We start from the raw sequence: 218,796 nt of genomic DNA on the forward strand, positions 1-218,796 counted from the left end.
TCCGATGTAAGCCGGAATATTAGCCGCTGTCCAGTGAATCCAGCTGAATCCGCATACGGGAATGGCGTCATGATCGATGAAAGTAAGTGCGAGCGTCTTTGCTCCGGACGGGATGTCATCAAAATGAATCGGAAAGGAGACAAATGGGTTTCCTTCTCTCTTATATTTTTCATCCGCGTATTTTGAATACTTGTCATGTAAATATGGATTTGCTTCTACGTATATGTTCATATGAATCCCTCTCTCTCTATTTTCTCGTCCTATAGGTATACTAAACGAATCGATGTATAATCAGTGATAAACAAATACGCATGTAAACGTAACAATTTGTTATGGATAACTTGCAGTGAAGGAGATATTTCATGGATTTAAAGTGGCTGCAAACCTTTATTGCCGCAGCGGAATCAGAGAGCTTCAGGAAGACGGCTGAGCGTCTGTATCTCACACAGCCTGCCGTTTCTCAGCATATGAGGAAATTGGAAGATGAACTGGGCATGAGGTTGTTTTTGCATAGCGGAAGACGAGTCGTACTGACTGACGAAGGCAGGCTCTTTTTGCCTTATGCCAAAGAAATGATCCATGTTTACCAAGCTGGAAAGCAGAAAGTCAGCCAATGGAAACAGGGGTACAGCCGATCACTCACGCTGGCCGTACACCCCTACATTGCGTCCTATATCTTGCCTCGCTTTCTGCCAGCCTATATCCAAAAAAATCCGCATGTCGAGCTTTCAACTCATGTGGCTGGATCTGACGCTATTAAACAAGCGGTGGAACACAATGAAGCTGATATTGGTTTGTCGCGGAAAGACCCGAACACCAACACTCTTTATTATCAGCATATATGCGAAGGTACGCTTTGTCTGGCGGCTCCTTTCCAAGAAAACAGGCCGGATGCTGCAGCCGTCTTAACCCGCTATCGGCTGCTAACGCATGATCATCCGTCATATGGGGATGCCTTTTTAGATAACATCCGATCACATTACCCGTCTCTTCAAATGATGGCTGTCGGGCAGACGGATACGGCTGTCCACATGATGAAAGCGGGAATGGGGGCATCTTTCCTCCCTACCTACATTATCAAACAGGAAGAAGCCGAAAAAAAGCTGATGGCTGTCAGCACGCCTGCACATCTAGAATTGCCTGCGTCCCAAACGTTTATGATGTGGAAAAGAAACAGCGAAGACATTCAGCATTTTCACGCCATGTTACATGACTTTATGCAGCGCGAACAAGTATAGCAGCTGAAAAATCAATCTGCCGGTTGACGATTTCCTTTCCTATTTTCGCTATGCTTAATCCAGAAAGGATTTGATGACATGGCGATGAGCCCTTATATTTTTATTGTATTGATTCTTATTATTTTATCGATGTATCGAGAAAGAACGGTAAAGCCCGGGAAGTTGCTGATCATTCCGCTGCTGCTCTTATGGGGCGTATCAGCATCGTTTCAGCCGGCGTATTTTCATTCCGTATTACATGTGGCGATCAGCGGCATTTTATTACTGATCGGGCTGGCCTGCGGGTTTGGCATTGGGAAGATGGTAAATGTGCGGATTCACCCGGAAACAGGAAAGGTCACTTCACGCGGCTCACTTGGGAGTGTTATCCTCATTCTAGTGATACTTTCTTTGCGCATGGCCGCGAGAACATGGCTGCCTGAGAGCAACGAGATGTTTATTGCCATTATTCATTCTATGTTCTTCGTTCCCCTCGGCACCATCACAGCCCGCAACATCATGCTTTACAAAGCATACAGACGGCTGACCGCCGGCAAAATATCCATTCAATAACCGAAAGAAGGACCAGCATGAACGGACAAACTCCGGCTCGGCACTACTACAAGAAGCTTGTGCCGAGCCTTATTCTCATTTTGAATTGCATACAATTTTTATCTCATCCAACTAAGGCTGATCCCATTTTGTTAGCATTTGTATTTGCGGTATACTTAGCATTCATTTGGATCATTCCCTATGTGGCATCCACCGCTGTTAGTTTGAGCATATTCGTCGGGCTTTGGATCCTGACCGTTTTTCTTTGGGCTGTTTCCGGCCAAGAGCAGGGAGCCGCCTTTTTTTTACTCGTATTTTTAATGGTTTATGCAGCCATAAAGCTTCCTGCACGGCTGTCTTTGATCCTTACAGTGTGCCTAATTGGGGGCAATGCTTTCTTTTTGTATTCTGTTTTTGACAGCAGCTGGGACGATATCATCAGCAACATCTCGATCATGATCGGGCTCTACGTCTTCTTCTCCTCCATGCGTTTCAGACGAGAAGCGAGAAAGGAGGCTGAACGGAATCATGCTGAATTGGCAAAAATGCATGTGCAGCTGGAGCATGCTCATAAAGAACTCCAGAAAGCGCATGCAGAGCTGCAGGAGGCTTCTGTTCTTTCATTAAGGTACGCGGTCCTTGAGGAGCGTACAAGAATTGCCCGCGACATTCATGACAGCATCGGTCACGAGCTGACTTCTGTGATTGTTCAGCTTCAATCCCTTCCCTATATCCTTAAAAGCAGCAAGGAGAATTCAGAAAAAGTCATTCAAAATGTACTGAGTGTCGCCAGGGAATGTCTTCAAGAAGTACGGTCTGTCGTTCACCAAATGGGCCGTAGTGAATCGATGGTGGGGCTTACCGCTTTGCGGGGGCTCATTCATCAAGTGGAGGAACGGAGCGGCTTGCACGTTTCTTTAGATTCTGCCGGACTGTCAGAAGAGTCTTGGCCTCCAAACGTGAGCGAAACGATCTACCGCATCTTGCAGGAAGCGCTGACCAATATCATTCGTCACGCTGACGCTTCTCATGCGGCGGCCGTCATTTCTAACGACAAGTCCCATCTCTATGTCACAATCACCGACGACGGACAATTCACCGGCAGCCTTACTTATGGATTTGGCCTGACAGGAATGAAAGAGCGCGCAGAAAAAGCAGGCGGTTCCCTTACTTTCAGTGCCGTACAGCCGAGCGGCCTGAAAATTGAGCTGTCATTGCCGCTCATGACAACGAATAAGGAGCAAAAAGATGAACAAAGATAACATACGCGTCGCGCTTGCCGATGATCAGCCGCTTGTGCGTGAAGGCTTCCGCTACATCATCAACGCACAGCCGGATATGACGGTTTCTGGTGAGGCCGGCGACGGTCACGATATTATAGCACTCGCAAAACAAACAAAACCCGATGTCATCCTCATGGATGTCCAGATGCCGCATTGCTCAGGCATCGAAGCGGCGAAAGACATTATGTCCGCACTTCCAGATACAAAGATAGTCATTTTAACCACCTTTGACACGGAAGAATACGTATTTGAAGGCATCCGTGCGGGAGCAGTAGGCTATCTGCTGAAGGATACACTTCCTGAAGAGTTGATAGATGCGATTCGCGCTGCGGCCAGAGGCGAGGCGATTTTCCGTACAGTCACAGCTGCTAAAATTATCAGTGAGACATTTCGGGCGAAGCAACAGCCCCATCCAGAAGAATTGGCAGAGCCGTTCACCAAAAGAGAGCTTGAGGTTCTTCAGCAAATGGCCTACGGACTGAGAAATGAGGATATTGCTGAAAAGCTTTTCGTCAGTGAAAGCACTGTGAAAACCCACGTGCACCGCATCCTGCAAAAATGCAATGCCCAAGACCGGACACAGGCAGTCGTTTTTGCCATTCGAAACGGTATTGTGCAATAGAAATCTCTCATCCCGCCATGCTAAAATAAGACAAAGGAGATGATTGGAAATGAAAGAAGAAATCATTGAACGGTTTACTACATATGTAAAAGTCGACACACAGTCCGATGAATCCGTTGACACTTGTCCTTCCACACCCGGCCAATTGACATTAGGAAACATGCTCGTTGATGAATTGAAGTCCATCGGCATGCAGGATGCAGCCATTGATGAAAACGGCTATGTCATGGCAACTCTTCCCTCCAATACTGAAAAAGACGTGCCGACAATCGGCTTTCTCGCTCACGTCGACACCGCTACAGACTTTACCGGCAAAAACGTGAATCCGCAAATCATCGAAAGCTATGATGGAAAAGACATCGTTCTTAACGAAAAGCTGCAGGTCACCCTGTCACCTGATCAATTCCCTGAGCTGTCCGGCTATAAGGGCCATACACTCATCACCACAGACGGCACCACCCTTCTCGGCGCAGACAATAAGGCCGGTATCGCTGAAATCATGACAGCCATGGATTACCTCATCAAACACCCTGAAATCAAGCACGGCACAATCAGAGTCGCCTTTACGCCTGATGAAGAAATCGGAAGAGGGCCGCACAAATTTGATGTGAAACGGTTCAATGCTTCCTTTGCCTACACGGTTGACGGCGGGCCGCTCGGCGAGCTTGAATATGAAAGCTTCAATGCCGCTGCCGCAAAAATTACGATTAAAGGCAACAACGTACATCCCGGAACAGCTAAAGGGAAAATGATCAACTCTGCGAAAATCGCGATGAAGCTGAACAGCCTGCTGCCGGCAGACGAAGCGCCTGAATATACGGAAGGCTATGAAGGCTTCTACCACCTGCTGTCGATTCAAGGAGACGTAGAGGAAACAAAGCTCCACTACATTATCAGAGACTTTGACAAAGAGAATTTCCAAAACAGAAAAGAAACAATGAAACGTGCCGTTGAAGAACTTCAAAACGAATACGGGCAAGACCGGATTCTGCTGGATATGAACGACCAATACTACAACATGAGAGAGAAAATTGAACCTGTCATCGAAATCGTCAACATTGCCAAGCAAGCGATGGAAAACCTCGGCATCGAGCCGAAGATTTCCCCCATCCGCGGCGGCACCGACGGATCACAGCTGTCCTACATGGGGCTTCCGACGCCAAACATCTTTACCGGCGGGGAAAATTTCCACGGCAAATTTGAATACATCTCAGTTGATAACATGGTCAAAGCCGTAAATGTCATCGTTGAGATTGCAAAGCAGTTTGAAGCGCAAGCATAATGCCAAAAGCCAGTCCAAAAAAGGACTGGCTTTTTTGTGTGAAAATGAAACATTTTTAACGCGTCCTCCGTAAAACAAGTATCAACAAATGAGGAGGAAAAACAATGACAAAACATGCAATCGCTGCAAAGAGTCTCTTGAAAAAATGGATCATTTCCAGGCCGCTTAACATGCAAAAGAAATCCAGCCCATTTCAAAAAATCAGAAAAATGTTCAAACGCTTCTTCAAATAAAACATTCAAATCCCCTAAATACAATCCGTATTCACCCGTACCGCCCAAATGCTCCGTAATTTGGGTTTTTTGTGTTCAATTCCGCAAAATAGGGTATAAACTAATCAAGAAAGATAACGTCATCCAAAAACAGGTAATTTGAATTACTTTATTTTAGGTTAAAAGTTATATAAAGGAATTCATTTTAACGTCGATAGTAACTATAGAACCAATCGTCAACAAGAGCAAACAGCGTAATTCAAGACTATTTTCAGGTCATCAGGTTATACTGTTTTAGAGGGACAGTTTCTTGTTATTTATTGATTTAGAATTTTTTGAATACTTTTTGACTTTTTATCCGTACAATAGAGAGTACCAAAACTTTTTTTGGGAGGTATGTAATATGATCCTATTTATTATCATCGCATTATGCGGCTATCTTCTTTTTTCTTTCAGCAAGGACAATCGCCGCAAACCGCAAAAGACAAGCCCTCTGCCAGTAGCCGCACCTCATCACAACAACCTAATCGACCTTGACGCCATCCGCCAAAAACGCCGGATGCATCTTTCCTAATTCTATATTTCAAATGAAAAGGCTGCTGAATCACGCAGCCTTTTAAAATTGTTTTGATTTAGAGCCTGAAACCTTTTCGCCACCTATCCGTAATTTCATACAAGGCAAACCCAAAGGAGACTTCAGCAATGATCGAGTTATTTATGAAACAAAAAATGTTCTCATTTAAAGATGCATTTCACATTTATGACCGGGATGAACAAGAAACATTCAAGGTGGAGGGGCGTTTTTTCTCGTTAGGAGACTCATTACAAATGACAGACTCATCTGGGAAAACGCTCGTTTCCATAGAACAAAAACTAATGTCTTTATTGCCGCGCTATGAGATTTCAATTGGCGGGAAAACAGTTTGTGAGGTAACGAAGAAAGTAACGTTTTTCAAACCGAAATTTGTGATTTCCGGGCTTAACTGGGAAATCGATGGTGATTTATGGAGGGATGAATTCCAGCTGACGGACGGGGAAAATGTCCGGATGTCAGTGAGCAAAAAGTGGCTCAGTTGGGGTGATTCCTATCACTTGCAGATTGCAAACGAGGAAGATGTTCTGATTTGCACTGCCATCGCTATCGTGCTTGATATGGTTTTATATAACGATGAAGATGAAAGTATTTTCTAAAAAGCATTGACAATTGATCCAAAAGTAATAATATTAAGATAATTGAAATCTGAATATGAAGTTGTACCTTATCAAGAGAGGTGGAGGGACTGGCCCTATGATACCCGGCAACCGCTGTTTCAAACAGAATGGTGCTAAATCCTTAAGAACATTGCGTTCTTGCAGATGAGGCGGAGATTTGATCGTTCAAGCTCTTCCTTACACAAAGGAAGAGCTTTTTACATGCTCAATATTTCAGAAAAGAGGCGAATAACATGGCTCAACAAACGAATGTCGCAGGACAAAAAACAGAAAAACAACGCAAAGCACCTTTCCGCGCCGATCATGTCGGCAGTTTGCTTCGTTCCGTTCCGGTGAAGGAATCCCGGCAAAAAAAAGCGGCTGGTGAGATGACAGCGGAACAGCTTCGTGATATCGAAAATCAAGAGATCACCCGCATCGTGGAAAAACAAAAAGAAATCGGTCTCGATGTGGTAACAGACGGGGAATTCCGACGTTCCTGGTGGCATTATGACTTCCTGGAAGGGCTTGACGGTGTGGAACCGTTCATCCCGGCTGAGGGAATTCAGTTCCATAACACAAAAACGAAAGCGCGCAGCATCAAAGTGACGGGAAAACTCGATTTTACGAGCCACCCAGCGCTTGCTGATTATCAATTTTTACATGAGATTGCCGGTAACGCGACGCCAAAATTGACCATTCCCAGCCCAAATATGCTGTTTTTTGGCGAAAAGGCGGATAAAGGGATTTATGACGATCAAGAGGAATACTTTCATGATCTGGCCCAAGCGTACAAAAAAGCAATCAAAGCCTTCTATGATGCTGGCTGCCGTTATCTCCAGCTCGATGATACGTCATGGTCTCTCTTCTTTGAGGAAAAAGGCAGAGAGGTTGTCCGGGCGCTCGGCGGTGATCCAGAAACATTGCCAGCCATATTTGCCAAAACAATTAACGATGCCGTGGCAGACCGGCCTGGCGATTTAACGATCACAATGCACATTTGCCGTGGCAACTTCCGCTCAACCTGGGCGGCATCAGGAGGGTACGACGCTGTAGCGGAAACGATTTTGGACGGCTTAAACCTTGACGGCCTTTTCTTGGAATACGATGATGACCGCTCCGGAAACTTTGATCCGCTCCGTTTTGTGAAGCGCAAGGATCTGCAAATTGTGCTCGGCTTGATCACATCGAAATACGGCGAGCTTGAAAATCCTGAGGATGTGAAACGCCGTATCAATGAAGCCGCGCGTTTTGTCAGCTTGGACCAGCTATGCCTGAGCCCGCAGTGCGGTTTCGCCTCTACAGAAGAAGGCAACCTTCTGACAGAGGAGCAGCAATGGGCAAAGCTTCGCCATGTCATCGACATTGCCAAAGATGTGTGGAGATAATCTATCATTGACAGAAATAGAAAATGTGTGAATAATAGATACTATCAGAAAATTTCATAAAAAGGTTTTCCTTATCAAGAGAGGTGGAGGGACTGGCCCTGCGATACCCGGCAACCGCTGTTTAACAGAATGGTGCTAAATCCTTTAGAGCAATGATTGCTCTTGAAGATAAGGTTGAGATTGTCACGCAAGCTCTTCCTTATCCAAAGGAAGAGCTTTTTTACATTTGAATGGAAAGAAGGAATGGACAACATGTCACAACAAACAACACCCGCAGAACAAAAATCACTTCAAAGAAAAAAACCGCCGTTTCGCGCGGATCAAGTCGGAAGCCTGTTGAGATCTGAGCCTGTTAAAAAAGCGCGGCTGCAAAAAGCGGCCGGCGATATTACGGCTGAGCAGCTTCGCCAGATCGAAAACGATGAAATTATCCGCATTGTGGAAAAACAGAGGGAAATCGGCCTGAACGTCGTGACAGACGGTGAATTCCGCAGAGCATGGTGGCACTTTGATTTCCTGGAAAACTTAGATGGCGTTGAGCCGTTTACTCCTGAGCAAGGCATTCAATTCCATAACGTACAGACAAAAGCACGCGGCATTAAAGTCACAGGCGATATCGACTTTTCAACACACCCAATGCTTGAAGATTACTCATTTCTCCATAGCATTGCCGGTGACGCGACGCCAAAGATGACCATTCCAAGCCCGAATATGCTGTTTTTCCGCGGGAAATTGGAAAAAGGTGCATACAAAAACGACTATCACCTTTTCCAGCATGATGTATCCAAAGCATATAAAAAAGCGATTCAAGCGTTTTATGACAGAGGCTGCCGATACCTCCAGCTTGATGATACAGCGTGGGCCGTTTTCTTATCAGAAAAAGGCTTAAAACAAATCGAAGCGTTTGGAACAACGCCTGATGAGCTTCGCCAGCTGTTTGCGAAATCGATTAACGACGCGATTGCAGACCGCCCGGATGACTTGACGGTAACCATGCATATTTGCCGCGGCAACTTCCAGTCCACTTGGACAGCGGAAGGCGGCTATGACGCAGCAGCCGAAACCATTTTTGACGGCTTGAATCTTGACGGACTTTTCTTAGAGTATGATGATTCACGCTCAGGCGGATTTGAGCCGCTCCGTTACGTAAAACGGTCTGATCTTCAGCTTGTTCTTGGCTTAGTGACATCTAAATTCGGTGAGCTTGAAAATCCGGATGACGTGAAACGCCGTATCGAAGAAGCGTCCCGTTATGTAAGCTTAGACCAGCTTTGCCTCAGCCCTCAATGCGGATTTGCTTCAACTGAGGAAGGCAACAAGCTGACTGAAGAACAGCAATGGGCGAAGCTCCGCCATGTGGTTGAGATCGCTAATGATGTTTGGAAATAAGAAAAGAAAAAACACACTTGATTCCCTAGCGGAGCAAGTGTGTTTTTTTATGTCATTGTGCGGTGTAGCCCCCATCAAGGACGACAGCCTGCCCAGTGACGCCCTTCGCCTTCTCGCTTGCCAAAAACACGGCATAATCCGCAATTTCCTTGACGGAAAGCAGTCGCTTTTGCGGCACAAGCGGAAAAATGACTTGTTCAAGTACAGAGTCGTAAGGGACATTTCTCGTTTTCGATAGATCGCTAAGCTGATTGCGTACAAGCTGGGTATCGACATAACCCGGACAGAGCGCATTGACTGTTATGCCGTGGGGCGCGCCTTCCAGCGCCCCTACTTTTGTGAGTCCAATGACGCCGTGCTTGGCGCTATTATAAGCGGATTTCCCTGCAAAGCCGACTAATCCATTAACAGACGCGATATTAATGATTCTGCCAAACTGCTGTTTTTTCATGATCGGAAAAACATGCTTCATTGCAATAAAGGGGGCCGTCAGCATGACCTTGATCAGCTGTTCAAAGGTGTCTGTCGGAAACTCTTCAATCGGAGCGACGTGCTGAATACCGGCATTGTTCACCAGAATATCCAAGCGGCCGTATTGTTTTTGGATGACGTTCACCGTATCAGCAACTTGCGCTTCCTTTGTCACATCATACGGAATGGCCGCCGCGTCAAAGCCTTCTTCTGCAAGCTTGGAGGCTGCTTTTTCACATGCTTCCGGACGGAGGTCTGAAACGATGACGCTGGCACCTTCCCGGGCGAATTCTCTTGCCATTTCGAATCCGATTCCGCCGGCAGCCCCTGTCACCAAGGCGACTTGTTTTCTCATGTCAAACACCTTCCCATTAAAAATTGAGTACAGACTGGCTTACAGCGAAATCAGCTTCTGTTTTTTCATAAACCTCTTCAATTGTGACACCATCCTGAAGCTCCGTCAGTGTCATGCGGCCGTTCACAAAATCAAATACAGCCAAATCCGTAATCAGCCTGTGCACGACTTTCTGGCCTGTCAGCGGAAGGGAGCATGTTTTTTTCACCTTTGATTCACCATGCTTATTGACGTGCTCCATGATGACAACGATCCGTTTCGCCCCGTTGACGAGATCCATAGCGCCGCCCATCCCTTTTACCATTTTGCCCGGGATCATCCAATTGGCCAAATCACCCTGCTCCGAAACCTCCATTCCACCAAGAATAGCCAAATCGATATGCCCGCCTCTTATCATCGCGAATGACTCAGCGCTGTCAAAATAAGAGGCGCCCGTCACTTCAGTGATCGTTTCCTTTCCCGCATTGATCAAATCCGCGTCTTCCGTTCCTTCCAGAGGATAGGGGCCAATTCCGAGCAAGCCGTTTTCCGACTGAAGCATGACGTGAACGCCGTCGGGTATCTCATTTGCGACAAGCGTCGGCATTCCAATCCCAAGATTCACATTCATGCCGTCCTTGATTTCTTGTACAGCCCGTTTGACCATTCGTTTTCTCGCTTCCTTCACTTGGCCTCACCCTTTCCCGATGCTTGCTGAACTGTTCGTTTTTCAATCCGTTTTTCTTGGCTCGCGCCAAGCACGACATGCTGTACGTAAATTCCCGGCGTATGGATGTGATCTGGATCGAGCTCTCCTGCTTCCACGATTTCTTCCGCCTCGGCAATCGTGATCTTGCCTGCCATGGCGGCAATGGGATTGAAATTTCTCGCCGTTTTCCTAAAAACCAAATTGCCCATGGTGTCCGCTTTCCACGCTTTGACGATCGCCACATCGCCGGTAATGCCTCGCTCAAGCACATAAGTCCGGCCGCCGAATGTTTTATGTTCTTTTCCCTCGGCTATGGAGGTGCCGACGCCTGTCGCCGTATAAAATCCCGGTATGCCTGCACCGCCTGCACGAATTCTCTCAGCGAGCGTTCCTTGGGGAACAAGCTCGACCTCAAGCTCTCCGCTTAAAAACTGCCGCTCAAAAATTTTATTTTCACCGACATAGGAAGCAATCATTTTCTTGAGTTGCTTGTTAGCCAGAAGCAAACCAAGCCCCCAGTCATCGACTCCGCAGTTATTGCTGACAACGGTTAAATCCTTTACTCCCTGATCTCTTATAGACAAAATGAGCTGTTCAGGGATGCCGCACAGCCCAAACCCTCCCGCGATCAGCGTATCCCCATCATGAATCAGTTTCGCAGCTTCCTTGCTTGATGACAGCACTTTTCCCATATTGATGCCCCTTTCGTTTTCTTCTACACTAGACCAGTCAGGCTGTAAATCGCGATCACAGCAAATACGGCAGCCGTTTTAATGAGCGTGATCGCAAAAATATCGCGATAGGATTGCCGGTGGGTCAAACCCGTCACGGCCAGAAGCGTAATAACGGCGCCATTATGCGGCAGTGTGTCCATCCCGCCTGATGCCATTGAAATGACCCGATGCATCACCTCCGGCGGAATATTGTAAGCCTGAATCGCCTGTAAGTATTGTTCTGACATCGCGCTTAACGCAATGCCCATTCCTCCTGAAGCCGAGCCGGTGATTCCCGCCAGCGCAGTTGTCGTAACGGCGCCATTTACAAGCGGATCGGTAAAAGTATGTGAAATTCCGCTGCTCAGCTTATGAAACCCCGGCAGCGCGGCGATAATGCCGCCGAACCCGTACTCGGCACCCGTATTCATAGATGCCAACAAGGCGCCGCCGATCCCTTCATTCAGCCCTTCCTTCATTTGGGCAAACACACTTCTCCAATCAAATAAAATCGTTGTGATGATGCCAATCACTAAAGCAATCTCCACCGACCAAATAGCAGCCGCTGAAGAAATATCAAGCCTGCCGAACTCCTTTAATCCTATGGAAGAAAAATCAAATCCATTCGGATACCACTTTGGCAGGTAAATGGTGAAATATTTATTCACTGCACCGACGAGAATAAGCGGGATAAAGGCAAGCGCGTGCCGAATCAGGCTTTTGTCCGGTTCAGCCGCGGACTCAATCGATTCAGGAGCATTCTGCGAATCAACACCGCCATAGCCTTCGCCAGATGCCTGCGCTTTCTTCCGCCTTGATTCCAAATAGAGCATCCCAGCTGCCAGCACAATCACTGCGCCCATCAAGCCCAGCCAAGGGGCGGCATAAATGTCTGTTTTGAAAAATGACGTCGGGATGACATTTTGGATTTGCGGCGTTCCCGGAAGTGCGTCCATCGTAAACGTAAAAGCCCCTAAAGCAATCGTTCCCGGGATGAGGCGTTTTGGTATGTTTGCTTCTTGGAACATGTTTTTCGCAAAAGGATATACGGCAAATACGACAACAAACAGGCTGACACCGCTGTACGTCAAGACAGCGCCCATCAGCACAATGGCAAGTATCGCTCTTTTTGCCCCGACAAGCCGGACAATTGTTTTCGCGATCGATGCCGCAAGCCCGGCCATTTCAACGACCTTTCCAAAAATGGCACCGAGCAAAAACACTGGGAAATACAGCTTAATAAAACCCGCCATCTTCTCCATAAAAATTGATGAGAAAAAAGGAAGCACATGGCTTGGATCTGTCAGCAGCACCGCGAATAACGCGCAAATCGGCGCAAACAATATGACAGAAAATCCCCGATACGCCGTAAACATCAGCAAACCTAACGCCAATAGAATGATGATCAGTTCCACACACACATCCCCCGTTTCCGCGAACTAGAAAGCGTTTACAAAAACCTGTCCGCATCGGCTGTTTCCGTCCCCTTTCCATATGTACGAGAAGCGTGGGCCAACTATTCCGATTAAAAAAGGAAAGCTCCTTTTTTCGGAGCTTTCCTCTGCTATTCATTTCATTCCTATTAGGATATCAACATCAACCGTAATATCGGCTGATTTCATCTCTTTCAGGAGGCTGACTCGATCTTTCGGCGCCGACCAGGCAAGCGGCGTCATCTTGAGAAGCCAGTGGATCGCCTGCTGGTCAAGCGTTTTAACATAGCGCAGCCTGACAGGACGGCTGTGTGCTGCATTTGCTGTAAAACGCTCAACAGCTGCCGCATTGGAATACGTGCGCCTTGGTGAATCAGTATATAAAAATTGTCTTAATTCTATTAAATAGTCGCTTCGCGGCACTACTTTTACGAGCATGCCATCATTCTTCAGCAGTCTATGAAACTCTGCATAATTGGACGGCGAAAAAATAGACAGCACAACATCAAATTGGCGATCATGAAAAGGAGCACGCGTCACATCGGCAACCGCCCATATCTGATCTTTGAATGCCTTAGAAGCTTTTAAGATCCCATCCTTCGAAAGATCTATACCGGTTCCTATCGCTGCTTTCCCTGCATAATCAAACCCGCAAAGCGCATTCAAATGAGAACCCTCACCGCAACCGCTGTCCAGGATGGTGAATGCCTCATCACCAGATTTGGGATGGCTGATGAGCTCTGCAATCGCATCATGGAGCGGGTCAAAAAAACCACATTCTCCAATCAGCCTGCTCCTCGCTTCAAAAAGCTCAGCACCGTAACTGGTTTTGACCGGCTTCGTCAGAAAGTTCACGTAGCCGTGCCGAGATAGATCAAATGTATGTCCTCGTTCTGTACAAATCAAGCTTTTCCCTGATGCCGCATCCATAGAAGAATCGCAGAGCGGGCATCGAAACATGCTGAAATCAACTGTACGCTTCATGATAAAAAACACCCCATTCATTCATTTTTAGATAAATGAAAAAGGCATAGACAAATAAACCTAGGCCTATCTCAAAAATTGGCCAGGTCTGGCAGTTTGTCTACACCTGTCATTATCTATAACGAATGAATTGGATAATCATGAAAAAAACTCCCTTTCTGCTGTATGGGTTTCCCCGTTTCCATCATACAACAAATATCCAGGAGCTGGAACCTTATAGTGAAGAAAAATCAGTACTGACATGCTGGTATCCCGCCAACATCATATCAGCATAGCAATCCAGCATGTTTTTCCTTTATTTTCTCATTTTAGAATATAAATTTTATTATTGTGAAAATAGTTAAAAAGGTTGATTTTCAAAAAGTGAAAGGATAAAATACTGCTATCATCTTAGAAAAAGACATTCTTGTATATGATCAGTAATATGGTCTGATTGTTTCTACCTAGTAACCGTAAAAAACTAGACTACAAGAAAGTTTGAATAAATTTGAACGAGTTGAAAAGGACAAGTTCTTTTCTGTTTGCTCTTATTTTTCACACTTTCTGCACTTCCAGAATTTGTGAAGAATAAGAGCTTTTTTTGTTTCCATAATAACCCTCATAGGAGTTGCTATCATGTACTTTTTACTAAACCTTGTCGGTCTCATTGTGATTATGGCAGTTGTATTCCTATGTTCTCCGCAGAAAAAGAAAATCAAGTGGCGCCCGATCATTACGTTAATTGTTCTGGAATTGCTGATTACTTGGTTTATGCTGGGAACAAAAGTCGGAAGCTGGGCCATCGGTAAAATCGGTGATTTCTTCACTTGGCTGATTGCTTGCGCCAGTGACGGTATCGCGTTTGCCTTTCCGTCAGTGATGGCGAATGAAACAGTAGACTTTTTCTTTAGTGCGCTTCTTCCAATTATCTTTATCGTCACATTCTTTGATATTTTAACGTATTTCGGCATTTTGCCTTGGCTGATTGATAAAATCGGATGGGTGATTTCAAAGGCTTCCCGCTTGCCGAAATTAGAAAGCTTTTTCTCTATTCAAATGATGTTTCTTGGAAATACCGAAGCACTTGCGGTTATCCGCCAGCAGCTAACGGTTTTAAGCAACAACCGCCTGCTCACATTCGGTTTAATGAGCATGAGCAGCATCAGCGGCTCCATTATTGGATCTTACCTGTCAATGGTACCCGCGACATACGTGTTTACAGCGATTCCTTTGAACTGCTTAAACGCGCTGATTATCGCAAACCTGCTGAATCCTGTTCACGTGCCGGAGGATGAAGATATCATCTATACACCGCCTAAAGAAGAGAAGAAAGACTTTTTCTCTACGATTTCTAACAGTATGCTTGTCGGCATGAACATGGTGATCGTTATTTTGGCAATGGTGATCGGATATGTCGCATTAACATCAGCAGTCAATGGCATTCTTGGCGTTTTCGTACACGGACTGACCATCCAGACGATTTTTGCTTATCTGTTCAGTCCGTTCGCATTCCTGCTTGGACTGCCAGTGCACGATGCGATGTATGTTGCTCAGCTGATGGGCATGAAATTAGCAACGAACGAGTTTGTTGCGATGCTTGACTTGAAAAACAATCTCAAATCCCTTCCGCCTCACACCGTTGCGGTGGCGACGACATTCCTGACGTCCTTTGCAAACTTCAGTACTGTCGGCATGATTTACGGCACGTACAATTCGATCCTTGACGGAGAAAAGTCAACGGTCATCGGGAAAAACGTGTGGAAACTGCTCGTCAGCGGAATTGCGGTATCTTTATTAAGTGCTGCGATTGTCGGCCTGTTTGTGTGGTAGAAACATTGAGCCATATCCCTTTTCGGATATGGCTCTTTTCATTATTGATAAATAGAGGCTGGTACCTGCACATCCCGGATTCCCGCTGCATAAGGCCCCAAGTCATACTGGCCAAAGACGATGGCGATCCCGTTTGCCGTAAAGTAAAACATTGTGTCTTTATTTAGGGTTATATCCTCTTTCTTAACATCAGGGAAAAACAGCTCATCGTGTTTTTGGATATAGCTATATAGGTAATCTCTCGTTTTGCTGACTTTTGTTTTGGTGTTCAAAATCTGATCCAGCGTCACCCGCTTTTGTGCCTTCAAGTCATAGTTGAAGGACTGGACAGACGTTAAACCGTGGGCGCCCCCTGAATAGATATAATTGAGTGTTTGAATGCTGAGCTTGCCTGCCGCATTGTATTTGACGCTGAAGGATGTTTGATATTCCGTTTTAAAGCCCTGCTGTTCGCCTGCTTTTTTGTTTTTCAGATATTCCTGATACGATTGTTCAATGTAGGCTTTCAGCTCTTGATTGATTTTCTTTTCAAAAGCGGCATTCCCGATGAGATGCACTTGTGGATACGTTAACTCCTTGATCTTTTTGTACGTATGAGTGCTGACAGTCGGTGTTTTCGTTTGAACTGCTTTTAGAGATGGGGCCGCATATGCAACTACGGAAAAAAGCAAGACTGCAATCCCCGCGGCTTTCAGCATTTTATTCCATTTCATACAATCTCCTCCTTTGATGTCGTTGTTTATCATTCCCTTATTTAAGCAATACACACTTTTATAGACTGATTAAATCGAAAGAAGTTTCTAGGTCTAACAGCATGATTTTCCCAATAAAAAAAGAGACACAGGATGTCTCTTTTTTTATTGTTTGCGCCCAGAAATCGCTTCATGAACGGCTTGTGCCAAATCTGTATTTCCGAATATCTCTAATACCGCAATGACAGTCTGGTTCGGAATGTGCTCTGCTTCGTGTTTTGGCACGACCAGATCGTCCATGGTTTTTTTCAAGCTTTCATTCAGCTTTTGCTGCGGATACGCTTTGGCGTACAGCTCCATCGGATCAAGATCATGGTTCACGCACCATTGGGCAAACACCAAAATCATCATATTTTCATCGCGTTCGTAAGCTTCAGCGAGCTGTTTTTCGTTCATAGTTATATACTCCTGCAATATAGTTAAATAAATATTAAGTTAATACTTCTTCATTAATTCTATCAGTAATATTGAAATACTTGCAAATCGCATCGGATAATAGATTATCTGATGATTGCATTTCTTTGCACTTTTCATTGTATAATAAAGCAACTTTTGTTTTGATTTTTTTATCAGCTAAAAATTCTGCTATTTTTATTTTATTCTGAGCTGCCTCTATATTCATAGGAATTAAAAAAGATGAGGATTCGTCTAAAACTCTCGAAAATCTTGTATTTTCATTAAACCGATACATGCTAAAAAGTTGTTGAATAGTCATATTTGCATCGGAATTAATTATTTCTTTAATGACATTGTAGTAAACTTTCGGATTTAAGCAGTCTTCTATAACAGTCTTCTCATAATATTGTCCTTGTTTCCAAGGCTCTAACAGTCTAACTGATTGAATATTATTACTTGTTAACGTTTGTAATCTTCTTATATCAATTCTTCCATTACCCTCCGGTGCTTTTGTTATTTCCATTCTTTTTGAATCCGTATCAATTAAACATAGTATTTTTCCATTCATAGCATTAGCCGTAGTTTTATCTGCTAATGGATAACTTAGGAGACCATATAATTTTATAACATTTGCACAACCCCCTACCGGTAATACCTTGAAGTTTCCATTATCCCTAAGGATCTCTTCAAGATATAATTTATCTGTACTCCCTTCACAAATAATCCAGTTAGTATTATTAGCAGATTTTGAATAACTTATTATACTAGTTGCCAAATCAAACATGCTTTTAAGTCCAATATCATTAGGAAATCTTCTTTGTTCGTCTAAATAATCAAAAAAACTAAAATTAGAAATACATACATCGCCTTCAATTTCTTTATGTAGATGAAATAGGTGACCGCTATTCGTTATAGGTAAAGACCCGTACCAATGAGTAGTAATAAGCACTTGTCTATTATAAACCTTTGATAACTGTTCAAGTCTTTCAAACTGTGGAAAACAGTTAATTACATTCATAGAAACTTCAGGTTCATCAATAGCTAATATAATTTCCCTATCCATTTCTTTTACATTTGATAAGAATGCATATGATATATCAATTAACGCCTTTCTTTGTTCACCAGAACTTAGTTTATTTACTTCACGATTTTTATACCTTAAAGGTCTTTTAGAAAAATAGGCTTCTAAAACTTTTTCTCTTATATCTGTTACAGTTAAGTTTCTTTTACTATTCGCTTCAGGACTATAATTATATTGTTTATCAATCAGTTGTATGGATTCATTTATATTTTCCATAAACGTATTTAAATAATCATTTATAAACGACAAAAAACTTTTATTTCTCCCTTCTATTTCATACTTAGTAGTTAATACATTATCAATTTCATTTAGGACGTCTTTATTCATTAAAGTTTGCATTTGCCTATCCTCTATCTTTAGAATTTCATCAGCACTTTGTTCAACAGGAATGTAGACATATGCATAATAATCTCTAAGCAATTTTCTTAACCTGTCAATTTTCTTTTCATACTCTTTGTCACCTAATAAATTTTTAAAATGACTATCGAAGGGAGCCAAAGTCGGTTTTCCATTAAATTTTGTACCTGAAGGTAATATTAGATATTCTTCTTGGTCGGTATCCTTAGTTAAAGTGGACAGAAATGTATAAAATGTGTTAATATACTCTCTTCTTGCAGCTCCTTTAAGCGAATCTTGTATGCCATTCCAAAATTGAGAACTTATATTATTTAAATCATTTAAAAGTTTCCTATTAACATCAATATCTGACTTACTGTAACGATGACTGTTAAATAAAAACGTTAGAAATCTTTTCTTCTCAATAAAAAAGATCGGGGTGATATATCGATCTTCGCGAGTAGAACCTCTTGTAGCATTCCACTCACGCCCATTGAAAAAAACATCTAATGCTTCTAAAATACCACTTTTCCCAACTCCGTTTGCTCCAATATAGACAGCGTATTTTTGATCATTATTATTTGCAATAGGAGCAAAAATTGATTTTGCATAAGATTTATACCCATTAATAAAAGTTCCAATTATCATCCTTTTTGCCCACCTCAGCAATCTATTTATATAATAACTATGGAATTAAAAAGAAAACATTCAAAACTTTACATATTTATACTATCATATTCATTATAAATATTCTACTTAATATGATTTTAGAAAAAACAAAAAGAGTACCTTATAAAAGATACTCTTTTTAATAAATTATATCTGTCTATCCCAATGGCGATGAGCAGCAATCGCATCGATAAATGCCTTGCTGAAAGCGGTGTAGTCAGGTTCTTCTTCAGCCGTTACGATGCCTGGTCCCTCTGTTGTCCCGACAGAGGATTGAAGAAGGTCAATTCCTTCATTTGCCGCACCGATCGCCTTGTAGTGATTGTAAGCTTCTCTGATAAACGCCATCGCTTGTTTGTTGTCTTTTAACTCCAGCCCTCCTGCGGCATAGACGGCATCATACAGAACAGAATCAACCGTCAGGAACGTGCCGTTGGCCTCAAGCTGCTGTCCGCTGCCGCTTGTCATATACCCCAGATTTTGACTGATGATATCTACTGTGATTCCTTCTTGCTTTAAGGCTTCCAGCACTGTTTGCAGCTCTTTTTCATGAAATCCGTTTCCGGCGAGTACAGCGACTTTTCTTGTTGACGCGGTTTTCACTGTACGGGCTTGGCTTAACGCAGGCGAAGTAAGAATTTCTTTAGATGCTTTACGCTTCGCGGGCGCCGCCACGCCTACTCCTTTGGCGATTTCTTCTGCTAAATCTGCATCGACATTGCTGAAGACATCAACGACCTGCCGCTGTACGTCTTTGCTTTTGACCTTCCCGACCTCGAAGCAGAAAGCAGAAATGATGTGCTGCTTCTCCACAGGAGACATGCTGTTCCAGAACAGCTTCGCCTGTGAGTAATAATCGTTGAAGCTGTCGCTTCGCTGGCGGATTTTTTTGCCCTCGACTTTTTCCTGATAGTGGACGTATCCGCCTTCTTCAGCTGTCGCAGGCGACGGATCATTGTTTTGCAGAGAGTTTTTATGATAAGCGACAGGTCCCTTATTGATCGTCATTCGGTGATAGCCGTCGTACTGGTTGTTATGGAACGGACATACCGGCCGGTTAATCGGAAGCTCATGGAAGTTCGGGCCGCCAAGACGGATGAGCTGTGTATCTGTATAAGAGAAAAGCCGCCCCTGCAGAAGCGGGTCATTTGTAAAATCGATGCCCGGCACGACATTTCCAGGGTGGAATGCGACCTGTTCTGTTTCCGCAAACACATTATCCTGGTTGCGGTTCAGCGTCATTTTCCCAATGATTTTCACCGGCACGAGCTCTTCCGGCCACAGTTTGGTCGGGTCAAGAATATCAAAATCAAACTTGAATTCATCCTCTTCGTCAATCATCTGCACGCCAAGCTCGTATTCAACCGTGCCGCCGTTTTCAATCGTTTCCCACAGATCACGGCGGTGGAAATCCGGATCTTTCCCAGCAATTTTTTGCGCTTCATCCCATACGAGAGAATGCACGCCGAGCACCGGTTTCCAATGGAATTTCACGAAACGCGCCTTTCCTTGTTCATTGACAAAACGGAACGTGTGCACGCCGAAGCCCTCCATCATTCTGTAGCTGCGGGGGATGCCTCTGTCAGACATCGTCCACATCACCATGTGGGCAGACTCAGGGTTATTGGCGACAAAATCCCAAAACGTATCATGGGCAGTCGCGGCCTGAGGCATTTCATTGTGTGGCTCAGGCTTAAACGCGTGAACCAAATCCGGAAATTTGATTGCGTCCTGAATGAAAAACACCGGAATGTTATTTCCCACAAGGTCATAGTTTCCTTCTTCAGTATAAAATTTTGTCGCAAAGCCTCTGGCATCCCGCACCGTGTCTGCGGAGCCTTTAGAACCCGCAACCGTAGAGAAACGGACAAATACCGGTGTCTTCACCGAAGGGTCCTGAAGAAATTTGGCCCGTGTGTACTCGGTCATTGGTTCGTAAACCTGAAAAAAGCCATGCACGCCAAATCCGCGCGCATGCACAACGCGCTCCGGAATCCTCTCATGGTCAAAGTGCGTCATTTTCTCCCGGAAGTGAAAATCCTCCATCAGCGTCGGGCCGCGAACCCCGGCTTTTAACGAATGCTCATCCTCTGACACCCGCAAGCCTTGGTTTGTCGTCATTTTCTTCCCGCTGTTATCGGCCCTGTACTGCTCAAGCTGCTCGTCCTTTGAGTGTTCATTTACACGTTTGTTTTGGTCATCACTCATGTCTGTTCCCCCTTTTAAAACGAAACATTCTACAGCACATTTACCCGTGGCGTTCTTCATATAAACTGCTAATCCGCTCATTAGGATTTTTGGTCTACATATAAATATGCGGTCATACACATTTGAAATAAGCCTTCTTCACAGAAAGAAAGGATAGAAGCGCTTACTTAAAAAGCTGTTGAATAGGGGAGGTCATATCATGCTTGCCATACTCGGTTTTGTGATGATGATTGTCTTTATGTACCTTATTATGTCTAACCGGCTTTCCGCTCTTATTGCTTTGATTGTCGTTCCTATTGTGTTCGCCCTGATCAGCGGATTTGGCAAAGATCTCGGCGAGATGATGATTCAGGGCGTTACAGACCTCGCCCCTACCGGTATCATGCTGTTATTCGCCATCCTGTATTTCGGCATTATGATTGACTCAGGCCTGTTTGATCCTCTCATTGCCAAAATCTTGTCGTTTGTCAAAGGAGATCCGTTAAAAATCGCCGTAGGCACAGCGGTTCTGACCATGACCATTTCGCTGGACGGAGATGGGACAACAACCTATATGATTACCATTGCAGCGATGCTGCCTCTCTACAAACGGCTCGGCATGAACCGTTTGGTGTTAGCGGGAATAGCGATGCTCGGTTCGGGGGTTATGAATATTATCCCGTGGGGCGGGCCGACTGCGAGGGTTTTGGCCTCCTTAAAATTGGACACGTCAGAGGTCTTCACGCCCCTGATTCCCGCTATGATCGCCGGCATTCTCTGGGTGATTGCCGTTGCTTATATCCTCGGAAAGAAAGAGCGGAAGCGGCTCGGCGTCATTTCGATTGAGCACGCACCGTCTTCCGATCCGGAGGCCGCACCGCTCAAGCGTCCCGCTCTTCAATGGTTTAACCTGCTGCTGACTGTCGCTCTGATGGCCGCACTGATCACCAGCCTGCTGCCGCTCCCTGTTCTTTTTATGACTGCGTTCGCCGTCGCCTTGATGGTCAACTATCCAAATGTCAAAGAGCAGCAGAAACGAATCTCGGCGCATGCGGGTAATGCGTTAAACGTTGTCTCAATGGTGTTTGCTGCGGGCATATTCACAGGCATTCTCTCCGGCACAAAAATGGTCGATGCCATGGCGCATTCTCTCGTTTCACTCATCCCTGATGCCATGGGCCCGCACCTGCCGTTGATCACTGCGATCGTCAGCATGCCATTCACCTTTTTCATGTCGAATGACGCCTTTTACTTCGGTGTCCTTCCCATCATCGCCGAAGCCGCTTCCGCTTACGGAATAGACGCCGCTGAAATCGGAAGGGCCTCCTTGCTGGGACAGCCTGTGCATCTGCTCAGCCCGCTTGTGCCTTCCACCTATCTATTGGTAGGAATGGCAGGCGTCAGCTTTGGCGACCATCAAAAATTCACTATTAAATGGGCCGTAGGAACAACGATTGTGATGACGATTGCCGCACTTTTGATTGGGATTATTTCTTTCTAAATGTATGAGCTTGATCGTAGCATTGAGTGAGTACGTGATTTACAGAGGGGAGAAGATCAAATAGGATATTATGAGTGAATAGAAGATTCATGCCAACAACTTCTCATTACAATCATAAGAGCCTGCTATATTGCAGCAGGCTCTTTCACATTTGGCATTATTTTTTTGTATAGCGCACCCAGTCATAATGAGCGTATAGCGGATTTACACCATTGTAGGAGCCAAGCCATTCATCGACACCCGTGCCATTCCACAAGTTCATCATGATCTTTCCAGGTGTTGTCGGAATTTGGTTTGTTGCAGTATGTTTTAATTGCCCATCGACATACCATTTAATAGAGTTTGGCTGCCAATCGAATGCATACGTATGATAGGCATTGGCTGCATCAAACCCGAGATCAACAATCTTCTCATGGTTTCCTGCACCATTTGTATAATAGTTAAATTGAACCTTTGTTGTGTCTTTTCCTAAAAATTCGATATCAATCTCATCCCAAGGAGTTCCATCTGTTGGACCTGTGTAAGTGAAGAACGATGAAACGATCCCTGTGTTTTTAGCTGGTTTCATTCTGACTTCATAAAGTCCATAGCCATATGTTTGAACAGAACGGTTTTCCCCGCAGTCAAACTTGTTATAAGATGGGCTTGTTAGCGCTAAACGCATTTCACCCAATGACGTCATTGATACGTTATTAGCCCGCCACGTGCAGTTGAACATATTTCCATTCGAATAACCATCTGCTTTTTGCCAAAAACCGGAGTTATAGCCGTTAAAAGGGTCAAAAAACGATCCACCTGTTTGAGCTGAGGCAGTAGAAGAGACTGCAAACAAACTCATAAACAATCCAGTGACAAGAAGCAGCAACACTCGTTTCAGATAAGGCATATTGGCATTCCCCTTTCGTTGAAAGCGTTTTCTACGTTGATCTTACATGATTCTTGTAAAAGGGAACATCGGTCAAAATAATGATAATATCGAATCTAACTAACTTGAATCCTGTAACTATCATCATCTTCCCTCTGAAAAAAATAAAAACCTAAATTACCATCAGCACAGACAGAGATGATCCGCACTCATTGTAATTTAGGTTTTGCCTGCTTTATCAGTAACAATCCTACCATTTTCATATGTGAATGTAAGAAAAAGTGAACACAAGGAAACACAAATGTCAGCGCTCTCATTATGCTTGTTTAACTACCCTTTCTATGTGAATGGTTAAATACAGCAGCTCGTCACTTGTGAGCTTGTGCTCATACTCCCGCTCAATGTAGGTTTGGATTTTCTTCGTGCATTCATACGCGCGATGATACTTTTCTTTCACTGTATCCAGCAAAAAATCGTCCTGGCTTTCCATGTGAGTGCCGTTAAATAGACGTTGCGCGAAAAACTTTAAGTGGGTGACGAACCGATAATAGTGAAGCGATTCTTCGTTGAATTCAATCTTAAAATGGTATTTTACAATACTCAAAATCTCTTGCATGACTTTTGTAATGTTGATAATATTGGGCATCTCTTCATTCAGCTCGGCATTTACAATATGCAGAGCAATAAAGCCTGCTTCATCCTCTGGCAGAGACACACCAGTCTTGTTTTTTACCATAACCAACGCTTCTTTGCCGATCGCAAATTCGTCTTTGTACAGCCGTTTTGTTTCCCACAGCAAGGCGTTTTTGATATCAAGCCCTTTCTGGTTGCGCTGGATGGCAAAGTTAATATGGTCGGTCAGCGACACATAGATGCTGTCGTTGAGCTTTTTGCCGAGCTGTAATTTTGCGTAGCTGATAATCTCTTCGGATACTTCCATACACTCGATCGGTATATCATACAAAAGGGTTTTGAACTTTTCTGATACATCCTTGTTATCGAGCGTGAACACTTTCTCAATGCGGGCTTCATCGACATCATCGCCGGACTTTTTCTGAAACGCGAGCCCCCTGCCCATGACGACCAATTCTTTCCCCTGTTCATTGACCACGCTGATCACATTATTGTTGATCACCTTCGCAATTTTCATGACATGTCCCTCCAATCAACTAAGAACAGACTATATCTTGATTGTACATTCTTTTTGTACTAGGTCAATATCATCAGGGAAAGACGGAAGCTGGTCAGTACAATTCACTCCGTACCTGCTGTCCGGGCTGTTTTTGAAGCAGCGCCTCTAGATGGCGTTCAAATGATGCCTTGTCAGCTTTCTGCTTTTTGACAATGCTGTTCATGATTTTGACGCTTTCGGCGCTGTATTGTGTATATTGTTTTTTCAGCTGATCCAGCTGCTGTCTTGTCTTCTTCGCGTTTTTCTGTGTGACTTGGCCGATGAGTTTGATCATACTGTCTGCGGTCTCAAAAAAAGCAGCTCTATTTTCTGTCAGCTGCTGAATTTCGATGCGGCTCATGTCTTGATTACGCGTTTTTTGAAGCAAGGCGACCGCCTCGCTGTTTTGTTTTTTGAGCGATTTGTTCTCAAGCTTAATCGATTCGAGATTCTCCTTCGCAATGTCTGCTTCTTCTTCAGTCATGCTGATTCGCACGAAGTATTCTGGATTGCCGATTCCATAATCAAATGCTTCGCTCACTTGTATCATGGAACTGAACACAATGGCCAGCTGCCTGTCGCTTGCGAGGGCTTGGAAATCCTGCTTTTTCTTACTGCTCATCGGTTTGGCTGCGGTTTGTTTTACTGTCTTTTGATCACAGTCTGCGAACATCTGAGCCTCACCTTCACTTTCGCATGCGCTCATCACAAGAACTGTGACCAGCAGGCTTATACACAAGCCTATTCGCCTCATGCTCTGTCTCCTCTCTGCTGAATCCCTTCTGGAAAATACCATAAAATATAGTTAAATGGTACCAGATGCACCTAACCCAAGCAATAAATCAAAAGTATGATTTGAAGCGAAAAAACATAAATATTTTGTAAAAATTGACGTGCATTCCATTCTTTTCAGGCCCATTTCTCGTACAATAGAAGTATCGTTACCGGAGAGGGGCTCTGATGATGAAACGTTTTACGAAACAAGAAAACAGCTGGGTATTATATGACTGGGCAAATTCTGCTTACTCAATTGTCGTGACCACCGCGGTATTTCCGTTATTTTATAAATCAGCAGCTGCGGAAAGCGGTGTCAGCGCCGCTCAATCGACTGCCTATCTGGGCTATACCATTGCGATTTCAACGTTTATTCTTGCGATGCTCGGGCCTATTTTAGGCACAATCGCCGACTATGAAGGGTGCAAGAAAAAGTTCTTCGGTTTCTTTGTGTCAGCCGGTGTCGCCAGCACCGCGATGCTCGCCTTTATTCCTAGTGAACATTGGCTGCTATTGTTGCTGTTTTATACGATATCGGCTATCGGTTTTTCCGGCGCCAATGTGTTTTATGATGCCTTTCTCGTGGACGTCACGCCTGAGAAGCGGATGAATCTCGTCTCGGCACGGGGATTTGGCTTAGGATACATCGGAAGCACGATTCCATTTATCATTAGTATTGCTGTCATCCTGCTCGCACAAGCAGAGACTATTCCAGTGTCTGTATCGGCCGCAAGCCAGCTGTCCTTTTTCTTAACGGCTGCCTGGTGGGGGCTGTTCACCATCCCAATGATTAAACATGTCCATCAACGCTATTACATCAAAAAAGAACCTCATATTGTCATCAACAGCTTTAAGCGGCTCGGCCAAACGATGAAACGGATCAGGCAATACCGGGCACTTTTCCTCTTCTTGCTCGCTTATTTCTTTTATATCGACGGAGTCGGCACGATTATTACGATGTCGACATCCTATGGATCAGATTTAGGGATCGGTTCCTCAAGCCTTCTGATCATCCTATTTGTCACCCAGGTAGTCGCCGCGCCGTTTTCGATTGTATACGGAAAACTGGCAGAACGCTTCACGGGGAAGACCATGCTGTACGTCGGGATCGTCATTTATATGATCGTCTGCGTGTATGCCTATTTTATGGAGACAACGCTTGATTTCTGGATACTGGCTATGCTTGTCGCCACCTCGCAAGGCGGTATTCAAGCCCTAAGCCGTTCCTATTTCGCCAAGCTTGTGCCAAAGCGCCACGCTAATGAATTCTTCGGTTTTTACAACATTTTCGGGAAATTCGCCTCAATTATGGGGCCGCTGCTCATTGCCGTGACCGCCCAGCTGACCGGGAAATCCTCGACTGCGGTGTTCAGTCTGATCATTCTGTTTGTAATTGGTATTGTGATTCTTGCCTTTGTTCCGGAGGAGACCAGCGCCGATGTCAGCCAGCAGCAAAATGACCTGCCCCTTTAACTGGGAGCAGGTCATTCATCATTTATTCGCTTTATTCACCTTCAGCTGTTTCCCTTTGACGGTTGTGTTCTTCATCACTTTGAGAACATGAGGGCCTTTACCATTTAAAATCTCAACGTATGAGGCGTTATCCATGATCGTAATGATGCCGATGTCGTCAGCTGACACACCGTCAATTTTTGCAATCGTTCCTACAAAATCAACGGCTCTGATTTTCTTTTTCTTTCCGCCGTTAAAATACAGCTTCATAATGTCTTTATTCAGCTCTTCGCTTTTGTCTTTTTTGCTTTCCGGACGGTCATTCATTTTAGCTAGAAATTCTGGTTTCTTCCTTGCCACTTCCTCTTGAGAAGGGGCTTCTATTTTTTGAATCTCAAATCCGATATATTCTTCAATGTCGGCTAAAAACCGTTTTTCGAAGGCCGTGACAAACGAAATGGCCTTTCCTTTGTTCCCTGCGCGTCCCGTTCGGCCCGTGCGGTGGACATAGCTTTCCTTTTCAAGCGGCAGATCATAGTTGATGACAAGGGAGATATTTTCAATATCAATCCCGCGCGCGGCGACATCCGTCGCCACTAAGTAACGGTACTCGCCACGTTTAAATTCATTCATGACGTCGAATCGGTCTTCCTGAATCATTCCGCCGTGAATTTTATCGCATGGATATCCTAAGTCATCCAATTCATCGGTCAGCTGATTGACGTGCTCTTTCGTTCGGCAGAAAATGATGCAGCTGTCGGGATTCTCCGTCATCAGCACATCTTTCAGCAATGAAAATTTATTCTCTTCTCTTACTTGAATCACCGCATGTTCAATATTTCTTGTGGTAAGCCCGGCCGCTTTGATTTCGATATGCTCCGGGTTTTGCATATATTGACGGCTTAATTTCTCAATGTCCTCTGGCAGCGTCGCCGAAAACAGCATCGTCGTACGCTCAGTCGGAAGATGCTTGATAATCGCCTCCACCTGCTCAATGAAGCCCATATTCAGCATCTCATCCGCTTCATCAATGACCAAATAAGAGAGACGATCCAACGGCAGCGTGCCTTTTTCGATATGATCCAGAACACGTCCCGGCGTACCGACAACAATGTGGCTTTTTTGCTTAAGCTCAGCTTTTTGTTTATCAAAGGAGGATTTTCCAAATACGGCTGTCGCTTTGATCCGTTTAAATCGTCCGATGTTCGTGATATCTTCCTTTACTTGCACCGCAAGCTCACGGGTTGGAGTTAAAATAAGCGCCTGCGGCTTGTTTTCATCCCAATCCGCCAGCTCACAGAGAGGAATTCCGAACGAAGCCGTTTTCCCGCTTCCCGTCTGTGATTTGACGACAAGATCCTTTCGTTCAAGGGCAGCGGGGATCACGCTCTGCTGCACCTTGGTCGGTTCTGTATATCCCAGTCCTTCCAATGCTCGTAAAATGTCATGACTGATTTGATAGTTTTTAAAATGACTCATGTATAAACTCCTGTCTCTTGCAGATGTTCTCATTATACTCTAATTGACGAAGGCATATGTGTTTTGTCGAAAAATGATGTATTAAAAGCCATCGATTCCCTGGCGTTTTAGCTCCTGAACAGCCAATCGCGCCAGTGCGTCGGCCCCAGCGCGGTTCGGATGAAGCGTATCTCCGTCCATATAAAGCGCGAGTGTTTTTTCCGGACCGATCGATGTAAAGTATGCCGAGCTGAGGACATTTAAGTCAATGAGGTGTGTTTTTTCCTCTTCAGCCAAAGCTAAAATAGAGGCCCTGTACCATCTGTTTACAGACGAATGGATGCCTTCAGAAGTAAAATCGGTCGCCCGGCCCTGGGGCGTTGATAGGATAACGTCCGCTCCTTTCGCTTTCACCTGACGAATCATATCACGCATCACCTCTTTAAACTCCGCTTCAGATTCATTATGCTTCGGATTTGTGTCATTAATGCCGAGCTGCAACATAAAATAATCTCCCGGTTTAATATACTTCAGGATCGCCTCAAGCTGTCCATCATTTCTGAACCCTCTCGCGATCTGCCCGCCAGACGCCATGTTTCTCACTTGAAAGGTGTGTTTATCGATATAGTGAGGCAGCATCTGCCCCCAGCCCGCCTGCTTGCTGCTGTTGAGCGGATAATAATTGCACACCGTCGAGTCGCCGCCGACATAAATGGTTCGATTCGTCACCGGCTGATCAGACAATTTCTTTATTTTCAAGGCGCTGAGCGTAAAAGCGGTGCCAGCTTTCCCCTCTGTCACCAGCAGATTCAGCTGCCCGTCGGTGACAGGAATTTGGAACGTATCCTCCGCGCCATCCCCTGTCATATTAATGACCTGAAACACGCCCTCCGCCGCCACACTGGCCCTTGCCGTATTGCCAAGCGTCACCTTCACCTCATAAAGGCCATTCGGGAGATCCACATTAAACGTGTTATTGCTTTTCGTCCCATACGCTAAAAACTGAACCGCATCCCTTTTCACACCAGTCCCGGATGCCGCCACATCCCTCATATTCTCCGGTGTTTGAAAACCGTAGCCCTTTGAGCGGTCATACCGATCAGACGCCCTGACGCCAATATAACCAGGCTCCACCGAACCGCTTCCAAAGTCAAACTGATACACCTTCGGCTCCGCCGCCTTCACATTCTCAATCCCGCCAAAACCCAGCATCAACATCATCACAAAAACCGCTGCCATCCATTTTTTCATCAAGACTCCCCCTCTATGAAAACACATACATTAATGCATACTCGGTGATTGTTTCTTTATGATGACTGAAGGGAGAAAAAAATTGCGTTGACAAACAAAAAGGAAGATTTTATTATATCAATAGATGATATATCATTTGTTGATATAGGAAATGAGGTGAACACTTGCCAAAGCAGCGTCCGCAGGAAATGGATCAGCTTACCGATCCAGCCTATTATATTGTCTTAACCTTGCTGGAGCCAAAACACGGATATTCGATCATGCAGGAGATTGAGGACATGACCGATGACTCCTTTACGATCGGCCCGGCTACCTTATATACATTGTTAAAGAAATTACTGCAAGAAGGGATCATTGAGCTTGTCAACAATGACAACCCGCGCCGCAAAGTGTACCAAACCACCTTGCACGGCCAAGAACTACTCAAACAAGAAATTCAGCGCAGAAAAGTGATGGCTGAACACGGTCAACGTGCTTTTCAACAATTGAAAGGGGATTCGTCATGAAACAGAAAAAATATATGATGTCTGAAGGGTTGGCCTTTTCAGAAGAAAAGGATATGAAGAGACAAAGTGATAAGGCCAGCAAAGGCTGGGTACTAGATTCTTTTGCGTTTATGGGGTATAAGTTTAGAAAAGCTGAGCCGCGGAAATTGATCTACAGCTTAGACTATCGTGCCGTCGATAATGACAACATAGATGAGTACCTTGAAATATTCGAAAATGCCGGATGGGAGCATGTTTGTTCTGAATACACCACACATATCTTTGCCGCCGCACCCGGAACGAAGCCGATTTACTCCGACCGTTCAACCATGATTGATAAATACAAACAAAGTGAATATACCCTCCGCTATATCACATTGTTCATGCTCTGTCTTACTGCGGTTTTCACTGTCATCAAGAGTATGTTTATTTCTGCTGAAGCTTCCATACTTCATAACACCATAAACATCCTTTCTTTCCGGCTATCCTCACTTACGCAGCCACTGTCTTCAGAATTTGGCGCGTCATACGCAGAAACCCCAACCTTGAGTGAAGGCTGGGGTTTTGCTTTTTAATAACTTTCCGTGCCAGTTCTAAATACATTTTCTAAGCTTATACTATCATTTCAAATTGAAAGTAGTACGTACCTATTTCTTAAAGTGCTAGCTAATTAGAAATTATTTTAATTAATAATCTCCTTGCTCGCTCGTGTAGTTCTAGTTCTCGCTTTAGTGCAGGATAGTTTTCTAAAATTCCATTCATTTGAGAGTACCTTGGGCATAGTTCAAAAAAAGATTTTGATAATGAATCAAGTTGGCGTTTGGGCAGTTTTTTATCTGCTAAAACATAACTTAGACTTCCAACGATGAGCATAAAAAATTCATAAAAATCTTCCGCTGAACAAAATTCATTATAATCTTCCTCTAATTTCTCAATATCAGAAGGAAATGGACCTTCTAAATCTCTTTTAATTCTCTCAAGGGTGGAAATTAACTCATTATCTAAATTGTAACGCTTATACTTTTTAATTATTATCCCTCCCCAAATAATTTGTGTCTTACAAAACACTATCTTCTTTTCTTCCAACCGTTATGCCAAAATGTAATAATTTTACCACTTCTCGTATAATACCCTCCTCTTTTGCCATTCTTAATTTTATAGCCTTTTTTCCCGTTAGAAAGAACATGTTTTTGTCTTAAATGTTTATTAGATCTATAAAAAGCCCTAGCTGCATTAGTGTACCTTTTTTTACCGTAAGATCTCCCTTTCCAAACGACATGTTTTTTATGATGATAATTTAAAGAAGCCTTTGCACTCTTAAAAGTGCCTTTACTCCAATATCTAGTCGTAGTAGCCCATTTTCCTATCCTACTAGCAATTTTTAACCTTCCCCCACCAATAAAACCAAATGCTGCAGCTTTAGCAACTCCTCGCCAGCCCTTACCAGATTTATATGCTTTATAAGCATCATAAGCCGCAAATCCAGCATTAATGGCTAGCCATACCCAATGCCCGTCCGGATCAACATTCATCACCGGGTTATTATTTCCATAAGCATACCCATTCTGATCCAATGAGTCTCCGTCGCTGCCCGGGTCTGGGTCGAGCGATAGGAACACGCCGTTTCTTGGCTCGTAGTAGCGGGCCATGAGATAGTACAGGCCGGTTTCTTCGTCGTATTGGTAGCCTGCGTAGCGGTAGCGGTTGTCTTTTACTTCGTCGCTTGCTTCGGTTTTTGTTGGATTTCCCCATGCGTCATACTGATATTTGGCAACGGTTTTTCCAGTGCTGTCTGAGAGTGCGATGACGTCGCCGTGTGCGTTGTAGTGATAGAAATATTTCTTGCCATTTTCTGTGTAGGATAACAGCTGGCCGCTGTCTCCGTACGTGTATGATTTTGTGACGTTGTTGTCCGCGTCTGTTTCATACAGGACGTTCAAGCTGTCTCCGTCGTAGAAGTAGTTCGTGACTTTTCCGTTGACGGTTTTTTGGATTCTGTTTCCTTTTTCGTCATACTTATATGTTGCGAATGGCTTGTCTTCGCCTTTTTTGGTAACGGCGGTCAGGTTATCTTCTGCATCCCACGTATATGTGAATTTGCCGTCGGATGTGCGGTTGCCGTTTTTATCGTAAGAGATGCTTTCATCATTGACTTTTGTCAGCTGGTTCATGATGTTGAAGGAAGCGTTCACCGTTTTGCTTGAGCCGTCTTTTACAGTTGTAACGGTTTTCCGGTTCCCGAATCCATCATATGTGTATTCAATGACAGTACCGTCTTCATGGGTTTCTTTGACAAGCTGATTCAGCTTCCCATACTCATATTGCACCTTGCCGCTTGCTGAGCTGTTTATCGTTGTGCGATTGCCGTTGGCATCATATTCATAGCTTTCCGTCAGAATGTTTCCGCCGTTTTTGTCACCGATATGCAGCGAGCTTACAAGGTTTCTTTCGTCATATGAAAAACTTGTTCCACCGCCGTTGCCCGTAATAAAGGTTTGGACGTTGCCATTTTCATCATAATCAAATGAATATGAAGATGTACTGTCTTTCATCTCAATCATTTGATCCAGCTTGTTATACGTAAATTGATTCGTTCCTTTTTGATCCCCATGGCTCCACGAGAAGGTTTTCAGCTTATCGGAGTCACTAGGGTATGTCCAAGTTTGGCTGCCGCCGCGGTCTGTCAGTTCGGTTAAACGGTTTTTGTTGTCAAATGTCCGTTTCTTTGTGGTGCTCTGCTCTTTATTGACGACCGACGTTTCATTTCCATTTTTGTCATACGTGAAATTGTACTTTTCTGTACCGTTATACGATTTTGATTTCACCCGGTCTGTTCCATCATAAGAAAGAGACACTTCGTTGCCATTTGGAGAAATGGTTTTGGTCAGGTTGCTGTTGGCATCATATTCGCTTGCTAACACATTGCCGAGAGGGTCAGTTGTTTTGACAAGCTTGCCCATCACATCATATTCGTATTTATAGGTTTGATCTGCCCCCGCCCGGATGGTTTTGCTTATCTCATTGCCTTCCTTATCATAGCTGTGAAGGATAGAAGTGCCGTTGGAGAGCGTCATGTTTGTCAATTGGTCTGCCTGATCATACGTATAGGTTGTTTTTTCACCTTTTGCATCCGTTTCAGCTGTTTTCTTACCAGTTTCATCGTAATCAGTTGAAGTGGCGTAACCTAGTTCGTCCTCTTCCTTGGTCACATAGTTGCCATTACTGTCGTACGTGCTTTTTGTCAGAAGGCTTCCTTCAATCAGACGGATATCATCAAACCAGACTGTGCCTGTCGCACTCTTTTGGAACAGAATGCTAATGTCCACTTTATTAATCGGCTTTGTTTTCGGTATAACAACAGCTGCGCGGTTCCATTCCTGTGTTCCAGAAGGGAATTTCGCATTGTATACGCCTGTGCTGCCGTCCGCGTAAGTGACATTAGCCTGCAGAGAATAGTCTTTTTCATCTGTAAATTTGACGCTGCTTGCTTTCGACATGCCTGTCAGTGTGAGATAAACTGGTTTGTCGTTTGCGCTTTGCCCTAAGACAACGGTTTGTTTTGTTACTGATCCGGCTTGGGACGCACTGGTCCGGGCAGCTTTTAATGATACATCATCATTAAAGCCTTCTTCAGAATCAACGGATGCCCCGCTTACATTCCAGCTTTCCGTTGCTGTTGTGAAACTGCTGTTTTGAACTGGGTTATAGCTTGACGATACTTCGCCTTTTTCCAGCTGGACTTCATCGAACCATGCTTTTCCTTTGCCATCTTTATCTTTATGATCGACTTCCATATACACAACAGCTTTTCCTGCATTTGCTGGAGTCGTAAAAGTGATTTGCCGTTTTGTCCAGTCATTTTTTCCGGCTAATGCACTGTATTCATTGTGAATCCATTGAATCCGTTTTTGATCTTTGTCTCGCAAATCAATGTTAAAGTAGGCTCTTGATTTCGCAAGATCTGTTTTGATTTTCCCGCTTAATGTATAGGTTGTATTCGGCTCCAGTTCAACTGTTTGAGTCGCTGAGGAATACCCGTGATCGGTTCCTGCAGACGTTGATTGGCTCAAGACTTCCAATGCCTTTGATCCGGAAAGAACTCCGCTTTTATCGGCGATGACTGAAATTTTGCCGCTGTCTTTAGAGGCAGTCAGATTCCAGCCGGATTTTTGCGCTTCAAAGCTTCCATCTTTCAAAATATTAGTTGAAGCTGATAAATCTTTGCTCGATTGAATCTGGTTTCCATATTTATCATAAACAGCTGCTGACGATGATTTTCCGCTCTGATCGGTTTCGGATACAGCATCCAGTCCGTCATAAGCAATATCCGTGACATTGCCCTCGGTATCCTTCATCTTTGTGACATCGTTGTTTTTGTTGTATTCGTATGTCTCAGTTCCATATGCATCTTTAACCGACGTAACGTTGCCATCTTTGTCATATTGATAGCTTTCCGTTGCTTTTCCGGTGCCTACGTCGTTTGGATCGACATCTTCTACAACATTGTTGCCTTCATACTTTGTATTCGTTGTAATTTTTAACCCTTCCGCATCATCAATGACCTGAATCGGATTTCCCGCTTCATTATAGCCATACTGTACTTTCCGGCCATTTGGCTGTGTCATGAGAAGCGTCTTTTTATCAGCATCATAGCTGTAGACATATGTTTCTTTTTTAGCGTTGATCGCTTTTTCGAGACGGTGTCCGCTATACTGATATTCGGTAAAGACAGGCTTTGCTTCGGTACTGTTGGCTGAATACTGTTTGACAAGGCGCCCTTCGCTATCGTAGTCATAGCTTGTGACAGTCCCGTCTGTATCTGTAACCTTCTTCAGCAAATCATTCTCATATGAGTAGGTGACTTTCTTGTTTTTAGGTCCGGTGATGGAAGTCACATGGCCGTTTTCATCATAGGTAAATGTAAGCTTGCGGCCTGATGCATCTGTAATGGCGGTCAGTTGATTTTTGTCGTTGTAAGTGTAGACGGTTGCATTGTTGTGGCCATCCACTACCTTTTGGAGTTTGCCGCCTTTTTTATTGAAATAAGCGTTAGTTTGATCCTTTGTTTTTAATATGAACTGATCAGCTGTTTCTGTTAATTCAAGATATACACCGGTCGGCGGCTGATACGTGCCATCGGCTTTTTTCGTAAATCGATGTGTCGTAGCGTCTTCATCGATATACATTGCCCCGCCATCCGTTGAGATGACAGATGTTTCTGCATCAGCATACCAGCCTTGCCCAAATAAATGATCAGAGCTATCAAGACTGTTGTAGGTTCTCGATAAGCCAAGTCCCGGACCGCGTCCGTCAATTGACAAATCTTCTTCATTCACAATGACATTGCCTGTCGCACCATTTAACTGGCCGCTTGGGATATCAATGATAGACCAGTACTCTTCTGTCCCTAGGAATTCTGCGCCTTCATGGAACGTTGGGTTAAAGGGCGCTGTCGGAATCGTTTCACCATTCGCATCATAAGCGACAAGCGTGAAAGAATAATTCTTTTTCCCTTTGTAATTCCCATTTGCATTGTTATAGACAGGTGATGGATCGAGGGCTAATTCCCCGCCTTTTCCATCGGTATGCAGCTTATAGCTTCCAGCTTTGATTTCCTCAGAAGTCGGCCAGATGTTTTTATTTTGGGTTGTCCAATGATCCGCGTCACCCACATCAAAGGATTGATATTCTTTACCGTTGTAAATGTTAACTTTATAGCCTTTCGCATTTTGAACCTTTTCCCATATCAAATTCACATAGCCCGTTTGACTCGATTTTGTATTTGTATACAAATAGCCAGTTACATTCTTTGGCTTAGCGATATCAGGAAGTGCCGGGTTAGCAGCCGGGGATGCAATGGCTTCGCCACCTTTGTTGTATGCGATAATTTTAAACGAGTAATTTTTTTTGGCTCCATCTCCCCCGGCGTTTTTATAGGTTGGTCCGGGATTGATCGGCAGCTCTGCTCCGCTTCCGTCCTTTAGGTGAAGAGCATATTTTCCCGCCTTGATTTCTGCACTTGTCGGCCAGATCTTTTTCCCTTTTGTGGTCCAAGACGTCTGATTTCCGAGATCAAGTGTCTCAAAGCCTTTCCCATTGAACACCTGAACCTTATAGCCGGTTGCACCGGATACAGCTTTCCAAGAAAGGTCGAAGTATCCTGTGGCATTCCCATTATTGTAGCCCTTTGCTGATGGTGCTTGTGCTTTTCCTACATTAGGGATAACGGGCTTTGCCGGTGCGGACATCGCTCCTTCACCTTGGTCAAATATCGCACTGACGCCAATCCAATAGTTTTTGCTTGTGGCATAGCTTCCGCCGGAGTTCTTATAGACCGGGGATGGGTCTAATGCCAATTCAGCTCCATCCTTGCCGTCCAGATGCAGTTTATATCGCTTGGAGGCAATTTCTGCGCTCGTAGGCCAGATTTTTTTTCCTTTTGTGCTCCACGACGTGACGTTTCCTGCAGAAATCGCTTGATATTCCTTACCATTGTAAATCCATACCTTATATCCTTTTGCACCTTCAACCTTTTTCCAGCTGATATCGAAATAACCAGTGGAATCACCATTGTGATAGGCTTTAATTGTAGGGGTGTTTCCCTTTGGTATGGTATACGTCACTTCAATATACGGTTTATTGGCGGAGTTCGCTGAAGAAATTAGTTTTTTCCAATATTCCTTGCCGTTTCCGTTTGTATGAAGCTTAAACCCATAGTTGGCCCCGCCGGAGTTCCATGACTTTACAGCAGCGGTCACATCATAACTCGCCCACTGTCCTTTATGGACGTCGGCTTTTCCGATATTTTTAGATGCCGGTTTGGTGTTCCATGTCACTTTTCCATTATCATAATTGCTGTTGACCGTATCCAGCCAAAGACCGGTTGCCTTTGTTCCATAATAGGAATGGGCTACGTATGTTTTTAATGTAGCTTTGGTGACAGTCATATTTTGAATTGGCTTTAGGTTGTTAAATTTCATGAACGCATAATTTGTGCCTGTTGTTTTGTCATAATAGCCCGTTTTCAGTACATAGGCCTTTAAATTAGCATCCCATTTTTGTGAGGAGGCCGAATAGTTCGTCGTCGGGTAGGCACTCATGACAAACGTGTCCGATGAAACAGATAAAGAAGTTGACGGGTCGATAGATACTGGATATACGCGTTCTGGGTCTTTCAGCCAGTTCTCGTCTGCCGTAAGATGAAGCAAATACCCTCCTTCATTCTTTTCCAGCTTATAGCTGACTTTGTCTGACCGTTCAACCTCGCCGGAAAGCTCATCTAGTTTTGAATCCGTCATAAAAGGTTTAGGCACAGAAAAAACAACTTTGCCTTTTTCATCAGAAAAATCAATGGATCCATCCTCTTGTTCTTTAGCCTGCAAATCGGTTTTTAACTGAAATGTAAATGTGTTGTATCCATCATACTGATGAAGGACTAAATCTTCTTTTATGTTTTCATTGAATGTGAAAGTCTGAAGATCAATATTCGGAAAAACATCCGGATACACAATCTCATTACTGTCAGTCTTATAATCTGCTGAGGTATCTTTCGGAGTAAGTGAAGTTTTATTCGGGCCTTTCGCTTCTACAAGTGAATATGTAACCTTATGGTCATTATGCTCAAAAGTCGCATAAAGCCCGTTCTTCATTTGCTTTTGAAAATCTGAATTCAAAATGGCATTCTCTGTCTCGACTTGTTTGCTTGTCGACTCTTTTAACTCGGGAGAAATGTCTTCCCAGTCTGCATCAGGTGTTTCCTTTGTATGAATAGGATCAAGGTATACTTCCTGTTTATAGACACCGTCACCTTCATAATAGAGTTTTGTATTTTCTGTTCTTTCAGAGGTGATCTCACCCTCTTTGTTTATATCTTTTGGATCAAAAGGTACGGCTTCCTCAGTTTGTTCTTTCTGAAGAGTTTCTTCTGGATCATCGGCAGCAATACGATTTCCATTCTCTTCTTCTGTGGTTTTTGCTAGTACATCTGCTGGCACTAATGAAATCATTAAAGCCAACACTAAAAATGCTGCAATGAACCTTTTAAAGTTTCGCCTCTTTCTTTTTTTCATTTTCTCTCTCCTTTTGTAATAAAAGTAATATTTACTCAATAATCTTAACTAGACTGAAATATTATTACAATATTTTTCTAGAAAATTTATCTTATTTTAAGGATTAGCGAGAGTCAATTGACCTAAAACAAAAAAAGGCCGCATAGGCCTTTTTACATTTTTTTATTATTGCATTTGTTCAATATCCGTACCCTCAGCTGCCACATTCGCCTTCCCCTGCCTCCTGACAAGCGTCAAGGCCATGCCCGCAAAGATCATTACGATGCCAAGCGTTTGATAGAGGTCAGGGCGGAAGCCTGTGAAGACGGTATCGAGCACGATCGCGACAGCGGGGTCGAGAAATACAATGATTGAAATAAATTTCGTTGATAAAAATCGTAAACTGTCAAAAAACAACAAATATACAATACCCGTATGGATGATGCCGGTAGATACCACCATAATCCAGTTTCCCTGAGATAGGTCAGCAAAAGCGCCAAAGTGAATAAACGGAATCAGGATGATAACCCCTAAACCCGTCTGCAAGAAGGTGGTCGTGTAAGGACTGAGATTGTGAATGCCTTTTCCCAATAAAGTGGTGAACGCATAAAACAGCGCGGCGAGAACTGCCCATATGATCCCTGATCCCATCAGCTGTGTCAATGAAGTGCTGCCGTTAATCCCGGAAATCAGCGCAGTTCCCAGAAAGCAGATGATAATGGAGCTGACGGAGATCACATTTAATTTCTCTCTGTAGAGGAAGCTCCCCAGAAGAAGAACAAGCACCGGCGCTAGGTGATAAACGGAGATGGCAATTGTAACGGACGTTTCTTCAAAAGACTTAAATAAGAACACCCAGTTGAATACAAGAAAGAAACCGCACGCCAATGTTTGCAGCACGTCTCTCTTGCTCCATTTTTCAGTTTTATACTGGCCGGACGCCAGCCAGCAAAGGCCTAAAAACAGCGTCGCGCAAAGGCAGCGGACAAAGACCAATTCAAATGACGGCAGATTGGTATGCTCTGAGAAAAAGCCGATAGAACCGAAAATCACCATAGAGATGACCATTTTGATTACGGCTGTTGATTTTTGTTTTGACGATATGGAAAGATCCTGTTGCATCAAACGTATTCTACCTCCAGTACTGCATAGCATAAACTGTTTTTTATGAATTCAGAAATCTACACATAGAATTCCTCTTTTTTACATGTAGATATTATAACACTTCTATTCTAAATAGAAAAAAGCGCCCAAGGGCGCTTTTTTTAACAAATCTATCGAACAATTAAAACCGGGCATGTTGATAATTGAGACACTTTATGGCTGACGCTTCCAAGCATCATTTCTTTCAGGCCGCTGATCCCCCGGCTGCCAACTACAATCAGGCTGACGCCTTTCTCTTTTGCGTGATTTAGTATCTCATGCGCCGGCTCGCCATTCGCGTAAATGGTTTCAGCTTGAACGCCTTTTTCGGCTGCTTTTTCTTTTGCATTTTTAAGGATTTTCAGGCCCTCTTTTTTAACCTCGTTCCTGATTTCATCAATAAAGTGTTCAGGCACATAGACAATTCCCGTCAGAGAAGAAGTCGTGACGACGGCTTCTCTCCCCACATGAAGAATGCTTAGTTCCGCTTGCTGCTCTTTTGCCAAATGCACTGCGGCATCAAGCGCTTTTGCACTCATGTCTGATCCGTCAATCGCTACTAACATTTTGTTAAACATGCTCTTCCCGCCTTTCGGACTGTGGGTGGTTCATCTTTCTCTTTTATTGTCCGCCTGCATTTCGTTATTGTCAATTGAAGCGCATGAGTTTTCAAAAATTTGTCAGAGACTCTCTCCGTTTGTGGCGATAACCTGCTGATACCAGTTGAAGCTTTTTTTCTTGATGCGGTTAAATGTTCCATTTCCTTCATTGTCCCGGTCCACATAAATGAAGCCGTAGCGTTTTTTCATTTCCGCAGTAGATGCGCTGACAAGGTCAATTGGCCCCCATGATGTGTATCCGATTAATTCAACGCCGTCCGCAATGGCTTCGCGTGCTTCAATTAAATGATCACGCAGATAGTTGATTCTGTAATCGTCCTGAATCGTGCCGTCCTCTTCAACCTTGTCTACAGCGCCAAGGCCGTTTTCAACGATGAACAGCGGCTTCTGATAACGGTCGTATAAGGTGTTGAGCGTGATGCGCAAGCCTTTCGGATCAATTTGCCAGCCCCATTCTGATGATTTGAGGTAAGGGTTTTTGACTCCGCCCAGCAGGTTGCCCCCTGATTTTGCAAGCTCTTCAGGATCTGTGCTCGCCGCCATCGACATGTAGTAGCTGAATCCAATATAATCCACCGTTTGTTCTTTCAAGAGCTCTTCATCGCCTTCAGCCATTTCAATTTCAATATTGTTTTCTGCCAGATAGCGTTTCATATATCCTGGGTATGCGCCTCTTGCCTGAACATCTGAGAAGAAAAGTGTTTTGCGCTCATTCTCTATTGCCGCGAAGACATCCTCCGGCTTAGAAGTCATCGGATAGGTTGTCGTTGCCGCTATCATACAGCCGATTTTCGAATCAGGAATGATATCGTGACCCGCTTTGACAGCAAGAGCACTGGCCACAAATTGGTGGTGTGCCGCCTGGTACATCGCGTTTAATTTGTTTTCTCCTTCTTCAAAAACAAGACCGCCTCCGGTAAATGGTGCATGGAGCACCACGTTAATTTCATTAAACGTCATCCAATACTTCACTTTGTGTTGATAGCGTTTGAAAACCGTTTTGGCATAGCGTTCATAAAACTCTATGACTTTGCGATTCTTCCAGCCGCCGTAATTTTTCACTAAACCGAGCGGCATTTCATAATGAGAGATGGTTACGACAGGCTCAATATGATGCTTTAACAGCTCATCAAACAGATCATCATAAAAGCTGAGGCCTTCTTCATTGGGCTCCTCTTCATCGCCATTCGGAAAAATTCTCGTCCACGCAATCGATGTGCGGAACGCCTTAAATCCCATTTCTGCAAATAAGGCGATATCCTCTTTATAACGATGATAAAAGTCAATCCCGTTGTGATACAGATTCAAGGAAGTCATTGATTCATCAAATGGAGACATGATCCCGTTCGGCGATACGTCAGCTGTCGAAAGCCCCTTACCACCCTCGTTATAAGCACCCTCCACTTGGTTGGCAGCAACTGCGCCGCCCCATAAAAATCCTTCTGGAAATCGTTTTGCGTTTGAACTCATATTGATCACCCCATTAGTTTTTTCAAGATAAAGCTAGCAACGCTTCTTTTGGATGCACTTTACCGATCTCTTTCACCGGCGAAAATGAATATTGGTCTGTGTTGGTCACGATCACCGGGGTAATGACGTCATATCCCGCGGCTTTGATTTGCTCCAGATCAAAGGACACGAGCGGATCTCCCGGTGCGACCTTGTCGCCTTCTTTGACATGAGCCGTGAACCATTGTCCCTCCAGCTTCACCGTGTCCAATCCAATGTGTATGAGTATTTCAGCTCCCTGATCACTCGTAATGCCAATTGCGTGTTTTGTTTTAAAAATGGTGGTAACGCTTCCACAAACAGGCGACACAACTTCTCCTTCTTCAGGCTCAATGGCAAATCCTTTTCCCATGACCCCTGCAGAAAACACTCCGTCTTTGACTTCGCTTAATGCTTTCACTTCTCCCTTAATCGGGCTGTGAATGATCTCTCTGCTGCCTTCATGCGCTGCCGGCTGCTGGCTGCCGTCAGAAGGGACATCCTCGAATCCAAGCAAATACGCAGCTGCTGTTCCCGCCACAAATGCAATCACGAGACCGATCATCGCGTAAATAAACGTTGGACCGATAAAGACAGGGATGCTCGGCAGACCTGCATTCCCCCCGACGATATAGGAAGCAACACCCGTCATGCCGTAAAACGCGCCACCGGCTGCACCGCCAATCAAAGCGGCCGCAAACGGCTTTTTCAATCGCATATTCACGCCGTACATCGCAGGTTCTGTGATCCCCATCAGCGCCGTGATGCTTGTGGTAAGCGCGAGTGATTTAAATTTTTTGTTTCTGGAGCGAAGGAAGACGGCAAATGATGCCCCAGCCTGCCCCATATTCGCCAAAAACATAGCCGGCAGTAAATAATCGTGGCCATTTTGAGCGATGTTGTTGATCATGATCGGCACAAAGGCATAGTGCATGCCCGTCATAATGATTAAAGAGAACGTTCCCGCCAGCAAAATCATTGCCACAAGCCCTGCATGATCAAACAAATAATTGACCCCAGAAGACAAGTATTCTCCTAAAATAGCGCCAAGCGGACCGACTGTAATCAATGTCAGCGGCACGACAATCAATAGCGTGAATGTCGGAACCACAATCAATTTGAGAGATGCGTGTGTAAAACGGTCAATCCATTTTTCTACGTACGAAGCAATCCAAATCGCCAGCAAAATCGGGATGACCGTTGACGAATAAGTGGCAGCGGTTACAGGAAGCCCGATAAAGGAAATCGGTTTCCCCGCACCGAGCAGGGCTGTCAAATCCGGATGCAGGATCGCCGCCGCAATGGCAGCCGCTACGTACGGATTGCTTCCGAATTTTCTCGCCGCACTCATCGCTAGCAGGAGCGGCAGGAAGTAGAACGCACCGTCACCGACAGCCGTCAAAATGACATGAACCTGGCTCTTCTCCGCCATCCAGCCAAACGTAACTGCCAGCGCCACAAGCCCTTTGATCATCCCCGCTCCCGCAATCGCAGGCAGAATCGGAGTAAACACCCCAGAAATCACATCAAAGACCGCACTCAGCACATTCTTTCTCTGAGAGGATGGACCAGCGCTCTTCTCATCACTGAGATTGCTGTGCCGCACAATCGCCTGATACACCTTCGGCACATCGTTTCCGATAATGATTTGAAACTGCTCGCCGCTGATATTGGTGCCCATCACCCCCGGCAGCTGCTCCAGCTGACTGCGATCCGCCTTCGCGTTGTCATGAAGATTAAAACGCAGCCTCGTCATGCAGTGAATCACGCGCTGAACGTTGTCTTCACCGCCTACGAGTTGTAATATGTCCTTCGATAATTTATCATAATCCATGTGTATACCTCCTTTTTATGGGGGACTGCTGGATGAAAGGTGGCCGCCTTTCACCAGCTTTTTTTGTATCAAATGCCGCATCACCTCCTAAAAGAGAATAAAAAAAACCTAAATGACACAGATTGCGAGAGTCACCTCCTGCACCTGCACCATTTAGGTTTTGCCTGCTTTCGCAGTAACAATCCTGACGGGTCGTTTTATTTGTTTGTAGGTATACTTTAGCACTAGATTCACGGGATGTCAACGCTTTCATTTTGAGTGTTGACTATGTTTTTAGAACAAAAGTAATCATAAAGGTTTGAACATAGTATTAACTTCAATAAAAAATTATTGTGATTAAAAACCTTGAAAGGCATTTTTTCCAATCAAGGTTAAGAATTGTTATCGTTTAAATTTTATTTAAAGACTTCTTTATTTGCACTATTACATTTTTTAGCCAATCAATTGGTTCTAAAATAAACGCAGGAAAATACACGCCATCTGCGCAAGATTGAATGTATTCATTTTTCTCATTGTCTGAATGCTCACTTTCAATAAAACCCGTTAAAAAGACAATAGCATACTCCAAATATTCTTTACTTTCCTCTGTTAATAACTCTTGTAAAGCGTCATCGGAAGATTCAATATCCTGATGGAATGTTCCAGCTAAAAACTGAAATACAGGGTCCTCTTGTTTATCGATCGATAACATGTCATCTCGCTCCTTTAAGGGAGAGGCAACGGGATAATGTTAAAATCATTCATCATCTAATAAATCAAGATAATACTGATCATTCTCTTCTATTTTTCTTAAGAACTCGGTGAGAGAAGTTGCAATTTGAATATCATAATAGTAAATCGGATTTTCATTATTATCATTTAATTCAATTGACATTAATGCCGATTCACTACCTTCAAAAAATATTAATTTATCATTCTCAAACTCATCATATATTTCTATGTCAGGATAAAATTCAAAGTCATTTATCCTCAATCGAAAGTCTCTTACAGAATATGGATCCAAAATGCGATTAGTATTAAACTCTGATCCTTTAATAAACCCATAGCCAACTTCTAAATAAAAATTCACTAATTCATTAGGTAATTTTAAGTTTAAATTTTTTTCAATCTCTTCAATCTCACTTTGATTCACTGGATAAAAATCATTTTCTTTGTTTGCTTTTATAAAATTATAACTCATTTTTTTTTGCCTCCTTTAAATAATTCATTTGCTGGTGAGCCTGTACCATGAATCCCAGCTTGATGCTCGTTAGGAAATTTTGCTGGATGCATATTCCACCATTCATGTTCTCCGCCAAAAGTATTCTCAATTATATGGTGAGCATCATACTTATCCCCTTTTTTTCTAATAATTTTACCTGTTTTTTCAGATACAACATTTTCCTTATAAACAGGCCATGTTTGTCCAGTGTTTTCTTCCCATTCTTTTATAACTTTATTTTTTACTTTATCAAATTTAGTCCTGTGTTTTGCAGTCTCTATTGGTGACATTTTTTTATATTCTTTATTTCTTAATGCTTCCTTTAATTTATCTATTTGATTTTTAGGTAATTCTCTACCTGTGCGTTGTTCTATATCTCTAGCATACTTTTTTATTAAATCAGAATTAATTTTATTAGCAGATCCACTTACATCATTCGCAATTTTCCCTTTATCCTTAGCAACGTTTTTAACTTCCGAAGCCTTCTTAGCCTTTTTCCCATCATTAATAAGTTTATTAATATCTATTAACTTTTCTAACTTAGCTATTTTGGAAAATGGTACTGAGTTTATGGAGGCAACAACACGGTCTTTCCCTGTGACTTTTTCGCCTGATACCGGATCTCTGCCCGTGGCTGCTTTAAATAGATCATACACGCCGGTAAGTTCTACAGCTGTCTCTAAAATTTTCACATATCCATTCTCATCCACTTTAATGTCCGAAAGCGAGACGACAGGTTCAAGCTTCATGTCATTACCAGATATGTATACATTGTAAAGTGTATCATTATAAACAACTTGCTTAACCTCTGCATTTGAGAAATCAGTTTTTATATGTTCTCTATGTTCACTCGTATTATACACTTTTCCATTGATAACGATGATATTTTTACTTACCTTTTTAGAATGACCCGTTTTGACAACTGAATCCACTTTAGACTTTTCATTCTCGGCTAATTTCTTCAACATCATCTCCATCGGTGAATCATCCGCCTGCTTCATTTGTGGGTTAATCGCGCCGAAGGTTTGGTTGATGTTTTCTTCTTCCTGTGATTTCAGGATGGAGCCGCTTTTGTAGCCTGTGATTTCAATTTTCGGGCCGGTGTACATGGTTTCGAGCTGATCAATGTATTTTTTCATCGTTTGAAAATCTGATTTTGCGGCTTCTAGTGCTTGGGTTTGCTGGCCGTCAAATTGAAAGAGCTTATTCAGGGTGTCCGAAATCAGCCGCTCAGCCTGTTCTGTTTCCATTCGGAAAAAGGTATCATTGACTGTCGGCAGGCTGACGATGTGATCTATGGCCGATGTCTGGCGATTTACTGCATCAGTGAGCTGCTCTGTCACTTCTCGTGCATACTTGACCCCATGTCTCGCATCGTGTGAGAGAAAAGCCTCTGCAATCATGCCGTGAGAGCCAGATTCTACAGAGGAAATCGCATGCTGTGTTTGTTTCAGTACTTTTTTGTATTCGTTGATAAACATGCCAAAGAAAAGGAGAAAAGGCTTGTGGCACTCCTCGTAAAAGGTCCGGATGGCATCTCCGCCTTTTCCCTTTAGCGCATCCTTCATGCCTGCCAGATGCTCAACGCTTTTTTCCAGCTTCTCCAGCTGTTGTTTTTGCTTGTCCAGTTTCTCAATCGTATGCTGAATGCCCTCGTGAAGAGCGTGGACATCTAATGTTTTCAATCCCTTGTCCTCCCGCGCTTTATTTCATGGAAGATGATATGTTTTCGTCCGTTTCCTTCATGGCGTTTACCGCGCTTTCCGTTTGTGCGATATGCTTGGCCAGAACAGATGCATATGCTTCAGTGAGCTCTTTGATGTCCTTATTTAATTGCTCAATGGACTTCACAACATTCAAATGGTTTCTGCCTGAGAGATGGCCGGGCAAGGAGGACTTGAGTTCTGCTGAATTCTTGAGCTGAGAGAGCCCTTGCTTCACTGTGCCATACACCATTTTAATTTCCTGTGCCATTTGTGCTCACCTCACTTTTTATGTTTTTCCTTCTCTATTTCATGCTCTATCCTCGTAATTTGGCGTCTTATGGAATAGACATCGCCCTCTAATGAGTGGATTTTTCCTTCTATGCTTTCGATGATTCCGCTGACTTGATCGCTTTTGATTTGCTGATATGCTTTGTTCATTCCTTCACGAATATCTTCAAACCGCTGAGCATGTGTTCCTCTCCATGCCTCCCGGTTAAGATGAGGCCGGTGAATGAGATGCTGGGCCTCGGAGAATTCGTGTTTGATTTGCCTGATTTCGTGCAGCACTCGTTTTAATTGATGGATCTGTTCCTGCTTTTCATGTAAGTCGGCTTTGACCGAATGTAACAACATTTCACTATGCATGCCGCAACACCTCGTGTTTCTATCAAACTGTGTCAATTCTTTACAATACAGACTATTTTCATATTACATGATGGGTCATATTGGATAAATAGGTAAAAAGGATTGTCTTGAGGAACTTTATCCCGGTTCTAAATAGCTAAAAATTCAATTTCATAACTTTGTAAGAGGGAGAATCATCATGATGGGTACTTTTCGTTTAGGTCTTGAACCCCGCTATCACTTCTGTTTTTTCTCTCGCTCAACCATTTCTTATAGTCAATAAAGCTCATAAAAAAGCGCCTTCTCTAGAAGGCGCCTTCTCCATCTTATTTAGATCCCCATACAGCCTCACCGCTGCCATTCAACACACTAAACGTCATCACGTTCTTCTCTCTCACCGAATCCCACTGGCGTAAAAATACGCCATTATACTTCTTGCCAGCTAACATAAGTTCAGCTGTATTTTTTCCGGTTTTCTTCCATGTTCCGGTCATTTCCCCGGAAATGGTGTGGTTTTTGTTGAGCTGGATGTTGATGGTTTGTTTGATGTCGGCTGAGATGTCTTTTCCGTGCTGGATAAGTTTGTATGTTCCTGTGATGTCTTTTTGTTTTACTTCTTTCAATGTTTCGCCCGCATAACGATATGGCGCTGCTACCGGCCAGCCGTCTTTGTTCATGAACAATTGGTGGACTCTGACTTCGTGTTCTTCACCCCTGCCCGGGAAGCGGGTGTGAAAGATTAAATAGGAGCGTCCGGTTTTTCCGTTATAGTATGCGGAGTTGTGGCCTGGTGAGACGTACCCGGTGCCTTTTTCATTTTCTGTTTCAAAAGTGTAGCTGCCCATGAGTTTGACGCCGTATGGTTCGATGGAACGGTCGTCGAAGAATGTGCCTTCTTTGCCGCGGACGTCGAGCATTGGATTGCCTTCTGCATCATAGTAAGGGCCGTCTGGTTTCTTGGAGCGGGCCACACGGATGTTATAGCCGCCTGTTGCATCGAGACCGCCATATGATAGGTATAAGTAGTAGTATTGGGTGTCTGGATTGTAGAGAACATACGGGCCTTCGATTCTGCTGTGGTTGCCGCCGAGCAGTTTTTTCCCGTATCCCTGCCCAGGAAGCGGGAAGCCCGTTTTTGGATTCATTTCAAGTATGAAAATGCCGCCTGAGTATGATCCGTACACCATCCACAGCTTTCCGTCTTTATCAAAGAAGGTATGCGGGTCGACGACATTCGGATGTTTGGTTGCGTCATACGGTGTTCCATCGCTGCTTGTGCCTTCCATTCCTGATTTCAAAAAGATGCCTTTGTTTTTGTATGGCCCTTCGATGTTGTCAGCGACGGCAACACCCATGGCGGACCTAGGCGAGTCGCCGCGGCAGGCGTTGTAGTACATGTAGTATTTGCCGTCCGCCAGCTGCGTGACGTCAGCCGCCCAAAGAGTATCGGATTGCGCCCATTCGAAGGTTTCTTTTAATTCTTTATAGACATTCGGAATCAGTGGGTTGTTGTTGCTTACGCTGGTGGTCAGCTGCTGCCATTGCATGAGGTCATTCGATTTCGCTGAAGCGAGATGAGATCCAAAAACATAATAGGTGCCATTTGTTTCAATGATGGAAGGGTCATGGACGCTGACTTCTTTAAAAATAGGTTTTTGTGCATAGACGGAGCTTGGGAGGATGAAGGCCATGATAAGAGCTGCAAGAAAACATACACGGAACAATCGGTTGAACATCTAAACAATTCGCCTCTCTTTTTTATTAAATTTTAAACGCTTACATTTCTCTATGAAGATACCCCGGCCTATTAAAACAGCCGAATGTTTTCATATTCAAACAGATAGGTGATTTCTCACTGTTCTCTTACATAGTCAGACTGATGTCTGGCTGTTTTGCGCAGAACTGCTGCTTGCATATCCTTTCCTTCATAGTTCAACTCTTTTGCTGTTTCTCCTTCTTTCATCACTCTGTTTTTCATTCGCGTACATGTAATAACTGCTTTGTCAGGTTTTGCATCGACTGTGATACAGCCATTTCGTTGTCGGCGGTTTTTAAGATGATGCCTGATTGCCCGTCAACACCGGAGTCATTCGGCTGGCTCTTTATAAAACGCCTTACGAAAAATACGACTTTGTAAACGCATATTGAGAGTTAGACAGCGGCGCTTGCCTCCTTGTCTGGATATCGTGTGCAATCGCTGAAAAAACCCATCCTGCTTTCTGCGTCGCGCTATTACAATACCAATCTAACTTGTTAAAGACTGTAAAAAACCTTTTGACTTCTGCTGCTGAACCAATTAATATAATACTCAGTTAATAGTTATCAGAATTTTTAGGAATTGAGTGATTCATATGACACTGCATAAAGAGCGTCGGATCGGACGGCTGTCTGTTCTCCTGCTGCTGAATGAGGCGGAAGAGAGTACGCAGGTTGAGGAGCTGGAGCGAGACGGATGGAAGGTCTGTCTTGGCAAGGTAGGATCAATGGACGCGCATAAAGTAGTAGCTGCAATTGAAACCGCTTCCAAAAAGAGCGGTGTCATTCAATCTGAGGGTTATCGGGAGTCACATGCGCTTTATCATGCGACGATGGAGGCTTTGCATGGCGTGACCAGAGGTGAAATGCTACTAGGATCGCTGCTTCGGACGGTGGGCTTGAGGTTTGCCGTTTTGAGGGGAAATCCTTATGAAAGTGAAGCGGAAGGCGATTGGATTGCTGTCTCGCTTTACGGAACAATCGGGGCGCCGATTAAAGGTCTTGAGCACGAGACATTCGGTGTTGGAATTAATCACATATGAAACAGCCCATAGATCTTAGACGATAGGGGGCTATGCGTGAAAATAGATGTTCACAGCATAGCTCCTTTTTGTATGGGCGCTTTACCAAAGTAAAGAAAAAGGAGTTGGGCTTATGGTGACTTTAGACGGTTCTTCATTGACAACAGCCGACGTCGCTCGTGTGCTGTTTGATTTTGAGGAGGCAGCGGCTTCCGAGGAAAGTATGGAGCGCGTGAAAAAAAGCAGAGCAGCAGTGGAACGGATTGTACGCGACGAAAAGACAATCTACGGCATCAACACCGGATTTGGCAAATTCAGCGATGTCCTGATTCAAAAAGAAGACTCGGCGGCGCTGCAGCTGAATTTAATCCTTTCTCATGCCTGCGGAGTTGGCGACCCTTTTCCTGAGTGTGTTTCCAGGGCAATGCTGCTTTTGCGCGCCAATGCGCTGTTAAAAGGCTTTTCCGGTGTACGTGCTGAGCTGATCGAACAGTTGCTTGCTTTTTTAAATAAACGCGTCCATCCTGTCATCCCTCAGCAGGGATCACTTGGCGCAAGTGGAGATCTGGCGCCGCTTTCCCACCTGGCGCTTGCGCTGATCGGGCAAGGAGAGGTCTTTTTTGAGGGGGAAAGAATGCCGGCAATGACAGGCTTGAAAAAAGCCGGTATTCAGCCGGTAACGCTGACATCCAAGGAAGGGCTTGCCTTGATTAACGGGACTCAGGCCATGACTGCAATGGGGGTGGTCGCCTACATCGAAGCTGAGAAACTAGCCTATCAAACAGAGCGAATTGCCAGCTTAACGATTGAAGGCTTGCGGGGAATTATCGATGCATTTGACGAGGATATTCACTTAGCCCGCGGCTATCAGGAGCAGATCGATGTCGCAGAACGAATTCGCTTTTATCTATCTGACAGCGGACTGACAACCTCCCAGGGAGAACTGCGGGTTCAGGATGCCTATTCATTGCGCTGTATTCCGCAAGTACACGGTGCGACTTGGCAGACACTAGGCTATGTCAAAGAAAAATTAGAGATTGAAATGAACGCAGCTACAGACAATCCACTCATTTTCAATGACGGTGACAAAGTGATTTCAGGCGGAAACTTTCACGGACAGCCGATCGCCTTTGCCATGGATTTTCTGAAAATCGCAATATCAGAGCTTGCGAATATCGCAGAGCGCAGGATCGAACGACTTGTGAATCCGCAGCTGAATGACCTGCCGCCGTTCCTGAGCCCTCATCCCGGTCTGCAATCCGGTGCAATGATCATGCAGTACGCCGCGGCCTCACTCGTTTCTGAAAATAAAACACTGGCCCATCCGGCAAGTGTGGATTCCATTCCGTCATCCGCCAACCAGGAGGACCATGTCAGCATGGGAACCATCGCCGCTCGGCATGCTTATCAGGTGATCGCAAATACAAGGAGAGTCATTGCGATCGAAGCCATTTGCGCATTACAGGCTGTTGAATACAGAGGCATAGAACATGCAGCGTCCTATACGAAACAGCTTTTTCAGGAAATGAGAAAAGTCGTGCCGTCCATTCAGCAGGACCGTGTTTTTTCCTATGACATTGAACGCTTGACTGACTGGCTGAAGAAAGAATCTTTAATACCTGATCATCAGAATAAAGAACTAAGGGGGATGAACATATGACTGATGTAAAAAAATCAATCCGTGCCAACAGAGGAACAGAGCTTGAATGCTTAGGATGGGAGCAAGAGGCAGTGCTTCGGATGCTTCGAAACAACCTTGATCCAGAGGTCGCCGAGAAGCCGGAAGACCTCATCGTATATGGCGGGATCGGCAAAGCTGCACGGGATTGGGACGCTTTTCACGCCATTGAGCATTCCTTGAAAACATTAAAAAATGATGAAACATTGCTCGTGCAATCCGGAAAGCCAGTTGGCATGTTCCGTACACACCCGCAGGCCCCGCGCGTGCTCCTGGCAAATTCTGTTCTTGTTCCGAAGTGGGCAGACTGGGAGCATTTCCACGAACTTGAGAAAAAAGGGTTAATGATGTACGGACAGATGACGGCTGGCAGCTGGATTTACATTGGCTCACAAGGCATATTGCAAGGAACCTATGAAACCTTCGCTGAACTGGCGCGACAGCACTTTGGAGGCAGCTTAAAAGGAACATTGACGCTGACAGCGGGTCTCGGCGGAATGGGAGGCGCACAGCCGCTGTCTGTCACGATGAATGAAGGCGTCGTTATTGCCGTCGAGGTTGACGAGAAACGCATCGACAAGCGGATCGAAACAAAATACTGCGATCGAAAAACAGCATCGATTGAGGAAGCCTTAGCTTGGGCTGAAGAGGCAAAGCTGGCAGGAAAACCTTTGTCCATTGCGCTTCTCGGAAACGCGGCTGAGGTGCATCACACACTTTTGAACCGAGGCGTCAAAATTGATATTGTGACAGATCAGACATCTGCCCATGACCCTTTAATCGGTTATGTTCCCGAAGGCTACTCCCTTGATGAAGCTGACCGTTTGCGTCAAGACAATCCAGAGCTTTACGTGCGCCTTGCGAAGCAAAGCATGAAAAAACATGTCGAAGCCATGCTGGCCTTTCAGCAAAAGGGCTCTATTGTATTTGACTACGGCAACAATATCCGGCAAGTCGCAAAGGATGAAGGGCTGGAGAATGCCTTCGATTTTCCGGGGTTTGTCCCTGCCTACATCCGCCCTTTATTCTGTGAAGGAAAAGGGCCGTTCCGTTGGGCGGCGCTTTCCGGAGATCCGGCAGATATTTACCGTACGGATGCGTTATTAAAAGAGCTGTTCCCGACAAATAAAGCCCTTCACCGCTGGATTGATATGGCACAGGAAAAAGTCACCTTCCAAGGCTTGCCGTCCCGTATCTGCTGGCTTGGATATGGAGAACGAAAAAAGATGGGCCTCGCCATTAACGAGCTGGTTAGAACCGGGGAGCTAAAAGCGCCTGTCGTTATTGGGAGAGATCATTTGGACTGCGGGTCTGTCGCCTCTCCAAACCGGGAAACAGAAGCGATGAAGGACGGAAGTGACGCTATCGGTGATTGGGCTGTGCTAAATGCGCTTGTCAACACGGCGGCGGGTGCAAGCTGGGTTTCCTTCCACCATGGCGGCGGTGTCGGAATGGGCTATTCCCTGCATGCCGGTATGGTCGCAGTGGCCGATGGAAGTGAGCTGGCTGACGAGCGGCTCGCCCGTGTCTTAACGAGCGACCCGGGAATGGGCATTATCCGTCATGCGGATGCGGGTTATGAACGTGCCGTTGAAGTAGCGAAGGAACAGGACATTATCGTGCCGATGCAAAAATAAAGGAGTGATGACATGCCAAAGCAAATTGATACGATTCTCATCAACATCGGTCAGCTTTTGACGATGGAAAGCAGCGGTCCGCGGGCAGGCAAAAGCATGCAGGATCTTCATGTGATCGAAGACGCTGTTGTCGGCATCCATGAACAGAAAATTGTGTTCGCCGGACAAAAAGGGGCTGAAGCCGGTTACGAGGCAGACGAAATCATTGACTGTTCGGGACGCCTTGTAACGCCTGGCCTCGTTGATCCGCACACCCATCTTGTATTTGGCGGATCTCGTGAAAAGGAGATGAACCTTAAGCTTCAGGGCATTTCATATTTGGATATTCTGGCGCAGGGCGGCGGGATTCTGTCTACAGTCAAGGATACCAGGGCGGCTTCAGAAGAAGAGCTGCTGCAAAAAGCCCATTTTCATCTGCAAAGAATGCTGTCCTACGGCACAACCACAGCAGAAGTGAAAAGCGGCTACGGCTTGGAAAAAGAGACAGAGCTCAAACAATTGCGTGTCGCAAAGAAACTGCATGAAAGCCAGCCTGTTGATCTTGTTTCCACATTTATGGGAGCACATGCGATTCCTCCCGAATATCAAAACGATCCAAATGAATTTCTGGATCAAATGCTTTCCCTTTTGCCGGAAATCAAAGAGCTGGAATTCGCCAGCTTTGCTGATATCTTTACAGAAACAGGCGTTTTTACAGTCAGCCAATCCCGCCGTTATTTACAAAAAGCAGCTGAGGCGGGCTTCGGATTAAAAATACACGCAGATGAAATCGATCCGCTTGGAGGAGCTGAATTAGCAGGTGAGCTAAAGGCCGTCTCAGCCGACCATTTGGTAGGTGCATCGGACGAAGGCATAAAGAAATTGGCTGAGGCAGGAACGATCGCCGTCCTCTTGCCGGGCACGACATTTTATCTTGGCAAAAGCACATACGCCAGGGCAAGAGCTATGATTGATGAAGGGGTATGTATCAGCTTGGCAACGGATTTTAACCCTGGCAGCTCGCCGACTGAAAATATCCAGCTGATCATGTCGATTGCCGCGCTTCATTTGAAGATGACAGCAGAAGAAATATGGCACGCGGTCACAGTCAATGCCGCATATGCCATAGGGAAAGGTGAAGAAGCCGGTCAGCTCAAAGCTGGCCGCTCAGCTGATCTTGTCATTTGGCAATCCCCGAACTATATGTATATTCCGTATCACTACGGAGTCAACCATGTACATCAAGTCATGAAAAACGGAACAATTGTTGTCAACAGGGAGGGAGCCATTCTTGGATAAGTACCCTTTTCTCAGAGAGGCCGGATCTTCGTTTAAAGACCGGGATGTCACAAAAATGAGCGACCTGATCGCAACATGGGACGGCCAGGACATTAAGGGACCGGCGTTGATAGGTGTCCCCCTATCAAAATCATCCATCAGTCATTCAGGCGCTTCCTTTGCACCCGGAACAATACGCCAGGCTCTGAAACATTCATCAGCCTATTCTGCTGAGCTTGGAGAGCATGTCGTATCAGAGCTTCTATATGATCTGGGGGATATCGATATTCATGTCACTGATATCGTAAAGTCACATCATCACATTTTCCAAACTATGCACGCTCTGCTTTCGGACCATCCGGATTGGGTGCCGCTCATACTTGGGGGAGACAATTCGATCAGCTACTCCACCATAAAAGCGATAGCACAAACGAAAGGAACGACAGCAGTGATTCAATTTGATGCCCATCATGATGTTCGCAATACGGAGGACGGGGGGCCGACAAACGGCACCCCCTTCCGCCGCCTTTTGGATGAAGAGATTATTAAAGGTCAACATTTGATCCAGCTGGGGATCAGAGAATTCAGCAACAGCCAGGCCTATGAAGCATATGCAAAAAAACATAACGTGAACATTCACACGATGGACATGATACGGGAAAAAGGGCTCATCTCCACGATAAAAGAGGTTTTGCCAGCCGTTCAAAATAGAACAGATTTCATTTTTATTTCTGTTGACATGGATGTCTTAGACCAGTCCCATGCACCCGGCTGTCCAGCGATTGGCCCGGGCGGCCTCTATACAGACGAATTGCTTGAAGCAGTCAAGTACATTGCACAACAGCCCAATGTTGCCGGGATTGAAATTGTTGAAGTCGATCCTACCCTCGATTTTCGAGATATGACAAGCAGAGCTGCAGCTCATGTTCTGTTACACGCATTAAAAGGAATGAAACTCTCCCCATTCAAGTGATCTTCTGGCAGGTTGTATTTTGGGCATAAGAAACTCATCTGCCTAAGGAATGGCAGCTAAAAGGAGGGCGAGACAGTGAATCTTCAGGAGAACAGCAGCCAACAGCTAAAACGCACAATGAAAAGCAGGCACCTATTTATGATCTCATTGGGAGGCGTCATAGGCACAGGACTTTTCCTCAGTACGGGCTATACGCTACATCAAGCCGGACCCGGCGGTACGATACTCGCTTATGTAATCGGCGGGTTGATGATGTACCTCGTCATGCAATGTCTCGGCGAATTGTCGGTTGCCATGCCGGTAACCGGCTCTTTTCAAAAATATGCTACAACATTTATCGGTCCATCTACCGGTTTTATGGTCGGCATCATGTACTGGATCAATTGGGTGGTGACAGTAGGCTCTGAGTTTACCGCATCCGGTATTCTCATGCAGCGCTGGTTCCCTGACAGCAGTGTATGGATGTGGAGTGCGATTTTTGCAGCCCTTCTTTTTATATGCAACGCATTTTCAGTTAAGTTATTTGCGGAAACTGAATTTTGGTTTTCCAGCGTAAAGATTGTCACCATTATTTTATTTATCATTCTAGGAGGAGCCGCCATGTTTGGCCTGATCTCTTTAAACGGAACGGCGGATGCTCCTATGTTGTCAAACTTCACGGACCATGGCGGGCTGTTTCCGAATGGCTTTCTCGCCGTTTTTATCGCGATGATATCTGTGAGCTTCGCCTTTTCCGGTACAGAGTTAATCGGCGTTACAGCAGGAGAATCAGCAAATCCTCAAAAAGATATTCCGCGGTCCATCCGTAATGTTGCATGGAGAACCGTGATTTTTTTCATTGGCGCTGTCTTCATATTATCCGGGCTGATTTCATGGAAGGACGCAGGCGTGATTGAAAGCCCGTTTGTCGCCGTATTTGCGGAGATCGGAATCCCTTACGCTGCTGATATTATGAATTTCGTGATATTAACAGCCTTGCTGTCTGTCGCCAACTCAGGCTTATATGCTTCGACCCGTATGATGTGGTCGTTAGCAAATGAAAACATGATCAGCTCCCGTTTTAAGAAAGTGACATCTAAAGGCATTCCTTTAAATGCCTTAATGATCAGTATGGCTGTATCTTGTTTATCTCTCGTTTCCAGTATCGTGGCCCCTGGAACTGTCTATGTGGTGATGGTCGCAATTGCTGGATTTGCAGGAGTCGTGGTCTGGATGAGCATTGCCTTGTCCCAACTCTTGTTTCGAAAGAGATTTCTGAAAAAAGGGGGGAATGTAAAAGATCTGACATTTCGCACGCCGCTTTATCCTCTTATGCCTATAGCCGCTCTCTTATTATGTTCTGCTTCTTGTATCGGTCTTGCTTTTGATCCCAATCAAAGAATCGCACTTTTCTGCGGAGTTCCTTGTATCATCCTTTGCTATCTGATCTACCATTTCAAAAGAAATGTTACAAAAGCGAAAAAAATCAGCCAAGAGGAATATCAGGCTGATCACATCCTGTAATCAAAAAAGCACACCCCACTCAGGATGGGATGTGCTTTATTTTTATTCAGTAATCAACGTATGAATCAGCTTCGGCGCCTTCGCTTCCGCGGCGATGCGGATGTTGTCATAGACTTTTGCGATGACTTCTTCAACGTTTTCGCGGTTGGCGTAAAGCGTCACGAGCGGTTCGCCTTTTTCTACTTTGTCGCCGACCTTTTTGCGGAGCATGATGCCGACGGCTAAATCGATCTCGTCTTCTTTTGTGGCGCGACCGGCACCTAACAGCATCGCCGCGACGCCGATTTCGTCCGCAACGATTTCAGAAACGACACCCGCTTCTTTGGCAGGCACATCAATTTGATATGCGGCTTGCGGAAGCTTAGACGGATCGTCAACAATTGAGCTGTCGCCGCCTTGGTTTTTCAGGAAATCCTTGAATTTCTCAAGCGCTTTGCCGTTTTTCATGACTTCTTCCAGCTTCGCTCTCGCTTCGTCCAATGTATCGGCTTTTTTCGCAAGCACAACCATCTGGCTGCCGAGCGTTAAGACAAGCTCATGAAGATCCTCAGGCCCCTCGCCTTTGAGTGTGTCGATCGCTTCTTTGACTTCAAGCGCATTTCCGATCGCAAAGCCGAGCGGCTGGGACATGTCTGAAATGACAGCCATTGTTTGACGGCCGACGTTATTTCCGATGCGTACCATCGCTTTGGCAAGTTCAGCTGCGTCTTCTTCTGTTTTCATGAAGGCGCCCGCTCCCGTTTTTACATCAAGCACGATGGCGTCCGCCCCGGCAGCGATTTTTTTGCTCATAATCGAGCTTGCAATGAGCGGAATGGAATTGACCGTTCCCGTTACATCACGAAGCGCGTACAGTTTTTTATCAGCCGGCGTTAAATTGCCGCTTTGGCCGATGACCGCAACCTTGTCGCGGTTCACAAGTTTAATAAATTCATCCTTCGTCAGTTCCACGTGGAAGCCGTCGATTGCCTCTAACTTATCAATCGTGCCACCCGTATGGCCGAGACCGCGGCCGGACATCTTGGCAACCGGCACATCAAGAGCCGCAACAAGCGGAGCGAGAACGAGCGTTGTCGTGTCGCCGACGCCGCCGGTGGAGTGTTTATCCACTTTAATTCCTTCAATGGCAGAAAGATCAATCGTTTCACCGGAGTTCACCATAGCCATCGTCAAGTCCGCGCGTTCACGGTCACTCATATCCTGGAAGAAAATCGCCATAGCAAGCGCGCTTGCCTGATAATCAGGAATGCTTCCGTCTGTATAGCCGTTCACGAAAAATTGAATTTCTTCAGTGGTGAGTTCTTTTCCGTTTTGTTTTTTGATGATGATATCTACCATTCTCATGTTTGGTCACCGATCCTTTTCGATTAAGTTCAGTAAATCAAGCCCACAATAGCTGCTGATAAAAAGCTGACAAGCGTAGCACCGTATAATAATTTCAAGCCGAAACGAGCGACGACATTTCCTTGCTTTTCATTCAGTCCTTTTACGGCACCGGCAATGATTCCGATTGAGGAGAAGTTCGCAAATGACACAAGGAATACCGATACGATCGCTGTTGTACGGCCGCTGAAATGGAAACCGTTTTGCGTAAGCGACGTCATGGCGACAAATTCATTCGATACCATTTTTGTTGCCATAATGCTTCCCGCATTAACAGCTTCATTCCATGGGATACCGACAAGAAAAGCGAATGGAGCAAACACATATCCAAGAATGCCTTGGAACGAAATACCGAATACTGCATTAAAAATGCCATTGATCAAGGCGATAATCGCGACAAATCCAATCAGCATCGCAGCGACGACAACCGCCACTTTGAAACCGTCAAGGATGTATTCTCCGAGCACTTCGAAGAAGGATTGTTTTTCCTCTTCCTCAACTCGAAGCATATCCTCTTCTTTTGCAACCTCGTACGGATTAATAATAGAAGCAATTATGAAACCGCCAAATAAGTTCAAGACCAGCGCTGTTACAACATATTCCGGTTTCAGCATTGTCATATACGCGCCGACAATCGACATTGACACAGTTGACATCGCAGATGCGCAAAGCGTGTACAAGCGCTGCTGATTTAAAAGACCGAGTTCTTTCTTCAAGGAGATAAATACTTCTGACTGCCCTAAAATCGCAGAAGCCACTGCGTTATACGATTCCAATCTTCCCATACCGTTTACCTTGCTGAGGGCAAGGCCGATATATCTAATAATAAACGGGAGGACTTTCCACTTTTGCAGAATCCCGATCAGAGCGGAAATAAACACGATTGGCAAGAGAACATTCATAAAGAATGTCGTTTGGTCCGCATTCACCAAGCCGCCAAACACAAAGTTAATTCCCTCTGCCGCGTATTCAAGCAGGTAACCGAATCCTTTTGCAAATCCTCCCACGAGGAAATTCCCTATTCCGGTATTGAGGAGAATGTAGCCAAGAATAAATTGCAAAATGAGCATAACAACAATTGGGCGGATCTTAATTCTTTTTTTGCCGCTGCTCGCGATCCACGCGAGGCCTAAAAACACGATTAAACCGATAATCCCAATCAAATACTTCATATGTGTTTCTCCTTTATTTGTATTCGCTTACAATCACTGTTTCCTCAGAAAACGGAAAGCAGTCTGCCTTCCGTCAGCTCTTAATAGTTGTCTCCGCCTGATGCATTTTCTCCTTTTACGATAGAAACGCCTGCGCTGGCGCCAATTCGGCTTGCTCCGGCCTCTACCATTGTGTCTACATCTTCTTTCGTTCTGACGCCGCCAGATGCTTTCACGCCGATATCAGGCCCTACTGTTTTGCGCATTAAGGCGATATCTTCCTTCGTTGCGCCGCCTGTAGAAAAGCCTGTTGATGTTTTTACGAAATCCGCTCCCGCAGACACCGCTAAACGGCATGCACGTTCTTTTTCTTCATCAGTCAGAAGGCACGTTTCGATAATGACTTTGACAAGCGCTTTTCCGGCTGCAGCTTCCACTACACCGCGGATATCCGCTTCAACCACATCGTCTTCCTTGTCTTTTAAAGCGGCAATATTAATGACCATATCCACTTCAGTGGCGCCTTTTGAAATGGCGTCTTTTGTTTCGAACGCTTTTGTTTCAGTTGTATTGGCACCGAGCGGGAAGCCGATGACCGTACAAACGTCGACTCCAGTTCCCTTAAGCTCTTTTGCAGCAAGCTCCACCCATGTCGGATTGACACATACTGAAGCAAATTTGTATGTTTTCGCTTCTTCAATTAGTTTTAGAATGTCCGCTTTTTGTGTATGCGGTTTCAAAGCTGTATGATCAATTATGTTGGCTAATGACATCCTTCGCACACTTCCTTTTTTGTTAAGATATTTTTTAGCATAACCGACTTTTGAACATATGTAAATTGGTAATTGAAATTTTGTTCAATGAAAGGTTTGAACGTGTCACAAATCATTAACAAGCGCCCTCGCGGTATGCTGGTCAATGATTAAAACGTTGGCATATTTTCCGGTTAATGCTCCGTGAATGGAAGATACTTTTCTGCTTCCGCCGGCAACTAAAATGGAGCGTTCCTTCAGTCTGAGGTCTTCAAGTTCAACACCGATGGTCCGGTCATTGATGGCGCTGCTGCAAATATTCCCTTTCGCATCAAAAAAGCGTGAACAAATATCCCCCACGGCCTGTTTTTTCAGCAGGGCTTTCTCTTCTTCGTTAAAATATCCGAGTCGGAACAACAGCGCTTCATCACGGACAGTCCCCACCGTGAAGAGAGCGATATTCGCCTGCTTTCCCATCTCGATGATCCGCTCAATATGACGGTCTTTCTCCACCATTCGCTTCACATCCGCATTATCAAACACGACTGGAAGCGGGAGATAGCGCGGCATCGTTTGAAAAGCCTCTGCAAACAGCTGAATCGTTTCAGCCGAATACGTGTTTACCCGGGAATGGCTGATGCCGCCTTTTAGCTGGACGACCTCGACGCCTTTTACTTGCTTCGGCTGCATGTTTTGCGCGATTTGATACATGGTGGTTCCCCAGCTGACGCCGACAATGTCGCCGTCTTTTACCGTTTCATGCATATATTCTGCACCATAGCGGCTTAGGTCATGTGTAATTCCTGCATAATCGGGTGTCGGAGAAAACACAACATGCGCCTCGAGGAGACCATATTTCTCTTCAAGCATGGAACCGAGCGCATCCAAATCCTCAAAAGGGTCCATGACGCGAATCTGGACATATCCTTTTTCCTTTGCATATTGCAGCAGCCGGGAAACGGTTGGCCTTGAAATGTTGAGCTGCTCAGCAATTTGCTGCTGACTGTAGTCAGACTGATAGTAAAGCCTTGCCGCTTCTATGCTTAATTGTTGTTTTTCCCGATCCATTCTGCACCTCCCTGTGGATCAGTCCTGATAAAACTGCTTTTGATTTGCTTTTATTATACAGGGTGGCGCCGACTTTCATCCACCTGATTCTAAGAAACTGAACGACGCTCTGGGCGCGGACCTGCCCAGAGCTTACTTCTCCCAGGTCATATGCTGATAAATGCCTTTCATAATGGCGTACATTCCATATAGGATCAGGCCTAACGCCAATATAGATAGAATCAATTTGCCATGCGGCTGCTGCGCGAGTTCGGCGAGCGCGCCGTCAAAGCCTCTTGTGTCGTCGGGATCAGCGGTCATGGCTGTTTTGATGAGAAAATAGCCGATAGCCGAGAAAATAATGGCCCGGGCGATATTGCCTGCGCGTCCGGTGTTTTTTGTGATGCATATCATTTGTTTGTTCATTTTTGACGTATCAAATTCTTTCATAAAAGCAGCCCGAACACCTTTCATAAATTGAACAATCGCAAATACGATAAAACCCGCACCCGTAAGCCCTGTGAGCCATTGGCCGAACGGTTGCGCCAATACATAAGCGGACCACGTCTGTTCTGAAGTGCCGCCGTCCCCTTGGCCAAACACAAATCGCAAGGCATTCCAAGCGATGGATGTGTAAACGGCGGCACTGAAAAAGTTTCCTATTCTCCGTGACAGGCCTCGCCTGCTGTTTCCGTGCCCCTCCGTGTCCTTGATCGCACTTAACACCATCCAGATTACATAGCCGATAAGGCCGATGCCTATTAAAAAAAGCAATAGTGACCCATACGGCATGCGTGATAGCGTTTGGAGCGCTCCGCTCGAATCTTTCGCGCGGCCTGCCCCGGCAGCCGTCATAAAAGCCAAAACCCCAAGCAGAATAAAAACGCCGCCGAATGCAAAATAACCAAGCCTCCCGAATCGCTTGATCCAAGGCTTGGTTTCCTGTTTTATTTTTGACATGTACCGGTCTTTCACCGCCATGTGTCCAACCCTCTTTCACAGAAATCTTTACTGTAACATTCCCGATTGAACAAAGTTGAAACAGCTCCTGCCTCAGCTATGGCTGGCTGAGATACGTTTTTGCTGTTTAGCTGATTGTGCAGGTGTCATCCAAGCAGCCGCTGCGGCAGCTGTGACTCCGCCTGCTAATTTCCCAATGATCATGGCCGCCGCCATTTCTTTTTTCATTCCAGCTACAAAACCGAGATGGCTGCCGAGTACAAAGGCGCCGCTGACCGCAAACGCGACATTGATAACCTTTCCTCTCGGCGTCATATTCTTTAATGAAGCCAGCATCGGGATATGATGCGCCAAAGAGGTCACTAATCCTGCTGTTGCTGTCTCATCTAAATGAAGGTGTTTCCCCAGGGCCTGAAGCGGTTTTTTAAAGGTTTTTGTAATAAAAGCCGTCATTGGAAACGCCCCTGCCAAGGCAATGGCGATCGTCCCTGTCGTTTGTATCCCTGTCTCGACATTCTCCATTCCCGGAATCAGCACAATGCCGGTCATCGTTTCAACAGAAACAGCTGCAAGCCCGATAATCGCAACCACACTGACCGCTTTCCCGAAGTAATGAAACAACCGAATCATACTGTCGGTATACCGCCATAACCCAAAGGCGATCACAGCAGATAACAGACTCGGGATCAGAAGATTTTTACCTACCATGCCGATGTCAAAACCTGCGCATAATCCGCCGATTAAGCAACCGATCGGCACTGTGCACAGCCCGATTAATATGCCTTTCGCAAAATACGGATGGTCCTCTTTTTCGATGATGCCAAGAGTGACGGGAATTGTGAAGACGATTGCCGGTCCCATCATTGTTCCTAAAAACACCCATGAAAACAGCCCGGCCTGCGGATCTTTCGCCATTTCTCCAGCCAGCGCATATCCTCCCATATCAATCGCCAAAATGGTGTTCGCAAAGGAAGAGGGGTCTGCGCCAATCGCTGTGTAAAACGGAGCAACAATGGGAATCAGGATTGCTGCCAGCACGGGCGCCAGCGACACAATTCCGATCATGGACAGCGCCAGCGGCCCCATAGCCTTAAAGCCGTCCGCAAACCGCTCGCCTAGCCCCCATCTGTTTCCCAAACAATAATCCGCCGCTCCCCATAGTAAAAAGGCAGCCAAAATGAATACAACCGCGTCATTCACCGTCATGGTTTTCTCCTTTTTCAAACGTATGATTGGTTTTATCATATCATCTGAAATCACCGAATAGAGTTGATCTTATTCAATATGAGCTAAAAATTCTTTTATATCGGCTTTTTCAACGGCTGTTATGATGCGCCGCGCTTTTTCTTGAGGAACCGTTAATGTCAATTTTTCTATTATGTCTTCTTCAGACAGCTCATTTCCCGGCGCCCCTTTTGGGCAGTCCACACGCGCTTCGCAAATCCGGCCGTCTGATAAATAGGCCCGGACAATCGTGAAACGGCCTTTTGGAACGGCATGGGGAGCCGGCTGAGTAGCATTGTCATATACGCGCTGAATATGCCCTATTGTCGTTTGAATGCCGTTTGGGATCGGCTGGCTGTTGAAATGTTCAACGGTCAGGCCGTGTCCATGCAAAGCAAGAGCAATCACATATTCAACGCTGAAACGGCCTTCCTCTCCAGTTTTCGGAGATCTTTCCGTCAATGCAGCATCTCCGCCTGGCGGAAAAATCACTTCAATACGTTCGGTATTGGCAGCAGAAATGGTTTCTTCGGAGATAAGCTGTCGTACCGCATCTGCAGCATGGTGTGCCGCGGAACAAAATGGATAGATTTTAAACCATAGACCCGGCTGCACAATTCTCCACGGCGCCCCCCAATCGTTTAGCAAAGTGTGTTGTGCTTTTTCAACGTCACCGTACAGACTGAAGAAACCAGTTTCTCCATCAAATGCCGTGCGGGACCCGCCAAATTCTGTTTGGGCCAGCTTAACGGCCAGCAAGCCAGCCTGAGCCGCCAAACCGGCGTGCAGTGGTTTCATTTCTGTTCCAAATTGCACCCTCATCCCAGCAGATTGCGTAGCCGCAAAACCAATCGCTTTTTCCAGCTCTTCCTGAGTCAGCTCCTCAGCATAACCTACGGCGCAGGCGGCAGCGATCGCACCAAGTGTTCCTGTATTATGCCAGCCCTTTTCATAGTGTCGGCTGCCAATTGATTCTCCCAGCCGTGCCATCACTTCAACACCAACAATATAAGCGCCAAGAAGCCGCTCGTCATGTCCGCGAGCGGCAGAAGCAATAAGGGCCGGTACGATGACTGCACTGGGGTGTCCTCTTACATCGGAGTGGACATCATCAAAATCCAATGCATGGGCGATAAATCCATTCAGCATCGCGGATTGTAATGGCGCGGCCTTTTTGCCCTGTCCGATAATAGGAACAAGGGGCCGGCCTCCTTCATCCTCTATCAGACGGAGGAGCTTTTGAATTCCTTTATCTTCTCTTCCTGCGAATGAAGCGGCAGTAAAATCAAGTAATCCTTTTTTTGCTTCGCGAATCGCGTCAACTGAATGCTCAGGTTGTGACGCTCTCACAGCCGCTGCAAGACCTGCTGTCAGCCCTTGTTTGCTCATTTGATGGTCTCCAATACAATAACCGCCAGCTCCGCAAAGTATTGAGAGGCAACCGTAAGGGCATCTTCATCCAGTGTAAAGGCCGGATGATGCCACTCCTCCGTCCCGTTCGTTCCCATCCAGACAAAAAATCCCGGAATCTTCTCTTGATACAGAGCGAAGTCTTCTCCGCCCGGAGACTGCTCAGCATGAACGGTTTGATAGCCAAGCCGTGCCGCAGCTTCGGATGCCGCATTCAAAAATGTGCCGTCATTCTGAACGGAAGGCAAATAAGGAAACCACTTGAATTCTGCTTGTGCCCCATAGCCCGCTGCAATTCCTTCAGCCACTCGTCTCATATGCTCCGGAACAGCCTGCCGCGCTTCTTTTTGAAAGGTTCGAACCGTCCCCTCCATTTCAGCTTGGTCTGGAATCACGTTCCACGACGTGCCCGCCTGTACTCTTGTGATACTGACGACTGCGTTTTGCAGTGAGCTGATATTGCGGCTGACCACAGATTGCAGCCCGCTGATGATTTGCCCGGCTGCAGCGATTGGATCAATACTGTTATTCGGGATGCCGGCGTGTCCGCCTTTCCCTTTGATGACGATCTCAAACCGGTCAACACTTGCCATGAGCGGACCTTCCTTTACACCAATGGTCCCGACAGGCAGATCCGGCTTATTGTGCATGCCGAAAATCGCGGAAACGCCATCAAGTACGCCAGCTTCTAGAACCTTTCTTGCTCCTGCGGCAATTTCTTCGGCTGGCTGAAAGATAAAGCGGACTGTACCTTTCAGCTCGGCCCTTCTTTGATTCAGCAACATCGCTGTGCCAATAATAGAAGCGGTATGAAAATCGTGTCCGCATGCATGCATTGTGCCATCAACCTTAGATGCAAATGGGAGATTCGTCTGTTCTTGGATCGGGAGCGCGTCAATATCCGCTCGTATTGCTATCACGGGGCCGTCTTCCCGTCCTTTGATTTCTGCAATCACACCAGTCTCCAATTGAGGAACATCAAGTATTTCGATTTGCTCCTCCTCAAGCCAGCGGCGGATTTTTTTCGTCGTTTCAACCTCTTGAAATGACAGTTCAGGATGTTCATGAAGATCACGCCGCATATTGATTAAACGGGTATGAAACGCTTTGTCGGCCATTGTTCTTCTCTCCTTCTTATATAAGCTCTGCAGGCTCTCCCACCTGCTTGATAAATCGTTTCGTCCGTTCGTTTTTCGGATGGTCAAACAATTCCTCTGGCGTTCCCTGCTCGATAATATGGCCGTCTGCCATAAAAATCACTTGATCAGCAACCTCTTTTGCAAACGCCATTTCGTGTGTAACAATGATCATCGTTGTTTGTTTTTCCGCAATGGACTTGATGACCTGAAGCACCCCTGTGACGAGCTCAGGGTCAAGCGCTGACGTTGGTTCATCCAGCAAAATCGCATGCGGATTGACCGCAAGCGCCCGGGCGATGCCGATTCGCTGCTGCTGGCCGCCGGACATTGTGATCGGATAGCTGTCAGCCTTATGCTCCAAACCGACTTGTTTCAGAATCTCCATTCCAATACGTTTCGCTTCGTCGCGTGGTTTATGTTGAGCCACGATTAAAGCTTCTGTAATGTTTTGCAGAGCCGTTTTATTTTTAAACAGATTGTAGTTTTGAAAGACCATGGCCGTTTGCTGGCGAAGCCGATGTGCTTCCTTGCGTGTAAACTTTTCCGCATTCAGTTTGGCTTCTCCGATTTCAATAAGGCCTTGATCCGGACGCTCTAATAGATTTAAGCACCGGAGAAGCGTTGATTTTCCGGAACCGGACGGACCGATGATTGCCACCACTTCTCCGCGTTTCACTTCTAGATCGATTCCGTCGAGCACGACGAGATCTTTAAACGCTTTGCGAATATTTTTTACTGTTATCAACTGATTTCACCTCTAAGTCCGGTATGGCTTGCTCATGGCACGTTCAAACAAGTCCTGCAACATGCTGTAGATAATGGTAAGAACCCAATAGACGATCGCAACCGCCAAGTACGTCTCAAAATATTTGAGGTTTCCTGAAGCGTACATCTTCCCTTGGGCGAACATCTCCATGACCCCTAATGTAAAGGCCAGTGACGTTTCTTTCAGGAGCCCGATAAAGGTATTGCCCGTTGCCGGAATCGCATTTCGGATCGCTTGCGGCAAAATAATCCGTCTGTATGCCTGAAATTTTGTCATACCGACCGACAGGCACGCCTCCAGCTGCCCGTCATCAACAGAGTTGAGGGCGGCCCGGAAGATTTCTGCCAAATATGCTGCATTTTTTAAGCTTAACCCGATGATGGCAGCTGTGAGAGCTGTCATTTTGCTCATCTCTGGAAATAGCTGCGGCAGCCCGTAATAGATTAAGAACAGCTGCACAAGGGTCGGCACGCCTCGGAAAAAGGATATATACAGCTTTGACAACTGATGAAGCACTGGAATTTTGTTCTTTGTAATGAGTGCGAGAATAAGTCCTCCGATAATGGCAAAAATCATAGCCGCTATAGCCATAAACAACGTGATCGGAAGGGCCTGAATTAAAGTCGGGAACGCTGATATCATGAATTCCCAATCAATCGTGTTCATTCTGGTGATTCACCGCCGTTTCTTAATGCTTCTGTTCTACTGTGATATCTTCATTAAAGTATTTTTCAGAGAGTTTTTTCAGTGTTCCGTCTTTACGCAATTCATCTAGCGCCTTATTGACTTTTTTGCGGAGCTTGTCGTGCGCATCGTCCTTGGCAAATGGGAATGCAACCTGTTCGTAAACAATCGGATCTCCTGCAAGCTTTAATGGCAAACCGGTCTTCTTGATTTGCGCGATCAATACAGTTCGGCTGTTGACATAAGCGTCTACACGGCCGTACGCAACATCCTTCAGCGTGCCCTCTTGTGTTTCGTACGTTTTGATATTGATTTTTTTATCAGGATCTTTGCTTTCAAGGTTTTTCGCGTGGTTTGAACCGAGAACGGCCGCGACTGTCTTCCCTTTTAAATCGTCTGCTGATTTGATATCTGTATTGTCTTTTTTGACGACAATCTGTGTTCCCGCATAAGCGTATGGTTTCGTAAAGTTATACGTTTCCTTGCGTTCGTCTGTCACAGCTACCTGGTTGGAAATGGTGTCAAGCTTGCCTGTTTGAAGCTCTCCCATCAGCCCGCTGAATTCAAGAAGCTTCCAGTCCAGTTTCATGTCAATTTTCTTAGCGACCGCTTCCATCACTTCAACGTCAAAACCTGTCAGCTTTCCGTTTTCTTTATAAGCAAATGGGTAACTTTGTCCTGTCGCACCGACATGAAGCACATTGTCATCCTCTTTACTGCTGCTGTTTCCATTGCCGCAAGCGGAGAGCACCGCTAATAATGCAGCAACGACCAGCACTGTCCATTTTTTCATCTTCATTTGATTTTCCCGCCTTTTCTATTTTTATAGATCATGTCGCAATTGTTTTTTCATATAGACTGTGATATGCCCTTTTCCAAGGTCTTGTTCACCTGAGCGGACATACCCTTTTCGTTCGTACATCTCAATCAGCCACGGATGCTTATCCGCTGTTCCGAGTGAAACAAACGGAACCTTTAACGTATCGCGGAGGATTGTTTCCTCCAGCCATTGAAGCAGCTTTGTTCCGATTCCTTTTTTTCCGGTGTCGGGGTCCACAGCAAACCACCAGATATGCGGAACGCCATACGGTCCCGGCTGTTTTCCCCAAGGCATTCTCAAGGTGATGGTCGCGATGATCCGCCCGTCTTCTTCCATGACGTAGCAAGCATTTTCCCGAATATTTTTCAGCACCAAATCCAAATCCGCATGAGCGGCAGCAAAACGAATGCCGAGCTTTCGAATCGGTTCATAAGCCCGCAATGTCAGCTCGAGAAGCTGTTCGGCATCACGTTCAACTGCAAGGCGGTATTGTGGCTTCATCTAGCGTTCCTCCTTACTTTGCATAGCGGTTTACCGGCTTTTCCAAACCGAAGTGCTCTCGTAATGTTGTGCCTTCATATTCTTTTCTGAACACGCCGCGCTCCTGTAAAATCGGAACCACTTGATCAACAAACACTTCAATTCCTTCTGGGAGAAGCGGAGGCATGATGTTAAACCCGTCACACGCTTTCTTATCCACCCATTCCTGCATCTTGTCGGCGAGCTGCTTCGGCGTGCCGACGAAGATATGGTGGCCTCTGGAGCCTGCAACGTATTTGTAAAGCTCTCGTATCGTCATATTGTCACGTTCAGCCATCTCCTGAACAAGCTTGAAGCGGCTCTTCACAGCATTTGAAGCTTCTGCGTCAAGCTTCGGCAGCGGCCCATCAAGCGGATATGCCGACAAATCAATTCCGCCTAAGTAATTTTGGAGAATTTGCAGACCGACAGATGGAATAATCAGATCTTGAAGCTCCTTGTATTTGGCTTGCGCCGCTTCTTCTGTATCGGCAATGATCGGGAAAATACCCGGCATGATTGCAATTTTTTCTGGATCACGTCCGAATTCCGCTGCCTGTTCTTTAATGGATTGATAAAATTCTTGAGCTGATTCCAGGTGGTTTTGTGCTGTGAAGATCACTTCTGCTGTTCTGGCAGCCAGCGCTTTTCCGTCTCCTGATGATCCTGCCTGGATAATGACCGGCTGGCCCTGCGGGGTTCTTGAAACGTTCAGAGGTCCGCGAACCGAGAAATAGTCTCCTTTGTGGTTCAGCTCGTGCATTTTTTCTTTGTCAAAGAATTCACCCGTTTCTTTATTACGGATAAAGGCGTCCTCTTCCCATGAATCCCAAAGCCCCTTTACAATCTCGACAAATTCCTCTGCCCGCTGATAGCGCAAATGGTGTTCAAGGTGCTTTTCACCGCTGAAATTCAGCGCTGTGGATTCAATAGATGAAGTGACGACGTTCCATCCGGCACGGCCATTGGAGAGATGATCCAATGACGCAAACTGTCTGGCAATATGGAATGGCTCGCTGTATGTAGTGGAGGCTGTTGCAGTCAGTCCAATTTTTGATGTGACCTGCGCCAAAGCAGAGAGCAGGGTGAATGGCTCAAACCTTGTTAATACATTTGGATGTGATTTGCTGTCAATTGAAAGACTGTCCGCTAAAAACAGCATATCCAGCTTGCCTCGCTCCGCTGTTTTCGCAAGCTCTTTAAAATAATCCAAATTCATGCTCGCATCTGAAGGCGCGTCCGGGTGCCGCCAAGACGCAACATGATGGCCTGTACCTGCTAAAAATACCCCTAATTTGATTTGTTTCTTTTTGCTTGTCATGTTGATACTCCTTTTATCATGTTTTTAGGCTGAATAATCCGAAAAATAAACTCCTATATTCCTAGTCGTTTAATATGAATAAATCAAAATGTACATTTGTATTGCGAGTTTGTCAATGAGTTGAGATTAATTTTTTCTTTTTAAGCTGAAAAGAATCTCGCAGAATCATGGGGCGGCATTTGTGCAACCTGTATACTGGCAAAACCAGTCTGATGCTGAGACTCGTTTTAATCCAAAGTTTTATATAAATGTAGCTTGTACCTTATCTCTACTTCCGACCATACGCATTTTGCCGCCGCTTTTGCTCTTTGCTAATAAACGCGCGTGATCGCCGTCGTAGAACGGTCCATTTTCCCACTCATTCAGAAGCTGAGACATCACATAAAAAAATAAGCTGATCCCGGATTCATACCGAAATCAGCTAATTGAATCTTAATTAAGTTCTAGAATACTTTCTTCTGCTTTAGCAGAAAACACTTTAGGCTCCAAACAGTCAAGGTCTTCATGAAATAAATTTACTTTTTGGATTTGCCGATTGTCATAGTGGTGGAAATAGTAGTTTCCAGTTTCGTTGCAGATCACGGAAGTATATTGCGTATAATGAATTTCGTCTTCTTCCGTTATCACTGCGCCCTTTGGTATTGTCATATTTGCCAAAATGTGAAAAGCGGCTGTTACACCTTTCATTTCATCGGCCGCCGGCTCTAGGTGTTCTTTCAAATAAACAGCTCTGACAAACCGGGAAGGCGGTGTATAGTCCCCCGGCAGGCCAACAGTTCCTAAGCCTTGGCCAAAAGCAGAAAGGGCTAACCCGCCCATCTCTTTGCTCTCTAATTGCTTCGGTCTGATTCCTGTATATTGCTGCAGATTGGTTACATGCCATATAAAGTCGGGGCTGTTCGTCATGACACCAGGTTGATTGTCATAGACTTTGAGGCCGTCTGCTCTCGGTTCTATCGTCAGGCTTCGTCCCGTCCGGTCTGACAATATCCAGTGAAGCGGTAAAACTGTATCCAATAGATCTAATTTTTTCTCTACAATCGTTAAAGATCGAATCTTTTCTTTTACGTCTTCCAAAGACTGACAGACTGACAGCACCCATGTCACAAACTCATGCGGGGCAATGTGAACAGTGTCTTCCCGTATCGTTTTTTCGTACTCTGCATAGCCCGGAAAATAAAGTGCAGCACACGATAAACCGTTTTCATTAACGCCGTCTGCAAATAGAATATTACCAAGTTTTCTTCCCATACCGATAAATGCGTACTGTGTCTTATGAGCCTTTCCGTCAGCTTCACTATTCCAGCTGTAACGCCGTGGATAGAGAATGACCTCCGTCCCCAGCTGAAATGCAAAATCCATTGTTCTCGCTAATAAATGATTCCGGTCAGCAGTTTCCAATGTAAGACTTGTGCACATCTGATTCAATCCCCTTTCAATTCAGGCTAAAATCATACATTTTGTGAACAACTTGTTTTATCAGCATAACGAAAGTCAAAGAGATTCGTCAAAGAATTGACATTACATCAAATAAAACGAAAAATCCAGCCTTCTCAGAGGCTGGATTTCATTATTTCGACAAAACAAGCTCGTGAATCGCATGCGCAACACCATGTTCATTATTGGAGCGCGTTTGAAAGTTTGCGGCTTCCAATACTTCTGGAATGGCGTTTGCCATGGCAACCCCGCAGCCCGCCCATTCGATCATTGTCAGGTCGTTCCCGTTGTCGCCTATGCACATGACTTCCGCCTGTTCAATTCCAAGCAGCTGAGCCAGCTGGCGTACAGCATTTCCTTTGCTGGCTTCCGAGTGCAGAATTTCATAAAAGAAAGGCGCGCTTCTCACCATTGTATATTTTTCTCTCAGGTCTTTTGGAATCGATGTAATGACGCGGCTTAAGTTCTCCGGTTTATCAATAAACATCACTTTCGGGATGAGGATATCTTTTGGCACCTCGTCAATTTTGCGGAAATGAAGCGGCACCTGTGTCACATAGGATTCGTATACGGTAAATTCGCTAATGTCCCGGTTAGGCGTATACAAATTAGATGAGTCAAAGAAATGCATCGGCGTCTTCAGCTCTAAGCTCAGGTCATATAATGAAGTCAAATCATCATAACCGAGAGACAGCTCCGAGACCACTTCGTTTGTATGCGTATTTTGAACAAGCGCTCCATTATACGCAATGACATAGTCGCCTTCTTCAATTAAATTCAGTTCATCTAAATATCTCTGCACACCCCCGATAGGCCGGCCGGTGCAGAGCACAATTTTGACACCTTCCGCTTTTGCCGCGTGAAGGGCGTCGCGGACCTCCTCTGTTACTTCATGATGATCATTTAAAAGTGTTCCATCCATATCAATTGCAATTAGTTTGTACATCCTGCATCTCCTTCATGTCGTTTTCAGGCTATAGTCCCATCATATCGTTTTTTCTTTTTGATATTCAACCGGAAGAGATGGTTTTCTCCGGATTCTGTTTAGACGCCGCCCTTGTCTTCGGATACGCAAGCGCGGTTTCCGCTTTCTTTCTGCCTTGACGCCGTTTTCTGCTTTTTTCTGTTTCATCAGCAGAAAGCCGGCAACTAAAAAAGGAATGCCGGTTATATTCAAGATGGCAAGCTTCACACCCGCCGCGATGAAAAAGAACCCCCATGAAGATGATGGATTCCGTCTGATCATGACGTAAGCCGCCATTTCCAGAACGATCAGGATGGCATGAAGCACTATGCCATAAATCAGCAATACAAGGGCAAAAAACAAAACATAATTCACGATTGCCCCTGAGTACATCATAGCGCGCATCATTTGTATAAACGATAAGGATTGCATGGAGCCGCTGATGACATTAGGGTTATAGATCGTATAGTCACTAAATACATGTTTGACTTTGAGAAAAGCCCATAATATAAATATCCACTGAATGATATGTAAAACAAGCCCCGCTGCCACCAGTCTTTCAGCTTTTTGATTTCTCATCTTTCTCCTCCCTGCCGGTCTTTGATTCGATTCTTGTCATCGTTTTTGTCTGGCCATTTTGCTCCCATATCAATGTCCCGTTTTCTCCTCTTTTCAGCGTGCTTTTGAGCGGATAATAGGGGCCGAGGTACTGAATCTCGATAGACCCGTCAGTGCTTTGGGAAATCACCTTGTATGCCATAAAAGGCAGCTGTACCTCTCCTCTTCCTTCCATCACTTCCGTTTCCACAACCTCGTCTTCGGTAAATGTGACTGTTGCTGATTTCACGCCATCCGCTGGCCCGGGGGCAAGCCCCTCATCCCACGTTCCGTAATAAAACGGTGTCTCTTCTTTTTGCTGTTGGCAGCCCGATACCATGATGCATACAGCAGTTAAAAGCAAAATGCCATATTTGTTTCTCAAGGGGATCACATCCTTTCCTCCTCTTTTTGGGCGAATGCCGTGCCGCTGTGCCAATGACTACATAAGTTATAAGGAATTCACCCACAAGGAGATTGATCATAATGAACCCTTATCAATATTACAGCCCTCAGCTGCCTCAGCAGGAACCTTACTATAGCCACTATGAGTACAATTCTTATCCGCAGCAGGATGTATACGATCCATACCAAATGGATAGACAGCCGGCATTAGAAAGAAGAATCGCAGCACTTGAACGGCAAAATGAACAGCAGTCGAGAGAATTAACCCGTCTAACAAACGAAGACCGCCGTCAAAACCGCGAAATTGCGCGGCTGGCAGAACAGGTCAATCAGCTAAGCCAGACTGTTGAACGCCATACACGCCGCCTAAATCGGCTCAATCAGCGCCTCCGTACAGTAGAAAACAGGCTGAATATCCCATTTACTGCAGGGGAAGGCGGTTTCTGAGCAAGCAAAGAAAAAAAGCGGAATACGATTCTCCCATTTCAGGGTTTCGTTTTCCGCCATTTTTATATGTTAAAACGGAACATTTACATAAAAAGGGTTTGTACCCAGTATACAATCTTTACCGTTTTCATTCAAAGACAGAGGGGCTGAGGAAAATAATTGTAGTTCCTCATTTGCAGAATTTCTTTTCAATCAGGTTGCATGATAATACCGACTCACGTCAATCGATACATGGAGGGATCATTCATGCATAATACACAACACGGCTTGCAGCAGCTGAACCAATGCCGCCAAACTGCTCAGCAGCTCATTCAGCAAACACAGCAAAGCAGCCAGCAATATCGCCACATGCTTCATCAGGAGCAGCAAAACATCCAAATGCTGCAGCAGATTCTAAACCACGAACAACAAGCTGCACATACCATTCAGCAAGCACTGCACGGACATGACATGGCGATTCAAAAGTGCCAGCAGGTTGTCAACATGTGCAACCAAATGCAACAGGAACTTACTGGACAATCCAGCGTCATGAATACGAATGTGTCTACACTTCCATTCGGCCAAAACACGCCATTTCAGCAGCAATCCTACCAGCAGTAATATATAAAAAAGCTCAACACAATGCGAGTGTTGAGCTTTTTTTCTTACTGTTCTTTGCGAATATGTATATCCTGAATAGACTGTTTCGGTGCATGAAATCTGCTCTCGGCTTCACTTCTTGCCTCGGCAAAAGCCCGCGCCTCCACATGATCTTTGTAGACATCCAGCTGAATCAAATACAGCGGGCGCACTTTAAATCCATGAATAATGGTCACCGCCCATAACGGGACCACAATAAAAACACCGGGCAGATCGGGCAAAACAAAACCAAACGCAAAAATGAAAAAATAAATGATGCCGTACATGATCCACTTTCTATTTCTAACCTTGATGCCAATAAATAAAAAGGCAAAAAAACTGGTAATGGCAAAAGGCATGAAAATAAACAGCATCCACCAGCTATGCAGCCATTCCCAAGCGGAACCTCTTTTTGTAATTCCCATATTTTTCTCCTCCTATTTACCTATAATAATCGATTAGGCATACCGCGTCACCCATAAACGGGAAAAACTTTCTCCCTTAAAAATAGTGATAGACGGAGAACAGGTTTCTTGCTATATTATTAATTGATAATGATAATCATTACTAATCTATTGAGATACATAGTGGGAGGGTTCTTAATGAAAAAGAACATATTGCTCGTGGGCATGCTTGTGCTGCTTCTCATGTTTGTCAGCGCTTGCAGCGGCACGGCTTCTAAAGGGAGCTCAAGCGATTCTGCTTCCGAAAAAACAGAAATGAGAACATACAAATCACCAAAAGGGAACGTCAACATTCCTGCACATCCGAAACGCATCGTCACTGATTTTTATGCCGGTGAATTGCTGTCTGTCGGGGCCAATGTGGTCGGCTCAGGCTCATGGTCATTTGATAATCCGTTTTTAAAATCAAAGCTGAAAAATGTGAAGGATGTTGGTGATCCAATCAGCGTTGAAAAAGTGATGGAGCTTCAGCCTGACTTAATTGTTGTCATGAATGAAGAGAATGTTGATAAATTAAAGAAAATCGCTCCGACTGTTGTCATACCTTATAACACAGCGAAAAACGTAGAAGACACAGTCAGCATGTTCGGAGATATCGCCGGAGCAAAAGACAAAGCAAAATCCTTTATGGCTGACTTTAACAAAAAAGCGGAAGCAGCTAAGAAGAAAATTGCCGGCGTCATCGACAAAGATGCGACCTTCGGCATTTATGAAAACACAGACAAGGGCGAATTCTGGGTGTTCAATGACAATGGCGGACGCGGCGGCCAAGCTGTATACAATGCACTTGGGTTAAAAGCGCCTGAAAAAATTGAGCAAGATGTCATCAAAAAAGGAGAGATGAAACAGCTCTCTCAAGAGGTTATTCCTGAGTATGCCGCAGATTATATGTTCATTACGGATTACAACCCGAAAGGCGAAAGCAAAACACTCGACAAGCTGGAGAATTCCTCTATTTGGAAAAACCTTGACGCTGTTAAACATAATCGCGTGTTTATCAATGACTTTGACACGTTCTACCCGTACGACCCGATTTCTGTCAGCAAACAGGTGGATATCATCACCGACATGCTGATCAAACGGGCCGAAGAAAATAAAAAATAAAAAAACGGCACAGTCATGACGCTGTGCCGTTTTTTATGATTCACTTTAATTTTGACTGTACGGAGTCCGGCATATCTTCAAACTTGACTTCTTCCCAAGTCTCGACATACTTTCCTTTCGCCTTTACCTTCAAATACGCGTTCTTCCGAAGCTCTTTGCCAGCGAAAAAGGTCACTTCTTCTTTTTTCCCGGATGCATTATATCCGTCTAATGTATATTCAGTACCGCCCGGGCTAAGATGTCTGCCATCTCGGTCAATCTGAACATAGACATCTTGCTGGTGAATAAACGGATTAAATCTGTCTGTAACATCGTTATGAAAAAAGAGAAGCCCGCATATTACGGCAGCAGCCGCCAAGACGGCCAGGATTGCCATTGCTTTTTTCATCTTTGCACTCCCCTTACTTGTTCATTTTTTTCAAATAGCTTGACCGCACCGCGAGGAAGAATAGAAGCTGAAAAATGAAAAACCCTCCGATGGTGAGACTGAGCGGCCCCGCGACATCGGAATAGCCTTCCACAGCCAATGTTCTCAAGGCAAACAGTGTATGCATGACGGCAATGACAAATGGAAAGAAGAAAAGAATGGCCAATTGTATTGTCACGCTTTGTGCCATTTCACGCTCACTCAGGCCGATTTTGGCCAGTGAACGGTAGCGCTCCCGGTCTTCATCTAAATCAGTGAACAGCCTGAAGTATAAGAAACTTGCTGCCGCGACAAAGAATACAATTGCGATAAACAGGCCGATAAATAAACTCAGGCTCGGCAGTTGCACCGTATCATAGTAAGTCCCGGCTTTTGAAGCAAAATCAGAATGCACGTCGATATAATTGCCGTAAATCTCATTTTGCAAGGATTGGCTGATCTCAAGACTGTCTTTCCAATGATCATAGCTGTAGCCGTATAATGACGCTTGATCACCGAGTGATTTCAGCTGATCAAAGGTTTGATCATTCACCGCGATGATGGCATTCAATGAGATCAGCGGTTTTTTGACTTCTTTTACCGACAGTTTTTGATCAGACAGCTCCCCTTTTTGGTTCAGCAGCTTCAGCTGATCCGGCGCTTTGTTTTTGAAATTGCGGTCATACGTGCCCGGGAAATAGACAGCCTCGTCTTCTTTCAGGCCGTTCACTTTGACATGGAAGTATTTTGCCGCATCCGATTCACTGATCATGTAAACAGGGGGAACAGTTTCTCCTTCCTGATAGCGAACATAGGAAACATCTATTTTGTCTTTCTTATACGTAAAGCCGTGTGTTTTCAGTTCATGGTCAATATCTTTCAAATGAGTCTGTTCTTTTGGATTGTTGCTGTAAGATAAATACTCCATTTCATAAGCGGACTCTTCCGCTCCGACGGTCGATTTGTACATTGCGAGCACGCCTGTCGCAGTAAACGCAACCGCGGAAATAATGCTGACAATAAAGAACAGGCGGGCGTTGTCTTTTAGACGATAGACAAGGTCAGAAACCCAAATGACGTTTTTCCCGCGCAGATAAAAGGTTTTCCACTTCTTCAGCGCGCGCAGAATCCATATGCTGCTTTGGCTGAAAAAGAAATATGTTCCGATGACGGTGAGCAGTAAAATGATAAACGGTTCGGCCCCGTGGACATTGCCTTTCAGAACCATGAAGTACCCGCCGCACAGACAGGCGATGCCGAATAAGGACAGAAGCACGGACGGCTTAGGCTCCGGCTTAACCTTGTCAGTGCCCTTTATTAATTTGATAACCGTATTTGATCTGACAAAAAGGATCGTAAACTGTGATAAAAAGAAAAATAAGAGCAGAAATCCGCAGGCCGTAATACCGAGCGCTTTCCAAGGCATATACAAAGGCAGCGCGTCCATTTCTAAAATATAAGCGCCGACCGTAAAGAACGTCTTTGAAAAAATGAACCCTCCGATAATGCCGGCTGCAATTGACATGACGCCAATGATCATATTTTCCGCAGTAATAAGCTTTCTCAGCTGCCCCGGCGTGATGCCCTGCATGAGCAGAATGCCGAATTCTTTATTTCTCGATTTCAAAAATGCGTTAACCGAATACAGAACAAATAAGAAAGAAAAAACAAAGATCATCCATTCCGCAGCGGTTAAGCCTTTTTTGGCGATATTATTCAGGTAGCCTTCCTTTAATGCCGGATGAAACAGGAACATTGCAAAGGTAAAGAAAATCAAAACGGAAAAGGCGCTGCTTAAAAAGAATGCAAGATAGGCCCTTTTGTTTCTCGTGACGTTTTTATAAGCGAACTGAAGAAAGGTCATTTGCGTTTCCCCCCAGCATAGACAGCACATCGAGAATTTGTTCATAAAAGACTTGGCGGTTTTCCCCGCGGTAAATCTCATTAAACAGTTCACCGTCTTTTATAAAGATGACGCGGCGGCAGTAGCTTGCCGCAACAGGATCGTGGGTCACCATCAAAGCCGTGACATGATCATCCTGATTCAGGCTCTGCATCGTTTCCATGACGTCTTTTGACGCTTTGGAATCAAGGTTGCCCGTCGGTTCATCGGCCAGGATGAGTGACGGCTTATGAATGACCGCTCTTGCGATGGCGGCACGCTGGCGCTGTCCTCCGGATACTTCAAACGTCCGTTTGTTGAGCAGGTTTTCGATTCCGAGCTTTGCCGCGATGCCTTGCAGTTTTTCTTCCATGACAGACGGTGCTTCTTTTTCAAGCGTTAACGGCAGCATGATATTTTCACCGATTGTCAGCGTGTCCAGAAGGTTGAAATCCTGAAACACAAATCCAAGCTGCTTGCGGCGGAAATGAGCGAGCTTTGTCCGCTTCAGGCGATGCGGGTTTTCTCCGTGAATCAGGATATCGCCTGAATCCGGACGGTCGATCGTTGAAATGATATTCAAAAGCGTTGTTTTTCCGGACCCGGACGGCCCCATCACCGCCGTGAACTCGCCTTCTTCTATTGAAAATGAAATTTGCTTTAAGGCTTGATAGGACACTTGTCCTTTATAGGTTTTATTTATATGTTTGACTTCAAGCATATTCGCCATGAAAATCCTCCTTATGGTTTTATTCTTGTTGATCTGGGCTGCTTTCATGTAGTGCCGGGACGTTCAACATAAAAATCCCCTTGACATAAATCCATGTTATCAAGGGGAAACAAAGCGGGCTATGTTGTTTTCTTAACGCAGCCTTACATTTTTGTAAGAAATGAAAATCGAACTGATGTCCCTTCACCGGGAGACGAGCTGATGTCCACCGTATGATTGAGCTTATCTGTAATTTCTTTGACGAGATGGAGGCCGATTCCCGTAGATTCTTGGAAACGCCGCCCGTTTTCACCGGTGTAATAAGGGTCAAACACCCGCTTGATGTCTTGTGAGGGAATCCCGACACCGTAATCTTTGACTTCAAGCACCGTCCTGTCTTCATCGCGGAAGACATTCAGCTCAAGTCTGTCACTCTTGCCCGCTGAATACTTGACCGCATTTGTGACTACTTGGCCGATTGCAAATTTGAGCCATTTGGCATCGGTGTAAATCTGATGATCATCGCAAACGTTCATTTTCGGATAAACGCGATATTGAATAAAAAATCGTTTATAGCTTTGAATGACTGATTGGAGAAGCTCGGACAGGGAAACCGCTTCGATTTTAAAATCCCGTTCAAACAGGTCGAGCCTTGAAGAATAAAGAAGCGTCTCCAGCCCGAATTCAATCTGCCGGACTTCTTTTTTGATTTGTTCAAAAACGGGCTCATCCTCTTCTTGAATGATTAAATTAATGACCGACAGCGGCGTCTTTACTTGGTGCACCCATTGATTCATATACGTCACCCGCGCTTCAAGCTTGGCTTCGGTCTCATGGAGCTTCTGGTGCTGCAGCCGGCTCAGCTCCATCTGCTTTTCATACAGCTCTGAACAGAACACTGAAGAACCGAGATACGGGATATCCGTCCCTTCCTGCCCCGAGCTGAGCCAATGATACACGCCGCGGTCTTTGTACCAGCGATAGGCAAGATAGCCCGCCAAAATAAGAAGCTGCACGCCCAATATGTAAAACAAGTGAGAAAAAGAATGAAGACCCGCAAACCAGTAATAAAAGAAGACAAACAGCCCTTGAAGGAGAAAAAGCAGAATCAGCACTGCATGAGACCGGAGAAACAGCTTCATGACTGCGCCCTCAGCTGGTAGCCTTCGCCCCGCACCGCTTCAATAGAAACAGGCGCATTCAGCTCCCGCAGTTTTTTTCTGAGCCGCGTGATATACACGTTAAGTGTATTATCATCGATGAATATGTCGGTGTCCCACGTCTTTTCCATGAGACGGTCCCGACTCGTCACCTTTTCTCCCCGCTCAAGAAGCACTTCCAAAAGCTTGCTTTCTTTTTTAGAAAGCTCGCTTTTTTCATCCCGAAAACGCAGTTCAAACCGTTCCACAAAGAGCTGAACGCCAGCATATTCAACCACTTTCTCTCCCTGCTTTGCGGCGTACTCCCCGTACGCCCTCCGGATCTGGCTTTTGATTTTCGCCAGCACAATATCATAAGAAAACGGTTTTTCGATATAATCGTCTCCCCCATTTTCAATCGCCATCACCTGATCCATTTCCCCGCTTCTGGCAGAAATAAAGATGATCGGGCTTGTGGAGTGCTGGCGGATCTGCCGGCACCAATAATATCCGTCATATGCCGGCAAATTGATATCAAGCAGCACCACATCGGGCTTTTCCCGCAAAAAGGCATCAAGAACAGCTGTAAAATCCGCGGTGATCACTGTTTGATATCCGTATTTTTCAAGGTAATTCTGCAATAGTCCGCGAATGTCTTCACTGTCTTCCACAATCATGATTTTATTCAAACTGAACCACTCCCGTTTCTTACACTGCTGCCATCATCATAATCGTTTTGAGCGTATGGACGCAACACCGCACAAAAAAACCGCCATCTCGGCGGTTTCTGGTCTCTTTAGCCGACCTGCTGCTTAGCTGCTTTACCGGCTGATCCGAACTCTCTCATTTTGCTTCGCACTGTCTCTTCCACGGCTTCAATGCCGGGTGTCAAATAGCCGCGCGGTTCGTACAGATCGCTGTTTTCCTGAAACATGCGGCGTGTTTCGTCTGTCCACGCTACCATACATTCCGTATTGATATTGATCTTCGCATGGCCGAGTGTGATGGCTTTTTTGATCTGATCCTGCGGAATCCCGGATGCCCCGTGAAGAACGAGGGGAATATCAGTCATGCGGGAGATAGCCTCCATTTCCTTAAATCCGAGATTCGGCTCACCCTGATATTTGCCGTGTACAGAGCCGAGGGCGGCGGCCAGCGCGTCGATATTGGTTTCTTTGACGATCCGCTCACATTCCGTGATATCGGCATAGCGGACCCCGCCGACCAGTCCGTCTTCCATTCCGCCGACCGTGCCGACTTCGGCTTCTACTGACACGCCGTGTTTTGCGGCATAATCGGTGACTTCTTTTGTCATCGCGATATTCTCGTCAATCGGCTGATGGGAGCCGTCAATCATCACTGAGCTGAATCCGGCATCAATGGCCTGCCTGCAGCGTTCCGCACTGCTGCCGTGATCGAGATGAAGCACGACCGGAACGGTAATTGCCATGTCCTCTATTAACGCCCCTACCATGGCGGCAATCGTTTTAAATCCGCCTAAATAGTCGACCAGGCGATCGGAAGCCGCGGCGATGACCGGTGATTGCTCCTTTTGCGCCGCCTGCAAAATCGCCTTCGTCCACTGCAAACCATTGATATTAAACTGGCCGATCGCATACTGCTCCCGCTTTGCATCTTCAAGAAGCTCTTTCATCGATACAAAAGCCATGTCCACCCCTCCTTTATCCATTACATGTTGAAGTATTTTGATACGACGTCCACTGTTGTTTTTTTCGCTGTTTGAATGGCTTCCTCAGCAGTCAGCTTATAGTATTCAGGCCGGAAGAGCTCAACCGATACAACATCAGAGAAGCCAATTTCCTTCAGTGCTGATAAGTGGGCATCTAAGTCAATTGCCCCTTGTCCCGGCCATACACGATCCTCATCTGTTAAAAAGCCGATTGGGAAATCTTCTGTATCATCAATATGATAGATGAAGATTTTCTTTCCGTCCGCCTGCTTTAAGCTCTCAATATTTGAACCCATTGCATGGAAGTGAAAACTGTCAAGGACAAGTCCGACATTGTCACGGTTAACTGTGTTTACGATGTCATACGCCTGTTCAAACGTATTGACCGTACATTGCGGATGGCCGACAAATTCAAGCGCGATTTTTACACCGTATGGCTCCGCGATATCTGACAGCTCAGTCAGCACGTCTACACTGCTCTTTTTGATCTCTTCTTTTACAATCTTCTGCTCTGTCACAAGCGGAACGGCCACCACATATTTCACACCGAGGGTTTTGCATGTTTCCATCATGCCTTTAAATTCAGTGATGATCTCGTTGTGCCCCTTTTCATCACGGTTGTTGAAGAAAACGAGTGCGTTTAAGGCAAGCGGTTTGATGTGGTGGGTTTGAAAATATTCCGCAAGGTCATCCAATGAATGATCTTTTAAGTACTCCGGCAGCTTATCCATTGTGCGGATTTCAATATAATCATAGCCGTGCTTTTCGCATAGTTCTAAATCCTGTTTAAGGTTTGAGTTTTCCAATGTTGTCGCTTCATTAAAACAAAGTTTCATGCCAGACTCCCCCATCTGCGTTTTAGATATGAAGGGAGTTCGGCAGGAAGGCTGTCGCCATATCCCGCCGAACTCCATGCTCAGCTTATGCCAGACCTAATTCTTCTTTCATTTTTTTAAGCATAAATCGGCTTGATTCATCCGCTCTTTCATCGACCCAAGCAAATACGGCATTCGTCGCAATTCCGTCGAACTTCATCTCTCTCAGTTTTCTGAAAATCGTATCAAAATCAACCTCGCCTTGGCCAATGTCCAAATGCTGGTGAACCGTTACTTTCGCGTCAGGCGGATTGACGATGTAGCGAAGGCCATGAGCCGCTTTATGATTATAGGTATCTGCAAATAAAACATGTGTGAGGCGGTCGCCGGCTTCGTCAAACATGGTCTCGATGTCGCCTTTGCCGTCATCATAGAAGAACGTATGCGCAGTCGAGTAGACAAGATTGATCCAATCCTTGTCAAGCGCGCGGATCATATCCATCGCACCCTTGTGCGTTTCGATAAAATCGTATGGGTGGGCTTGAAGATTAAGTTTAATACCTTCTTTTTCAAAGACTGGCAGAAGCTCATCCATGGATTTGATAAATTTTTCTTCACTTGTTAAAGGATCATATTTTGAACCGCTGAATTCGCTGTTCATCAAATCCACTTCAAGTTCAACCGCAATTTCGATCGCCCGTTTCCAATTGCGCACCGCTGCCTGCCGGCGGTCTTCATCAGGACCCGCCCAGTGGTAAAGAGGAAGAAGCGATGAAAGCTTAACACCTGTATCTCTTAAAAGGCGCTTTAATTGTTTGATCTTTGCTGAATCGACTTTCGGATATTTATAAAACGGGCAAAAATCCTCACGCGGAGACAATTCGATATATTCATAGCCGAGCTCTGCCGTTTTATAGACCGTTTCCTCTAAAGTTAAATCATCACGATACATGGATGGATCCAATGCTAACTTCATATTTTCACTCCTCTGTTTTTTAATTTTGAACTGTTGTAAAAGATTGATAGAATTCCGGTTTTTCCTTCAATTCAACCTTTTCTTTTTGTCCAGATTCCTGGGCTTTTACACACGCGTCAGTCGTGACAGCAGCAATATAGCCGTCCCATGCCGTCGGTCCGCTGACCTCGCCTTTCTTTTGAATCGAATCAATAAAGTCTTGGATTTCCACATCGTACGCAGCAACAAAGCGTCTCTGCCAATCCATCAGAATATCTGTGCTGAATTTGCCTTCTTTTCTCAAGCTGATGCTTGATGGCTCGGGAAGCTTGATGATGCCGTCTTCTCCGACGATTTCGCATTGAATGTCATAGCCGTATTTACAGTTCACATAGATTTCAGCATTGATGACGATACCGCCTTTTGTTTCAATTACGACGATTTGCGGATCTTTTAAATGCGGGAGCGCATTTTTCGATTTTTTCGGGTAGATGACTTGAACGGACTCGTAGTCATCGTTGACGAGCCAGTGCAGTACATCAATTTCATGAACAAGCGTGTCGACTACGGCCATATCGGTTGTGTAGTTATCTCCTACAGTCGGGTTGCGGTGCGCGCAGTGAATCATAAGCGGCTCGCCGATGACACGATTGTCGAGCGCTTCTTTCAGCTGTACGTAACCGCTGTCATACCGGCGCATGAAGCCGACTTGAACAAGGCGTTTGCCCACTTTGATTTCTTCATCGACGATGCGCATGCATCCTTCAGCCGTTGTCGCGAGCGGTTTTTCACAGAACACATATTTCTGGGCTTTAATGGCTTTCAGCACGCTTGACTCATGCGCAGGCCCCCAGCTTGTCACTAAGACAGCGTCTACATTTTCGTCTGCAAGCAGGCTGTCATCATTCGGATAAACCGTCGCGTTTAATTGGTATTGCTCAACGACCTTTTGTGCAGCTTCATGATTAACATCCGTTACAGCTACAATTTCCGCGCCGGACAGCTTGTTCGTGATGCGGTTAATATGTTCTTTTCCGATTGCTCCAGTTCCAATTACGCCAATACGTAAACTCATTGACAGCCACTCCTTCTGTTGGTTACATGATTTTGCTTTCTGTTCCTTGTTTTACTTGGCTCTGAGGAGATCCGTAGAGTTCCTCTTGAATTTGTTCAAGCGACTTGCCAGACGTATTCGGCGCAAAGAGCAGCCCGATGATCATACTGGCCGTCACACATCCGAGAAGAATTGCAGCCATCGTTCCAATGCCGAAATTGGTGATAATCATTGGGACAAACAGACTCCAAATCCCTATTGAAATACGGACAAGGAAAAACATCAGCCCTTGTGCGGAAGCACGATATTGCGTAGGAAAGATTTCACTGGCCCATAACTGATAGTTCGCTTGCTGCCCTGCTCCGTTATTGATGCCGATCACGACAATAAACAGGAGCAGAATCGGCAGGCCTTCAACTGGCAGCAGAAACAGTGTCCACCCGATCACCGCCATGAAAGCGGCGATTCCAAATACGGTTTTTCTATATTTGTCGGCAAAGGGCATGAAGATCAAGGCGACCCCCAATCCTGTGAAGATAAACAGCCCCATTTGCAAAAGGTTGGCCATGTTGGCAGATACACCGCCGACCTGCTGATAAATGTATGGCATAAAGAAGCCCATGACCCCGGCGGCTAAGTTCCAAACCAAGTACACACCCATCAAAAACAATATGCTTTTGAGATACATAGGCTTGAGCAAATCAAAATATGATGTCTTACTCAGTACAGCCGGCTTCTCTGCCTGAGCATCCTCCGGCTGATTTTTTGACTGCCAGGCGTCTGATTCCGGAAGCCTGATTCTCAGGATATACGTAATCAGCGCAATCACAAGCAGATGGGCAAATACGATTTTATTCCCCAAGAGTCCCAAGTCACCTGCCAGTACGGAGAGGAGCAGTACAACGACAGCGCCCGCGGCCCAAGCAACTTGTGCTACGCCGCAATGCCTGGCCCGATTCTTCTTTGGCGCATTTTCCGCAATAATGGTCCATGACGCGGTTATGTCAGCTCCTACTGATAAACCGATAATGATGTAACCGCTTAACAACATGGGGAAATTAACCCCGAACAAAACCAAACAAATCCCTAGTGCATAAACCAGCATACTATTGGTATAAACAGCCTTCCGTCCGACTTTATCAGCCAAAAACCCGCCAAGCAGCGCGCCGACAGCGGCAGAAATCGCATTTGCGCTCAACGCGCCGAGCAGCCCGATTTGTGTATCGGATAGCTTAAGGTAACTGACCCATAATGATAAACCGGCGGAGCCTGCCACAATTGAACCGGCATCAATATAGTTGGCCAATGCTGCCGCGATTGTCCGTTTATTGAAGGCTGAATCTCCATTGGTATTGCCCATATGTTCATTCCCCATTAAGCCAGATCCAACAACTGCTGATCAATATAGTTTCTCGCAATCAATGCATACTCCAGCGGGTTTGCAACATCGGGGTCTTGTTCAGCTTCAATGACAATCCATCCGGAATAACTGTGCTTCAACAGCAGCTGATATACTTCTCTAAAGTCAATGCAGCCGTCACCGGGAACCGTAAACATGCCTTTTAAAAATGATTGCCGGAACGATTGTCCTTCGAGCCTGCATTGTTCCATGACATTCAGACGGGCATCCTTAAAGTGCACATGCTTAATGCGGCCGATATGCTTCTCAAGCATCCCCATGTAATCGCCGTCAGAAATATACGCATGGCCTGTATCATAGAGGAGGTGTACATGCGAAGGGTCAGTTCCTGCCATCAGGCGGTCCACTTCTTCCGCTGTTTGGACACCAGTGCCGAGATGATGATGATAGACAAGCTTCAAGCCATGCTGAGCGGCAATTTCGCCAAGGTGATTCAGCCCTTCGCAAAGCCGCTCCCATTCATCATCCGTAAAGTGCGGCTTCTCTGTGAACACGTTTTTCTCCAAGCTTTGCACGCTGTACGTTTGTTCAGAGACAACTGCGACATCCGCGTTTACTTGCTGCAAATACTCACAATGCAGGGTAAATGTCTTTGCCGCTTCACCAAGTCCGTCACGCAAAATAAAACTGCTGAACCATTTTCCTGCAATGCGTAAGTTCCGAAGCTTCAGCTCTTTGTTCAGGATGGCAGGTTCGGGGAAAAAGCCCCCGACCTCCGTGCCTTGAAAACGTGCGACAACGATATCACTTAACAAATGCTGAAGTGTATTTCCCGCTCCAATTTCAGGCATGTCATCATTCCGCCACCCAATGGGAGCGATTCCCCACAGGATTTCATTTTTGCCCATCTATGGTGCCTCCCCTCTAATACTGCTTTGCAGATTCCAGCTTTTTCTCTTTTGCTTCGTATGCCTTCTGAACGCTTTCTTGTTCAGATACCTCTGCCACCCCGACATGCCACCAGCTGTCATAGCCGTCCGTCATTGTTTTAGGCAGCACCTTCATTTCAATTAATGTTGATACATCCTGTTTCTTCGCATCCTCTAACGCAGCTTTTAATTCTTCTACTGTGTTTGCGCGGTAGGTTTTCGCGCCGTATCCCTCAGCGACTTTCGCGTAATCGACATTCAGGATTTGGTTGTCATCTGTGCGGAACTCGCAATAGTAGCTGCCGCTGCCGTGATCCATTTGCAGGTTGTTGATGCATCCGAATCCTGAGTTGTCAAAGAGCAGCACATTGATTTTCTTGTTGTACTGAATCGCCGTGATCAGTTCAGAATGAAGCATCAGGAAGCTGCCGTCTCCGACGATTGAATACACTTCTCTGTCAGGGTGGGCCAGCTTAAGACCGAGTGTCCCGGACACTTCATAGCCCATGCAAGAATATCCATACTCCAGGTGATACGTATTCGGAACATTAGAATGCCACAGACGCTGCAAATCTCCTGGGAGTGAGCCTGCTGAACAGATGATGACGCTGTCTTCAGGAATCGTCTCGTTGATTGTCAGCAATGCCGTTGTTTGCGGAAGCTCCGTATTCAACGCGTCAGCATATTCATTCAGGACCTCTTGAGAAAAGTGATTTTTGATTTCCGGATCAAACGCTTCCCGCTTAAACGTCACTTTGCTGAGACGCTCGCGTTCAGCTAGCCATTCGTCCTTCAGCTCCCGGATCGTTGTGCCGAACTCGCTCTCATAGCCTTCAAGCAAGCCGTGCAGTTTGCCAAGCGTCACTTTCGCATCCGCCACCACTTGGAATGCATCAAGTTTATACGCCTGCATTCGGCTGACGTTAATGTTCAAAAACTTCGCTTTATCAAAATCAAAAGCGGTCTTAGAGGATGTCGCAAAATCTGTATACCTTGTGCCGATGCCGATAATCAAATCAGCTTGGCGGGCCGCTTTGTTTGCCGCAAGTGTACCTGTGATGCCCATTCCGCCAAGGTTGTTCGCAAAATCTGCCTCAACAGTAGACTTTCCTGCCTGCGTTTCAACTAACGGAATGTTATAGGCTTCAGAAATGGCAACCAATTCATCGCGTGCACCGGAATATTTTGCGCCTCCGCCGACGAGAATCACAGGTTTTTTGCTAGATTTAATCAGCTCCGCCGCACCTTGAAGCTCGCGCTCGCTCGGCTGCATGCGATCAATATAGTGAACCCGTTTGACGAAGAAACTTTCATCAAAATCGTATGCTTCCCCTTCAACATCCTGAGAAATACAAATCGTTGCCGGACCTGCTTTTGCCGGATCAGTCATGACTTCAAACGCGCGCAGCAAACTGCTCATCAGCTGCTCAGGGCGCGTAATACGGTCCCAGTATCTCGATACAGGCTTCAATGCATCGTTTGTCGTAATCGCCGCACTGTATTCTTGCTCCATTTGCTGCAGTACAGGGTCTGGCTGTCTTGTCGCAAATGTGTCTGCCGGAATCAAGAGAACTGGGATATTGTTTGCCAATGCAGTGCCGGCTGCCGCCACCAAGTTAGCCGCTCCCGGTCCGACGGATGTAGACACCGCATATATTTTTCTTCTCAGCATTTGCTTGCTGTACGCCATGGCCGCATGCGCCATTCCTTGTTCATTTTTCCCTTGATAGACTTTCAAATGGCCTGCATCCTGCTCAAGCGCTTGCCCGATCCCTAATACGTTTCCATGGCCGAAAATTGTGAAAATCCCTTCGACAAAAGGCTCTTCCTTTCCATCAACATGGATGTACTGCTGGTTTAAGAATTTAATCAGCGCCTGCGCTGTTGTTAAGCGAATTTTCTTGCCCACAAACGATCCCACCTTTACTCGATCTTTTTCAATTATGACTGTGCTTCAATAAGCTGTACGATTTCTTCCGCAGTCGGCATCGCTTCTGACGAACTGTGCTTGCTCACCACAATGGAAGCTGAAGCACTGCCGTATTTCAATGCCGTTTCAATGTCTTTTCCGCTGACAAGGCCATAGATAAAGGCTGACGCATAGGAGTCACCAGCTCCAAAGGTTTTCAGCACTTTTGTCTTGTACGCTTGGGCGCGGAATACCTCGCCGGATTTGCTGTATGCGTAAGAGCCTTCGACGCCGTGTTTGATGACAACGAGGTCGGCTGAATGGCCAAATAAATGATTGACGGATTCTTCATTGCTTCCGCCTGTGCGGTTTTCCATCACATCAAATTCATCGCGTGTGCCGATGACGATATCAGACTGCTCGGCAACCAAAGAATAATAAACGGCTGTTTCATCTGATGACTGCCACGTATACGGGCGGTAATCCAGTTCGAACACCACTTTAACCTGATGCTTCTTCGCGTATTGAACAGCTTTTAATACCGCTTCCCGTGACGGGCTTTTGGCGAGCGCTGTCCCGGAAACAAGCAGCATTTTCGCATTTGCGATGTAGTCCTCGCTTACATCTGAAGGCGCAAGATAAAGATCCGCCACATCATCGCGATACATTAAAATGCTGCATTCTTCAGGGCTGAGGATTTCTGTAAATGCAAGGCCTGCTTTGTGTCCATCTTGATCAACAACCATCTGTGTTGTATCAACGCCGGTCTTTCTCATATAGGACTCTATGAATCTTCCATGCTGGTCATCCGGAATTTTGCCGATGAAGCCCGCTTTTAAGCCAAGCTTCGCGCTGCCGATCGCGATATTCGCAGGTGAACCGCCGACGTATTTGGAAAATGTCATCGTCTCTTCCATTGGGCGGTTGTATTCGACTGCGTTCAGGTCAATACATGCCCGGCCGATGGCAATAATGTCAAAAGCCTTCTCTTCATTGAATGTATACTTCATCGTAAACAGCCACTCCTCACTTGTTAGCGTTCTAAAATCCACTCATGCGCCGGGTCGTTATGAAACTTCCATTTTCGCGTCGGCCCTGCCATGACATTTAAATAGTAGGATGTGTATCCGTCCGGAACGCCTACCGGGTGGTATCCCGCAGGAACGATGACAACGTTTTCATTTTCCACAGTCATTGTCTCGTCAATAGAACGGTCATCTGTGTATACGCGCTGAAACACAAAGCCCTGTCCCGGGTCTAACTCATGGTAGTACGTTTCTTCTAAGAAAGATTCTTCCGGCAAGTTGTCTTGGTCATGTTTGTGAGGCGGGTAGCTGGACCAGTTGCCGCTGTCTGTATAGACTTCAACTACTAATAGACTGTTAGCTGAAGGGTCTGAATCCGGAAGAATGTTATGAACAGTACGTTTGTTTGAAAATTGCCCGCGATGCTCAATTCCGTTGTCTTCCGCTTTGATCAGCTTTGTCGGAAGCTGCTTTTCCGATGGAGAATAGCAAAGCGCCACTCTTGCGTCGCTGACCGCTGTGATCTCAAATGCACGGTCATTTGAAATATAGACGCTGTCTGTCGGTTTTCGTTCAAATACGCTTTCGCGCGTGCCGATATTCTCAAAAGTCGACTCATGATCTGTCACTGTAATTTTCCCCGTTACCGCCACAATACAGATTTCTTGTTTTTTCAATTCTTCTGTATAGCTTGAACCTGATGCAAGATCTAACACTTTAAACTCTACATAAGTGAGATCAGAGTTGGATGTCGTTACTTCGTGCACGAGTTTGACCCCATTAGACACTTCATGCGACTGCGGCTTACGCAACAAATAACTCATAGAGAAGCCCTCCTCTTTCTATTGGCAGAATGAGTCCGAACAGCGCACATGGACGCCGTTCGGCTGTTCGTCGTTTAGTTGAAATCAGGTGCCGGATATCTTGCCGTTACCACTTTTTTACGTGTATAGAAGTCGACGCTGTCTTTTCCGTTCGCATGCAGCGTTCCAAAGAATGAAGATTTCCAGCCTGAGAATGGGAAGAACGCCATTGGAGCCGGCACCCCAAGGTTGATGCCTAGCATTCCCGCATCAATGTTTTCACGGAAGTAGCGGATTGCGTTTGAGTTGGATGTGAACAAGCAGGCGCCGTTCGCAAACTCAGACTTATTGGCGATTTCAATCGCTTCTTTCAGGTTTTTCACACGGATGACAGATAAGACCGGAGCGAAAATTTCATCTTTCCAGATCGTCATTTCTGTTGTGACATTGTCAAAGATCGTCGGGCCGACAAAGTAGCCGTCGTCTGACACATTTTCACGTCCGTCACATACGAGTCTGGCACCTTCTTCAAGACCTTTTTCGATATAGCTGAGCGTGCGCTTCTTGTTGTCTTCGCGAATCACCGGTCCTAAGAACACGCCGTCATCAAGGCCGTTACCGATTTTAATGTCCGCCACTTTTTCCTGCAGCTTCGCCATAAATTCATCGGCGATTCCTTCTTCAACTGTCACAACCGCACAAGCCATGCAGCGTTCACCGGCAGAACCGAAGGCAGCTCCAACGATGTTTGTGACCGTGTCTTCAAGATTCGCATCGTTCAAGACAATCGTATGGTTTTTCGCGCCAGTCAGAGATTGAACGCGTTTTAAGTTTTCGCTTCCTTTTTTGTAGACGTATTCGCCTACTGGCTTGGAGCCTACAAATGAAATTGCTTTAATTTCGGGATGCTCAAGGATGCCGTTCACAACGTCATGCGCACCGTATACGACGTTGAACACCCCTTTCGGAAGGCCCGCTTTTTCAAAAAGCTCAACCAATTTCTCTGTTAACAGCGGTGTCCGCTCTGATGGTTTTAAAATAAATGTGTTGCCGAGTGCGATCGCCATTGGGAACATCCAGCAAGGGACCATCATCGGGAAGTTAAATGGCGCGATTCCGCCGACAACTCCGATTGGGTAGCGGTAGTTGGCCGCTTCAACGTCCGTTGCGATGGAAGCAAGCGAGTCACCCATCATTAGGGAAGGTGCTCCAGCGGCGAACTCTACGTTTTCAATCCCGCGTCCCACTTCACCTAAAGCTTCTTTTGTGTTTTTTCCGTTTTCAATGGTAATCAGATGAGCCAGTTCTTCTTTATGCTGAGACAGCAGCTGCTGGAAGTTAAATAGAATTCTGGCGCGGCGAGGAACCGCCACCTTTGACCATGTTTTAAATGCTTCAGCCGCTGTTTGCGCTGCGTAATCAATATCCTCTTTTGTAGAAATCGGCACTTGGCACAGTACTTCTTTCGTCGCCGGGTTGACGACATCTTCATATTGATCTGTTTTGCTTTCAACCCATTCACCGTTGATGTAGTTTTTTAATTTTCTGATTTCTGCCATTCTTATTGCCTCCTTCATTAGTAAACACATACACTTGTATGGATGGTTCAGGATAGATTCATATCAATATCCACTTTTCAGCAAGCCAAGAATTAAACGCTTTCAAAAAAACCAAAAAAATAAATGGCGGATGCATATTTACATACAAGCAACCATTTCATGCACAACAGGTTACTTTTTGGTCATTTCTTGGTTATATTTTAATCGCATAATACCCATAAGTCAATCATAAACACTACATTTTTTCATTATTTTTATTATATTAATCTTTTAATCAAGTAAGAGAGGTAAGAGAAGGCCGTAGAATCTTGCAAAAGATATACACCGATGTTATCATTTTTTAAGCAACTATTGATTAACTTTTGGTTTTTATTATATATTTATGTTACGTAAAGATTCAAGAAGGAGTTTTTTATATGAAACTGATGCGGATTCAGGAAATGGAGGAGTACATTTTATCGCATGGCACTGTTTCCTTAGATGAGCTGTGCCAGGTGTTCAATGTCTCCAAAAACACAGTAAGACGTGATATCAACAAGCTAACAGAAAAGGGTGCGATTGAAAAAGTATACGGCGGCGTAACATCTATTGAAAAAACCGCATTAGTTCCTTTTGAAAATCGCACCATTCAGCACCAGGATGAAAAAACAAAAATCGCCCATTATGCTTCCCGATTTATTGAAGATCACGATTTGGTCTTCATTGATTCAGGAACGACGACAAAGTCTATTCTTGATACGCTTGATCCAGCCAAAAATGTCACCATCTTAACCAACAGTTTAGACATTATCAATGCGGCGTCAGCTTTGAAGAATATCAACTTAATCATTATCGGAAACAACTATAAGAGAAAAACCCGCTCCTTTGTCGGCATGGACGACCCGGCTATGCTTGATAAGTACAATATCAACAAAGCCTTTATGTCCGCTACCGGAACGACGCTGACACACGGATTGACCAATTCGGATCTGCTGGAATATGAAATTAAAAAGAGGATTTCAGAAAAAGCAAAAGAAGTGTATCTATTGGCTGACCATTCTAAATTCGGAAAATCAACGCTTCTGACATATGCGCCGTTTGACAGGCTGCATTGCATTGTGACCTCTCAGCCATTAGACGACGAGTACACGCAGTACTGCAATGAGCATCAAATCGGCATTCATCTGGCCTAACGTTTACAATAGTGTTGAGAGTCTATCATCCATTTTATTCTAGGAGGCAGATCATGAAAAAAGCGAAGCTCGGAAAATCAGACTTGCAGGTATTCCCTATCGGATTAGGAACAAATGCTGTCGGAGGACATAACCTCTACCCGAACCTAAATGAAGAAACCGGAAAAGAATTGGTGCGCGAGGCGATCCGTAATGGCGTGACAATGTTAGACACCGCTTATATTTACGGGATCGGCCGTTCCGAAGAATTAATTGGTGAAGTGCTGCGTGAATTCAACCGTGAAGATGTTGTCATCGCTACAAAAGCCGCTCACAGAAAACAAGGCAATGACTTTGTCTTTGATAATTCACCAGAATTTCTTAAAAAATCAGTTGATGAAAGCCTGAAGCGCTTGAATACCGATTATATCGATTTGTTCTACATTCACTTCCCTGACGAACATACGCCTAAGGATGAAGCCGTTAACGCGCTGAATGAGATGAAGAAAGCCGGAAAAATCCGTTCCATCGGTGTATCCAACTTCTCTTTAGAGCAATTAAAAGAAGCAAACAAAGACGGTTTGGTAGATGTATTGCAAGGCGAATACAACCTGTTAAACCGTGAAGCGGAAAAAACATTCTTCCCGTATACGAAGGAGCATAATATTTCATTTATCCCTTACTTCCCGCTCGTATCAGGTTTATTGGCAGGAAAGTATACAGAAGATACAACGTTCCCAGAAGGCGACCTGCGAAACGAACAGGAACACTTCAAGGGCGAGCGTTTCAAAGAAAATATCAGAAAGGTCAACAAGCTTGCGCCGATTGCCGAAAAACACAACGTGGATATCCCTCACATCGTATTGGCCTGGTATTTAGCAAGACCGGAAATTGATATTTTAATTCCGGGAGCAAAACGTGCCGATCAGCTGATTGATAACATCAAAACAGCCGACGTGACGCTTTCTCAAGAGGATATTTCATTTATTGATAAGCTGTTCGCATAAGAAGAAAGCAGCCTTCTCCAATGGAGAAGGCTGTTTTTTTGTGCGATAAATTCCTAAATAACTGATTTTGAAGCAAAACCTTACAAAATGAGCCATAAATCCGATAAAATAAAGGTAGTTTATCTCAGAAAGAAAGTGATTGAGAAAGCAAAAGTATGAAATGTTTATATCATCTAGTTCATATGAAATAAAGCTGACCCAGCTTCTTTTATTTGCTGGTCAGAATTGCGGACCGTTTCGATGGTCTATGGAGGAAACAGAATGAAACTTAAATATGTAAAAGCCTTAGTTGCAGTAACCGTTGCTTTAGGTGTACTGCTGCCATCAACGATTTCTCATGCAAAGAGCTTTAGCGGCCGCTCATCATCTAGTTACAGCAGCCGAAGTTCAAGCTCTTCATACAGCGGAAGCTATAAATCAAGCCCGAAATCAAGCTACAGCTCAGGATCAAGCTCTTCTAGCAAAAAATCCAAGACGCCTGACGATTCATCATCATCGATTTCGCTTAAAAAGAAGCCTTCGGAAAAGGCAAGCTCATCAAGCTCTAAAAAATCGTCAGGCACCTTTTCCGGCGCTACATCAAAAGTAACCGGAAAGACATACAGCGGAAAAACGTCTAAAGCTTATGTTGGCGGACGTTATGTTTCAGTCAATCATTACTATCACGCAGGTTTCGCGCCATCAGGATGGTTTGGATATTATAGCGGATTCACAATGGGTATGTTCATGACCAGCATGATGCACCCATGGGGTTACACCTATCATCCAGTCGGAGGCCCAGGCTATGTTTCTTATGGCGCTTCACCCATTGCCTGGATCGTTGATATCATTGCTTTGATCATTATTTTAATCATTGTCATCGCATTGATTCGCGCATTTAAAGCACCGAAGACGTACAGAAGGAGATTTTAGGCAATGAGATTAATATTAAATGAGCAAGAAATTGCAGACGGAATTTGCGTGTATATTTCCAATGAAGAAGATATCTACCCTGAAGACGTTGAAGTAAAAGAACTATCGTACAACAAGCGTACAGGGTTCTTCGCTGAAGCCACATTTGGCCTGCACCACAAGCAGCTTATGTCAGATGACATTTCAGAAGGCATTATTCAGTTCTTAGAGGAATACCACAACTTCAATCCGGACGTTACCGTCGTTGAATTGCAATTTGATAAGAAAAAAGGCTTCTCCGCCTTGGTTTTTGTCAACGAAGCAGAAGAATAAAAATGTCTTAATCAAACCTTACTCCGCGCGGGTAAGGTTTTTTTAATGGTTTCTCTGAGCATAAAGTTATTTCGTTTTTCCTAAACTCAGCGGATCTGTGATCATCTCTTTTGACTTTAACGTTTCCGTTTTTTCAAAACAAATGTTTCAAATGAGATAGGAAATGGGTACTAATCTATTAACTTTGTTACACATTTTAGATACTCATTGGCTCAACAACTGAGGAGGAGACATTTGTGAAGAAAGACACAAGGAAATATATGATCTACTTTTTCGGCGCTTTAGGGGGACTGCTATATGGTTACGATACAGGTGTTATCTCCGGAGCACTCCTGTTTATCAATAACGATATTCCTTTAACGACATTGACAGAAGGATTGGTTGTCAGCATGCTGCTCCTTGGCGCGATTTTCGGTTCGGCCTTGAGCGGCACATGCTCAGACCGCTGGGGCAGGAGAAAGGTTGTATTTGTCCTTTCCATCATTTTTATTATCGGTGCGCTCGCTTGCGCATTTTCTCAAACAATCGGCATGCTGATTGCATCTAGGGTGATACTCGGGTTGGCCGTCGGCGGTTCAACGGCACTTGTGCCCGTGTATCTTTCCGAAATGGCACCGACGAAAATTCGCGGGACACTCGGCACAATGAACAACTTAATGATTGTCACCGGGATTTTGCTCGCCTATATCGTTAACTACCTGTTCACACCGTTTGAAGCGTGGCGCTGGATGGTCGGTCTGGCTGCAGTGCCTGCCGTGCTTCTATTAATCGGCATCGCGTTCATGCCGGAATCGCCAAGATGGCTCGTGAAGCGCGGCCGTGAAGAAGAAGCGAGACGCATCATGAACATCACTCATGATCCAAAAGACATCGAAATGGAATTGGCAGAGATGAAGCAAGGAGAAGCAGAGAAAAAAGAAACGACACTCAGCGTCCTAAAAGCCAAATGGATTCGCCCCATGCTTCTGATTGGCGTCGGCCTTGCCATTTTCCAGCAGGCGGTCGGCATTAACACGGTCATCTACTACGCGCCAACCATTTTTACGAAGGCCGGTCTTGGCACATCAGCTTCGGCGCTCGGCACAATGGGAATCGGCGTCCTTAACGTCATCATGTGTATCACTGCCATGATCTTAATTGACCGTGTCGGACGCAAAAAACTTCTGATCTGGGGAAGTGTCGGCATCACACTGAGCCTTGCTGCTTTATCAGGCGTGCTCCTGACACTGGGGCTTTCCGCATCAACAGCGTGGATGACAGTAGTCTTTCTCGGCGTCTATATCGTCTTTTACCAGGCGACATGGGGTCCGGTAGTGTGGGTGCTCATGCCTGAGCTCTTCCCGTCCAAAGCACGCGGAGCCGCGACAGGGTTCACGACTTTGGTGTTATCGGCAGCCAACCTGATCGTGTCGCTCGTCTTCCCGCTGATGCTAAGCGCAATGGGCATCGCATGGGTCTTTATGGTTTTCTCAGTCATTTGTCTTCTCTCATTTTTCTTCGCGTTCTACATGGTGCCGGAAACCAAAGGGCGAAGCTTGGAGGAAATTGAAGCAAGCCTGAAAAACCGGTTTAAAAAGAAGAAAAGCACCCAAAACCAAATGCTGAATGAGCGTACATTGTAAAAAAAAGGAATCGTCTCCTTATGGGACGATTCCTTTTTCTGTTTACACCATGACCTTGCAAATATTGTTCGTAAATTCCACGGGGTCCTGAATCGGCAGGCCTTCGATGAGAAGCGCCTGATTGTACAGAAGGTTTGTGTACAGGCTCAGCTTCTCTTTATCTTGTTCAAACGCGTCCTGCAGCGTTTGGAATACCTCGTGATTTGGGTTGATTTCCAGCACTTTTTCCGCCTTCACATTTTGGCTGTCAGGCATCGCGTTTAAGATTTTTTCCATCTCAATTGTCACTTCGCCGTCAGCAGCAAGGCAGACTGGATGTGATTTAAGCCGTTTTGAGATTCTAACGTTTTTCACTTTGTCTGACAGAATGTTTTTCATTTCCTCAAACAGATCCTTATACTTGCTTTCCTCTTCCTCGGACTGCTTTTGATCCTCATCCGTGTCTATGCCAAGGTCTCCGCTTGATACGGACTTGAATTCTTTTTCCTGATAAGAAGCCAGCATTTTAATTGCAAACTCATCGATGTCCTCAGTAAAGTAGAGGATTTCATAGCCTTTGTCCGCCACCATTTCCGTTTGCGGCAGTTTCTCAATGCGGTCGTAAGAATCACCGGTCGCGTAATAAATGTATTTCTGCTCCTCTGGCATTCTGGAAACATACTCGTCTAAGCTGACCAGTTTTTTCTCTTTTGAAGAGTAGAATAATAGGAGATCCTTCAATTGATCCTTATTCGCGCCAAAATCATTGTACACGCCGAATTTCAGCTGTCTGCCGAACGACTTGTAGAACGTCTCGTATTTCTCGCGGTCTTTTTTCAACAGGCTTTGCAGCTCGCTTTTGATTTTCTTGCTGATGTTTTTCGCGATCAGCTTCAGCTGGCGGTCATGCTGCAGCATTTCTCTGGAAATATTCAGCGACAGATCCTCAGAATCGACCATGCCCTTCACAAAGCTGAAGTGGTCCGGTAGCAGGTCTGCGCACTTATTCATGATCAGCACGCCATTGGAATACAGCTCCAAGCCTTTCTCATATTCCTTGGAATAGTAGTCAAACGGCATGTTTTCAGGGATGAATAGAATCGCGTTGTAGCGAACCGCTCCATCCACACTGATATGAACGTGTGTCAGCGGTTTATCAAACCCGTAATGCTTTTCAGCATAGAATTTTTCATAATCTTCATCTGTCAGCTCGCTTTTGTTTTTTCTCCAGATCGGCACCATGCTGTTGACCGTCTGCTCTTCCTGCACCTCTTCAAATTCATTTTCGCTGCCTTCCTTCGGCTTATTAATGGTTGTATCCATTTTGATCGGGTAGCGAATGAAGTCGGAGTACTTCTTGATGATCGCTTTTAAACGATATTCCTCTAAAAACTCGTCATAGCTGTCATCTTCTGTGTTCTCTTTGATTTTCAGGATAATGTCTGTACCGACAGAATCCTTTTCACACGGTTCAATCGTATAGCCGTCTGCACCCGCAGACTCCCATTTATAAGCCTCTTCGCTGCCAAGCGCTTTACTGATGACTGTCACGACATCGGCAACCATAAATGCCGCGTAAAAACCGACACCGAACTGCCCGATAATGTCATGTCCGTCTTTCAGCTCGTTTTCCTTTTTAAACGCGAGGGAACCGCTTTTTGCAATTGTTCCAAGGTGCTGTTCAAGCTCATCCTTTGTCATTCCGATCCCCGTATCAGAGATGGTTAATGTTCTCGCATCTTTGTCAGCTGCGACCTTTATGTAGTAACTGTCTTTATCAAACGTAAGCGCATCGTCCGTAAGCGCTTTGTAATAGATTTTGTCAATCGCATCACTCGAATTGGAGATTAACTCGCGCAGGAAAATTTCTTTTTGGGTATAAATGGAATTAATCATCATATCCAGCAAGCGTTTAGACTCTGCTTTAAACTCTTTTTTCGCCACTCTTGATCGCTCCTTTACCATTATGTAAACCCTTTTCAGCATCTATTTATCACATAAGATGACAATTGTCAATTAAATTGATAGATGCATATATATGTAAATTTAACATTAGTTGGATTTGTTTTCACTCTTTTTCTCACTCATTCTCATAAAAAAGAGAGGCTTCATCATCCTCTCTTTTTTTCTGTGTCATTCCAGCGGCCAAACTCCCGCTTCATCCATATATGCACCGGGTAGAAAAACAAACCGAACGGTATCAAAAACAAAAGATTATGCCATGAAGCATTCAGAAATGCGCTTGCAGTCACCGGAAACGTAATCTCTTGCAATAAAAAAGAGATGACAGTCAGCACAACAAATGCAGATGGAATGGTCACGAAGCAATAAAACTGTAGCTCCTTCTTATGCTGTACCTTCAAACAAACAAACCTCCCAACAATTTCTAATTCATCTTAACATATGCTGGCCTATCTTTTCTCGTATGTTTATCACTGCACATAGCGGGAAGACAAATAGAAAAAGGAGGTCTCGTATCATGGGAAGACTTGAAAACAAAACAGCAGTGATCACAGGCGCCGCGACAGGCATTGGGCAAGCGACGGCAGAGGTTTTTGCCAATGAAGGCGCGCGTGTGATCATCGGAGATATCAATAAAGATCAAATGGAAGAAACAGTTGACGCAATCAGAAAAAACGGAGGACAGGCCGAATCCTTTCACCTCGATGTGTCAGATGAAAACAATGTGAAAGCTTTTGCTGATCAAATCAAGGATTCATGCGGAACGATTGATATTCTGTTTAATAATGCCGGCGTTGATCAGGAGGGCGGAAAGGTGCATGAATATCCGGTTGACCTGTTTGACCGCATTATCGCCGTTGACCTGCGCGGCACGTTCCTTTGCAGCAAATATCTGATTCCGCTCATGCTCGACAATGGAGGCTCTATCATCAACACCTCCTCCATGTCAGGCCGGGCCGCGGACCTCGACCGCTCTGGCTATAACGCCGCAAAAGGCGGTATCACCAACCTGACAAAGGCAATGGCCATCGACTACGCACGAGACGGCATCCGCGTCAATTCCATTTCACCGGGTACGATCGAAACCCCGCTGATTGATAAATTAGCAGGCACCAAAGAACAGGAAATGGGTGAAGCATTCCGCAAAGCCAACAAATGGATCACGCCGCTCGGCCGCCTTGGCCAGCCGAAGGAAATGGCGACAGTGGCCCTGTTCCTCGCATCAGACGACAGCTCATACGTCACAGGAGAGGACATCACCGCAGACGGTGGCATCATGGCATACACATGGCCAGGGAAAATGCTGATTGATGAGAAATGGAAGAAAGAAACGAAATAAGAGAGGGGATGTCCCTCTCTTTTTGTCTTTCAAAGCAATACAACCTTATACTTTTTCACATCCAAAAACTGCAAAAATTCCCTCGCCAGCACTTCAGGCGGATGCGCTTTTCCTTCATCCAGCCGATACAAAAGCAACCCAATAATCATTGCGGATACATAATGGGCATAAAGCTTTTTCTCTGCGTGAATATCAGTTTGCTGATGCAGATAAAACGATTCCAGCGCTTTGAACATATCAGGTATCACATGAGGAACACCCCATTCCCGATTTAGAAAATGGACAATGGGCATGTTTGATAAATCAGAAAGCAGATTGGCGAGCGCCTTCTCTGCCTCCTTTAAGGAAAACGTATTCGGGCTGGAGGCAATCGTCAGGTGATCAATGATCTCCGCACATGATCGCTGTATCATGGTTTGGAGCAATTCCTCTTTATTGGCATAGTGATCATAAAAAGTTGCGCGGCGGATATTGCTTTTCCGGGTAATATCCGAAATTGTCATGGCTGCGTAGTCTTTTTTCTCCGCCAGCACGTCCAGAAATGCCTTCTGGAGCGCTTCTCTCGTTCGAACCACACGCCTGTCGATTTGCTTGTCCTTCTCTCGCTCTCCTGGCACAGCTTGTCCAAACAGCCAATAAAATCTCTTTTGAGAAACAAGCTCCCATACCTTTTGGCTGATAGCTTCCGGAGTCGCGGCCGCATCCTCATTCAGCCAATACAGGATAATTGCGTACGTGTACAAGGCCCGGTAATGTCCGTAAATGTCCCGTTCAATCGGCGTCAAATTCACATGAATTGGAGCGAGCAGCACATCCTGCTGAAACACATCCTTAAAAAAACGGTGAAAATGCCCTCTGTTCATCATCACTGAAAAAAAGGATCGATGCTCATGAACAAAGGACAGCGTCGGATGCACCGTTTGCCGTTTTTTGTTCAAATGGAGGGTATCCATATGACTGAAGGCGTCAAAAAGCGCTTTGCCCAGCCCTTCCTTCATGTCTTCGATCACATCCTCAATGATTGAAAACTTATCCTCATAATAAAGGTAGAGCGATCCGCGGCTCACTTTGGCCTTTTCAGCAATTTCTTTCATTGTGATGTGTTGAATATCTCTTTCTTTCAATAAGGCCAGCAGCGCCTCTTTCACTTGAGCTTCGGCAGATTCCGGCACAAAAGACACCTCCAATCATTAGACAGATGTTCGGTATATGTACGGTAACGTATAGATGGTTCACCGTTGTCTTTCTTACAGAAAAGGTACCACCTTATAATAGGTCCGAGAAAAGAAGAAAGCAAATGAGGGGGATTTTACAATGGAACAACAAGTAAAGGACGACATCCAGCGTGTCTTTCAGCTTCAGAAAAAACAGCAAAAAGCATTGCGCGCTTCAACAGCAGAACAGCGGAGAGAAAAGCTTCAGCGCTTTTTAGATTCCGTCATCGCCCATGAAGAAGAAATCATCGAAGCGATCCGCAAAGACGTCCGCAAACCATATCACGAAGTCAAAAAAGCGGAATTCGAAGGAACGAAAAAAGCGATCAGAGATAATATGAACAACCTGGAACAATGGATGGCGCCTAAAGAAGTCGGTTCATCGTTAAGCCCTGACGCAAACGGAATTCTTATGTACGAGCCTAAAGGCGTCACACTCATCCTCGGCCCGTGGAACTATCCGTTTATGCTGACGATGGCGCCGCTTGCCGCTTCTCTCGCAGCCGGAAACAGCGCGATTGTGAAGCTGTCCGATTTTACGATGAACACGAGCAACATTGCCGCTAAAGTGATAAGAGACGCTTTTGATGAAAAAGAAGTCGCGATTTTTGAAGGAGAGGTTGAGGTGGCAACCGAACTTCTTGATCAGCCGTTCGACCACATTTTCTTCACTGGTAGCACAAATGTCGGGAAGATCGTCATGACAGCGGCTGCCAAACACTTGGCATCTGTCACACTTGAGCTTGGCGGCAAGAGCCCGACGATCATTGACAGTGAATACGATCTGATGGACGCAGCGAAAAAGATCGCCGTCGGGAAATTCGTAAACACCGGCCAAACCTGCATCGCACCTGATTACCTGTTCATTAAAAAAGACGTTCAGGACAGGTTCGCGGGCATTTTACAAACAATCGTCAACGCAGGATTTATGGAGGATGATCACAACCCAGACCGCAGCAAATTTACGCAGATCGTCAATGACCGCAACTTCAACCGCGTCAAAGATCTGTTCGACGACGCCATCAAAAAAGGGGCGGAAGTGGTGTTCGGCGGCGTATTTGATGCCAGCGACCGCACGATCTCGCCAACCGTTTTGAAAAACGTCACGCCTGACATGAAAATCATGCAGGAGGAAATCTTCGCACCGATCCTGCCAATGATGAACTATGAAGACATCGACGAGGTCATCGATTACGTAAATGACCGCGATAAACCGCTTGCACTTTATGTGTTCAGCAAAAACCAAGACCTGATTGACAACGTCCTTCAGCACACGACATCAGGAAATGCCGCCATCAATGATGTCGTCGTCCATTTCAGTGACGTCAACCTGCCATTCGGCGGCGTAAACACAAGCGGAATTGGCTCCTATCATGGGGTATACGGATTCAAAGAGTTTTCTCATGAGAAGGGTGTATTTATTCAAGCCGCTAAATAATCGTAATGAAGAGAATCTGCATCATCTTGCGGGTTCTCTTTTTATCATTCTATTAACCTAAAATCAAAAAGGAAAAACAAAGAAATAAATAGTAATAAAATACTGTTTTTATTACGAGACAAAATTCCTCTAGTCTATCTCATTGAAACCCTACAGCCCCCTAACGTATAATATCCCAGAAAACTTCAAAGGAGAGAATATTATACATGGAAAAACCAGCTGGATTTTGGATTCGGGCAGTTGCCTCTATTATTGATGATTTAATTATCTATTTTTTTGCTTTTATTATGATCCAAATTAACACCTTAATTGTCCTGCCTCTCATTGATGCAGGAAGCTCCTCTATGACAGAAGGTCAATATAAATTTTATATCCTGATATTCGGGACGATCCCTGTTATCGCCATCATATATATTTTCGGCATTCTTTATTATAGCTTGCTGACTTCTTCAAAAATGCAAGCAACACTAGGCAAAAAACTCATGGGTATCATCGTTGTCAATCAATATGGCGAGCGAATTTCATTTTGGCACAGCTTTGGCCGTTTTTTCGCTTACATACCATCAGGAATTTTGTATATCGGTTACATTATGGCAGCTTTCCCCTCTAAACTGGCATTACACGATTATATTTGCGGGACAAAGGTTGTTTATAAAAATAAATATCTTGATTGATCAAAAACAGGCTGCCGAGGAACCTCGCCAGCCTGTTTTACTATTTCCCAAAAGCCATCAGCGCTTTCATACGAAATGACTTGACCATCATAACATATTAGCCCATTTTATAATTCTACTTCACAAAACATCACAAACTAGAAAACTATGTAAGAGTATGCGCAGACGTTTTTTCAGCACCCGAACGAAACGCAGCCACAAACCAAATGACATTGACAGCAGCCGCAGCGAGACTAATTCCGAAAACAAAGATCACCTCAGAAAGCAGATGGTCACTAAAGAAACTAAACATCAAGATAAAACCGGCCGAAGACAAATGAATCAAAAGCCCGAAGCCGCAAAGCACCGCCATGACATACCTCATTGCATCGACTCCGAGCATATAAACGAGAAATGGAATGAAATACAAGACAAGGATCATACCGACAGCTGACCACATGCCAGCTGAATTAAACTGATTGGCCGCCGCTCCCGTTCCGGCCAGCGGCGAAAGTGAAGCCGCCACGATCACAGCGCAAAAAAGAAAAGCAGAAATGGCTGTCATGATCGCCACGCTGTTTTTTCTAGACATCAAACTCCTCCTTAGATAGAAATATTAACCTTTTCATTATAAGTAAGTTGAATGTTATATTCATTATATTTTTAAAAAATTCCAGAATACATACACAAATGCTCTGCTTCTTTCTAGTATATTTATATAGTAAAAAACAAAGGATAAAAGACTCATTTTTCTGTAATATCAGGATTTTATCACCATATCATATTGCATGTACTTCTTTTTCAAAGTATACTATTCCAGATTAATTCAGAGGAGAGAGAAAAATACATGGAAAAACCAGCAGGATTTTGGATTCGTTTTTTAGCTTATTTTATTGATGGCATTATTGTATCTGTTCCTAGTTATATTATTCTATTTGTGATCAATTCTGTGTTTGTAGCTGGGGCTGTGACAGCAAACCCTTATATGACCCAAGAGGAGTATATGGTGACATACATGACGATTGCATTTTTGCCTACTATGCTGATCATGGTCGTCATCAGTGTGTTATATTACGGACTGCTCACAGCTTCTAAAATGCAGGGCACACTCGGCAAAAAAATTCTTGGCCTGAAAGTGGTCAATGAACAAGGTAAACGGGTTTCTGTCGGACAGGCAATTGGCCGTTACTTTGCCTATATCTTATCTGGAATCATCTTTTATATCGGGTTTATCATGATCGCCTTTGGAGAGAAAAAAGGTCTGCATGACATCATCTGCAAAACACGTGTCGTGTATAAATAATAGAAAAAAGTCTAGACGCCAATAGGCGTCTAGACTTTTGTTTTCTTTACAATAGGCTGCCACGACAGATACGTAGCGCTTCTCCACAGCCACTCAAACGGCCCCATCCGAAAGACACGAAGCCAAAGGTGGCTGAAGACCATTTGAACGGCACAAACAGCAATTGTAATGAGCACACCGGCAGCAGGGTACACTTTTCCATACAGGCCCAAGCCGTAATGATAAAAAATCCAAGTACATACAATAGACTGCATCAGATAATTGGTAAATGCCATCCTCCCAACAGCGGAGAATGATTGCAGCACTGTTCTCACTCTTGTTTTATGGTATAGATAGACAACCGTTGTCACATAGAAAAACATGAGAAAAGGCGCGCCAATCAGCAGAAATAGTTCCTTTTCCGTTACACTGTACAGCACATGGGCGCCGATGCCGATGACAAGCCCAGCCATCCATAATCGTTTTAATGCTTTGCGATGCTTTTCCGGTTCGTGCAAATACCGTGACTTTGCCGCCGCAGTCCCCAGCAAAAACATGCTGAAATAAGGAATGGATGCAAAGAAGAAGTTGAGAGGATTATACGTAAGCATGCCATTCGAAGACATGTAAACAAGACGGTCATGGACCCGTTGTTCTGCAATGTCCCTCAGGCTGCCGCTTCCATAAACATGAATCGCTTGTTTTGCCTGCTGTGTTACCGCTTGTACCCATTCCTGTCCGTTTGATTGATCAAAACTTGTCAACATGAACGGAATGGAAAACAGAAGATACAAAGAGACCGCCCATATCAGCAGTGTTTTCGGCTTTGCTTTTCGAAACAAGAGCAGGACAAAACCGAGCAGGGCATATTCTGTTAAAATATCCCCGTCCCATATCAAAAAGGCATGAATCGTTCCAAACAAGAGAAGCGCCATTAACCTTCTCACATATAACGGAACAAACCGTTTCCCTTTGTTTTCTGCTCTCTCCATCATGACAACCATGCCAAATCCAAATAAAAAAGAAAACAATAAAATACATTTTGTTTGAATGAAGAATTTCAGTATGTCTGCGGCGGCAAAATCAGCTTCAGACCACTTATCCATGAAAAAATTCTCTTTTCCAAGCATAGACAAATACATATCCGGATAACTGAAATGTGCCAGATTGACAAATAAGATGCCGAAAATCGCCATTCCTCTCAGCACATCAAGCACACCGATCCGCTCATTTGTTAAAGTCGGCTGTAATGAAGACATAGCCATCACGCTCCTTTTTTCTGTACCTTAAGGGTATGAAAAAATGAAGCGCGGAAACATCGATTTAGGTGTCAGGCCGGCATGAAAACCTTACAATCTTGTCATCTTTATGGTTTCATCACCTTTAAATCTAATGCTTCGATATTCTGCAAAACGCGATCAAAGCGCAAAGCCTGAGGCTCACATGGGAAGATGTGGCCTTCATACGGGTCGCCTAACGTCCGGAAAAACGGTTCAAATAAACCAGGAACCAATACGCCCACCATCTTTGTATAGTAAGAATCAAGGCGATAGGAGTGAACGGTATTTGCAGGGACATGCAGGAAATCTCCCGGATTCAGCTGAATTTCCTGGCCATCTGCCCACATCGTCATCTGACCTTCAAGGCAATAAAATGTTTCTGTATGATGTTCATGGTAGTGATCAACGATTCGGTCACCTTTAGGGCCTTCAGACGATACGACGATAAACTGGCCATCTGTATTTTTTTGTGCAGCCACAATGCGGTGAAGCTGATCTCCAGTCAACAGGCGATCTCCTTCTCCAGATTCAAGAACGTATGGAACCGCTCCATCTGGCAGCTCTGTAAGTTCCGCTAATTTGGCCGAACATGCAGGCTTTCCTTCATCTAGAAATACAATGTCCGCTACAGCGGCTGCTTCTGCAAACCGCTCGTTTGAGACTTCTTCGCTTGCGTACGGCGGATGTTCAGCGTGATCATACGGATTCCCAATAACGGAATACAAGTGCGCTACGTTTCCTTTCATCGTGTAAGATACCAGTCTTGTTCTGTGGCTCTGCATCCGGTAGCTGTGCGGTGTTCCCGCCGGAATGTTCGCATAATCACCTGATATTAATAAATAGCGTTCTCCGCCAAGTGTCAGCTCAAGCTTCCCGTCCAAAACGAGAATCCCTTCATGTGTGTCATTGTGGACATGAAGCGGAAAGGCATCTCCTTTTCCCCCGGAAAGAAGCACGATCTCAAATAAATCACCTGTGCTCCTCCCATTCGCCATCACCGTGGCAACCTGTCTGCCGAACAGATAGCGCTCGCCTTCTCCGCTCCGGAGCAAATAAGGCATTTTTTCTTTAGGCAATGAATGCGTACATAATGTTTTCATATTATCGCTTCCTCCAATTTAGACCAGTCTATATATTATTATTTATTTGATTAGACCGTTCTATATAATTGTAGGAGAAAGGATAACAAAATGCTACCCTTTTTTTCTCACCAGCACTGGTATTTGTTCGGCAATGAGAAGAAGGGGCGTTTTGTCTTTATTCGTTAACGAAAGCATGATGCCGCCCTCAATCATCGAATTAATCAGCGTTCCAAGCTGATTTGCTTCTTCTTCTGCAAATCCGTTTTCCATTAATTTTCTGGCAAAAACCGCTTCCCAGCTTTTAAACACCTTCATGCAAACCGTCCGCAGCGGTTCACTGATTAACGCTGTCTCACTCGCCAGCAAACCGACTGGAATACCTTTTATGCTTTCTGTGTTGTCAAATTGGCTGGCTGTTTTTTTGATAAAAAGCTGAATCGCTTCTGTTGGATCAGAGGACTCATCCATGCTTTGCTGTATCAGATGTTCAACGATCTTACCTGTATATGTAACCGCTTCAATTGCTAATTCTTCTTTGCCATTCGGAAAAAAGTGATAAAGCGATCCCTTAGGAGCACCGCTTTCTTTTACAATCTGGTTCAAACCTGTCGCGTGATATCCTTGCAGCTGGAACAGACGTGACGCCGTGTGAAGGATTTTTTCACGTGAATCTCCTCTGCTAGTCATTAAAACATTCCCTCCTAGGTATGGTAGAGCGACTTATATAATATAAAAAAGAACCCTGTGAATGTCAAAAGGGGTAAGACCCTCCCGGATGGGGTAAATGTACAAAAACAGCGTCTAGGAGGGATCTCTCAATGACAACCGATCATTCAGTCACGAATACAGAGCAGCTTGAACAACAAAACCCCGGCATGAAAACAAAGCTCAAACTGAAAAAACTCAAGGATCAGGTGATCGTCATTACCGGCGCTTCAAGCGGAATTGGACTTGTCACGGCACGAATGGCAGCTGAAAAAGGCGCAAAGGTCGTGGCAGCAGCGCGAAATGAAGAGGCGCTGAAGGAGCTCACTGATGAACTTAAGGAAAAAGGGCACGACGCCATATGGGTAAAGGCGGATGTCGGAAAAGAAGAGGACGTCAACCGCATCGCAGAAACCGCGATCAGCACATTCGGCCGCTTTGACACATGGGTCAACAATGCGGCCGTCTCGACTTTCGGACATGCCATGGACGTCACCGTCGAAGACATGAAGCGCATGTTCGACACAAATTTCTGGGGACCTGTTTACGGAACAAGAGCGGCTGTCAAACACTACACCGGCAGAGGTGTGCCGGGCGCACTCATTAATGTAGGAAGCCTGTTCGGAGACAGGGGAACGGTCATTCAATCCACATATGCATCTGCCAAATTTGCGCTTCACGGCTGGACGGAAAGCATCCGAATGGAGCTCGAAAAGGAACAGGCGCCCGTCTCGGTAACGCTCATCCACCCGGGCAGAATTGACACACCTTATAACGAGCACGCGCACAGCTACCTCGACAAACAGCCGGCTCATTACCGCTCCATGATCTATCCGCCGGAAGCAGTCGCTGAAGCTATCCTGTTTGCCGCCGAACACCCTAAGCGCGACATGTACATCGGCTCACAGGCCAAAGCCATCGCCATGCTGGGCACGCTTTTCCCTCGTCTGACCGACAGACTGATGGAAAAAATCATGTATCACAGCCAGCATGCCGAAAGACCGTCCAAACCGCGAGAAGAAAGTGCTCTTTATGATGCGGGCTGCGGTATGCATGACAGAGGCACAAATAAAGGATGGATGAGGTCAAGAAGCTACTACACGAAAGCGACGAAGCGCCCCATTGTATCGGCGGCTGTTGTTGCCGGACTAGTGGCTTGGGCTGCCGCCAAACGATGCAGATAATCTCTGACCATAAGAAAAACCCATGCTGTTCCAGCGAACCATGGGTTTTTCAGCTGTTAATCGATAAAAGCCTTGTTCATACGCTGCAGCAGCTCGCCGAACATCTCTTTTTCCTGTGTTGACCATTCTTTCAGCATCTGTTCATAACGTTTAAGGCGCTTTTGCTGATCGGCTTTTAATAGTTGTTTGCCGAGTTTTGTAATAGTAAACAGGCTGACTCTCCCATCAGATGGGTCTGAGAAACGATAGATGAGCTCCTTTGCCTCTAATGCAGCAGCTTGTCTTGAAAGAGTAGAAATATCAAGCTTAAACGATTCTGCCAATTCCTTAACACGAGCAGGCCCAAACTCATCCAATTGTCTCAGCAATAAGTACGAAGATCTCTCCAAATTCCCTGTTCTTTTCTCTGATTGATCCAGATAAACAGCTCTCCTGATAAAAGTCGTCAGCTCATATTCAATTAATTCAACTGGATTTTGATTTTGCAATCGCTCTCGCTCCCTATTCCAATCTCCGGCATTGACAACATCATATATACTTGTATAATACAAATGTACATTAACTGAATAAATACAAGTCGTTATATGACTAAATCAATTATTATACTTGTATAGTACAATCATATAAAAAGAAAGTAAAGCGATTCCTCAGAACCATCCTAGAAGCAAGCACCAGAAAGGAGGAAGCTGTTCTGATTGGAGAGCAGCACTTGATGTGAAAGTCATACGAATTATCTTGCAAGTGTTGATATTATATGTATTTTTTATGATCGGGGAAGCCATTCAGCATCTGTTTCATTTACCCGTGTCAGGAAGCATCGTTGGATTGGTATTGCTTCTGATTTGCTTGGGCCTCCGTATTGTTCCCGTCTCCCTCATTGAAGACGGAGCAGGGTTTTTATTATCCTTCCTACCATTGTTGTTCATCCCGGCAATGACAGGAGTGATAAACTATCCGTCTCTCATTTCATTCAATGGTCTGATGCTGCTGATTACAGTCGTTCTGAGCACCATCGTCACGATCATTGCGGCTGGATTCGCCAGCCAGCTATTAGAGAAAAAAGCTAAAAAACCGGAGGAGAAAGAGAAATGCAGCAAGCATGTATCGCGATCATTATAATTCTTTTAACAGTTGCCGCTTATTTAGCGATGGTCAAACTCTATAAGCGATTCCCGCTTCCATTTCTGATCCCCGTTCTCACAACGACCATTTTGATTGTAGCGGTTTTGATGATGTTCCATGTTTCCTATGAAGGCTATATGATCGGGGGGAAATGGATCAATTCTTTGCTTGGGCCGGCTGTTGTGGCACTGGCCTATCCGCTTTATAAACAATGGCATATCATTGTCAAACATTGTGTTCCCATTTTAGGCGGCGTCTTGGTCGGATTATGCATGGGAATGATCAGCGGGCTGATCTTCGCAGAAGCATTCGGGATTGATCATGATCTCTTATTATCCATTCTGCCAAAGTCGATCACAACCCCTGTCGCTATTCAGATCGCCGCCGGTCTTGGCGGCGTCCCTTCCATGACAGTCGTATTTGTCATGATTGCGGGCTTTTCAGGCGTCATCCTCGGGCCGCTTTTCCTAAAATGGCTTCGCATACGCAGTTCCCTTGGACAAGGCATTGCATTAGGCAGCGCCTCCCATGCACTGGGCACCTCCAAAGCATTGGAATATGGGGAACTGGCCGTCTCCATGAGTTCCGTCTCCATGACGCTTTGTGCGGTGCTCGGCTCATTCTTCGGCCCGCTCGTCGTCTGGCTGTTTCATATTTAACAAAGAAAGACTGCCCCGGGGAGGGCAGTCTTTTTTGAGATACGAACAGTGAAAGTAAACCAACCGTTAAAATAAACAGGAATTTTGGCCTGTTTATTTTAGTTCCCCTATGTCTCTTAAATATTGTTCACGCTCTTTTTTATCAGGGTAAGCGGTTTTGATGTATTCTTCTTTTTCTTTCTTGGTGTATTCGCTCCAGTCTGTAAAACGATTACCTACATCCTCAGGGTAACTCATCCCGTCCACTTTATTGGAATCATAAATTAAATCTGCTGAGAAGTAAAACTTATCTGGATTGTCGTTTATATATCCATTTACTATTATTCTTCCCATTGGATTTATTTCAATTTTATCCTCAAAAGTAATTGTTTTAATAAAATTGTGAATATCTTCTTCTTTAAGATGTTCTTTAATTTTTGGTTTCATCTTTTCCGCATATTCTTCAGCTTTTTCTTTATCGCTTTTTTCTTCTTTTTTCACTACCTGTTTACCTCCAGTCTCTTCTGTTGTCCGATCTGATATATTCATTTTTTTTACTATTCCATAAGAAATACCTAATATAATAACCAATACAATAGAACTTATTATAAGTATTTTTTTTACAAATGACATGGTATTTCATCCTTTTTTAATTTATTATACAATATATACAGGTTTTGGAGAGTGAAGAAATGTCTAGAAAAAAGAATTCACTTACAGACGAAGATTATAATAAAGCATCGAGTGCTGCATATAATCTTAGAAACTATCATATTGGTACTAATATTGAGATAAGTAATGGACAAAAGTTATATGTAGTTGATTATAAAAAAACGAAAAAAGGGCTGGATGCCCTTACTTTAGTATCCGAAAAAGAATACAAAATTTCCAACCATGGAAAAAACAAAGAAAAAATCCAAAACGCCATCATTGCATACCGCGGATCAGAACCCATCAGCCCCGGCCAATTCCAAGATACAATAAAACAATATCGTGATGAGCGGGAACAGCTTATTAAAGAAGTAGAGAAAAAGGGAATCAACATTCCTGAAGATGAAGATGGTTCCTTTTATGACTCAGTAAAAGGGCTTCGTGAATATTCAAATGAGATTTTGCAGGATTGGCTTCACATGGACACAAGTTATTTGGTGGGCAAAAAACCATTTGATGACGGAACAGAGAACCAAGCCATTCAAGCGGATCAATATGCAAAAAAAATACATAAAGACTTTAAAAATGCTGACATTCAAGTCACCGGTCACTCATTAGGCGGTTCTAACGCAAGCTATGCAGTCGTGATGAATGACTTTATCAAACGCGGCGTTACTTTCGAGAATCCAAACATATATGAAAACCTGCCTGAGGATGTCAAAGCCCGGGCGATAAAAGGGGATTTCCGCAGCCGCTTAACAGAATATATTAATTTAAATGATGGTTTATCGTTGCTGAATCGGGATGCCGCTGAAGTGGGTAAAGTGAAAGTAATGTATGATGAGACTTTGCCGAATGGTGTACAAAATAATGGTCTCCCTAATGAAGTGAAAATGCTTGGGCTTGCACTTAAACATTACGGTAATCAATCTCTTGATGCCACACTGTTTGTCGAAGCCTTAATGGGAAGTCACGGTTTAGACCGCTACAACTTCAATTCAGATGGCTCTGTCCAAACCGTTGACGATGTGTTGAAAAATAATCCTGATTTGGCAATTGCAATGCTTAAACAAATGAAATCAACGAATGTGAAAGCCAATACAGGTGTTTCAATACTCATTAAGTCACATGTATTGATGAATACAAGCACGCAGTTAAAACATATAGCTGAATCAGAATGGTCTAAGATTATACGCCAAATTGAAAGAATTGATGACATTGTAAAGGATTCTATTGAGGATGTCAGGAACATGCATACACGAATGGTTGGTTTTGGCACATATGATGAATTATCAATTTCTGATGTCGATGATTTGATCAATAAGCTTAAAATGAACAAACCGCACCATCTTTTTTACTCAAAAGAAAAGTATGATCAGGCTGTAGATGCAGCACTTCATTTACAGCACTTGCTTCATATGGTGTCAGATGACCTTGGGCATATGGGACATGCTTATCATGATGCAGATCTGGCAACAGCCAGCCAGATGGGGATTTCATAAGGAGAGTACGAAACATGGATTTTATGAATAAAAAACCAACAGATGCAGACCGTTTTATGCAAAGAGTGACGGGCCAGCATTCCAGCACTTCACTTTTTTCAAATGCTCATGTGGATACGTCTGAAATGACGCCAGAACAATTGGCGGCGTTCAAAGAGAAGAAAAGACAAGAACAAAAAATGGCGCTTATGAATTCAATCAGAAAACAACTAAGCTATGCTTTCCAAGAAGATCGTAAGAACTTGTCTTCAATCCACGATAACATTACAGATGCCGAGCAGACGATCAAGGCAAAACGGGAAATGCTAGGCCAACATATGTCAGGAAAAGCGATAGACAGTGTCACTGATAAAATGAAAGATCAACTTTCATTCGATAAAGTTCGTTCTGACGTGTCTAGTTTAGTGAATTCAATCGGCTTATAAGACCTTATTTGAAAAAGCAGACCGATGGCGGTCTGCTTTTTCTTTTATGATCTAAAAAAATCAATCAGCGGCTGAAAGTCCTTAGATAAATCAACGTCATTCGGTTCTGCTTGAAGCAGGCGGTCAATCATGCGCTCCAGTTCCTCAATATCATGTTGATCTGTGTATTCAATGAAGTTTAAGCTTTCAAGCCAATCCCGGTATGAATGTTTGGCTTTGCCATAGCTGTTTCCGAAGACAAGGCAAGGTGTTTTCGTGATAATCGAGAAAATCATCGCGTGAAGGCGGTCGGTAATCACCAATTTACTGGAGCCGATGCGGTCCAGCATCTCCATAAAATGCTTTTCACGATCGGCGTAATCGATGGTGTCGACCGTATCCAGCACCGTATCGGTACGCTCTGTGTAAGTTGTTTTTTCTGCCCATTGCTTCATCTGTGAAATAAAATCTTCGTCAGTCACTTTCTCCTTATCCGCTCTTAAAATAAAGAGAACACCGTCCCGCTCGAGCTCTCGCGGCACAATATCCAAGGAAAGTACCATGTCCGGTGTAAAGATCACATTGGAGTTGAAGGTCTCTTTCACAACATCCAGTGTTTGCGTCTCACGCGCAGCAATCGTTAAGTTTGTATTTTGATGGTACGCATCCTGTGTTTTTTTCTTTTCCTTCTGTCCTTCCTCTGTATCCTCAAAATAAACGGATTGTGGCAGAGAAATTGATTTGTAATCTTTAAACGCCGAAAAGACCTTTCTTCTGTCTTCCTCAATATCGAGATAAAGGTTTCCTAAATTCCCTCCGCCTGTAAAGCAGACAATATCGTCTTCACGAATGATCTCCTTCACCAGTTCAATGCCCTCATCCGTCGCATAATCCATAATCTCAATGTATTCATAATACGGAAAATGATTTTTGATAAATTTCTCTTCCGCATACGCAATCGCTTGGTCGCCAATGTTTGTGTAACTAGGGGAACCAAACAAAAATACTTTTCGTTTATCATTTAACAGAGCTTCCGACTCCACATTTGGCGCAATGCCTTTTACTAGTTTTTTGCCTTTGATTTCTTGTACAGTCATATCTGCGTCCTCCTTCTGGGATGAATTCCTCATTGTGTGTTAACTGTCTCTACCCAAAAAGAAGGATGGCTATGCATTGGCATGTGCACCGGCTATATCAAAAACATCGTTTTCGCCAATTTGATAGACGCTGCAATGTCCCGTGCCGTTCTTTCCATATATTCCGCAGCATGTTCAAACGCGTCTTCTAGCGGCACGGCTCCGGGGACGATGCTGAAAAGCGCATCGATTCCGTGTTGATAGACGGCATCACTGTCTCGTGATACTGATCCCGCAATACCGATGACGGGCACATCGTATGATTTAGCCGCCTTGGCCACCCCGATCGGCGTTTTTCCATGAACCGTTTGGCTGTCGATCCGTCCCTCGCCGGTAATCACAAGATCTGCATCCTGAACGATACTTTCAAAATCAACCGCTTCAAGGACAATATCAATGCCTCTTTTCAGGTCAGCCTGAAGATAAGTCAGCAGGCTCCATCCAAGACCGCCCGCTGCACCGGCGCCCTCTGTATCTCGGAAGGTTGATCCGAGCTCTTTTTCTGCCACATCAGCGAAATGGCTTACGTTCTGGTCTAGTACATCCAGCATGTCGGCTGTCGCGCCTTTTTGCGGCCCGAAAACAGCCGTAGCACCCTTTGGTCCTGTTAACGGATTGTCCACGTCACAGGCAACTTCCAGTTTGACATTCCGCAATCTGGAATCAAGCCCGCTGACATCTATTGATGCAAGCTGAGATAACGCGCCGCCCCCTGGGCCAATCTCGCGGCCTGAGTTATCAAGAAGCCTTCCGCCCAATGCCTGAATCATCCCGGCTCCCCCGTCGTTCGTGGCGCTTCCGCCGATTCCGATGATCAATCGCTCCGCTCCCGCATCAAGAGCCGCTCCGATTAATTCTCCCGTTCCCCTTGTTGTAGTGATGAGCGGATTTCGCTTATCTACAGGCACCAGATGCAGCCCTGAAGCAGCAGCCATTTCAATCACAGCTGTTCTCCCATCTCCCATCATGCCAAAGAAAGCTCTCACCGGTTCCCCCAGCGGCCCTGTGACAACTTGCTCTATGATCCTTCCGTTGGTCGCATCGACCAGAGATTGAACGGTTCCCTCGCCGCCGTCCGCCACCGGCAATTTTCTGTAATCAGCACCCGGAAAGACCGATTTGAAGCCTCTTTCGATCGCGTCGGCTGCCTCCAGAGCTGATAAGCTTTCCTTAAAAGAATCAGGTGCAATGATGATTTTCATCCAAATCGCCTCTTTCAAAACATGATTCACTTATGCTAGTTATCTCCAATGTACCATATTCCATTTAGAAATAAATACCATAATGATTGGGAAAAATTTTATTAAAAATTAGAAATGAAAGTGTTTGCATAAAAGAAATATTCACGTTATCATACTTGTATACAAGTATACTCCTTGAGTGAGGAAGGTGAGTGTATGCTAGACTCCAAAGACCTGTTGTATCCCGCAAAATGGCTCTCAAAAGCGTCAACCGGGGTTCGTGTCGCATACGAGCTGAGAATGCGGATCGTTTCAGGCCTGATTGAAAGCGGTACCATTTTATCAGAAAATACAATCGCCGCCGAGTTTTCAGTAAGCCGTTCGCCGGTTCGCGAAGCGCTAAAAATACTCGCATCCGAAAAAATCATCCGCTTAGAACGAATGGGAGCGATCGTAATTGGTTTAACTGAGAAGAAAATCGCGGAAATTTATGATGTGCGGTTACTATTAGAAACATTTGTCTTTGAACGGCTTGTCAAAATAGACATTGAGCCTTTAGTTAAGGATCTCAGCAAAATTCTTGAAATGATGAAAGTCTCAATCAAATATGAGGACGCTGACGAATTTTCATTTCAAGATGTGCTGTTCCATGAAACCATTATCCGAGCGATTGATCATTCATACATTCAGATGATCTGGAACAATCTAAAACCCGTCATGGAAAGCTTTATTCTTTTATCGATGCGGGTACGGTTAAAGGAAAAGTATGAAGACTTCACAAGGATTTTAGATAACCACGAGCTTTATATTCAAGCCATCAAAACAAAGGATAGGGCGCTGATGATTCAGTCTCTTCACCAAAACTTTGATGATGTGCAGGATAAGGTAGAAGACCTATGGCTCTCACAACAAATGCTGGCAAAAGGAGCTGAATACAGCAATGACTAGTTATATGTTAGGAATCGATATCGGCACGACAAGCACAAAAGCTGTGCTGTTCAGTGAAAACGGAGATGTGGTACAGAAAGAAAGCATCGGCTACCCGCTCTATACACCGGACATCTCAACAGCTGAACAAAACCCGGAAGAGATATTTCAGGCAGTCATCCATACAACAGCGAGAATTACAAAACAGCATCCCGAAAAACAGATCTCTTTCATTTCGTTCAGCAGCGCCATGCACAGCGTCATTGCAATCGACGAAAATGACAAGCCGCTGACGCCATGCATCACATGGGCCGACAACCGAAGTGAAGGCTGGGCGCATAAGATCAAAGAGGAATTGAACGGACATGAGGTGTACAAACGTACGGGAACACCGATTCATCCGATGGCACCGTTAAGTAAAATTGCCTGGATCACGAATGAAAGGAAAGAAATCGCTTCCAAGGCAAAAAAATATATCGGCATCAAAGAATACATTTTTAAACAGCTGTTCAATGAGTATGTCATCGATTACTCATTGGCATCAGCGACAGGCATGATGAACCTGAAAAGCTTGGCTTGGGACGAAGAGGCACTGCGCATCGCAGGCATCACGCCGGATCACTTATCCAAACTCGTGCCGACAACCCAGATCTTTCAGCACTGCAGCCCTGAAATAGCGATCCAAATGGGAATCGATCCGGAAACGCCTTTTGTCATCGGCGCCAGCGACGGCGTGCTGTCCAACCTCGGCGTCAACGCCATTAAAAAGGGCGAAATCGCCGTCACCATCGGTACAAGCGGTGCCATCCGGACGATTATTGACAAGCCGCAAACCGATGAAAAAGGGAGAATTTTTTGCTATGCCTTGACGGACAAGCATTGGGTTATTGGGGGACCTGTGAACAATGGGGGCATCGTCCTTCGCTGGATCAGAGACGAGTTTGCCTCCTCCGAAATCGAAACAGCGACACGGCTGGGCATTGATCCATATGACGTGCTGACGAAAATTGCCCAACGCGTCAGACCCGGTTCTGACGGTCTGCTGTTCCACCCATATCTCGCCGGAGAACGCGCTCCGTTATGGAATCCGGATGTACGCGGCTCATTTTTCGGCCTGACCATGTCGCATAAGAAAGAGCATATGATACGCGCGGCATTGGAAGGCGTCATTTACAACCTGTACACTGTGTTCTTGGCGTTAACTGAATGCATGGATGGCCCGGTAACCCGCATCCAAGCGACAGGGGGATTTGCAAGGTCAGAGGTTTGGCGCCAAATGATGTCGGATATCTTCGAATCAGAGGTTGTCGTTCCGGAAAGCTACGAAAGCTCATGTCTCGGCGCCTGCATTTTAGGCCTGTATGCAACAGGAAAAATTGACTCTTTCGACGCCGTGTCCGACATGATCGGCAGCACATACAGACATACGCCGATCGAAGACTCAGCCAAAGAATACAGAACATTAATGCCGATTTTCATCAATCTATCAAGATTATTAGAAAATCAATATACACAAATTGCAAATTATCAGAGGGGCTTAATCACACACAAATAGTACATGACATGAAGGGGAGGGCATTACCATGCCGTTAATCATCGTTGCACTTGGGATCTTAGCATTACTATTTCTGATTATGGGCTTAAAATTAAACACATTTATTTCCCTGCTGGTCGTATCGTTCGGCGTGGCACTGGCACTCGGGATGCCGTTCGATAAAGTTGTCAGCTCCATCGAAGCAGGAATAGGGGGGACTCTTGGCCACATCGCGCTCATCTTCGGACTCGGTGCGATGCTGGGCAAGCTGATCGCGGATTCAGGAGGCGCACAGCGTATTGCGATGACGCTCGTCAACAAATTCGGTGAGAAAAATATTCAATGGGCCGTTGTCATTGCCTCATTTATTATTGGGATTGCGTTATTTTTTGAAGTAGGACTGGTTCTATTAATTCCGATTGTCTTTGCGATTTCAAGAGAATTGAAGATTTCTATTTTATTTCTCGGAATCCCGATGGTCGCGGCACTATCCGTCACACACGGTTTCCTGCCGCCGCACCCGGGACCTACGGCGATCGCCGGTGAGTATGGCGCAAACATTGGAGAAGTGCTGCTGTACGGCTTTATCGTTGCTGTTCCGACAGTGCTCATCGCAGGGCCGTTATTTACAAAGTTCGCGAAAAAAATCGTTCCTGCATCATTTGCGAAAAACGGCAATATTGCATCACTCGGCACACAAAAAACGTTTAACCTTGAAGAAACACCCGGCTTTGGAATCAGTGTCTTTACCGCAATGCTCCCGATTATCATCATGTCGGTCGCGACCATTATCGACCTGCTTCAAGAAACAATCGGGTTTGCAGATAACGGAGTTTTAGCTTTTATCAGATTGATTGGAAACGCATCGACTGCTATGATTATTTCGTTATTGGTCGCAGTCTATACAATGGGCATCAAGCGCAACATTCCAGTCAAAACCGTGATGGATTCTTGTTCAACTGCCATTTCACAAATCGGCATGATGCTATTGATCATCGGAGGAGGCGGCGCCTTCAAACAAGTGCTGATCAACGGCGGTGTCGGCGATTACGTAGCAGACTTATTCAAAGGAACGGCATTATCGCCAATCATTCTGGCATGGCTCATCGCAGCGATCCTGCGCATTTCTCTAGGCTCAGCGACTGTTGCCGCACTAAGCACAACAGGTCTGGTCATCCCGTTATTGGGCCATTCTGATGTTAACCTGGCGTTAGTCGTACTCGCAACAGGCGCCGGAAGTGTCATCGCTTCACACGTCAATGACGCCGGCTTCTGGATGTTCAAGGAATACTTCGGATTAAGCATGAAAGAAACATTTGCCACATGGACATTGCTGGAAACCATTATTTCCGTTGCTGGACTGGGATTCATTTTATTGTTAAGTTTAGTTGTATGAAATTAAGAAGGAGCTGTAACACATGTTCAATACGATTGGTGTCATAGGCTTAGGCGTAATGGGAAGCAACATCGCCTTAAACATGGCAAATAAAGGTGAAAACGTCGCTGTCTATAATTACACCAGAGATTTAACGGACCAGCTTGTCCAAAAGCTGGATGGACAATCTCTCAGCCCGTATTACGAGCTTGAGGACTTTGTTCAATCGTTAGAAAAACCAAGAAAAATCTTTTTGATGGTCACAGCGGGAAAACCCGTAGATTCCGTCATCCAATCATTAAAGCCTTTGCTTGAAGAAGGCGACGTCATCATGGACGGAGGAAACTCCCACTATGAAGACACAGAAAGAAGATATGACGAGCTGAAGGAAAAAGGGATTGGCTACCTGGGAGTCGGCATTTCCGGCGGTGAAGTCGGTGCATTAACAGGGCCTTCCATCATGCCGGGCGGAGATCGCGACGTCTATGAGAAAGCCGCTCCTATCCTGACGAAAATCGCAGCCCAAGTCGGAGATGACCCTTGCTGTGTCTATATCGGACCAAAAGGGGCAGGGCACTTTACAAAAATGGTGCACAACGGCATTGAATATGCCGACATGCAGCTGATTGCAGAAGCGTATACGTTTCTAAGAGAAACGCTTCGTCTGCCGCTAGATGAAATTGCATCTATTTTTGAAACATGGAATCAAGGTGAGCTGAAAAGCTATTTAATAGAGATTACAGCTGAGATTTTACGCAAAAAAGACGAAAAAACAGGGCAGCCTCTGATCGATGTCATCCTTGATAAAACCGGGCAAAAAGGCACTGGGAAATGGACGAGCATGCAGGCGATTGATAACGGCATCCCGTCCACGATCATCACAGAGTCCTTGTTCGCCCGCTACTTGTCATCCTTAAAAGAAGAACGGATGGCAGCTCAAGACGTATTAGCAGGCCCGGAAGCCGAAGAAAAACACTTGGATAAAGACACCTGGATTGAATACGTCAGACAGGCTCTTTACATGGGGAAAGTATGCGCCTATGCACAAGGCTTTGCCCAATATAAGATGTCATCTGAGCTTTACGGCTGGAATCTGCCGCTCAAAGACATTGCCTTGATTTTCCGAGGCGGCTGCATCATCCGCGCTGATTTCCTAAACGTGATCAGCGAAGCATTCAGTGAGCAGCCAAATCTGGCTAACCTGCTGATCGCGCCTTATTTCACAGATAAGCTCCATGCCTATCAAACAGGCCTGCGAAAAGTCGTTTGCGAGGGTATCAGCACCGGAATCTCTTTCCCATGCTTAACTACCGCGCTCTCTTATTACGACGGCTACCGCACAGGGCGTTCCAATGCGAACCTCTTGCAGGCGCAGCGCGATTACTTTGGCGCTCACACGTACGAACGGACTGATATGGACGGCGTTTTCCATACGAATTGGTCTGAATAACCTGTATTAAAAACACGGTCAGTTTCAACTGAACCGTGTTTTTTTCTTCTATCCCAAACAACAGAAGACATAAGTTATGTTTTAAATATCATAAACAGTGATACAATAATAGCTAGAAACAATCCCCAAGATCATCATGTGACAGCAGCTTGCTGTTCCGTTCTATTCTGCTTTTGGCCATTGTCCTTTGCCCTTGACCATGGTGTCATAAAATGTTCAAATGCCAAAACGGCCTGTCATTCTGATTTACAAAAGTCCCTGAAAACCTTGTCTAATTGAGAATCAGCCTCTCATTTGTTATAAAAGAAATGCATAAATCCTACCTGTCACACCTTTAGTAAGATGAAAAAAAGTAGGTTATGGCTTGACAAAAAATATATATTAATTAATAATTCATATATAATTAGAATTATTATTGAAAGCGAATATGCTTTCTAATACATTTTTAGGAGGAATATACATTATGTCTTTAATCGGTAAAGAAGTACTTCCATTCGAAGCAAAAGCATTCAAAAACGGTGAATTCATCGATGTAACAAACGAAGATTTGAAAGGCCAATGGAGCGTATTCTGCTTCTACCCAGCAGATTTCTCTTTCGTATGCCCAACTGAGCTTGAAGATCTTCAAGAACAATATGCTGCTCTTAAAGAATTAGGTGTTGAAGTCTACTCTGTTTCTACAGATACTCACTTCGTACACAAAGGCTGGCATGACAGCTCTGAAAAAATCGGCAAAATCACTTACGCAATGATCGGTGACCCATCTCAAACAATCTCTCGCAACTTCGATGTTCTTGACGAAGAAACTGGTCTTGCTGACCGCGGAACATTCATCATCGATCCAGACGGCGTTATCCAAACTGTTGAAATCAATGCAGGCGGTATCGGCCGTGACGCAAGCAACCTTGTAAACAAAGTAAAAGCAGCTCAATACGTTCGTCAAAACCCAGGTGAAGTTTGCCCGGCTAAATGGGAAGAAGGCGGCGAAACTCTTACACCTAGCCTTGATCTAGTAGGTAAAATCTAAGGAGTGCATTCAATTGGTACTTGATGCAAACATCAAAGCACAATTAAATCAATATATGCAGCTAATTGAGAATGACATTGTTCTCAAAGTTAGCGCAGGAGAAGATGACACTTCTAAGGACATGCTGGCTCTCGTTGATGAGCTGGCTTCCATGTCATCGAAAATTTCAGTTGAAAAAGCTGAATTAAACAGAACGCCAAGCTTCAGTGTCAATCGTGTCGGAGAAGACACTGGCGTGACTTTCGCCGGTATCCCTCTGGGCCACGAATTCACATCATTAGTGTTGGCGTTGCTCCAAGTGAGCGGCAGACCGCCTAAGGTGGACCAAAAAGTCATTGATCAGGTGAAGAAGATCAGCGGTGAATACCACTTTGAATCTTATATCAGCCTGACATGCCACAACTGTCCTGATGTTGTACAAGCTTTAAACATGATGAGCGTGCTGAACCCGAACATTACGCACACGATGATTGACGGTGCAGCATACAAAGCAGAAGTTGAAAGCAAAAACATCATGGCAGTGCCGACCGTTTACTTGAATGGCGAATCCTTCGGAAGCGGCCGTATGACGCTTGAAGAAATCCTTGCGAAAATGGGCAGCGGCGCAGATGCATCTGAGTTTGCTGACAAAGAGCCGTTTGACGTTCTTGTTGTCGGAGGCGGACCTGCTGGTGCAAGTGCAGCGATCTACACTGCACGTAAAGGCATCCGCACTGGTGTTGTGGCTGAGCGCTTCGGCGGACAGGTTCTCGACACCATGAGCATCGAAAACTTCATCAGCGTCAAAGCGACGGAAGGACCGAAGCTAGCGGCAAGTCTTGAAGAGCATGTGAAGGAATATGATATTGATGTCATGAACCTTCAGCGTGCGAAACGCCTTGAGAAGAAAGATCTGTTCGAACTTGAACTCGAAAACGGCGCTGTCCTGAAAAGTAAAACAGTGATCCTTTCAACAGGTGCACGCTGGCGCAATGTCAACGTACCCGGTGAACAAGAGTTCAAAAACAAAGGTGTCGCATACTGCCCGCACTGTGATGGGCCATTGTTTGAAGGCAAAGACGTTGCGGTAATTGGCGGCGGAAACTCTGGTATCGAAGCAGCGATTGATCTTGCAGGTATTGTCAATCACGTTACTGTGCTAGAGTTCGCGCCGGAACTGAAAGCAGACGAAGTCCTGCAAAAACGTCTCTACAGCCTGCCTAACGTTACTGTCGTGAAAAACGCACAAACAAAAGAAATCACAGGTGATCAGAGTGTTAACGGCATCACATATGTAGACCGCGAAACAGGCGAAGAAAAACACGTTGAACTTCAAGGTGTATTCGTCCAAATCGGTCTCGTGCCAAACACAGAATGGTTAGAAGGAACGGTTGAACGCAACCGCATGGGCGAAATCATCGTCGACAAACACGGCGCAACCAGCGTGCCAGGCTTATTCGCTGCCGGCGACTGCACAGACAGTGCGTACAATCAAATCATTATTTCGATGGGATCAGGAGCAACGGCCGCTCTCGGCGCGTTTGATTACCTTATCCGAAACTAATAAAAAAATCCGCTATATTGCCAGATTGGCAGGATAGCGGATTTTTCTTTTTCTACAGAAAAAACCCGAACCAGGCACTACGGTAAATTCGGGCCAGCTTCTTATAGTTCCTCGCCGTTCGTTTGAATGACATTTTTGTACCACTCAAAGGAATCTTTCTTATACCGCTTCATGGATCCGTTTCCTTCATTGTCACGATCAACATAGATCATGCCGTAGCGTTTTTTCATTTCGCCAGTTGTGAAGGAGACAATATCAATAATGCCCCACGGCGTGTAGCCAATTAAATCAACACCATCGTACGTGACCGCTTTTTTCAATGCTTCAATATGCGATTTTAAATATTGAATGCGTTCCGGATCATGAACCTTGCCGTCCTCCTCCAGCGTATCCACTGCGCCAAAGCCATTTTCAACGATGAATAACGGGATTTGGTATCGGTCATAAAAACGATTTAACGTATATCTCAGCCCGGTTGGATCAATCGCCCATCCCCAGTCACTCGAAGTGATGTACGGATTTTCGACACCATTCGGCAAGCCGCCATTTACAATATCGCCAGTGTTATCATTTTTCACATCGCTTTTCACAGTTGTTGACATGTAATAGCTGAAGCCTAAGTAATCGACGGTTCCGTTTCTTAAAATCTCATCATCCCCGTCTTCGAATGTGATATTGTAGCCTTCGCGTTCAAATTCCTTCAACGCGTAGCTTGGATAATAACCGCGAACCTGCACATCAGGGAAGAAATAGCGCTGCCTCATTTCTTCTTCAGCCAGCATCACATCTTTAGGATTGGAGGAGAAAGGATAAATCGGCACGTGTGATACCATGGCCCCGATCTGGAACTCTGGATTGATGTCTTTTCCTTTTGCCACTGCTAATGCGCTCGCCACTAATTCGTGGTGCGCCGTTTGATACATGACTTCCTTGGCGTTTTCGTTTTCGCCAACTACAACACCTGAATTCGTCCATAGGAACAACGGATTGTTCACATCCATTTGGTTGTTGATCTCGTTAAATGTCATCCAGTACTTCACTTTCTCTTTGTAACGGGTAAAGCAAGTATCTGCAAAGTTGACGAAGAAGTCCACGACTTTCCGGTTTCTGAAGCCGCCATATTCTCTTGCAAGGTGCAGCGGCATTTCAAAGTGAGACAGGGTAATGACTGGCTCGATCCCATGCTTCAGCAATTCATCAAACACATCATCATAAAACTGCAAACCCGCTTCGTTCGGTTCAGCCTCATCGCCTTTCGGAAAAATGCGGCTCCAGCCGATAGACGTCCGCAGGCATTTTAATCCCATTTCTGCAAACAAAGCGATATCTTCCTTGTATCTGTGATAGAAATCAATGGCTTCATGGTTCGGATAAAACTCGTTCTCTTCAATCGTATCCGTGATTTTTCTCGGCACGCCATGTGCACCTGCTGTCATCACATCGACGACACTCGGCCCTTTACCTCCTTGATTCCATCCGCCTTCAAATTGGTGGGCAGCTAAAGCACCGCCCCATAAAAAATCCTTTGGCATGTTTCCCATGTTTCATTCCTCCTCAGCTTACGACTGTAAATATTTTTTGATGCAATGCACTTTCCTCAATCTCTTCAATGAAAGCTTTATCAAACTCAACAAGCACTTCGCCTTTTTTGACGGTATCGCCTTCTTTTACCTTCAAGGAAAAAGGCGTGCCGCCTAATGTCACCGTATCCAGCCCGATGTGCGCAAGCAATTCGACGCCAGACGCTGAACGCAGGCCAATCGCATGATTTGTAGGCGCCACCATGACAACCGTAATAACGCCGGGATGGTGGCATTGATTTTACGATATCCTTCGCTTTAGGGGTAGACCGCTTCAGCACCAATCGAAGTCTGGTAGCGCAGCGAGAAGCCCCAATCACATTCTCTTCCCCGCCTACGGCCTCTAAAATGTCTTTTGCTAGTCTCGTATAATCTCTCACTTTCCCCGACATTTTCACCCACCCCTTTGTTTTGGTTACGCTTTCATTATAATTGTACCGGTATAATTTATCAATACCGAAACAAAATATTTACGCACTAACTATCATTGTAAGCGGTGTATGCTATAATTTTGACAAGTGAAACTAAACGAATAAATGAGGAATGCGTATGTTAAAGTACCAGCAAATCGCAGAAGAAATTGAAAAGTATATAGAAGAAAATGAGCTTCAGCAGGGAGACAAACTGCCAGTCCTGGAAACCCTCATGGCCCAGTTTGAAGTCAGCAAAAGCACAATCACAAAGTCTCTGGAGCTATTAGAGCAAAAAGGCGCGATCTTCCAGGTCAGAGGAAGCGGCATTTTCGTCAGAAAACATAAACGAAAAGGCTATATCAGCCTTCTGTCGAATCAGGGATTTAAAAAAGACCTCGAGGATTTCAACGTCACCTCAAAAGTCATCGAACTGGACGTGAGAAAGCCAACGCCGGAAGCGGCGGAAAATCTGAACATCGAAATAAACGAGGACATCTACTATGTCAAAAGGGTCCGCTACATCAACGGCCAGACCCTTTGCTACGAAGAATCCTATTACAACAAATCCATCGTGACGTATTTAAACAACGAAATCGTCTCCCACTCCATCTTCCATTACATCCGCGAAGGACTGGGGTTGAAGATTGGTTTTTCTGATTTGTTTCTGCACGTGGACCAGCTTAAAGAGGAGGAAGCGGAATATTTGGGATTAGAGGCTGGACTGCCGAAGCTGTATATAGAAAGTATTTTTCACCTGACAAATGGGCAGCCGTTTGATTACTCGAAGATTTCGTATAATTATAAGCAGTCTCAGTTTGTGATGCAGGCTAATAGTTTTTTATTATAGGGCTCTTCACTACGGAAGGTGGTCGACATGTACAAAATCATCATTCCTGCCATACTAGCCATCTTTGCGCTCTGAATACTCTTACAGATTTCCCTGGAGATGAGCATCGTTAAGAATCCAATGAACTACTTTATCGTATTCATTATCTTTTTCCTCTTTGTAAAGATGGTGAAAGAAAAACAACAGTAGTTTGCTTTGAACAGGAAACCAGATTTAACATCTGGTTTTTTTGTGTTTCACTTTATTCACTCGTTTCAATTGTCTATAAAAGCAGTTATGCGGTACTATCATATAAAGGTCCAATGTTTAAAAATAATGTCATACTTTTAAATTCACCTTATCATGCACATGCTCATAAATAGGGGTTTATTCTAAAAAGGGGATGGACGGTTTTGGAAAGCAAGTACCTAGATCTACTCGCGCAAAAATACGATTGTGAAGAAAAAGTGGTAACGGAAATCATTAATTTAAAAGCAATACTGAACCTGCCAAAAGGCACCGAGCATTTTGTCAGTGATCTGCACGGAGAGTATCAGGCATTCCAGCACGTGCTGCGTAATGGTTCAGGACGAGTAAAAGAGAAGATACGCGATATTTTCAGCGGTGTCATTTACGATAGAGAAATTGATGAATTAGCGGCATTGGTCTATTATCCGGAAGACAAACTGAAGTTAATCAAACATGACTTTGATGCGAAAGAAGCATTAAACGAGTGGTATAAAGAAACGATTAACCGAATGATTAAACTTGTTTCTTATTGCTCCTCCAAGTATACCCGCTCCAAACTGCGCAAAGCACTGCCTGCCCAGTTTGCTTATATTACGGAGGAGCTGCTATACAAAACTGAAGAAGGTGCCAACAAGGAGCAATATTACTCCGAAATCATAGATCAGATCATTGCGCTTGGCCAAGCTGATAAGCTGATCACCGGCCTTGCTTACAGCGTTCAGCGGCTGGTGGTCGACCATCTGCATGTGGTCGGCGATATTTATGACCGCGGCCCGCAGCCGGATAGAATTATGGAAGAACTGATCAACTATCATTCTGTCGATATTCAGTGGGGAAATCACGATGTCCTTTGGATCGGCGCCTATTCCGGTTCCAAAGTGTGCCTGGCCAATATTATTCGCATCTGTGCCCGCTACGACAACCTGGATATTATTGAGGACGTGTACGGCATCAACCTGAGACCGCTGCTGAACCTGGCCGAAAAATATTATGATGATAATCCAGCGTTCCGTCCAAAAGCAGACGACAACAGGCCAGAGGATGAGATTAAGCAAATCACAAAAATCCATCAAGCGATTGCCATGATCCAATTCAAGCTTGAGAGCCCGATTATCAAGAGACGGCCGAACTTTAATATGGAAGAGCGGCTATTATTAGAGAAAATAGATTATGACAAAAACGAAATCACGTTAAACGGAAAAACATATCAACTGGAAAACACCTGCTTTAAGACAATCAATCCGGAACAGCCAGATCAGCTATTAGAAGAAGAAGCAGAAGTCATAGACAAGCTGCTATTCTCTGTCCAGCATTCCGAAAAGCTGGGCCGCCATATGAATTTTATGATGAAAAAAGGCAGCCTTTATTTAAAATATAACGGCAACCTATTAATTCATGGCTGTATTCCAGTCGATGATAACGGCAATATGGAAACGATGATGATTGAGGATAAAGCCTATGCGGGCCGTGAGCTGCTCGATGTATTTGAACGATTCTTACGGGAAGCGTTTGCCCATCCGGAAGAAACCGATGATCTGGCGACAGATATGGCCTGGTATTTATGGACAGGCGAGTACTCCTCCCTCTTCGGAAAACGTGCCATGACGACATTTGAGCGGTATTTCATTAAAGAGAAGGAAACGCATAAAGAGAAGAAAAACCCGTATTACTATTTACGTGAAGACGAGGCAACCTGCCGAAACATCCTGGCAGAATTCGGCCTCAATCCAGATCACGGCCATATCATTAACGGCCATACACCCGTAAAAGAAATCGAAGGAGAAGACCCAATCAAAGCAAACGGAAAAATGATCGTCATCGACGGCGGCTTCTCCAAAGCCTACCAATCCACAACAGGCATCGCCGGCTACACGCTGCTATACAACTCCTACGGCATGCAGCTCGTCGCCCACAAACACTTTAACTCCAAGGCAGAAGTCCTAAGCACCGGAACCGATGTCTTAACGGTGAAACGATTAGTGGACAAAGAGCTTGAGCGGAAGAAAGTAAAGGAAACGAATGTCGGTGAGGAATTGTTGCAGGAAGTTGCGATTTTGGAGAGTTTGCGGGAGTATCGGTATATGAAGTGAGGGATGTGGGGTTCAGGGATTATATTCTCCCCTATAGGTAAACAGATAAAAGAAGAAATCTGGTTGCCTTAGGGGAGTTTTTTCCAGACTGGAAAATGATACTTAAAAGAAGAAAAACTGAATACTTTCAGAGTGTGATTAGGGAAATGCTTCGGTGAAAGAGATTTCAGTAAAAGTATGACATTCGCATTGAATGGGGTATACATAGCCGGCGTTAAGAGTCCGGAATGCACAATATCACAAGTTCTTCACTGCGGACCTGAAAAACTCTTCTGTGAATGGCTTTTTACCCGAACCCGAAAACACTCTCAGTGAGATATCAGGAGAAAATACTAAAATTTCTTGGTAAAACTGTGTTGAACAAATGGGGAAGCTATATATGGTCATCTAACATAAAAAATAGAGAAATTAGAAGAACACTGCTTTTCAAAAAAAGGGGGATCATGCCTAACAAACCTATTACAATTTAATAAATGCAGAAAAAGAACTGGTCGGCACTGCTGTAACTAAAACCAACTTCAGGTCTGCAAAACAACACAGTAGGCATTCACCGAAAGAAAAGGACCAAGATAGTTCTTGGTCTTTATGTTAAACTATTACTTTATATAAATTTAAACAATATATTGAGTATCGACCGTAATAAATGAACACATTGATTTAAAGTATATTACTCAAAAAATCGTTTAGGTATCGATAGGAATCCTTTTGAGTAAAATCTTAGCATCTACCTCGAAATATTTATTGGATCTATAATATCTGGATTAAAAACGGTTCTATCCTTTGTATAAAAATAAAATTTTTTATGATAATTTTCTTTTGTGAAACTCCATTCTATAAAATGATTTTTTGAATCTAACAAATAGTCTAATATTAAACATTTAGCCAATTCACTTGGCGTATTCCCCAACTTATCTTTAACCCCGCAAATTTTCTTTTTTATAAAACTTTTATTACTTTTGCTTAATTTCGGATAACTATAAAAAATAAATATCCACCAAGAAAATTCATCTTGAAAAAAATCTTCCCAATTTATCTGTTCAAGCTTTCTTTTTACAATTCGGTTTACACTTCGTACAAAATGTGATAACTCAACATAATTTGTTTCGTGAAACAAACATACTGAAGCAAGATGTACTGGATTTTCTTCAATTAATATCTTATTTGTTATCTGTTTAAACAAACTATTAGATATATCTATTTTATAACTCGATATAAACAATAACAAATCTATCCAATCGCTTGTATAATTATTAAATATATTATTTTTAAAGTTTTCGATACAGTCTTCAATTGAATGCTTTATATTTTCCTCAGCCTTAAATAACAATGTAAAAATCCTTATTACTTTTTGAGTAGAGACATATGAAACCTTTTTTGAATATAAAAAAAATACCAACCTAACTAAATCATTCAATCCCATATTGATATAAAGGTTATCATCTTTATCTTCTTCTATCTTTTTTAAAATTACACTTAAAATATAAGAACAAATAAAAGAATTTTCATTTGTTTTTTTTATAAGATCATTAATGTTATTTCTTATGTCAACATATCTAATTTTTTTTGTTTTTCTTTGTTCAAAGTTATTTACTGTATTTAACTTTTCAATTGTTGTTGCGGCTTCAAGATAACCAACTTTAATCTCCTCATTTTGTTCAAACAGCTGATAATATTCTTTTAAAGGTTTCTTTATATATATAAACGCTTTATCGATTAAATTCATTATACTTGGAAGCCCAAGAATCCATTCATTAAGGGTATCTTCCGTATCATAAATATTAACTTTCGAAGTATTTATTTTAAGTTGGTATTTATTAAGGATAAATTCTAATTCATCTTTAATTATATTTAGTGTATTTTTGTTATTAGATAAAACAAAGTAATCATCGACAAATCTGAATATTTTATAATCTAGTTCTTTTATTGTATTTTCTTCAGCTAACTGTTCTATTAATTGTTGATCAATATGTATCAATAAAAATTCTGCTAAGAATCTACTTAATTCTGGTCCGATAACTATACCATTTGTTTTTGAACCATTTAAATTCTGCAAAAATGTATCTACGTTTGTATATATACTATTGGAATTTTTTAAATTTTTAGAGTCATAGGTTTTATTAGAAATTAGCCACTTATACGAGTGAGTATAGATGCTAGAAAAACAATTTTGTATATCAATAGTTAATAACAAATTATATTTATCTCTTGAATAAATAAACATATTACTATTTAAAAGTTCAGTCATACTTTTAAAAGGATAATGTTTAAAATAGGTACCTTTTGACTCCAAAGCAAGAAGTAGCTGCTTTTTAGAATCGGGGTCATTTGTATAGAAAACTGTTTGATTTTTATTTTTTTTATAAGTTAAGCTATTAATCCTTCTTGCTTTTCTAGTTGAAAAATCCACCTTATTGTGACTTATATTAATTAAGTCATCTTCAAATATATTAATAAAAGCCAGTGACTCAATTAGACCAAGAGGATTTATTAACGATAACTCTCTAAAGCCTTCATTTGTTTTAGATACTTTAAATTTTAATGGTGATGAATGCCAAGTGGAATCAAAAAAAGTATTTCTATCTCCTCTCTCCTTGATTTTTTTTACAATTTTATTTAATGTATTCTTATTTTTTTGAAGATATTCATATAGAAACAAATGTGTAAAATGGTTTCCTTTTTCATAGGGGAGAAGTTCAGTAAGTAAAAAATCAATTGTTTGTCGATTAAACTTATTTTTAGATTTCATGTTTTGACTCCCTGAATTTTTTTTGATATTCTTTTATTACACAATATCGAGAATATGCATTTAGCATATTCTTAAAAGAAACAGCGGGGTGAAAATCTCGCTGTTTCTATTTACCTTATCTTTACTAGTAATAATTTCGCTAATTCGTTATAGCTAAGACTTTCTATATTTTTTTCATTAAATTTGCTTAAATGATTTATTAAATCTTCCTTGTTAAGACCTAGTTTAGGATGTATTAAAAAAGCCTTATTGTTTTTAAAACAAGAAATAAATTTATTGTTTTTTATTTGATTATTAATTTTAGGAGGTATTTCTATATTATTTTTTTTAAAACAATTTGTGATTTCCTCTTTAAATAATTTAAGAGTATCTCTTGTAATTAGCTTGTCTAAATTAGTTTTATGCATAAATCGTTTCAATTCTTTATAACTGTCACTTATCCCTCTTACTTGCCATCGGTAATTACCATCATTATTTCTATCTCCAAAATAAACTATTCTTTTGAAGAACAACTCTAGCCTGAAACTTAATAATTCAATATTTTTAGTTTGGTCATATTCTAATATTATTGTATTAAGCTTACTAACATATTTTTTTAGCTTCTCCTCGTTAATTCCAATTTTATATTGATTTTTTACAGATTGTCCTTTTTGAAAACAATATCCTAAATAACTGAATGTATAATTTGTATCATTAGTACAATAAAAGGTTGTTTTATCTTTATTGAGCTTTAGTTTTTTCCCAAAATATTTTTTCATTAATTTTAAAATGATTTTTTCTAAATCCGTTTCTTTACTTGTCTCATCTAAAATAATAATGCAATCGTCCACATATCTTGAATAATATAATAAACCTCTATTTTTGAAATGAGATTTGACCTCTTGGTCAAATCTCATTCCACTTATTTCTATAAGCGTGTTATGCAAACCTATCCCAGGTCTATAGTGGTCTAATTCCTTAATATATTTTTCAAAGAATTTGAGCTCTTTTAACCTTAAAGTAGTTGAACTAGATAATAACTTATAACTTTGAGCAGGACACACATTATAAAAAAAGTTTTCAAAATCAAACTTGTAAATCGTATAGTATTTATATAAATGTAAATAGGGTAATAAATTCATTAATTCTGTCATTATATAAGATCTATTAGGGAACTTGACATTGTAATTAACATTTAAGAGAATTTTGTAGTAGTCTAACACTATTTGTTCTTCTAAAGGAATTGAGTATTTATCAATAACTTCTTTTCCCTTTACTTTTTTAACTATAAAAGGCGAAATATGATCATAGGATTTTATTATTTGTAAAATATGGTCTGGCTCTTTATTGTACATATTGGAAATTTCTTTAATTATTCTTTCTCTCATTATTCTGACCTCTTTTTACATTTTTATAAACAAGTTTATCTTACTTATGATAAGGCTCCCCACGATTAATCCGAAAAGCCCGATAAATCTGCTCCACCAGAATAAGACGCATTAACTGATGAGGAAACGTCATCTTTGAAAACGACAGCTTCTCGTCCGCTCGCTTCATCACTGCGTCACTCAATCCGAGTGATCCGCCGATGACGAAGGTGACTTTACTTTTTCCATATGTAGCCAGCTTATCTATTGTATCGGCTAGTTCTTCGGATGTTTTCATTTTTCCTTCGATGGCGAGGGCGATGACGTGGGTGTCGGGACTGATTTTTGATAGGATGCGGTCGCCTTCTTTGTCTTTTATGATTTTCATGTCCTGGTCGCTTAGGTTTTCCGGCGCTTTTTCGTCCGGGAGTTCGATGATGTCGATTTTTGCGTAGGCCGAAAGTCGTTTGGTGTATTCTTCAATGCCTTGCTTGAGGTATTTTTCTTTTAGTTTTCCGATTGTCACAATATTGATATTCACAGGTCATCCCCACTTTAAAAACAAGTTATTCATATATGTTGTCCACAATTGTGGATATCTTTTCTGTATTTTGTGTAAGATCATTCGTTCCCCACTATATATACTGCGGGGTCTCCACATAATTCACAGGCTGTGGATAAACTGTTAGTATGTTCGATTTTTCTGATTTCGGGCGGCAGCTCGTGGTCGTCTATGTACATATCCAGCACCGTTTCGATGTGTTCTTCACAGGAATAATACGCTTGTTTCATGTTCAAATCCTCCGATGTTTTCTTCCATTTTTACAAATGTTCTCTTCTCAATATAACCTATTTATTCACATGTTAGTAGTGCTTCGGGCTGAGTTTTATCCACAATTCGACAAACAAGCTGTTGATGACTCTATTTCGCCCGTATGTTAATTTGGATGTAACCGATGTGTGGGGAGGTCTACATTTGCAGCTCAAATGGGTTTGGCTTTTTGTGATCATGTTGCTGCTTGCTGGGTGTCAGCCGTCTTATTGGGTGTTGGAGAAGGATCGAATCGGTGAAGGCAGTCCAGACTTAGAAATATACGCTACTTATCTCCAAATGCATGATGACGTGAAAGGATATCAAGTCTTCACCATTTCAGAAGGGAGAAAGATGGTTATTGTGTCTCTCGGAAGCAGCGAGAAAGATAAGAAGCTTGAGGTGTCAGACGTCAAATTCTCACCTAAAGAAACGATTGTAACTGTGAAACGAAAAACAGCTCCTACGGTAAATGAGAAAAACCCTTATATTTTGATTGGACTGGACAAAATCGCAGGGGAATTCATCGTACAGGATGAAACGGGAAACCGCTTTGAAGAAACAGATTACCAGCAATAAAGCCGGCGTTCTGAGAACGTCCGGCTTTTTCTTTTACTTCAGTGTTCCATGCGGGTCGATGACGAATTTTTTGGCTGCGCCTTTGTCGAAGTCGCTGTAGCCTTTTGGCGCGTCGTCCAAAGAAATGACAGTGGCGTTGACGGCTTTTGCGATTTGCGCTCTGCCGCTCAGAATCGCTTTCATCAAATTGCGGTTGTATGTCATGGCGGGCGTTTGTCCGGTGACGAAGGTATGGGCTTTGGCCCAGCCGAGTCCGAAGCGGATTTTTAGCGACCCTGTTTTGGCGTCCGCATCCTTTGCACCGGGATCTTCGGTCACGTATAAGCCTGGAATGCCAAGGCTGCCTCCGACCTGGGTGACCTCCATGATCGAGTTCAGTACAGCGGCTGGCGCTTCTCCTTGATTGCCGTGTCCGGATGCTTCAAAGCCAACACAGTCCACTGCGGCATCAACGGTTGGTTCACCTAGTATTTGTTCAATTTGCTCGCCGAGGCGGTCGTGTTTTTGTACGTTGACCGTTTCACAGCCGAAGCTTCTCGCCTGTGCCAGTCTGTCTTCGTTCAGATCGCCGACAATCACGGTAGAGGCACCAAGGAGCTGAGCGGAGTGTGCAGCTGCCAAGCCGACAGGACCCGCTCCCGCGATGTAAACGGTTGAACCTGTTTGCACGCCCGCTGTGTAAGCTCCGTGGAAGCCGGTCGGGAATATGTCGGACAGCATGGTCAAATCGAGAATCTTTTCTAACGCCTGTTCTTTATCAGGGAACACCAAAAGCTGAAAGTCAGCGTACGGCACCATGACGTATTCAGACTGGCCGCCGACCCAGCCGCCCATATCGACGTAGCCGTAAGCCGATCCCGGCCGGTCCGGATTGACATTCAGGCACACATGCGTTTTCTGCGTTTTGCACATCACACAGCGTCCGCAGGCAATATTGAAAGGAACGGATACGATATCTCCTTTTTTGATAAATTCAACATCACGCCCCGTTTCAATGACTTCTCCCGTAATTTCATGCCCGAGCACCAAGCCTTCAGGCGCCGTTGTGCGGCCTCTGACCATATGCTGGTCGCTTCCGCAAATGTTGGTTGTAATGACTTTGAGAATAACCCCATGCTCACATTTTCGATTCACATTCGCCTTTGGAACGCCGGGCCCGTCCCTTAAGATTAACTCCGGATAACCGATATCCTCCACCGCTACAGTCCCTTTGCCTTTGTACACAACCGCTTTGTTTCCTGTCAACGCCATTCCTCCCATTCATGTGTTTGGACTCTTCGTCCTTGCACATGACTTCGGTTTGGCATGACCCTTTCCCTTTCTCACGACTGTTTTTTCTGTATTCTTACAACAACAAATATGCCAAGAAAGCAGCCAATAATGGTTCCGGCTATGTCTAAAAAGTCGACTTTACACCCATTTAACAGGAACACAGTAATGGCCGAAACCAGGCAGATCATAACTGCCAGAAGAATAACCCGTTTGGTGCGCATGTAATTCCTCCTTTAGATTCGTTTCTAAACCATACCCAAAATCCTCTGTAAACTTCGGCTCAACAAAAAAAGAGACTTCATACCAGTCTCTTCATAATTTGAGATCACTCAAAAAATTTCCTGAGAAATAATGTGACAATACTGGTTACTAATGCAATCCCCGTATACATAACAACCCAAAACATGAATGAGCTATTGCCCGAAGCTAACGTAACTAACAATATCAAGCTCGCGATAAGAACGATGAGCGGTGCCACCCAAAATCTTTTAAATAAAAAATGACCCGCTATACCAAATACACCTGCGATGATCGGAAAACCAAAAACGATAAATAAAACGGCAATGGCTCCCATACTAACCTCCTTGCCCTTAAAACCCCTTCATCACCTCAACATCATACAGCTTCAAATGACTCTTCGGCGTCACGACATCCTTTACCTTCCCAATCTCTTTTTCCTTCATTTTCTTTCCGGTTTTCAGACTGTACTGTTCAATGTAGGCAGGCTTGTTATACGTGTATGTGAAGAAATAGAGGCTACTGCCTTTTTGGGTGATTTCTTTGAAATCGGCTTTCATTTTGTCCTGGGAAAAGGTAAAGGCGATGCTTGTTTTTCCTGTCTTGGCATCAATTTTGTGTACCTTTCCGAAGCCGTCAATGAAATACAGGTTCCCGTCATAAGGGAAAAAGCTGTTTTTAAAGCTGAAGGGCATGGAGCTATATATCGTTTGTTCGTCGTTTTTGTATTCAGCGATGTCGTGCAGCTCTACTTTGCCGCTTTTTTTGTTGATCTTGACCATTTGATAGAGATTGCGGGCTTTTTGGCCGCGAACCATAACATAAACAGCTTGGTCGTCCACAGCAAGCTGGGATTCGACTGAGGCTCCTTCCCGGTACTGCCATTCCGTTATGGTGTGATAGGTAAGCTTCTTCTGATCTGCTTGAATCTGAAGGAGCTGATAGCCTTTTTCATCATCTGTCGGGACGAGTGCATAAATGGCGCCATCATGGAAACCGGAGGCTCGGATGTAGTAGGGGATGATGTCTTTTTTCCACTCTCCGTCCATCTGGCGGTACAGCTCTGAGCGGTATCCGTCTCCCTTTTTGTCGTAGCCGGAGTTGTATAAGGTATAAAAGCCGTCCGTGTTTTGCAGAAAGCCTGCGCTGTCGCCTGTGTGCTGATAGGTTCTTTTATGGGAGCGCAGACCGTTTTTGATCGTATAAATCTTGTTTTTGTCCTCCAGCATCACACTGTCGCCGTGAACCTTGGCTGAGCCCAGCTCAAGGCCCTTCATCTTAAAGGAAGACAGCGTCCCGTCCTGGCTGATAAACAGGGCGTAGCTTTTCCCGCCGCCAAATGCATCTTGATCCGCAGAGGATGAGAAATACAGCAGGACTTCTTTGTCATCCAGGAAATCGGGGTTTCTGAGATCCTGCTGACTTACGGTTTTATGGCTTTTGAGAGGAGAAATGAAGACAAATAGTGCGATTCCTGCGAGAATCAGCATGGCGATGGTAATCATCCACTTTTTCATATCCTTCTCCTTAGTAAATGGTCATGATGGTTGTCGTATACGAAGAACTTGTGATGTCGCGCGGATACACGCCTAAGCCTCCGTTGCTGTCTATATCAATGCCTGCTTTCAGCAAAAAGGCAGACCATAGGAGCTTTGAACAGTTTTTGGCGCCGTCATGGCCGGTATTTCTGTTATTGACGAAGTTAAATGAGTATGGGTCGCCGACTTTTGATACCGCCCAGTCGGCAGCAGCTGTTTTTTGAGATGAGGATACGCTGACGGTTTGCACAATGGAGTTGTCTTCCACGTCTCTGGCATTATAAGCGATCTGCCTGACGCCGTCGCTCGGGACAGATTCAACAATTTTGTCAGCAGCGGAGTACATGCCGACGTGGCCGTGATTGTAGTAGGCTGTGTAGGAGTTCGTGTAATAGATATTGCCTTTCGCGCTTGTCGGGAGTTTTTTCGTGCCGGACGACCCGCCCATGATAGACATGCCGCTTTCCTTGGCGAGCCGGTCTCCCTCTGCTTTATCAGCCGTGATTTCCTTATAGAACTGTTTTAGGATAACGTCCTGCTTTACGTGCTGTTGTTTGGCAATCTGGCTGGCGGATTTCATGATTTCTTCCGGTGTCGTGCCTGGCTGCAGTGCGGCGATTTCTTCCGCATAATTTGTGGTCTTTACAGCTTTGGCGGGAGAAACAATCAGGCCGCCGCACATTGTAAGCGCTACCAAAAACATCGACACCCGTTTCTTCAATTTCATTACATCTCCTCTTTTCTTGTGAATGTAGGAAAGGTAATTTCCTCACCCACATTATATTAGGAAAATAAGGAAAGTAACTAGGTTATTTACAGAATTTTTAGAAATCATTTACAGAAAAAGGCCTTTATCAGGCCCTTTTCGTTAAATCTTCTTGCTCATCACTACGTCTGTTTCTTGAAATCCGGTTTGCTCATATAGCTTTCGCGCCGTCTGATTATGGGCAAAGACATGAAGGGACAGCTTGCGGATTCCCATGCTGCGTGCCGTTTGATCTAATGCCGCCAATGCTTGCTTTGCGTAGCCCTTTCCTTGATACGGTTCATATAACCCGAAATCATAAATAAACGCTTCCTGCTGCGGATGCTCAGGTTCAGCGTGTATCCAGAGCCAGCCAACGATATCCTTTTCATTCAGCTTGAGGCTCCACAAATGGTGATGGGGTGTTTCCAGCCCTCTCGGAAGCAGATCAGAAAACGCCTGCTTAGACAAAAGCTGTGCATCTTCAGGCAGCCATGTTCCCGCTTTTACCTTTTCTTCCGCGTAATGCTTTGTTGTGTACGTGAGATAAGACCGAAATTCTTCTGTCTGCATAGGGGTCAGCATGATCGTCATATCATCTCTCCTTCATATATTGACTAGAGGATTTTACATAAAATAGAAAGAGGTGTTACTATCAGAATAAGCAACTAAGATTGATAAGTCACTAGAGAAAGGAGTTTCACATGAATAAGATCGCACCCGCAGAAATTGCTAGCATGCTCAACGATTGGTACCTTGCCATCAAGAAACATGAAGTTGAAGAATCCTCCCGTTTATTTGAAGAAGTGAAGCCTTTATTGGATGACATGGAAGAGGATCAGGAGGTGCTTGCCTACTTCTCCTTATTGGAACTGCGCCACAAGGTTTTGCTTCATGAGGCGAGAGGACAGGGCTTTCAGCATGAGGAGCCTTCTCATATGAATGCTACGTCTGACATGCTGAAATATTACTTTTTTCTGTTTGAAGGCATGTATGAGGCCTATAAAAATAATTATGACATTGCCATTGGGCTGTATAAAGATGCAGAGCAGTATCTCGACAACATTCCCGATCCGATTGAGAAAGCCGAATTTCACCTGAAGGTCGGAAAGCTCTATTATAAGCTGGGACAAAATATTGTGTCCCTCAATCATACACGGCAAGCGGTCAAAACGTTCAGGGAAGAGACTGATTATAAAAAGAAGCTGGCTTCAGCGCTGATTACCATGTCAGGCAATTTTACAGAGATGAGCCAGTTTGAAGAAGCTGAGGCTTATTTGGACGAAGCAATTCGGATCACGAGTGAATTAGAGGATCATTTTTTTGAAGCCCAGCTTTTGCATAACTTCGGCCTTCTTCATGCGCAAAGCGGCAAATCAGAAGAAGCGGTTTCGAAATTAGAAGAGGCTCTACGGAACGATGAGTATGCCCGCTCCGCCTATTATTATCATTCTGTCTACTTGCTGATACGAGAGCTGTTTAAGGTCAAAAAGAAAGAACAGGCCTTATCTTATTACCAAGACGTGAAGGAAAAATTGACTGCTGAGCCGAATAGAATATGTGAGGCAAAAATAGACATTTTATATGCCATTTATGCAGAAGGGGGTCATGCGGAAACGTTTCACTTATGCAAACAACATATGGATGACTTGTTGTCCGAGAAAGAGTATGACAGTGTAAGAGAACTTTCCATTTTGGCTGGCGAACGGTATAGGGAACTTGAGCTTTACAAAGAAGCTTCCCACTTTTTTTATGAAGCATTACAGATTGAAGAACTGATTAAACGAACGGAGGTTATATAAATGAAAAGATTTCTGATTGGCGCAGGCGTCGCAGCGGTGATTTTATCAGGTTGGTTTATTGCGGACCATCAAACCCACTCACAGGAAATGAAAGTCGCTGAGAAAATGATTGGATAAATGAAAAACCCCCGCGGGTGCGGGGGTTTTCTTATTACAGCAGCTTCTTCCCTAGCAGGGATTCTACGAGCTCTACTGCTGTTTTACCTGTTTTGTTTTTGTGATCAAGGATCGGGTTAACCTCAACGAATTCGGCTGAGGTAATGATGCCTGCGTCATACAGCATTTCCATAGCCAAATGGCTCTCCCGGTAGCTGATGCCGCCGACGACAGGGGTTCCGACACCCGGTGCGTCGTTCGGATCAAGTCCGTCCAGATCAAGGCTCAGATGGACGCCATCACATGCTGATAAATAATCAAGGGTTTCTTCAATGACCTTTGTCATGCCAAGACGGTCGATTTCGTGCATTGTGTACACCTTCATGCCGCTTTCCTTAATGTACTTGCGCTCCCCTTCATCAAGTGACCGGGCGCCAATGATGACCACGTTTTCCGGTTTGATTTTAGGCGCGTAGCCTTCAAGGTTAACCAGTGACTCGTGGCCAATGCCGAGGCTGACCGCGAGCGGCATGCCGTGAATATTGCCCGATGGTGAAGTTTCAAGTGTATTCAAATCGCCGTGCGCGTCATACCAGATGACGCCGAGATTATCGTAATGCTTCGCTGTGCCTGCCAGCGTGCCGATCGCAATACTGTGGTCACCGCCCAGGACAAGCGGGAATTTTTTCTCTTCAATGACTTTGTTGACCTTTTGCGCGAGTTTTTCATTTCCCGCCAAAACAGAATTCAGGTTTTTCAGTTCCTCGTCATTTTTGATTTTTTCACGGTTGATCGGAATGTCACCGAGATCTTCAACCGTATACCCCATGTCTGACAGCCGCTCGATCAGATGAGCGTACCGGATGGCACTCGGGCCCATATCTACTCCGCGTCGTGCTTGTCCTAAATCCATTGGCATTCCAATAACCGAAATCGTTTTATCCATCTGTGATTCCACCTCAACATTTAAGATAATGTCCTATGCGGGTTATAACAAAGATGACTTGCGGACAACGTTTTAAAGCTCTAGCTGACGATTCGCCTGCTGGCGTTTTTTAATGACGACATGATAAATGATGTAGCAAATGACCATAAACGGTACGCCGCAATACAGCGCGATACGCTGCTCCGGATCAAATGCAAGGCTGATGAGCACGACCGTATTTAATGTTAGGCCGATCAGCGGAAGCACCGGGTACAGCGGTGTTTTAAATTTCAAATCTTCTATCTTCCCGCCCTCACGGATATATTTGCGTCTGAACATGATTTGGGAAAGCGAAATCGCGATCCAGCCGACCTGCGCACTCATGCCCGCCAATGATAACAGCACCATATATACGGTTTCAGCCGCCGCCACTTTTGACAGAAGCGACAGGCAAGCCACAGCCATCGTTACAATTAACGCGTTCAGCGGCACACCTCGCTGATTTGTTTTGCCGAGCGCTTTGAAGGCCTGTCCTTCATTCGCCATCGCGTACAGGATACGCGTTGATGCGTATAAACCTGAATTCGCAACAGATAACAGCGCGATTAAAATAACAAAGTTCATGATATCAGCTGCATATGGGATTCCGATTTGCTCAAATACGGCAACAAATGGACTTTCCACGACACCCGCCTGTTTCCACGGAATCATGCCGGCAATGACAATGATTGAAAGCACAAAGAAGACAAGCGTTCTCCATACTGTCTGTTTGATCGACCGCGGAATCGTTTTTTCAGGGTTTTCACTTTCTCCGGCCGCAACCCCGATCAGCTCAGTTCCCTGGAACGCAAAGTTCACGGTAATCATCGTTATCAATATGGCCTTTATGCCGTTCGGAAATAACCCGTCTTCATAAAAATGTGTCAAAAACGGCGCCTGCTCTCCGCCCTTCAGATCAATCAGGCCAAACATGGCAGCTCCGCCGAGAATAATAAATAAAAGGATAATCAAAATTTTAATGCCTGAGAACCAGAATTCAGATTCCGCAAAGGCTTTTGTGGTGATCGCATTTAAAATAAACATCAGTGCCGCAAAGACCAGACACCAGATCCATACGTCTATATGCGGAAACCAGCGTTGCATCAGCTGCCCCGCTGATAAAAATTCAATGGCGCATGTAACCGCCCAGCCGAGCCAGTACAGCCAGCCGAACGCAAACCCGAAGGCCGGGCTGATAAATTTTGTCGCATAGGTCTGGAAGGACCCCGACACAGGAAAGGCGACTGCCAGCTCTCCTAAGCAGAGCATGGTCAAAAACATGATAAAGCCGCCCACTAAATAGGACAGAACCGCGCCGAGCGGTCCCGCTTGGTTAATGGTAAACCCGGTTCCAAGGAAGAAACCGGTTCCGATCACTCCGCCCAATGAAATCATGAACAAATGACGTGATTTCATTGTCCGCTGGAGCTGATTTCCGTTATCTTGGTTTGTATTCACATTCTGCACCCCTTCAGCAACTTGTATTGGATCTAAGCTGGAACATCTACATGGTGCGTATCCCAGTTTGCTGTCCAAAGAGTCTCTATCTATTTAATATAAAATTCACTTCTTCTCATAAAGATACATTATACTAAAATACTGTAGCTGAGCAAATAGGGAGTGCTGATTTTTCTGTTGTAAATTTATACAAACGAAGTGAATATCCCGCCATGGTGCGGATTTATGCGTTTTGCAGCACGTGCTTAATTTTCTCTATCGCCCAATCCAAATCCTCTTTGGAAATGATTAATGGCGGTGCAAAACGAATGACTGTATCATGTGTTTCCTTGCATAAAAGCCCTTCTTCTTTCAAACGCTCACAATACGGACGTGCGGCTTCCGTCAATTCCACACCGATAAACAGCCCTCTGCCGCGGACTTCTTTAATGACAGGGCTGTCAATGCTCTCAAGCTCGCTTTTAAAGTATTCGCCAAGCTCAAGAGAACGATCCGCCAGCTTTTCATCCTCCAGCACTTCTAATGAAGCGATAGACACTGCACATGCAAGCGGGTTTCCGCCAAATGTTGAGCCGTGTGAGCCAGGGTTAAACACGCCTAGGATCTCGCGGTCCGCCGCAATGCATGAGATCGGGAACACACCGCCGCCAAGCGCTTTGCCCAAGATATACATATCCGGAACAATGCCGTCCCAGTCACAGGCAAACGTCTTGCCTGTACGTCCGAGACCCGTTTGAATTTCATCCGCAATAAACAAGACATTCTCTTCCTTACAAATCGCCGCCGCTTCCTGTAAAAATCCTTCAGGCGGAATCACAATGCCCGCTTCGCCTTGAATCGGTTCAAACAAGAATGCCGCTGTATTCGGCGTAATGGCCTGTCGAAGCGCTTCCACATCGCCGTAAGGAATGAGTTTGATTCCCGGAAGCATCGGGCCGAATCCTCGTTTATATTCCTCTTCAGAAGAAAGAGATACCGCCAGCATCGTGCGGCCGTGGAAGTTCCCGACACATGCGATAATTTCCGCTTGATTGTCAGCTACGCCCTTCACTTCATACGCCCAGCGTCTCGCCGCTTTCACTGCAGATTCAACCGCTTCAGCTCCTGTATTCATCGGCAGAATCATCTCTTTGCCTGTCAGTTTAGCTGTTTTTTCGTAAAAAGGCCCAAGCTGATCGTTATGAAACGCGCGTGACGTGAGGGTAATTTTATCAGCCTGATCCTTTAATGCCTGAATGATTTTCGGGTGTCTGTGACCCTGGTTTACCGCAGAGTAAGCACTCAGCATATCCATATATTCATTGCCTTCCGGGTCCTTTACCCAAGCACCCAGCGCTTCAGAAATAACAATCGGGAGCGGATGATAATTGTTGGCTCCATAATGAGACGTCTGATCAATAATTTCTTTGGATTTAGATAAAGCTGACATATTTGAATTCCCCCTTGTTTTCTGTTTCAACATGTTATCCTGCTTTCCCTTTATATAAATGCAAGTTCTGTGCCAAATCAAGAATTCGTGTGTTTTCTACAATTTTCGAGAACAAGGTGCAAAAACATTCTGATATTTCGAGCAAAAATTCCAGCAAGTGCAAAATTCTTTTGCATATCCTCTCCGTTTTTTTATAAAATAGAAGCAATATTAAGAAAATAATTGAGGGAGGTTCATACAGTGGTCAAAGACAGCGAATTCCTCACATTGGTTTTTCAGAGTATTTTAGATGAAATCGATGTTGGCCTGCACGTGGTAGACGAGCATGGAAACACAATCGTTTATAACAATAAAATGATGCAGATTGAAGATATGGAGAAGCATGACGTCTTGAATAAAAACCTGATGGATGTGTTTATGTTTTCAAAGCAGCAGGACAGCACACTGGTACAGGCTCTTCAGGAAGGCAAGACGATTAAAAACGTCAAACAGAGCTATTTCAATAATAAAGGCCAGGAAATTACGACGATCAATCATACATATCCCATCGTCCAAGACGGCAAAATAAGGGGCGCCGTTGAAATTGCCAAGGATGTGACAAAGCTTGAACGGCTGATCAGGGAGAATATGAACAAAAAAGGCAACACAACCTATACGTTTGACAGTATTCTCGGCACCAGCCCGGCCATTCAAGACGTCATCGAAAACGCCAAGCGGGCAACCCGTACGTCATCATCTGTGCTTCTCGCAGGCGAAACCGGTACGGGAAAAGAACTGTTCGCGCAAAGTATCCATAATGGAAGCGATCGTTCTGGCGGCCCGTTTATTTCGCAAAACTGTGCGGCGCTGCCAGACAGCCTTGTGGAAAGCATCTTGTTCGGAACAAAAAAAGGCGCGTTTACCGGCGCTGTCGACCAGCCCGGCCTGTTTGAACAAGCCCATGGCGGCACACTGCTGTTAGATGAAATCAACTCGCTGAATCTCAGCCTTCAGGCGAAGCTGCTACGCGCCCTTCAAGAACGGAAAATCAGGCGCATCGGGTCAACAAAGGATACACCGATTGACGTACGTATTATTGCCACGATGAATGAAGATCCAATTGATGCGATTGCAGGCGAACGAATGCGGAAGGACTTGTATTACAGGCTGAGTGTCGTCACACTGATCATCCCGCCGCTTCGGGAACGAAAAGAAGACATTTTGCTTCTCGCGTCAGAGTTCATCCAGAAAAACAACCATCTGTTCCAAATGAATGTTGAACACATCAGCGAAGACGTGAAGCAATTTTTCCTTTCTTATGACTGGCCGGGAAATATTCGCGAGCTTGAGCATATGATCGAAGGCGCAATGAATTTCATGACGGACGAGCAAACGATTACGGCTTCCCATCTGCCCTATCAATACCGCATGAAAATCAAACCGGCTGATACCCCAGAGCCTGAAGCACCAAGACACCAGCCGGCCGCGGACTTAAAAGAAAAAATGGAGAGTTTTGAAAAATATGTGATTGAGAACGTATTAAGAAAACACGGCCATAACATCTCGAAAGCTGCTCAGGAGCTTGGCATCAGCAGACAAAGCCTCCAATATCGGCTGAAGAAATTTTCTCACTCGTCTAACGAATAATCCGGGGCAGGAAGCCTGATCAGAAAAACAGTTCCTCTGCCGACTTCACTTTTCACTTCAATCGTCCCATTGTGGCTGTCGATAATCGATTTCGTTATAGCAAGGCCTAATCCCGAACCTCCATATTTCCGGGAGAATGCTGAGAATGGAGGTATTTGCAGTTAGCAGCCATTTGCTGCTGTTTCACGTGTAACATCCATCTTGTATTTTTCTTCATATTCGATATATCCTTTTCAACTGAACGGGCGTGACCCCTGTTCAGTTTTTTTTGCATATCAAAACAGCCTGGCAAACGATGCCAGACTGCTATGATTAACTGCCTAATTGGTCTGCGGAGGACAGCTTGATGTCTACAGATTTTTCTTTTCCGCCGCGGTAAAACTTCACCTTCACCCGATCACCGACTTTTTTCTGATAAAGCCGTTTTCGCAGGTCAACAATATCATTTACTTTGTAACCGTCAAATTCCGTGATGACATCGAGTTCCTTCAGTCCCGCTTTTCCGGCAGGTGAAAAGGCGTCTACACCCATCACAACCGCTCCATTGGTGACGTTCTTAGGAAGCTTTAATGTTTCATCCCAATGATAGCTTGCGATGTCGCTTAGGGATTTCATCTCAATGCCAAGGAACGGGCGTTTGACCTTTCCGTATCTCTCTAAATCCTCTATCACAGGGATCACGAGCTTAGACGGAATGGACAGGCCAATCCCTTCAACCGCTGACTCGGCAATCTTCATTGAATTGATGCCAATGACCTTCCCATCCATATTTAACAAAGCACCGCCGCTGTTCCCAGGGTTAATGGCCGCATCTGTTTGCAGGACTTCTGCGTTCCAGTCAGGCTGTCCATCACCGTTTGAATCTACTGGGATCGCCCTCTCCGTGCCCGAGATGACGCCTTGTGTGACAGAGCCAGCAAACTCAAGGCCTAACGGGTTCCCGATCGCAATAACCGGCTCCCCAGACTTCACTTTATCTGAATTTCCGAAATCGGCGACTGCTTTAATTTTATCGCTTTTCACCCGTAAAACGGCCAGATCCATCAGCTGGTCGCTGCCGACAAGATCAGCTGATACACGCGATCCGTCTTTCAAGCTGATTTCAATTTGGGAAGCGCCTTCGATGACATGATGGTTGGTCACGACATAAGCGGAATGGTCATTTTTCTTATAGATGACGCCAGAGCCGCTCCCAGCCTCGCCGCTCTCTCCCCGTATATCTGATTTTTGGATGTTCACAACACCGACAACGGCGGGCGACACATTGCTGACAATCTTGGTGACCGTATTGTTGACACTGACATTCACCGTCCTGATTGATTCCCGGCCGTTATTGTTCTGCTGCTGATCTAAAGCGCCCGTATCTAGCCCTTCATTTGAAAGGTACGGCATGATAAACGCCATTAATACGGCACCGACAATCACACCAATCAGACTTGAAAGAAAATATCCTTTTTTGCTTCTCTTTGGCTGTTCAGGAGTAGTATGTTCTTCCTCACGTTCGTAATCCACCATATTCCATCCTTTCCAAGAACGTTAATATGGTTATATTGTGGGTTAGAAGCTCCTAGAATAGTCATGATTTACATAGAAAAATTATACAGCGCAAAGCGGAGTGGCCTTCTTCGGATCAGTGTCGTATAAGTCAAATGTCTCACCCGTCACAAATCCTTTAGAAGCCAATGTCTGCTGCACAGACATTCTTGCCAGCTCCTTCATGTTGTTGTCCTGGCTCAAATGCGCCAGGTAAATACGAGACGTCTCATCGCCAATGACATCCGTCATCGCCAAGGCAGCATCTTCATTTGAAACGTGCCCGACGTCACTTAAAATCCGCCGCTTAATACTCCATGGGTATCTTCCCATTTGCAGCATACCGACATCGTGATTGCTTTCAAACACAAATACATTCGCTGAACGGATAATGCCTTTCATCCGGTCGCTGACATATCCCGTATCTGTCATTAACGCGAGCTTTCGGCCGTTATAATGGAATACATAAAACATCGGTTCCGCCGCATCGTGGGAAACGCCAAACGATTCAACATCAAGTCCGCCGAACGACTTCACCGTCTCCATCGGAAATACAAACTTTTGATCGGTGTCAATTTTGCCGATTTGATTCTCCATCGCTTTCCAAGTCTTCTCATTCGCATAGATCGGAAGCTTGTACTTTCTGGCGACGACACCAAGGCCCTTAATATGGTCACTATGCTCATGCGTCACAAAAATGCCGTCTACATCATCCAGCTTACGCCCGATCTGCGCCATCAGCCCATCCATGGCTTTTCCGCTCAAACCGGCGTCCACTAAAAATGCGTGATCCTCTGTTTCGAGGTAAAACGCATTTCCCGTACTCCCGCTCGCAAGTACGCTAAATTGCAAGCTCATGTTTGTCTCACTCCATTATTTTCATTGATCTGTATCTAAAATCGTACTCTCCAAAGCATTCACAGTAAAATACTCTTGTACTGTCTTTTTCTCACCGTTCACTTTTTTCTCGTACTCGACCGTAATTCTCCATACCGGCGCCAGCACCTGCGTACTTGTCAGCGGATATTGTGCTACATAGCCGAATTTACAGCTCTTCACAGTGCTGTATTCTTTTAATTGATTTTGATAGTACAATAGCTCAACCGCATCCATTTCAGTAATTAAGCTTTCTTTCTGGATTTGCTTGAAGGTCTCAAGCGTAGTCTGGTCGTATGACACAACCTCGTTTTTACCGTTTAAGTGCAGCACCACTTGCCCGATCATATTAGAGGGATTGTCGGTCTTTTGGTAAATATAATGACCTTCGTACGTTTGGAAGAAAATAATTTCTTTCTTCGATTTATCAACCTTCCAAAGCTTATATTTTTCGCCATCTTGAATTTTCGAAGAAACAAGTGCCTGAGCATCGTCCTCGATATCCTTCTTTGATAGGGCTATTGGATTTGCGAACTTCATTTTCAGGCTCGTTACTTTATGATCATCACTAGGCATGTCCATCAAAGGCTTTTGATCCTTCAGCGCCTCAATTTCCTCCTTGGTGAAGGCTTTTTGATTTGCCGTGATCCGATAGCCTTCTGTTGCTTCCTTATTCAAACCCTCATACGTGATATGATCGGCCTTCATGTCATGCTCGACATCATTTTTAATGACTTCATATTCCTTGCCGGTAGCCTGCCATTTTTGAAAAAACTGATAGCCTAAGAAAATATCTAAAATGAGGAAGGCAACGATGAAGATTGATTTTGTCTTATTCCACTCCACTGTTGGCCCCCTCCTTCCTCAATAAATCCTTTGTAATCGGCACAATTTTTCCATTTACTTTCATCGCCCAAACTGGTTCCAGTTCAACGAGAGGATCATCGTTGGTTGATGTTGATACCAATTGATAAGCAAGGAAGATCTGATCAATTTTGTCCGTATCATAAGCGGTTTGTTTCGAAAGCAGCATCCTCACTTCGCTGCCGCTCATGAGCTCTGTTTCACTTGTTTTAATCGGATTCGTTCCGAGACTGTAATTCGGCCGCTTATAGCTGAGAATATCATCATTCGCCCATTGCACCGTAATCGCCGATGTCGCTCCGAAAGGTTTGGCGGTGCTGTTAATGACCGGAATCTGATCCATAAAGATATAGAAGCTCAGCTGCTGGCTGTCATTGATATTGAAAAATTGATAGTGATCCGTCCAGCTTCCGGTATCCTCAAGATATTTTTGGCTCTTTTTGATTAATTCACCTGTTTGATAGGATGTGCTCTGCACCAAATTGCGCTGCTGGAATTGCACCTGTCGCTGGCTTAGATTCACATCTAAACGGCTGATCCCATCTGTCAGCACATTTCTGTTGTTGTAATTCGAATCTTCTCTTACAATGCTCGGATCGCTAAACAAAGCCTGCTTAAAGGTATTTGTTTTAATCGATTCTGTGACAAATTCTTTTTTGTCCATCGTAAGCGGTTTGTTCGGCAGCAAGAACTCTTTCTTTGAGCCAATGGAGAACAAACTGAACGCCGGCATATTTGATTGCCTGTTTTTCAAGTCGTTCATAATGTTCCGGTAGTTTGCTGATTCAACCGTCACTTCAAGAATGAGCTGCTTGCTGTAAGACACCAAATAGATTTTCTTGTTTGCTTTTGTTTCATTGAACGGGATCAGAATATGGTCAAACGAACTGTATTCAAACGACTGATTAGACCATTTAAACAGCGTTTGGAAAATATCAATCGGAATCGTATCGCTGAATTGTAAGTCAAGCTTGGCTTCAGAACCGCCTATTCCATAAAACCAGCTTTTGAATCCAGCCTTGTCATACTGATCCGAAATATCTTTAATCCCTTTCACATCCCAATGCGGCAAGTCAGACCAGATTTCTTCATAGAGGGCATTGTCATCCACTTTGTAATGAGCGCCGTCATCATGGATAAACATGTCCCTTGGCCTTACCGTTTCAGACAGCTTTTGGGTGGTTTTTTCGATTTTATGTTTTACACGAACAGTAGACTCTGTTGAGGATGAGCCTTCAGAAAAGTTTGGCTGGAACGTCCATATCCCCCATGTAAAAACAAGACTGATGACGACGAGTACCGTAAGTAATATCGTTTTTATATTTTCACGCTTCATCCCAATCATCCTCTTGTTCCTCTTTATATGGAAGAGTAAATGTAATCGTCGTGCCTTTTCCTTCTATGCTGTCCGCCCAAATATCTCCGCCGTGCGCCTGTACCATTTCCTTGGCAATCGCCAATCCCAGACCGGTGCCGCCAAGTTTTCTCGTTCTCGCTTTATCCACCCTATAGAAGCGGTCAAAGACTTTTTCGACATCTTTTTTCGGAATGCCGATCCCTTCATCCTTCACGCTGATATAGAGAAGTTCTTCCTCTTCATTGACATCAATCGAGAACGTGACATGTCCGCCTTCCGGTGAATATTTTAAAGCGTTAGAAATAATATTATCGAGCACCTGCGTTATTTTATCCTGGTCAATCTCGACGTACAGATCTCTGTCCGGCAGATTGCGGATAAACTCCACATGCTGCTCTTTTGTCATTTCGAAACGGTCAATAATAAGTGACATAAACCGGACAATCTGAATCCATTCCCGGTTAAATTGATAATCCTTACTGTCAAATTTCGACAGCTGAAGCAGATCATTGACAAGCCGAATCATACGCTCTGTTTCATTTTGCGTCACCATTAAGAAGCGCGGAGCAATGTCTTTATTTTCCCACGCGCCTTCAGCTAACGCTTCTAAATAGCTGCGCATTGTCGTAAGCGGCGTCCGCAGCTCATGTGATACATTCGCAACGAATTCTCTGCGTTCCTGATCCATTTTCTCTTGTTCGGTTACATCGTAAATGACAGCGATTAAACCATCAATTTTGCCGTGTTCCCTTTGAATCACAGAGAAATTCACGCGAAGCACCGTTAATTCATCATCGCGCTCAATTTCAAGCAGCATAGAATCCTGCTGCTCCACTAAATCTTCAAAAGTATAATTCTCTTGAAGCCCCAGCAAACTCGTAATCGGCATTTCTAAGGCTGTTTCACGTGAAACGTTCAACAGCTCCAGCGCCGGGCTGTTTAAGAGAATAATCGCTCCGTTTCGGTTTGTGGCGATTACGCCGTCTGTCATATAGGCAATGACAGAGGCTAGCTTTCTGCGTTCTCCTTCAGTCATCGCTTGGGCATCTTCAAGCTCTCTCGTTAAGTGGTTAAACGTTGTGGCCAGCTGCCCAATTTCATCATGCCCGTACTTTTTAACCTTCCTCGAGAAATTCCCTTTCGCAAGCTCCATCGCCTGCTTTCGCATATCTGAAAGCGGGTGGGTAATGGTTCTTGCCAGAAAAATACCGAGAAGAGCCGTCAAAACAAGTGCCAAACCTGTGCCGGACGCCAGTATCGTGTTGATCGTCTTCATCTGATTAAAGACATCTTCCATACTCGCGACAACATAGATCGCGCCCACAACCTCTTGGTTTTCAGTCATGACGGGCTTCGCGGAAATAAGAACCCTGATTTTGCTTTTCGGGTCATAATATTTTCTTAAATACGACTGTTTGGTAGAAAAAATTCTTTTGAAAATCAGATCGGTCGTTTGTTTCCCAGCCACTTCCTCACCGTACGGCTTTGAAGAACCGACCACTTCATAGCTTTTATCTACAAAGCTAATTTCCCGAACCTCATCACTTTTCGTGAAGTCATTCAAAATACGGCTGACGTCATCCTTTATGACGGTACTGTCGTTATCGCTCTTATATTCTTGTTCGATATAATAAGAAAGGTTGTCGATTCGCTGATTCAGCGATTGTTCATAAGAGCTGATCAGCGACTTCTCTACCTGATTGACAAAATACACACCAATGATTTGCATGGCAATGATAATCAAAAGCACATAAATCAAGGTAATCTTAAATTGGATCGACCGAAAAAAACCAACCTTATTCATATGGGCATTAGTCCTGTTCTGGGTTTCTCAAGTAATAACCTACACCGCGGCGTGTGACGATCCAATTTGGATGGCTCGGGTTGTCCTCGATTTTTTCACGAAGCCGGCGGACTGTTACGTCAACCGTTCTGACATCGCCGAAGTAATCATAGCCCCAAACGGTTTGAAGCAAATGTTCACGGGTCATCACTTGTCCGATATGTTTTGCTAAATAATGAAGCAATTCGAACTCACGATGAGTCAATTCGATTGTTTCGTCTCGTTTTGATACAACGTACGCGTCAGGGAAGATGACGAGAGAGCCGATATGAATCTCGTTAGAGGAAGGCTCTTCCTCCGCAGGCGCTGTTGTCAGCTGGCGGCGCAGGTTCGCTTTTACACGTGCCAAGAGCTCGCGTGTGCTGAATGGTTTTGTGACATAGTCATCAGCACCGATTTCAAGCCCGATAACCTTGTCAATTTCTGAATCCTTAGCCGTCAGCATAATGATTGGCATATCGTATTTCTTTCTGACTTCACGGCATACTTCAACGCCGTCTTTATTCGGAAGCATAATATCTAAAAGAATTAAATCAGGCTGAAGCTCTTCTACCATTTCAACGGCTTCGTTTCCGTCGTGGGCACAGTGCACTTCATAGCCTTCTTTTCTTAAGTTAAATTCCAATATATCTGCAATCGGTTTTTCATCATCTACTACAAGGATCTTTTTATCCATCATTTTGATTTTCCTCCTGCCGAATGACTTCATTTCATCTATATCACATTCGTTTCATCACTTATGGCCCATGTAAAGAATGGGTCCTTGTCTATTATAACGGTTTAAGGTCAAAAGATAAAAAAAATAAAGGTTTAGAAAAAAAACACATGTTTCACCTTTATCGCCAGTTGTTTATCTATTGTCATGCTGGTCAACTTTTTTTAAAAAAGATAACTTTATTGAAACCTCCCCTCACCGGAGTGCGTCTTTATCAATGACGTCTTCTTCTTTGAACCGGCCGCAGGGCCGGTTCTCCCTTTTTCTTCTATTATAACACTCCTCATGTTTGCCTTTTTCCTAAAAGAAAAAACGCACCTACGATTGCAGATGCGTTTGGTAAGTGGCTCGGGACGGAATCGAACCGCCGACACACGGATTTTCAGTCCGTTGCTCTACCAACTGAGCTACCGAGCCAAATGTTTTATTTTTCTCTACTAAGTAAAGTAAAATGGCGGTCCGGACGGGACTCGAACCCGCGACCTCCTGCGTGACAGGCAGGCATTCTAACCAACTGAACTACCGGACCTTACAGTAATTGCCCGGAGAGCTGTCGTGTCAGCTCTCACAGACAAATAAGGAATTTAGCAATAACGCTAAAGTAAATCAATGACCCGTACGGGATTCGAACCCGTGTTACCGCCGTGAAAGGGCGGTGTCTTAACCGCTTGACCAACGGGCCTTCACGAAATGGTGAGCCATGAAGGACTCGAACCTTCGACCCTCTGATTAAAAGTCAGATGCTCTACCAACTGAGCTAATGGCTCTTAAAGATGTCGGAATTTCTATAGAGCAAACGACTTAGATCTAGTTCTTATCTCGTACTCTATTGAAGCAGTTTCCGTAACAACGAGATTTATAATATCACGAACAAATAGAAGTGGCAATAACTTTTTTGGTTTTTTTTCATATTTTTTTCTCAGACCAACTTATATGCGGCTTTCAAACAAAAAACAAGCCCCTGATATAGGGGCTTGCAGACATATTCTATTTAGTTCGCGCGGTACACACTGCGAAGGACATTTGTTTGTGAGCGGTCTGGGCCGACAGAGAAAATAGAAAGCGGAATGCCTGTCAGCTGAGACACACGCTCAAGATAATGGCGCGCATTTTCCGGAAGCTCGCTCAAGCTCTTCGCACCTGTAATATCCTCAGTCCAGCCTGGCATTTCTTCATAAACCGGCTCACATTCAGCAAGTGCTTTAAGACTTGCTGGGAATTCTTCAATAATTTCGCCTTTGTAGCGGTACGCCACACAGATTTTCAACGTTTCAATTCCTGTTAGGACGTCAATAGAGTTCAGAGAAAGATCTGTAATTCCGCTCACACGGCGGGCGTGGCGGACAACAACGCTGTCAAACCAGCCGACACGGCGCGGGCGGCCTGTTGTTGTTCCATATTCGCGTCCGACTTCACGGATTTGATCGCCGATTTCATCCTTCAGCTCAGTCGGGAAAGGACCGTCGCCGACACGAGTCGTATATGCTTTTGATACACCGACAACGTGCTTGATTTTGGTCGGGCCGACACCAGAACCGATCGTGACACCGCCGGCAACCGGGTTAGATGACGTAACAAACGGGTATGTTCCTTGGTCGATATCGAGCATAACCCCTTGTGCGCCTTCAAATAATACACGGCGCCCTTCATCAAGAGCATCGTTTAAGACAACAGATGTATCGCAAACATATTTTTTAATCTGCTGGCCGTACTCATAATATTCGTCTAAGATATCCTCAAGTTTAAACCCTTCTGTCTCGTACATTTTCTCAAGAAGACGGTTTTTTTCTTCAAGATTGCGCTCAAGCTTTTCCGCAAACGCGTCACGGTCTAACAGATCCGCGATGCGAATTCCGATGCGGGCTGCTTTATCCATGTAAGCAGGGCCGATTCCTTTTTTCGTTGTGCCGATCTTGTTAGCCCCTTTACGCTCTTCTTCCACTTCATCCAATTTCAAATGATACGGCAGAATGACGTGAGCTCTGTTGCTGATTCTCAGGTTATCTGTACTCACGTTGCGCTCATGAAGATACGCAAGCTCTGTGACTAATGCTTTCGGATCTACAACCATTCCGTTTCCGATTACACACGTTTTATCCTTATAGAAAATTCCAGACGGGATTAAGTGAAGCTTATATGTGATTCCGTCAAACTTGATTGTATGCCCTGCGTTATTTCCGCCTTGATAACGGGCGATCACTTCTGCATTTTCTGATAGGAAATCTGTAATTTTACCTTTTCCTTCATCGCCCCATTGCGTACCTACTACAACTACTGAAGACATGTCCGTGCACCTCCGTTAACCTTTCAAAACGATTCTATTCAAACAAATCAAGTTTATCAGTGAAGAAACAGAAAGTCAATTGTAAATCCGAACATTAAATTATTGTAAATCTATATTCGTTCGCTTCCATTCGTTTTATAAGCGTTTTCTCACGGTTTTGTCATAAAAAGCTTGCGAAACTTTCATCCTTTAGCATAAGAAAGAATCACTTACCTGATATCCCTTTTGAATTCATAAAAACGACCCGCCAGCCGTCCGGGTCCTCTATCGTTACGCCCCCATTGCTCCAGTACGGGTTCTCTGATTCGACCTCTTGATAGCCCATGTGCTTTAGCTTTGAAGTGATCGCTGCCAGTTCATCTGCATTCGGCACATAAAAAACAAGAAGGCTGTCGGGATGGGGAACGGGGGCACTGCTTCCCCCTTCATACTGGGTGAATTCCAAATGATAATCGGCATGAGGAAGGCCGAACATGACACCGTCATACCCGTTATGCTGTGAAAATTCTCCTATTCGTTTCAAACACAATCCCTCTTGGTAAAAACGAATAATCTCATCAAGCTGGCCCGTAGGACGTGCAATTCGGATTTGTGCTGCGTGAAAAGACGAAAAACGTTTTCCCATATTGTTACCATCTCCTTTTTGCACCATTTTATTAAAACGCTTTCAATTTTTCATCCGCTGAGCGAACGGTATTTCTTCCATCTTTCGAATGAAAAAACCCCAAGAGCAGCTCTTGGGGCTTATGCGCCGGGCGGAACGCCTGCGTCATCAAAACGCCGTTCCAGGTTGACGAATTTGTTGTATTCTTTTACGAACGCAAGAGACACGGTTCCTACCGGGCCGTTACGCTGTTTGGCGATAATAATTTCGATAATATTTTTATTCTCGGTTTCTTTGTCATAGTAGTCATCACGATAAAGGAACGCGACAATATCCGCGTCCTGCTCGATACTTCCTGATTCACGGATATCAGACATCATCGGACGTTTATCCTGACGCTGCTCAACACCCCTGGAAAGCTGAGAAAGCGCGATAACAGGGACTTGCAGCTCCCTGGCAATCGACTTCAGTTCACGGGAAATTTCAGATACTTCCTGCTGACGGTTGTCCTTTGAACGGCCGCTTCCCTGAATCAATTGCAGGTAATCGATCAAAATCATGCCCAGCCCGCTTTCCTGCTTCAAGCGGCGGCACTTGGCACGGATTTCACTCACCCGAATACCCGGTGTATCATCGATGTAAATCCCGCTGTTCGACAGGCTTCCCATTGCCATCGTCAGCTTGCCCCAATCCTCTTCGGTCAGGTTACCTGTACGGAGATTCTGGGCATTGATATTTCCCTCGGCACAGAGCATACGCATAACGAGCTGCTCGGCACCCATCTCAAGACTGAAAATTGCTACGCTCTCATCGGTCTTTGTCGCCACGTTTTGTGCGATGTTCAGGGCAAAGGCTGTTTTCCCTACTGACGGACGGGCAGCCACAATGATCAAGTCGTTGCGCTGGAAACCCGCAGTCATCCGGTCAAGCTCCGTAAACCCTGTTGGAATTCCCGTGATATCACCTTTTCGATTGTGAAGCTGTTCGATATTATCATAGGTCTGGACAAGGACGTCCTTAATATTTTGGAAGGCACTCGTGTTTTTGCGCTGTGCCACTTCCATAATCGTTTTTTCCGCTTCACTGAGTAAATCCTCGACCTCATCCTCACGGGTATACCCGTCTTGAGCAATCGTTGTCGCAGTTCTGATTAATCGGCGAAGAATCGATTTTTCCTCAACGATTTTCGCGTAATATTCTATGTTAGCCGCTGTCGGCACCGAGTTTGCGATATCTGTCAAATATGAAATGCCGCCTACTTCTTCCAGCAGGTCTGTGTTCGCAAGCTCTGATGTGACTGTCACCAGATCAACCGGTTCACCTCGGTCACCGAGCACCAGCATCGCATTATAGATTTTTTGGTGGGACATTCTATAGAAATCATCTGGAATCAATACTTCTGAAGCCAGTGTTAAAGCAGACGGCTGTAAAAAAATAGCGCCTAACACGGCTTGTTCGGCTTCTATATTTTGCGGAGGAAGCCGGTCATTCAGAAGGTCTGTCATGCTAAGCACCGTCCTCTCATTAAAAAATCTCCAACCTCCATTCTACCATTTCTACAGAAAAAAAATAGAACAATTGACTGTTTCCTGTTTTTTTCAGTTAGCAGATTGGATCGTTTCGGACAGTAACAAGGCGGGAAAAATGCAATAAAACATGAGGGAGGAATGAAAGATGATAAAGAAATATGCGATTACACCTAATGTTGATGCGGACGGCTGGTTTATTGAGGTGGAGAATGTAGCGCCGACAGCTTTGTATACGTCTAAAGACGCCGCTATTGAAAAGGCCAAACAGGTGGCTAAGGAAAACAGTCCGTCTAAGCTTGTAATTTATGACCAGTTTAAAAATGTGGAAGAAGAACACTCATTTTAATGAATGAAAGCCTTCGCTGCAGCGAGGGTTTTTTAGCGGTTATCGGTTTATTTCATCCATTGGATGCCTATGTGCATCATCAAATCTGCCGCTTTTTGATACAGATCCCACTCCCCGATCGAAGCAAATTTCCCCATCAGCTCCTGAAGCTTTAGCCTCACTGCTATATATTCTTCGAAAGTGACAGCTTTTTCAGTGTCTATTTGGTGTTCCTTCAGCATTTGTTTTAATAAAGACAACGGTGCGTGCATAAGAACCCTCCTTACCTCTTTTATAACGGTCGTTTTCCGATTGCTCTATTCCTTTGTGACATCTTCTTACATTTCACATCTGGTTCTTGTACAATGGACAGAAGAGAGGAGGGATCTTTTGTGAGACCTTTGCAAATTTCTGCTGAAACTGCACAAAAGCTTGCAGAGTCCTTGAATCTGCCGCTTGAACAGATCATGCATATGCCTCAGCATATCCTGCTTGCCAAAATGGCTGAACTGCAAAAAGAGGACAAATCATAGCCTTCATTCACATACTTGCTTACCTGTTTCGGGATAATATCATGTATATGTTAGAAAAGAGGAGTAACTGCTTTGCCACATCCACATAATAAAAAAATCCAATCATTTTGGCTGATCACCGGCATTATCTTTATCGCCTTTAATTTACGGCCCGCGATCACTTCAGTCGGTCCGGTCATCAGCTCTATCCGGGCAGAGCTGCACATGTCCAATGGGGCAGCCGGTTTTTTGACCGCACTGCCGCTGCTTTCGTTTGCAGTTCTTTCTCCGCTTGCACCTAAGCTTGGACAGCGCCTCGGAAATGAGCGAACTTTATGGCTAGGTCTCGTGATACTGCTGATCGGTGTTCTGACTCGTTCTATCGGCTATACTGCCGCTTTGTTTTTCGGAACGGCACTTATCGGCGTCGGGATTGCGATTGGTAACGTACTTTTGCCAAGCTTAATCAAACATAAATACCCTGAAAAGCCAGGGATCATGATCAGCCTGTATACGACATCAATGAATATATTCGCAGCTTTAGCATCGGGTGTCAGCGTTCCTTTAGCGACCCAGATGAATGGCGGATGGAAACAAGCCTTTCTCTTATGGGGCGGGCTGGCTTTGCTTGCATTGCTGATCTGGATACCTCAGCTGCGCCATCGAGATACGGCAAACCAGACAATGAAGCTGCAATCCAGTTCCATTTGGGCTTCCAAAATGGCATGGTATGTCACCATCTTTATGGGCCTGCAATCGTTTTTATTTTACAGCAGCATCGCTTGGTTTCCTGAAATTCTCCGTTCACACGGGATTGATACGGCAACAGCCGGATGGATGGTATCACTCATGCAATTTGCGAGTCTGCCTTCCACTTTTCTGACACCAGTTTTAGCTGACCGTGTGAAACAGCAGCGCGGTATCGTTGCGGCGCTGGCCTCAGTTTATCTGATCGGCCTCTGCGGATTATTAGCGGGCGGAAGCCATACATTGCTTGCCATCTGGATGATCATTATCGGTATCGGGCAAGGCTCTAGCATTAGTCTGGCCCTTACTTTGATCGGTCTCCGCAGTGAAAATGCCCAACAGGCCGCTGCGCTGTCAGGCATGTCTCAGTCATTCGGCTACCTGCTGGCAGCAGTCGGGCCAATCTTTGTCGGCTATCTCTTTGACCAGACGCATTCTTGGACGATGCCGATTGTGCTTCTCATTGCTGCCCTGATCGTAATGGGAGCAGCCGGACAGGGAGCCGGACGAGATCGATACATTTTTCAGTCAGAAAAACAAAGAAATTCAGCATAAAAGCGGGGAAAATATCTCCGCTTTTTTCTTTGAATATTTATGGTTTATTCATAAGTTTTTCATATTTGTTTTTTACAATTAGACACCATAAAGAGGTGAAAAACGATGAAAACCAAACGATTCGACGCAGCCCTTATTTATATTTTGCTGGGAGCAGCTTTTTTGAATACGTATCACATTTGGCAGGATGATACAGCGAACCAGTACTATTTAGCGGCTGTAAAAAGCATGACGCAAAGCTTCCATAATTTCTTTTATGCGTCATTTGACCCTTCTGGATTTGTGACAGTAGATAAGCCTCCTGTCGTGTTATGGATTCAAACGATTTTCGCACTGATTTTCGGTGTTCACACGTGGAGTGTCATCATTCCCCAGGCTCTTGCCGGAGTTGGATCTGTCTTCCTACTCTACAGAATGATCAAGCCGACTTTTGGAATTGGAGCGGCCCGCATTGCCGCACTTGTCATGGCACTGACCCCTATCGCAGTAGCTGTCAGCCGGACAAACAATATCGATAGCATGCTCGTTTTTACCATATTGCTCGGTTCAGCTTGCCTGTTTCGGGCAGTAAAACAAGGTAAGCTAGTTTGGCTGCTGACGGCATTTGCCCTGATTGGGCTCGCCTTTAATATGAAGATGATGCAAGCGTTTATGGTATTGCCTGCATTTGTGTTATTCTACCTGATTGCATCTCGGGTTTCTCTGAAGAAAAAAATCGGGTCCCTGCTTCTGTCTCTTGTCCTTCTGACAGGCCTTTCACTCTCATGGGCGATTGCAGTGGATTCAGCCTCTTCCTCAAGCCGGCCTTATGTAGGAAGCAGCCAGACTAACTCAGTGCTAGAACTGGCCTTTGGCTACAACGGCACAGAGCGTCTGCTTGGGCAAACTACGGGCCTGGCAAAGGGTGATATGAATGCTGCTGGCGGAGGGAACATGCAGAATCAAGACAACATGCAAGCGCCAAATGGCAACGGTTCATCTTTTTCTCAGAACGGAAATCAATCATTCGGAAACCATTCACAGGCGCCTCAGCCGCCTAACGGACAAACCGGCGCTCTCAATGGAGGCGGAGGCACACCTCCCACAGGTGGCAACGGGCCTGGAAATGGAGGGCCTGGCGGCGGAGGCGGAAAAAGCGTGAATATGTTCGGCACCGGTGATCCTGGACCGCTTCGTCTTTTCCAATCAGCACTTTCCGGCCAAATCAGCTGGATGCTTCCATTCTCATTGATCGGATTACTGGGCGCAATCGTCAGCTGGTACCGTGATCGCCGCGGACATGCTGCTGAAATGAAAGAAACGCTATTCTGGGCGGCTTGGCTTGTTACCGTGGCTGGTTTCTTCAGCATCGCAGGATTCTTCCACCAGTATTATTTGATTATGCTGGCACCGCCGATTGCCGCCCTTTCTGGTATCGGATGGTATACGATGCACCGCTTATACAAAAATAATAAAGACTGGTCCAGCTATCTTCTACCGGCAGCCGTCTTGATCACAGCCGTGTTTCAGGTGTATATTCTGAGCGCTTATACAAGCCAAATCGGCAGTGTATGGATGTATGTCCTGGGGCTCTTAGGACTGGGCATCACCCTTGCACTTCTGATGCTTAAACGCAGCCATCCGTTCAGTAAGCTGCTGACCATCATCAGCTTGTGCGTTCTGCTTCTCACACCAGTTTACTGGTCAGCAACGCCGCTTCTATACGGAGGCAACAGCGTCCTTCCTGAATCCGGCCCGCAGCTCAAAAGCTCGGCAAACGGCGGGAACATGTTCTCTTCAGAGGTCGACAGCGGGCTCCTTTCCTATTTGAGAAAGCACAATACTGGCGAAGAATATTTATTTGCCACTTTGACAACCGTAACAGCTGCGCCATACATCATTAACGAAAATGAGTCTGTTATGGCAATGGGTGGGTTTAATGGCACGGATCCCATTCTGACTGTGTCCGAACTGAAAAAACTAATCAAAGAAGGCAAAGTGAAATACTTCCTTCTGTCCGAAAACAACTCAGGCAACAGCGAACTTGTTTCCTGGATTAAGAAAAACGGAAAAGAAATAACATCTGACGAGTACAGCGGTTCCTCCAGCAGCACAAACAGCGTGCAGGGAATGCGAAGAGGACCTGGCAGAGAAAGCCAGCAAACTCTTTATCTCGTGGAATAAAAAAAGAGGCTTGGATGAATCCAAGCCTCTTTTCTATTAAGCTTCTTCTTTTACATGTACCTTTAACACAGCCTGCACTTCAGGATGCAGCTTCACAGGCACGTTTGTATATCCTAATGCACGAATGCCGTCCGGCAGTTCAAGCTTCCGCTTATCTACTTTAATGTTATGGTCTTTTTGGAGCTGTTCAGTGATTTGCTTGCTTGTCACTGAACCAAATAAACGGCCGCCCTCACCTGATTTTGCGCTAAGCTCAACAGTCAGTTTTTCTAATGTCTCTTTCAAGCTCTTAGCCTGCTCAAGCTCAGCAATGGCTTCTTTTTTCTCTTTCTGCTTTTGTCCGTTTAGCGCGCTGATGTTTGACGCGTTCGCTTCAACCGCGAGGCCTTTTTTAATTAGAAAGTTATGCGCATAACCGTCTGCTACGTTTTTGACTTCGCCTTTTTTTCCTTTTCCTTTTACATCTTGTAAGAAAATAACCTTCATCTCTGTACGCCTCCCTCAAAATACTCATCTATGGCGTGCTTCAGCCGTTCCAGCGCTTCAGAAACTGAAATGCCGGACAACTGAGTCGCCGCATTTGTTAAATGCCCTCCGCCTTCCAGGGCCTCCATGATGATCTGAACATTTACCTCGCCAAGCGACCGCGCACTGATACAAACCGTTTGTTCATCCCGTCTCGCCACCGCAAATGAAGCCTCAACCTCACTCATCGATAGCAGCGAATCGGCAGCCTGCGCAATCAGCACTTGATCGAAGTATTCCTCTTCATTTTCAGGAAGAGAAGCAATCGCAATGTTATCTTTATAGAGGACCGTATGCTGGATCAGCTTCGCCCGTTTAATATAGGAATCAACGGTTTCTTTCAGGAACTTCTGCACCAGCACCGTGTCGGCGCCTTTTGCCCTTAAATAAGAAGCCGCATCAAAAGTCCGCGAGCCCGTGCGGAGAGAAAAGCTCTTTGTATCCACTATTATACCAGCTAATAGGGCTGTTGCTTCAATCATATTGATTTTTAAGCGCTTCGGCTGATATTCAAGCAGCTCTGTCACCAATTCCGCTGTGGAAGAAGCGTATGGTTCCATATAAACGAGCAGCGGATCTCTGATAAACTCCTCACCTCTGCGGTGATGGTCGATGACCACGATATGTTCAATTTTATTGACCAGCCGTTCCTCCATGACGAGTGACGGCTTATGTGTATCAACGATCACAAGCAGTGTGTCATCATTGGAAATTTCCATTGCTTCTTCAGGCGTAATAAATCTTGACCACAGTTCTTCATATTTTTTGATTTCCCCAATCAAACGCTGCACACTTGAACCGATTTGATTTGGGTCAATCACGATAAAACCATCTTTGTTATTTGCCTGAGCCACCTTTAAAATTCCGATCGCTGCACCGATAGAATCCATGTCGGGGAATTTATGCCCCATGATAATCACATTGCTGCTTTCGGTGACGATTTCCTTTAAGGCGTGAGAAATCACGCGGGCCCGCACCCTTGTTCGTTTCTCCATTGGGTTTGTTTTACCGCCGTAAAACTTCACCTTGCCGTTTGGCAGCTTAATGGCTACCTGGTCTCCGCCGCGTCCCAGTGCTAAGTCCAAGCTGGATTGCGCCAAATCGCCAAGTTCTTTCAGGGAAGAGACTGAAGCCCCGACACCGACGCTTAACGTCAGCGCTACACCGTCAAATGAGGTTTTTTCCCGCACTTCATCAAGAATCGAAAACTTCGAATTTTCGAGTTCAGTTAAGATGTGTTCATTAAGTACAGCGATAAAGCGTTCTGAAGACGTCCTTTTCAAGAAGATCCCGTACTCCTGCGCCCAAGCGTTCAGCAAAGATGTCACCTGGCTGTTCATCGTGCTTCTCGTCTGGTCATCCAATCCTTGTGTCACATCATCATAGTTATCAAGGAAAATATATGCCAGGACGGTTCTTTCGTTTTCATATAGCTTTTCAATCTGAATTTGTTCTGTTACATCAAAGAAATATAAGAGACGCTCATCCCGTTTGATGACAACCCTAAACTTGCGGTCATTCAATGTAACCGTTTCCGATTCCACCTCTTGTTTGATAAGCGGCACTACCGATTCACAAGTATCGTAAAGTGATCTCCCCACTAAAGTGCTTTCATTAAAACAAGAGGAAAGAAACGGATTTGCCCATTCTATATAATATTGGTCATTAAAAAGCATAATTCCAATCGGCATTTCCATCAATGCCTCTTCACCGACTTTTTTCAACCTGTAGGACAACGTAGAAATATAAGCATCAATCTCTTGTCGAATAAGAGAATCAGCACGCTTAATAAAAAACAAAATAACTGCCAGCAGCAGCACTTCAACGGTTCCTAATATCCAGTTAAAATAAAAGCTGATGAGGATTGTAATAATTGACAGAGCAATCAATGCATAGATGGGATACCGAAACAGCGGTTTTTCATAAAAGCTTGGCATTTCTATCACTCCCCACCATGTGAGTAAAACTCATGTTCACTTCACCTTATTCCTTATATGAAAGCCCATATCTAAAACGCCTAAAATGCGAATGGCTGCCATGAAGACCGGATGCACAAACCCAAGTATGACAGCAATCACAGCCGCAGCCTTTGGATATTGTTTCTTATGGCAATAGAAAAAGATAAATGATAAACCTTGGATGAAAATCAGAAACCCGAGTATAAACTCCCCATTTAAAGCGATAGAGTACAGCATTTGGCCTTTTTCTAAAGGCAAAAATGAAAGCATGACAATAATCAAATACAGTACTACAACACTTTGCGGAAACTTCAACTCTCTAAAAGGCTTTAGATTAGGAATATCGGGGGAGAATCGCCTTAAGAGCGGCTTAGCGATAAGGTAACTGAGGAAAGAAAAAATAACTCCTACCATCACAATAGCTGTTGGAAAAAGATATTGAACGATACCCAATTGTTCTTCCATCAGTTTTAATTGCTTCTCAATCTGTCCAGCATTGCCCGACTGCTTCGCTACAGTTTCTACAATATCAAGAGATTGCCGGTATTGTGTCATCGCCTCATCAATGATATTGATACCCAAAAACTGAATGCTTATCACAAAATAGAAGACAATACTAAGCATATAAATAAGAGCGCCCGAAATAATGGCGTGCCCGGGCTCTTTCCTTTTGAAAAAATGTCCCATGGCAATGCCGGCGCAAGCTGACATAAAAGCTACAATAAGCCCGTTAAAGGACCCGACAATAAAAACAACCGGAAGACTGACAGCGCCCATCCATATCCCTAGCTTCAATCCATGTCTGATCGTATACAAGATCATTGGCAGCGGCAGTGCAAATAACAGAATTGTTCCAATCACAGGAACATAAACGACCAGAAGCGTGATGATCGCAAACAGACTGATTAAAATAGCACCTTCCATTAAAGCTCTCGTTTGTTTCACTTAGTCACCTCGTATCATCCTGAACATACGAATAGAAAAGAGCAGCATAAACGACTGCTCTTTTTTCATCGCTGCAACATACTTTGCACCGAATGTTTTTATATCATCTCTAAATTTTACTTTTATATTTTAACATAAGTCCAAATCGCAAGTAAAATGACGCTAATGTTTCATGTGAAACATAAAAAATGAAAAGACATTCTTTGAAAAGAATGCCCATCACAATTAATGTTTATCATCCATAAAGCCAGAAGATTCCTTGTTTTTCTTTTTCGTTTTTCTGACATACATAAAAATTAAGATCACCAGTAAAAGGGTTGTTGCTTGCAGAACGCCGCTGCTAAACAAGAAAAAGTTCTTTATCATGTCCCACATTGTGTTTCACCTCTTTGTGCATGTTCTCAACCCGTATCCTATATAAGGTGAATTTCCCTTTTTCAAAACTTCAAAACATCATGAACAACATTGAGCGTTGGGCATATGCTGATATGGAATCTGATCGATAAAGGAGAATTTTCACATGGATGAACGCAGAACATTGGCTTGGCATGAAACATTAGAAATGCACGAGCTGGTTGCTTTTCAATCAAGCGGACTCATTAAACTGAAGAAAATGATAAGAGAAGTAAAAGACCCTCAGCTCAGACAGCTTTATAACGTGTCTATTCAGGGTGTTGAGCAAAATTTGAGAGAGCTTCTTCCGTTCTTTCCACAGGCTCCGCACAGAGAGGATGAGGAAGAAGAACGCGCAGATAACCCATTTTACAGCGGTGACCTGCTCGGTTTTGCCAAAACATCTGTCCGCAGCTATGCCATCGCAATTACAGAAACAGCAACACCTCAATTAAGAAACGTACTGGTCAAACAGCTGAATGCTGCCATCCAGCTGCACGCCCAAGTTTATCGATACATGTATCAGCATGGATATTATCCGTCTTACAACCTTTCTGAACTGTTGAAAAACGATGTCAGAAACGCCAACAGAGCCATTTCAATGAAATAAAACAAGCAGCAAAGGAGTTCCCTTTGCTGTTATTTTTGCTGATCCTTCAGTAAGCCGTTCGAACGATAAGATTCCAGCACGTCTCTGTTGGATTCTCCCCATTCTTTCATTTGCAAAACAATCGGTTCAAGCGTTCGCCCGAATTCTGTCAGAGAGTACTCAACCTTGGGCGGCACCTGGTGATAAACCTCACGATGCACGATGCCGTCCGCTTCCAGCTCCCTCAGCTGAAGAGTAAGCATTCTTTGAGTAATACTCGGGCAGATTCGCCGAAACTCATTAAATCGTTTCTTGCCATCTATCATGTGATAAAAAAGAATTCCTTTCCACTTTCCGCCAATAACATCTAGAGTAAATTCAACTGGACAGCCTTCTTTGTTCGGGTATATATTCTTTTTTCCACTCATTCTTGACCCTCCAATAGTACCTTTTTTGATACTACATTACATTTCGCAACTAAGCTACCCAGTATTTTACACAGCTTTTCTTCTCAGCTCAAAGAAAATGCTTTTTATTCACATCAATTTTTAAGGGTTTGCATGATTACACCTGCAGCAAGACGTGTTAAACTATATAAAGATTACACTACTTAAAAAAGGATAGGAGCTATCATGGAAAAGATACTTATTTTCGGACACCAAAACCCAGATACAGATACGATTTGTTCTGCGATTGCTTATGCTGATTTGAAAAACAAACTCGGCTTCAATGCTGAGCCTGTCCGCCTCGGACAAGTCAACGGCGAAACACAATACGCGCTTGACTATTTCAAACAAGAAAGCCCGCGTCTTGTTGAAACAGCTGCAAACGAAGTAAACGGCGTTATCCTGGTTGACCATAACGAACGCCAGCAAAGCATCAAAGACATTGAAGAGGTTCAGGTTTTAGAGGTTATCGACCATCACCGCATCGCTAACTTTGAAACAGCTGAGCCGCTTTACTATCGTGCTGAGCCTGTAGGCTGTACGGCTACCATCTTAAACAAAATGTACAAAGAGAATAACGTGAAAATCGAGAAAGATATTGCCGGCCTAATGCTGTCTGCGATCATTTCTGATTCCCTGTTATTTAAATCTCCAACTTGCACGGACCAAGACGTAGCGGCAGCAAAAGAGCTTGCTGAAATCGCTGGCGTAGATGCTGAAGAATACGGCTTGAACATGCTGAAAGCAGGCGCTGATCTAAGCAAAAAAACAGTGGAAGAGCTCATTTCTCTTGATGCGAAAGAATTTACGCTCGGCAGCAAGAAAGTCGAAATTGCACAAGTAAACACAGTGGACATTGAAGATGTAAAAAAACGCCAAGCTGAATTAGAAGCTGTGATCTCAAAAGTTGTGGCTGAGAAGAATCTTGATCTGTTCCTTCTCGTTATCACAGATATCTTAGAAAATGATTCACTTGCTCTTGCAATCGGTAACGAAGCAGCTAAAGTGGAAAAAGCGTTCAACGTTACATTAGAAAACAACACAGCCCTCTTAAAAGGCGTTGTTTCCCGTAAAAAACAAGTCGTTCCTGTCTTAACAGACGCAATGGCTGAATAAGCAAAAAGCATCCCGCGTCGGGATGCTTTTTCTTATTCACCCAGCTTCTCAATTTGTCCCATCACATCAGTAATTTGCTTTGCGTTTTGGACCAGGTCTGACTGCTCCAATTCTTTAAGCGATACCTTGCCTTCCTCGGCTTGTTTCAACACATCTTCAGCGCTTTTCTGCAAGGTTTCGTTATGTTCCTGAATGGTTTGATGAATCTCCGCTGCGGCATCAGGCGGCGTTAATTCATTAAAATCAGCGGCAGCCTTCTGAATCGACTCAAGCTGCGTTTCAAGTTTTTCTTTCGCCTCGGTGTCATTTACAGCTTTCTCAGCCAATTCAGGCGCTTCCTCTGCAAATGTCTTCACCTTCTCCACATAACCAGCTGCTTCACTCGTATAGTTCAATCCGTCGTTCACCTGATCAAGCAAGCCGCATCCGCCTGCACTCAAAATTCCCACTCCGGCAAGTACTGTCAAAATGATCTTCATCTTCAGCCCCCTTATCGTTTCTTCTTCATTTTTTCTTTTAAGATCGGAATCAATTTCTCTTTCGCTAACGGCAGCCCTTTCCTCACCAATTCACGCTTCAGCCACTTTTTCAGCTTAGACATTCTGATGCTCCTCTCCCTTTTTGATAAAAATGAAAAAACTCCACCAATTTGGTGAAGTTCCTGAAACAAAAAGACCTTCACCAAATCAGATTTGGCAAAGGTCTCGCTAACAATGAGATTGCCAGCAAAGCCGAGGACACCTTGTCCCGTAATGACGACTTTACTGTGAAAGCTACTCCCCTTTGGAGTATTCATTTTTATTACTTTCATTCTAAAGCACCAATCTGTTCCAGTCAAATTCCTGCCGTTTATATAAAAGCGCGCTGTGGTATTTAAAATTTGAATGGTTTTTCCATCAGGAGATCATGCTATGACAGAGGAGGTTTTCATCATGAGTCAAGAGCGCGTGAAACGGCCTGGGCATACCAGATGGTACATATCTTCGTTACTTAGCGGCATTATTATTCTTAATTATTTTGACCGAGTGGCCATCTCGGTAGCGGCCCCTGCGATACAGGATTCGTTTCACCTTACTGCAACTGAACTCGGCATCGTGTTTTCCATTTACACCTATTCCTATACACTGATGCAGCTGCCTGTCGGAAGTTTGCTGGACCGTTTTGGGGTCGCATGGGTCACGAGGGTTGGAATGACAATATGGAGCTTTTTAACGATCCTTCTTGCTTTTTTGCAAGGAAAATTGCTGTTGTATCTGTTCCGGTTTCTCATTGGGCTGACGAGCGCCTCTGCGTTCCCTGCTGCCTCTAAAGCAACCGCTCTCTGGTTTCCTCCAAGTGAGCGGGGATTAGCAAACTCACTGTTCGATTCGGCCGCCAAGTTTTCAAATGTAATCGGCGCGCCATTGGTCGCCTTTCTTGTCACAACATTTGACTGGCGTGTCGCTTTTTTGACGATTGGATGCATCAATGTGCTGTTTACAATCTTTTTCTGGCAGTATTATGAACAGCCTGAACGGCACAAACGTATTTCTAAAAGTGAACTAAACTATATTCAAAAACACAATGCCATTACAACAGAGCAAATCCCTTACAAAACAGGCCCGCTTTTAAAAAAGCTTTTCACCAATCGAAAAGTATGGGGCTTAATGATCGGATTTACAGGGTACGGGTATACATTCAACCTGCTGCTCACTTGGCTTCCGACTTTCTTTAAACATACATACGGTATGGATCTCATGTCGTCCGGTTTATTTACAGCTGTGCCGTGGCTGATCTCAACCATTTCCGGAATTGTGGTCGGAGGCTGGCTCGTCGATTATTTTATTAAGAAAGGCTACTCTAACACCAAGGTGTACCGAACCGTAATCATAGTCGGAATGAGCTTTGGCTTTTTCTTTTTAGGCTCCATTCTGACGAACAATATTACCGTAGCGATTATTTGCATTTCCATCGGGCTCGCCGGAATTTCCGCAACCGCTCCGGTCGGCTGGTCCATCTCCGCAGAACTCGCGCCGATCGGTTCCGTATCCATGCTGAGCTCCATGGTGAATCTCGCAAACAACCTGTTCGGAGGCATTATTGCTGCGTCACTGACAGGGTATTTGTTTGATGTGACAGGCTCCTTTACGCTCAGCTTTCTGGTAGCTGGTTTTGTGCTGTTGCTGGGATTGGTTTTTTATGTGTTTGTATTAGGGGATGTAAAACGAATTAAACTGGAATGAAGAGTGCTTGCTGAAAAGCACTCTTTTCTTTGAATCCGCCAGGTGTTATTTTCTTTCTCCCAACATTCACTAGGCTGTTCTCGGACGAAAACACCACCATTTTATCCTTGACTCCAACCAAAGGTAAGGCCTCATAGTGAAAGAAGAAAGGAGGAGTCAGATGGTGAAATTAACAGTAAAAGAACGATCCAATATTGCGAATGTCACAATCAAAACGCTTTATCATTACCACAAAATCGGCTTGCTAGCCCCAAAGGAAATAAGCGAAGCCGGATATCGGTACTATGGTGCTGACGAACTAAAAAGACTGCAGGAAATCCTTTTTTACAAAGAATTAGATATTCCTTTGTCAGAAATCAAAAGATTATTAAATGAGGATGCTGAAAGAACAAGTACATTAGAAAAACAAAAAAAGCTGTTTGAAAAGAAAATTGAAAAGTATCAGCGTCTCATTCAAACAGTCAACACATCTTTAGAATACACGAGAAAAGGTGAAAACATGGATCATAAGGTAATGTTTAAAGGATTTGAAAGCGCTGAAGAATGGAAACAATCTTTAGCAGAACAAAATGGGTATTTAAAAGAGCGTTACGATTTTGAATTGGATACACATACAATCAATGTCGATGAAATGAACAAAATGGCAATAGAGGCTAAACATTTTCTTGATAGGTTGGCTGATTTTTTAAGAAATGGTGTAACGTATCATGACCCTTCCGTGCAAGAGCATGTCATGAATCATCTTAAGTTCCTAAATCAGAACGGGCATCCGACAAGTAAAGAAGATTACGTAAAACAAACACGTTTTTTTATGCAAGATGATTTCCATAGAGGAATGTTAGAAGAGCAGCAAGCCGGTTTATCTTATTATTTGGTTGTCGTTGCAGAACACCTGTAATGTTTTGTTACCCTTTATAGGGTGACAGCCATCAGGATTACGAGACAGCACCGCCAACAATCGAAACATTCTGCCGGTCAACGGCAAAACGCCGTCCGTTCCATTTTAATACGGTTTGAACATATCCCAATGAGTCGGCGTTATACCTTCCCGCTATCCGCTGGTACGCCAATAATTCGTATACGCCGTCTCTGTCAAAATCAACCGGATACAAGCCCGATAAAGGATTCACCCATCCTTCTATCGGCATTTTTAACACACCTTGGCTGTTATAAATCTCATTCAAATATTCCCTGCCTTTGTAAGTAAGGTCGAGGATATACGTTTCGTTTTGCTGATGACTGATGACGCTCGCTTTATATTGATTTTGATACCTCACACTGTACTTTAATTCATCATTCAATACATCTGAATTGAAAATTCGCCGGAACTGCCTGTTTAGATAGGCAAACACATATGCATAAATAGCACCGCCGCTTCCCCCTGTGTCTATTACCACTGCCACATCCTCAATCTTGTCGCCTGTCATATCCCCCAGAAAAAGTGACGGATTGTATCCCATATTGTTTTGAAGCTGAATCTGCTGCTCCTGATGGGTTCTGCCATCACGGATCACCAATGTGATATTTCTCCATAACGGGCTGCCGGGCATTTGATTTCCAGTTAGAAAGACCTCGTCAATAACGCCGTCTCCCGTGACATCGCCGCGGGTAGATGCAATGATTGCACGTGAGGAGACAGGCTGCCGAAATACGTATGGATGTTGAACAAGTCCTCTGCCTTCATAAAACCAATAAGGAGCCATTCTGATGTCATACACATTCAATTGTGTCACCTTCCCTAATCAGCTGAATGAATCATTATATGCAGGAATGACACATCAAAGACATATCTTACACACCAATTAAATCCGTACCATATGAATTATCGATTACACAAAGCCACTCGCCTTGCGCATTCTTCTTAAATACATAGGTCGCCCTTCTTTCCATCGTATACTCGGAGTCCTTTTTATCCGAATCAAGCAGTGTCTGAGAAAGGACAAGTACCGTGTCACCTGCTTCCAACAGGATCATTTCCCCTTGTGTCGGGACAATATGATGATTGAAATAATTCGCAATCGTGATAAACGCTTTTTTGATTTCTTCTTTGCCTCGCGCGATCATGCCCGGCTTCACAACTAAAGCGGCATCTTCCGAATAATAATTCATCAGTGTATCAAAATCTTCATTTTGAATTGCCAAATCACATGCAGAGATGATGTCTTTCAATTGCTGTTCCAAATGACTTCCCCCAATCATCATGATTGGATATATTATACATCGTTAGATCACTGAAACCGTGAAAACAAAATGAAAAGTATCCTTTTTTCCTATATAATCAAATAGATATATTTAACAAAGTACCCAAGTGAAGGGGTGGACATTATTGTCTGCGGAAGTAACGTTACATGACAATATACATCATGATTTAAGTGCGGATTGCCAGCACTGTTTTGGCCTGTGCTGTGTCGCCTTGCCTTATGCGAAGTCGGCAGATTTTGCTTTTGATAAAGACGGGGGCACGCCTTGCCGCAACTTACAATCAAACTATCAATGTTCTATACATAAAAATCTCAGAGAAAAAGGATTTCGAGGCTGCTCTGCATATGAATGCTTTGGCGCCGGCCAAAAAGTATCCCAAATCACTTATGAGGGAAAGGATTGGCGAAACAGCCCCGAAACGGCCAACCAGATGTTTGACGTTTTTCCTATCATGCAGCAGCTGCACGAAATGCTCTGGTATTTACATGAAGCTCTATCTATAGATATAGCCAAGCCGATTCATTCTGAACTGAGAACCAGTTTCGAAAAAATAGAAAGGCTCACCAGACTCAGCAAAGAGCGCTTGCTGACACTGCAGGTGGACGAGCATCGAGCTGAGGTCAATGAATGGCTGTTAAAAACGAGTGAACTGGTGCGTGCCCAAGCCCGCCATCCAAAACTCCCGAAAAAAGTCAGCCAGGGAAGTGTCCTGATCGGCGCGAAACTGAAAGGGCTTGATTTGCGAGGAGCAAACCTAAGAGGGGCACTGCTCATAGCCGCAGATCTGAGAAATGCCGATTTGAGAATGACAGACTTTATCGGTGCAGATATGAGAGACGCTGATCTCAGAGGCGCCGACCTGACCGGGAGCATCTTTCTGACACAGGCACAGGTGAACGCCGCCAACGGCGATTCGAACACAAAGCTGCCGCTGTCTTTACGAATCCCTGCCCATTGGAAATAAAAAAAGGACCCGCTAACGGTCCTTTTTTACTGATCAATTCAATCCTTTTTCGTTCCTTTTATCCGGCATTTTCACACTTCTTGCCAAGTATCCCGACAGCCATAACGCAACCAGCAGCATGAAGGTGATCATACCGACAACGCCCAGCCAGTGAAAAGCAGACCAGAATAGCCCTCCGATTGTTCCGAAAACACTTGAACCGGCGTAATAAAAGAACAAATACAGCGATGAAGCCTGTGCTTTGTTGTAAAGGGCTCTCCTGCCCACCCAGCTGCTGGCAACTGAATGCCCTCCGAAAAAACCGAATGTAAAGAGGGCAATTCCCAGAATTTTCACTGCCAGCATACTGTTTATCGTGAATAAAGCACCTGCAATGACGATGAAAATATTCATCACCAATATTTTCGGATAGCCATACCGATCAACCATTCTTCCAATGAAAGACGAGCTGAAAATGCCTACAATCATCACAATAAAGATCCAGCTGGAAAATGCTTTATTAAGCGAATACGGCGGGCCCAACAGCACGTACACAATGTAATTAAACAATGCAACATTGCTTCCGAGCAGTAAAAAACCAATGAGAAACAAGCTGAATAGTTTACGGTCCCTCAAGTGGCCGATCAGAGACATTCCCAATTTCCCGAGCTTCAATTTTCTTGGCGTAAAATGCCTGGATGGCGGCAAATTCATAAAAAATATAATACTAGCAATCAAACTAATGACACCAATTGACCCCATCGCCATATGCCAATTCAAGTACTCGCTCAGGAGCCCGGAAACGATCCTTCCGAAAACGGCGCCGATTGCGTTTCCGCTGATATACAGCCCCATCGCTGATCCAAGACTTCCGGGTTCAATTTCTTCTCCAAGATAAGCCATCGCAATCGACGGAAGGCCTGCGAGCGCAACGCCTTGAACGGTTCTCAATACGAGCAGTGTATGAAAGTTCGGACTGAAAGCCGATGCCAGACAGAGAACCGATGCGGCCAGCATGGAAATACCCATAATCGGCTTGCGCCCCCACACCTCGGATAATGAACCAAAGACAAGCATGCTCACAGCTAACAGCATTGTGGTAACAGATAAAGAAAGACTCGCCGCAGTAGGCGTCACATGAAATTCCCTCGTGAATTCCTCCATGAGCGGCTGTACGCAATATAGAATCGCAAATGTATTGAAACCCGCAGCGAAGAAAGCAAACGTAATTTTTCGAAAAACCGGTGTGCCTTTTTGAATGTATGTCATCGGGACTTTATCGGTCCCTCATCATGTTGTGGAGCACTGTAATTCATAAACAACCATCCTTTATTTCTTCCGATTTCAAACATCCTCGAGTCTGTTTATATTATTATCTTAGCACCGTTGATATATGTTGTATAATGCATATAAAATATCCTTTTCATGCTTATATGTAATAAGGAGGGATGATAATTGGAATGGGAACAACTTGAATATTTTCAAACACTCGCCCGGATGCAGCATGTGACGAAAGCTGCAAAAAGCCTCTCCATCACACAGCCTGCGCTTTCACGCTCTATCGCCAGGCTGGAAAATCATTTGGGTGTCCCGCTATTTGACAGGCAAGGACGATCCATTAGCTTAAATCAATACGGACACATTTTTTTGCGGCGGGTTCAGGCGATGATGAAAGAGTACACCGAAGGAAAAGAAGAAATCCAAGCTTTATTAAAGCCAGACCAAGGCGTAGTCTCTCTCGGTTTTTTGCATACATTAGGCACCACGCTCGTGCCCGATCTCATCGGCTCCTTTCAGCAGGAATACCCCAACATTGCCTTCCAGCTGAAGCAAAACCACTCTTATTGGCTGCTTGAACGATTAAAATCTGGGGATCTGGACCTCTGTCTCCTCGCTTCGATTAAGCCTGAAAATCCGATCCAATGGATCAAGCTGTGGAGTGAAGAACTCTTTGTATTTGTGCCAAATGATCACCCATTAGCCAGTCGCGAAAGCATTACCCTGAATGAGATTGCCGGGGAGCGTTTTATTTTATTGAAAAAAGGCTACGCGCTTCGGATGACGGTCGATGAGCTGTTTGAGAAGGCCAATATACAGCCGAACATTATGTTTGAAGGAGAAGAAGCAGCTACTGCCGCAGGTTTTGTGGCAGCCGGACTGGGCATATCTATTCTCCCAGACCTGAAAGGCTTAGACCAAAGCAAAATCACCAAAATCCGCGTCAGCTGGCCGGAATGTCAGCGTGTCATAGGAATTGCCTGGATAAAAGGCAGGTTTTTATCACCGGTTGCTGAGACCTTTAAACAATACGTCATCAGCCATTTTTCTGAGTAGGGAGGATTCAAACATGAATGTCAAAAAAATCACGTCAGAACAGGATTTACATACAGCGTTTGAAATCAGAAAGACAGTATTTGTAGAGGAACAAGGCTGTCCCATTTCGGATGAATTCGATGAGTTCGATACACTCCACGGTGATTGCCAGCACATCCTGGCTTATCATCAGAATGTACCTGTTGGCACTGCACGTGTCCGTATCGTTGGCCACGCGGGGAAACTGGAACGAATCTGCATTCTGAAGCCTTACCGCAAATTCGGTCTGGGAAAAATAATCGTCGATGCATTAGAACGTATTGTGAAAGAACAAGGCATTTCTGCCTTCAAATTGCACGGCCAGACACAGGCGGCAGGCTTTTATGAAAAGCTAGGCTATCAGACTGCATCAGAAGAATTTATGTTGGATGGCATTCCGCATGTGCTGATGACAAAACAAGACGATTCTGCGCTATAGATTGTTCACAAATTTGTCACTTATGAGCATGAACAGTTCATTGGTATACTAATCACCGATTATGAAGAGAAGGAATGATTGTATGCCAGCAAATAAAAAAGAGAGTCTTATATTTGGCGTGATGATGTGTTTTGGAATGGTCTGCGTCATGTCGATTTACAATGCCATCATCAACGGAGCCATTCAGGATTTTTCACTGATGACCGTTTTTGAAATGGTCATCGGTTTTATGGTCGCCCTCCTGTTCGATTTACTGTTAGTGGGCCCCCTCGCCAAGAAGATTGCATTCCGTATGCCGTTCGACAAGACTAAAAAAATTCATGTCATCCTTGCCATGTCAACTTGTATGGTGATTGGCATGGTACTTTGTATGTCTGTGTTCGGTTTAGTGACAGCGGTTCTAGCAAATGGGCTGAACGGGGACAGCCTCTTCAGTGCTTATCTTATGATTGTGTTGAAAAATTTCATCCTGGCCTATCCATTGCAATTACTGATTATGGGCCCATTAGTCAGAGGGATTTTCATGAAATTTGTAAAACCAAAGCTCACAGCCGTAATTTAAATAGAATAGGAGTGAGCCTGACACTCACTCCTTTTGCTCATGAATTGAATGTAAAACAAGCTCCGCAAAAGCCTCTGCGGCAGGCAGCTGCCATTTTTTCTTTTTGAGTAACATATGAGAGTAAAGCGGATCAAGGGTTTCAGCATGATGAAGGATTTTCAGCTTGCCCGCCTCCACTTCTTCTTTCACTGTGATATAAGGCAAAACGGAAAATCCAAGCCCGCTCATAACCGTTTGTTTGATTGCTTCGATACTCCACAGCTCCATCGTTTGAAAACCGCTGATGTCATGCTTCACAAGGTATCGTTCAAACATCGACCGGTAACTGCAGCCCTCTTCATTTGTGATAAAGAATTGGCTGCTGTTTTCTTGTTTATAGTCATCAAAATGATCCGGCCCATCCATACTGCCCACAAGGACGATCTTTTCCTTGGTTAACGTGTAATGAACACATTTTTCGATATGAATGTCCGGATAGACCATTAATGCAATATCGACCCGTCCGCTTAACAAATCTACCTGATTTTGTCCGCATGTGCCGTTGCTTAAGATGATTTTGACATGAGGATATTTTAGTGAAAATTCTCTTATGATCGGTCCGAGTCTGGAAATGGTTAACGACTCAGGTGCCGCTACTTTCAACACACCCTTAACTACGTGAACGTTTTGCATATTCTTGATTTGTTCATGGGTTGATAGTAAATCCTCAGCTAAAGGGATCAATTCTCTTCCTAAAGCCGTCAGTCTTAAACGCCTTTTCTCGTACATGAATAACGCCCCTCCGATCTCCTGCTCCAGCGCTTGGACATGAGTGGTGATCGTGGATTGCGTATAGCCTAGCTTCGCCGCGGCGCCTGTATAGCTCCCCTTTTCTACGATGGTCTGAAACGTGATAAGATGTCTGATCTCCATACGATTTCTCCTTTTATGATCTATTGAAAAAAATGATAATGACTTTTTATATTTCAATTTTATTTATAGATATCATTATCATACAATAAAAACTGCCCCGTACGACATTAGTAAATGAAGGTGATGTTATGAGTATAATAGCTTTTCTTTCGTATGTGATTTTGACATCCATTACGCCTGGCCCGAGCAACATCTTAATGATGAATGAAGCGCGGCGGTTTGGCTTTATAGGGTCATGGCGTTTCAATAGCGGCATTTTGGCAGGTTTTGCAGTCCTTGGGATTCTAAGCGGTGTATTTACGATAGGACTATACAAATGGATTCCGGTTGCAGAGCCATACTTCAAAATAGCAGGTGCAGTCTATCTGCTTTATTTGGCATGGCAGGTCGGCATGTCCAAAAAAGCAAAGAAGGATTCTGAAGATGTGCATTCTTCTTTTCTATCAGGTTTTATTTTTCAGATAATCAATGTCAAAAGCATTCTGTTCTTCTTAACATTGATGAGTGCATTTATCCTTCCGTTCCAGCATTCAATGACATCGGTCATTCTTTATCTCACATTAGCCATCATTCTCGGCTGGCTGGCGCTGCTGCTATGGTCAGGATTCGGCTCTGTGTTCAAAAAACTCTTTGACAAATACGATAAAGCATTTCGCACTATTATGTGTTTGCTGCTTGTTTACTCTGCCGTCAGTATTTATCTGTAGCACCTGTAAATCTATCTTATAAAGCAGGTCATCTAGTGATTGTGATGATTTTCGTTATTTCGATTACCTAAAAGGAGGGAATTCATCTTGATCAAACGAATTGATCATCTGGTGTTGACTGTACAAAACCTTCAAGAAACGATCGACTTTTATACATCTGTTTTGGGAATGGAAGAAGAAACATTTGGCGCAGGCAGAAAAGTCTTGTGTTTTGGCAATCAAAAAATCAACTTGCATGAGGCCGGTCATGAATTCGAACCTAAAGCCAAGCACCCGCTCCCGGGATCTGGCGATTTATGTATGATCACGGATGAACCCATCAATAAAGTGATGGAGCATCTCAAGAAAACAAACGTCAATGTCGAGGAAGGCCCAATAAAAAGAACCGGTGCACTCGGCCCGATTCTATCTGTTTATATAAGAGACCCCGATCAGAACCTCATTGAGATTTCGGAGTATATTTAAATCCCCTCTAAACATACCAATTCATTTGGTATGTTTTTTCTTACTTCCATTAATCCCTATACCTTACCACATAGTTTTTATACAATTCTTCGTTATAAAGAATTTCTTCGCCATGTGAAGAGCAAATGAGCGTTGGTTTGATTTGATCTATGATTGAGCCGCTATCGATATTCTCATTTATATCAACACTGAATCTTCTTATAGGTGGGTGTAAATCCTCCTTACTTGTGATAAAAAGGTCGCCCGTTAATAGCGTACGATCGATTTTATGATAATACACGACATGCCCCGGCGAATGGCCAGGTGTTAAATAGTATTTCAGAGGCAGGTGAGCAAGCGTTTGCTCCGTCAGCGGCTGGACAATATGGGCTACCCCTGTGTTCTCCACTTCATTTTTGTTCGGATATGGCTCTTCCCCATTGATGTACTTTAGTTCTTTCTGGTGCGCAAAAATCGGAATATCAAATCTCTCTAACCATTTTGATGCACCTCCGATATGATCACTGTGGCCATGAGTAAGCAAGATGGCTTTTGGATCGCCGATCGCGAGTGCTGCCCTAATTTGAGCATCAGCAAAACGTTCTATTCCCGTATCAACAATATAAACATCATCACCATCTTTGATAAACCAAGTATGAACCGGGATACGAAGAGGCACATCAAGCTCAAATTCACATTGAAAGACATGTTCTGATAGCTGTCTCAAGTTCATCAAAACCACTCCCTTTGGAGATTTTTTGATAGTTTTTAAAGAAAACAGAAGTGAACGGACCAGGCAGATTATCTTGAAAATGGCCCCACACTCCAGCAGACTGGTATTCTTGAGGAGGAGACGCCGATTTTCGCCAGCATCAGCTCGACTTGTTAACATTGTCCATTAATAATCCCTTTTGTTCCCCTTCTTGACATATTCCCAATCACGTTCTATATTCTTCCTCACTCTATGAAGGAGTGCAGAAATGGTTTCCTTTTCCTCTGCAGTAAAACCGGACAAGGCCACTTCCGTGGAATGTTCTCCTTCTCTTCTTAACAATGGATATACCTTTTTCCCTTTCTCAGTCGGGAACAGTTTTTTTATTTTTTTATTTTGCTCATCCGGCAGTTTTTGAATAAATCCCTGCATTTCCAGCTTCTTAATGGCCCGCGCGGCCGTTGTCCGGTCCACTTTTATCATTTCCGCTAATTTTTCTTGAATAATTCCCGGATTTTCGTATATACGTACGAGATAGAGATACTGCCCTCTTGTTAAGTCCAAATCTTTAAATTCGATGTTGCTTATGGAATCCAACGCTCTTGCTATCATGCCGATCTCACGCAAAATATCATTCATTCCTAAAACCCCTCACGTATTTTTGTTGCAATTACAACAAAAATGTTTTACCCTTACTATTATAAGACCACATGCATGCTGTACAGTCCAGACTAATATCAGAAAAGGATTGATTCATAATGAATATAAAAAGAATAACAACTGAAGCTGATTTACATGAAGCTTTGAATATTAGAAAGACAGTTTTCATTGAGGAGCAACATGTATCGGAATCCGAAGAGTTCGATGAATTTGATACGCTCCAGGAACAATGCCAGCATGTCTTGGTATATTATGAGAATCAGCCTGTCGGCACGGGCCGTGTGCGCATCGTTGACCATACAGCAAAGCTGGAAAGAATCTGCATCCTAAAACCTTACCGTAAGTATGGATTGGGGAAAGTCATCGTAAGCGGGTTAGAAGAAATCATAAAAGAAAAAGGACTGACTGCATGTAAGCTGCATGGTCAAACACAAGCAACAGACTTTTATAAAAAACTGGGCTACCAGATTTCTTCACAGGAATTTATGGAAGACGGCATCCCTCACGTCCTGATGACAAAAGAAATATCGCGGATTTAACATGAAATATATTTTTTACGGATTAGGTATACTCATATTAAGTTTGGGCATTTCCTTAACCATACAATCAGGACTGGGCACATCACCCTTCGATGCCCTTTTGGTTGGTCTGTCAAAAGAAGTCGGACTTACCGTAGGAAGCTGGGAGGTCCTTATTTCTGTGATCCTCTTAATCTGCAACGCTATATTAACGAGAAAAAAACCTCTTTTGCTGGGCTTGATTACAGCATTCATTACTGGAATAGGCATTGACCTATGGTTGTTTGTTGTAAAAAACACCCTCTATCTAAACGCGTTGTTAAGCAAACTGATTTGTTTCGGAATTGGTTTGGTGCTCATCGGTCTTGGAACAGCCATCTATCTTCAGACGAAATTCGCATCAACACCCATCGATCATTTAACACTTATTATCCGAGATCTCTCCAAAAGAACAATCTTGTTTTCAAGAACATTGGTATACGCTCTTTTCTTAGTATTAGCCATCGTCTTTAAAGGCCCTATCGGCATCGGAACCCTATTAACCGTCTGTTTAGGAGGAATGCTCCTTCACGTTTTTATGCCTATTGTGGAAAAACAATTCTTATCAAAGAATAGAAGGGGTTAAAAAACCTCTTCTTTGAAAAAACGAAACGCAAAACAAGCTACGTTTCGTTCAATAATTTTATGATAAATTAAAATTTATAGTACCAAAAAATCGCAATTTCATTTGCTGTTGGAAGATTGGAATAAAGCATCGTATCAACTGCACCTATTATAAATTGATGTTTGGCATAAAAATGACAAGCTGAAACATTAATATCTTGTGTTTCAAGCATAAGGCCACAAAATTTATTCTCCTTTGCCCACTCAATCGCTTTATGTAATAATGCTGTTCCAACGCCTTTTTTTCTATAGTCTTTTGCAACGGCAATGTCCTCTATTAGTGCATACCCATTCCAGTTAGAACGAATCTTAATCCGGCCGATGCAGTTGTTTTCAAGATAATATAAAAAAACCGCTTTTCCCTCTTCTTCAACATAACTAACATCCATTTCATCATCTTCATATTGTTTAAAATAAGGTTTAGAAAATCGTTCCTCAGTATATGTCCAAACACCGTTTTCAAAAGCAGGTATCATTCTCCCAAAAACAACGAAAGGTTCATTTGGTTTATTGAAATCTTTCATATTCAATTGAGTCATTTTCTTGATCATATCAATCCCCTCCTAAACGAGATTATATTAGCATACTCGTTTCTATCAATAACAGCTTCCAAAAGGGCACTCTTTAAAAGAACAGCATCCATTACCTTTTATATATAGCGTTTTTTCTATTTCACTGTCTTAATGGGGTATTTCAACAGAGGCTTGTGGTACAGTAAAAAGGAATAGATGATCCCGTGCCTACTAACAATAATAGATTCATCAATATGAAAAAGTATACTTCCTTCAACCCGCCCAATCTTGTTGAAAGGTACCCGTGGGGATTAGAAGCATTAGATATAACTCTGCCATTGGTGACATGTCCAAAATACTACCTAAGATCCGTTGACCTTTGTTTTTTCTATGAAAGAATGAGAGCGAATAAAGGAGTGATTGAGTATGTTAACAAGAGAAGATATCTTTAAACACGTCAAAGAAAAATACGGTACATCGCCTGATTACCCGTGGGAGAAATACCCAAACTATGCTTCTTTGAGACATACATCAAACAAAAAATGGTACGGTCTTATCATGAATGTTCTCCCAGAAAAATTAGGCTTGGATGGTCATGGCGAAATAGATATTCTAAATCTAAAATGTCCCCCTGAAATAAGTGATAGCTTAAGAAACGAGGAAAATATCTTACCCGGATATCATATGGATAAGGAACATTGGATTTCAATTGTTTTAGAACGGACAGATCCAGAAGGCGAAATCTATAACTTAATCGAGCAGAGCTTTCATTTAACCAAGTGAAGATAAAGAGTGTTCCTGCTAATCAAGCTGCGAAGAGTAGTGGGCACTTTCATTTTAGGATACTGTTCTTCACTCTGTCCACAAATGCAACTTAGTTCATCTAGTGCGAGAGTGGGAGAAGAATTTCAACCAACTTCTTATGGAAAAGGATGAATAGTTATGACAAATAACTTAAAACAGAGAAGAATCATTTTAGATTTAGCAGTTACTTTAGATGGTTTTATTGAAGGTAAAAATGGAGAAGTTGATTGGTGCATTATGGACCCTGATATGGGGTTTACTGATTTTTTAAATCAAATTGATACTATTTTATATGGTAGAAAAAGCTACGATATATGGGGACAATATATTCCAAAAAATGAAGACCCTGATACAGAAAAGGAACTTTGGAAATTGGTTCATAGTAAAAAGAAATATGTTTTTTCCAGAACACAAAATGAGATTGATAATCAAGCCATATTTATAAATGATAATATCCTTGAAGAAGTAAATAAATTGAAGGAAAATCCTGGTAAAGACATCTGGCTATATGGTGGAGCGAGTCTCATTACAACTTTTATAAATTTGGGGCTTGTTGACGAATTTAGATTATCTATTCACCCTGTTGTTTTGGGAGAAGGAAAACCGTTGTTTATTGATGTAAAACAGAGGATAAATTTAAAAATGGTGAATACAAGAACATTTTCCTCTGGCGTTGTGCAAATCGTTTATCATTGGAATGGCTAAAAAAATATTTCCCTCCAAAATATACATTGTAAGGTAACACTCGACAGTTATTTTTCTTATTGAATTAAAGGGGAATCCAATGGGTTCCCCTTAATACTATTGAATTATCAACATCAAATTTCAACAGAGCCAAAAATATCCATTCTCTTGTATTAAAAGAAAAGAAGACTGAAAAGGACAAATTAACTTAATTAAACATTATAGTATATTTTATTCTCCCTCTTTTAAGTAACTCAGCTAAGTTCTGTATTTATAAAAAAACGAAACGCGAAAACAAGCCTGTCCTCGTATCTAGTGGGTATAGCTAACGATGCCTAATCTAAAGAACATGCCATTCGTGGCCTAGGATAATCAACTCGTGCGGAACTCCATTAACAGAAGCCATTTTAAACGATAATACCATTTGTTCTAATAATACAGTTTACCTTTTATGTTATTCATTTTCTAAAACCTGTAATCCGTACCCAAGCGGTAGCAGGTTTTTTTTATTTGCTTGACTTAGAGTTAACTCTAAGTTGTAAACTAACTTTAATCAAAAGAGAGGGATGATGTTTGTTGTATTCCATTAGTAAAGCTGCTGAGAAGACTAGTATTAGCTCGTATACATTAAGATATTACGAAAAGATTGGGTTACTTCCACCACCAAAACGAAAAAACAGTGGAAGGCGTTTTTATACTGAAACTGATATTCAGTTCATGACATTCCTTAAAAGTTTAAAGGAAACAGGTATGTCTTTGGAGGATATTAATGAGTTTGTCAAAGACGGCTGCATTTTGGAAAAAATCAATTCAGATGTTAAATCAGCACAACTCTCCCCATCTATAAATAAACGTATTGAGATTTTAACCAAGCACTTAGAGAAAATGGAGATTAAAAAAAGGGAGCTGGAAGAAGTAATTTCTACTACAAAAGGAAAACTGGATACATATTATTCAATTTTGAAAGAGGAAGTGGAAAACAAATGAAACATTTAAATATATATCTGATGTTAATTGGCTTCTCTATTTTTACAGGAGCTACTTTTAATCTTGCAAAATATACGGTTGGATATTTTTCACCATCGTCTTCTGCGGCATGGCGTTTCGGTTTAGCTGCTGCGGTGATGCTCCTCATTTTGATTTTTACTGAAGGTATAAAGAAGAGTCAATTACGGAAAAACGCCGTTTCATACATTGTTCTAGGGATTGTGGGAATATTTGGATTTAATGTATTATTTTTTGTTGGTTTAAAATATACGTCTCCCGTTAACGGGGCATTAATAATGGGGTTGAATCCTTTATTAACAGCAATTCTCGCTCGAATTATCTTAAAGGACAAAATGACAAAAAAACAAGTGCTCGGCATATTCTTTGCATTCATCGGTGTATTGCTAGTCATTACACAAGGTTCTATCGAAACCATTAAAACCTTATCAATTTCAGGGGGAGATTTAATAATCTTTACAGGTAACGTTTGTTGGGCACTTTACGGTGTACTTGGACGACGGTTTGTAAAAGATGGCACTCCGCTATCTACAACCACTTATACGATGGTTATCGGTGCTGTTAGTTTAATAGTAGTTTCATTATTTACATCCAAACCTGTTTCTTTATCGAACATCCCGATTGGAGTTTGGGGGGCAATTGCCTTTATGGCTTTCTTTACAAGTGTTTTGGGTTACCTATGGTGGAATCAGGGGATTAAAGAGATTGGGGCAAGTAAAACATCTTTATTTTTCAACCTTGTTCCCGTTGTAACGATGATTATTTCATTTGCCGTTGGAACACCAATAAAGATATTTCAAGTTATTGGGGCTGTGTTAGTTATATTAGGCGTTTTAACCGCTTCGGGGGTAATACGTATACCTCAGTACAATACTAGAACAGTCAGCTATATAAAGAAATAGGGATTATTTTTGAGAAAGTGTGTTAAGTTAAATATACACTAATTATAGAAAGAAGGTGATCCCATGCCAAACAAAAGTAAACCCAATAGACTAATCGCTGAGAAGTCTCCTTACTTACTCCAACACGCCCACAACCCTGTGGACTGGTTCCCTTGGGGAGAAGAAGCATTTGAAAAAGCAACACGCGAAAACAAGCCGGTTCTGGTCAGCATCGGTTATTCGACTTGTCATTGGTGCCACGTTATGGCCCACGAATGCTTTGAAGACGAAGAAATCGCGCGTCTTCTCAATGAACGGTTTGTGGCGATTAAAGTCGACCGGGAAGAGCGGCCTGATGTGGATTCTGTTTATATGAGAATCTGCCAGCTGATGACCGGGCAGGGCGGCTGGCCGCTGAATGTATTTATTACGCCTGATCAAAAGCCGTTTTACGCGGGTACATATTTTCCAAAGACGAGCAAATTCAATCGTCCCGGTTTTGTTGATGTGCTTGAGCATCTGTCTGAGACGTTTGCGAACGACCGCGAGCATGTCGAGGATATTGCGGAGAACGCCGCTAAACATTTGCAGACCAAAACAGCCGCCAAATCAGGCGAAGGCCTTAGCGAGTCAGCGATTCACCGGACATTCCAGCAGCTTGCCAGCGGGTTTGATACGATCTATGGCGGTTTCGGGCAGGCACCGAAATTTCCGATGCCCCATATGCTGATGTATTTGCTTCGTTATCATCACAATACGGGGCAGGAGAACGCTCTATACAACGTGACGAAAACGCTGGACAGCATGGCGAATGGCGGCATTTACGATCATATCGGCTATGGGTTCGCCCGCTATTCGACCGATGACGAGTGGCTCGTTCCCCACTTTGAAAAAATGCTGTACGACAATGCGCTACTGCTGACCTCTTATACAGAAGCCTATCAGGTCACGCAAAACAGCCGTTACAAAGAGATTTGTGAGCAGATCATTACGTTCATTCAGAGGGAAATGACTCATGAAGACGGAAGCTTTTTCTCTGCTTTAGACGCGGATACAGAAGGAGAAGAAGGAAAGTACTACGTGTGGTCAAAGGAAGAGATTCTGAAAACGCTCGGGGACGATCTCGGAATGCTGTATTGCCAAGTGTATGACATCACTGAAGAAGGAAACTTTGAAGGCAAAAATATTCCGAACCTCATTCACACAAAGCGAGAACAAATCAAAGAGGATGCCGGGATAACCGAAAAAGAGCTCAGTCTCAAACTCGAAGACGCAAGACAGCAGCTCTTGAAGACACGCGAGGAAAGAACCTATCCGCATGTCGATGATAAAGTGCTGACCTCATGGAACGCGCTGATGATCGCGGGTCTAGCGAAAGCGGCAAAGGTATACCAGGAGCCGAAATATCTCATTCTAGCGAAAGACGCCATCACATTTATTGAAAACAAATTAATCATCGACGGCCGTGTGATGGTCCGATATCGTGATGGCGAAGTGAAAAACAAAGGCTTTATCGACGATTACGCTTTTCTCCTATGGGCTTATCTGGATCTCTATGAAGCTTCGTTTGATCTATCTTATTTACAAAAAGCGAAGAAACTGACAGACGATATGATCGGCTTATTTTGGGATGAGGAGCATGGCGGATTCTACTTCACCGGACACGATGCAGAAGCCTTAATCGTACGGGAAAAAGAAGTGTACGACGGCGCCGTGCCTTCCGGAAACAGTGTGGCAGCAGTTCAGCTGCTGCGTCTTGGACAAGTCACAGGCGACTTATCACTGATCGAAAAAGCGGAAACGATGTTTTCCGTGTTCAAGCCAGACATAGAAGCGTATCCGAGCGGCCATGCTTTCTTTATGCAAAGTGTGTTAAGGCATCTGATGCCTAAAAAAGAAATCGTGATTTTTGGCAGCGCAGACGATCCAGCCAGAAAACAAATTATAGCGGAGCTTCAAAAAGCCTTTAAGCCTAACGACTCCATTCTGGTAGCAGAGCATCCTGATCAATGCAAAGACATTGCGCCATTCGCGGCAGACTACCGCATCATAGACGGCAAAACAACCGTTTATATTTGTGAAAACTTCGCCTGCCAACAGCCGACAACAAATATTGAAGAAGCGATCCACACATTAATAAGCAGCAGGGATTAAGACCCTTGCTGCTTACTTTTTGATTTCTTATGGTACCATAAAGCGATCCCCGCAAACACAAGATTGACCGCTATCGTAAAGAAAGCCTCCCACATCGGGTTCCCCCGCGTAACCGTAAAGAGAGAAGGAATTCCTCCATACACACTGTTTTTTTCTGTAATAAACATACACAAAAACATATTATTCGCGGCATGGGCGCCAAGTGATATTTCGATGCTTCCTGTTTTAATCGTGTAATAGGTCCACACAAACCCAAATGTTAAATACTCAATTCCTGCCCAGACAGCGCCGTTGTTCATTTCTGGATTCGCAAAATGCAATACGCCAAACAATCCTCCAACAATCAGTGTCAAAAATAGAGGATTTTTCGTCAATCTCCCGAAAGCTTGAAGCAAAAATCCCCTGAAAAACAGTTCCTCAGCTGATGTCTGAATCGGAACCAAAATGAGGGCAGCCGCTAGCAGCCAGATAAATCGTGATGTATCAAAGGCTTGCATTGAATAATTGTCTGGATGAATCACAAAATCAATCAATTGTACGGCGATCATCAGCAAGAAATAAGCAATAAAACCAAAGGAAATTCTCCGCCAATTCATCTTTGAATTTGGTGTAATCACAGTTCGGAAAGGCCGCTTCAAAATAAAGCGTACAGCCAGCCAAACTCCCGGAATGGCGAATAAATAAATCACATGGGACAAATAAAGATCTACGAGGGGATCACTCAGCACAGCTTCATCCAAATCAAACGTGATATTGGGATTCACAATAACCGTGAACAGTATAGCGAAAAGGTAAGCTATATTCCCGAATACATATAGCCCTACCATCACCAAAAAAGCGAAAAAATATCTCCACAACGTATTGTTTCCTTCTATAGGACGGATAAATGAATTCATTCCTTCTATGTCTCTTCCTTTCAATGAGAATATTACTATATATTTGCATAAATTGGTCTATGAATCTACTGTTTTGGAAATCTTTTAAGCAAAATTAAAATATAAAGTGTGAATTTAGTTCTTCCATCTAGTGATTTGAACTCTGTTGCCAATGAACCAAGATACTTATAATAGTCCCAAGAGGGGAATTTTCAGTCTTTTCTTACTACTAAAAAGGGGGTTTTTTATGAATACGATCTTCAAACAAAAGAATACACATCCTTTCTCAAACGCAGCGAATCGTTTAGACCGCCTTCCGATTTCACGCGTTCATTTCCAAGTGTTAACCGCTCTCGGCATTGTTTATTTCTTTGATCTCGCAGATTTATTTACCCTCAGCAATGTAGCGCCGGCGCTGATCGAGCATTGGGGCATCCCGCTTTCAACTATTGCTAACGTAACGGCTGCTTCGTTTTTAGGCATGTTTTTAGGCGCTTCACTGGGCGGACGGCTGTCCGATCGAATCGGCCGCAAAAAAGCCTTAAATCTATTTGTCTTTGTTTTCTCAATCGCATCGCTATGCAATGCTGCGGCATGGGACATTCCATCTTTAATGACATTCCGTTTTCTCACCGGATTTGGCGTTGCAGCCGCCATGGTCATTACGAATAGCTATTTGGCGGAATTTTTCCCTTCAAGTGTACGTGGAAAATATATTTCTTTTTGTGCCATGATTGGATTGATTGGGGTCCCGATCACCAACATTGTGTCTGCCTTTGTCATTCCTCTTGGTTCATGGGGATGGAGGCTAGTATTTGTATGGGGTGCCGTCGGCCTTATTTATTTTTTCTTCATCCGCCGTCTGGAAGAGTCACCTCGCTGGCACGAAAATCGCGGGGAATATGCGAAAGCCGATGCGATCCTCACCCGAATTGAAGAACAGGTTGAAAAGGAGAAAGGCCCGCTTCCGGCAGCATCCCAGCCTAAAGTAAGCGAAACTGTTAAGCAGCATGCAGGTTACGCAGGCTTATTGAAAGGCAGAAACCTCAAAATCACCATCGTATTATCTGCTGTATGGATTTTTGAAACGTTTGGGTTTTACGGATTTGCTTCATGGGTTCCAAGCCTGCTAAAAAGCAATGGCGTCACCATGGAAAATACATTATGGTATAACGTATTGCATTCCGTCGGCGCTCCACTTGGCGCACTGCTCGGCTCCATGATTTCCGAAAGATTTCAAAGAAAATGGATTTTAGCTGCGAGTGCGTTTCTGACGGCCATCGCCGGGCTCTTATATGGTATGACTTTTATTCCCATCATGATCATTGTATTTGGTTTTATCGTGAATATCACAGAACGGGTCTTTACCTCGAACTTATACGCCTATACATCTGAACCTTATCCGACTGAATACCGCTCGTCTGGCAGCGGTTTAGCCTATGGTCTTGGCCGTTTTTCAAACATTTTTGGCTCATTGCTTGTCGGATTTATTGCCGTTCAGCTCGGCTATATCAGCGTCTTCTTATTTATTGGGGGCTGCTGGCTCGCGTGCTCCTTGCTGTTAATCTTCTTCGGTCCTAATACGAATGCAAAACAGATTTAAAAAAGTCAGTGCGGATCTGCCGCACTGATCTCATTACAATTGCTTCAAAGTCCTTGCGGGGTTTCCGCCTACAACAGTATTAGCGGGTACATCCTTAGTGACAACAGATCCAGACGCAATCACTGCGTTATCACCGATTGTCACTCCCGGGTTAATCACCGCCCGGCCTCCAATCCAAACTTGATCTCCAATTGTCACAGGCTTACCGAACTCCTTCCCGGATTTCCTTTCGATCGGATCAAGAGGATGACTGGCCGTGTAGATATGTACACCTGGCGCAATCAAACAATGACGGCCGATACGCACCTCACACACATCTAAAATGACACAGTCAAAATTAACAAATGTATGATCTCCGATATGAATGTGATAGCCATAATCACAGCGGAATGTCGGCAAAATCGTGACTTGATCCCCAACCGAACCGAGCAGCTCCTTCAAAAGCTCCGTCCGCACTGCATCATCTTCCGGTGTTTCGTTATATTGTCTAATCAGCTGTCTCGCATGCTTGCGTTCTAGTAATAGTTGTTGATCTTCCGAATTGTATAATTCTCCGGCTGCCATTTTTTCTTTTTCTGTCCTCAGCATGTAAGTCACTCCATGTCAGATTGTAATCTCGATCAAATTTCCTTCATCATCCTCAATCACACTTTCATAGTAGCCGTCTCCTGTTGTCCTCGGGCCGTTTACTACTGCGAAACCATCCGCCTTCAATCGATCAGTCAGTTCGTCAACTTTCTCCCGGCTCCCAACGGAAAAGGCTATATGTGCCCAGCCTGTCATTGTTTGTGAGGGCGGATCGGTCACATTCCCTTTTTTCATAATTTCCAGCCTTGCTCCGGAATCAAACGTAATAAAATAAGACTTAAAATCTTTTTTCTCATTATGATACAAATCATTCGCTTCGCCATTAAAATACGATTCATAAAAAGACTTCATTCGCTCTAAATCATTGACCCAGACCGCTGTATGTTCAATCTGCATTTCTTCCTCCTCCTTCGCCTTCAATGAAGTTATAAGGTATGAAATGCATTTCAGTTCAAGCTTTTTTCTTAAATTTATGCTGAATTTTGATATCAGCGGGTTCATCCTGCAAAAATAGAGAAAATGCTGCGATGCCGAGCTGCTCAAGATTCAAATCAAGCGACGGAAAACCAAGAACACGGCTGATAGAAGTATTTCCCTCGCCTATGATTTCAACATCCCAATTATTCTTTTTGGCAAAGAGATGAATTCCAGCTGCCACTTCATCACTATTTGCATAAATAGCAGTCGGAACCCGCCCGCTCATATAAAAATGTTCAGCTGCCAGCTCACCATCATTCATATCGTTGCATCCGGACAGCATATGGCGGTCTTCCAACCTTCCGCAGACAGCTTTATAGGCCGCAGCTTTATCAGCCGTGCTCGGGCTCCTATAAGCTTCTCTGACACACGTAAAAGCAATATTCTCATGCCCGCGGCTCTTTAAATAGCGAAAGCTCTCTGCATAAGCAGCTTTTCTGTCATTAAAAGCACAAGGAACATCAATGTCTCCGGTATCCTCACAAGCGATGACCGGCCCATATTCCTGATAAGCTAAAATGCTGTCCCAATGATTGGCGCGGGAAGTAATGATGAGACCGTCTATTTTCTTCGTTCTTAACAGCTCTAAATATTTGATTTCAATATCGGGGTTATAATTGGTGGGGAGAAGGGTCGTTGCATACTCATGCTGAAAAGCCGCTTTGGTGATTCCGTTAACGATTTTATCAAAGCAGGGATGATCGCTATAAGGCAGAATCACACCGACTGTATGGGTTTTCCCGCGAATGAGATCGATTGCGGTTCGATTTGGTGTATAATCCAATTCCTTCATGACTTGATGAACAAGCTTTCTCTTTTCTTCAGATACATACGGATGATGATTCAATACACGCGAGACAGTCGAAACAGATACATTTGCCAGTCTTGCGATCTCTTTTATATTTGCCATCTCTTTCTCCTTTTCATATAAAAAAAAAGCAGTAAGTGTAAAATCCTTACTGCTATCTCATCATATATTGATGATAAGTTCAACAGGACAATGGTCGGAACCCATGACCTCCGCTGATATGCTGGCATCTTCAATCTGTTCCTTAAGGCTTTCAGAAACAACAAAATAATCAATGCGCCATCCAATATTTCTGTCCCGGGCACCGGCACGATACAACCACCAAGAATAAGCGCCTTCAAGATCAGGATAAACATGACGGAAAGAGTCAACAAAGCCAGCTTCTAAGAAACGAGTGAATGCCTCTCTTTCTTGATCTGAAAATCCAGCGTTATTCCGGTTCGCCTTTGGATTTTTCAAATCAATCTCCTGATGGGCTACATTCAAATCACCGCATAAAATCACTGGTTTTTTCTGATCCAATTCAAGAATATAAGACAGTAAAGCCTCTTCCCATTGCATGCGGTAATCAATCCGCTCTAATCCCCTTCTGGAATTGGGCGTGTAAACAGTCATCACAAACACGTTTTCAAATTCCAGCGTAATCACTCTGCCTTCTTGGTCATGCTCTTCTACTCCGATACCGTAGATGACCTGCAGCGGTTCTTGCTTAGAAAAAACAGCTGTGCCGGAATATCCTTTTTTCACTGCATAATTCCAGTACACATGATAGCCTTCAGGCTGGAGATCAACCTGGCCGTCCTGTATCTTCGTTTCCTGAAGACATATAATATCTGCATCCTCTTCTTTCAAATAAGAGAGGAAATCCATTTTTCTCATCACAGCCCGCAGGCCGTTTACATTCCATGAAATCAACTTCATGTTTCATCCTCCCCCCTATAAAAAAGAGCAAGAACCCGAAGGTCCTTGCTCTTTACGTATCAGCTTACTCACCGCTTACGTATGGAAGTAAAGCCATTTGACGTGCGCGTTTGATCGCTGCAGTCAATTTACGTTGGTATTTAGCGTTTGTTCCAGTTACACGACGTGGTAAAATTTTACCGCGCTCAGAAACAAACTTTTTAAGAAGATCTACATCTTTGTAGTCGATGTGCGTGATACCGTTAGAAGTGAAATAACACACTTTACGGCGTTTCGCACGACCGCCTCTGCGTCCTCCTGCCATTGTCATTTCCCTCCTTTCTTTTTCATTTTAGGCGATAATCACATTAGAATGGAAGATCATCATCCGAGATGTCAATCGGTTTGCCGTCGTTGGCAAATGGGTCATCATTAAAGCTGTTCCCCTGATTGCGTCTCTGGTTGTTTTGATTTCCCCCAAATGGATTATCATTTTGGCCTCCGCCAAAGTACTGGCCTCCGCCGCTGTTTCCTTCGTTGTATCCACCTGAACCAGAACCGCCGCCGTTTTTCGGCTCAAGAAATTGAACACTTTCAGCTTGGACCTCTGTCACGAAGACACGCTGTCCTTGCTGGTTTTCATAGTTTCTTGTTTGTAAACGGCCATCTACGCCTGCAAGGCTTCCTTTTTTCAAGAAGTTTGCAACGTTTTCGGCTTGTCTTCTCCAAGTGACACAATTAATGAAATCGGCCTCACGTTCTCCGGACTGGTTCGTAAATGTACGATTCACAGCAAGAGTAAACGTAGCAACAGCCGCACCGTTTGGCGTATAACGAAGCTCTGGGTCTTTTGTCAGTCTTCCGACTAATACAACTCGGTTAAGCATAAGAAAGACCACCTTTTACCATTATATATTTCAAAATTGTTTATTCTTCTTCTTTAACAACAATGTGGCGAATGATATCGTCACTGATCTTAGCTAGACGGTCAAATTCTTGAACTGCCGCAGCGTCAGCTTGAACGTTTAAGATTTGGTAGAAACCGTCGCGGAAATCATTGATTTCGTAAGCAAGACGACGTTTACCCCAATCCTTTGTTCCAGTGATCTCCGCACCGTTAGAAGTCAGAACGTTGTTGAAACGCTCGATAACTGCTTTTTTAGACTCTTCGTCAATGTTTGGGCGGATAATGTACATAACTTCGTACTTTCTCATCTGTTTGCACCTCCTTTTGGACTAAGCGGCCCATAATGGGCAAGGAGCAATAATTCTATTACTCACAATTTTATATTATACCAAAGCTCTTGTCCCTTTACAACTGCATCCTATACATTAAATCGGAAATGAATAACATCTCCGTCTTTAACCACATACTCTTTTCCTTCAAGGCGGACTTTTCCTGCCTCTTTAGCTCCTGCCATGCCGCCGCCCGCAAGAAGATCCTCATAAGCAACTGTCTCAGCACGAATGAAGCCCCGCTCAAAGTCACTATGAATAATTCCTGCACACTCAGGGGCTTTCATGCCTTTTTTGAATGTCCAAGCTCTGACTTCCTGTTCTCCGGCTGTGAAATATGTTGCGAGGCCGAGAAGAGAGTAAGACGCTTTGATCAGCTGATCAAGACCTGATTCTTGAATGCCCAGCTCTTCCAAGAACATTTGCTTTTCTTCGCCTTCAAGCTCAGCGATTTCAGATTCGATTTTTGCACACACAACGATAACTTCTGCGTTTTCGCCGGCAGCGTACTCGCGAATCTTCGCTACATTTTCATTGCCAGATGGATCAGCAACTTCATCTTCACTTACGTTGGCCACGTACAAAATAGGCTTCGAAGTCAGTAAATGGAGCTGCTTCACAAGCTTTTGCTGCTCTTCAGTGAATTCTACAGATCGAGCAGGCTTTTCACTCTCGAACGCTTCTTTCAGTTTAGATAAAATCTCAAACTCAAATACAGCGTCTTTATCTTTTTGCTTCGCAAGCTTGCTGACGCGTGTAATCCGCTTTTCAACCGTTTCCATATCAGCGAGGATCAGCTCAAGGTTGATCGTTTCAATGTCATCAATCGGATCAACCTTTCCGGAAACGTGTGTAATGTTGTCATCGGAAAAAGCACGGACAACGTGGCAAATCGCGTCAACTTGGCGAATATGAGATAGGAACTTGTTGCCGAGTCCTTCTCCTTTAGATGCGCCCTTTACAATCCCTGCAATATCAGTGAATTCAAAAGCAGTCGGCACAGTCTTCTTCGGGTTGACCAGCTCAGTCAGCTTTTGCAGACGATCATCCGGCACCTCTACAATTCCCACGTTCGGATCAATTGTACAGAACGGGTAGTTGGCTGATTCGGCACCGGCCTGTGTAATTGCGTTAAATAGTGTTGATTTTCCGACGTTCGGCAAACCAACAATTCCAGCTGTTAAAGCCATTCTTTCATCTCCTCTATATAAAACCGTCATTGTATGAGCGTATTTTGAACCTAGAGCAATTATAAGGAGGTTCACTGGAAAAGACAAGCTGACAAAAAAGCATTTTCAGCCTGCCAATCCCTTTGATTATGCTTTTTTCAAGCCTACTAAACAGTCAAAAAGCGTACTTCCCATTCCATTATCAGAATTTGTATCATTTGTCAGTGCATTGACTGACCCTCCAAAAGCCGCCCACATGCCTTCATCTATATTAATCGTCTTCGCATGAGCCTGCTTCATCACTTTCACCTTGCCCTTCAAGCTTCCGCGGTCATTAAAGATGACAACTTCGTCTCCATCCTGAAGATCCTGCCCAGCCGCTATATCTGGAGAAATATCGACCTGAACGTGCTGAAGCTTTTCAATAAACGGCACATGCTGTGAATGATTGGAACGCTGCGGATGAATGGATAAGAGCGTATAAGGATACTTTCCAGCTAACTCCTCATTATGGAAAACAGATTCTTCGGGCACATTTAATTGAAGCGAGCCGCTAAATCCTTTTTGCTCAGCTAGCGACGAAGTAAATTCAAATTTTCCACTCGGCGTCAAAAACTGATAATCATCCCACGGCACCGATTTTACTGGAAGAGGGAGGTGGCCTTTTTCTTTTAAACGCTCAAGTGTCACATCCTCTGCTTCCAATGAAGAAAGCCCCATCTCTAAAAATTCTTGAGTGCTGTATTCAAACAGCTCGCCAAACCCAAGACGTTTTGCAAGCTCTGACCAGATCCAGCTGTCCGACTTCGCTTCACCCTGCGGCTCCACAAGCTTCTTCCCGTACTGAACATAATGATGATACATACTGGAATAGTAGATATCTTCTTCTTCAAAAACAGTGGCAGTCGGCAAAACATAATCACACAGCTTTGCGGTATCCGTCATAATGGAATCAATCGCGACCGTCATTGGAACCTTTTCAAAAGCTTGTCTCACCTTATTTGTATTCGGCACCTGAGTCAGCGGATTTCCGCACGTCACAATAATCATCTCAATCGCAGGATCAGCAGCGGTCAACACTTCTTCAGCCTGTGTCATCATTGAAAAAGAACGGGATGTTGTTTTTAATTCCGGCAGCGTCAGCTTTGTTTTTGCAAAGCTCTCACCAATCTGGACATTTCCGAAATTCGCGCCGCCGCCCTTAATTCCGACATTTCCGCCTGCCGCAACAAGTGCATCAATCCAACGAATCGTTCCCCCGCCGTTTTTATATCGCTGCATGCCAAGCCCCATAAAAGTAGACACCGGACCATCAGCATACAAACCGGCCAAATACTCCAGCTCCTCCATAGAAGTTTCTGTTTTCACAATAAACTCTTCCAGAGAAACGGTCTTCAAAAGCTCTTTCACATCGTCAAAACCGACAGAATGCTCAGAAATAAACGTTTCATCCGTTCTTCCCGTCTCAATCAGAACCTTCAAAACGGCTGCCGCAAGCCAGCCGTCCATTCCAGGCTTTACAGAGATATAGCGGTCGGCAAGCTTAGCAGTCGGATTGAATATCGGATCAATTACCGTAATCGTGACGCCCTTCTTTTTCACCTGCTGCAAGTGATGATATAAGTGCATATTTGTTCTGGATACATTTCTTCCCCACACAACAACATGCTTGCTGTTGTAAATATCAAGCGGGCCGTGCCCGTACGAACGGCCAAAATCCCAGCTTTGCGCCTCGATTCCGGAGCCCCAGCATATGCTTCCGACGATTTCAGTCACGCCGCCATATCCATTAAAAAAACGCTGATCAAGCGCTTTTAACAGACCGTTATTCGCATAATCATGGCTGTGCAAAACAGCAGTCGTCTCAGACGTTTCCTTGATTGCCCGAAGTTTGTCGGCAATTTCATCAAGTGCCTGCTCCCAAGAAATCCGCACAAACTCGCCATTTTGTTTTTTCATCGGATAGCGAAGCCGATCAGGCGAATTTGTTTTTGTCTCAAGCATTCTGCCGCGGCCGCAGATTTTGCCTTCCGTAATCGGATGGTTGGGATCTCCGTCCACTTTTGTTACCTTTCCATCATCAACAGTCACCAAAAAGCCGCAGCTGTCCCAACAATTCAGCGGACATGCCGACTGATGCACTTTGCTCATCGCCGTCTTCTCCTTACCTTCTATATGAAAAAGCATGAGTGTCGGCCTATTTATGAAGTAGGCTCCTCATGCTTGACTAGTACTTTTTTTAGTTTTCTTTCAAATTCTCTTCTCGGAATCATAACACTGTGAGAGCATCCCTCACACTTAATTCGAATATCCATTCCCATGCGTATAATTTTCCAGCTGTTCGCTCCGCATGGATGCGGTTTTTTCATTTCTACGATATCATTCAGGCCAAAGTCTTTATCCGCCAAGACCCTTCACCTCTTTTCCTAAACTGCTGTATCTATTGTACAAAAAAACTGATCATAAGAGCAATCAAGATACCCGAAAAGAATTCCATCCTCTTATTTCCATTTACTCAAAATAGGATATAAGAGCAGACAAACTAACAAATACAAATTGAGCATCCCATATATCGGATACAAGAACGCGATCAAATCAGAAAATCCGAAAGAAGTAAAAGGTACCATTAACACTAACAAAATCAACACAATCATCCATCTCGGCATGTGAATAAACGCCATCAGCCGGCTGGACAGCCCCAGCAAACCAGCTACCGTCGTCGTGTAAATCGCCAGGCACAGCACCGCCGTCATACATAAAAAAAGGAAATAAGGCGCACCCTCCAGAACGGCAAACAGCGGTATTTCAAACTGAGAAAGGGAGCCCGCCAGCTCCACCAACGTTTCATTATAAACAAATGAGATCACGCCAAAAATAAGCCCGCTTGCCACACTTGCAATTTTTGCTTCGCCGAGCCCTTTCATCTCTTTCCCAACAGAGGATAAAATCGCAACAACTGAAAGGATGTTTAAAGAGGTAAACGTAATGCTCGCAGGCCAGTTATACTGCTGGGACAAATCAATCGTCCACGTATGGTGATGTGTGCTCTGAAAGGAGATCAGCGCATATAAAAGCCCCGCTACTAACACAGGAATCAAAATACTATTTATAGATAATATTCCTTTCACATCCCACAAAAACAAACACACTGTCACGATGCAAATCAGCGCGATTCCCCACCAGAAAGGAAGCTTGTACATTTGCAGGGTCACACCGCCTCCGGCAATCATCACCATAGTCGTCGAAAACAAATAAAAAATGATGAGGACATCATAAATTTTCGCCAGCCATGGCCCCATTAAATGCTCCAGAACCGGCAGAAAATGAGTGGATTGAACTTTAAAACTAATTTTCATCACAATATAAGACGAGAAAATGAACATAATTGTAAACAGCACAATAGCAAGTCCGCTTTCCGCCCCAAAAAACTGCCATATCTCCTGACCGCTCGCATATCCGGCCCCGATCAGGCTCCCTAATATGAGCAGCATCCACTTCATTCCGGCTCTCCACAACACTATCACCTCATAGACAAAGTTCAGCTTGTTCCCGTTATTGTTACTATATAAATAAAGGAAAGCAAACATGCCATATTTTCATAGACATTTGAACACAAGTTGAAATTATCATACGAAATACACATAAAAAAGACTGCTAATATGGCAGTCTAAAAAGTGATATTTATTTGTTTGTCCGCGGAATGAAGAAGTGAACTTCACTCTTCACTTTTTTCTAACCATTCCTATCTATTCAAGTGTTTCATAAGCAGACCATTGCTTGATCATGATCGAGGCAATGGGGGACAATACTTGTAATCGCCCACTAACCATACATATCATGCCCTCTACTTTTTTAAAATCTCCGGTGCCATACGCAAAGCATAAAAAATCATACTGCTGGATATACTGTAAACAACCTTACATAACTACACACACCATAGCAATTCTGTTACCTACTATAACAAGGAAGTGAAACCCATGAATCGAAAAGGCGGGCTTTTTTCCTCTCAGGAACGAGTAAAGCAATATGTTTCACATACAGATGCTGCAGCGGCAAAACAAATCCAAACCATCCTTTCTTCATCCTTACGTAAAGCTGCCGGCAAACCAATTGTCGTGGTTTGTATCGGAACAGACCGTTCAACCGGTGACTCATTAGGCCCGCTCGTAGGAATGAAACTCAAACAGATGCAGCTCACCAGATTCCATGTCTACGGAACCTTATCTGACCCCGTCCATGCTGTGAACATGAAGGATAAAATCAATGACATTCATAAATTACATAAAAACCCATTTGTTATAGCAGTGGATGCATGCTTAGGCCGCGTTAAGAGTGTGGGTTCATTTCAAATCGGGGACGGGCCATTAAAGCCCGGAGCCGGTGTACAAAAAGACCTTCCTGAAGTGGGAGATCTTCATATTAACGGAATCGTGAATGTGAGCGGTTTCATGGAATATTTTGTATTGCAAAACACTAGACTCAACTTGGTCATGAATATGGCAAATGTTCTAGCGGAAGGTTTGAGTTTAACAGATCGGACAGAGTGGAGGCAAGAACGCATTAACCCGCTGCAAAGGCTCACTGGGCGCATATAAAACAAAAACCATCTTCGTTTGAAAGATGGTTTCTTCATTTACGATTCTCGTTCAGACAAAAGCTCTAAAATCCGGTCAAGGTCTTCATTAGAGAAAAATTCAATTTCGATTTTGCCTTTTTTCTTCTGTCTTTTAATATTAACTGTTGTTCCAAAATAATTTTGGAGATAGGATTCTCGTTCTTTTAGAACCGCATCTTTCACAGGTTCTTTTTTCTTTGTTTCACGTGGAACATTCTGATTCAACTGCTGAATCAGCTGCTCAAGCTGGCGAACATTGAGCTGCTCCGCAATCACTTTTTGTACCAGCGGTTCAAGCTTATTTTTGTTTTTTAAGCCAAGAAGCGTGCGTCCATGTCCCATAGAAAGCGTACCTTCGGCAATAAGCTGCTGAATATTTTCTGGCAGTGTCAGCAGTCTTAAATGATTCGCAATATGCGGTCTGCTTTTCCCAAGACGTTTGGCAAGCTGCTCTTGTGTGAGATCTAAGTGTTTCAACAAGGAATCATATGCCTGAGCCTCTTCAAGCGGAGATAAATCTTCACGCTGAAGGTTTTCTAATAAAGCAATTTCCCTCATTAACGCCTCTGATAATTCACGGACAATGGCCGGAACTGTATCTAAACCTGCCAGCTTTGCCGCTCGAAAACGCCGTTCACCCGCAACAATATCATAGCCTTTTAAAGATTTTCTGACGATAAGCGGCTGAAGAATGCCATGCTGCAGCACAGATTCTTTTAGTTCAGCTAATGCCTCGTCATCAAAGTGTTTTCTTGGCTGATAAGGATTAGGGCGTAAATCGGCAATTTTAATTTCTTCAACTGTCTCTTCAGACAAATCGACCTGATTAAATAACGCATTAATCCCTTTTCCAAGGCCTTTAGCCATTCGCAGCCACTTCCTTTGCTAAATCTAAATATACTTCCGCACCTCTTGACCGCGGATCGTATAAAATGATGGGTTTTCCGTGACTCGGTGCCTCACTCAGACGGACATTACGCGGAATAACTGTCTTATATACTTTATCCCTAAAATACTTTTTAACCTCTTCAATCACTTGAATGCCAAGGTTTGTCCGGGCATCAAGCATTGTCAGCAATACACCTTCAATCATTAAATCAGTATTCAAATGCTTTTGCACAAGACGTACTGTATTTAATAACTGGCTGAGACCCTCCAAGGCATAATATTCGCACTGTACAGGAATCACAACGGAATCCGAGGCAGTAAGGGCATTAATCGTCAGCAAGCCCAATGACGGCGGACAATCAATGATAATATAATCATAATTTTGCTTTACTGCTTCAAGCGCTCTTTTCAATCTCACTTCTCTTGATATTGTAGGAACCAGCTCGATCTCAGCCCCTGCAAGCTGAATCGTCGCAGGAATCACATCCAAGTTCTCTACTGTCGTTGCTTTAATAATATCTATTACATCTGCATCATCTACTAAAATATCGTACACACACTGCTCTACATCGGCTTTTTCAATCCCTAATCCGCTTGTCGCATTTCCCTGCGGATCAATATCTACCAGCAGAACCCTTTTCCCTATGTAAGCCAAACATGCCCCAAGGTTGACAGACGTCGTTGTTTTGCCGACCCCGCCTTTTTGGTTCGTAATTGCTATGATTTTTCCCACGATGTCACCTACTTTCACATGAACATGTACTATCTTGCTTCTATTCTATCAAAAAAAGATTAAAGCGTTTCATTTTTTTCATCATTTTGTTCCGAATCAGAAGGGAAATAATTGAAAATTCAAGCACGCTTTATGCTTTCTCTTATAAATTCTGCAATTTCTATGTTTTTTTGACTTAAAAAAGGAATTTCTTAAAGAAAAAAAGAAGAAGTCACAGTACAGAACGTAGAAACAGGATGGTGAGAAAATGGTTTATCAAACGAAGAGAGATGTACCCGTTACGCTGATGATTGTGTTTCTCATATTACTGATACAAGCAGATGCCATTGTTCCTTTTGTGCTGGGAACTATGAGAGTTTCCGGCTGGATCATTTTTATTCTGCTGACTCTTTTAAATGGACTCATCATTTGGAGCTTTATTGACCTAAAATATGTATTGAAGGAACACCACCTAATCATTAAAGCCGGATTGATCAAACATCAAATTCCTTATGAAAAAATCGATAAAGTCGTTCCAAAAAAGAAACTATGGTCCGGTTTTCGTCTGATCGGCTCTCGCCATGCCATCACAATATATTATCAGGGGGGATGGGGACATACAGTAATTTCACCGCAAAAATCTGAAGAGTTTATCCACAAACTCAAAGAAAAGAATTCTAATATAATAATTTTCACTAAAAGTAAGTGATTACCTTTTATTGAAAATATAAAAAGCTCTCCTGCTTTTCAGGAGAGCTTCTATTTTGGTATGCGAATCGTTAATTGAATATATTCTTCAAATTCTTCTTCTTCCGTATTCAATTTTACACCGCTGTCTTCCACCATTGATAGTGACTGGCGAATCGTGTTCATCGCAATTCTTGTATCTCTGCTGAATGCTTTGCGTCTCGGCTTTGGCTTTCTCTTGCCTTGCTCCAGCATTTTCACCACGCGGTCTTCCGTCTGCTTTACATTTAAACTTTTCTCAATAATCTCTGTGAGCAGTGTGACTTGGAGCTCAGGCTGTTTCAGCGGAATCAGTGCTCTGGCATGGCGCTCGGTGATTTTCTTCTCCATAATCGCCTCTTGGACTGGCTGAGGCAGCTTTAATAACCGAAGCTTATTCGCGATTGTAGACTGCCCTTTTCCTAAGCGCTGTGCGAGTGCCTCCTGTGTTAAATCATGCAGCTCAAGCAGCCTAGCATAAGCATGCGCTTCCTCAATAGAAGACAGTTCTTCCCGCTGCAAGTTTTCGATTAACGCCACAGAAGCGGTTTCCGTGTCGGAAAAATCCTTAATAATTGCCGGAATCTTTTCCCACTCAAGCGATTGCACCGCTCTCCAGCGTCTTTCACCTGCAATGAGTTCGTATTGGCCTTCTTCTTCTGTATGCCTAACAACAATCGGCTGAATAATGCCGTGTGTATGAATGGTCATTGCTAACTCTTTGATTTTTTCATCTGAGAAAATGGTGCGTGGCTGAAAACGGTTGGGAACGATAGCATTTACCGGTATTTCCAGAATCTCTTCTTTGTTTGTATCATGTTCAGCAATCTCCGGCTCCTGTTCCTTCTCACCAAGCCCGAAGAAACGAGAGAATGAATGCTTCATGTACCTACACCACCTTTAAAAACTGCCATTTTTATAATTCTATTTTCTCATGGTTTTTCCTGCTGTACATCCATCAATTTTGATGAAAATATGATGGTATTGTCATATCAGGCTGTCTAAATTACCCTTCAATTGGCGATTTATTAGGAGTTCCCGGTTTTCTTGGATACTTCTTAGGTGTATTTTTTATTTTGCGTATCACCATAATATTACGATCGCTTTCTTCAATAGGCAGCTTAAAAGAATGGATATTCTCAAGTTCTCCTCCAAGCGTCGTGATTGCTTTTTTGCCTGCATTCAGTTCTTCTTCAGCTGATGCGGCTTTTAAAGCAACAAATAAACCGTTTTTCTTCACCAGAGGCAAGCAAAGCTCACTCAAAACAGATAATCTCGCAACTGCTCGCGCTGTCACAATATCATAGCTTTCACGCACGTCTTTCCGTTGCCCGAACGTTTCAGCTCTGTCATGGCAGAATGTTGTATTCTCCAATTGCAAAGCCTCAGATAACTTTTCTAAAAACGTGATCCGTTTATTCAGTGAATCCACGATTGTGACATTGAGGTGCGGAAAGCATATTTTTATCGGCAGACTTGGAAAACCCGCTCCCGCTCCGACATCACAAATCGTGTTCACCTGATTGAAGTCGACATAAAAAGCAGCTGTAATGGAATCATAAAAATGCTTTAAATAAACTTCTTTTTTCTCTGTTATTGAAGTCAGATTGATTTTTTCGTTCCATTCAACCAGCATGTCGTAATACAGCTCAAATTGCTCCAGCTGACGGGGAGAAAGGGAGATCCCTTTTTCCGCCAAACCAGAAGTGAATTCTTCAATATTCATGCCGTCATCCTTTCTATTCGGCTATCTTCGCAATGCGTCCCTGCTCTAAATACACCAATAGAATTGAAATGTCCGCCGGGTTTACACCGGAAATGCGGGAAGCTTGGGCAACAGACAAAGGCCGTACATTTTTCAGTTTTTGACGCGCCTCGGTCGCAATCCCCTTAATTGCGTCATAATCAATTCGATCTGGAATTTTTTTATTTTCCATCTTCTTCAGTTTTTCCACTTGCTGAAGAGATTTTTCAATATATCCTTCATATTTCACTTGGATTTCTACTTGTTCTGCCACGTCTTGAGGAACCGGCACTTCTGGCGGCGCCAGTTTTGTGACTGTTTCATAGTTCATTTCAGGACGCTTCATCAAGTCTGTGCCGCGAACTCCATCTTTCAATTCGCTTCCGCCAAGAGAACGGATATATTCTTGATTTTCCGGAGACGGCTTGATAATTACAGAATGAAGACGTTTTTTCTCCGCCTCGATCGCCGCTTTTTTCTTCTCAAAAGCCGCATAACGCTCATCAGAAATCAATCCAATGCGGTGTCCGATTTCTGTCAGACGCAAATCAGCATTGTCATGGCGAAGCAGCAATCTGTATTCCGCACGTGATGTCAAAAGACGATATGGCTCATTGGTACCTTTTGTCACAAGGTCATCAATCAGAACACCAATATAGGCGTCAGAACGGCTTAAAATCACTTCTTCTTTTCCAAGCGCTTTTCGTCCTGCATTGATTCCCGCCATAATCCCTTGTCCCGCAGCTTCTTCATAACCGGAAGTTCCGTTAATTTGGCCTGCAGTGTAAAGGTTTGTGATTTTTTTTGTTTCAAGTGTCGGCCAGAGCTGTGTCGGTACGATTGCATCATACTCGATCGCATAGCCGGCTCTCATCATTTGCACGTTTTCAAGTCCAGGAATCGTTGCAAGCATTCTTTGCTGTACGTCTTCTGGAAGACTTGTAGATAAACCTTGGACATAGACTTCCTGTGTATTTCTGCCTTCCGGCTCAAGGAAGATCTGGTGACGCGGTTTATCATTAAATCGTACAACTTTATCTTCAATGGATGGGCAGTATCTTGGGCCTGTACCTTTGATCATACCGGAATACATCGGTGAACGGTGCAGGTTGCTGTCAATAATCTCATGTGTCTCAGGGCTTGTATATGTCAGCCAGCAAGGGAGCTGATCTGTGATATATTCCACTGTTTCATATGAGAAAGCGCGAGGCACATCGTCACCAGGCTGAATTTCCGTTTTACTGTAATCAATCGTATCGCTTTTAACGCGAGGCGGCGTACCTGTTTTAAAACGAACAAGGTCAAAACCAAGTTCCTCCAAATGCTCAGAAAGCTTAATAGAAGGCTGCTGGTTATTCGGGCCGCTTGAGTAAGACAGATCGCCAAGAATGATACGTCCTCTTAAATATGTCCCTGTCGTCATGACAACTGCTTTCGCACGATAATGTGCGCCTGTTTGTGTAATAACGCCTCGGCATTCGCCGTCTTCAACGATCAGCCGCTCCACAATTCCTTGCAGCAATGTTAAGTTTTGTTCTTTTTCAAGCGTATTTTTCATTTCGTGCTGATATTGGAATTTGTCTGCTTGCGCACGCAATGCACGAACCGCAGGACCTTTTCCTGTATTCAGCATTCTCATTTGAATATGTGTTTTATCGATGTTTCTTCCCATTTCTCCGCCGAGCGCGTCAATTTCGCGGACGACAATCCCTTTTGCGGGACCGCCGACAGACGGATTACATGGCATAAATGCAACCATATCTAGGTTGATGGTCAAGACAAGCGTTTTGGCGCCTTGGCGTGCAGATGCGAGGGCAGCCTCAACACCGGCATGCCCGGCGCCAATCACAATCACATCGTATTGGCCTGCTTCATACCCCATGATTCTAGTTCCTCCTTTAATTATTTTCCTAAACAGAATTGAGAAAAGAGCTGATCAATTAAGCTTTCGTGGACAGAATCTCCAATGATTTCCCCTAAAAGCTCCCAGCATCTTGTAAGGTCAATTTGCACCATGTCGATCGGGACATCCTGTTCGATGCCGCTAAGCGCATCTTCAATGGCGCGTTTTGCTTGCTGTAAAATAGAGATGTGACGTGTGTTGCTGACATAAGTCAGATCACCGCTTTCAATGGCACCCGTGTAGAACAATGATTGAATCGCTTCTTCCAGATCATTGATGCCTTCCTCTTTTAGAAGAGATGTGGTAACAACTGGACGTCCATTGGCAAGCTCACGGACACGTTCAGTGTCAATCTTCGCCTCAAGGTCAGTCTTATTCAAAATCACGATAACATCCATGCCCTCAACGGCTTCAAAAAGCTTCACGTCTTCTTCAGAAAGCTCTTCACTATAATTAAGCACAAGTAAAATCAGGTCCGCTTCCTTTAGAACCTGGCGAGAACGTTCAACACCGATTCGCTCAACAATATCCTCTGTTTCACGAATACCTGCTGTATCAACCAGACGAAGCGGGACGCCCCTTACATTCACGTATTCCTCAATCACATCCCGCGTCGTTCCGGGAATATCGGTTACAATGGCTTTTGCCTCATGAACGAGGCTGTTCAGAAGAGATGATTTTCCTACGTTCGGCCGGCCGATAATGACGGTAGAAAGACCTTCACGTAAGATTTTTCCTTGCTCAGAAGTCCTCAGCAGCGCCTCAATTTCCTTTTTCACGGCGGTTGCCTTTTCGACTAAAATCTGATGCGTCATTTCCTCTACATCATCATACTCCGGATAATCGATATTCACCTCAACATGGGCCAGTGTTTCTAAAATCTCACTGCGCAAACGGCGCACCAAAGCAGAAAGACGCCCTTCCATTTGATTCATAGCAACGTTCATTGCCCGGTCCGTTTTCGCTCTGATTAAGTCCATAACCGCTTCCGCCTGTGAAAGATCGATTCGGCCGTTTAAAAACGCACGTTTCGTAAATTCACCAGGCTCTGCCAGTCTCGCTCCCTCTCTCAATGCAAGCTGAAGCACTTGGTTCACAGTCACAATTCCCCCGTGACAGTTAATCTCGATGACATCTTCTCGTGTAAAAGTTCTCGGCGCTTTTAACACTGATACCATTACTTCCTCAACGACACGATCCGAAGGTCTGTCTACGATATGACCATAATGAATCGTATGTGATTCGACCGAGCTGAGTGTTTTCCCCTTCGGTCCCTTATAAATTCTATCTGCGATTTGAATGGCTTCTGGTCCGCTCAACCGTACAATCGCAATCGCGCCTTCTCCCATCGGTGTAGAAATTGCCGCAATTGTATCCATGTTGTTCACCTCTCTTTACTTATACTTCATCTATATAAAAAATTTTTATTATGCCAAAACTAAAAGATAACATAGTTTGGTTCGAAGTGGAAGATTTGTTATCCACAGAAATAGAAATTCGTCCCTTATTACTTTAACTTATCCACATGTGAATAACAATTAATTTTATTTCCTGAACTTCCTTTTTATCAACAGGATACACCTAAAAAGAAAAAACTTAAACGGCAAAACCTTGATATTACTAGGAAAAGTAGATTTTTCGGATACAAAAAAACCGAAATCCGATTTTTATCGGACTTCGGTTTTATGCTATCTTTTATGGGAAATAACGAGATGACGATTTTCGCCTTCACCCATTGAATATGTTTTGATCTGGTGGTTTGCATATCCAGAAAGAGTATCGTGAATAATTTTTCTTTCGCTGGACGGCATGGGCTCAAGCTGGATGGATTTTTTCGTTTTCAAAACCTGGTCAGCAAGCTTGATGGCCAGCTGGCTCAGTGTTTCTTTTCTTTTCAAACGATAGTTTTCTGCATCCACCGTCACATTTTTATATTGGCCTGGATAACGGTTAAGGGCAAGCTGTGTCAAAGTTTCAAGGGCGTTTAAGGTTTGTCCTCTTTTCCCAATCAACAATGCTGCCTTTTCACCTGTTATATGATATCTCACTGTCTTTTTACTTTCTTGAACAGTCACATCAGACTTCCCGGCAATGGCTTCGGCAATCGTTTGAAGATATAACTTCGCTTGCTGAATCGGATCAATCTTTTCAACCAGCTTTACGATCGCAGGCTTTTTACCGAAAATACCGAGAAACCCTTTGTTTCCCTCTTCAATAACAGTAATTTCTACCTTATCCTTCGTTAATCCCAACTCTTGCAATCCGGACTGTACTGCTTCATCGACATTTCGCCCTGCAGCAGTCACATTCCTCACTTTTTCTTTCCTCCGGCTTTTTGCGGCTCAGGATTTTTTTTAATATCAGGTCCTTTAATGAGGAAAGTTTGCGCAATCATAAACAAGTTACCGACTACCCAATAAAGAGAAAGAGCCGCCGGGAAGTTGATCGCAAATACGATAATCATAATTGGCATAATCCAAAGCATCATCGCCATTTGCGGATTTTGCTGCGCATTGCCCGCCATCATCAGTTTTTGCTGAACAAATGTAGCGACACCGGCAACGATAGGAAGAATATAGTAAGGATCTTTTTCTCCTAAGTCAAACCATAAGAAGCTATGCTCTGAAATCGCCTGGGTTCTCATGATCGCATGATAGAATCCAATTAAAATCGGCATCTGGATCAAAATCGGGAAACATCCCGCCAATGGATTGACACCATGCTTTTGGAATAACGCCATTGTTTCCTGCTGAAGCTTTTGCTGCGTTTTTTGATCCTTTGAGCTGTATTTTTCTTTAAGCTTTTGCATTTCCGGCTGTAAAGCCTGCATCGCTTTCGAACTTCTCAGCTGCTTAATCATCAGCGGTAAAATTAATAAACGAATTAAAATGGTAACTAGAATAATTGAAAGCCCGTAGTTATCTCCCGTCAATTTCGCTACATACGTAATGAGCTCAGACAATGGATATACTACGTACTTGTCCCAGAAATGCGGACTATCTTCAGTGATCGGCTCTTTCACACTCGAGCATCCAGCCAAAAGCATGAATACGCCAACCATACTTAATAGCAACCCTATTCTCCTTTTCAACAACATTTCCTCCTATAATTAATCTTTACACTCTTTTATTGCAAAGCATACTTGTATGTATTTTAGCATCTTTCAGTTTTAAATGGTGTCTTTTTCTGATCAACCAGAAAGGAAGCGCTTTTAAAAGTTGTAAGAAAGCAGTGGTGATGCCTACTTTGACGAAGATTTCTTATATAATGAAGACTTTCTGAATAGATGCTGCAGACTTTTTTTCGTTTCCTCATATGTCAGCTGGCTCGCCGGTTTTCTGGCAATAATGATGTAATCCTTTTCCTTCAGTCTCTCTTTCTCTTCAAGAAAGGCCTGCCGAATCAAACGTTTGATCCGATTTCGCATCACAGCATTGCCAATTTTTTTGCTGACGGAAAGCCCGACACGCAGTTCATCATTTTCAGGCTGATCAAGCGTATATAAGACAAACTGGCGGTTTGCAACTGATGTCCCATGTTTAAACACTTTTTGAAAATCTTCATTTTTCTTTAAACGATTTCGCTTCTTCAAATGACTCACTCCGATACTGGCTGGCAGAAACTTTTAAAATTTATTATGAACATGAGATGCATCTGAACCAGGAAGCATGCCCCGGTTCATTACACATCACATCTATCTTTTCCCATAACGTGAAAAAAGACCACTGACATTATTCAGTGGCCTAAGCTGATAATACTTTTCTGCCTTTGCGGCGACGGCGTGCTAAAACTAGACGACCGTTTTTTGAACTCATACGGCTTCTGAAGCCATGAACTTTGCTGCGTTTACGGTTATTCGGTTGGAATGTTCTTTTCATTTATGACACCTCCCTCGAGGAATAGCTGTTAAAGACAGTCTTACTTATTATATTTGCGTTACCTATTCATTGTCAACTTCACTAGTGCTTTTATTTCTTGCAACCATAATAGGATACCATACCTTTTCAACTTTCGAAACCTTATTTTTTAGATTCCTTAATTTTACGGAAAAAAGACAAATCCAAACAATTTGCCCCTAAAATCACGCATGTGGATATCTTTTTCGGCTTTTTTTAGTATCCACAGAGGTTATCGACAACATTTTCACATTGCCAACCCCTGTGGACAAGGTTTTTTCAACAGGTTGTCCGCTTTGTGGATAAGATTGTGACAACCATTGCAAGCTCTCGTTTATTTTGGTATTATATTTGTGTTTTAACTCTTGATTACTAATCCTACCTTTCCTCTTTATCCACAAAGTGTGGATAAGTTGTGGATTGATTTCACACAGCTTGTGTAGAAGGTTGTCCACAAGTTGTGAAATTTGTCGAAAAGCTATTTATCTACTATATTATATGTTTTCAACATTTAATGTGTACGAATGGTAAGCGCCATTTGCTCTTTTTTTGTGTTATATAACAGAGAAAGGCACCATTTTCTAAGAAAAGGAGGGACGTGCCGGAAGATGGAAAATATATTAGATCTGTGGAACCAAGCCCTTGCTCAAATCGAAAAAAAGTTGAGCAAACCGAGTTTTGAGACTTGGATGAAGTCAACCAAAGCCCACTCACTGCAAGGCGATACATTAACAATCACGGCTCCCAATGAATTTGCCAGAGACTGGCTGGAGTCCAGATACTTGCATCTGATTGCAGATACTATATATGAATTAACCGGGGAAGAATTGAGCATTAAGTTTGTCATTCCTCAAAATCAAGATGTTGAGGACTTTATGCCGAAACCGCAAGTCAAAAAAGCGGTCAAAGAAGATACATCTGATTTTCCTCAAAATATGCTCAATCCAAAATATACTTTTGATACTTTTGTCATCGGATCTGGAAACCGATTTGCACACGCTGCTTCCCTCGCAGTAGCGGAAGCACCCGCGAAAGCTTACAACCCTTTATTTATCTATGGGGGCGTCGGCTTAGGGAAAACGCACTTAATGCATGCGATCGGCCATTATGTAATAGATCATAATCCTTCTGCCAAAGTGGTTTATCTGTCTTCTGAGAAATTCACAAACGAATTCATCAACTCTATCCGAGATAATAAAGCCGTCGACTTCCGCAATCGCTATCGAAATGTTGATGTGCTTTTGATAGATGATATTCAATTTTTAGCGGGGAAAGAACAAACCCAGGAAGAATTTTTCCATACATTTAACACATTGCACGAAGAAAGCAAACAAATCGTCATTTCAAGTGACCGACCGCCAAAGGAAATTCCGACACTTGAGGACAGATTGCGCTCACGTTTTGAATGGGGCCTTATTACAGATATCACACCGCCTGATCTAGAAACGAGAATTGCAATTTTAAGAAAAAAAGCCAAAGCAGAAGGCCTCGATATTCCGAACGAGGTTATGCTTTACATCGCGAATCAAATCGACAGCAATATTCGGGAACTCGAAGGAGCATTAATCAGAGTTGTCGCTTATTCATCTTTAATTAATAAAGATATTAATGCTGATCTGGCCGCTGAGGCGTTGAAAGATATTATTCCTTCCTCAAAACCGAAAGTCATTACGATAAAAGAAATTCAGAGGGTAGTAGGCCAGCAATTTAATATTAAACTCGAGGATTTCAAAGCAAAAAAACGGACAAAGTCAGTAGCTTTTCCGCGTCAAATCGCCATGTACTTATCAAGGGAAATGACTGATTCCTCTCTTCCTAAAATCGGTGAAGAGTTTGGAGGACGTGATCATACGACCGTTATTCATGCGCATGAAAAAATTTCAAAACTGCTGGCAGATGATGAACAGCTTCAGCAGCATGTAAAAGAAATTAAAGAACAGCTTAAATAGCAGGACCGGGGATCAATCGGGGAAAGTGTGAATAACTTTTCGGAAGTCATACACAGTCTGTCCACATGTGGATAGGCTGTGTTTCCTGTCTTTTTCACAACTTATCCACAAATCCACAGGCCCTACTATTACTTCTACTATTTTTTTTATAAATATATATATATTAATACATTATCCGTTAGGAGGATAAAAATGAAATTCACGATTCAAAAAGATCGTCTTGTTGAAAGTGTCCAAGATGTATTAAAAGCAGTTTCATCCAGAACCACGATTCCCATTCTGACTGGTATTAAAATTGTTGCATCAGATGATGGAGTATCCTTTACAGGGAGTGACTCAGATATTTCTATTGAATCCTTCATTCCTAAAGAAGAAGGAGATAAAGAAATCGTCACTATTGAACAGCCCGGAAGCATCGTTTTACAGGCTCGCTTTTTTAGTGATATTGTAAAAAAATTGCCGATGGCAACTGTAGAAATCGAAGTCCAAAATCAATATTTGACGATTATCCGTTCTGGTAAAGCTGAATTTAATCTAAACGGACTGGATGCTGATGAGTATCCGCACTTGCCGCAGATTGAAGAGCATCATGCGATTCAGATCCCAACTGATTTGTTAAAAAATCTAATCAGACAAACAGTATTTGCAGTGTCCACCTCAGAAACACGCCCTATCTTGACAGGTGTAAACTGGAAAGTGGAGCAAAGTGAATTATTATGCACTGCGACGGATAGCCACCGTCTCGCATTAAGAAAGGCGAAACTTGATATTCCAGAAGACAGATCTTATAACGTCGTGATTCCGGGAAAAAGTTTAACTGAACTCAGCAAGATTTTAGATGACAACCAGGAACTTGTAGATATCGTCATCACAGAAACCCAAGTTCTGTTTAAAGCGAAAAACGTCTTATTCTTCTCACGGCTTCTGGACGGGAATTATCCAGACACAACCAGCCTGATTCCGCAAGACAGCAAAACAGAAATCATTGTGAACACAAAAGAATTCCTTCAGGCCATTGATCGTGCATCTCTTTTAGCCAGAGAGGGACGCAACAACGTTGTAAAACTGTCTGCAAAACCGGCTGAATCCATTGAAATTTCTTCCAACTCGCCGGAAATCGGTAAAGTTGTGGAAGCAATTGCTGCGGATCAAATTGAAGGTGAGGAATTAAATATCTCTTTTAGTCCAAAATATATGCTGGATGCACTAAAGGTGCTTGAAGGAGCAGAAATACGCGTAAGCTTTACAGGTGCAATGAGACCTTTCTTAATTCGCACGCCGAATGATGAAACGATTGTACAGCTTATCCTCCCTGTCAGAACCTATTAATCCGATACACTGCTGCCGACCTGTCGGCAGCTTTTCTATTCGGTATCTGCTCCGACAAGTTTTCCCTTTCCCTAATTCGTTTTTTTTTAGTACAATTAGATATTAGTGATATTTGAAAGAGGTCGATATAATGGCAAATCCGATTTCAATTGATACAGAGATGATTACACTCGGACAATTCTTAAAATTAGCCGATGTGATTCAGTCTGGCGGTATGGCGAAGTGGTTTTTAAGCGAGCATGAAGTGCTTGTGAACGATGAGCCGGACAACCGCCGGGGCAGAAAGCTGTATGTTGGAGATGTGGTAGAGATTGAAGGATTTGGTTCATTTCAAGTCGTCAATTAAAGCGGGTGACACTGATTGTATATCCAGAACTTAGAACTGACATCTTACCGCAACTACGACCATGCTGAACTTCAATTTGAAAATAAAGTAAATGTGATCATCGGAGAAAACGCCCAGGGGAAGACAAACCTCATGGAGGCGATCTATGTCTTGTCTATGGCGAAATCGCACCGGACATCAAATGACAAAGAACTTATACGATGGGACAAAGACTATGCTAAAATAGAGGGAAGAGTGATGAAGCAAAACGGGGCGATCCCGATGCAGCTCGTCATCTCCAAAAAGGGTAAAAAGGGCAAGGTCAATCATATTGAACAGCAAAAGCTCAGCCAGTATGTCGGGGCCCTCAACACCATTATGTTCGCGCCGGAAGATTTAAATCTTGTAAAGGGAAGCCCTCAAGTGAGAAGGCGGTTTCTTGACATGGAAATCGGACAGGTTTCTCCCGTCTACCTTCATGATCTTTCTCTTTACCAGAAAATCCTTTCCCAGCGGAATCATTTTTTGAAACAGCTGCAAACAAGAAAACAAACTGACCGGACGATGCTCGATGTTCTGACCGATCAGCTTGTAGAAGTTGCAGCAAAAGTCGTCGTAAAACGCCTGCAGTTTACAGCACAGCTCGAGAAATGGGCGCAGCCCATCCATGCAGGCATCTCAAGAGGGCTTGAAGAACTGACCCTGAAATACCATACAGCTCTTGATGTATCAGATCCCCTAGATTTGTCGAAAATAGGAGATAGCTATCAAGAAGCCTTTTCTAAATTAAGAGAAAAAGAAATTGAGCGTGGTGTGACGCTGTCAGGGCCTCATCGCGATGATGTTCTTTTCTATGTGAACGGACGCGATGTGCAGACGTATGGTTCTCAAGGACAGCAGCGAACGACGGCGTTGTCCCTTAAGCTGGCGGAGATTGACCTGATCCATGAAGAAATCGGAGAATATCCCATTTTACTATTGGATGATGTACTGAGTGAACTGGATGATTATCGGCAGTCACACTTGCTTCATACGATCCAAGGCCGTGTACAAACGTTTGTCACAACGACAAGCGTTGATGGCATTGATCACGAAACCTTACGTCAAGCAGGAATGTTCCGTGTGCAAAATGGTGCGTTAGTGAAGTGAAGAAATGAGGTGAGCAATTGTATATTCATTTAGGTGATGACTTTGTGGTTTCAACACGAGATATTGTCGGCATTTTTGACTTTAAAGCCAACATGTCGCCTATTGTTGAAGAATTTCTGAAAAAACAGAAACACAAGGTGGTGCCTCCCGTAAACGGCACGCCCAAATCTATCGTAGTCACGGTCCAGAATATATATTACTCTCCCTTATCTTCCAGCACATTAAAAAAACGTGCGCAATTTATGTTTGAAATAGATTCTTAGAAATTTTTTATCACGAATATATCGTTTAGAAAAGTGTAGGTGAATGACGTGGCTATGGAACAGCAGCAAAACAGTTATGATGAAAATCAGATACAGGTACTAGAAGGATTGGAAGCTGTTCGTAAAAGACCGGGGATGTATATCGGTTCGACAAACAGCAAAGGCCTTCACCACCTGGTATGGGAAATTGTCGACAATAGTATTGACGAAGCCCTCGCCGGTTATTGTACGGATATCAATATCCAAATTGAAAAAGACAACAGTATCACGGTTGTAGATAATGGCCGCGGTATTCCAGTCGGTATTCATGAAAAAATGGGCCGTCCTGCGGTAGAAGTCATTATGACGGTGCTTCATGCCGGAGGAAAATTTGACGGAAGCGGTTATAAAGTATCCGGAGGATTACACGGTGTAGGTGCGTCGGTCGTAAACGCACTATCAACAGAGCTTGATGTGACGGTTCACCGTGACGGTAAAATTCACCGCCAAACCTATAAACGCGGAGTTCCGGTTACAGACCTTGAAATCATTGGCGAAACGGCTCATACAGGAACGACGACACATTTTGTCCCGGACCCTGAAATTTTCTCAGAAACAACCGAGTATGATTACGATCTGCTTGCCAACCGCGTGCGTGAATTAGCCTTTTTAACAAAGGGCGTAAACATCACGATTGAAGATAAACGTGAAGGACAAGAGCGCAAAAATGAATACCATTACGAAGGCGGAATTAAAAGTTATGTAGAGTATTTAAACCGCTCTAAAGAGGTTGTCCATGAAGAGCCGATTTACATTGAAGGCGAAAAGGACGGCATTACGGTTGAAGTGGCTTTGCAATACAATGACAGCTACACAAGCAACATTTACTCGTTTACAAACAACATTAACACGTACGAAGGCGGTACCCATGAAGCTGGCTTCAAAACGGGCCTGACTCGTGTTATCAACGATTACGCCAGAAAAAAAGGGCTTATTAAAGAAAATGATCCAAACCTAAGCGGAGATGACGTAAGGGAAGGGCTGACAGCGATTATTTCAATCAAACACCCTGATCCGCAGTTTGAGGGCCAAACGAAAACAAAGCTGGGCAACTCAGAAGCACGGACGATCACCGATACGTTATTTTCTACGGCGATGGAAACATTTATGCTGGAAAATCCAGATGCGGCCAAAAAAATTGTCGATAAAGGCTTAATGGCGGCAAGAGCAAGGATGGCTGCGAAAAAAGCGCGTGAACTAACACGCCGTAAGAGTGCTTTGGAAATTTCAAACCTGCCTGGTAAGTTAGCGGACTGCTCTTCAAAAGATCCGAGCATCTCCGAGTTATATATCGTAGAGGGTGACTCTGCCGGGGGATCTGCTAAACAAGGACGCGACAGACATTTCCAAGCCATTTTGCCGCTTAGAGGTAAAATCCTAAACGTTGAAAAGGCCAGACTGGATAAAATCCTTTCTAACAACGAAGTTCGCTCTATGATCACAGCGCTCGGCACAGGTATTGGGGAAGATTTCAACCTTGAGAAAGCCCGTTACCACAAAGTTGTCATTATGACAGATGCCGATGTTGACGGCGCGCACATCAGAACACTGCTGTTAACGTTCTTTTACAGATATATGCGCCAAATTATCGAAAATGGCTACGTGTACATTGCACAGCCGCCGCTCTACAAGGTTCAACAGGGGAAACGCGTTGAATATGCGTACAATGACAAGGAGCTTGAAGAGCTGTTAAAAACTCTTCCTCAAACGCCTAAGCCTGGACTGCAGCGTTACAAAGGTCTTGGTGAAATGAATGCCACCCAGCTATGGGAGACAACCATGGATCCTAGCTCCAGAACACTTCTTCAGGTAACTCTTGAAGATGCAATGGATGCGGACGAGACTTTTGAAATGCTTATGGGCGACAAGGTAGAACCGCGCCGAAACTTCATAGAAGCGAATGCGAGATACGTTAAAAATCTTGACATCTAATCATAAAAAGCCTTATTTCCAATAAGAAATAAGGCTTTTTTCTGAACAAGATCAGATGCAGCAATGCCTGCAATACCTATATATTCTAGCAATTTAATGTGTATAATCATAAGTTTATTGATATAATGGAGAATAGTGAAATCGTATTGAAGGTCATAATGGACAATCTACTCCCACATATTTCATGTGATACTTCAGGGAGGTTTTTTAATGAGTGAACAAAACACACCACAAGTTCGTGAAATAAATATCAGTCAGGAAATGCGTACGTCCTTCTTGGATTATGCAATGAGCGTTATCGTGTCCCGTGCTCTTCCGGATGTTCGAGACGGTTTAAAACCGGTTCATAGACGGATTTTGTATGCAATGAATGATTTAGGCATGACAAGTGACAAGCCTTATAAAAAATCCGCGCGTATCGTTGGAGAAGTTATCGGGAAATACCACCCGCACGGTGATTCAGCGGTATATGAATCCATGGTCAGAATGGCTCAGGATTTCAACTACCGTTATATGCTCGTTGACGGTCACGGAAACTTCGGTTCTGTTGACGGAGACTCAGCGGCGGCCATGCGTTATACAGAAGCAAGAATGTCTAAAATCTCAATGGAGATTCTTCGCGACATCACAAAAGACACAATCGATTACCAGGATAACTATGACGGATCAGAAAGAGAACCTGTCGTTATGCCTTCAAGGTTCCCGAATCTGCTCGTGAACGGTGCTGCCGGCATTGCGGTAGGTATGGCAACAAACATTCCTCCGCACCAGCTGGGAGAAATCATTGACGGTGTACTTGCTGTCAGTGAGAATCCGGACATTACCATTCCAGAGCTTATGGAAGTCATTCCAGGGCCTGATTTCCCGACCGCGGGTCAAATCTTGGGACGCAGCGGTATCCGGAAAGCATACGAATCAGGCCGAGGCTCTATCACGATCCGGGCAAAAGCTGAGATCGAACAAACATCTTCGGGTAAAGAAAGAATTATCGTTACAGAGTTACCTTACCAAGTAAATAAGGCGAAATTAATTGAGAAAATTGCTGATCTCGTAAGGGACAAAAAGATAGAGGGTATCACAGATCTGCGTGATGAGTCAGATCGTACAGGTATGAGAATTGTCATTGAAATCAGACGCGATGCCAATGCAAATGTCATCTTAAACAATCTGTACAAACAAACTGCTCTACAAACATCTTTTGGCATCAACCTGCTTGCACTTGTTGATGGCCAGCCGAAAGTTTTAACTCTTAAGCAATGCCTGGAGCATTACCTTGACCATCAAAAAGTTGTCATTAGACGCCGTACTGCTTATGAATTGCGTAAAGCAGAAGCGAGAGCTCATATCTTGGAAGGATTGAGAGTTGCACTGGATCATCTCGATGCAGTTATCTCCCTTATCCGTAATTCTCAAACGGCTGAAATTGCGAGAACAGGTTTAATTGAACAATTCTCACTGACAGAGAAGCAAGCACAAGCGATCCTTGATATGAGGCTCCAGCGTTTAACGGGACTGGAACGTGAAAAGATCGAAGAAGAATACCAATCTCTTGTTAAATTAATTGCAGAGCTAAAAGACATCTTGGCAAATGAATATAAAGTGCTTGAGATCATTCGTGAAGAACTCACGGAAATCAAAGAGCGTTTTAACGATGAAAGACGTACTGAGATCGTCACTTCTGGACTGGAGACAATTGAAGATGAAGATCTCATCGAGAGAGAAAATATCGTAGTTACTCTGACGCACAACGGATACGTCAAACGTCTTCCTGCATCAACTTACCGCAGTCAAAAACGAGGCGGAAAAGGTGTACAAGGTATGGGAACAAACGAAGATGATTTCGTTGAACATTTGATCTCTACGTCAACTCATGACACGATTCTCTTCTTCTCGAACAAGGGGAAAGTGTATCGTGCAAAAGGGTATGAAATCCCTGAATACGGCAGAACGGCAAAAGGAATCCCGATTATTAACCTGCTGGAGGTAGAGAAGGGTGAGTGGATCAACGCGATTATTCCAGTCACGGAATTCAATGCGGAGCTTTACCTTTTCTTCACTACAAAGCATGGGGTTTCAAAACGAACATCGCTATCTCAATTCGCTAATATCCGAAACAATGGTCTAATTGCTCTGAGTCTTCGTGAAGATGATGAACTGATGGGTGTACGTCTGACTGACGGCACAAAACAAATCATCATTGGAACGAAAAACGGTTTACTGATCCGTTTCCCTGAAACAGATGTCCGGGAGATGGGAAGAACTGCGGCGGGCGTAAAAGGCATCACCCTGACGGATGACGACGTTGTTGTCGGCATGGAGATCTTAGAGGAAGAATCACACGTCCTTATCGTAACTGAAAAAGGGTACGGAAAACGAACTCCGGCTGAAGAGTACAGAACCCAAAGCCGGGGCGGAAAAGGACTCAAAACAGCGAAAATCACCGAAAACAACGGCCAACTAGTAGCAGTGAAAGCTACTAAAGGTGAAGAGGATCTAATGATTATTACAGCTAGCGGCGTACTCATCAGAATGGACATCAATGATATCTCCATCACCGGACGTGTCACTCAAGGTGTGCGTCTCATCAGAATGGCAGAAGAAGAGCATGTTGCTACAGTAGCTTTAGTAGAGAAAAACGAAGAAGATGAGAATGAAGAAGAACAAGAAGAAGTGTGAGAAAAAGCGCAGCTGAAATAGCTGCGCTTTTTTGTGTGTCATAACCCTTTACAGTCATAAAAACTATGGTATAATCATTTCTGTTGTCTTTTTAAAGACACAAGCATGACCATTATGACTAGTAAAAACTTTTTTAAAAAAGTATTGACCTAGTTAACTAAAAATGTTACTATTAAGTAGTCGCTTCGAGAGAAGCACACAAAGTTCTTTGAAAACTAAACAAGACAAAACGTACCTGTTAATTCAGTTTTTAAAAATCGCACAGCGATGTGCGTAGTCAGTCAAACTACTTTATCGGAGAGTTTGATCCTGGCTCAGGACGAACGCTGGCGGCGTGCCTAATACATGCAAGTCGAGCGGACAGATGGGAGCTTGCTCCCTGATGTTAGCGGCGGACGGGTGAGTAACACGTGGGTA

General features: G+C 44.0%; 213 protein-coding genes, 4 tRNA genes, 1 rRNA gene, 5 pseudogenes and 3 riboswitches (1 of these 226 running past the window's edge). Of the genes and pseudogenes, 83 read left to right on the forward strand and 140 right to left on the reverse strand.

The window, feature by feature from the left end; genetic code table 11:
- Positions 1-231, reverse strand: the beginning of a protein-coding gene (locus WA279_RS10415) for a YbhB/YbcL family Raf kinase inhibitor-like protein (protein WP_015385045.1). The gene continues 276 nt to the left of window position 1, outside the view; only the first 231 of its 507 coding nucleotides appear in the window; it begins with the start codon at positions 229-231; its stop codon lies off the left edge, out of view.
- Positions 232-362: 131 nt separating this feature from the next.
- Between WA279_RS10415 and WA279_RS10420 the strand changes: the two genes are divergently transcribed.
- From WA279_RS10420 to WA279_RS10465, 10 genes are all read left to right on the forward strand, one after another.
- Positions 363-1,238 (forward strand): LysR family transcriptional regulator, encoded by an 876-nt coding sequence (locus tag WA279_RS10420; RefSeq protein ID WP_336155353.1) that lies wholly within the window; start codon positions 363-365, stop codon positions 1,236-1,238.
- Positions 1,239-1,316: 78 nt separating this feature from the next.
- Positions 1,317-1,790, forward strand: a complete 474-nt coding sequence (locus WA279_RS10425) for a DUF1453 domain-containing protein (RefSeq protein ID WP_336155354.1) — start codon at positions 1,317-1,319, stop codon at positions 1,788-1,790.
- A 17-nt stretch (positions 1,791-1,807) separates the two neighbouring features.
- Entirely contained in the window at positions 1,808-3,031 is a 1,224-nt protein-coding gene (locus tag WA279_RS10430) for a sensor histidine kinase (RefSeq protein ID WP_336155355.1), read from the forward strand.
- The gene (gene yxjL / locus WA279_RS10435; RefSeq protein ID WP_076457406.1) at positions 3,018-3,674 is read left to right on the forward strand and encodes a two-component system response regulator YxJL; all 657 of its coding nucleotides are present in this window, start codon (positions 3,018-3,020) and stop codon (positions 3,672-3,674) included. Before WA279_RS10430 ends, yxjL begins: the two co-directional genes overlap by 14 nt.
- 49 nt (positions 3,675-3,723) lie before the next feature.
- A complete protein-coding gene (gene pepT / locus WA279_RS10440) occupies positions 3,724-4,956 on the forward strand; it encodes a peptidase T (RefSeq protein ID WP_038429865.1) in 1,233 nt (410 codons plus the stop codon).
- A gap of 104 nt (positions 4,957-5,060) precedes the next feature.
- Positions 5,061-5,189, forward strand: coding sequence for a hypothetical protein (locus WA279_RS10445; protein WP_003227241.1), 129 nt, complete (start codon positions 5,061-5,063; stop codon positions 5,187-5,189).
- Between the two features lie 289 nt (positions 5,190-5,478).
- A complete protein-coding gene (locus tag WA279_RS10450; protein ID WP_336155356.1) occupies positions 5,479-5,742 on the forward strand; it encodes a hypothetical protein in 264 nt (87 codons plus the stop codon).
- A 128-nt stretch (positions 5,743-5,870) separates the two neighbouring features.
- Positions 5,871-6,359 (forward strand): LURP-one-related/scramblase family protein, encoded by a 489-nt coding sequence (locus tag WA279_RS10455; protein ID WP_032725093.1) that lies wholly within the window; start codon positions 5,871-5,873, stop codon positions 6,357-6,359.
- A gap of 65 nt (positions 6,360-6,424) precedes the next feature.
- Positions 6,425-6,531: riboswitch (SAM riboswitch) on the forward strand.
- A gap of 82 nt (positions 6,532-6,613) precedes the next feature.
- Positions 6,614-7,747 carry a 5-methyltetrahydropteroyltriglutamate--homocysteine S-methyltransferase gene (locus WA279_RS10460; protein WP_336155357.1) on the forward strand — a complete coding sequence of 378 codons (1,134 nt, stop codon included), beginning with the start codon at positions 6,614-6,616 and terminating at the stop codon, positions 7,745-7,747.
- A gap of 68 nt (positions 7,748-7,815) precedes the next feature.
- Positions 7,816-7,922: riboswitch (SAM riboswitch) on the forward strand.
- Between the two features lie 77 nt (positions 7,923-7,999).
- Entirely contained in the window at positions 8,000-9,136 is a 1,137-nt protein-coding gene (locus WA279_RS10465; RefSeq protein WP_032725091.1) for a 5-methyltetrahydropteroyltriglutamate--homocysteine S-methyltransferase, read from the forward strand.
- A gap of 52 nt (positions 9,137-9,188) precedes the next feature.
- On the opposite strand, the gene WA279_RS10470 is transcribed toward WA279_RS10465, so the two are convergent.
- The 5 genes from WA279_RS10470 to WA279_RS10490 all read right to left on the reverse strand — a co-directional run bounded on the left by WA279_RS10470 (position 9,189) and on the right by WA279_RS10490 (position 13,780).
- On the reverse strand, positions 9,189-9,962 hold the full coding sequence (locus WA279_RS10470; RefSeq protein ID WP_014481333.1) for a 3-hydroxybutyrate dehydrogenase: 774 nt from the start codon (positions 9,960-9,962) through the stop codon (positions 9,189-9,191).
- 16 nt (positions 9,963-9,978) lie between these two features.
- On the reverse strand, positions 9,979-10,629 hold the full coding sequence (locus WA279_RS10475) for a CoA transferase subunit B (protein WP_336155358.1): 651 nt from the start codon (positions 10,627-10,629) through the stop codon (positions 9,979-9,981).
- Positions 10,626-11,342, reverse strand: a complete 717-nt coding sequence (locus WA279_RS10480) for a CoA transferase subunit A (protein WP_336155359.1) — start codon at positions 11,340-11,342, stop codon at positions 10,626-10,628. Before WA279_RS10480 ends, WA279_RS10475 begins: the two co-directional genes overlap by 4 nt.
- A gap of 23 nt (positions 11,343-11,365) precedes the next feature.
- Complete coding sequence (locus WA279_RS10485) at positions 11,366-12,778, reverse strand: GntP family permease (RefSeq protein WP_336155360.1); 1,413 nt, start codon at positions 12,776-12,778, stop codon at positions 11,366-11,368.
- Between the two features lie 153 nt (positions 12,779-12,931).
- Positions 12,932-13,780 (reverse strand): methyltransferase domain-containing protein, encoded by an 849-nt coding sequence (locus WA279_RS10490; RefSeq protein WP_336155361.1) that lies wholly within the window; start codon positions 13,778-13,780, stop codon positions 12,932-12,934.
- 386 nt (positions 13,781-14,166) lie between these two features.
- Positions 14,167-14,268, forward strand: a riboswitch (purine riboswitch).
- Positions 14,269-14,395: 127 nt separating this feature from the next.
- Between WA279_RS10490 and WA279_RS10495 the strand changes: the two genes are divergently transcribed.
- Positions 14,396-15,589 (forward strand): NupC/NupG family nucleoside CNT transporter, encoded by a 1,194-nt coding sequence (locus tag WA279_RS10495; RefSeq protein ID WP_032725087.1) that lies wholly within the window; start codon positions 14,396-14,398, stop codon positions 15,587-15,589.
- A 41-nt stretch (positions 15,590-15,630) separates the two neighbouring features.
- Here WA279_RS10495 and WA279_RS10500 read toward each other — a convergent pair whose 3' ends face one another.
- From WA279_RS10500 to WA279_RS10515, 4 genes are all read right to left on the reverse strand, one after another.
- Complete coding sequence (locus tag WA279_RS10500; protein ID WP_336155362.1) at positions 15,631-16,302, reverse strand: DUF3298 and DUF4163 domain-containing protein; 672 nt, start codon at positions 16,300-16,302, stop codon at positions 15,631-15,633.
- Between the two features lie 144 nt (positions 16,303-16,446).
- The gene (locus WA279_RS10505; RefSeq protein WP_336155363.1) at positions 16,447-16,737 is read right to left on the reverse strand and encodes a hypothetical protein; all 291 of its coding nucleotides are present in this window, start codon (positions 16,735-16,737) and stop codon (positions 16,447-16,449) included.
- A 34-nt stretch (positions 16,738-16,771) separates the two neighbouring features.
- Positions 16,772-18,802 carry an AAA family ATPase gene (locus tag WA279_RS10510; RefSeq protein WP_217017303.1) on the reverse strand — a complete coding sequence of 677 codons (2,031 nt, stop codon included), beginning with the start codon at positions 18,800-18,802 and terminating at the stop codon, positions 16,772-16,774.
- 168 nt (positions 18,803-18,970) lie between these two features.
- Complete coding sequence (locus tag WA279_RS10515) at positions 18,971-21,031, reverse strand: catalase (protein ID WP_336155364.1); 2,061 nt, start codon at positions 21,029-21,031, stop codon at positions 18,971-18,973.
- A 199-nt stretch (positions 21,032-21,230) separates the two neighbouring features.
- On the opposite strand from WA279_RS10515, the gene citH reads away from it, so the two are divergent.
- Positions 21,231-22,511 carry a citrate transporter CitH gene (gene citH / locus WA279_RS10520; RefSeq protein ID WP_336155365.1) on the forward strand — a complete coding sequence of 427 codons (1,281 nt, stop codon included), beginning with the start codon at positions 21,231-21,233 and terminating at the stop codon, positions 22,509-22,511.
- 157 nt (positions 22,512-22,668) lie between these two features.
- Here the strand turns inward: citH and bglS are convergent, their stop codons facing one another.
- The 3 genes from bglS to WA279_RS10535 all read right to left on the reverse strand — a co-directional run bounded on the left by bglS (position 22,669) and on the right by WA279_RS10535 (position 25,301).
- The gene (gene bglS, locus WA279_RS10525; RefSeq protein WP_336155366.1) at positions 22,669-23,397 is read right to left on the reverse strand and encodes a beta-glucanase; all 729 of its coding nucleotides are present in this window, start codon (positions 23,395-23,397) and stop codon (positions 22,669-22,671) included.
- Between the two features lie 295 nt (positions 23,398-23,692).
- A complete protein-coding gene (gene licT / locus WA279_RS10530; RefSeq protein ID WP_003242598.1) occupies positions 23,693-24,526 on the reverse strand; it encodes a transcriptional antiterminator LicT in 834 nt (277 codons plus the stop codon).
- Between the two features lie 94 nt (positions 24,527-24,620).
- Positions 24,621-25,301, reverse strand: coding sequence for a hypothetical protein (locus tag WA279_RS10535; RefSeq protein ID WP_336155367.1), 681 nt, complete (start codon positions 25,299-25,301; stop codon positions 24,621-24,623).
- Between the two features lie 206 nt (positions 25,302-25,507).
- On the opposite strand from WA279_RS10535, the gene WA279_RS10540 reads away from it, so the two are divergent.
- Positions 25,508-26,794: an MFS transporter gene (locus WA279_RS10540; RefSeq protein WP_336155368.1), complete on the forward strand. Its 1,287-nt coding sequence runs from the start codon at positions 25,508-25,510 to the stop codon at positions 26,792-26,794.
- A gap of 18 nt (positions 26,795-26,812) precedes the next feature.
- Here the strand turns inward: WA279_RS10540 and dbpA are convergent, their stop codons facing one another.
- Together dbpA and WA279_RS10550 are read right to left on the reverse strand one after the other, a co-directional pair.
- Positions 26,813-28,252 (reverse strand): ATP-dependent RNA helicase DbpA, encoded by a 1,440-nt coding sequence (gene dbpA / locus WA279_RS10545; RefSeq protein WP_336155369.1) that lies wholly within the window; start codon positions 28,250-28,252, stop codon positions 26,813-26,815.
- Positions 28,253-28,333: 81 nt separating this feature from the next.
- Positions 28,334-29,482 carry a rhamnogalacturonan acetylesterase gene (locus WA279_RS10550; RefSeq protein ID WP_336155370.1) on the reverse strand — a complete coding sequence of 383 codons (1,149 nt, stop codon included), beginning with the start codon at positions 29,480-29,482 and terminating at the stop codon, positions 28,334-28,336.
- Between the two features lie 164 nt (positions 29,483-29,646).
- Here WA279_RS10550 and WA279_RS10555 point away from each other — a divergent pair, with 164 nt between their 5' ends.
- Positions 29,647-29,988 (forward strand): PadR family transcriptional regulator, encoded by a 342-nt coding sequence (locus WA279_RS10555; protein ID WP_336155371.1) that lies wholly within the window; start codon positions 29,647-29,649, stop codon positions 29,986-29,988.
- A complete protein-coding gene (locus WA279_RS10560) occupies positions 29,985-30,542 on the forward strand; it encodes a DUF2812 domain-containing protein (protein WP_336155372.1) in 558 nt (185 codons plus the stop codon). Before WA279_RS10555 ends, WA279_RS10560 begins: the two co-directional genes overlap by 4 nt.
- Before the next feature lie 91 nt (positions 30,543-30,633).
- Here WA279_RS10560 and WA279_RS10565 read toward each other — a convergent pair whose 3' ends face one another.
- The 13 genes and pseudogenes from WA279_RS10565 to WA279_RS10625 form a co-directional block, all read right to left on the reverse strand.
- Positions 30,634-31,053 carry a YxiJ family protein gene (locus WA279_RS10565; protein WP_336155373.1) on the reverse strand — a complete coding sequence of 140 codons (420 nt, stop codon included), beginning with the start codon at positions 31,051-31,053 and terminating at the stop codon, positions 30,634-30,636.
- The gene (wapA, locus tag WA279_RS10570; protein ID WP_336155374.1) at positions 31,035-38,036 is read right to left on the reverse strand and encodes a tRNA nuclease WapA; all 7,002 of its coding nucleotides are present in this window, start codon (positions 38,034-38,036) and stop codon (positions 31,035-31,037) included. Before wapA ends, WA279_RS10565 begins: the two co-directional genes overlap by 19 nt.
- A 165-nt stretch (positions 38,037-38,201) precedes the next feature.
- On the reverse strand, positions 38,202-39,137 hold the full coding sequence (locus WA279_RS10575) for a DMT family transporter (protein ID WP_046161098.1): 936 nt from the start codon (positions 39,135-39,137) through the stop codon (positions 38,202-38,204).
- 152 nt (positions 39,138-39,289) lie between these two features.
- Entirely contained in the window at positions 39,290-39,736 is a 447-nt protein-coding gene (locus tag WA279_RS10580; protein WP_336155375.1) for a universal stress protein, read from the reverse strand.
- Between the two features lie 102 nt (positions 39,737-39,838).
- Positions 39,839-41,248 carry an aryl-phospho-beta-d-glucosidase gene (gene bglH / locus WA279_RS10585; protein WP_336155376.1) on the reverse strand — a complete coding sequence of 470 codons (1,410 nt, stop codon included), beginning with the start codon at positions 41,246-41,248 and terminating at the stop codon, positions 39,839-39,841.
- 22 nt (positions 41,249-41,270) lie between these two features.
- On the reverse strand, positions 41,271-43,100 hold the full coding sequence (gene bglP / locus WA279_RS10590) for a PTS beta-glucoside transporter subunit IIABC (RefSeq protein WP_336155377.1): 1,830 nt from the start codon (positions 43,098-43,100) through the stop codon (positions 41,271-41,273).
- Positions 43,101-43,488: 388 nt separating this feature from the next.
- The gene (locus WA279_RS10595) at positions 43,489-43,791 is read right to left on the reverse strand and encodes a contact-dependent growth inhibition system immunity protein (protein WP_336155378.1); all 303 of its coding nucleotides are present in this window, start codon (positions 43,789-43,791) and stop codon (positions 43,489-43,491) included.
- 45 nt (positions 43,792-43,836) lie between these two features.
- On the reverse strand, positions 43,837-44,280 hold the full coding sequence (gene yxxD / locus WA279_RS10600) for a type II toxin-antitoxin system antitoxin YxxD (protein ID WP_336155379.1): 444 nt from the start codon (positions 44,278-44,280) through the stop codon (positions 43,837-43,839).
- The gene (gene yxiD, locus WA279_RS10605; RefSeq protein ID WP_336155380.1) at positions 44,277-45,986 is read right to left on the reverse strand and encodes an LXG family T7SS effector ribonuclease toxin YxiD; all 1,710 of its coding nucleotides are present in this window, start codon (positions 45,984-45,986) and stop codon (positions 44,277-44,279) included. Before yxiD ends, yxxD begins: the two co-directional genes overlap by 4 nt.
- Positions 45,987-46,005: 19 nt before the next feature.
- A complete protein-coding gene (locus WA279_RS10610) occupies positions 46,006-46,275 on the reverse strand; it encodes a YwqI/YxiC family protein (RefSeq protein ID WP_003218942.1) in 270 nt (89 codons plus the stop codon).
- A gap of 11 nt (positions 46,276-46,286) precedes the next feature.
- Positions 46,287-46,652: a YwqH-like family protein gene (locus WA279_RS10615; RefSeq protein WP_003218945.1), complete on the reverse strand. Its 366-nt coding sequence runs from the start codon at positions 46,650-46,652 to the stop codon at positions 46,287-46,289.
- 305 nt (positions 46,653-46,957) lie between these two features.
- Complete coding sequence (abnB, locus tag WA279_RS10620) at positions 46,958-48,367, reverse strand: arabinan endo-1,5-alpha-L-arabinosidase AbnB (RefSeq protein ID WP_336155381.1); 1,410 nt, start codon at positions 48,365-48,367, stop codon at positions 46,958-46,960.
- A 135-nt stretch (positions 48,368-48,502) separates the two neighbouring features.
- Positions 48,503-48,665: pseudogene (locus tag WA279_RS10625) on the reverse strand (hypothetical protein).
- A gap of 317 nt (positions 48,666-48,982) precedes the next feature.
- Between WA279_RS10625 and hutP the strand changes: the two are divergent.
- From hutP to WA279_RS10655, 6 genes are all read left to right on the forward strand, one after another.
- The gene (gene hutP, locus WA279_RS10630; protein WP_003243875.1) at positions 48,983-49,429 is read left to right on the forward strand and encodes a hut operon transcriptional regulator HutP; all 447 of its coding nucleotides are present in this window, start codon (positions 48,983-48,985) and stop codon (positions 49,427-49,429) included.
- Positions 49,430-49,541: 112 nt separating this feature from the next.
- Positions 49,542-51,068, forward strand: coding sequence for a histidine ammonia-lyase (gene hutH / locus WA279_RS10635; RefSeq protein WP_014478452.1), 1,527 nt, complete (start codon positions 49,542-49,544; stop codon positions 51,066-51,068).
- Complete coding sequence (hutU, locus tag WA279_RS10640) at positions 51,065-52,723, forward strand: urocanate hydratase (protein ID WP_336155382.1); 1,659 nt, start codon at positions 51,065-51,067, stop codon at positions 52,721-52,723. The genes hutH and hutU overlap by 4 nt, the downstream gene beginning before the upstream one ends.
- Positions 52,724-52,735: 12 nt before the next feature.
- Entirely contained in the window at positions 52,736-54,001 is a 1,266-nt protein-coding gene (hutI, locus tag WA279_RS10645) for an imidazolonepropionase (RefSeq protein ID WP_336155383.1), read from the forward strand.
- Positions 53,994-54,953 (forward strand): formimidoylglutamase, encoded by a 960-nt coding sequence (gene hutG, locus WA279_RS10650; RefSeq protein WP_327828852.1) that lies wholly within the window; start codon positions 53,994-53,996, stop codon positions 54,951-54,953. The genes hutI and hutG overlap by 8 nt, the downstream gene beginning before the upstream one ends.
- A 75-nt stretch (positions 54,954-55,028) precedes the next feature.
- The gene (locus tag WA279_RS10655; RefSeq protein ID WP_019712856.1) at positions 55,029-56,456 is read left to right on the forward strand and encodes an amino acid permease; all 1,428 of its coding nucleotides are present in this window, start codon (positions 55,029-55,031) and stop codon (positions 56,454-56,456) included.
- A gap of 42 nt (positions 56,457-56,498) precedes the next feature.
- On the opposite strand, the gene WA279_RS10660 is transcribed toward WA279_RS10655, so the two are convergent.
- From WA279_RS10660 to WA279_RS10740, 17 genes are all read right to left on the reverse strand, one after another.
- Positions 56,499-57,800, reverse strand: a complete 1,302-nt coding sequence (locus tag WA279_RS10660) for a pyrimidine-nucleoside phosphorylase (RefSeq protein ID WP_160244431.1) — start codon at positions 57,798-57,800, stop codon at positions 56,499-56,501.
- A gap of 29 nt (positions 57,801-57,829) precedes the next feature.
- Entirely contained in the window at positions 57,830-59,011 is a 1,182-nt protein-coding gene (gene nupC / locus WA279_RS10665) for a nucleoside permease NupC (RefSeq protein ID WP_003244143.1), read from the reverse strand.
- A gap of 80 nt (positions 59,012-59,091) precedes the next feature.
- Positions 59,092-59,763 carry a deoxyribose-phosphate aldolase gene (gene deoC, locus WA279_RS10670; RefSeq protein ID WP_003227127.1) on the reverse strand — a complete coding sequence of 224 codons (672 nt, stop codon included), beginning with the start codon at positions 59,761-59,763 and terminating at the stop codon, positions 59,092-59,094.
- 105 nt (positions 59,764-59,868) lie between these two features.
- Positions 59,869-60,810 (reverse strand): DNA-binding transcriptional repressor DeoR, encoded by a 942-nt coding sequence (gene deoR, locus WA279_RS10675; protein WP_243571709.1) that lies wholly within the window; start codon positions 60,808-60,810, stop codon positions 59,869-59,871.
- A 132-nt stretch (positions 60,811-60,942) separates the two neighbouring features.
- On the reverse strand, positions 60,943-61,770 hold the full coding sequence (locus WA279_RS10680; RefSeq protein ID WP_015385093.1) for a DUF1206 domain-containing protein: 828 nt from the start codon (positions 61,768-61,770) through the stop codon (positions 60,943-60,945).
- Between the two features lie 72 nt (positions 61,771-61,842).
- A complete protein-coding gene (gene eutH, locus WA279_RS10685; RefSeq protein WP_336155384.1) occupies positions 61,843-62,955 on the reverse strand; it encodes an ethanolamine utilization protein EutH in 1,113 nt (370 codons plus the stop codon).
- A 69-nt stretch (positions 62,956-63,024) separates the two neighbouring features.
- The gene (locus tag WA279_RS10690) at positions 63,025-64,362 is read right to left on the reverse strand and encodes an MmgE/PrpD family protein (RefSeq protein ID WP_336155385.1); all 1,338 of its coding nucleotides are present in this window, start codon (positions 64,360-64,362) and stop codon (positions 63,025-63,027) included.
- The gene (gene sndB, locus WA279_RS10695) at positions 64,359-65,501 is read right to left on the reverse strand and encodes an N-acetyl-sulfur-metabolite deacetylase SndB (protein ID WP_336155386.1); all 1,143 of its coding nucleotides are present in this window, start codon (positions 65,499-65,501) and stop codon (positions 64,359-64,361) included. The genes WA279_RS10690 and sndB overlap by 4 nt, the downstream gene beginning before the upstream one ends.
- Positions 65,502-65,517: 16 nt before the next feature.
- The gene (locus WA279_RS10700) at positions 65,518-66,267 is read right to left on the reverse strand and encodes an amino acid ABC transporter ATP-binding protein (protein ID WP_003243284.1); all 750 of its coding nucleotides are present in this window, start codon (positions 66,265-66,267) and stop codon (positions 65,518-65,520) included.
- Positions 66,268-66,279: 12 nt separating this feature from the next.
- Complete coding sequence (locus WA279_RS10705; RefSeq protein ID WP_015715006.1) at positions 66,280-66,954, reverse strand: amino acid ABC transporter permease; 675 nt, start codon at positions 66,952-66,954, stop codon at positions 66,280-66,282.
- A gap of 22 nt (positions 66,955-66,976) precedes the next feature.
- Positions 66,977-67,771 carry an amino acid ABC transporter substrate-binding protein gene (locus WA279_RS10710; RefSeq protein ID WP_014665996.1) on the reverse strand — a complete coding sequence of 265 codons (795 nt, stop codon included), beginning with the start codon at positions 67,769-67,771 and terminating at the stop codon, positions 66,977-66,979.
- A 24-nt stretch (positions 67,772-67,795) separates the two neighbouring features.
- Positions 67,796-68,293 (reverse strand): sulfur-containing aminoacid acetyltransferase SnaB, encoded by a 498-nt coding sequence (snaB, locus tag WA279_RS10715; RefSeq protein ID WP_003227107.1) that lies wholly within the window; start codon positions 68,291-68,293, stop codon positions 67,796-67,798.
- A gap of 13 nt (positions 68,294-68,306) precedes the next feature.
- The gene (locus WA279_RS10720; protein ID WP_251187498.1) at positions 68,307-69,632 is read right to left on the reverse strand and encodes an LLM class flavin-dependent oxidoreductase; all 1,326 of its coding nucleotides are present in this window, start codon (positions 69,630-69,632) and stop codon (positions 68,307-68,309) included.
- A gap of 432 nt (positions 69,633-70,064) precedes the next feature.
- Positions 70,065-71,051 carry a penicillin V amidase gene (gene yxeI, locus WA279_RS10725; protein WP_336155387.1) on the reverse strand — a complete coding sequence of 329 codons (987 nt, stop codon included), beginning with the start codon at positions 71,049-71,051 and terminating at the stop codon, positions 70,065-70,067.
- A gap of 151 nt (positions 71,052-71,202) precedes the next feature.
- Positions 71,203-72,015, reverse strand: a complete 813-nt coding sequence (gene yidA / locus WA279_RS10730; protein ID WP_336155388.1) for a sugar-phosphatase — start codon at positions 72,013-72,015, stop codon at positions 71,203-71,205.
- Between the two features lie 39 nt (positions 72,016-72,054).
- On the reverse strand, positions 72,055-72,612 hold the full coding sequence (locus WA279_RS10735; RefSeq protein WP_336155389.1) for a hypothetical protein: 558 nt from the start codon (positions 72,610-72,612) through the stop codon (positions 72,055-72,057).
- Positions 72,593-72,970, reverse strand: a complete 378-nt coding sequence (locus tag WA279_RS10740) for a DUF3255 family protein (RefSeq protein WP_336155444.1) — start codon at positions 72,968-72,970, stop codon at positions 72,593-72,595. Before WA279_RS10740 ends, WA279_RS10735 begins: the two co-directional genes overlap by 20 nt.
- 146 nt (positions 72,971-73,116) lie before the next feature.
- Between WA279_RS10740 and cotNE the strand changes: the two genes are divergently transcribed.
- Positions 73,117-73,482, forward strand: coding sequence for an inner spore coat protein CotNE (gene cotNE, locus WA279_RS10745; RefSeq protein WP_123374112.1), 366 nt, complete (start codon positions 73,117-73,119; stop codon positions 73,480-73,482).
- A 246-nt stretch (positions 73,483-73,728) separates the two neighbouring features.
- Entirely contained in the window at positions 73,729-74,082 is a 354-nt protein-coding gene (locus tag WA279_RS10750) for a hypothetical protein (RefSeq protein WP_043858345.1), read from the forward strand.
- 44 nt (positions 74,083-74,126) lie between these two features.
- On the opposite strand, the gene WA279_RS10755 is transcribed toward WA279_RS10750, so the two are convergent.
- On the reverse strand, positions 74,127-74,525 hold the full coding sequence (locus tag WA279_RS10755; protein WP_003227087.1) for a hypothetical protein: 399 nt from the start codon (positions 74,523-74,525) through the stop codon (positions 74,127-74,129).
- 177 nt (positions 74,526-74,702) lie between these two features.
- Here WA279_RS10755 and WA279_RS10760 point away from each other — a divergent pair, with 177 nt between their 5' ends.
- Entirely contained in the window at positions 74,703-75,668 is a 966-nt protein-coding gene (locus tag WA279_RS10760) for an iron-hydroxamate ABC transporter substrate-binding protein (RefSeq protein ID WP_015715010.1), read from the forward strand.
- Positions 75,669-75,708: 40 nt separating this feature from the next.
- Here WA279_RS10760 and WA279_RS10765 read toward each other — a convergent pair whose 3' ends face one another.
- The 15 genes from WA279_RS10765 to iolA all read right to left on the reverse strand — a co-directional run bounded on the left by WA279_RS10765 (position 75,709) and on the right by iolA (position 91,903).
- A complete protein-coding gene (locus WA279_RS10765; RefSeq protein WP_003227084.1) occupies positions 75,709-76,056 on the reverse strand; it encodes a YxeA family protein in 348 nt (115 codons plus the stop codon).
- Positions 76,057-76,069: 13 nt separating this feature from the next.
- A complete protein-coding gene (gene yxdM / locus WA279_RS10770) occupies positions 76,070-77,938 on the reverse strand; it encodes an ABC transporter permease YxdM (protein ID WP_336155390.1) in 1,869 nt (622 codons plus the stop codon).
- On the reverse strand, positions 77,913-78,686 hold the full coding sequence (yxdL, locus tag WA279_RS10775) for an ABC transporter ATP-binding protein YxdL (RefSeq protein ID WP_014115765.1): 774 nt from the start codon (positions 78,684-78,686) through the stop codon (positions 77,913-77,915). Before yxdL ends, yxdM begins: the two co-directional genes overlap by 26 nt.
- 143 nt (positions 78,687-78,829) lie before the next feature.
- Positions 78,830-79,807: a two-component system sensor histidine kinase YxdK gene (gene yxdK, locus WA279_RS10780; RefSeq protein WP_336155391.1), complete on the reverse strand. Its 978-nt coding sequence runs from the start codon at positions 79,805-79,807 to the stop codon at positions 78,830-78,832.
- Positions 79,804-80,493 (reverse strand): two-component system response regulator YxdJ, encoded by a 690-nt coding sequence (gene yxdJ, locus WA279_RS10785; RefSeq protein ID WP_336155392.1) that lies wholly within the window; start codon positions 80,491-80,493, stop codon positions 79,804-79,806. The genes yxdK and yxdJ overlap by 4 nt, the downstream gene beginning before the upstream one ends.
- 107 nt (positions 80,494-80,600) lie before the next feature.
- Entirely contained in the window at positions 80,601-81,473 is an 873-nt protein-coding gene (gene iolJ, locus WA279_RS10790; protein ID WP_003242766.1) for a 6-phospho-5-dehydro-2-deoxy-D-gluconate aldolase, read from the reverse strand.
- Positions 81,474-81,493: 20 nt separating this feature from the next.
- Complete coding sequence (iolI, locus tag WA279_RS10795; RefSeq protein WP_014478479.1) at positions 81,494-82,330, reverse strand: 2-keto-myo-inositol isomerase; 837 nt, start codon at positions 82,328-82,330, stop codon at positions 81,494-81,496.
- A gap of 85 nt (positions 82,331-82,415) precedes the next feature.
- Entirely contained in the window at positions 82,416-83,285 is an 870-nt protein-coding gene (locus WA279_RS10800) for a sugar phosphate isomerase/epimerase family protein (RefSeq protein ID WP_015250852.1), read from the reverse strand.
- 19 nt (positions 83,286-83,304) lie between these two features.
- Positions 83,305-84,339: a bifunctional inositol 2-dehydrogenase/D-chiro-inositol 1-dehydrogenase gene (gene iolG, locus WA279_RS10805; protein WP_336155393.1), complete on the reverse strand. Its 1,035-nt coding sequence runs from the start codon at positions 84,337-84,339 to the stop codon at positions 83,305-83,307.
- A 22-nt stretch (positions 84,340-84,361) separates the two neighbouring features.
- Positions 84,362-85,678 (reverse strand): myo-inositol transporter IolF, encoded by a 1,317-nt coding sequence (iolF, locus tag WA279_RS10810; RefSeq protein ID WP_336155394.1) that lies wholly within the window; start codon positions 85,676-85,678, stop codon positions 84,362-84,364.
- Positions 85,679-85,692: 14 nt separating this feature from the next.
- Positions 85,693-86,586, reverse strand: coding sequence for a myo-inosose-2 dehydratase (gene iolE / locus WA279_RS10815; protein WP_069703573.1), 894 nt, complete (start codon positions 86,584-86,586; stop codon positions 85,693-85,695).
- A 16-nt stretch (positions 86,587-86,602) separates the two neighbouring features.
- Positions 86,603-88,516 (reverse strand): 3D-(3,5/4)-trihydroxycyclohexane-1,2-dione acylhydrolase (decyclizing), encoded by a 1,914-nt coding sequence (iolD, locus tag WA279_RS10820; RefSeq protein ID WP_003242642.1) that lies wholly within the window; start codon positions 88,514-88,516, stop codon positions 86,603-86,605.
- Between the two features lie 32 nt (positions 88,517-88,548).
- The gene (iolC, locus tag WA279_RS10825; protein WP_336155395.1) at positions 88,549-89,526 is read right to left on the reverse strand and encodes a 5-dehydro-2-deoxygluconokinase; all 978 of its coding nucleotides are present in this window, start codon (positions 89,524-89,526) and stop codon (positions 88,549-88,551) included.
- Positions 89,527-89,549: 23 nt separating this feature from the next.
- The gene (gene iolB, locus WA279_RS10830) at positions 89,550-90,365 is read right to left on the reverse strand and encodes a 5-deoxy-glucuronate isomerase (protein ID WP_041850314.1); all 816 of its coding nucleotides are present in this window, start codon (positions 90,363-90,365) and stop codon (positions 89,550-89,552) included.
- 74 nt (positions 90,366-90,439) lie between these two features.
- On the reverse strand, positions 90,440-91,903 hold the full coding sequence (iolA, locus tag WA279_RS10835) for a methylmalonate-semialdehyde dehydrogenase (RefSeq protein ID WP_003243682.1): 1,464 nt from the start codon (positions 91,901-91,903) through the stop codon (positions 90,440-90,442).
- A gap of 416 nt (positions 91,904-92,319) precedes the next feature.
- Here iolA and iolR point away from each other — a divergent pair, with 416 nt between their 5' ends.
- The 5 genes from iolR (at position 92,320) to WA279_RS10860 (ending at position 96,907) form a co-directional block, all read left to right on the forward strand.
- Positions 92,320-93,075, forward strand: coding sequence for a myo-inositol utilization transcriptional regulator IolR (gene iolR / locus WA279_RS10840; RefSeq protein WP_003227050.1), 756 nt, complete (start codon positions 92,320-92,322; stop codon positions 93,073-93,075).
- A gap of 53 nt (positions 93,076-93,128) precedes the next feature.
- Entirely contained in the window at positions 93,129-94,061 is a 933-nt protein-coding gene (locus WA279_RS10845) for an aldo/keto reductase (protein WP_003227049.1), read from the forward strand.
- Between the two features lie 261 nt (positions 94,062-94,322).
- A complete protein-coding gene (locus tag WA279_RS10850; protein WP_133954146.1) occupies positions 94,323-94,973 on the forward strand; it encodes a hypothetical protein in 651 nt (216 codons plus the stop codon).
- Between the two features lie 3 nt (positions 94,974-94,976).
- Positions 94,977-95,285 (forward strand): DUF2653 family protein, encoded by a 309-nt coding sequence (locus tag WA279_RS10855; protein WP_041338090.1) that lies wholly within the window; start codon positions 94,977-94,979, stop codon positions 95,283-95,285.
- 236 nt (positions 95,286-95,521) lie between these two features.
- Positions 95,522-96,907 carry a sugar porter family MFS transporter gene (locus WA279_RS10860; RefSeq protein ID WP_064671725.1) on the forward strand — a complete coding sequence of 462 codons (1,386 nt, stop codon included), beginning with the start codon at positions 95,522-95,524 and terminating at the stop codon, positions 96,905-96,907.
- A 42-nt stretch (positions 96,908-96,949) separates the two neighbouring features.
- Here the strand turns inward: WA279_RS10860 and htpG are convergent, their stop codons facing one another.
- The gene (gene htpG / locus WA279_RS10865; protein WP_187953883.1) at positions 96,950-98,830 is read right to left on the reverse strand and encodes a molecular chaperone HtpG; all 1,881 of its coding nucleotides are present in this window, start codon (positions 98,828-98,830) and stop codon (positions 96,950-96,952) included.
- 167 nt (positions 98,831-98,997) lie between these two features.
- On the reverse strand, positions 98,998-99,249 hold the full coding sequence (locus tag WA279_RS10870) for a hypothetical protein (RefSeq protein WP_336155396.1): 252 nt from the start codon (positions 99,247-99,249) through the stop codon (positions 98,998-99,000).
- Positions 99,250-99,365: 116 nt separating this feature from the next.
- Here WA279_RS10870 and WA279_RS10875 point away from each other — a divergent pair, with 116 nt between their 5' ends.
- Positions 99,366-100,187, forward strand: coding sequence for an SDR family oxidoreductase (locus tag WA279_RS10875; RefSeq protein ID WP_336155397.1), 822 nt, complete (start codon positions 99,366-99,368; stop codon positions 100,185-100,187).
- 29 nt (positions 100,188-100,216) lie between these two features.
- Here the strand turns inward: WA279_RS10875 and WA279_RS10880 are convergent, their stop codons facing one another.
- Positions 100,217-101,359: a TetR/AcrR family transcriptional regulator gene (locus WA279_RS10880; protein WP_336155398.1), complete on the reverse strand. Its 1,143-nt coding sequence runs from the start codon at positions 101,357-101,359 to the stop codon at positions 100,217-100,219.
- A 142-nt stretch (positions 101,360-101,501) separates the two neighbouring features.
- Here WA279_RS10880 and WA279_RS10885 point away from each other — a divergent pair, with 142 nt between their 5' ends.
- Together WA279_RS10885 and WA279_RS10890 are read left to right on the forward strand one after the other, a co-directional pair.
- Positions 101,502-102,839, forward strand: coding sequence for an aldehyde dehydrogenase family protein (locus tag WA279_RS10885; RefSeq protein WP_336155399.1), 1,338 nt, complete (start codon positions 101,502-101,504; stop codon positions 102,837-102,839).
- A gap of 206 nt (positions 102,840-103,045) precedes the next feature.
- Positions 103,046-103,513, forward strand: coding sequence for an RDD family protein (locus WA279_RS10890; RefSeq protein WP_326224613.1), 468 nt, complete (start codon positions 103,046-103,048; stop codon positions 103,511-103,513).
- A 145-nt stretch (positions 103,514-103,658) separates the two neighbouring features.
- On the opposite strand, the gene WA279_RS10895 is transcribed toward WA279_RS10890, so the two are convergent.
- A complete protein-coding gene (locus WA279_RS10895) occupies positions 103,659-104,084 on the reverse strand; it encodes a DUF5391 family protein (RefSeq protein ID WP_336155400.1) in 426 nt (141 codons plus the stop codon).
- Positions 104,085-104,339: 255 nt separating this feature from the next.
- Here WA279_RS10895 and WA279_RS10900 point away from each other — a divergent pair, with 255 nt between their 5' ends.
- Positions 104,340-104,795 (forward strand): RDD family protein, encoded by a 456-nt coding sequence (locus WA279_RS10900; protein ID WP_336155401.1) that lies wholly within the window; start codon positions 104,340-104,342, stop codon positions 104,793-104,795.
- Between the two features lie 29 nt (positions 104,796-104,824).
- Here the strand turns inward: WA279_RS10900 and WA279_RS10905 are convergent, their stop codons facing one another.
- The 3 genes from WA279_RS10905 to yxaF form a co-directional block, all read right to left on the reverse strand.
- On the reverse strand, positions 104,825-106,033 hold the full coding sequence (locus WA279_RS10905) for a DUF418 domain-containing protein (protein ID WP_336155402.1): 1,209 nt from the start codon (positions 106,031-106,033) through the stop codon (positions 104,825-104,827).
- A 107-nt stretch (positions 106,034-106,140) separates the two neighbouring features.
- The gene (gene qdoI / locus WA279_RS10910) at positions 106,141-107,154 is read right to left on the reverse strand and encodes a quercetin 2,3-dioxygenase (protein WP_336155403.1); all 1,014 of its coding nucleotides are present in this window, start codon (positions 107,152-107,154) and stop codon (positions 106,141-106,143) included.
- 93 nt (positions 107,155-107,247) lie between these two features.
- Positions 107,248-107,823 (reverse strand): transcriptional regulator YxaF, encoded by a 576-nt coding sequence (gene yxaF, locus WA279_RS10915; protein ID WP_019712606.1) that lies wholly within the window; start codon positions 107,821-107,823, stop codon positions 107,248-107,250.
- 131 nt (positions 107,824-107,954) lie between these two features.
- On the opposite strand from yxaF, the gene WA279_RS10920 reads away from it, so the two are divergent.
- Entirely contained in the window at positions 107,955-109,025 is a 1,071-nt protein-coding gene (locus WA279_RS10920) for an SDR family oxidoreductase (RefSeq protein ID WP_336155404.1), read from the forward strand.
- Positions 109,026-109,081: 56 nt separating this feature from the next.
- Here WA279_RS10920 and WA279_RS10925 read toward each other — a convergent pair whose 3' ends face one another.
- Entirely contained in the window at positions 109,082-109,513 is a 432-nt protein-coding gene (locus WA279_RS10925; RefSeq protein ID WP_336155405.1) for a MarR family winged helix-turn-helix transcriptional regulator, read from the reverse strand.
- Positions 109,514-109,739: 226 nt separating this feature from the next.
- On the opposite strand from WA279_RS10925, the gene WA279_RS10930 reads away from it, so the two are divergent.
- Together WA279_RS10930 and WA279_RS10935 are read left to right on the forward strand one after the other, a co-directional pair.
- Positions 109,740-110,144, forward strand: coding sequence for a CidA/LrgA family holin-like protein (locus tag WA279_RS10930; protein WP_336155406.1), 405 nt, complete (start codon positions 109,740-109,742; stop codon positions 110,142-110,144).
- Positions 110,114-110,806, forward strand: coding sequence for an LrgB family protein (locus tag WA279_RS10935; RefSeq protein ID WP_014478506.1), 693 nt, complete (start codon positions 110,114-110,116; stop codon positions 110,804-110,806). The genes WA279_RS10930 and WA279_RS10935 overlap by 31 nt, the downstream gene beginning before the upstream one ends.
- 93 nt (positions 110,807-110,899) lie before the next feature.
- On the opposite strand, the gene WA279_RS10940 is transcribed toward WA279_RS10935, so the two are convergent.
- Positions 110,900-111,418 carry a DUF1433 domain-containing protein gene (locus WA279_RS10940; protein WP_336155407.1) on the reverse strand — a complete coding sequence of 173 codons (519 nt, stop codon included), beginning with the start codon at positions 111,416-111,418 and terminating at the stop codon, positions 110,900-110,902.
- A gap of 59 nt (positions 111,419-111,477) precedes the next feature.
- On the opposite strand from WA279_RS10940, the gene WA279_RS10945 reads away from it, so the two are divergent.
- Together WA279_RS10945 and WA279_RS10950 are read left to right on the forward strand one after the other, a co-directional pair.
- Positions 111,478-112,938, forward strand: a complete 1,461-nt coding sequence (locus tag WA279_RS10945) for a lipase (RefSeq protein WP_336155408.1) — start codon at positions 111,478-111,480, stop codon at positions 112,936-112,938.
- A 14-nt stretch (positions 112,939-112,952) separates the two neighbouring features.
- The gene (locus WA279_RS10950) at positions 112,953-113,363 is read left to right on the forward strand and encodes a hypothetical protein (protein WP_187956301.1); all 411 of its coding nucleotides are present in this window, start codon (positions 112,953-112,955) and stop codon (positions 113,361-113,363) included.
- Between the two features lie 44 nt (positions 113,364-113,407).
- Here the strand turns inward: WA279_RS10950 and WA279_RS10955 are convergent, their stop codons facing one another.
- Together WA279_RS10955 and WA279_RS10960 are read right to left on the reverse strand one after the other, a co-directional pair.
- A complete protein-coding gene (locus tag WA279_RS10955) occupies positions 113,408-114,439 on the reverse strand; it encodes a polysaccharide pyruvyl transferase family protein (protein ID WP_336155409.1) in 1,032 nt (343 codons plus the stop codon).
- 92 nt (positions 114,440-114,531) lie between these two features.
- Complete coding sequence (locus WA279_RS10960; protein WP_336155410.1) at positions 114,532-115,680, reverse strand: glycerate kinase; 1,149 nt, start codon at positions 115,678-115,680, stop codon at positions 114,532-114,534.
- Between the two features lie 195 nt (positions 115,681-115,875).
- On the opposite strand from WA279_RS10960, the gene gntR reads away from it, so the two are divergent.
- From gntR to ahpF, 6 genes are all read left to right on the forward strand, one after another.
- Positions 115,876-116,607, forward strand: a complete 732-nt coding sequence (gntR, locus tag WA279_RS10965) for a gluconate operon transcriptional repressor GntR (protein WP_336155411.1) — start codon at positions 115,876-115,878, stop codon at positions 116,605-116,607.
- Entirely contained in the window at positions 116,600-118,141 is a 1,542-nt protein-coding gene (gene gntK / locus WA279_RS10970; RefSeq protein ID WP_336155412.1) for a gluconokinase, read from the forward strand. Before gntR ends, gntK begins: the two co-directional genes overlap by 8 nt.
- A gap of 28 nt (positions 118,142-118,169) precedes the next feature.
- The gene (gene gntP / locus WA279_RS10975; protein WP_003243139.1) at positions 118,170-119,516 is read left to right on the forward strand and encodes a gluconate permease GntP; all 1,347 of its coding nucleotides are present in this window, start codon (positions 118,170-118,172) and stop codon (positions 119,514-119,516) included.
- A 22-nt stretch (positions 119,517-119,538) separates the two neighbouring features.
- Entirely contained in the window at positions 119,539-120,945 is a 1,407-nt protein-coding gene (gene gnd / locus WA279_RS10980; protein WP_014478511.1) for a decarboxylating NADP(+)-dependent phosphogluconate dehydrogenase, read from the forward strand.
- A gap of 463 nt (positions 120,946-121,408) precedes the next feature.
- Entirely contained in the window at positions 121,409-121,972 is a 564-nt protein-coding gene (gene ahpC / locus WA279_RS10985) for an alkyl hydroperoxide reductase subunit C (RefSeq protein ID WP_015483942.1), read from the forward strand.
- Between the two features lie 13 nt (positions 121,973-121,985).
- The gene (gene ahpF, locus WA279_RS10990) at positions 121,986-123,515 is read left to right on the forward strand and encodes an alkyl hydroperoxide reductase subunit F (RefSeq protein WP_003226996.1); all 1,530 of its coding nucleotides are present in this window, start codon (positions 121,986-121,988) and stop codon (positions 123,513-123,515) included.
- Positions 123,516-123,616: 101 nt separating this feature from the next.
- On the opposite strand, the gene bglA is transcribed toward ahpF, so the two are convergent.
- The 3 genes and pseudogenes from bglA to WA279_RS20875 all read right to left on the reverse strand — a co-directional run.
- Positions 123,617-125,056 (reverse strand): 6-phospho-beta-glucosidase BglA, encoded by a 1,440-nt coding sequence (bglA, locus tag WA279_RS10995; RefSeq protein WP_336155413.1) that lies wholly within the window; start codon positions 125,054-125,056, stop codon positions 123,617-123,619.
- A 13-nt stretch (positions 125,057-125,069) separates the two neighbouring features.
- Complete coding sequence (locus WA279_RS20870; RefSeq protein ID WP_442894664.1) at positions 125,070-125,297, reverse strand: PTS sugar transporter subunit IIA; 228 nt, start codon at positions 125,295-125,297, stop codon at positions 125,070-125,072.
- Between the two features lie 109 nt (positions 125,298-125,406).
- A pseudogene (locus WA279_RS20875) lies at positions 125,407-125,487 on the reverse strand (PTS sugar transporter subunit IIA); the annotation flags it as partial.
- A 157-nt stretch (positions 125,488-125,644) separates the two neighbouring features.
- On the opposite strand from WA279_RS20875, the gene WA279_RS11005 reads away from it, so the two are divergent.
- The 3 genes and pseudogenes from WA279_RS11005 to fbp all read left to right on the forward strand — a co-directional run bounded on the left by WA279_RS11005 (position 125,645) and on the right by fbp (position 128,673).
- Positions 125,645-126,355, forward strand: coding sequence for a GntR family transcriptional regulator (locus WA279_RS11005; RefSeq protein ID WP_336155414.1), 711 nt, complete (start codon positions 125,645-125,647; stop codon positions 126,353-126,355).
- A gap of 27 nt (positions 126,356-126,382) precedes the next feature.
- Positions 126,383-126,544: pseudogene (locus tag WA279_RS11010) on the forward strand (hypothetical protein).
- A gap of 203 nt (positions 126,545-126,747) precedes the next feature.
- A complete protein-coding gene (gene fbp / locus WA279_RS11015; protein WP_336155415.1) occupies positions 126,748-128,673 on the forward strand; it encodes a fructose-1,6-bisphosphatase in 1,926 nt (641 codons plus the stop codon).
- 724 nt (positions 128,674-129,397) lie between these two features.
- Here the strand turns inward: fbp and WA279_RS11020 are convergent.
- From WA279_RS11020 to WA279_RS11035, 4 genes are all read right to left on the reverse strand, one after another.
- The gene (locus WA279_RS11020; RefSeq protein ID WP_283857073.1) at positions 129,398-131,419 is read right to left on the reverse strand and encodes an RNA-directed DNA polymerase; all 2,022 of its coding nucleotides are present in this window, start codon (positions 131,417-131,419) and stop codon (positions 129,398-129,400) included.
- Between the two features lie 110 nt (positions 131,420-131,529).
- Positions 131,530-132,786: a reverse transcriptase domain-containing protein gene (locus WA279_RS11025; RefSeq protein WP_336155416.1), complete on the reverse strand. Its 1,257-nt coding sequence runs from the start codon at positions 132,784-132,786 to the stop codon at positions 131,530-131,532.
- A 40-nt stretch (positions 132,787-132,826) separates the two neighbouring features.
- Positions 132,827-133,306: a 23S rRNA (pseudouridine(1915)-N(3))-methyltransferase RlmH gene (rlmH, locus tag WA279_RS11030; protein WP_326049946.1), complete on the reverse strand. Its 480-nt coding sequence runs from the start codon at positions 133,304-133,306 to the stop codon at positions 132,827-132,829.
- Between the two features lie 80 nt (positions 133,307-133,386).
- A complete protein-coding gene (locus tag WA279_RS11035; RefSeq protein ID WP_003219122.1) occupies positions 133,387-133,557 on the reverse strand; it encodes a CxxH/CxxC protein in 171 nt (56 codons plus the stop codon).
- Positions 133,558-133,741: 184 nt separating this feature from the next.
- Here WA279_RS11035 and WA279_RS11040 point away from each other — a divergent pair, with 184 nt between their 5' ends.
- Positions 133,742-134,155 (forward strand): hypothetical protein, encoded by a 414-nt coding sequence (locus WA279_RS11040; RefSeq protein ID WP_153255551.1) that lies wholly within the window; start codon positions 133,742-133,744, stop codon positions 134,153-134,155.
- A gap of 33 nt (positions 134,156-134,188) precedes the next feature.
- Here the strand turns inward: WA279_RS11040 and fdhA are convergent, their stop codons facing one another.
- From fdhA to WA279_RS11070, 6 genes are all read right to left on the reverse strand, one after another.
- Positions 134,189-135,415, reverse strand: a complete 1,227-nt coding sequence (gene fdhA / locus WA279_RS11045) for a formaldehyde dehydrogenase, glutathione-independent (RefSeq protein ID WP_268548554.1) — start codon at positions 135,413-135,415, stop codon at positions 134,189-134,191.
- Positions 135,416-135,477: 62 nt separating this feature from the next.
- Entirely contained in the window at positions 135,478-135,648 is a 171-nt protein-coding gene (locus WA279_RS11050; protein WP_041850289.1) for a hypothetical protein, read from the reverse strand.
- A gap of 104 nt (positions 135,649-135,752) precedes the next feature.
- Positions 135,753-136,001 carry a DUF2651 family protein gene (locus WA279_RS11055; RefSeq protein ID WP_043940250.1) on the reverse strand — a complete coding sequence of 83 codons (249 nt, stop codon included), beginning with the start codon at positions 135,999-136,001 and terminating at the stop codon, positions 135,753-135,755.
- 16 nt (positions 136,002-136,017) lie between these two features.
- Positions 136,018-137,181, reverse strand: a complete 1,164-nt coding sequence (locus WA279_RS11060) for a hypothetical protein (RefSeq protein ID WP_327830185.1) — start codon at positions 137,179-137,181, stop codon at positions 136,018-136,020.
- 10 nt (positions 137,182-137,191) lie between these two features.
- On the reverse strand, positions 137,192-137,929 hold the full coding sequence (locus WA279_RS11065) for a YiiX/YebB-like N1pC/P60 family cysteine hydrolase (protein ID WP_047183484.1): 738 nt from the start codon (positions 137,927-137,929) through the stop codon (positions 137,192-137,194).
- Between the two features lie 141 nt (positions 137,930-138,070).
- Entirely contained in the window at positions 138,071-138,541 is a 471-nt protein-coding gene (locus WA279_RS11070) for a GNAT family N-acetyltransferase (RefSeq protein ID WP_336155417.1), read from the reverse strand.
- 110 nt (positions 138,542-138,651) lie between these two features.
- On the opposite strand from WA279_RS11070, the gene rapG reads away from it, so the two are divergent.
- Complete coding sequence (gene rapG / locus WA279_RS11075; RefSeq protein WP_336155418.1) at positions 138,652-139,749, forward strand: response regulator aspartate phosphatase RapG; 1,098 nt, start codon at positions 138,652-138,654, stop codon at positions 139,747-139,749.
- On the forward strand, positions 139,750-139,866 hold the full coding sequence (locus WA279_RS11080; RefSeq protein WP_003226961.1) for a Phr family secreted Rap phosphatase inhibitor: 117 nt from the start codon (positions 139,750-139,752) through the stop codon (positions 139,864-139,866).
- A gap of 34 nt (positions 139,867-139,900) precedes the next feature.
- Here the strand turns inward: WA279_RS11080 and rocF are convergent, their stop codons facing one another.
- From rocF to rocD, 3 genes are all read right to left on the reverse strand, one after another.
- Complete coding sequence (gene rocF / locus WA279_RS11085; RefSeq protein ID WP_003226959.1) at positions 139,901-140,791, reverse strand: arginase; 891 nt, start codon at positions 140,789-140,791, stop codon at positions 139,901-139,903.
- A gap of 72 nt (positions 140,792-140,863) precedes the next feature.
- Entirely contained in the window at positions 140,864-142,267 is a 1,404-nt protein-coding gene (locus tag WA279_RS11090; RefSeq protein ID WP_077670829.1) for an amino acid permease, read from the reverse strand.
- A gap of 223 nt (positions 142,268-142,490) precedes the next feature.
- A complete protein-coding gene (rocD, locus tag WA279_RS11095; protein WP_015483955.1) occupies positions 142,491-143,696 on the reverse strand; it encodes an ornithine aminotransferase in 1,206 nt (401 codons plus the stop codon).
- A gap of 240 nt (positions 143,697-143,936) precedes the next feature.
- Here rocD and rocR point away from each other — a divergent pair, with 240 nt between their 5' ends.
- The gene (gene rocR / locus WA279_RS11100) at positions 143,937-145,322 is read left to right on the forward strand and encodes an arginine utilization regulatory protein RocR (RefSeq protein WP_336155419.1); all 1,386 of its coding nucleotides are present in this window, start codon (positions 143,937-143,939) and stop codon (positions 145,320-145,322) included.
- Here rocR and WA279_RS11105 read toward each other — a convergent pair.
- The 15 genes and pseudogenes from WA279_RS11105 to dnaB all read right to left on the reverse strand — a co-directional run.
- A pseudogene (locus tag WA279_RS11105) lies at positions 145,304-145,456 on the reverse strand (ATP-binding protein); the annotation flags it as partial. The gene rocR and the pseudogene WA279_RS11105 overlap by 19 nt on opposite strands.
- Positions 145,457-145,483: 27 nt before the next feature.
- Positions 145,484-145,614, reverse strand: a pseudogene (locus tag WA279_RS11110) (hypothetical protein).
- Between the two features lie 20 nt (positions 145,615-145,634).
- Complete coding sequence (gene htrC / locus WA279_RS11115) at positions 145,635-146,837, reverse strand: serine protease HtrC (RefSeq protein WP_015250812.1); 1,203 nt, start codon at positions 146,835-146,837, stop codon at positions 145,635-145,637.
- Positions 146,838-146,918: 81 nt separating this feature from the next.
- Positions 146,919-147,713: an MBL fold metallo-hydrolase gene (locus tag WA279_RS11120; protein ID WP_003226939.1), complete on the reverse strand. Its 795-nt coding sequence runs from the start codon at positions 147,711-147,713 to the stop codon at positions 146,919-146,921.
- Positions 147,714-147,734: 21 nt separating this feature from the next.
- Complete coding sequence (walI, locus tag WA279_RS11125) at positions 147,735-148,577, reverse strand: WalRK two-component regulatory system regulator WalI (RefSeq protein WP_003226937.1); 843 nt, start codon at positions 148,575-148,577, stop codon at positions 147,735-147,737.
- Positions 148,564-149,931: a WalRK two-component regulatory system regulator WalH gene (walH, locus tag WA279_RS11130; protein WP_032722849.1), complete on the reverse strand. Its 1,368-nt coding sequence runs from the start codon at positions 149,929-149,931 to the stop codon at positions 148,564-148,566. Before walH ends, walI begins: the two co-directional genes overlap by 14 nt.
- On the reverse strand, positions 149,921-151,756 hold the full coding sequence (gene walK, locus WA279_RS11135) for a cell wall metabolism sensor histidine kinase WalK (protein WP_009968432.1): 1,836 nt from the start codon (positions 151,754-151,756) through the stop codon (positions 149,921-149,923). Before walK ends, walH begins: the two co-directional genes overlap by 11 nt.
- 7 nt (positions 151,757-151,763) lie before the next feature.
- On the reverse strand, positions 151,764-152,471 hold the full coding sequence (gene walR / locus WA279_RS11140) for a cell wall metabolism DNA-binding response regulator WalR (RefSeq protein ID WP_003244363.1): 708 nt from the start codon (positions 152,469-152,471) through the stop codon (positions 151,764-151,766).
- 383 nt (positions 152,472-152,854) lie between these two features.
- Positions 152,855-152,927 (reverse strand) — tRNA-Phe (locus tag WA279_RS11145).
- Positions 152,928-152,962: 35 nt separating this feature from the next.
- Positions 152,963-153,039, reverse strand: a tRNA-Asp gene (locus WA279_RS11150).
- Positions 153,040-153,120: 81 nt separating this feature from the next.
- A tRNA-Glu gene (locus WA279_RS11155) sits at positions 153,121-153,192 on the reverse strand.
- A gap of 9 nt (positions 153,193-153,201) precedes the next feature.
- Positions 153,202-153,277 (reverse strand) — tRNA-Lys (locus tag WA279_RS11160).
- Positions 153,278-153,501: 224 nt separating this feature from the next.
- The gene (gene purA / locus WA279_RS11165) at positions 153,502-154,794 is read right to left on the reverse strand and encodes an adenylosuccinate synthase (RefSeq protein WP_003226929.1); all 1,293 of its coding nucleotides are present in this window, start codon (positions 154,792-154,794) and stop codon (positions 153,502-153,504) included.
- A gap of 205 nt (positions 154,795-154,999) precedes the next feature.
- The gene (locus WA279_RS11170) at positions 155,000-155,419 is read right to left on the reverse strand and encodes a VOC family protein (protein ID WP_133954119.1); all 420 of its coding nucleotides are present in this window, start codon (positions 155,417-155,419) and stop codon (positions 155,000-155,002) included.
- A gap of 119 nt (positions 155,420-155,538) precedes the next feature.
- Positions 155,539-156,903, reverse strand: coding sequence for a replicative DNA helicase (dnaB, locus tag WA279_RS11175; protein ID WP_003226923.1), 1,365 nt, complete (start codon positions 156,901-156,903; stop codon positions 155,539-155,541).
- Between the two features lie 169 nt (positions 156,904-157,072).
- On the opposite strand from dnaB, the gene WA279_RS11180 reads away from it, so the two are divergent.
- Positions 157,073-157,273, forward strand: coding sequence for a DUF2188 domain-containing protein (locus WA279_RS11180; RefSeq protein ID WP_003226922.1), 201 nt, complete (start codon positions 157,073-157,075; stop codon positions 157,271-157,273).
- A gap of 47 nt (positions 157,274-157,320) precedes the next feature.
- Here the strand turns inward: WA279_RS11180 and WA279_RS11185 are convergent, their stop codons facing one another.
- Positions 157,321-157,524: a hypothetical protein gene (locus WA279_RS11185; protein ID WP_015250806.1), complete on the reverse strand. Its 204-nt coding sequence runs from the start codon at positions 157,522-157,524 to the stop codon at positions 157,321-157,323.
- Positions 157,525-157,644: 120 nt separating this feature from the next.
- Here WA279_RS11185 and WA279_RS11190 point away from each other — a divergent pair, with 120 nt between their 5' ends.
- The 3 genes from WA279_RS11190 (at position 157,645) to WA279_RS11200 (ending at position 161,229) form a co-directional block, all read left to right on the forward strand.
- Positions 157,645-157,785 carry a YycC family protein gene (locus tag WA279_RS11190; RefSeq protein WP_003242786.1) on the forward strand — a complete coding sequence of 47 codons (141 nt, stop codon included), beginning with the start codon at positions 157,645-157,647 and terminating at the stop codon, positions 157,783-157,785.
- A 72-nt stretch (positions 157,786-157,857) separates the two neighbouring features.
- Positions 157,858-159,066 (forward strand): CynX/NimT family MFS transporter, encoded by a 1,209-nt coding sequence (locus WA279_RS11195; protein ID WP_336155421.1) that lies wholly within the window; start codon positions 157,858-157,860, stop codon positions 159,064-159,066.
- Between the two features lie 105 nt (positions 159,067-159,171).
- Complete coding sequence (locus tag WA279_RS11200) at positions 159,172-161,229, forward strand: ArnT family glycosyltransferase (protein WP_336155422.1); 2,058 nt, start codon at positions 159,172-159,174, stop codon at positions 161,227-161,229.
- A 36-nt stretch (positions 161,230-161,265) separates the two neighbouring features.
- Here the strand turns inward: WA279_RS11200 and rplI are convergent, their stop codons facing one another.
- The 4 genes from rplI to WA279_RS11220 form a co-directional block, all read right to left on the reverse strand.
- Entirely contained in the window at positions 161,266-161,715 is a 450-nt protein-coding gene (rplI, locus tag WA279_RS11205) for a 50S ribosomal protein L9 (RefSeq protein ID WP_003226915.1), read from the reverse strand.
- On the reverse strand, positions 161,712-163,691 hold the full coding sequence (gene gdpP, locus WA279_RS11210) for a cyclic-di-AMP phosphodiesterase GdpP (RefSeq protein ID WP_003242517.1): 1,980 nt from the start codon (positions 163,689-163,691) through the stop codon (positions 161,712-161,714). The genes rplI and gdpP overlap by 4 nt, the downstream gene beginning before the upstream one ends.
- Positions 163,692-163,727: 36 nt before the next feature.
- Positions 163,728-164,657, reverse strand: coding sequence for a YybS family protein (locus WA279_RS11215; RefSeq protein ID WP_336155423.1), 930 nt, complete (start codon positions 164,655-164,657; stop codon positions 163,728-163,730).
- Between the two features lie 225 nt (positions 164,658-164,882).
- A complete protein-coding gene (locus WA279_RS11220) occupies positions 164,883-165,032 on the reverse strand; it encodes a hypothetical protein (RefSeq protein WP_003226909.1) in 150 nt (49 codons plus the stop codon).
- 145 nt (positions 165,033-165,177) lie between these two features.
- Here WA279_RS11220 and cotF point away from each other — a divergent pair, with 145 nt between their 5' ends.
- Positions 165,178-165,660, forward strand: a complete 483-nt coding sequence (cotF, locus tag WA279_RS11225) for a spore coat protein CotF (RefSeq protein ID WP_336155424.1) — start codon at positions 165,178-165,180, stop codon at positions 165,658-165,660.
- Positions 165,661-165,689: 29 nt separating this feature from the next.
- Here cotF and hypR read toward each other — a convergent pair whose 3' ends face one another.
- Entirely contained in the window at positions 165,690-166,067 is a 378-nt protein-coding gene (gene hypR, locus WA279_RS11230; RefSeq protein ID WP_122895658.1) for a transcriptional regulator HypR, read from the reverse strand.
- Positions 166,068-166,271: 204 nt separating this feature from the next.
- Here hypR and WA279_RS11235 point away from each other — a divergent pair, with 204 nt between their 5' ends.
- Positions 166,272-167,201 (forward strand): manganese-dependent inorganic pyrophosphatase, encoded by a 930-nt coding sequence (locus WA279_RS11235; protein WP_336155425.1) that lies wholly within the window; start codon positions 166,272-166,274, stop codon positions 167,199-167,201.
- 32 nt (positions 167,202-167,233) lie between these two features.
- On the opposite strand, the gene WA279_RS11240 is transcribed toward WA279_RS11235, so the two are convergent.
- Together WA279_RS11240 and WA279_RS11245 are read right to left on the reverse strand one after the other, a co-directional pair.
- Complete coding sequence (locus WA279_RS11240) at positions 167,234-167,680, reverse strand: DUF6376 family protein (protein ID WP_336155426.1); 447 nt, start codon at positions 167,678-167,680, stop codon at positions 167,234-167,236.
- 11 nt (positions 167,681-167,691) lie between these two features.
- Entirely contained in the window at positions 167,692-168,012 is a 321-nt protein-coding gene (locus tag WA279_RS11245) for a hypothetical protein (RefSeq protein ID WP_003226899.1), read from the reverse strand.
- A 100-nt stretch (positions 168,013-168,112) separates the two neighbouring features.
- Between WA279_RS11245 and WA279_RS11250 the strand changes: the two genes are divergently transcribed.
- Positions 168,113-169,423 (forward strand): MFS transporter, encoded by a 1,311-nt coding sequence (locus WA279_RS11250; RefSeq protein WP_268554110.1) that lies wholly within the window; start codon positions 168,113-168,115, stop codon positions 169,421-169,423.
- 160 nt (positions 169,424-169,583) lie between these two features.
- Positions 169,584-170,321 (forward strand): MerR family transcriptional regulator, encoded by a 738-nt coding sequence (locus tag WA279_RS11255; RefSeq protein WP_336155445.1) that lies wholly within the window; start codon positions 169,584-169,586, stop codon positions 170,319-170,321.
- A gap of 37 nt (positions 170,322-170,358) precedes the next feature.
- Here the strand turns inward: WA279_RS11255 and WA279_RS11260 are convergent, their stop codons facing one another.
- Both WA279_RS11260 and WA279_RS11265 read right to left on the reverse strand, forming a co-directional pair.
- Complete coding sequence (locus tag WA279_RS11260) at positions 170,359-171,147, reverse strand: hypothetical protein (protein ID WP_336155427.1); 789 nt, start codon at positions 171,145-171,147, stop codon at positions 170,359-170,361.
- A gap of 67 nt (positions 171,148-171,214) precedes the next feature.
- Positions 171,215-171,604, reverse strand: a complete 390-nt coding sequence (locus tag WA279_RS11265; protein WP_015483969.1) for a YybH family protein — start codon at positions 171,602-171,604, stop codon at positions 171,215-171,217.
- Between the two features lie 145 nt (positions 171,605-171,749).
- Between WA279_RS11265 and WA279_RS11270 the strand changes: the two genes are divergently transcribed.
- A complete protein-coding gene (locus tag WA279_RS11270; RefSeq protein WP_047183499.1) occupies positions 171,750-172,589 on the forward strand; it encodes a pentapeptide repeat-containing protein in 840 nt (279 codons plus the stop codon).
- A 33-nt stretch (positions 172,590-172,622) separates the two neighbouring features.
- Here WA279_RS11270 and WA279_RS11275 read toward each other — a convergent pair whose 3' ends face one another.
- Positions 172,623-173,837 carry an MFS transporter gene (locus WA279_RS11275; protein WP_047183500.1) on the reverse strand — a complete coding sequence of 405 codons (1,215 nt, stop codon included), beginning with the start codon at positions 173,835-173,837 and terminating at the stop codon, positions 172,623-172,625.
- A 186-nt stretch (positions 173,838-174,023) separates the two neighbouring features.
- Between WA279_RS11275 and WA279_RS11280 the strand changes: the two genes are divergently transcribed.
- From WA279_RS11280 to WA279_RS11290, 3 genes are all read left to right on the forward strand, one after another.
- A complete protein-coding gene (locus tag WA279_RS11280; protein WP_047183501.1) occupies positions 174,024-174,902 on the forward strand; it encodes a LysR family transcriptional regulator in 879 nt (292 codons plus the stop codon).
- 13 nt (positions 174,903-174,915) lie between these two features.
- Positions 174,916-175,359 (forward strand): GNAT family N-acetyltransferase, encoded by a 444-nt coding sequence (locus WA279_RS11285; protein WP_047183502.1) that lies wholly within the window; start codon positions 174,916-174,918, stop codon positions 175,357-175,359.
- Positions 175,360-175,441: 82 nt separating this feature from the next.
- Positions 175,442-175,921: a hypothetical protein gene (locus tag WA279_RS11290; protein ID WP_047183503.1), complete on the forward strand. Its 480-nt coding sequence runs from the start codon at positions 175,442-175,444 to the stop codon at positions 175,919-175,921.
- Between the two features lie 24 nt (positions 175,922-175,945).
- On the opposite strand, the gene WA279_RS11295 is transcribed toward WA279_RS11290, so the two are convergent.
- Positions 175,946-176,833, reverse strand: a complete 888-nt coding sequence (locus WA279_RS11295) for a LysR family transcriptional regulator (protein WP_336155428.1) — start codon at positions 176,831-176,833, stop codon at positions 175,946-175,948.
- A gap of 128 nt (positions 176,834-176,961) precedes the next feature.
- Between WA279_RS11295 and WA279_RS11300 the strand changes: the two genes are divergently transcribed.
- Both WA279_RS11300 and WA279_RS11305 read left to right on the forward strand, forming a co-directional pair.
- Entirely contained in the window at positions 176,962-177,540 is a 579-nt protein-coding gene (locus WA279_RS11300) for a LysE family translocator (RefSeq protein ID WP_160244387.1), read from the forward strand.
- 87 nt (positions 177,541-177,627) lie between these two features.
- The gene (locus tag WA279_RS11305; RefSeq protein WP_336155429.1) at positions 177,628-178,005 is read left to right on the forward strand and encodes a VOC family protein; all 378 of its coding nucleotides are present in this window, start codon (positions 177,628-177,630) and stop codon (positions 178,003-178,005) included.
- Positions 178,006-178,054: 49 nt separating this feature from the next.
- On the opposite strand, the gene WA279_RS11310 is transcribed toward WA279_RS11305, so the two are convergent.
- Both WA279_RS11310 and WA279_RS11315 read right to left on the reverse strand, forming a co-directional pair.
- Positions 178,055-178,717: an MBL fold metallo-hydrolase gene (locus WA279_RS11310; protein ID WP_336155430.1), complete on the reverse strand. Its 663-nt coding sequence runs from the start codon at positions 178,715-178,717 to the stop codon at positions 178,055-178,057.
- Positions 178,718-178,882: 165 nt separating this feature from the next.
- Positions 178,883-179,335: a MarR family transcriptional regulator gene (locus WA279_RS11315; protein ID WP_217019865.1), complete on the reverse strand. Its 453-nt coding sequence runs from the start codon at positions 179,333-179,335 to the stop codon at positions 178,883-178,885.
- Between the two features lie 119 nt (positions 179,336-179,454).
- Between WA279_RS11315 and WA279_RS11320 the strand changes: the two genes are divergently transcribed.
- Together WA279_RS11320 and WA279_RS11325 are read left to right on the forward strand one after the other, a co-directional pair.
- Positions 179,455-179,895, forward strand: a complete 441-nt coding sequence (locus WA279_RS11320) for a GNAT family N-acetyltransferase (RefSeq protein ID WP_336155431.1) — start codon at positions 179,455-179,457, stop codon at positions 179,893-179,895.
- Between the two features lies 1 nt (position 179,896).
- Positions 179,897-180,499: a YczE/YyaS/YitT family protein gene (locus WA279_RS11325; protein WP_336155432.1), complete on the forward strand. Its 603-nt coding sequence runs from the start codon at positions 179,897-179,899 to the stop codon at positions 180,497-180,499.
- Positions 180,500-180,566: 67 nt separating this feature from the next.
- Here WA279_RS11325 and satA read toward each other — a convergent pair whose 3' ends face one another.
- Positions 180,567-181,088, reverse strand: coding sequence for a streptothricin N-acetyltransferase SatA (gene satA / locus WA279_RS11330; protein ID WP_336155433.1), 522 nt, complete (start codon positions 181,086-181,088; stop codon positions 180,567-180,569).
- A gap of 387 nt (positions 181,089-181,475) precedes the next feature.
- On the opposite strand from satA, the gene WA279_RS11335 reads away from it, so the two are divergent.
- From WA279_RS11335 to WA279_RS11355, 5 genes are all read left to right on the forward strand, one after another.
- Complete coding sequence (locus WA279_RS11335; RefSeq protein WP_217000635.1) at positions 181,476-181,832, forward strand: MmcQ/YjbR family DNA-binding protein; 357 nt, start codon at positions 181,476-181,478, stop codon at positions 181,830-181,832.
- 159 nt (positions 181,833-181,991) lie between these two features.
- The gene (locus tag WA279_RS11340; RefSeq protein WP_336155434.1) at positions 181,992-182,558 is read left to right on the forward strand and encodes a dihydrofolate reductase family protein; all 567 of its coding nucleotides are present in this window, start codon (positions 181,992-181,994) and stop codon (positions 182,556-182,558) included.
- Between the two features lie 552 nt (positions 182,559-183,110).
- Positions 183,111-183,524 carry a MerR family transcriptional regulator gene (locus WA279_RS11345; RefSeq protein ID WP_050982296.1) on the forward strand — a complete coding sequence of 138 codons (414 nt, stop codon included), beginning with the start codon at positions 183,111-183,113 and terminating at the stop codon, positions 183,522-183,524.
- The gene (locus WA279_RS11350) at positions 183,521-184,444 is read left to right on the forward strand and encodes a DMT family transporter (protein ID WP_336155435.1); all 924 of its coding nucleotides are present in this window, start codon (positions 183,521-183,523) and stop codon (positions 184,442-184,444) included. The genes WA279_RS11345 and WA279_RS11350 overlap by 4 nt, the downstream gene beginning before the upstream one ends.
- A 63-nt stretch (positions 184,445-184,507) precedes the next feature.
- Entirely contained in the window at positions 184,508-186,577 is a 2,070-nt protein-coding gene (locus WA279_RS11355; RefSeq protein ID WP_336155436.1) for a thioredoxin domain-containing protein, read from the forward strand.
- On the opposite strand, the gene WA279_RS11360 is transcribed toward WA279_RS11355, so the two are convergent.
- A complete protein-coding gene (locus tag WA279_RS11360; RefSeq protein WP_024572853.1) occupies positions 186,574-187,473 on the reverse strand; it encodes a CPBP family intramembrane glutamic endopeptidase in 900 nt (299 codons plus the stop codon). The genes WA279_RS11355 and WA279_RS11360 overlap by 4 nt on opposite strands.
- A 226-nt stretch (positions 187,474-187,699) precedes the next feature.
- Between WA279_RS11360 and WA279_RS11365 the strand changes: the two genes are divergently transcribed.
- Entirely contained in the window at positions 187,700-189,055 is a 1,356-nt protein-coding gene (locus WA279_RS11365; protein ID WP_336155437.1) for an MFS transporter, read from the forward strand.
- Between the two features lie 33 nt (positions 189,056-189,088).
- Here WA279_RS11365 and WA279_RS11370 read toward each other — a convergent pair whose 3' ends face one another.
- The 11 genes from WA279_RS11370 to WA279_RS11420 form a co-directional block, all read right to left on the reverse strand.
- Positions 189,089-189,643: a sugar O-acetyltransferase gene (locus tag WA279_RS11370; RefSeq protein WP_336155438.1), complete on the reverse strand. Its 555-nt coding sequence runs from the start codon at positions 189,641-189,643 to the stop codon at positions 189,089-189,091.
- Between the two features lie 15 nt (positions 189,644-189,658).
- Positions 189,659-190,039, reverse strand: coding sequence for a VOC family protein (locus WA279_RS11375; protein ID WP_003244460.1), 381 nt, complete (start codon positions 190,037-190,039; stop codon positions 189,659-189,661).
- Positions 190,040-190,094: 55 nt separating this feature from the next.
- Complete coding sequence (gene ccpB, locus WA279_RS11380; protein ID WP_336155439.1) at positions 190,095-191,030, reverse strand: transcriptional regulator CcpB; 936 nt, start codon at positions 191,028-191,030, stop codon at positions 190,095-190,097.
- 60 nt (positions 191,031-191,090) lie between these two features.
- Complete coding sequence (gene xth, locus WA279_RS11385) at positions 191,091-191,849, reverse strand: exodeoxyribonuclease III (RefSeq protein WP_336155440.1); 759 nt, start codon at positions 191,847-191,849, stop codon at positions 191,091-191,093.
- 64 nt (positions 191,850-191,913) lie between these two features.
- Entirely contained in the window at positions 191,914-192,153 is a 240-nt protein-coding gene (rpsR, locus tag WA279_RS11390) for a 30S ribosomal protein S18 (RefSeq protein WP_003219224.1), read from the reverse strand.
- A gap of 43 nt (positions 192,154-192,196) precedes the next feature.
- A complete protein-coding gene (gene ssbA, locus WA279_RS11395) occupies positions 192,197-192,715 on the reverse strand; it encodes a single-stranded DNA-binding protein SsbA (protein ID WP_003219228.1) in 519 nt (172 codons plus the stop codon).
- A gap of 40 nt (positions 192,716-192,755) precedes the next feature.
- Entirely contained in the window at positions 192,756-193,043 is a 288-nt protein-coding gene (gene rpsF / locus WA279_RS11400; RefSeq protein WP_024571351.1) for a 30S ribosomal protein S6, read from the reverse strand.
- A gap of 110 nt (positions 193,044-193,153) precedes the next feature.
- Positions 193,154-194,254 (reverse strand): redox-regulated ATPase YchF, encoded by a 1,101-nt coding sequence (gene ychF, locus WA279_RS11405; protein WP_015483981.1) that lies wholly within the window; start codon positions 194,252-194,254, stop codon positions 193,154-193,156.
- A 126-nt stretch (positions 194,255-194,380) separates the two neighbouring features.
- A complete protein-coding gene (locus WA279_RS11410) occupies positions 194,381-196,384 on the reverse strand; it encodes a molybdopterin-dependent oxidoreductase (RefSeq protein ID WP_336155441.1) in 2,004 nt (667 codons plus the stop codon).
- A gap of 50 nt (positions 196,385-196,434) precedes the next feature.
- Positions 196,435-196,641, reverse strand: coding sequence for a DUF951 domain-containing protein (locus WA279_RS11415; RefSeq protein ID WP_003226838.1), 207 nt, complete (start codon positions 196,639-196,641; stop codon positions 196,435-196,437).
- Positions 196,642-196,734: 93 nt separating this feature from the next.
- A complete protein-coding gene (locus WA279_RS11420) occupies positions 196,735-197,751 on the reverse strand; it encodes a YkvI family membrane protein (protein ID WP_080109064.1) in 1,017 nt (338 codons plus the stop codon).
- Positions 197,752-198,210: 459 nt separating this feature from the next.
- On the opposite strand from WA279_RS11420, the gene yyaC reads away from it, so the two are divergent.
- Positions 198,211-198,828 (forward strand): spore protease YyaC, encoded by a 618-nt coding sequence (yyaC, locus tag WA279_RS11425; RefSeq protein WP_003226834.1) that lies wholly within the window; start codon positions 198,211-198,213, stop codon positions 198,826-198,828.
- Positions 198,829-198,866: 38 nt separating this feature from the next.
- On the opposite strand, the gene spo0J is transcribed toward yyaC, so the two are convergent.
- Both spo0J and soj read right to left on the reverse strand, forming a co-directional pair.
- Entirely contained in the window at positions 198,867-199,715 is an 849-nt protein-coding gene (gene spo0J, locus WA279_RS11430) for a stage 0 sporulation protein Spo0J (RefSeq protein ID WP_003226832.1), read from the reverse strand.
- Positions 199,708-200,469 carry a sporulation initiation inhibitor protein Soj gene (soj, locus tag WA279_RS11435; RefSeq protein ID WP_003219244.1) on the reverse strand — a complete coding sequence of 254 codons (762 nt, stop codon included), beginning with the start codon at positions 200,467-200,469 and terminating at the stop codon, positions 199,708-199,710. The genes spo0J and soj overlap by 8 nt, the downstream gene beginning before the upstream one ends.
- Before the next feature lie 247 nt (positions 200,470-200,716).
- Between soj and WA279_RS11440 the strand changes: the two genes are divergently transcribed.
- Positions 200,717-201,157: a PH domain-containing protein gene (locus WA279_RS11440; protein ID WP_257435435.1), complete on the forward strand. Its 441-nt coding sequence runs from the start codon at positions 200,717-200,719 to the stop codon at positions 201,155-201,157.
- Positions 201,158-201,207: 50 nt separating this feature from the next.
- Here WA279_RS11440 and noc read toward each other — a convergent pair whose 3' ends face one another.
- The 8 genes from noc to rpmH form a co-directional block, all read right to left on the reverse strand.
- Entirely contained in the window at positions 201,208-202,059 is an 852-nt protein-coding gene (noc, locus tag WA279_RS11445; protein WP_015250778.1) for a nucleoid occlusion protein, read from the reverse strand.
- A gap of 121 nt (positions 202,060-202,180) precedes the next feature.
- Positions 202,181-202,900: a 16S rRNA (guanine(527)-N(7))-methyltransferase RsmG gene (rsmG, locus tag WA279_RS11450; RefSeq protein WP_015250777.1), complete on the reverse strand. Its 720-nt coding sequence runs from the start codon at positions 202,898-202,900 to the stop codon at positions 202,181-202,183.
- Between the two features lie 13 nt (positions 202,901-202,913).
- Positions 202,914-204,800 carry a tRNA uridine-5-carboxymethylaminomethyl(34) synthesis enzyme MnmG gene (gene mnmG, locus WA279_RS11455; RefSeq protein WP_216995695.1) on the reverse strand — a complete coding sequence of 629 codons (1,887 nt, stop codon included), beginning with the start codon at positions 204,798-204,800 and terminating at the stop codon, positions 202,914-202,916.
- Positions 204,801-204,820: 20 nt separating this feature from the next.
- The gene (gene mnmE / locus WA279_RS11460; protein ID WP_029318519.1) at positions 204,821-206,200 is read right to left on the reverse strand and encodes a tRNA uridine-5-carboxymethylaminomethyl(34) synthesis GTPase MnmE; all 1,380 of its coding nucleotides are present in this window, start codon (positions 206,198-206,200) and stop codon (positions 204,821-204,823) included.
- Between the two features lie 309 nt (positions 206,201-206,509).
- Entirely contained in the window at positions 206,510-207,136 is a 627-nt protein-coding gene (gene jag / locus WA279_RS11465; RefSeq protein WP_003243764.1) for an RNA-binding cell elongation regulator Jag/EloR, read from the reverse strand.
- On the reverse strand, positions 207,133-207,918 hold the full coding sequence (gene spoIIIJ / locus WA279_RS11470) for a YidC family membrane integrase SpoIIIJ (RefSeq protein WP_336155442.1): 786 nt from the start codon (positions 207,916-207,918) through the stop codon (positions 207,133-207,135). Before spoIIIJ ends, jag begins: the two co-directional genes overlap by 4 nt.
- A gap of 144 nt (positions 207,919-208,062) precedes the next feature.
- Complete coding sequence (gene rnpA / locus WA279_RS11475; RefSeq protein ID WP_003242628.1) at positions 208,063-208,413, reverse strand: ribonuclease P protein component; 351 nt, start codon at positions 208,411-208,413, stop codon at positions 208,063-208,065.
- A 151-nt stretch (positions 208,414-208,564) separates the two neighbouring features.
- Positions 208,565-208,699: a 50S ribosomal protein L34 gene (rpmH, locus tag WA279_RS11480; RefSeq protein WP_003178075.1), complete on the reverse strand. Its 135-nt coding sequence runs from the start codon at positions 208,697-208,699 to the stop codon at positions 208,565-208,567.
- Between the two features lie 626 nt (positions 208,700-209,325).
- On the opposite strand from rpmH, the gene dnaA reads away from it, so the two are divergent.
- The 8 genes from dnaA to WA279_RS11520 all read left to right on the forward strand — a co-directional run.
- Positions 209,326-210,666 (forward strand): chromosomal replication initiator protein DnaA, encoded by a 1,341-nt coding sequence (gene dnaA, locus WA279_RS11485; RefSeq protein ID WP_003242674.1) that lies wholly within the window; start codon positions 209,326-209,328, stop codon positions 210,664-210,666.
- A 192-nt stretch (positions 210,667-210,858) separates the two neighbouring features.
- Entirely contained in the window at positions 210,859-211,995 is a 1,137-nt protein-coding gene (gene dnaN / locus WA279_RS11490; RefSeq protein ID WP_336155443.1) for a DNA polymerase III subunit beta, read from the forward strand.
- A gap of 130 nt (positions 211,996-212,125) precedes the next feature.
- Entirely contained in the window at positions 212,126-212,341 is a 216-nt protein-coding gene (gene rlbA, locus WA279_RS11495) for a ribosome maturation protein RlbA (RefSeq protein ID WP_003226810.1), read from the forward strand.
- A 15-nt stretch (positions 212,342-212,356) separates the two neighbouring features.
- Positions 212,357-213,469, forward strand: a complete 1,113-nt coding sequence (gene recF / locus WA279_RS11500; protein WP_003243515.1) for a DNA replication/repair protein RecF — start codon at positions 212,357-212,359, stop codon at positions 213,467-213,469.
- A 17-nt stretch (positions 213,470-213,486) separates the two neighbouring features.
- On the forward strand, positions 213,487-213,732 hold the full coding sequence (gene remB / locus WA279_RS11505; RefSeq protein WP_277736849.1) for an extracellular matrix regulator RemB: 246 nt from the start codon (positions 213,487-213,489) through the stop codon (positions 213,730-213,732).
- A 54-nt stretch (positions 213,733-213,786) separates the two neighbouring features.
- The gene (gyrB, locus tag WA279_RS11510; protein WP_336155446.1) at positions 213,787-215,703 is read left to right on the forward strand and encodes a DNA topoisomerase (ATP-hydrolyzing) subunit B; all 1,917 of its coding nucleotides are present in this window, start codon (positions 213,787-213,789) and stop codon (positions 215,701-215,703) included.
- Between the two features lie 210 nt (positions 215,704-215,913).
- Positions 215,914-218,379 (forward strand): DNA topoisomerase (ATP-hydrolyzing) subunit A, encoded by a 2,466-nt coding sequence (gyrA, locus tag WA279_RS11515; RefSeq protein ID WP_003244540.1) that lies wholly within the window; start codon positions 215,914-215,916, stop codon positions 218,377-218,379.
- Between the two features lie 291 nt (positions 218,380-218,670).
- Positions 218,671-218,796, forward strand: a 16S ribosomal RNA gene (locus WA279_RS11520); the annotation flags it as partial.

Origin of the sequence: Bacillus sp. 204(2023) (genome assembly GCF_037027505.1) — a bacterium.
GTDB classification, from domain to species: Bacteria; Bacillota; Bacilli; order Bacillales; family Bacillaceae; genus Bacillus; species Bacillus subtilis.

What these genes read in the sequence shown, in the direction of transcription:
- rpmH (WP_003178075.1), bottom strand. Translation starts at nt 208,699, where the DNA reads ATGAAAAGAACATTCCAACCGAATAACCGTAAACGCAGCAAAGTTCAT.
- WA279_RS11250 (WP_268554110.1), top strand. Translation starts at nt 168,113, where the DNA reads ATGACAGAGGAGGTTTTCATCATGAGTCAAGAGCGCGTGAAACGGCCT.
- satA (WP_336155433.1), bottom strand. Translation starts at nt 181,088, where the DNA reads ATGATCAAGAAAATGACTCAATTGAATATGAAAGATTTCAATAAACCA.
- WA279_RS10750 (WP_043858345.1), top strand. Translation starts at nt 73,729, where the DNA reads ATGCATAATACACAACACGGCTTGCAGCAGCTGAACCAATGCCGCCAA.
- walR (WP_003244363.1), bottom strand. Translation starts at nt 152,471, where the DNA reads ATGGATAAAAAGATCCTTGTAGTAGATGATGAAAAACCGATTGCAGAT.
- WA279_RS11370 (WP_336155438.1), bottom strand. Translation starts at nt 189,643, where the DNA reads ATGCTGAGGACAGAAAAAGAAAAAATGGCAGCCGGAGAATTATACAAT.
- rpsF (WP_024571351.1), bottom strand. Translation starts at nt 193,043, where the DNA reads ATGAGAAAGTACGAAGTTATGTACATTATCCGCCCAAACATTGACGAA.
- WA279_RS11440 (WP_257435435.1), top strand. Translation starts at nt 200,717, where the DNA reads ATGGTTTATCAAACGAAGAGAGATGTACCCGTTACGCTGATGATTGTG.
- gntR (WP_336155411.1), top strand. Translation starts at nt 115,876, where the DNA reads ATGCTAGACTCCAAAGACCTGTTGTATCCCGCAAAATGGCTCTCAAAA.
- WA279_RS11295 (WP_336155428.1), bottom strand. Translation starts at nt 176,833, where the DNA reads ATGGAGATCAGACATCTTATCACGTTTCAGACCATCGTAGAAAAGGGG.
- WA279_RS10495 (WP_032725087.1), top strand. Translation starts at nt 14,396, where the DNA reads ATGTACTTTTTACTAAACCTTGTCGGTCTCATTGTGATTATGGCAGTT.
- spo0J (WP_003226832.1), bottom strand. Translation starts at nt 199,715, where the DNA reads ATGGCTAAAGGCCTTGGAAAAGGGATTAATGCGTTATTTAATCAGGTC.
- rapG (WP_336155418.1), top strand. Translation starts at nt 138,652, where the DNA reads ATGAATAAGATCGCACCCGCAGAAATTGCTAGCATGCTCAACGATTGG.
- WA279_RS10610 (WP_003218942.1), bottom strand. Translation starts at nt 46,275, where the DNA reads ATGGCACAGGAAATTAAAATGGTGTATGGCACAGTGAAGCAAGGGCTC.
- WA279_RS10595 (WP_336155378.1), bottom strand. Translation starts at nt 43,791, where the DNA reads ATGTTATCGATCGATAAACAAGAGGACCCTGTATTTCAGTTTTTAGCT.
- WA279_RS11120 (WP_003226939.1), bottom strand. Translation starts at nt 147,713, where the DNA reads ATGAGCTTGCAATTTAGCGTACTTGCGAGCGGGAGTACGGGAAATGCG.
- rlbA (WP_003226810.1), top strand. Translation starts at nt 212,126, where the DNA reads ATGGCAAATCCGATTTCAATTGATACAGAGATGATTACACTCGGACAA.
- rocD (WP_015483955.1), bottom strand. Translation starts at nt 143,696, where the DNA reads ATGTCAGCTTTATCTAAATCCAAAGAAATTATTGATCAGACGTCTCAT.
- WA279_RS10550 (WP_336155370.1), bottom strand. Translation starts at nt 29,482, where the DNA reads ATGAAAAAATGGATGGCAGCGGTTTTTGTGATGATGTTGATGCTGGGT.
- WA279_RS10425 (WP_336155354.1), top strand. Translation starts at nt 1,317, where the DNA reads ATGGCGATGAGCCCTTATATTTTTATTGTATTGATTCTTATTATTTTA.
- WA279_RS11300 (WP_160244387.1), top strand. Translation starts at nt 176,962, where the DNA reads ATGAGTATAATAGCTTTTCTTTCGTATGTGATTTTGACATCCATTACG.
- WA279_RS10690 (WP_336155385.1), bottom strand. Translation starts at nt 64,362, where the DNA reads ATGAGCAAACAAGGGCTGACAGCAGGTCTTGCAGCGGCTGTGAGAGCG.
- WA279_RS11290 (WP_047183503.1), top strand. Translation starts at nt 175,442, where the DNA reads ATGCCAGCAAATAAAAAAGAGAGTCTTATATTTGGCGTGATGATGTGT.
- WA279_RS10490 (WP_336155361.1), bottom strand. Translation starts at nt 13,780, where the DNA reads ATGAAGCGTACAGTTGATTTCAGCATGTTTCGATGCCCGCTCTGCGAT.
- WA279_RS11365 (WP_336155437.1), top strand. Translation starts at nt 187,700, where the DNA reads ATGAATACGATCTTCAAACAAAAGAATACACATCCTTTCTCAAACGCA.
- ccpB (WP_336155439.1), bottom strand. Translation starts at nt 191,030, where the DNA reads ATGGCAAATATAAAAGAGATCGCAAGACTGGCAAATGTATCTGTTTCG.
- WA279_RS10500 (WP_336155362.1), bottom strand. Translation starts at nt 16,302, where the DNA reads ATGAAATGGAATAAAATGCTGAAAGCCGCGGGGATTGCAGTCTTGCTT.
- ychF (WP_015483981.1), bottom strand. Translation starts at nt 194,254, where the DNA reads ATGGCTTTAACAGCTGGAATTGTTGGTTTGCCGAACGTCGGAAAATCA.
- rocF (WP_003226959.1), bottom strand. Translation starts at nt 140,791, where the DNA reads ATGGATAAAACGATTTCGGTTATTGGAATGCCAATGGATTTAGGACAA.
- gyrA (WP_003244540.1), top strand. Translation starts at nt 215,914, where the DNA reads ATGAGTGAACAAAACACACCACAAGTTCGTGAAATAAATATCAGTCAG.
- WA279_RS10945 (WP_336155408.1), top strand. Translation starts at nt 111,478, where the DNA reads ATGTCTAGAAAAAAGAATTCACTTACAGACGAAGATTATAATAAAGCA.
- WA279_RS10855 (WP_041338090.1), top strand. Translation starts at nt 94,977, where the DNA reads ATGAGATTAATATTAAATGAGCAAGAAATTGCAGACGGAATTTGCGTG.
- WA279_RS10560 (WP_336155372.1), top strand. Translation starts at nt 29,985, where the DNA reads ATGAAACAGAAAAAATATATGATGTCTGAAGGGTTGGCCTTTTCAGAA.
- WA279_RS11185 (WP_015250806.1), bottom strand. Translation starts at nt 157,524, where the DNA reads ATGCACGCACCGTTGTCTTTATTAAAACAAATGCTGAAGGAACACCAA.
- WA279_RS11035 (WP_003219122.1), bottom strand. Translation starts at nt 133,557, where the DNA reads ATGAAACAAGCGTATTATTCCTGTGAAGAACACATCGAAACGGTGCTG.
- iolA (WP_003243682.1), bottom strand. Translation starts at nt 91,903, where the DNA reads ATGGCAGAAATCAGAAAATTAAAAAACTACATCAACGGTGAATGGGTT.
- WA279_RS10505 (WP_336155363.1), bottom strand. Translation starts at nt 16,737, where the DNA reads ATGAACGAAAAACAGCTCGCTGAAGCTTACGAACGCGATGAAAATATG.
- gyrB (WP_336155446.1), top strand. Translation starts at nt 213,787, where the DNA reads ATGGAACAGCAGCAAAACAGTTATGATGAAAATCAGATACAGGTACTA.
- sndB (WP_336155386.1), bottom strand. Translation starts at nt 65,501, where the DNA reads ATGGCCGACAAAGCGTTTCATACCCGTTTAATCAATATGCGGCGTGAT.
- licT (WP_003242598.1), bottom strand. Translation starts at nt 24,526, where the DNA reads ATGAAAATTGCGAAGGTGATCAACAATAATGTGATCAGCGTGGTCAAT.
- WA279_RS11235 (WP_336155425.1), top strand. Translation starts at nt 166,272, where the DNA reads ATGGAAAAGATACTTATTTTCGGACACCAAAACCCAGATACAGATACG.
- WA279_RS11180 (WP_003226922.1), top strand. Translation starts at nt 157,073, where the DNA reads ATGATAAAGAAATATGCGATTACACCTAATGTTGATGCGGACGGCTGG.
- dnaB (WP_003226923.1), bottom strand. Translation starts at nt 156,903, where the DNA reads ATGACAGACCTTCTGAATGACCGGCTTCCTCCGCAAAATATAGAAGCC.
- WA279_RS10950 (WP_187956301.1), top strand. Translation starts at nt 112,953, where the DNA reads ATGGATTTTATGAATAAAAAACCAACAGATGCAGACCGTTTTATGCAA.
- WA279_RS10765 (WP_003227084.1), bottom strand. Translation starts at nt 76,056, where the DNA reads ATGAAAAAAGCAATGGCAATCCTGGCCGTCTTGGCGGCTGCTGCCGTA.
- WA279_RS10430 (WP_336155355.1), top strand. Translation starts at nt 1,808, where the DNA reads ATGAACGGACAAACTCCGGCTCGGCACTACTACAAGAAGCTTGTGCCG.
- WA279_RS11200 (WP_336155422.1), top strand. Translation starts at nt 159,172, where the DNA reads ATGAAAACCAAACGATTCGACGCAGCCCTTATTTATATTTTGCTGGGA.
- cotF (WP_336155424.1), top strand. Translation starts at nt 165,178, where the DNA reads ATGGATGAACGCAGAACATTGGCTTGGCATGAAACATTAGAAATGCAC.
- snaB (WP_003227107.1), bottom strand. Translation starts at nt 68,293, where the DNA reads ATGAAGCCACAATACCGCCTTGCAGTTGAACGTGATGCCGAACAGCTT.
- mnmE (WP_029318519.1), bottom strand. Translation starts at nt 206,200, where the DNA reads ATGGATACAATTGCGGCAATTTCTACACCGATGGGAGAAGGCGCGATT.
- iolF (WP_336155394.1), bottom strand. Translation starts at nt 85,678, where the DNA reads ATGGGCAATACCAATGGAGATTCAGCCTTCAATAAACGGACAATCGCG.
- WA279_RS11240 (WP_336155426.1), bottom strand. Translation starts at nt 167,680, where the DNA reads ATGAAGATCATTTTGACAGTACTTGCCGGAGTGGGAATTTTGAGTGCA.
- rplI (WP_003226915.1), bottom strand. Translation starts at nt 161,715, where the DNA reads ATGAAGGTTATTTTCTTACAAGATGTAAAAGGAAAAGGAAAAAAAGGC.
- WA279_RS10960 (WP_336155410.1), bottom strand. Translation starts at nt 115,680, where the DNA reads ATGAAAATCATCATTGCACCTGATTCTTTTAAGGAAAGCTTATCAGCT.
- WA279_RS10615 (WP_003218945.1), bottom strand. Translation starts at nt 46,652, where the DNA reads ATGCATAGTGAAATGTTGTTACATTCGGTCAAAGCCGACTTACATGAA.
- WA279_RS11060 (WP_327830185.1), bottom strand. Translation starts at nt 137,181, where the DNA reads ATGAAAAAGTGGATGATTACCATCGCCATGCTGATTCTCGCAGGAATC.
- bglH (WP_336155376.1), bottom strand. Translation starts at nt 41,248, where the DNA reads ATGAGTTCAAACGCAAAACGATTTCCAGAAGGATTTTTATGGGGCGGC.
- WA279_RS10705 (WP_015715006.1), bottom strand. Translation starts at nt 66,954, where the DNA reads ATGAACACGATTGATTGGGAATTCATGATATCAGCGTTCCCGACTTTA.
- bglS (WP_336155366.1), bottom strand. Translation starts at nt 23,397, where the DNA reads ATGCCTTATCTGAAACGAGTGTTGCTGCTTCTTGTCACTGGATTGTTT.
- eutH (WP_336155384.1), bottom strand. Translation starts at nt 62,955, where the DNA reads ATGACGGTGAATGACGCGGTTGTATTCATTTTGGCTGCCTTTTTACTA.
- qdoI (WP_336155403.1), bottom strand. Translation starts at nt 107,154, where the DNA reads ATGAAAACATTATGTACGCATTCATTGCCTAAAGAAAAAATGCCTTAT.
- WA279_RS10710 (WP_014665996.1), bottom strand. Translation starts at nt 67,771, where the DNA reads ATGAAGATGAAAAAATGGACAGTGCTGGTCGTTGCTGCATTATTAGCG.
- yxdK (WP_336155391.1), bottom strand. Translation starts at nt 79,807, where the DNA reads ATGAAGCTGTTTCTCCGGTCTCATGCAGTGCTGATTCTGCTTTTTCTC.
- WA279_RS11170 (WP_133954119.1), bottom strand. Translation starts at nt 155,419, where the DNA reads ATGGGAAAACGTTTTTCGTCTTTTCACGCAGCACAAATCCGAATTGCA.
- yxdL (WP_014115765.1), bottom strand. Translation starts at nt 78,686, where the DNA reads ATGGCGAATATGCTTGAAGTCAAACATATAAATAAAACCTATAAAGGA.
- ssbA (WP_003219228.1), bottom strand. Translation starts at nt 192,715, where the DNA reads ATGCTTAACCGAGTTGTATTAGTCGGAAGACTGACAAAAGACCCAGAG.
- yyaC (WP_003226834.1), top strand. Translation starts at nt 198,211, where the DNA reads ATGAATCGAAAAGGCGGGCTTTTTTCCTCTCAGGAACGAGTAAAGCAA.
- WA279_RS10920 (WP_336155404.1), top strand. Translation starts at nt 107,955, where the DNA reads ATGACAACCGATCATTCAGTCACGAATACAGAGCAGCTTGAACAACAA.
- yxaF (WP_019712606.1), bottom strand. Translation starts at nt 107,823, where the DNA reads ATGACTAGCAGAGGAGATTCACGTGAAAAAATCCTTCACACGGCGTCA.
- iolE (WP_069703573.1), bottom strand. Translation starts at nt 86,586, where the DNA reads ATGGGCAAAAATGAAATCCTGTGGGGAATCGCTCCCATTGGGTGGCGG.
- WA279_RS10905 (WP_336155402.1), bottom strand. Translation starts at nt 106,033, where the DNA reads ATGTCTTCATTACAGCCGACTTTAACAAATGAGCGGATCGGTGTGCTT.
- bglA (WP_336155413.1), bottom strand. Translation starts at nt 125,056, where the DNA reads ATGGGAAACATGCCAAAGGATTTTTTATGGGGCGGTGCTTTAGCTGCC.
- abnB (WP_336155381.1), bottom strand. Translation starts at nt 48,367, where the DNA reads ATGTTCAACCGATTGTTCCGTGTATGTTTTCTTGCAGCTCTTATCATG.
- WA279_RS10900 (WP_336155401.1), top strand. Translation starts at nt 104,340, where the DNA reads ATGGAAAAACCAGCAGGATTTTGGATTCGTTTTTTAGCTTATTTTATT.
- dnaN (WP_336155443.1), top strand. Translation starts at nt 210,859, where the DNA reads ATGAAATTCACGATTCAAAAAGATCGTCTTGTTGAAAGTGTCCAAGAT.
- WA279_RS10935 (WP_014478506.1), top strand. Translation starts at nt 110,114, where the DNA reads ATGCAGCAAGCATGTATCGCGATCATTATAATTCTTTTAACAGTTGCC.
- WA279_RS11275 (WP_047183500.1), bottom strand. Translation starts at nt 173,837, where the DNA reads ATGACATACATTCAAAAAGGCACACCGGTTTTTCGAAAAATTACGTTT.
- gntP (WP_003243139.1), top strand. Translation starts at nt 118,170, where the DNA reads ATGCCGTTAATCATCGTTGCACTTGGGATCTTAGCATTACTATTTCTG.
- WA279_RS11320 (WP_336155431.1), top strand. Translation starts at nt 179,455, where the DNA reads ATGAATATAAAAAGAATAACAACTGAAGCTGATTTACATGAAGCTTTG.
- WA279_RS10755 (WP_003227087.1), bottom strand. Translation starts at nt 74,525, where the DNA reads ATGGGAATTACAAAAAGAGGTTCCGCTTGGGAATGGCTGCATAGCTGG.
- WA279_RS10575 (WP_046161098.1), bottom strand. Translation starts at nt 39,137, where the DNA reads ATGCAACAGGATCTTTCCATATCGTCAAAACAAAAATCAACAGCCGTA.
- xth (WP_336155440.1), bottom strand. Translation starts at nt 191,849, where the DNA reads ATGAAGTTGATTTCATGGAATGTAAACGGCCTGCGGGCTGTGATGAGA.
- WA279_RS10510 (WP_217017303.1), bottom strand. Translation starts at nt 18,802, where the DNA reads ATGATAATTGGAACTTTTATTAATGGGTATAAATCTTATGCAAAATCA.
- hutH (WP_014478452.1), top strand. Translation starts at nt 49,542, where the DNA reads ATGGTGACTTTAGACGGTTCTTCATTGACAACAGCCGACGTCGCTCGT.
- iolI (WP_014478479.1), bottom strand. Translation starts at nt 82,330, where the DNA reads ATGAAACTTTGTTTTAATGAAGCGACAACATTGGAAAACTCAAACCTT.
- WA279_RS10420 (WP_336155353.1), top strand. Translation starts at nt 363, where the DNA reads ATGGATTTAAAGTGGCTGCAAACCTTTATTGCCGCAGCGGAATCAGAG.
- WA279_RS11375 (WP_003244460.1), bottom strand. Translation starts at nt 190,039, where the DNA reads ATGCAGATTGAACATACAGCGGTCTGGGTCAATGATTTAGAGCGAATG.
- dbpA (WP_336155369.1), bottom strand. Translation starts at nt 28,252, where the DNA reads ATGAGTCATTTTAAAAACTATCAAATCAGTCATGACATTTTACGAGCA.
- WA279_RS11410 (WP_336155441.1), bottom strand. Translation starts at nt 196,384, where the DNA reads ATGAGCAAAGTGCATCAGTCGGCATGTCCGCTGAATTGTTGGGACAGC.
- pepT (WP_038429865.1), top strand. Translation starts at nt 3,724, where the DNA reads ATGAAAGAAGAAATCATTGAACGGTTTACTACATATGTAAAAGTCGAC.
- WA279_RS10740 (WP_336155444.1), bottom strand. Translation starts at nt 72,970, where the DNA reads ATGGTATCGGGCTGCCAACAGCAAAAAGAAGAGACACCGTTTTATTAC.
- noc (WP_015250778.1), bottom strand. Translation starts at nt 202,059, where the DNA reads ATGAAGCATTCATTCTCTCGTTTCTTCGGGCTTGGTGAGAAGGAACAG.
- WA279_RS11315 (WP_217019865.1), bottom strand. Translation starts at nt 179,335, where the DNA reads ATGAATGATATTTTGCGTGAGATCGGCATGATAGCAAGAGCGTTGGAT.
- iolR (WP_003227050.1), top strand. Translation starts at nt 92,320, where the DNA reads ATGAAACTGATGCGGATTCAGGAAATGGAGGAGTACATTTTATCGCAT.
- dnaA (WP_003242674.1), top strand. Translation starts at nt 209,326, where the DNA reads ATGGAAAATATATTAGATCTGTGGAACCAAGCCCTTGCTCAAATCGAA.
- WA279_RS11350 (WP_336155435.1), top strand. Translation starts at nt 183,521, where the DNA reads ATGAAACATTTAAATATATATCTGATGTTAATTGGCTTCTCTATTTTT.
- WA279_RS11080 (WP_003226961.1), top strand. Translation starts at nt 139,750, where the DNA reads ATGAAAAGATTTCTGATTGGCGCAGGCGTCGCAGCGGTGATTTTATCA.
- WA279_RS10720 (WP_251187498.1), bottom strand. Translation starts at nt 69,632, where the DNA reads ATGACAAGCAAAAAGAAACAAATCAAATTAGGGGTATTTTTAGCAGGT.
- WA279_RS11050 (WP_041850289.1), bottom strand. Translation starts at nt 135,648, where the DNA reads ATGCGCACCAAACGGGTTATTCTTCTGGCAGTTATGATCTGCCTGGTT.
- WA279_RS10890 (WP_326224613.1), top strand. Translation starts at nt 103,046, where the DNA reads ATGGAAAAACCAGCTGGATTTTGGATTCGGGCAGTTGCCTCTATTATT.
- WA279_RS11220 (WP_003226909.1), bottom strand. Translation starts at nt 165,032, where the DNA reads ATGTGGGACATGATAAAGAACTTTTTCTTGTTTAGCAGCGGCGTTCTG.
- nupC (WP_003244143.1), bottom strand. Translation starts at nt 59,011, where the DNA reads ATGAAGTATTTGATTGGGATTATCGGTTTAATCGTGTTTTTAGGCCTC.
- gntK (WP_336155412.1), top strand. Translation starts at nt 116,600, where the DNA reads ATGACTAGTTATATGTTAGGAATCGATATCGGCACGACAAGCACAAAA.
- deoC (WP_003227127.1), bottom strand. Translation starts at nt 59,763, where the DNA reads ATGTCATTAGCCAACATAATTGATCATACAGCTTTGAAACCGCATACA.
- WA279_RS10465 (WP_032725091.1), top strand. Translation starts at nt 8,000, where the DNA reads ATGTCACAACAAACAACACCCGCAGAACAAAAATCACTTCAAAGAAAA.
- WA279_RS10580 (WP_336155375.1), bottom strand. Translation starts at nt 39,736, where the DNA reads ATGTTTAACAAAATGTTAGTAGCGATTGACGGATCAGACATGAGTGCA.
- WA279_RS10540 (WP_336155368.1), top strand. Translation starts at nt 25,508, where the DNA reads ATGATGAAACGTTTTACGAAACAAGAAAACAGCTGGGTATTATATGAC.
- citH (WP_336155365.1), top strand. Translation starts at nt 21,231, where the DNA reads ATGCTTGCCATACTCGGTTTTGTGATGATGATTGTCTTTATGTACCTT.
- WA279_RS10680 (WP_015385093.1), bottom strand. Translation starts at nt 61,770, where the DNA reads ATGGCGGTGAAAGACCGGTACATGTCAAAAATAAAACAGGAAACCAAG.
- WA279_RS10660 (WP_160244431.1), bottom strand. Translation starts at nt 57,800, where the DNA reads ATGAGAATGGTAGATATCATCATCAAAAAACAAAACGGAAAAGAACTC.
- WA279_RS10800 (WP_015250852.1), bottom strand. Translation starts at nt 83,285, where the DNA reads ATGAAGTTAGCATTGGATCCATCCATGTATCGTGATGATTTAACTTTA.
- deoR (WP_243571709.1), bottom strand. Translation starts at nt 60,810, where the DNA reads ATGGATCGGGAAAAACAACAATTAAGCATAGAAGCGGCAAGGCTTTAC.
- WA279_RS10735 (WP_336155389.1), bottom strand. Translation starts at nt 72,612, where the DNA reads ATGAGAAATCAAAAAGCTGAAAGACTGGTGGCAGCGGGGCTTGTTTTA.
- gdpP (WP_003242517.1), bottom strand. Translation starts at nt 163,691, where the DNA reads ATGCCAAGCTTTTATGAAAAACCGCTGTTTCGGTATCCCATCTATGCA.
- WA279_RS10845 (WP_003227049.1), top strand. Translation starts at nt 93,129, where the DNA reads ATGAAAAAAGCGAAGCTCGGAAAATCAGACTTGCAGGTATTCCCTATC.
- iolB (WP_041850314.1), bottom strand. Translation starts at nt 90,365, where the DNA reads ATGAGTTATTTGTTGCGTAAGCCGCAGTCGCATGAAGTGTCTAATGGG.
- WA279_RS10850 (WP_133954146.1), top strand. Translation starts at nt 94,323, where the DNA reads ATGAAACTTAAATATGTAAAAGCCTTAGTTGCAGTAACCGTTGCTTTA.
- yxdM (WP_336155390.1), bottom strand. Translation starts at nt 77,938, where the DNA reads ATGACCTTTCTTCAGTTCGCTTATAAAAACGTCACGAGAAACAAAAGG.
- yidA (WP_336155388.1), bottom strand. Translation starts at nt 72,015, where the DNA reads ATGTACAAACTAATTGCAATTGATATGGATGGAACACTTTTAAATGAT.
- WA279_RS11025 (WP_336155416.1), bottom strand. Translation starts at nt 132,786, where the DNA reads ATGAGAGAAAGAATAATTAAAGAAATTTCCAATATGTACAATAAAGAG.
- gnd (WP_014478511.1), top strand. Translation starts at nt 119,539, where the DNA reads ATGTTCAATACGATTGGTGTCATAGGCTTAGGCGTAATGGGAAGCAAC.
- WA279_RS11070 (WP_336155417.1), bottom strand. Translation starts at nt 138,541, where the DNA reads ATGACGATCATGCTGACCCCTATGCAGACAGAAGAATTTCGGTCTTAT.
- purA (WP_003226929.1), bottom strand. Translation starts at nt 154,794, where the DNA reads ATGTCTTCAGTAGTTGTAGTAGGTACGCAATGGGGCGATGAAGGAAAA.
- WA279_RS10460 (WP_336155357.1), top strand. Translation starts at nt 6,614, where the DNA reads ATGGCTCAACAAACGAATGTCGCAGGACAAAAAACAGAAAAACAACGC.
- bglP (WP_336155377.1), bottom strand. Translation starts at nt 43,100, where the DNA reads ATGGATTATGATAAATTATCGAAGGACATATTACAACTCGTAGGCGGT.
- WA279_RS11065 (WP_047183484.1), bottom strand. Translation starts at nt 137,929, where the DNA reads ATGAAATTGAAGAAACGGGTGTCGATGTTTTTGGTAGCGCTTACAATG.
- WA279_RS10480 (WP_336155359.1), bottom strand. Translation starts at nt 11,342, where the DNA reads ATGGGAAAAGTGCTGTCATCAAGCAAGGAAGCTGCGAAACTGATTCAT.
- WA279_RS11360 (WP_024572853.1), bottom strand. Translation starts at nt 187,473, where the DNA reads ATGAATTCATTTATCCGTCCTATAGAAGGAAACAATACGTTGTGGAGA.
- WA279_RS11055 (WP_043940250.1), bottom strand. Translation starts at nt 136,001, where the DNA reads ATGGGAGCCATTGCCGTTTTATTTATCGTTTTTGGTTTTCCGATCATC.
- htrC (WP_015250812.1), bottom strand. Translation starts at nt 146,837, where the DNA reads ATGGTGGATTACGAACGTGAGGAAGAACATACTACTCCTGAACAGCCA.
- WA279_RS11245 (WP_003226899.1), bottom strand. Translation starts at nt 168,012, where the DNA reads ATGAAAGTAATAAAAATGAATACTCCAAAGGGGAGTAGCTTTCACAGT.
- yxjL (WP_076457406.1), top strand. Translation starts at nt 3,018, where the DNA reads ATGAACAAAGATAACATACGCGTCGCGCTTGCCGATGATCAGCCGCTT.
- hutI (WP_336155383.1), top strand. Translation starts at nt 52,736, where the DNA reads ATGCCAAAGCAAATTGATACGATTCTCATCAACATCGGTCAGCTTTTG.
- fdhA (WP_268548554.1), bottom strand. Translation starts at nt 135,415, where the DNA reads ATGGGAGGAATGGCGTTGACAGGAAACAAAGCGGTTGTGTACAAAGGC.
- WA279_RS10455 (WP_032725093.1), top strand. Translation starts at nt 5,871, where the DNA reads ATGATCGAGTTATTTATGAAACAAAAAATGTTCTCATTTAAAGATGCA.
- WA279_RS10760 (WP_015715010.1), top strand. Translation starts at nt 74,703, where the DNA reads ATGAAAAAGAACATATTGCTCGTGGGCATGCTTGTGCTGCTTCTCATG.
- WA279_RS10515 (WP_336155364.1), bottom strand. Translation starts at nt 21,031, where the DNA reads ATGAGTGATGACCAAAACAAACGTGTAAATGAACACTCAAAGGACGAG.
- WA279_RS10885 (WP_336155399.1), top strand. Translation starts at nt 101,502, where the DNA reads ATGGAACAACAAGTAAAGGACGACATCCAGCGTGTCTTTCAGCTTCAG.
- walK (WP_009968432.1), bottom strand. Translation starts at nt 151,756, where the DNA reads ATGAATAAGGTTGGTTTTTTTCGGTCGATCCAATTTAAGATTACCTTG.
- iolG (WP_336155393.1), bottom strand. Translation starts at nt 84,339, where the DNA reads ATGAGTTTACGTATTGGCGTAATTGGAACTGGAGCAATCGGAAAAGAA.
- WA279_RS11355 (WP_336155436.1), top strand. Translation starts at nt 184,508, where the DNA reads ATGCCAAACAAAAGTAAACCCAATAGACTAATCGCTGAGAAGTCTCCT.
- WA279_RS10955 (WP_336155409.1), bottom strand. Translation starts at nt 114,439, where the DNA reads ATGACTGTACAAGAAATCAAAGGCAAAAAACTAGTAAAAGGCATTGCG.
- rsmG (WP_015250777.1), bottom strand. Translation starts at nt 202,900, where the DNA reads ATGAATATTGAAGAATTCACTTCTGGTTTGGCGGAAAAAGGGATCTCC.
- hypR (WP_122895658.1), bottom strand. Translation starts at nt 166,067, where the DNA reads ATGAGTGGAAAAAAGAATATATACCCGAACAAAGAAGGCTGTCCAGTT.
- WA279_RS10895 (WP_336155400.1), bottom strand. Translation starts at nt 104,084, where the DNA reads ATGTCTAGAAAAAACAGCGTGGCGATCATGACAGCCATTTCTGCTTTT.
- WA279_RS10535 (WP_336155367.1), bottom strand. Translation starts at nt 25,301, where the DNA reads ATGAGGCGAATAGGCTTGTGTATAAGCCTGCTGGTCACAGTTCTTGTG.
- ahpC (WP_015483942.1), top strand. Translation starts at nt 121,409, where the DNA reads ATGTCTTTAATCGGTAAAGAAGTACTTCCATTCGAAGCAAAAGCATTC.
- hutU (WP_336155382.1), top strand. Translation starts at nt 51,065, where the DNA reads ATGACTGATGTAAAAAAATCAATCCGTGCCAACAGAGGAACAGAGCTT.
- cotNE (WP_123374112.1), top strand. Translation starts at nt 73,117, where the DNA reads ATGAACCCTTATCAATATTACAGCCCTCAGCTGCCTCAGCAGGAACCT.
- walH (WP_032722849.1), bottom strand. Translation starts at nt 149,931, where the DNA reads ATGAAGCGTGAAAATATAAAAACGATATTACTTACGGTACTCGTCGTC.
- WA279_RS11335 (WP_217000635.1), top strand. Translation starts at nt 181,476, where the DNA reads ATGTTAACAAGAGAAGATATCTTTAAACACGTCAAAGAAAAATACGGT.
- iolC (WP_336155395.1), bottom strand. Translation starts at nt 89,526, where the DNA reads ATGAAGTATACATTCAATGAAGAGAAGGCTTTTGACATTATTGCCATC.
- hutP (WP_003243875.1), top strand. Translation starts at nt 48,983, where the DNA reads ATGACACTGCATAAAGAGCGTCGGATCGGACGGCTGTCTGTTCTCCTG.
- WA279_RS10470 (WP_014481333.1), bottom strand. Translation starts at nt 9,962, where the DNA reads ATGAGAAAACAAGTCGCCTTGGTGACAGGGGCTGCCGGCGGAATCGGA.
- WA279_RS10445 (WP_003227241.1), top strand. Translation starts at nt 5,061, where the DNA reads ATGACAAAACATGCAATCGCTGCAAAGAGTCTCTTGAAAAAATGGATC.
- WA279_RS10875 (WP_336155397.1), top strand. Translation starts at nt 99,366, where the DNA reads ATGGGAAGACTTGAAAACAAAACAGCAGTGATCACAGGCGCCGCGACA.
- mnmG (WP_216995695.1), bottom strand. Translation starts at nt 204,800, where the DNA reads ATGGGGTATGAAGCAGGCCAATACGATGTGATTGTGATTGGCGCCGGG.
- WA279_RS11285 (WP_047183502.1), top strand. Translation starts at nt 174,916, where the DNA reads ATGAATGTCAAAAAAATCACGTCAGAACAGGATTTACATACAGCGTTT.
- spoIIIJ (WP_336155442.1), bottom strand. Translation starts at nt 207,918, where the DNA reads ATGTTGTTGAAAAGGAGAATAGGGTTGCTATTAAGTATGGTTGGCGTA.
- yxeI (WP_336155387.1), bottom strand. Translation starts at nt 71,051, where the DNA reads ATGTGCACAAGTCTTACATTGGAAACTGCTGACCGGAATCATTTATTA.
- WA279_RS11310 (WP_336155430.1), bottom strand. Translation starts at nt 178,717, where the DNA reads ATGAACTTGAGACAGCTATCAGAACATGTCTTTCAATGTGAATTTGAG.
- WA279_RS11020 (WP_283857073.1), bottom strand. Translation starts at nt 131,419, where the DNA reads ATGAAATCTAAAAATAAGTTTAATCGACAAACAATTGATTTTTTACTT.
- WA279_RS10940 (WP_336155407.1), bottom strand. Translation starts at nt 111,418, where the DNA reads ATGTCATTTGTAAAAAAAATACTTATAATAAGTTCTATTGTATTGGTT.
- rpsR (WP_003219224.1), bottom strand. Translation starts at nt 192,153, where the DNA reads ATGGCAGGAGGACGCAGAGGCGGTCGTGCGAAACGCCGTAAAGTGTGT.
- wapA (WP_336155374.1), bottom strand. Translation starts at nt 38,036, where the DNA reads ATGAAAAAAAGAAAGAGGCGAAACTTTAAAAGGTTCATTGCAGCATTT.
- WA279_RS11255 (WP_336155445.1), top strand. Translation starts at nt 169,584, where the DNA reads ATGGTGAAATTAACAGTAAAAGAACGATCCAATATTGCGAATGTCACA.
- yxxD (WP_336155379.1), bottom strand. Translation starts at nt 44,280, where the DNA reads ATGAGTTATAATTTTATAAAAGCAAACAAAGAAAATGATTTTTATCCA.
- WA279_RS11005 (WP_336155414.1), top strand. Translation starts at nt 125,645, where the DNA reads ATGTTAAAGTACCAGCAAATCGCAGAAGAAATTGAAAAGTATATAGAA.
- WA279_RS11340 (WP_336155434.1), top strand. Translation starts at nt 181,992, where the DNA reads ATGACAAATAACTTAAAACAGAGAAGAATCATTTTAGATTTAGCAGTT.
- WA279_RS11325 (WP_336155432.1), top strand. Translation starts at nt 179,897, where the DNA reads ATGAAATATATTTTTTACGGATTAGGTATACTCATATTAAGTTTGGGC.
- iolJ (WP_003242766.1), bottom strand. Translation starts at nt 81,473, where the DNA reads ATGGCTTTTGTATCGATGAAAGAGCTTCTTGAAGATGCAAAGCGGGAG.